Below are 187,234 nucleotides of genomic sequence, written 5' to 3'. Positions count from 1 at the left end.
AGACGGGTGCTACGAGGTATGGTGGTACAGCACAAAAGTGGGGGTGATCGACCTGAAGAAAAAGTCGATCACCATGGGTAAAGGATGTTAAAAAGTGTTCACCATGTCCCCGAACACCTGTTTACCATGTCCCCGGACTGTACAGTGGGAGAGGGTTAGGGTGAGGGACAACCCGCACCACCCAATGCGCCTTTATCGCTCACCCGATAAAGGCGCATTTTTTTTACTGTTAATTTCTTTAGTTATAAAACACTGCAATCATGCGTAAACGCAGAGTTTTAATTCGTAAAGTAGCTCAAGCACCCTGAAAAATTCAGATTGCCGGTCGATAACTGGGGGAGCCGAAACGCATCCCTGGAGATCCCATGTTAAAACGAATCAATGTAGTGACCAGTTTAATCGCCGTATTGCTGGTGTTTGGCGCTTTACAATTACTGTCGGGTGGCCTGTTCTGGTCCGCCTTACAAAAAGATAAAGAGGCGTTTGCGGTAGCGCAGATCTCCTCCAACAACGTTGGCGCGATGTCAGACGCCTGGATTGAACTGAACCAAACCCGCACCGTACTCAACCGCGCCATGTTGCGTATGCAGGGCACCATGGCCGCGCAGTCGAATGGCGGTCAGCTGAGTGCCTTAATCGCCCAGACGGAAAAACAACTCAATGTGGCTGCCGGCCACTATCAACGCTACTACGACTTGCCAGCCACGCCGGGCTTGCCAGACGCGTTGCGCGATAAGCTGGAAGCGAACTACGCCGCTTTCAACGACGGGTTGAAAGCGATGCTGGATCGCCTGAAAGCCAACGATCTGCAAGGCATGTTTGCGCAGAACATCGAAGCTAAACAGGTCGCGATGAAAGCCACTTACGAAGAGTGGCGGACGGAGCAAAGCATATTGGCGACAGAAGGCGTGGCGCAGAATCAGCGCGCCTTCCACACCATGATGTGGCTGCTGGCGTCGGTGGCGCTGGTGGTGATTGCGGTGATCATTGGCTGCTGGTTCGGCCTGCGTAGCGTGCTGATTCAGCCGCTGCATCAGCTGCTGGCGCATATTCGCCATATTGCTGCGGGCGATCTCACGCAAAATATCGTGGTGGAAGGGCGCAACGAAATGAGCCAGCTGGCGGGAAGCCTGCATGAAATGCAGCAGTCGCTGGTCAGCACCGTGGGCAATGTACGTGACGGTTCCGATGCGATTTTCACCGGCGCCAGCGAAATCGCCGCCGGGAATAACGATCTGTCGGCGCGTACCGAAGAGCAGGCCGCCTCGCTGGAGCAGACGGCGGCCAGCATGGAGCAGCTCACCGCGACGGTGAAACAGAATGCCGAGAATGCGCGTCAGGCGTCGCAGCTGGCACTCAGCGCGTCCGATACCGCACGCAAAGGTGGCGAGGTGGTCGATGGCGTGGTGCGTACCATGCAGGATATCGCCGGCAGCTCGAAGAAGATCGCCGACATTATCAGCGTGATCGATGGCATCGCCTTCCAGACCAATATCCTGGCGCTGAACGCGGCGGTAGAAGCGGCGCGTGCCGGTGAACAGGGCCGTGGATTTGCTGTGGTGGCCGGTGAAGTGCGTAACCTGGCGCAGCGCAGTGCGCAGGCGGCGAAAGAGATTAAAGGCTTGATCGAAGACTCGGTGAACCGCGTCAACAACGGCTCGCAGCTGGTCGGCACCGCCGGAGAAACCATGAACGATATCGTCGGCGCCGTTACGCGCGTCACCGATATTATGGGCGAAATCGCCTCGGCATCGGATGAGCAGAGCCGTGGTATCGATCAGGTGGGACAAGCGGTGACCGAGATGGACCGCGTCACCCAGCAGAACGCCTCGCTGGTGGAAGAGTCCGCCGCCGCCGCCGCATCACTGGAAGAGCAGGCGAGCCGCCTGAGCCAGTCGGTATCGGTGTTCCGCATTCCGCGCGCCGCACAGGCGCAACCGAAGGCGAGCACGGTGCGCCAGATCGCCAGCGCACCGCGTAAAGCGGCTGCCGCGCCGGTGAGTGACGGTAACTGGGAGACGTTTTAAGTTCTGAGTTGCTTCCCCTCACCCCGGCCCTCTCCCGTAAACGGGAGAGGGAGACGCTGCCATATGTTAGCTCGATCAATTCCCTCTCCCGCCTGCGGGAGAGGGTTAGAATGAGGGACAGCGAGCACCCATCAACCCCCCGCTGGTCCAACCCCTGCGAACACACATAAAGATCCCCTCAGAAAAGCCGATAACAGAGGCGATCCGCCAACCAATGAGGTGTTTATGTTTAGTCGTATTCGTGTTGTATCCGGCCTGCTGTGCGTGCTGGCGCTGTTTGCCTTACTGCAGCTGTTCTCCGGTGGAGTGTTCTACTCCACGGTCAAAGCCGATAAAGAAAATTTTGCCTATAACCAGCGTCTTAGCACGCTGCAGCGGGCAATGGGCACCTCATGGGTATCGCTGGTTCAGGCGCGTAACACGCTGAACCGTGCGGGGATCCGTTACCTGCTGGACAGTCAGCAGGCTGGCTCAGGCGCAACCGTGAAAGATCTGGTGGCGCTGGCGAGTGAGGAGTTGAAGCACGCTGATGAGGGTTTTGCCGAATTTAACGCCAACCTGTCTGAAAAGGGCAAAAAGGCCGAGAACGTGCTGACGCTACAGGCCAACTACAACGCCTATCGCGGAGCATTGGGTGAGTTGATCGATTTCCTCAGTAGTGGAAATTTCAAAGGATTTGTCGATCAGCCGACGCAGGGATTCCAGGACAAGTTTGCTAAGGATTACAACGAATGGTTGAGCTACAACATTGTGCTCGCCAATCAGGGCATTGCAGCCAATGAGGCGGCGTATAACCAATCCATCATGCTGGTGGTCGGCACGCTGCTGGTGACCTTGCTGGTGATTGCGCTGGTGTGGAGCGGCATGCGTACGGTGCTGATCCGTCCGCTGAAGCAGAGCATCGAGCACATTCGTCACATCGCGCGTGGCGATTTGACGCAGCAGGTGGAGATCACGGTGCGCAACGAGATGGGCGAGCTGCTCACCTCGGTGCAAGAGATGCAGCAAGAGCTGGCGCGGACGGTGCGTACCGTGCGTGACGGTTCCGATGCGATCTACACCGGTGCGAGTGAAATCGCCATGGGCAACAACGATCTCTCCTCGCGTACCGAGCAGCAAGCGGCTTCGCTGGAAGAGACCGCTGCCAGCATGGAGCAGTTAACCGCCACGGTGAAGCAGAACGCCGAAAATGCCCGTCAGGCGTCACAGCTGGCGCTCACCGCCTCGGAGACCGCGCAGCAGGGCGGCAAAGTGGTGGATGGCGTGGTGACTACCATGAAAGAGATCACCGGCAGCTCGAAGAAAATCGCTGACATCATCAGCGTGATCGACGGCATTGCCTTCCAGACCAATATCCTCGCACTGAACGCTGCGGTAGAAGCGGCACGCGCCGGTGAGCAGGGACGTGGATTTGCCGTGGTAGCGGGCGAGGTGCGCAGTCTGGCACAGCGCAGCGCGCAGGCGGCGAAAGAGATTAAAGGATTGATCGAGGATTCGGTCAGCCGTGTCAACACCGGTTCCGTGCTGGTGGAGAGCGCCGGGGAAACCATGACCAACATCGTGAATGCGGTCACGCGCGTCACCGACATCATGGGCGAAATTGCCTCGGCGTCGGACGAGCAGAGCCGTGGTATCGATCAGGTCGGTCTGGCGGTGAACGAGATGGATCGCGTGACGCAGCAGAACGCCGCGCTGGTCGAAGAGTCGGCAACGGCGGCGGCCGCGCTGGAAGATCAGGCCAGCCGACTGAAACAGTCGGTTGCGGTGTTCAATATCGGTAAAGAATTTGTCGTTCAGGCCGTTAACGTATCTACAGCGGCAAAAAATTTGCGTTCCGGCACGCCAAAAGCACTGGCACCGGCAGGCGCACGTAGCACTGACGATAACTGGGAAACCTTTTAATCCTTGTGGCCGCCGCAAGGCGGCCCATGAGAATGGCGCGACTGGCAGCACAGTAGCAACCGCAGTATCACAATTTAAACAGTTTGTTGCCGGGTGACCTGAAATGAAGAAATCGACGTTATTGGATCAAAGTGAAGCGACCACGCTGCTCTCGCAAATGGTGCAGCGGTTACCGCTCTCAGATACGCATTTTCGTCGCATTAGCCAGCTGATCTATCAGCGCGCGGGCATTGTGCTGGCCGATCACAAACGCGAGATGGTTTACAACCGTTTAGTGCGTCGTCTGCGCATGCTGAATATTGATGACTTTGGCCGCTATCTGGCGCTGCTGGAGCAAGACCAAAACAGTGCGGAGTGGCAGGCGTTTATTAACGCGCTCACAACCAACCTGACCTCTTTCTTCCGCGAGGCGCATCACTTTCCGATCCTCGCGGATCATGCGCGTAAGCGCACGGGTAACTACAGCGTGTGGAGCACCGCCGCCTCAACCGGCGAAGAGCCGTACTCCATCGCCATGACGCTGGCGGAAACGCTGGGCACCGGTCCGGGTAAATTCCAGGTTCACGCCAGCGATATCGATACCCAGGTGCTCGAGAAAGCCGTGGCCGGCGTGTATCGCCAGGAAGAGCTACGTACGCTATCGCAGTCGCAGCTGCAGCGCTTTTTCCTGCGCGGCACCGGTCCGCATGAAGGTATGGTGCGCGTGCGTTCCGACCTCGCCAACATGGTGAACTATACGCAACTGAATTTACTGGCACACGACTGGGCGTTGCCGGGTCCGTTCGACGCAATTTTCTGTCGCAACGTGATGATTTATTTCGATAAAGAGACGCAGGAACAGATTCTGCGCCGTTTCGTGCCTCTGCTGAAACCCGGCGGTCTGCTGTTTGCCGGGCATTCAGAGAACTTTAGTCAGATCAGCAAAGAGTTCTGGCTGCGTGGACAGACAGTCTATGGACTGAGCAAGGAAAGACGATGAGCAAAATCACCGTGATGTGCGTGGATGACTCTGCGCTGATGCGACAGTTGATGACCGAAATCATCAACAGCCATCCCGATATGGAGATGGTCGCGAGTGCGCCCGATCCGCTGGTGGCGCGGGATTTAATCAAACAGTATAACCCGCAGGTATTGACGCTGGATGTGGAGATGCCGCGCATGGATGGCCTCGATTTCCTCGAGAAGCTGATGCGCCTGCGTCCGATGCCGGTGGTGATGGTCTCCTCGCTGACCGGTAAAGGTTCAGAAGTGACGCTGCGCGCGCTGGAGTTGGGTGCGGTGGATTTTGTCACCAAGCCACAGCTCGGCATCCGCGAAGGCATGCTGGCGTATAGCCAGATGATTGCTGACAAGATCCGCGCCGCCGCGCGCGCCAAGCTGCATGTGCGTGCCTCCACGCCGATGCCGGTCACGTTGAAAGCCGGCCCGTTGCTGAGCAGTGAAAAGCTGATCGCCATCGGCTCTTCCACCGGCGGCACCGAGGCGATTCGCCATGTGCTGCAGCCGCTGCCGGCGACCAGCCCGGCGCTGCTGATTACCCAGCATATGCCGCCAGGCTTTACGCGCTCGTTTGCCGAGCGTCTGAATAAATTGTGCCAAATCACCGTGAAAGAAGCGGAAGACGGCGAGCGTATTCTGCCCGGCCACGCCTATATCGCGCCGGGCGCCATGCACATGGAGCTGGGCCGAAGCGGGGCCAACTATGTGGTGAAACTGAATGACGGTCCGCCAGTGAACCGACACAAGCCATCGGTGGATGTGCTGTTCCGTTCGGTGGCGGTGCACGCAGGACGAAATGCGGTGGGTGTGATTCTGACCGGGATGGGTAACGACGGCGCGGCCGGGATGCTGGAAATGCATCGCGCGGGCGCCTGGACCATCGCGCAGGATGAAGCCAGCTGCGTGGTATTTGGTATGCCGCGCGAAGCGATTGCGATGGGCGGCACCAGTGAAGTGGTCGATTTAGGCCACATCAGTCAGCACATGCTGGCGAAAATTAGCGCCGGACAGGCATTGCGAATTTAACGAGCCCGTCCTGCTGGACGAGACAACACGGGAGTAGATATGGCTGATAAAAATATGCGCTTTTTGGTGGTGGATGACTTCAATACGATGCGTCGTATTGTCCGTAACCTGCTGAAAGAGCTTGGATTCAATAACGTTGAAGAAGCAGAAGATGGCGTCGATGCGCTGACCAAACTGCGTGCCGGTGGCTTTGATTTCGTGGTTTCCGACTGGAACATGCCGAACATGGACGGTCTGGAGCTGCTGCAAACCATCCGTGCTGACGCCACGCTGAACAAACTGCCGGTGCTGATGGTGACCGCGGAAGCGAAGAAAGAGAATATCATCGCGGCCGCGCAGGCGGGCGCCAGCGGCTACGTGGTGAAGCCGTTCACGGCGGCCACGCTGGAAGAGAAGTTAGGCAAAATATTCGAAAAACTGGGTATGTAAGGAGATGTGATGAGCGACCTTCCGAAATCAACCGAAGAAGCCTCGGCACACGACATTATTACCCGCATCGGCTCACTGACGCGCATGTTGCGTGACAGTTTGCGTGAGCTGGGGTTAGACCAGGCAATTGCTGAAGCGGCGGAAGCGATTCCTGATGCGCGCGATCGTCTGGATTATGTTGTGCAAATGACGGCGCAAGCGGCAGAACGTGCGTTGAACTGCGTTGAAGCAGCGCAGCCACACCAGGACCAAATGGAAGCCGGCGCCAACCAGCTGAAAGGCCGTTGGGATGCGTGGTTTGAAAATCCGATTGAACTGACAGATGCGCGCGAGTTGGTTTCGGATACGCGCCAGTTCCTGACTGACGTTCCGGGACACACGTCGTACACCAATAAGCAGTTGCTCGAAATCATGATGGCGCAGGATTTCCAGGACCTGACCGGTCAGGTGATCAAGCGCATGATGGATGTGATCCAGGAGATCGAGCGTCAGCTATTGATGGTGCTGCTGGAGAATATGCCAGAAGCCAACGCCGCGGCGCGTAAAGAGGGCAACAGCCTGCTGAACGGTCCGCAGATCCACGCCAATGCACCCGGCGTGGTGGCGAACCAGGATCAGGTTGATGACCTGCTGGATAGCTTAGGGTTTTAAACACGTTTGCCCTCACCCTAACCCTCTCCCACAGGTGGGAGAGGGACCGTTCGGGCCTGCATATGGCAGCGTCTCCCTCGCCCGCTTGCGGGAGAGGGCCGGGGTGAGGGACAGCGCGCACCGCTCCTTACACCGCGCGCTTCTGCGTCAACACCGACTGCGCCACCAACACCTGCACACCTAACGCCTCAAACGCCGCGACCTGCGCCGGCGAAATGCCGCTATCGGTAATCAGATAGTGAATATGGCTCCAGTCGCACGGCAGCGCGAACATCGACACCTTATCGATCTTGCTGGAATCCGCCACCACATACACGCTGTTAGCCGAATTGATCATCGCCATTTTCACCTTGATATCGGTCTCGCTGGGAAAGCTCAAACCGAGACGCGGCGAGATACAGGCCGTGGCAAGAAACAGCTTCTCCGCCAGCACGTTTTCGAAAAACGAGGCGGCTTTCTCACCCGAAGTCGAAAGCGTCGGAAACTTAAAAGTGCCGCCGGTCAGCAAAATATTGATGCCTGGCTCACCGCCCAGCTTCAGCGCGATATTCACCGCCGTGGTGATCACCGATAAACGACGAATATGGCTGATCGCCTCGGCAATCGCCGTGGTGGTGGTACCGGAATCGAAAATCACCGTGTCGCCATTTTCCACATGCTGCGCGGCAAGGCGACCAATCGCCTGTTTTTCTTCCAGATGTGTTTGACGCTCCAGCAACATCGCGCCGGTATTCTGCTTGCCGGTCATCAGCGTGGCGCCGCCGTGATAACGCTGTACGTGCCCCTCTTGCTGCAACATGCGCAAGTCGGTGCGAATGGTGGCTTCGGTCAGGCCGAAGGTATCGGTCAGCGCTTTAACCGTGACGGTGCCGTCTTCGCGGATCATCTCCAGAATCTTCTCACGGCGCTGCTGCATATCTGCCAGCTGCTCAGTTTTGCTTTTCAATCGAAATGCTCCCTCTTTCCAATCACGGTCGGGTTTCGCCAATAAGGAAACCCGAGCTGATTTTACTCTGCGATTTGGCCATTTGCGAGGTAGCTTCCAGAAACATTCATTTTCGAATGAAAATCATCATTTGCTATGCGATTGATTTCGCAGAAAGCCGTCAGCAGCTCGCTCCATGTCCTGAACGCGGCGAATTTTGCAAATTCAACAAAATCATGAAGATAATTTTTATTGCTGCGATTTGTATGAAATTTGATCTCCTCCACAAACCATTATTAATCGATAGCTTATATTTTTGTTCGAAAATGATATGTGTAAAAACGATAACCCGGCCAGCAATAACCAGCGCCGCCGTACACCATTATGGAGAGAGACGATGAGTGGGGAATATGATGTTAACCTGCGCTACGGCGTGAACATTGAGCAGGATTTAACCGGCAAAGTGGCGGTAGTCACCGGCGGGCTGGGCGGGATTGCGATGGCCAGTAATGCCATGCTGCTGGAGAAGGGCGCACGGCTGGCGCTGCTCTATCCGCCCTTCGAAAGTGACAAAGTGGCTGGCGTGCAGGATCAATTTGCTGCCGATCGCGTGCTGCTGGTGTGCTGCGACGTGACCGATCCGGCCTCGGTTGAAGCGGCATTTGATCGCGTCGAACAGCATTACGGTCAGATTGATATCCTGGTGAACTGCGCGGGCTACGTGATGTTGCAACCGGTGTTAGAAACCGATTTTGCCGAGTGGCAGAAGCAGATCGACGTCAATCTCACCGGTCCTTTCCTCTGCTCGCAGGCGGCCGGTAAACGCATGGTGCGCGCCGGTAACGGCGGCAAAATCATCAACATTGCGTCGCAGGCCGCCTCCATCGCTATCGATAACCACGTTGCTTACACCTCCGCCAAAGCCGGTCTGCTCGGCATGACCAAAGTGATGGCCAAAGAGTTCGCTCCCTATCGCATTAACGTCAATACCTTATCGCCCACCGTGGTACTGACGCCGATGGGTGAAAAAGCCTGGCGCGGTGAGAAGGGCGAGCAGATGAAAAAGCTGATCCCGCTGGGACGCTTTGCCTATACCGACGAAATCGCCGCCGCGGTGCTGTTCTTCGCCAGCAACGGCAGCGACATGATCACCGGCGCAGATTTGATGATCGACGGTGGCTTTACCATCTGGTAAGCCGCGCCAACACCAGAACGGCTGACCCTGCGTGACCCACTATAACAATGAGAGAACCTCACCATGAAAAAACGTACCCTGCTGTTAACTGCTATTGCCAGTTGCCTGATCTCCCAAGCCAGTTTCGCTGCCGATAAAGGCACCATCATGATTCTGGTGAACTCGCTGGATAACCCCTATTACGCCTCCGAAGCCAAAGGTGCCAACCTCAAAGCGCAGGAGCTGGGCTATAAAACCAGCGTGCTGTCGCATGGCGAAGATGTGAAAAAGCAAAGTGAACTGATTGATGCCGCCATCGGCAAAAAGGTGCAGGGCATCGTGCTGGATAACGCCGACTCCACCGCCAGCGTCGCCGCGATTAAAAAAGCCAAAGATGCCGGCATTCCGGTGGTGCTAATCAACCGCGAAATCCCGGTGGATGACGTGGCGCTGGCGCAGATCACCCACAACAACTTCCAGGCCGGCTCCGACGTGGCAAACGTGTTTGTGGAGAAGATGGGGGAAAAGGGCAGCTACGCGGAACTCACCTGTAACCTTGCTGACAACAACTGCGTCACACGCTCCAAATCCTTCCATCAGGTGCTCGACCAATATTCCGATATGAAAAGCGTGGCGCGTCAGGATGCCAAAGGCACGCTGATTGACGGCAAACGCATCATGGACAGCATTCTGCAGGCGCATCCGGATGTGAAAGGCGTGATCTGCGGTAACGGCCCCGTGGCGCTGGGCGCGATTGCGGCATTGAAAGCCGCAGGCCGTAACGATGTCATCGTGGTCGGCATTGACGGCAGCAATGATGAACGTGACGCGGTGGAAAAAGGGGATCTGAAAGCCACGGTGATGCTGCAGGCGCAAGCCATCGCCGCGCAGGGCGTGACCGACCTCGACAACTTTATTCAGAAAGGCACCAAGCCTGAGAAGCAGCGCGTGATGTTCCGCGGCATTCTCATTACGCCAGACAACGCCAAAGGCGTGCAGGACTTTAACTTCAAGTCGTAATCAATGCGGTGCGCCCGTAGATCGGGCGCCCAGGAGAATGTGATGCACAGACGACTCTGGTTACTGCTTCCTGTCGTGATCCTTAGCGGTTGCCGCATTGTGTCGCAGCAGGAGCTGGCCGACCTGAAAAATCCTCCCAATCCCAAAATGGGCAATATTGCCCAAACGTGGCAACAGAAACTGGTACCGCAAGTTCAACATGATGCGAAGCCGGTGGCTGAGTTGTTGAATGCGCTGAAATCCGCCAAAGATTTTGACAGCGCTTGTAAAACCTACGGCTATCGCAGTCAGGAAGAGAACCCGTGCGTGTTCAGTGTCAACGTGAGCGGTGAAATCACGGCGGTTAACACCACGTCGCGTAATGGTCGGATGACAGTGAAAGATGTGTCCGGTGACACCGTCACGGTGCAGGTTGGTCCGATTTTTCCCGGCACGGTGTTGCGCGATGCCTACAAAGGTGCCAGCTATCAGGACTTTAACGATCAGGTGCTGTTCGGCGATTACAGTCGCGCGATCAATCAGCAAGCGGCGAACATGATGAGTGCTTTCAAGCCCAAAGTGGGTGACAAAGTGCAGCTGGCTGGCGTGTTTAGCAGCTTTGATACGCCGGAGCAGGTGCCGAATGTGACACCAGCGGCGATTACACGTCAGTAAGGAGCGGATATGCAACAGCCTCAACATGACGTGATTATTGAAACCCGCAACGTGTCGCGCATCTATCCCGGCGTCACCGCGCTGGATCAGGTCAATTACCGCGTCTATCGCAATAAAGTTAACGTACTGATTGGCGAAAACGGTGCCGGCAAATCCACCATGATGAAAATGCTGGCGGGCGTGGAGATCCCGTCATCCGGCGAGATTCTGCTGGACGGCGCAGCGGTGTCGCTGAGCTCCACGCATCAGGCGGAAAAACAGGGCATCAGCATTATTTTTCAGGAGCTAAACCTGTTTCCCAATATGAACGTGATGGACAACATCTTCATGGCCAATGAGTTTTTCCAGCGCGGCGTGATCAACGAGAAGTATCAATATTCGCTCGCCAAAGCGCTGCTGGAACGGCTGGAGCTGGATGTCGATCCCTACGCGCCGCTGGCTGAACTCGGTATCGGCCATCAGCAGCTGGTGGAGATCGCCCGCGCGCTGTCCAAGGACACGCGTGTATTGATCATGGATGAACCGACCAGCGCACTTAGCCAGTCAGAAGTGAAAGTGCTGTTCAACGTCATCGACCAGCTTAAACGGCGCGGCGTCACCATTATCTATATCTCACATCGGCTGGAAGAGCTGATGGAGATTGGCGATCACATCACCATCTTCCGCGACGGACGCTTCATCAGCGAACGCGAAGTCCGCGACGCCTCGATTCCGTGGATCATCGAGCAGATGGTGGGCGACAAGAAGAAACACTTCGATTATCAACCGGCGACGCAGGGTGAAACGGTACTCAGCGTCAACGGGCTGACCGCGCTGCATCAAAACGGCGGTTACAAGCTCAATGATGTCTCTTTCTCGCTGCGAAAAGGCGAAGTGATTGGCATCTACGGTTTGCTGGGCGCCGGGCGCACCGAGTTGTTCAAAGGGTTGATTGGCATGATGCACTGTCAGTCGGGCAGCGTCAGTCTGAACGGCGAAGCGCTGGAGAAGCGCAGTTTCCAGCAGCGACTGAAAAAAGGCATCGCGCTGGTGCCGGAAGATCGTCAAACCGAAGGCGTGGTACAGCTGATGTCTATCACCGCCAACATGACGCTCAGCGATCTCAGCCTGCGGGGTTTCCGCCGTTGCTGGCGCAAGCTCAATCCGCACAACGAGCAGCGGCGCGTGGATGAAATGATTGGCCATCTCGCCATCAAGGTCAGCGATCCCGAGCTGCCGATCACCTCCTTAAGTGGCGGCAATCAGCAAAAAGTGGTGCTGGGCAAAGCCCTGATGACCGGGCCGCAGGTGGTGCTGCTGGATGAGCCCACGCGCGGCATTGATGTGGGGGCAAAAACCGATGTTTATCACCTGATTGGCAACCTGGCGCAGCAGGGATTGGCGGTGATGTTCTCCTCGTCCGAACTGGATGAAGTGATGGCGCTGGCTGACCGTATTCTGGTGATGGCGGATGGTCGCATCACCGCCGATTTACCGCGCGCGGCGGCCACGCGCGAAGCCCTGATTAGCGCCTCAACGCCACATGATTGAGCCCGCTGGAGAGTAAAACGATGAATCAAAAATACCTAATCTATATGTACCTGCTTAAGGCGCGTACCTTTATTGCCTTGCTGATCGTGGTGAGTTTCTTCAGCTTTATGGTGCCTAACTTTCTCACCACCTCCAACTTGCTGATCATGACGCAGCATGTGGCAATTACCGGCTTGCTGGCGATTGGCATGACGCTGGTGATCTTGACTGGCGGCATCGATCTTTCGGTCGGGGCGGTGGCAGGCATATGCGGCATGGTGGCGGGTGCGCTGCTCACCAACGGCGTACCGCTGTGGGGCGGCAACGTACTGTTTTTCAATGTGCCCGAAGTGATTCTGGTGGTGGCGCTATTTGGCGTGGCGCTGGGATTGATTAATGGCGCGGTGGTGACGCGACTCGGCGTAGCGCCGTTTATCTGTACGCTCGGCATGATGTACGTGGCACGCGGCGCCGCGCTGCTGTTCAACGATGGCAGCACCTACGCCAACCTTGTCGGCACGCCAGCACTGGGTAATACCGGCTTCGCCTTGCTCGGTTCGGGTTCGATATTGGGCGTGTATATCCCGATATGGATGATGCTCGGCTTCCTGCTGCTGGGGTTGTATCTGACGCGTAAAACACCGCTGGGTCGTTACATCTATGCCACCGGTGGCAACGAATCGGCGGCGCGCCTGGCGGGTGTGCCGATCATCAAGGTCAAAGTGTTTGTCTACGCCTTTTCCGGCTTGTGCGCCGCGCTGGTCGGTTTGATTGTGGCGTCGCAGCTGCAAACCGCGCACCCGATGACCGGCAACATGTTTGAGATGGACGCCATCGGTGCCACGGTGCTGGGCGGCACGGCGCTGGCGGGCGGACGCGGTCGCGTTTCAGGCTCGATTATCGGTGCTTTTGTCATCGTGTTTCTCGCCGATGGCATGGTGATGATGGGCGTCAGCGATTTCTGGCAAATGGTGATTAAAGGCTTAGTGATTGTCACTGCGGTGGTGATCGACCAGTTCCAGCAAAAATTACAAAGTAAGGTGGTGCTGCTGCGCAGACATGAAAAAAAGCAGCAATCGGCCGCCCTGCCTGAAGCGACACATGGATAACAGGAGGCAATATGACACGCGATTTTAGTGGAAAGACGGTGGTGATTACCGGCGCCTGCCGCGGCATTGGCGCGGGCATTGCAGCGCGCTTTGCCCGCGACGGGGCGCGTTTGGTGATGGTGTCGAATTCGGAACGCGTTTTCAGTACCGCGCAGGCCATCGAACAGCAGTTTGGCAGTGAGGTTCTGGCGCTGCAGGTCGATGTTACCGATGAAACGGAGGTGCAGCAGCTTTATCAGCAGGCGGCTGAGCGCTTTGGCAGCATTGATGTGTCGATTCAGAATGCGGGGGTGATCACCATTGATCGTTTCGATGCGATGCCCAAAAGCGACTTCGAGAAGATCCTCGCGGTGAACACCACGGGCGTGTGGCTGTGCTGCCGGGAAGCGGCGAAATATATGGTGAAGCAGGGCAGCGGCAGCCTGATCAACACCTCGTCCGGTCAGGGACGGCAGGGTTTCATTTATACGCCGCACTATGCCGCCAGCAAGATGGGCGTGATCGGTATTACTCAAAGCCTGGCGCTGGAGCTGGCGCCGTGGCATATCACGGTGAATGCCTTCTGTCCGGGCATCATCGAGAGTGAAATGTGGGACTACAACGATCGCGTGTGGGGCGAGATCCTCAGCAGCGATAAAAAGCAGTATGGCAAAGGCGAACTGATGGCCGAATGGGTGGAAAACATCCCGCTTAAACGCGCAGGGCAGCCGGAAGATGTCGCTGGCTTGGTGGCTTTCCTCGCCTCTGACGATGCGCGCTATATCACCGGGCAGACCATCAATGTGGATGGCGGTTTGATTTTCTCCTGATAGTTCGCTTTTGGGTCGCCATTGATGGCGTCATGCTAAACACTAAGCCTCATGGTCGCACCTTCCGTAGCGGCGTGATTCATCGCGCAGTGAATTGCGTAATGCCGATCAGTTAAGCGCTGTATCAAATCTCCGTACCTTCCGTAGCGGCGCGATTTATCGCGCAATGCATTGCGCCGCTACAATGTGCGCGCTCAATGATTTGAGATGTCATCTCTTGATGGGCAAGCAGGGCACAACATATTGCGTCACCTGCTTACCTACATTCTGATTTTTTCGTTTTCTGCCTTAATCGAAACCAGACATGTCCGGCACTTGCATCAGAATATGCTAGGGTAGACTTATGCAGTTTTGTGAGCCACCTCTAATTCTGAACCGGGTCGAACCCTATTTTTAGCTATGTTATTTACTTTGTTATCACCTAAAAGCGTGCGTCATCTCTCTGGTTTTTCACTACTTGCCGCATCCGCGCCTGCGCTGGCGTTGATCTCTGACACTAAACTCGCCGATGCGCCGTTTAGCGATCCCACACGTTTCCAGAAAATGGCCGATCAGTTGCCTGCATTGGGTTACCAGGATGAAACGGAAGCGTTCAACAAAAAACTGGCGACCATTGCCAAAAGCATTGGTGAAGCCAGCCAGAACAGTACGGACGACAATGCCCTTGGCCAGCAGGCGGGGCTGTGGGCCTTTAACCATTTCCGCGATGAAGTGGGCAATCGACTGGTTGATGAAGGCCAGTCGCTGTTGTCACCGTATGGCAATGCTCAAATCGATTTCAATGTGGATATGGAGGGCAATTTTGCCGGCAGCGGTGCTTCGCTGCTGACACCCTGGGCGGATAACTATCGCTACCTGACCTTCAGTCAGGTCGGCTTTCATCAAACTGATGATGGGCTGGTCGGCAATGCTGGCCTCGGGCAACGTTGGGTGGCAGGAAAATGGCTGCTGGGCTATAACGGTTTCGTCGATCGCATGTTCAGCAGTGGCCTACAGCGCGCTTCGCTGGGTACCGAAGCGTGGGGCGATTATCTGCGCTTCTCCGCCAACTACTATACGCCGCTCTCAGGCTGGCAGGATCGCAATCCCTTCCAGCAGCAGCGCATGGCGCGCGGCTATGATTTCACCACCCAAGGCTATTTGCCGCACTATCGTCAACTCGGTGCGTCGGTGAGCTGGCAGCAATATCTGGGTGATAACGTCGATCTGTTTAGCTCCGGCAATCGCTACCACAACCCATCGGCGTTGACCTTTGGCGTCACCTACACGCCGGTGCCGCTGGTGACCTTATCCGCCAGCCACAAAACCAGCGACAGCGGTGAGAGCCAGGATCAGCTCGGCTTGCGTCTCAACTATCGCTTTGGCGTGGCGCTCAGCCAGCAGCTGAGTCCGGATAACGTAGCGGCTGCGCACTCACTGCGCGGCAGTCGCTACGATAACGTGACGCGCAGCTATACGCCGGTGCTGGAATATCGCCAGCGTAAAACGCTGTCGGTGTTTCTCGCTACGCCGCCGTGGCAGCTGAATGGCGGAGAAAGTTTGCCGCTGAAATTGCAAATCCGCAGCACCAATCCGATCGCTAAAGTGATGTGGCAGGGCGATACCCAGGCGCTGAGCCTGACGCCGGGTGCCAATCCCAACGATCCACAGGGCTGGAGCGTGATCCTGCCCGCGTGGGATAGCTCGCCGGGTGCGCGTAACAGCTATCGACTGTCGGTGGTGTTAGAAGACAGCAAACAGAACCGGGTCACCTCGAACGAAATCGTCCTGCAATTGCAACCGCCGTTCTCACTGGAACAGGGCGATGATGAGCGCTTTGATTTGATGGCGCCGTAATCGCCTCGCACCAATAAAAAAGGGCAGCTTTCGCTGCCCTTTGCGCATATTCAGCCGACACTAGCCGAACAGCCATGAGGGTATTGCCACTTAGAACTGGTAAATCAGACCCACAGCGGTGACATCATCAGAAGCGATGCCCAACGCATTATCATCTTTCAACAGGTTGATCTTGTATTCAGCATACACTGACATGTTTTTGTTGAAGTAGTAGGTTCCACCTACAGCGACGTATTTGGTGAGATCGACATCACCAATATTTTCAATCTCTTTGCCTTTCGATGAAACATAGCCGATTGAAGGACGCAGTCCGTTAATGAACTGATACTGCGCAACGGCTTCAAAGTTAACGGCTTTGTTAGCGAAGCCACCAGTGATTGGGGTTGCGTTGAGCGTTTCGCCGTACATGGTTGCCAGGTAAATCTGGTTCGCATCGTATTTCAGGCCCGCAGTCCAGTGCTGTGCTTTCTCGCCTTCGCCACGTAAGGCCTGGTTCTGCGTATTGGTACGATCCAGGCTCGCGTAAGCGCCAACCAGGCTCAGACCGAAATCGAAATCATAAGAAGTGGAGAGGGCGAAGCCATCACCATTCGAACGGCGTACGGCAATGTTTGCATCGTTACGATCGTTTTTCCCTTCATACTGAGCAGCAACGTTCCAGCCTTTCACCAGACCGAAGAAATCTTTGTTGCGCCAGGTCAACACGCCACCTGAGCGGCTGGACAGGAACCCATCAGAGTAACCTTGATCGCCACCAAAGAAGGGCAGCATATCGGTGTAGCCCAGCACGTCATAAATTAAACCGTAGTTACGACCGTAATCGATCGAGCCGAACTGACCAAACTTCAGGCCAGCAAAGCCCAGGCGGGTTCTGTTACCGCTGTTGGCATCGCTGCCTTCAGAGTTGCTCAGGCTGTACTGGTACTGCCATTGACCGTAGCCGGTTAGTTGATCGTTGATCTTGGTTTCGCCTTTAAAACCAATACGGGTATAAGACGAGGTATCACCATTTGACCCTTCGTTATCGGAGAACAGATGCGAGACGTTAATTTTGCCAGTCAGGTCCAGCTTGTTGCCATCTTTGTTATAGATTTCGGCGGCCTGAGCCGAAGAAAGTCCCAGCAGTAAAGGCATCACTGCTGCCAGTAAGGAGCGCTTCATCATTTAATTTTTACCCTGTGATATTTTTTAATTTTGTCCCCATCTGCGGGGTGAAAAGAAAATGACACAAAAGGTTCAAGATCGACAGTGCAATATATGTAACTAAATATTTCTAGTTAACTTTTTGTGTGATTTTTAATCTTAAATTCCATTATGTGGAATTTTGTATTGGTTAAACTTATCCATAAGACAACATGTGTAATGATGATTTTAATATTTATCTGTATGATTTTATTGAATAACTTTAAATTTAAAGATGCGTAAATAAAATCAGTAGCTTGTTCGTGAAATAGCACAAGCCTATGCATTATTGTTCAATAGCAAATATCTGAATCCAGCTAATCATTAGCAGAGTAATTATCGCCTTCATGGCTTTGTGTCCTTTTATTTCTGTTCTGATAATAACCTTGGTCACAAAATGTTATTTAGCTTTTCGCTTAACAATGAACTGGCGAAATAATATTCAATTCAGTGAGGGAAATGTTAAAACCCGATTAATTCGCGCCATGCTAAATTTGCACCGCGCTATCACTTTCCTGCACCAATCAGGCACATTGCGCCCCAAAAAAGTGCGTTTATCGCATTAATTTGGCGAAATATTTCCTGCCCGATCACAAAAGCAATATTTCATTTTGCCGATGCATAAATCCGCTAAATAAATTACTGCTATTCAGCCTGCATCAGACTGATATTCACTTTTTATGCAATTAAAGTGAATATCAGTACCTGTTAAGTTATTGATATTCCGTAGTGGTAAGACGGTTATGCAATTTTGCGGCTGGCTGGCACGCTATCTGCAATATACAGTAGAGCTGCCACTTAACATTTTTAACAATTTCAAAACAAAAGGCTTCACCGGGTGTGGAGCAGGAGAAAGGGCTATGTCACTGCAGGTTTCACGTCAGAATTTCGATCAATGGATGATGCCAGTTTATGCACCCGCGGCTTTTGTTCCGGTCCGCGCGGAAGGTTCAACGCTGTGGGATCAGCAAGGCAAAGAGTATATCGATTTTGCCGGTGGCATTGCGGTTAACGCATTGGGACATGCGCATCCGGCGTTGCAGCAGGCGCTGATCGAACAGGCCGGCAAACTGTGGCATACCGGAAATGGCTATACCAATGAACCTATCCTGCGTCTCGCCAAACAGTTGATTGATGCCACTTTTGCCGATCGCGTGTTCTTCTGTAACTCCGGCGCTGAAGCGAATGAAGCGGCGCTGAAACTGGCACGTAAAACCGCACACGACCGTTTCGGTGCTGAGAAAAATGGCATCGTTGCTTTTAATAATGCTTTTCACGGTCGCACGCTGTTTACCGTGACAGCAGGCGGACAACCGGCCTATTCCCGTGATTTTGCGCCGCTGCCACCGGCGGTCGAACACGCTAATTTCAACGATCTGGCCTCGGCGGCCGCGCTGATCAATGACCAAACCTGCGCGGTGATCGTCGAGCCGATTCAGGGTGAAGGCGGCGTCCTGCCAGCCGATCCCGCTTTCCTGCGCGGACTGCGTGAACTCTGCGATAAACATCATGCGCTGCTGATTTTTGATGAAGTGCAGAGCGGCGTGGGTCGCACCGGTTCGCTGTATGCCTATATGCATTACGGCGTGACGCCGGATGTATTGACCACCGCCAAAGCGCTGGGTGGCGGCTTCCCGATTGGCGCAATGCTGACGCGTGAAGATCTGGCGCAGGTGATGGGCGTGGGCACGCACGGCACCACCTACGGCGGCAACCCGCTGGCGGGCGCAGTAGCGGGCAAAGTGATGGAGCTAATTAATCAGCCGGAATTTATGGCCGGCGTGGCCGAGCGTCATCAATGGTTTGTTACGGCGTTGCAGGAACTGAACAGGCGTCTGCCGGTATTTAAAGAAGTGCGTGGATTGGGGCTGCTGATTGGCGCCGTGCTAAACGACGATTTCGCCGGTAAAGCCAAACAGTTCAACCTCACCGCGGCCGAAGAGGGCGTGATGGTGTTGATTGCGGGCGCCAACGTGGTACGTTTCGCGCCAGCGTTGAACATCAGCGAGCGCGAAGTAAAAGAAGGTTTGGCGCGCTTCGAACGTGCCTGTGAACGCGTGCTCAAAGGAGCCACATCATGATGGTGATTCGCCCCGTCGAACGTGACGATCTCTCGCAGTTGTTGTCGCTGGCGGGCAAAACCGGGGGCGGCTTAACTTCGCTGCCCGCGGATAGCGAAACGCTCAAAGCCCGTATTGAGCGTTCGCTGCTCACCTGGCAAGGTGCCTTGCCGCCTGCTGAGCAAGGCTATGTGTTTGTGCTGGCCGACAGCGAGGATAATCGTGCCGTTGGCATTTGTGCCATCGAAGCGGCGGTGGGTTTGCAGGATCCCTGGTACAACTTCCGCGTTGGCACACAGGTGCACGCTTCGAAAGAGCTGAACGTGTATGCCAGCCTGCCGACGCTGTCGCTGAGCAACGATCACACCGGCAGCAGCGAACTCTGCACATTGTTCCTCGATCCCGATTACCGCGATGGCAAAAACGGCCATCTGCTTTCGAAGTCGCGCTTTCTGTTTATGGCCAACTTCCGCGACCGCTTTATGAAACACGTGGTGGCGGAGATGCGTGGCGTCAGCGATGACAGCGGCCACTCGCCTTTCTGGGACAGCGTCGGCAGCCGCTTCTTCTCGATGGAGTTCAGCAAAGCCGATTTCCTCAGCGGCACCGGCCAGAAAGCCTTTATCGCCGAGCTGATGCCCAAACATCCGCTCTACATTCATTACCTGTCTGAAGCGGCACAAAAAGTGATTGGCGAAGTCCATCCGAAAACCGCGCCCGCGCGTGCGGTGCTGGAGGCGGAAGGTTTCCGCTATCTCAACTATGTCGACATCTTCGACGGCGGCCCGACGCTGGAGTGCGAAATCGATCGCATTCGTGCCATTCGCAAGAGTCGCCAGTTAACCGCTGAGAGCGGTGCAGCCGATGAAAGCTGGCCGCTGTGTCTGGTAGCCAACGCGGATTACCAGCATTTCCGCGTGGCGCTGCTGCCGGTGGATATGGCATCCGGCACGGTAAAACTGACTGAAAGCCAGCGCGCGGCGCTGCATTGCAACATTGGCGATCAACTGCGTGTGGTCACGCTGTGTCGCGAGGAGAAAAAAGCATGACGCATTTTATTCAAGGTCAATGGGTGACCGGCGGCGTTGACGCCCTGAGCAAACAAAATCCGGTAACCGGCGAAACGCTGTGGCAGGGCAAAGCGGCATCGGCAGCGCAAGTGGCTGCGGCCTGCGAAGCGGCGCGCGCGGCGTTCCCGCAGTGGGCGAGAAAACCGTTTGCGGAGCGTCAGGCGCTGGTGGAAGGGTTTGCCCGTCTGCTTGAAAGCCATAAAACCGCGCTGGCGGAAACCATCGCCCAGGAAACCGGCAAGCCGCGCTGGGAAACGCTGACCGAAGTGCAGGCGATGATCAACAAAATCGCCATTTCGATTAAGGCCTATCACAGCCGCACCGGCGAACAGGCCGATGGAGAGAGCTCGCTGCGCCATCGTCCGCACGGCGTGTTGGCGGTGTTTGGTCCGTATAATTTTCCTGGCCATCTGCCGAACGGCCATATTGTGCCAGCTTTGCTGGCGGGTAACTGCGTAGTGTTTAAGCCGAGCGAGCTGACGCCGCTGACGGCGGAGAAAACCGTGCAGCTGTGGCAGCAAGCGGGTTTACCGGCGGGCGTAATGGCGCTGCTGCAGGGCGGTCGTGAAACCGGCCAGGCGCTGGCCAATGCGGCACAAATTGATGGCCTGCTGTTTACCGGCAGCGCCGCCACCGGCTATCACCTGCATCGTCAGTTCGCCGGACAGCCAGAAAAAATGCTGGCGCTGGAAATGGGCGGCAACAATGCGTTGATTGTTGAAGATCCTGCGGATCTTGATGGTGCGGTACATATCGCTATTCAGTCGGCCTTTATTACCGCCGGACAGCGCTGCACCTGTGCGCGTCGTCTGCTGGTGAAGCGCGGTGCGGCGGGCGATGCCTTCCTGCAGCGTTTGGTTGAGGTTAGCGCGCGCTTGCAGCCTGGCGCGTGGAATGCCGAGCCGCAGCCGTTTATGGGCAGCGTGATTTCACCCACCGCCGCCGGACATATTTTTGCCGCCTGGCAGCAGCAGGTGGAAAAGGGCGGGAAAGTGTTGCTCGGCATGCACTGGCCGGATCGCGACAGCGCCATCATCACGCCGGGCATCATTGATGTGACCGAAGTGAAAGATTTAGCGGATGAAGAAGTCTTTGGTCCGTTGCTGCAGGTGATTCGTTACGACAGTTTCGAGCAGGCGATTGCTATCGCCAATAATACCCGCTATGGCTTGTCGTGCGGTCTGATTTCGCCGCAGCGCGCGCAGTTTGATCAGCTATTGCTGGAGGCGCGCGCCGGTATCGTTAACTGGAACAAACCGCTGACCGGCGCGGCCAGCACCGCCCCCTTTGGTGGCATTGGCGCATCCGGGAATCATCGTGCCAGCGCGTGGTACGCCGCCGATTACTGTGCATGGCCAATGGCGTCGCTGGAGAGCCCAAGCCTGGCGCTGCCGGGCAGCTTAGCGCCGGGCCTCGATTTCTCCGCGCAGGGAGCGAAATAATGCAAGCATTTGAAGCGAACTTTGATGGGCTGGTCGGCCTGACACATCATTACGCGGGATTGTCGTTTGGTAACGAAGCCTCGACGCGCAATCAGCTGCAGCCCTCGAATCCGCGTCTGGCGGCGAAGCAGGGTTTGCTGAAGATGAAAGCGCTGGCGGATATGGGCTACGTGCAGGGTGTAATCCCGCCGCACGAACGTCCTAATCTGCCGCTGCTGCGCCAGCTCGGCTTTGGCGGCAGCGATGAGCAGGTGCTGGCGCAGGCGGCTAAGCACGCGCCGCAGCTGCTGTCGGCGGCCAGCTCAGCCTCAGCGATGTGGGTGGCGAATGCCGCCACGGTGTCGCCGTCGGCGGATAGCGCCGATGGTCGCGTGCATTTCACCGTCGCCAATCTGAATAACAAATTCCATCGCGCCATTGAGGCACCGGAAACTGCCGATCTGCTGCGCGCGATTTTCCGTCATCCGCAGCACTTCTGCGTGCACGATGCGCTGCCGCAGGTGGCGCAGTTCGGTGATGAGGGCGCGGCCAATCACAATCGTTTCGGCAGTGATTACGGTGATGCGGGCGTGCAGCTGTTTATTTATGGCCGTGATGGTCAGCAGCAGGGCGCAACGCCAGCACGTTATCCGGCGCGTCAAACGCGGGAAGCCAGCGAAGCGGTGGCACGTTTGCATCAGCTTGATGCGCAACGCACGCTGTTTGCCCAGCAAAATCCAGCGGTGATTGATCAGGGCGTGTTTCATAACGATGTGATTGCGGTGAGCAATCAGCAGGTGCTGTTCTGCCATCAGGATGCCTTTGTGAACCAGCCGCAGTTGCTGAGTGACATCGCCGCCCGCGTTAGCAGTTTCCAGCCGATTGAAGTGCCGCGCGATAAAGTATCGGTAACCGATGCGGTCAACACCTATCTGTTTAATAGCCAGCTGTTGCAGCGCGCCGACGGCGGTATGCTGCTGGTGCTGCCAGAAGAGTCACGCCAGCATACAGGCGTGTGGCGTTATCTTACCGAGCTGGTGGAGAGCGGCGGGCCGATCCGTGAACTGAAAGTTTTCGATCTGCGTGAAAGCATGTTTAACGGTGGCGGTCCGGCCTGTTTGCGTCTGCGCGTGGTGTTAACCGAAACCGAGCGTCAGGCGCTGAATCCGGCGGTACTGATGAACAATCGCCTGTTTGCCACGCTCAACGATTGGGTGGATCGCCACTACCGTGATCGCTTAACTCAGGCCGATTTAGCCGACCCGCAACTGCTGCGTGAAGGGCGCACCGCGCTGGATGAGCTGACGAAGCTGCTAGACTTAGGCAGTGTCTACGCGTTTCAGCGTTAACGCCGGGGTGAGAGGTTCGCCCCACGTCGTTAAAAAGGAGTGAACATGCAGGATTTTTTACAGCAGACCTTGTCTGGTGAGCCGCCACAGCAAAGAGAGGGCAGCAACGATCATCTCAGTTGGCAATGGCATAACGAGGGACTGATGTCCCTCACGCCGCATACGCCCACACAGCAGGCGCTGGTGCTCTCTGCGGGCATTCACGGCAATGAAACCGCGCCGGTTGAGATTCTCAATTTGTTGCTGACGCCACTCTTAAAAGGCGAGAAGCCGCTGGCAGTGCGCTTGCTGGTGATTTTGGGTAATCCCGCCGCGTTGCGCAGCGGCAAGCGCTATCAGCAACATGATATCAATCGCCTGTTTGGTGGACGCTGGCAGCAGGTGGCCGATGTACCCGAAGCGCAGCGCGTGCTGCAGCTGGAGCAGGAGCTGGAGAGTTTCTGGCGCGCCTGTCTCGATCATGAAGTGCGCTGGCACCTCGATCTGCATACCGCGATTCGCGGCTCGTATCATGCGCGTTTTGGCGTGATGCCGCTGAATCCCAATCCGTGGCCCGAGGCGTTTATGCACTGGCTGGCGGCGGCAGAAATGGAGGCGCTGGTGTTCCATCGTTCACCGGGCGGCACCTTCACCCATTACAGCTGCGAGCACCATAATGCGGCGAGCTGCACGCTGGAGTTGGGCAAGGCTTTGCCGTTTGGTGAGAACGATTTAAGCCAGTTTGCTGGCGTACAGCGGGCGCTGGCGGCGTTGCTGTATGGCGATGCCTTGCCGGAGGTGCGTGAGCAGCCGCGACATTATCGCGTGGCGCAGCAACTGACCCGGCACGGCGATAAGTTTGTGTTGCACATGGGGCCGGAGACGCTGAACTTTACCGCTTTCCCGCAGGGCACGCTGCTGGCGGAGGAGGGTGACCGGCGTTACTACGTGCAGCAGGCGCGCGAGTATGTGCTGTTTCCCAATCCGAATGTCGCGCCAGGATTGCGCGCGGGGCTGATGCTGGTGGAGGAGAATGAACAGACGCAGGCGCTGGCGTTGTGATTTTCCCTCACCCTAACCCTCTCCCGCAGGCGGGAGAGGGAACCGAACGAGCGAATATTTGTATTGAGTTACATGTGGCAGCGTTTCCCTCTTCCGGTGGGAGAGGGCCAGGGTGAGGGCATCAACGCGCCGACATTTCCCTTCCTGAAAACCGACAATACCGTTACACTCCTCCTTAATTCCTGCGTTTTTCCCTTGATTGTCATAAACTTTTTCAATTCCTCACGCATTTCTTCTCTTTCTCTCCATGATTGCCTGATCTCTGTCTTTTATGCTTTCAGGGTTTTACTCAGCCTCTGAGTAGTTGACGTTCAGCGTCGTATGCTTGTTTCCGAAGACGCGACACAAGCTGTCGTCATTAAACTGATAAGTAAGGACAATATTATGCGTAAATTAACTTCTGTGTTCCTGGCTACCGCAATGGCTTTTGGTGCTGCAAATATCGTCCATGCAGCGGCAGACAACCTGACTCAGCCGCCAGCAGGCAGCGAAAAACCGATGCATAAGCCGCCGATGCGCCACCACGGTATGGAGATGATGTTTAAAGGTCTGAACCTGACCGATGCGCAGAAAGCGCAGATCAAAACGATTCTGCGTGATGGACATAAAGAGATGAAACGCCCGTCGCTGGAAGAGCGTCGTGCCGACCATGCCATCATCGCTTCCGATACCTTTGACCGTGCGAAAGCCGAAGCGCAGGCTGAGAAGATGACGGCGAATGCCAAAGATCGTGCGCTGCAGATGATGGAAACCCAGAACAAGATCTACAACGTGCTGACACCAGAGCAGAAGAAACAGTACAACGCGAACTTTGAGAAGCGCTTAACCGAGAAAGGCCCGCACGATGGCAAAACGCCACCACCGCCGGCTGATGCTGAATAAGTTCCTTCACTAACGGAATAGAGACCGCCGGGGTTGTCCATCGCATCTGATGCTTTGGGCAACCTCGGCGGTTTTGTTTTTACAGCTCGATCAGCGGGAACACGCCAGAAAGCAGCGGGCGGCAGAGAATTTTATAGCCGTCATGATCGAAGCCGTGCGAGGCGCGCTGCAGCTGGCGCGCTTCGGCCTCGCTGCTGACCGATCCCAGCCAGAACCAGTGATCGATCACATGGATTTGCGTAATGTTTGTCCCCGTTTCCACCATGCCAACCGGGCCTTGCCACGGCCAGCATTGAATGCGCATCTGCTCTAATGCCGCATGCAGGCGCTGCTGATGCTCAGCAACCGACTCGTTACCACAGCAGGCACCGGCGCAGCGTTTTAGTGCAGCGCGAAAACAGCCGCGTCCCGGACGCAACGACTCCAGCCCAAGCAAGCCGTGGCACAAGCGCTGCTCATCGGCGATGGCTTTTAGCTTCTCCAGCGCGGCAAAGCGACTGCGAAACAGGCCATAAAGATTGGGCGAGCGGGAGAAGTCGAGATCCTTTGCATACACCACCTGCGGCGCACCGTCGCCCAGCTGCAGCGAACAGAGCTGGCGGTTCTTACGCAGGCGCTTATTAAACAGCGGCTGTTGCGTTTTGATCATCTGCGCTTCCAGCAGCTGAGCGCCGACGTCGCCAGCGGTGGGGATCCAGGTGACGCGCCGCGCCTGACGCAGCATTTTGGCTTCATCCGGCGCCCGGAAATGCGCCATCACCCGACTGCGCAGGTTGACGCTTTTGCCGATATACAGCGGCAGATTTTCGCTTTCACCGTGAAAGGTATAGACGCCCGGCTGGTTAGGTAAACCTTCCAGCCACTGACGTAGATGTTCGGGATATTGATAGATGGCTGCCGCATCGAAATCGAGGCGGTGGCTGGCTGCACGTCTGACCAAAGCACACTCCAATTACTGGTTGTCCATCCAGTGTATCAAACTGTGCTTTTTCTCGCCAGTCAGCGGCGATGAGAAAGTTTCCCGCCCGGACGGCGGGAAACGCCATGCACTTACTTCTTCCAGAAGTCGTCGAACACGGTGATCGGCGGACGACGTTTGTGCTCGGTTTTCAGATACCAGCCTTCAATGGTTTTTGCCGCGGCGGCATCGATGGTTTTGCCTTCCAGGTAGGCATCGATTTGCTGATAAGTCACGCCGAGCGCCACTTCATCCTGCAAGCCGGGACGATCATCTTCCAAATCGGCGGTGGGATGCTTGAGATAGAGGTGTTCCGGGCAGCCCAGCGTTTTCAGCAGCTGTTTGCCCTGGCCTTTATGCAGGCGGAAGATCGGGTTGATGTCGCTGCCGCCGTCACCGTACTTGGTGAAGAAACCAGTGATTGCCTCTGCCGCATGGTCAGTACCGACCACCACGCCTTTGGTCATGCCGGCGATGCTGTACTGCGCTTTCATGCGCTCACGCGCTTTTTCATTGCCGCGCACGAAATCCGACACCGTAATACCCGCATCTTTCAAGGCACGTTCGCTGGCCAGGATCGCTTCTTTGATGTTTACCACCAGCGTGCGATCGGGTTGGATAAATGCCAGCGCATCCTGACAATCCTGCTCATCGGCCTGCACGCCATACGGCAAACGCACGGCAATAAAGGTGTAATCGTTATCGCCGCTCTCTTCACGCAGTTCGCGAATCGCGGTTTGCGACAAAATGCCGGTCAGTGTCGAATCCTGGCCGCCGCTGATGCCGAGTACCAGCGTTTTCAAAAAGGGATGGGCTTTCAGGTAAGACTTCAGAAAATCAACGCTGACGCGGATCTCCTGCTGCGGGTCGATAACCGGTTTTACACCAAGGGCTTCAATGATTTCCTGTTGCAGTGACATGAACCTCTCCTCAAGTCAGTAGCCTGACGGCACAATGCGAATCATCTGCTAAAGCTAACGCCTCTCCCCACAAACAACAAGCCGCACGGCTGGTTGTTCAGGTTATTTGCTGGCAAATCAGACGTTTTTTGCCTTCTGCACCAGCAGATTGAACGACACAATCGCCAGCATAAAGCAGCCAAAGATGGTGCCGGTCATGCTCGCGACCGAGGTGCCGCCCAGGCCGGTAATGGGTACGCTGATGGCACCAAAGGTGAACATGCCGACGCCAATCACCGCCGAGGCGCTGCCCGCGCGCTGGCCCTGGCTCTGCATCGCCAGCGAAGAAGCGGTGGTGGCGATCACGCCATTACTGGCGATGGTGAAGAACAGCGCGACCAGCAGAACTGGCAGCGCTGCGCCGGTAAGTCCCGCCAGCAGCAAGCCGCTCGACGCAACAAACGCCAGCGTCAGGCCACCTTTCAGTACGCGATATTCTCCCCACAGCGGACAGAGGCGCGCACTGGTTTGTGATGCAATAATCAGGCCGAAGCCGTTGGCAGCGAAGCAGAAGCTAAAGGCTTGCGGCGTCAGGCCATACAGCTGTTGCAGTACAAACGGCGAGGCGCCGATATAGGCAAACATGCCGGACATCATAAAACCTTGCGTCAGGCAGAAGCCCATAAACTGCCGATGCGTGACGACCTGGCCAAGCGCCGCCCAGGCGGAAAAGATCGAGCCCTGACTGCGGCGCGCTGGCGGTAAAGTTTCGTGCAATTTCCAGCGGGCAAGGAAGATCAGCACGACGGCAATGCAGCCGAGCACCACGAAAATGCCGCGCCAGTTAAGCACCGTCATCAACGCGCCGCCCAGCACCGGCGCACCAATCGGCGCTAAACCGTTGACCAGCATCAGCAGTGCAAAGAAACGCGTCAGCTCATGGCCGCTATACATATCTCGGGCAATGGCACGCGACAGCACCGCGCCGCCGGCGCCTGCCAAACCTTGAAACAGACGCGCTACCAGCAGCGAGTGGATGTCTTTTGCCAGCGCACAGCCAATCGAGGCAATAAACAGCAGCACCAGCGATAACAGTAGCGGACGGAGGCGACCAAACTTGTCGCTCATTGGCCCAAACAGCAATTGACCCGCACCTAAACCCAGCAAGCCAGCGGTGAGGCTCAGCTGCGCCGTGGCGGTTTCGGTGTGCAGATCGCGCGCCAGCTCCGGTAGCGCCGGCAGATATAGATCGATACAAAGTGGCCCGAGCGCAGCGAGCAGGCCCAGCGTGATGGCATAAACCAGCCGATGAGAAGGTGCAGGTGTCATTAATCCTCTGTCTTTATTCATTGCTATAGGTATTTTTTCGCGGGTGATTATACGAACCGTAGCGCATCAACACAGCATTTTTACCAAATCCTAACGCTTCGGAATTTAGCTAAATTTATCCCATAAAGTTGATAAATCTGGATTTATGTTCCAGGCTAATTTCACACGGACAAAAAAACGAGGAACAACAACATGAATAAAGTGATGGGATGTATCGCTGCCGCTATGACGCTGGCAGCCCTGTCTGGTTGTACGACTTATGACAAAGCCGAAAGCTACGTAACCAAGCCGGTAGTGAAGGATGTTAAGAAAGGCATGACGCGCGATCAGGTTCGCCAGATTGCCGGCCCAGCGTCTACTGAAATCACCATGGTTCACGCCCGCGGCACTTGCCAGACTTACGTGATTGGCGAGCGCGACGGCAAACCGCAGACCTACTTCGTGAGCTATAACGACACCGGTCGCGTCATGAACTACGGTTTCCAGAGCTGTAAAGACTACGATACCGATCCGCAAGCGGCTCAGTAATCGCAGCAGAATAAGAAACGGCCCGTCATTGACGGGCCGTTTTTCGTTGTGGCGCTTATAAACCGTAAGGACGCGGCACTTCGATATACTCGCCGCCGATCTCGCGCTGGTAGTAATGACCTTCCTGCACGTAATAACGCTTGCCGTTGAAATCCAGCACGCGCATACCGCCGCCCGGCGGGGCTTCAGGCGGCTGCACCACTACATAGGTGTCGCCCTGACGCTGATAGTAGTTACCGTTCAGCATGTAATAGGTCAGACCGCCCAGCAACACGGCGGTTGCTGCTTCGGGTAGGAAACGCAGCGGGCCGGGACCGCCCCAACGTGGACCTCCACCCCAATGCGGGCCTGGGCCGGGGCCCCAACCGCCGGGATGGGCAAAACTGATGGCTGGTGTTAATAAGGTTAACGCCAGCACCGAGGCGATAACTGTTTTCATCGGTGATTCTCCTGCTGTGATTAACAGCAGAATTGGCCTTCCTGAGCGAAAACTCAAGCGAAAAGCGGCTGATTTTTCCTCTGTTTACCATGCTTAACGCTTTCCTGACGCTAGCGCCATGATTGGGTTGAATTGGGGAGGAAAGCGGGTAAGGTCGTCATAAACGGCGACCTTATGGAGCATATCGCAGGCATAAAAAAACGGCAGACCTTGCGATCTGCCGTTGTTGCAACTCATCAATTTAGCGGTGTGCCAGTTCGGCGTGTTCGTCGCTCTCCAGCACTTTCTTGTCGGTCAATCCGAGCCAGCGGCTGGTGAGTGAACCGGCGGTCATTGAACCATTAACGTTGAGCGCGGTACGCCCCATATCGATCAGCGGTTCGATGGAGATCAGCAGCGCGACCAGCGTGACCGGCAGGCCCATCGCTGGCAGCACGATCAGCGCGGCGAAGGTGGCACCGCCGCCGACGCCAGCCACACCGGCAGAACTCAGCGTCACGATACCTACCAGCGTTGCAATCCACATTGGATCAAACGGGTTGATGCCCACGGTTGGCGCAACCATCACCGCCAGCATGGTGGGATAGAGACCGGCACAGCCGTTCTGGCCGATGGTGGCACCGAATGACGCCGAGAAGCTGGCGATCGATTCTGGCACGCCCAGGCGACGCGTTTGAGTCTCCACATTCAGTGGAATACTGGCGGCGCTGGAACGGCTGGTGAAGGCGAAGGTGATCACCGGCCATACTTTACGGAAGAAGCGCATTGGATTGATGCCGTTAACCGACAGCAGCAGCGCATGTACGGCAAACATGATCGCCAGACCGAGATAAGAGGCCACCACAAAGCCACCCAGCTTAATGATGTCCTGCAGGTTGGAACCGGCTACTACTTTGGTCATCAGCGCCAGCACACCGTACGGCGTCAGCTTCATGATCAAACGCACCAGCTTCATGACCCAGGATTGCAGGGTATCGATCGCTACCAGCACGCGCTCGCCTTTTACCTTGTCATCTTTCAGCAGTTGCAGGGCCGCCACACCGAGGAAGGCGGCGAAAATCACTACGCTGATGATCGAGGTGGGATTGGCGCCCGCCAGATCGGCAAACGGGTTTTTCGGAATGAAGGAGAGCAGCAGCTGTGGCGTGCTGAGATCAGCCACTTTGCCCACGTAGTTGCTCTGAATCGCGCTCAGACGCGCGGTTTCCTGCGCACCTTGCACCAGACCTTCAGCGCTAAGGCCAAACAGGCCGGTCACCAGCACGCCGACCAGCGCGGAAATCGCGGTGGTAAACAGCAGTACGCCAATGGTCAGCACGCTGATTTTACCCAGCGATGAGGCATTGTGCAGACGTGCGACCGCGCTCAGAATCGAGGCGAACACCAGCGGCATCACGATCATCTGCAACAATTGCACGTAGCCGTTACCGACGATATTGAACCAGCCAATCGACGCTTTCACGGTTGGGCTGTTTTCGCCATAGATGGTTTGCAGCGCCAGACCAAAGGCCACACCGAAAACCAAACCGGTCAGCACGCGTTTGGACAGGCTCCAGCTTTGGTTGCCAATCCGATTCAGCAGAATCAGGAGTGCGATAAACGCCACGATATTAATAATGAGGGGAAAATCCATGCTCAACTCCAGAGTGTGACGCGCCATCCTGGGATGGCACGAAAAACAGTAAGTTCCCGTTAGGGAATATTTGGAATGTTATCAGTTCAGCGTGGGGCGGGCTTATACCCAAAAAGAATGCTTTATAACTTTAACGCTTGATTCGACTGCTTATTAACCGTTTTGACCATTAACCAACCGACCGACGCCATTTTGTAGCGTATTGAACAGTTGCTCCGGCCAGCCGTTGGCACCAAAAGAGGGCATGCCGGGCGGGAACCATAACGCATAACCGACCAGCGCCAGACAAAGTGCGCGCTCCAGCTGGTTACCTTTTTGACTATTCAGGATGGGCAAACGGAAGCGCCAGCGGCAGGGCCACAGTAGCGGCACGCCGGCGGGCGTGAGCATATCGGCGACAATATGGCTGAGATAGCCGAGCGTCATGCCTTGCAGCACGTCGGCGGGAAGAAACCAGTCGGCGGGTACATTGATCTGGAATAGCCACAAACTCACCGCCACCGCCAGCAAACTGTGGGTAAAACCGCGATGACCAAAGATGCGGGCGATGGGATGCGATAGCCACCTTAAGCGCTGGCCTAACACGGATTTAGGGTGATCGATATCGGGCAGCAGGCAGGTTAACAGCGCAGCAGGCACTAAATGCCACCAGTCGGCGCTGGCCAATACTGGCGTCAGCTCCGCGCGCTTGGCAAAAATGGCGCTGGCAATGGCAAAAATGATATGGCCTTCGGCCGTCATGATGAAACCTGGCTGCATAAAACTGTCGATGCATCCAGTATAGGGATTTATCCAGTGAATGAGAATGGTGACGCTGTAACGAAGCGTTAATATTTTTCACTTTCCCGCGTCACAATGACGCGGGAAAAGAACGGGTTAGCCTAGCGCGCTAACCATCCGCCGTCGACGGCCAACGTATAACCTTGCACATAGTCGGAGGCGCTGGAGGCGAGGAACACAATCGGGCCCATCATGTCGTCCGGGATGCCCCAGCGACCTGATGGAATGCGGCCTAAAATCTCCTCGTTGCGTGACTCATCGCTGCGCAGCTGTTCCGTGTTATTGGTGGCCATGTAGCCCGGTGCAATGGCGTTAACATTGATGCCGTGCTTCGCCCATTCGTTGGCCATCAAACGAGTCAACCCCATCACTGCGCTTTTTGATGCGGTATAAGAAGGCACGCGAATGCCGCCCTGGAACGACAGCATCGAGGCGATATTGATGATCTTGCCGCCATTGCCTTGCGCGATAAACTGCCGGGCGACCTGCTGTGACAGGAAGAACAGGCTTTTGCTGTTGATGTTCATCACATCATCCCAATCCTGCTCGCTGAAGTTAAGCGCATCTTCGCGACGAATGATGCCGGCGTTATTCACCAGGATATCAATGCGACCGGCAAGCGCCACCGCCTGTTCAACAATTTGCGGCACGATGGACGGCTTGGTCAGATCGGCCTGAATTGACCAAAAACGGCGGCCTAACGCCTCAACTTTGGCCTGCGTATCATCCGGTCCGGCGCGGTTAACGCCAATAATGTCACATCCCGCCTGCGCCAGACCCAGCGCCATACCTTGTCCTAAACCGGTATTGCAGCCGGTGACCAGCGCGATTTTGCCTGCAAGATTAAATGCGTTGAGTATCATGATTCGCTCCTTGTTAGCGCAGTGCGCTGATATTGACGTGGTCCATGTCATCAAATACCTGGTTTTCACCCACCATGCCCCAGATAAAGGTATAGCGCTGCGTTCCCACGCCCGCATGAATCGACCAGCTCGGTGAAATCACCGCTTGCTCGTTATGGACCAATAGATGACGCGTCTCCTGCGGCTGGCCCATCATGTGGAACACGGCGCTGTCGTCGGCCATATCGAAATAGAAATAGACTTCCATGCGGCGTTCGTGGGTGTGACACGGCATGGTGTTCCACAAGTTGCCGTCATCAAGGCGGGTTAATCCCATGGTTAACTGGCAGGTTGGCAACACGTCGGGCACGATGAATTTGTTAATGGTGCGGCGGTTCGAGGTGGCCGCGTCGCCGAGCGTGGCTTTCACTGCCTCGTCGAGGGTGATTTTTTTGTCTGGATAATGGGTGTGTGCCGGCGCGCTATTGTAGTAAAACTTCGCCGGGCGGCTGGCATCGCTGCTGCGGAAAATCACGCTCTGCGTGCCTTGTCCGACATACAACGCTTCCTGCTGACCAATCTCCCAGGATTTACCATCCACTTCAATCACCCCGGGTCCACCGATGTTGATTACGCCGAGTTCTCGGCGTTCGAGGAAGTAACTTACGCCCAGCTGCTTACCCACTTCATGGCCGATAGTCACCGGTTTCTGCACCGGCATCACGCCGCCGATAATGATGCGATCGATTTGGCTGTAAGTGAGGGTGTAATTGTCGGCGTCGAAAATCTTGTCGATCAGAAACTCACGGCGTAAGCCGTCCGTGTCCAGGGTTTTGGCATGCTCGCTATGAATGCTTTGACGAATGTCCATCTCAGGCCTCTCAAGAGTCAAAGGAAGTGGTCCCGATGCGGGTCTTTGGGCATCTTAGGCAGGATGAGATGTGAATTCAATAAAAATGAAACGATGTTTTATTTATTTGCGTGCGCGATCAAGTTGCATAAAAAAGCCCGCGTTAAGCGGGCTGCGATTAACCGTGCAGATGTTCGGGTTTGAGCTGGGTTAAATCATCAAGAATCACATTGGCCAGCGCCCAACGCGCATCTTCACGATGCTCGGCCGCCGGCACCACAATTGAACGCATGCGTGCGGCTTTGGTAGCGATCATGCCGTTGAAAGAATCTTCCAGCGTGACGCAGTTAAGCGGATCGATACCCAGTTTGGCTGCGGCGTCGAGATAGACCTGCGGATGCGGCTTGCTGTACGGCAGCGCTTCCGCGGACGCCAGCACATCAAAGTATTTGCGCAGGTCAAACATCTCCAGCACGCGCTCCAGCATGTGCAGCGGCGAGGCGGAGGCGAGGCCGATTTTCAAACCTTGCTGCTGGCACAGTTGCAGCGCCTGCTCCACGCCAGGCAGCAGCGGACGCGTCTCTTCCACCAGCGCCAGCGCGCGGGCGATGATGCGTTGCGTCACTTCCTGTTGATCCGGGCCGCTCCACGGCAGCGCTTCAAACCACATGCGCACGGTTTGATCGATGCGCAGACCCAGCGTATCGGGCAACTCGTGGCGGCGGGTGATATCCACGCCAAGGCTGGCGAAAATATCCAGTTCCGCGCGATCCCACAGCGGTTCTGAGTCGATCAACAATCCATCCATATCAAAGATGGCGGCCAATACAGGACGACGATATGACATATAACTGCTCCCTTAGAAATTTGGCTTACCATAGCACGAGAGCCGGATAAAGCCGACTTGCGGCAGGCCACGCATTTTTCAGGAAAAATTGCAGTAGTGCAGGTAGACTTAGGCAAAACTATTTTTGGTTCAGGGAGACACCATGACTTACCAACAGGCTGGCCGCATCGCCATCCTCAAGCGAGTGGCTGGCTGGGTGATTTTTATACCCGCATTGTTATCCACGATGATTTCGCTGCTGGGCTTTATGTTTAAGCACAGTGAAAAGCAGCCGGGCATTGATGCCGTGATGCTCGATTTTGTGCATGTCATGGTCGACATGGTGAAGTTCAATACGCCGTTTCTTAATGTGTTTTGGCAGAACTCTCCGGTGCCGGAATTTAACGGTGGCGCGAATATTGGGTTTTGGCTGATCTACATCCTGATCTTTGTCGGCATAGCGCTGCAGGCTTCAGGTGCGCGCATGTGGCGTCAGTCGCGCCATATTAAAGAGGGAATTGAAGATCAGCTGATCATGGAACAGGCCAAAGGCAGTGAAGGGCGCACGCGAGCGCAACTGGAAGAGAAAATCCACATCCCGCGTCACACCATTTTCTTGCAGATTTTCCCGCTCTATATCCTGCCGATCATTATCGCTATCGCGGGCTACTTTGTGCTGAAACTGCTCGGCATGCTGTAACACGTTAGGCCGGTCTGGCCTGACGTCCGCCCAACACATCTTCATCTAACAACTGGCCGATGGCGAACTGCGCTTCGCCCGTCCAGTTGCCGCCGAAAACATTAGCGCGATTCAGCAGGTAATAGAGCTGATACACCGGCTGACGCTGCGAGAATCCGTCTTCCAGTGGCCAAACAGCCTGGTAGCCATCATAGATCTGGCGCGGCAAATCGGCGTAGTAACTCAGCATCGCTAAATCGCATTCGCGATCACCCCAATAGCAGGCGGGATCAAACAACCACGGACCCTCTGCGCTGCCGGCGCAGTTGGCGGGCCACAAATCGCCGTGTAATAAAGAAGGTTGCGGATGGTGGTTGGCTAACGTGCGCTGCACACAATCAACAATCAGTTCGGTATCGCCATAGTGCACGCCTTTTTCCGCGGCCAGTTGCAGCTGCCAGCCGATGCGCTGCTCAGCGAAGAACACTGACCAGCGGCGTAACCAGCTATTCGGCTGAGGTGAGGTGGTGATGTTGTTGTCGAAATCGAGACCAAATTGCGGTTGCTCGCTCCATTGGTGTAGATGCGCCAACTGCTGGCCGAGCTGGAAAGCGCTCTGTGCGGTAAAGGGATGAGGCGGAATATATTCCAGCAGCAGGAAGCTGGTATCACGATCATTGCCAACGCCATACACTTTCGGGACGCGAACGGTTTGCGTGCGCGCCAGCAGGTCGAGTTGATCGGCTTCCCAGCTGAACAAGGTGAGCATATCGCGGGTGTTACATTTGACGAACACATCCAACTCGCCATAGCGGATGCGCCAGGCGGGATGGACATCGCCACCGGGAAGTTCCTGACGGTCGGTGATTTCGGCATCACCGGCGTACTCGCTTAACAGACGACTAATGGCTGACCACATCGGGTAATCCTCTTTGTTCGCTGCGTGAGTTCGATTGTAACGCGCAAAACCTGAGCAAACCTGGCGTCGATGCCGTTTTTTGCACTGCGTCAGGATTGTTGTTTCAGAAACGCCTCTAACGTGATGACGGTGACCTCAGGTTTATGATCGAGCGCGATTTGGGCATATCCCGCGGCTTGCTCTGCTATTTCATGCTCCTCTAACGCGCTGACAATACCGAAGCTATTGGTGCCCAACTCATGTGGATGACCTTCATCATCGCTTAAGGTGGTGCTGTATCCGCCATTGATCATGGCGCTGTTCACTGACTGCACGTCGCCGAGTCCACTTTCCTGATATTTCAACGTGACAATGTAACGTTTGACATCATGGTCACTCATTATTCACCTCATTGTTATCGAACAGATTTCAGCGTAGACCAGCGCGCTGTATAGAGCGAATTTTAGCCAATTCATTAGTTAAAATAGCAGGTAAAGCTTTGTCAAAAGAGTTCAGAAAAATCTTGTAGCCTTCAGGCTGCTATTTGAGTAATTGCCCCCTATAATGCGCAGCGAAAATGGGAAAAGTCCCATTAAAAGAGCGGTCCAGCGGCTTTCCTGGTTTTTTATGCGGATACATACTTTTTTACAAAACTTACGGTAAATTGCATTGATTGGCCGGAGAAACGCTTCAGACTCTTCGTTTTTTAAACTGTCGTACGGATTACTTTTAATGAAAGCCTTTAACAAGCTGTCCGCTGTTTTATTGCTCTCTGCTGGAGCATTTTGTCACCAGGCCTTTGCAGATAACGCCGTTTTCACCTCCATGGATGACCCTGCAACGGCGAAAAAGCCGTTTGAAGGCAGCGCTTCAGCGGGTTACCTGGCTCAAACTGGAAACACCACCAGTTCTTCGCTGAGTGCGTCTACCAATATGACGTGGTATCAAACCAATACCGCATTGAGTCTGTGGGGCAACGCCGCAAACAACTCCTCAAATGATGAGCGTTCATCTGAGACTTACAATATCGGTGGCCGTAGCCGCTATAACCTCAATAGCGCTGATTACCTGTTTGGCCAGGCAAGCTGGCTAAGCGACCGTTTCAACGGTTATGACTCACGCGATGTGCTGACCGCCGGTTACGGTCGTCAGATCCTCAGCGGCCCGGTTCACTCACTGCGTGCTGAATTCGGTCCGGGTGTGCGTTACGACGATTTCCATGATGGCGGCCATGAAACCAAAGCATTGGGTTATGGTGCAGTGAGCTATCAATGGCAGCTGACAGATACCACCAAATTTATCCAGGGTGTTTCTGTGCTGAGCAGCTTCGGTGAAGACACCACGCTGAACTCAGAAACCGCGCTGCAGGTGGCCATCAATGCCCATTTCGCGCTGAAGCTGGGCTACAACGTGACCTGGAACAATAATCCGCCAGAATCTGCGCCGGATCGTACCGATACCAAAACCACGATCCAGCTCTCATACTCAATGTAAGCGAGACGGATGTGAATCACCGCTGCCAGGCCTGTGCCTCGCAGCGGTTTTTTTTATTTCTCTTTAGCTTAGCGAATCTCTGCACGGGTTTTGATCGGCGGCGAAAGCTGCTATTATCATCGCCGCTTTACATTCCTGGCGTCATTCCGACAACGTGGGTCTGACATCACGCCGGGTTACACACTATGAAACTCATTTTTGCATGTAGGCTTTCGTGTGGCTTACCACTGCAATTAAGGATATGAAATGCCAGTAATTACTCTTCCTGATGGCAGCCAGCGCAGCTTTGACCGTCCGGTCAGCGTGATGGATATTGCGTTGGATATTGGACCGGGTTTGGCGAAAGCCTGCATCGCGGGTCGCGTGAATGGCGAATTGGTTGATGCGGTTGATCCGATCACCGAGGACGCTCAGGTCGCGATTATTACCGCTAAAGACGACGCCGGTTTAGAAATCATTCGTCACTCTTGCGCGCACCTGTTAGGGCATGCGATTAAGCAGCTGTGGCCAAACACCAAAATGGCGATCGGCCCGGTGATTGATAACGGTTTCTATTATGACGTTGACCTGGAACATACCTTAACCCAGGAAGATCTTGAGCTGCTGGAAAAGCGTATGCACCAGCTGGCTGAAACCAACTACGATGTGGTGAAGAAAAAGGTGAGCTGGCAGGAAGCACGTGACGTGTTTGCTGAGCGTGGCGAAAGCTACAAAACCACCATTCTTGACGAGAACATCAGCCACGACGATCGTCCTGGCCTGTATCAACATGAAGAATACATCGACATGTGCCGCGGTCCGCACGTGCCGAATATGCGTTTCTGCCATCACTTCAAACTGCAGAAAATCTCCGGGGCTTACTGGCGCGGCAACAGCGACAACAAAATGCTGCAGCGTATTTACGGTACGGCCTGGGCGGATAAAAAGCAGTTGGCTGCCTATCTGCAGCGTCTGGAAGAAGCGGCGAAGCGCGATCACCGTAAAATCGGTAAGCAGCTCGATCTCTACCACATGCAGGAAGAAGCACCGGGCATGGTGTTCTGGCACAATGACGGCTGGACCATCTTCCGCGAGCTGGAAGTGTTTGTGCGTACCAAGCTGAAAGAGTACGACTATCAGGAAGTGAAAGGTCCGTTCATGATGGACCGCGTGCTGTGGGAGAAAACCGGGCACTGGGAGAACTATAAAGAAGCCATGTTCACCACCTCTTCAGAGAACCGTGAATATTGCATCAAGCCGATGAACTGCCCAGGCCACGTTCAGATCTTTAATCAGGGTCTGAAATCCTACCGCGACCTGCCGCTGCGTATGGCGGAGTTTGGTAGCTGCCATCGTAACGAGCCATCAGGTGCCTTGCATGGTCTGATGCGCGTGCGCGGCTTTACCCAGGATGATGCTCACGTCTTCTGTACCGAAGATCAGGTACGTGATGAGGTGAACAGCTGTATCCGCATGGTATACGACATGTACAGCACCTTCGGTTTTGAAAAAATCGTGGTGAAGCTGTCGACCCGTCCGGAAAAACGTATCGGTACCGACGAAATGTGGGATCGTGCGGAAGTGGATTTGGCAGAAGCGCTGAAAGAGAATGATATTCCATTCGAATATCAGCCGGGAGAAGGTGCCTTCTACGGCCCTAAAATTGAGTTTACCCTGTACGATTGTCTCGACCGCGCCTGGCAGTGTGGTACCGTTCAGCTAGACTTCTCCCTGCCGAAGCGTCTGGACGCGACTTTTGTCGGCGAAAACAACGACCGCCAGACACCGGTAATGATCCATCGCGCAATTCTCGGTTCAATGGAACGCTTTATCGGCATCCTGACCGAAGAATTCGCTGGATTCTTCCCGAGTTGGCTGGCGCCGGTGCAGGCTGTGGTGATGAATATCACCGACAGTCAGTCAGAATACGTCAGTGAATTGACGAAGAAATTGCAGAATGCTGGCATTCGTGTCAAAGCAGACTTGAGAAACGAGAAGATAGGCTTTAAAATCCGCGAGCACACATTACGTCGCGTCCCTTATATGCTGGTTTGCGGTGACAAAGAGGTGGAAGCAGGCAAAGTTGCCGTGCGCACCCGCCGTGGTAAAGACCTTGGGAGCATGGACGTAGATGTGTTTGTTGAGAAGCTGCAACAAGAGATTCGCAGCCGACATCTTCACCAATTAGAGGAAACAGGTTATTAAAGGCGGAAAACGAGTACAACCAACACGTCCGAACCGTATCAACGGCGAAATCCGTGCCACCGAAGTGCGCTTAACTGGCGTAGACGGCGAGCAACTTGGCATTGTCACCCTGCGTGAAGCCATTGAGAAAGCTGAAGAAGCCGGCGTAGATTTAGTTGAAATCAGCCCGAACGCCGAACCGCCGGTTTGCCGTATCATGGATTACGGCAAGTTCCTTTATGAAAAAAGCAAGTCTTCTAAGGAACAGAAGAAGAAGCAGAAAGTTATCCAGGTTAAGGAAATCAAATTCCGTCCTGGTACCGATGATGGCGACTATCAGGTCAAACTACGCAACCTGATTCGCTTTCTGGAAGAGGGTGATAAAGCCAAAATCACGCTGCGTTTCCGCGGTCGTGAGATGGCGCACCAGCAGATCGGTATGGAAGTGCTTAACCGCGTCCGTAAAGATCTGTGTGAAGACATGGATCTGGCGATTGTCGAATCCTTCCCTTCGAAGATCGAAGGTCGTCAGATGATCATGGTGCTCGCTCCTAAGAAGAAACAGTAGGCCTTCAAGTAATAATGCCGCGCAGCGCTTGCGTTGTGCGGATTTTTATTCGCCTGTCTGATTCATTTTATTAACAATGCGAAGTGGATATTTGTAAAAATGCCAAAGATTAAAACTGTACGTGGCGCCGCTAAGCGCTTCAAGAAGACCGCTTCTGGCGGCTTCAAGCGTAAGCACGCGAACCTGCGTCATATTCTGACTAAAAAGTCTACTAAGCGTAAACGTCACCTGCGTCCGAAAGGCATGGTGTCTAAAGGCGATCTGGGTCTGGTTATTGCCTGCCTGCCGTACGCATAAGTAAATTTTTTTTAGTTTAATTCCCCGAAAGATTTCGGGTTGCAGCAAGGCGGCAACTGAATGAATCCCTTAACTTACATCAGTAAGTGACTGGGATGAATGAAGACAGCCAACGCCGCTGCGGCACGAAAGATGAAGGGAAATCACAGAATATGATATAGGAGAGCTCACATGGCTCGCGTTAAACGTGGTGTAATTGCTCGCGCACGTCACAAGAAAATCTTAAAACAAGCTAAAGGCTACTATGGTGCACGTTCACGTGTATACCGCGTTGCCTTCCAGGCTGTTATCAAAGCTGGTCAGTATGCTTACCGTGACCGTCGTCAACGTAAGCGTCAGTTCCGTCAACTGTGGATCGCGCGTATCAACGCTGCGGCTCGTCAGAACGGTATCTCTTACAGCCGTTTCATCAATGGCCTGAAAAAAGCCTCTATTGAAATCGACCGTAAGATTCTGGCTGACATCGCTGTATTCGACAAAGTGACATTTACTGCACTTGTTGAAAAAGCAAAATCAGCTCTGGCGTAAGTCAGTTGAAAAAGGGAGCTTGCTCCCTTTTTTATTACCCGCAACTCACGCAAAAGATTGACATTTTGGCCGCTGCGCATTTCAATAGTGCGGTTTCTAAATATGACAAGGTAACGCAAGCATGAATGCTGCTATTTTCCGTTTCTTTTTTTACTTTAGCGCCTGAACATCAGGGGCTTTTGCGCATAAGAAAAGAAACGAAAAATCGCGCTGAAAGCCTCCCTCGTGGAGGCTTTTTTGTTTCTGGCGACACTTAATCGGATCATCTGATCCCAACGAGAACTGACCAGCCCGGCTGGAAGAAGAGGAAATCATGTCCCAACTCGCAGACCTGGTGGCTCGTGCCACGGCCGCCATCGACGAGGCGGCGGATATCGCTGCTCTGGACGCCGTGCGCGTCGAATTTCTGGGTAAGAAAGGGCATCTGACGCTGCAAATGACCACCCTGCGTGAACTGCCGGCAGAAGAGCGCCCGGCTGCGGGTGCGGTCATCAACGAGGCCAAACAGCAAGTGCAGGACCGCCTTACCGCGCGCAAAGAGACGCTGGAAAGTGCGGAGCTGAATGCGCGTCTGGCTGCGGAAACCATCGACGTGTCGCTGCCTGGCCGCCGCGTTGAGAATGGCGGCTTGCATCCGGTGACCCGCACTATTGATCGTATCGAAACCTTCTTCGGCGAACTGGGTTTCGCGGTGGTAACAGGTCCGGAAATCGAAGACGACTACCACAATTTTGATGCGCTGAACATTCCCGGCCATCACCCGGCGCGTGCCGATCACGACACGTTCTGGTTTGATGCCACGCGTCTGCTGCGCACCCAAACTTCAGGCGTGCAGATCCGTACCATGAAAAACCAGCAGCCGCCAATCCGCATCATCGCGCCAGGCCGTGTTTATCGTAACGATTACGATCAGACGCACACGCCAATGTTCCACCAGATGGAAGGTTTGATTGTCGATAAAGACATCAGCTTTACCAACCTGAAAGGCACACTGCACGATTTCCTCAACAACTTCTTCGAAGAGAATCTGCAAATTCGCTTCCGTCCTTCTTACTTCCCGTTCACCGAACCGTCCGCAGAAGTGGACGTGATGGGTAAAAACGGCAAGTGGTTGGAAGTGCTGGGTTGCGGCATGGTGCACCCGAACGTATTGCGCAATGTTGGCATCGATCCGGAAATTTATTCGGGCTTTGCGTTTGGCATGGGCATGGAGCGTCTCACCATGCTGCGCTACGGTGTGACCGATCTGCGCGCCTTCTTCGAAAATGATTTACGTTTCCTCAAACAATTTAAATAAGGGCAGGTTATCCAATGAAATTCAGTGAACTCTGGTTACGCGAATGGGTAAATCCAGCCCTGGACAGCGCTGCGCTGTCTGAGCAAATCACCATGGCCGGCCTTGAAGTGGACGGCGTGGATCCGGTTGCCGGTGCGTTCCACGGTGTCGTGGTGGGTGAAGTGGTTGAGTGCGGCCAGCATCCGAACGCCGACAAACTGCGCGTCACCAAAATCAACGTCGGTGGCGATCGCCTGTTGGATATCGTCTGCGGCGCGCCAAACTGCCGTCAGGGCCTGAAAGTGGCGGTGGCGACCGTTGGCGCTGTGCTGCCGGGCGATTTCAAAATCAAAGCAGCAAAACTGCGTGGCGAGCCGTCTGAAGGCATGCTGTGCTCCTTCTCTGAGCTGGGTATTTCCGACGATCACAATGGCATCATTGAGCTGCCAGCCGATGCGCCAATTGGCACCGACATCCGCAGCTATCTGCAGCTGGATGACAACACCATTGAAATCAGCGTCACGCCAAACCGCGCCGATTGCCTGGGCATCATCGGGATTGCGCGTGATGTAGCAGTTTTGAACGGTTTGCCGCTGACGGCACCCGCAATTGAGCCGGTAAAAGCCACCATCAACGATACCTTCCCGATTCGTGTTGATGCCACCGCCGCGTGCCCGCGCTACCTTGGCCGCGTGGTGAAAGGTGTCAACGTTAAAGCCGCTACGCCATTGTGGATGCGTGAGAAGCTACGTCGTTGCGGTATTCGCTCAATCGATCCGGTGGTCGATATCACCAACTTTGTACTGCTGGAGCTTGGCCAGCCGATGCATGCCTTCGATCTCGACCGCATCGACGGCGGCATCGTGGTGCGTATGGCAGAAGAGGGCGAAGTGCTGACGCTGCTGGATGGTACCGAAGCTAAACTCAGCAGCGACACGCTGGTGATTGCCGATCACCACAAAGCGCTGGCGATGGGCGGCATTTTTGGTGGCGAGCATTCCGGTGTCAATGAAGAGACGCAAAATGTGCTGTTCGAATGCGCCTACTTTGATCCGCTGGCGATCACCGGCCGCGCTCGCCGTCAGGGCCTGCATACCGACGCGTCACATCGTTACGAGCGTGGCGTCGATCCAGCGTTGCAGCACAAAGCGATTGAACGCGCGACGCAACTGTTGCTCGACATCTGTGGCGGCGAAGCGGGCCCGGTCATCGACCAAACTGACGCGAGCGCGCTGCCGCCACGCGCCACCATCACGCTGCGCCGTGAAAAGCTCGATCGTCTGATTGGCCATGTGATTGCTGACGAACAGGTTACTGACATCCTGACGCGTTTGGGTTGCGAAGTGAAAGTGAGTGCAGGTGAGTGGCAAGCCGTTGTGCCAAGCTGGCGTTTCGATATGGCTATCGAAGAAGATCTGGTCGAAGAAGTGGCGCGCGTTTACGGCTACAACAACATCCCTGATGTGCCGGTGAAAGCCAGCCTGATCATGACGCAGCATCGTGAAGCCGACCTGTCGCTGAAGCGTGCGAAAAATCTGTTGGTAGATAAAGGTTATCAGGAAGCGATTACCTACAGCTTCGTTGATCCCAAACTGCAGCAGTTGCTGCATCCGGGCGAAGAGGCGCTGATCCTGCCCAGCCCAATCTCCAGCGATATGTCGGCAATGCGCCTGTCGCTGTGGACCGGTTTGCTGGGCGCGGTGGTGTATAACCAAAACCGTCAGCAGGGCCGCGTACGCCTGTTTGAAAGCGGTTTACGCTTTGTTCCTGATACACAGGCCGATCTGGGTATCCGCCAGGATCTTATGCTGGCCGGCGTTTTAAGCGGCAATCGCTATGAAGAGCATTGGGATCTGGCGCGTCAGACGGTTGACTTCTATGATTTGAAAGGCGATTTAGAATCGCTGCTGGATTTGACCGGTAAACTTGATGAGATTTCCTTCCGTGCGGAAGCCAATCCGGCGCTGCATCCAGGACAAAGCGCCGCAATTTATTTACGCGGCGAACGAATCGGATTTATCGGGGTGGTTCATCCAGAGCTGGAACGTAAGCTGGATCTGAATGGTCGCACCTTAGTGTTTGAACTGCTTTGGAATAAGGTCGCAGACCGCGTCCTGCCTGATGCGCGCGAGATTTCTCGCTTCCCGGCAAACCGTCGTGATATCGCCGTTGTGGTGGCTGAAAATGTGCCTGCAGCAGATATCATTGCGGAGTGTAAGAAAGTTGGCGTAAATCAGGTAGTTGGCGTAAACTTGTTTGACGTGTACCGTGGTAAGGGCGTAAACGAAGGTGAAAAGAGCCTAGCGATTAGCCTGATTTTGCAGGATACCAGCCGGACACTCGAAGAAGAGGAGATTGCCGCGACCGTTGCCAAATGCGTTGCGGCATTAAAAGAGCGATTCCAGGCAACCTTGAGGGATTGAACCTATGGCGCTTACAAAAGCTGAAATGTCAGAGTACCTGTTTGAAAAACTCGGGTTGAGCAAACGCGATGCCAAAGAGTTGGTAGAACTTTTTTTTGAAGAGGTTCGCCGCGCGTTGGAAAACGGAGAACAGGTAAAACTGTCCGGATTTGGTAATTTTGATCTGCGTGACAAAAACCAGCGTCCGGGCCGTAACCCGAAGACGGGGGAAGATATTCCTATCACCGCGCGCCGAGTGGTGACATTCCGTCCGGGGCAGAAGTTGAAAAGTCGCGTCGAGAACGCGACACCCAAGGATGCTGACTAATTTCAGTACGACAAAAAGGCCGCTTAGCGGCCTTTTTTTTGCCTTAAATTTGGCCGCTCCACACGATTTATTCATGATGTAAGGATTTAGTAAGTATCCGGAAAATAGGGCGAAAATCGGTCCTCACCGATAGTGACGGCATCAACACTTTTGTTATAACAGCGCCATCACAGAGCAAAAGGTTCGAATAATGAAAAAGACAGCAATATTATTAAGTGTCTTGTTAGGCATGCCGCTGCTGGCTATCGCCAATGTTTCCTTCAACATCAACACGCCGGGCGTTTCAGTGCATATCGGCGATCAGGATAAGCGCGGCTACTATTGGGATGGTTACGACTGGCGTGCGCCAACGTGGTGGAAACAGCACCATAACCAGCGCATCGGCACCAAAGGTCCGCACGGTTACTGGAACGGTAACGGCTGGCAGGCGCAGCATCCGGGCAATGGACCGCACCGCGACGACAAACGTCAGCCGCAACCGCAGCATCACGACCAGCGTGACAATCAGCAGAAGCGTGATAATCATGGTCAGCCGCTTCCTCCGCATCAGTAAGGCTTCTCCAGCGGCGCCTCCACAGCGCCGCTTTCTTTTTGCTGTAATCCCACTACAATCAAATCTCTGTTTTCTCAGCCAATCTTATCTATGACTCTGCTGGATCAGCTTGCTTCCCAGGCAAATCGCCGCAGCCAGCGCTGGCTCATCGCACTCATTGCGCTGCTATTGCTGCTCATCGGGCTTAGCCTGTGTGCCGGCGACAGCTGGATCTCCCCCACACAATGGTTTTCGGCGGAAGGCGATCTGTTCGTCTGGCAACTGCGCATGCCGCGCACGCTGGCGGTGCTGCTGGTGGGTGCAGCGCTGGCGGTGTGCGGCGTAGTGATGCAGGCGCTGTTTAACAATCCGCTGGCGGAGCCCGGCTTACTTGGCGTGTCTAACGGGGCGGGGATTGGTCTGGTATTAGGCGTGATGCTCGGTAACGGTTCGCTATGGAGCTTAGCGTTGGCGGCCATGGCCGGTGCGCTGCTGATCACGCTGATGCTGCTGCACTTCGCTCACAAACAACTCTCAGTGAGCCGCTTACTGCTGACCGGCGTGGCGCTTGGCATTATCTGTAGCGCCATCATGACGTGGGCAGTGTACTTTAGCACCAGCCTCGATCTGCGTCAGCTGATGTACTGGATGATGGGCGGCTTTAGCGGCATCGACTGGCGCTATGGCTGGATGATGTTGGCGCTGCTGCCGGTAACGCTGCTGCTGATCGCCACCGCACGCACGTTGAATTTGCTGGCGCTGGGCGAAACCTCGGCACGTCAGCTCGGATTACCGCTGCTGCTGTGGCGCAACCTGCTGGTGCTGGCGATGGGCTGGCTGGTGGGCGTGAGCGTAGCGATGGCGGGTGCGATCGGTTTTATTGGTCTGGTTATCCCGCATCTATTGCGTCTCAGCGGTTTTAGCGATCATCGTTATTTGTTGCCTGCGGCGGCGTTAGCCGGTGCCGCAGTGCTGCTTGGCGCGGATATTATTGCGCGGCTGGTGTTAACCTCTGCCGAACTGCCGATTGGCGTGGTAACGGCCACGCTCGGCGCGCCGCTGTTTATCATGTTATTAGTAAAGTCTTCGCGCTAGCTTTGGCTGGCAACGTGTTATCAACAACAGGAATCGACGATGAGCATTTATCAGACAGAACTGGTTACGCTGGACGGTGAAAAAACCACGCTGGCGGCCTATGAGGGCAAGGTGCTACTGGTAGTCAATGTGGCATCCAAATGTGGCCTGACGGCGCAGTATGAGCAGTTAGAATCGCTGCAGAAAGCCTGGCAGGATAGGCCGTTCAGCGTGCTTGGCTTCCCATGCAATCAGTTCCTCGAGCAAGAGCCGGGCAGTAACGAAGAGATCAAAACCTTTTGCAGCACCACTTACGGCGTCACTTTCCCGATGTTCGATAAAACCGATGTCAACGGCGAGCATCGTCACCCTCTCTATGCGCAGCTGACGGCGGCGCAGCCGGTGGCGCAACGCCCGGAAGGCAGCGGTTTCCTCGAGCGCATGGAGAGCAAAGGGCGCGCGCCGAAAGCGCCAGGCGATATCCTGTGGAACTTCGAAAAATTCCTTATTAATAAGCAGGGCAAAGTCATTGCGCGCTTCTCACCGGATATGACGCCAGACGATCCCATCATCCTGAAAAGTGTAGAGCAGGCGCTGGCCGAATAAATGCTATTGCAGTGTCAGGGAGTCAGCGTCACAGGGCGGCTGGCTCCCGTTGAATTGAGCGTTAACACCGGTGAGTTAGTGCATCTGGTAGGACCGAACGGCGCCGGCAAAAGTACCTTGCTCAACGCGCTGTCCGGTTTGTTGCCGAGTCAGGGCAGCATTCTGCTGGATGGCGCGCCGCTGGCTACGTTGAGTGGAGCGGCATTGGCCCCGCTGCGCGGCTGGCTGCCGCAACAGCAGATGGCACCGGGACAAATGCCGGTGTGGCATTACTTACGCATGCATATCACCGCACAAGCGGCGGAAACAGACTGCGTGTTACAAGAGGTGCTCGCGCAGTTAGCGCTGCAGGACAAACTGACGCGCAGTCTTACGCAGCTTTCTGGTGGCGAATGGCAACGCGTGCGGTTGGCTGCCGTGGTGTTGCAGGTTCATCCGGCGATCAATCCACGCGGAAAACTGCTGCTACTGGATGAGCCGATGAGTGCACTCGACGTGGCGCAGCAACGCGCGGTCGATAAGCTGCTGGCTGAACTGTGTTGCAGCGGTCTGGCGATTGTTGCCAGCGGGCACGACCTCAACCACAGCCTGCGCCATGCCGATCGCGTGTGGTTAATGCATCAAGGCGCGGTTGTCCGTCAGGGCAGGGCCAGCGAGGTGCTGACCGCTGCGCATTTAGCGCCGCTTTACCAAACCCCGTTTGAACAAATTGATACCGCACAAGGCCCGCTGCTGTTTATTCCCTGACAGAGGATTGCGTGCCGTGGCGCTTTGCCGCTACAGTGTCTGCCGGACAAGGGAGAGAGGGAAAGGCGGATGCGGCTGACAATTTTGATTTTGGCACTGTTGCTGGCGGGCTGTAGCCATCATGCACCGCCGCCGAATGGCCGTTTGTCTGACTCTATCACCGTGATTGCCCAACTCAACGATCAGCTGAGCCGCTGGCGGGGAACGCCGTATCGCTATGGCGGATTAAGCCGCGGTGGCGTGGATTGTTCCGGCTTCGTCTATCTCACCTTCCGCGATAAATTCGATATGCAGCTGCCACGCTCGACCATTGATCAAACCGACATTGGTACGCGCATCGACAAAGGCGATCTACTGCCTGGCGATCTGGTGTTCTTCAAAACCGGCAGTGGAGAAAACGGTTTGCACGTCGGTATTTACGATACCGACAACACCTTTATTCACGCCTCGACCAGCCAGGGTGTGATCCGCTCGTCGCTGGATAATGTTTACTGGCGTAAAGTATTTTGGCAGGCGCGTCGCATCTAAATAGCGTTGTTATCGCTTAATAAAGACGCGAAAAAAGAAAGGGTATTTCACCCTGAATTAAATCTGAATTCTGCCGATATTTAACTATCATTTAAAATGGCACTTTACCCGCCATCGATTTAATACTAATAATAAAGCTAAATTTATTTAATTGGTATGGACATTAACCCCGGCTTATTTGGCTTAAGTATTATTTGCGGTTTAAATCAGCGTAATAAGACCTAAAACGGCACCTCTTCAAACGTTTGGTCCTATTGCCTGGTGGTATTCGTTGATATACGATGCGCCAATTGCCATTGCTTCTGGCTTGAAAAATGAAAGTCCATTTGTCTGCCGACTATCAGTCGGAAACCTGGTTTTATCCAGTTTACTCTCTGGCGGGCCAGCTGACTGCGGTCGAGCTGGTGACGCAATTTGTCCACGACAGCGCACCTATTACGCTGCCGCAGGATTTGCTGTTGCCGCAATTGGACGATGCGCAGCAATTACGTTTGCTGCAGAGCCAGCTTTCATTGCTGGAAAAGTACCGCGACTTTTTTGAGATTAATCAAATTACCGCGTTGGTACGTATTGATGATTCTATGGCCAATACACTTTTAGCCAGCGAATTTCTGTTAAGGAAATTCCGACAAATCCCTTTTATTGTTTTAGATATCAGCGAAACGTTTCCGCAATTATCTTTGGGTAAATCCCATCCATTGCTCGCAGCATTACAAAGTGAATTTCGTTTATCGCTTTCACAATTTGGCGCAGGAAAAGCACCAGCAACCGCGGTGTACGATAATCTGTTTAGCGTGTTAAAACTGGATAAAGCCTTTATTCACAACCTGGCCAAGCGCGCCTCGTTTACGCCTTTTATTCAGACAGTTATCAATAATTTTTCCGATTTTGCGGACCAGATCATTATTTGTGGTATTGACGATAACCACATGATGGAAAAGATGACCACGTTGAGTGGTGCGCAGCTACAGGGCAGCCTGTTCCCGGTGGTGAAAGCTGAACGTCTTGACGATCTCATCTATTCCGACCTGAATTTACACACGCCTTCGCAGCAGTAACCCTTTCGCCTGTCTTCCGCGCCGCGTCGGCGTTACACTCTCTGTTATCTTATAACTTATTGCGGGTGCCTGATTTAAGCGCACCTTCCGGAGTGTCGATGCAATTTACCAATAGCTGGCAGCAAGAATTACCCGGATTCTACACCGCGCTGGACCCAACGCCATTAGCGGGTGGACGGCTGTTTTATCACAATGCCCCGCTGGCACAAGAGATGGGTTTAGACGATGCGCTGTTCGCCGGCAGCGGGCATGGCGTGTGGTCAGGACGCGAAATGCTGCCCGGCATGTCGCCGCTGGCGCAGGTTTATAGTGGCCATCAGTTTGGCGTCTGGGCCGGACAGCTGGGCGATGGGCGCGGCATTCTGTTGGGTGAACAGCAGCTGGCCAACGGTCGTAAGCTCGACTGGCACTTAAAAGGGGCCGGATTAACGCCCTATTCGCGCATGGGTGACGGTCGCGCGGTGATCCGCTCCAGCGTACGCGAATTCCTCGCGTCTGAAGCGCTGCACCATCTTGGCATTCCCACCACGCGCGCGCTGGCGTTAGCCATTGGCGATGAGCCGGTGCTACGCGAAACCCAGGAACGCGGTGCGATGCTGATGCGCATTGCCGACAGCCATCTGCGTTTCGGTCATTTTGAGCATTTCTATTACGGCGGTAAACAAGACAAAGTGCGCCAGCTGGCGGATTACGCCATTCGCCATCACTGGCCGCAACTCAAGGATGAAGCGGATCGTTACCTGCTGTGGTTCACCGATATCGTTAAACGTACGGCGAGCCTGATCGCCCATTGGCAGAGCGTTGGCTTTGCGCACGGCGTGATGAACACCGATAACATGTCGATTCTGGGCTTAACGCTGGATTACGGTCCTTACGGTTTCCTCGACGACTATCAGCCGGATTACATTTGCAATCACAGTGACTATCAGGGCCGCTACGCTTTCGAAAATCAGCCGATGATTGGCTTGTGGAACCTTAATCGCCTGGCGCATGCCTTGTCGGGCTTGATGACCACCGAGCAGCTTAAGCAGGCGCTGGGTCATTATGAAGGTGAGCTGATGCGCGTTTGGGGGGAGAAAATGCGTGCCAAACTCGGCTTGCTGACGGCGGATGCCAATGACAACACGCTTCTGACCGGCTTGCTGTCGATGATGACGGCGGAACACAGTGATTACACTCTGACCTTCCGCATGCTGAGCGACACGCAGCAAGATGAAAGCCGTTCGCCGTTGCGTGATGAGTTTATTGATCGTGAGGCCTTTGATCGCTGGTACAGCGATTATCGCCAGCGTTTGTTGCAAGACCACGCCAGCGATGCGCAGCGTCAGGCGGTGATGAAAGCGGCGAATCCGGCGCTGGTGTTACGCAACTATCTGGCACAGCAGGTGATTGAAGAGGTCGAGAACGGCGAGACCACGGCGTTAGCGAAGCTACATGGCGCGTTACAGCAACCGTTTAGCGATGCGGCCGTCAGCGCAGAGTTGCGCCAACGGCCACCAGAGTGGGGCAAAACGCTGGAAGTGAGTTGTTCCAGCTAGATCAGCATTAAAAACGGCTGTCGACCGCGGCAGCCAGTTTTGCCAGCACCTCGGCGCTGTCTTCCCAGCCGAGGCACGGATCGGTGATTGACTGACCATAGGTCAGCGCCGCACCGCTCACCACTTTCTGATTCCCTTCCTGCAGGAAACTCTCGATCATCACGCCCGCAACCGCGCGCGATCCGGCACGGATTTGCGCCGCCACATCATCGGCAACGTCACGCTGACGACCGTGCTGCTTCAGGCAGTTGCCGTGGCTGAAGTCGATCACCAATTGCTCCGGCAGATTGAAGTCGCGCAGATTGGCCGCTGCCGCCGCCACATCTTCGGCGTGATAGTTCGGCTGTCGACCGCCGCGCAGGATCACGTGACCATGCGGATTACCGCTGGTTTGATAGATGGTCATCTGACCGTTTTTATCCGGTGACAGGAACATGTGGCTGGCACGCGCGGCGCGAATCGCATCGACCGCAATTTGCACGTTGCCGTCGGTGCCGTTTTTGAAACCGACCGGACAGGAGAGCGCTGACGCCATTTCACGATGAATCTGGCTTTCGGTGGTACGCGCGCCAATCGCGCCCCAGCTGATCAGGTCGGCAATAAACTGGCCGATCACCATATCGAGGAATTCAGTGGCGGTTGGCATGCCCAGCGCGTTGATATCCAGCAGCAGTTTGCGCGCAATGGCGATGCCGCGGTTTACATCGTAGCTGCCATCCAGATCGGGATCTGAGATCAGACCTTTCCAGCCAATCACGGTGCGCGGTTTTTCGAAATAGGCACGCATCACGATTTCCAGACGATCTTTATGGCGCTCACGCAGCACGTTCAGACGTTCAGCATACTCAATTGCCGCTTTAGGATCGTGCAGCGAGCAAGGGCCAATAATCACCAGCAGACGCGGATCTTCACCGGTCAGAATGCGCGCGATGCGCTGGCGGGAAGCGGTGACGTTGGCGGCAATCTCTGCCGAAATAGGGTGTTCATGCGCGAGCGCAGCCGGAGTCAGTAGGCTACCGATGCGCGCGGTACGCAGTTCATCAGTCTTGTTCATTGAGATTCTCAAAAATTTGTTCTTCGCAGCGGTGAAATACCGGGAAGTGATGGTGATCACAATAAACTAATAGCCTGCGAATTCAACCTGCTAAAAACAAAGGTCTTAAAACAGACGGAAGCCAGACTTTACGATTGCAATACAGGCCCGGTATGTGGCGGGAGGTCGCCACTTATGGCGACCGGCAGAGAAACCTAATACATGCTGCGGCTCAGACCCATGATATCGAGGATTTTGGTGGCGATCTCTTCCACCGAATAGTTGGTGCTGTTGAGATAACGAATCTGGTTGGTGCGGAACAGCGCTTCCACTTCGCCTACTTCGAGACGGCACTGGCGCAACGAAGCGTAGCGGGTATTTTCCGCGCGCTCCTGGCGAATCGCCGCCAGGCGTTCCGGGTCGATAGTTAAACCAAACAACTTATGCTGATGTGCACGCAGCGCCGGCGGCAGTTTCAGGTTATCCATATCATCGGCGATAAACGGATAGTTAGCGGCACGTACGCCAAACTGCATTGCCAGATACAAGCTGGTGGGCGTCTTCCCGCAGCGAGATACGCCGAGCAGAATCACCTGCGCATCTTCGAGGCCGCGCAGGGAAATGCCATCATCATGCGCAAGGGTGTAATCGATGGCGGCGATGCGCGCGTCATATTTACCGAGGTTGCTGGCGGTCAAACCGTGCGTGCGGTGCGCCACCGGCATTGACGCCACGCCGAGTTCGCTCTGCAACGGTGCTACCAGCGCCTGCACGATGTCCTGACAAAAGCCTTCGCTTTCGAGAATAATTTCACGGACGTCGGGTGTGACGATGGAGAAGAACACCAGCGGGCGCACGCCGCTCTGCTGGTAGAGCGCGTTGATCTGCGCTTTAACCGCCTGAGCGCGTTGCACATTCTCGACAAATGGCAGCGTCACGCTGTGGGTCATCACCGGGAACTGGGACAACACCGCATGGCCCAGCACTTCGGCGGTAATGGCGGTGCCATCAGAGATGTAGAATACGCTGCGTTCAGTGTTCATAGTGCAAATATCCTCTTGCCTGGCAATGCCCAAGTTGTCGATGACAATATTTCATTTTAAATAATATTAAAATGAAATATCCATATTGTCCGCTATTGCGCTCACAAAGATGAATCAGCGAATAATCAATATTAGATGAAATGCTGTTTTGAAAAGCATTATTTTCGCGCATTTTCCTTTTCGCGCATGAAATAAAGTGTGAAGGCGTTGCGCAACAAAAATCAATCGCTAACCCTCTGAAAAGGGGAAAAATATCGCTTCAGCAATCTATTAGCGTGAAATAGGGCGGTTGCGCAACACAATTAATTCTAAGTACTAATCCGATTTTGTCTTTCTTTTCCTGCTTTAACGATTCAACACTTAGTCTTTATTAATCGGTTGTGCCAGGCTGGTTTGGCGAATAGCAAAATGTTCCATGTGTATTCACATCATTTAAAAGGATAATCTCAATGTCCAATCAAGACCAACAGTCGCTAGTGCTCTGGTACAACCAGCTTGGCATGCATGATGTTGATCGGGTGGGAGGCAAGAATGCTTCCCTTGGAGAAATGATTACGAATTTGTCGTCGCTGGGTGTTTCCGTACCAAACGGTTATGCGACCACATCTTACGCGTTTAATCTGTTCCTCGATCAAAGCGGACTGAACCAGCGGATCTATGATTTGCTGGATAAAACGGATGTTGATGATGTTGCTGAGCTCGCGCAAGCGGGTAAACAGATTCGTCAATGGGTGATCGACACGCCATTCCAGCCTGAACTGGAAGCGGCAATTCGTAGCGCCTACGAACAACTCTCTGCTGATGATGCCGACGCCTCCTTTGCGGTGCGCTCGTCAGCCACCGCCGAGGATATGCCCGACGCCTCGTTTGCCGGCCAGCAGGAGACTTTCCTTAACGTGCAGGGTTATGACGCGGTCATCATCGCAGTGAAGCACGTTTATGCCTCCTTATTTAACGATCGTGCCATCTCCTACCGTGTGCATCAGGGCTACGACCATCGCGGCGTGGCGCTCTCGGCCGGTATTCAGCGCATGGTGCGATCGGACCTCGCCTCGTCGGGCGTAATGTTCACCATTGATACCGAATCGGGCTTTGATCAAGTGGTGTTTATCACCTCCGCCTTTGGTTTGGGCGAAATGGTGGTGCAGGGCGCGGTGAACCCCGACGAGTTCTACGTGCACAAACCAACGCTGGCCGCCAATCGTCCGGCGATTGTGCGCCGCACAATGGGCTCAAAAAAGCTGCGCATGGTGTATGCGGATTCGCAGGAGCATGGCGAGCAGGTGCGGATTGAAGATGTCGAGCAGGAACAGCGCGATCGCTTCAGCTTAACCGATGATGAAGTGCAGGCGCTGGCGCGTCAGGCGGTGCTGATTGAGCAGCACTACAAACGCCCAATGGACATTGAATGGGCGAAAGATGGCCACACCGGCAAACTGTTCATCGTGCAGGCGCGTCCGGAAACGGTGCGCTCCAACGGTCAGGTGATGGAACGTTATACGCTGCAGGGCAAAGGCAACGTGGTGGTCGAAGGCCGCGCCATTGGTCATCGCATCGGTGCTGGTGAAGTCAAAGTCATCCACGACATCAGCGAGATGCATCGCATTGAAAAAGGCGACGTGCTGGTAACCGACATGACCGATCCCGATTGGGAACCGATCATGAAGAAAGCCTCAGCCATCGTCACCAATCGCGGCGGTCGTACTTGCCATGCAGCGATCATCGCGCGTGAGCTGGGCATTCCGGCGGTGGTGGGCTGTGGCGATGCCACCGATCACCTGAAAGATGGCCACAAAGTCACGGTTTCCTGCGCCGAAGGTGATACCGGTTATGTCTATGACCAACTGCTGGACTTCGAAGTGACCAGCTCGCAGGTCGATACCATGCAGGAACTGCCGCTGAAGATCATGATGAACATCGGTAATCCGGATCGTGCGTTCGATTTCGCCTGCTTGCCGAACGAAGGTGTTGGCCTGGCGCGTCTGGAGTTCATTATCAACCGTATGATTGGCGTGCATCCCAAAGCGTTGCTGGAGTTTGATCAGCAAACGCCGGAATTGCAGCAGCAGATTCGTCAGATGATGAAAGGCTTTGATGACCCGATTGAGTTCTACATCGGCCGTCTAACCGAAGGGATTGCGACGCTGGGTGCCGCATTTGCGCCGAAGCGCGTGATTGTTCGTCTTTCCGATTTCAAAACCAACGAATACGCCAACCTGGTGGGTGGCGAGCGTTATGAGCCGGAAGAAGAGAACCCGATGCTCGGTTTCCGTGGCGCCGGTCGCTACGTTGCTGACAACTTCCGCGACTGCTTCAAGCTGGAGTGCGAAGCGGTGAAGCGCGTGCGTAACGAAATGGGGCTGACCAACGTTGAAATCATGATTCCGTTCGTGCGTACCGTCGATCAAGCCGAAGCGGTGGTCGCCGAGCTGGCGAAAAACGGTCTGAAGCGCGGCGAGAATGGCCTGAAAGTGATCATGATGTGTGAGATCCCGTCCAACGCCTTGCTGGCTGAGCAGTTCCTCGAGCACTTCGATGGCTTCTCCATCGGCTCTAACGACATGACACAGCTGGCTCTGGGCCTCGATCGTGACTCTGGCGTGGTGTCCGCGCTGTTTGATGAACGTAATGATGCCGTGAAAGCGCTGTTATCGATGTCGATCAAAGCGGCAAAAAAACAGGGCAAATACGTCGGTATTTGTGGTCAGGGACCGTCGGATCATCAGGACTTTGCGGCATGGTTAATGGAGCAGGGCATTGATAGCCTGTCGCTTAATCCGGATACCGTGGTTGAAACCTGGTTGAGTTTGGCAGAGCTGAACGCATCCAAACATTAACCAGGCGGTAATTTGATGCATCAGATGAGAATCTGATGTGTCATTAGTGTAATTATCAAGGTCAGCGCCGCTGGCCTTATTTTTTTGTCTAAAAAAAAGCCAAAAAAAAGCCCATCACAGGGGATGGGCAAAGACTACACACAGCAATTCTTCACTTTACTCAGGGGAATAAGGTTGTTTAGAAATCAGTAGCTTGATTCAAAACATAGGAAACATGTTATTGATCAGGCTCGCTGGCGTCTTTAAGAATCCTCTTATTAGTTTAAAGCTGATAACCTTTCGTGGCCTTTTTCTTCCCTGCTAAGCGGCAATTCAGCTGTAAAAATAATCATTCCGTAAGAGAATTCCGCCTAAAGCGCCTAAAACTGCGTTTTTTCTTAAAAATCGCTTAAGGAAAAAAATTATTATCAGTAAGAAATGCGCGGGGGCGAAGTTGGGGCATTAGGCGGGTTAAAGTAAGGCCAGTGTAAAACTGAGAGATCGTGTATCTTCGCTGAGTGGGAGTTAATGTGAATGAGGTCGCCATAAACGGCGACCCGGCGGGGATCGCTTAATGTAGTTCTTCTTCGTGATCGGCCAACGCTTCGATGGCGGTCTGCACATCGTCATCCGGTTCGGGCGCTTCATGCATCCACACTGAAACCAGACGATAAGAAACCGCCAGCACCACCGGACCGATAAACAGCCCAATCATACCGAAAGCAATCAATCCGCCAATAACGCCGGAAAGAATCAGGATCATCGGTAGATCGGCACCCATGCGAATCAACACCGGACGCAACACGCTGTCCAGCGTACCGACCACGCAACTCCACACCAGCAGCACCGTGCCCCACGTGGTATCGCCGCTCCAGTACAGCCAGATGATCGCTGGCACTAACACTACCAGCGGCCCGAGCTGCACCAGGCAGGTCAGAATCATCAACACGGTTAACAGCGTGGCGTAAGGAATGCCGGAAATGGCTAAACCAATACCGCCGAGCACGCCCTGAACCAGCGCGGTGACCACCACGCCTAGCGCCACAGCACGAATCGCCTGACCGGCCAGCAGCACTGCGGCATCGCCACGTCGTCCACTCATGCGATAGGCAAAATGACGAATGCCGTGGCCCACCTGCTCGCCGCGCCAGTAAAGCAGCACGCTGAACAACAGCATCACGATGAGGTGCATCATAAAGCGGCCGAAGTGGCCGGCCTGCGCCACAAAGAAGCCGGTGGTGCGACCAATATAAGGCTGCACCTGATTCAGCATCGCCGCGCCGCCGCCATCCACTAATTTGTGGTAGCTCGAGTAGAGTTTCCTGCCGACGTAGGGAATCTGTCGCAACCAATCGAAGTCAGGCATTACCAGATGGCGCTGCGTTGCCCAGGCGATCACCGGCGCACTGTTATCAATCAGGCTGCTGACCAGCAGGGCGATAGGAATAATAAACAACAGTAATAGCAAAATGGTCATGGCGATCACCGCCAGCGAGCGGCGTCCCCACAACATGTGCTGTAGACGAATCATCAACGGCCAGGTGGCGATCACCACCATGCTGGCCCAGGCGAAGCCAAGAATAAAGGGCTGCACCACCCACAGACTGGCGATGATCATGATTAGAATGAACATCAGTGAAAACAGCATTTGCGGTAAATCCATACCGCGTTGCAGGTCTTTCATCACAACGGTTAACCTCGATTGAATCCTTCAGAGTGGGGCTGAACAGCCCTGATTAATGATGATCTATTTCCTGAAAATTAAACAGGAAAAGCAGCGACGGCGGCGCGCTTTCCTGAAAAAACAGCAGCCAGCAGAAAAGTATGATAAAACCAAGGGCTGAAAAAAATCACGACGCAAACGTTTACAACATCTCGGTCACTCAATAATGATCCCACAGATTTCTCAGGCACCGGGCCTCGTTCAACTGGTGCTGACATTCCTGCAGTCCTTGAAAGAGCAAGGCTTTACCGGCGATACCGCCACCAGCTATGCCGATCGCCTCTCGCTTGCCACCGACAACAGTATTTATCAGCTGCTGCCTGATGCGGCGTTGTTTCCGCGCTCGACGGCGGATGTGGCGTTGATTGCGCGCCTTGCCGGTGAAACCCGTTTTACCAGCCTGGTGTTTACGCCACGCGGTGGCGGCACCGGCACCAACGGACAGTCGCTGAATCAGGGCATCGTGGTGGATATGTCGCGCTACATGAACCGCATCCTGGAAATCAACACCGAGCAAGGTTGGGTGCGGGTTGAAGCGGGCGTGGTGAAAGATCAGCTCAATGCGTGGCTCAAGCCGTATGGCTTCTTCTTCTCGCCGGAGCTCTCCACCAGCAACCGCGCCACGCTCGGCGGCATGATCAACACCGATGCTTCAGGCCAGGGTTCACTGGTGTATGGCAAAACCTCCGATCACGTTGAAGGCCTGCGCGCGGTGCTACTGGGTGGCGACATCCTTGATACGCGCGCCATGCCGACTGAACTGGCGGAACAGCTGGCCAGCACGCCGACCGCAGAAGGGCGCATTTACCAGCAGGTGTTGAGTCGCTGCCGCGAACAGCGCGATCTGATTCTGGAGAAATTCCCCAAGCTCAATCGCTTCCTGACCGGCTACGATTTGCGTCATGTGTTCAGCGACGATTTGCAGACGTTTGATTTGACGCGTTTGCTGTGCGGCGCGGAAGGCACATTGGCCTTTATTACCGAAGCACGCCTCGACATCACGCCCATCCCAAAAGTGCGCCGTCTGGTCAACATCAAATACGATTCGTTCGACTCGGCCCTGCGTAACGCCCCTTTAATGGTGGAAGCCAAAGCGCTGTCGGTGGAAACCGTGGACTCAAAAGTCCTGAATCTGGCGCGAGAAGATATCGTCTGGCATTCGGTAAATGAATTAATTACCGATGTGCCAGATAAACAGTTGCTGGGGCTCAACATCGTGGAGTTTGCCGGTGATGATGGCGAACTGATTGAGCAGCAGATCAGCACGCTATGTCAGCGCTTAGATGAGCTGATGCAGCAGCAGTTGGGCGGCGTGATTGGCTATCAACTGTGTGACGATTTAGGCGGCATTGAGCGCATCTATAATATGCGCAAAAAAGCGGTTGGCCTGCTGGGGAATGCCAAAGGGCGCGCCAAGCCGATTCCGTTTGTGGAAGATACCGCGGTGCCGCCAGAACAGCTGGCGGATTATATCGTCGATTTTCGCGCGCTGCTCGACAGCCACGGCCTGAGCTACGGCATGTTTGGGCACGTGGATGCTGGCGTGCTGCATGTGCGTCCGGCGCTGGATATGTGCGATCCGCAGCAGGAGCTGCTGATGAAGCAGATCTCTGATGAAGTGGTGGCGCTGACCGCGCGCTACGGCGGTTTATTGTGGGGCGAGCACGGCAAAGGTTTCCGCGCGCAGTACAGCCCGGAGTTCTTTGGCGAAACGTTATTCAATGAGCTGCGCCGCATCAAAGCCGCGTTCGATCCTGACAACCGCATGAATCCCGGCAAAATCTGTACGCCGCTCGGCAGTGATGAACCGATGATGCAGGTTGATGCGGTGAAACGCGGCACCTACGATCGGCAGATTCCGGTTACGGTGCGCAACGAGTGGCGCGGTGCGATGGAGTGTAATGGCAACGGTTTGTGCTTCAACTTCGATGCACGTAGCCCAATGTGCCCGTCGATGAAAATTACCCGCAACCGCATTCACTCGCCGAAAGGGCGCGCCACACTCACGCGTGAATGGCTGCGTTTGCTCTCCGAGCAGGGCGTGGATCCTACCCAACTTGAGCAGGCGCTGCCGAAACAGGGCGCCAGCTTGCGTACGCTGATTCAGCGCACGCGTAATACCTGGCACGCAAATCAGGGCGAATATGACTTCTCGCACGAAGTGAAAGAGGCGATGTCGGGCTGCTTGGCGTGTAAAGCCTGCTCGACGCAGTGCCCAATCAAGATCGATGTGCCGAACTTCCGTTCACGCTTCCTGCAGCTGTATCACACCCGCTATCTGCGCCCGATGAGCGATCATCTGGTAGCCACCGTGGAGAGTTACGCGCCGCTGATGGCCAAAGCGCCTAAGGTGTTCAACTTTTTCCTCAAGCAGCCGTGGATGCGCGAGCTGAGCAAAAAGCATATCGGCATGGTGGATTTGCCGCTGCTGTCATCGCCGAGCCTCAAGCAGCAGTTAGGCGGCCATCCGGCGATGAACCTGACGCTGGAGCAGTTAGAAGCGCTGGATGCGGCGCAACGCGAAAACTGCGTGCTGGTGGTACAAGATCCCTTTACCAGCTATTACGAGGCACAGCTGGTCACCGATTTCGTCAAGCTGATTGAGAAACTCGGTTATCGTCCGGTGCTGCTGCCGTTCTCACCGAATGGCAAGGCGCAGCATGTGAAAGGCTTCCTGCAGCGCTTTGCGCGCACCGCCAGCAAAACCGCTGATTTTCTCAATCGCGTGGCAAAACTGGGCATGCCGATGGTCGGTGTCGATCCGGCGACCGTGCTCTGTTACCGCGATGAGTACCATCAGGTGCTGGGCGAGCAGCGCGGCGAGTTTAACGTGCAGCTGGTGCATGAGTGGCTGCAAACCGCCTTGTCGGCACGTGCGGAGCAAACCGCCAGCGGCGAAGCCTGGTATCTGTTTGCGCACTGCACCGAAGTGACCGCGCTACCGTCCACGCCGAATCAGTGGCAGAGCATTTTTGCGCGCTTTGGTGCGAAGCTGGAAAACGTCAATGTGGGCTGCTGCGGAATGGCGGGAACCTATGGCCATGAAAGCGTAAACCTGGAGAATTCGCTGGGGATTTATGAGCTGTCCTGGCATCCGCAATTGCAAAAGCTGCCGCGTCAGCGCTGTCTGGCAACCGGTTTTTCGTGTCGTAGCCAGGTAAAACGCGCAGAAGGCAATGGCATGCGTCATCCACTGCAAGCATTACTGGAAATGATGTAAACAAATTGTAGGAGACGTCACAAAGCTGGATTAGAATATCCAGCCTGCGTGGCGAACAAAATCACTCTGCAGGCGGGTGGCTTGATCCCACTCGCCGCTGAGCGCCAGTTGATGACACAAGCGTGTTAATGACAGGCGCGCCAGTTGATAGGCCTGAATCCGGAACAAACGGTCACGATCGGCATTGCCCATCTCCTGCACTAAGCGGTGATGGAGCTTGCCCATGGCATGCAGAAAGCTGTGATCGTCGCCGTTGATTTCGCAGATTTCTGCCATATCAAGACAGGTGTCGTTAAAGCGACGCAGTTGGTCGAGTGTGCAATCAGTGCGGTTGAGCTTTGCCTGAGCCATGTAGAAGTCAACGGTGATATCACGCACCGAAAACTTATATTCGTCGATTTTATGTTGTAACCAGGCTGAGACGGTAAGCGTCATATCGCCACCTTTTTAGGTTAATGATAATCATTATCATATTAAACCGCGTCAGGAATGCAATTCCCGCTGTGAAATTTTATTGATTTCCTCTGCCTGTTACTAAAATCGGTAATAACAATTTCTTTACATAGTGGAAAGGCGTAACCTATCAATCAGGATGGAAACGTAAAATTGATTTTGGAAATTTTACGACAATTTAACGGGTTACGTTGGTCAGGCGCGCACGGGAATGCTGCCGTCAATCTGCTTTGAAGCGACTATGCTTAATAAAGCAGCAGTAAAAAACAGCACGAGATGATTATCCCTGCAAAACAAGAGGTTGAAGTGATATCTGATATCACTACCATAGGGGGATAGCCTGAAAAGGCCCAGACATACGAGGTAGCACAATGTCATCAGTAAATGCCGACTCTTTTTCACCCGAAGATTTCGTCTGGAAAGGGCTCACGCTGACCGAATCGGCAGCGAAACAGATTCTTAACCTGGTAGAACAAGACCCTGAAGTCAAGGGCTTGAAACTGGGTGTGAAAACGTCCGGCTGTGCCGGTTTTGGGTACGTTATGGACTTGGTGAAAGATCCTGCCGATGACGACCTGCAGTTTGAGCAATTCGGCGCAAAACTGTTTGTGCCACTTCAGGCGATGCCGTTTGTTGACGGTACCGAGCTGGATTATGTCCGCGAAGGTCTTAACCAGATTTTTAAATTCAACAACCCTAAAGCTCAACACGCCTGCGGGTGCGGTGAAAGCTTTGGCGTCGAGTAAGTGAAATATGTCACGACACAGCGAAGCATCTGACGATGTACAAATGTGGGAAGGTAAGCTCAACTATAAAGAGGGCTTCTTTACCCAGTTACAAACTGAAGAATTTGCCCACGGCATCAATGAAGATGTGGTGCGCGCCATTTCGGCTAAACGTAACGAACCTGAATGGATGCTTGAATTCCGTCTCAAGGCGTTCCGCGCCTGGGAGCAAATGGAAGAGCCGCACTGGCTGAAAGCGCACTACGAGAAACTGGATTATCAGGATTACAGCTATTATTCCGCGCCGTCCTGCGGCAACTGCGATGACAGCTGTGCTTCTGAACCCGGTGCCACGCAAACCTCCGGCAGCGTCGCGTCCAGCGACTACCTGACGAAGGAAGTGGAAGACGCGTTCAACCAGTTAGGCGTTCCGGTGCGTGAAGGTCGTGAAGTGGCGGTGGATGCGATTTTCGACTCCGTCTCCGTTTCAACCACCTATCGCGGCAAGCTGGCGGAGCAGGGCATCATCTTCTGCTCGTTCGGCGAAGCGATTCACGATCACCCTGAGCTGGTGCAGAAGTATCTCGGCACCGTCGTGCCGCCAAACGATAACTTCTTCGCTGCGCTGAACTCCGCTGTGGCCTCTGACGGTACCTTCGTTTATATCCCGAAAGGCGTACGTTGCCCGATGGAGCTGTCGACCTATTTCCGTATCAACGCGGCAAAAACCGGTCAGTTCGAGCGCACCATTTTGATCGCCGATGAAGACAGCTACGTCAGCTACATCGAAGGTTGCTCTGCGCCTGTGCGTGACACCTATCAGCTGCACGCCGCAGTGGTAGAAGTGATCATCCATAAAAACGCTGAAGTGAAATATTCCACTGTACAGAACTGGTTCCCAGGCGGCGAAGGCGAGGGCGGTATCCTCAACTTCGTGACCAAACGTGCCCTGTGCGAAGGCGATCACAGCAAGATGTCCTGGACGCAGTCTGAGACCGGTTCGGCGATCACCTGGAAATATCCAAGCTGCATTCTGCGCGGTGATTACTCGATCGGTGAGTTCTACTCGGTCGCACTGACCGCAGGCCGCCAGCAGGCGGATACCGGTACCAAGATGATTCACATTGGTAAAAACACCAAGTCGACCATCATCTCCAAAGGTATCTCTGCCGGTAAGAGTCAGAACACCTATCGTGGCCTGGTGAAAATTATGCCAACCGCGACCAACGCGCGTAACTTCACCCAGTGTGACTCGATGCTGATTGGTGCCGAGTGCGGTGCGCACACCTTCCCGTATGTGGAAACGCGCAACAACACCGCCCATCTGGAGCACGAAGCCACCACCTCGCGCATCGGTGAAGATCAGATGTTCTACTGCCTGCAGCGTGGCATCAGCGAAGAAGATGCGATCTCAATGATCGTCAACGGCTTCTGCAAAGACGTTTTCTCCGAGCTGCCACTGGAATTCGCCGTGGAAGCGCAAAAATTGTTAGCTATCAGCCTTGAGCACAGTGTGGGCTGATGCCCGTTGCCGGAAGCAATGTGAAGGAAAGAGTATGTTAAGCATTAAAGATTTGCAGGTTAGCGTTGAAGACAAAGAGATTTTGCGCGGTCTAAACCTCGAAGTGAAACCGGGCGAAGTCCACGCCATCATGGGACCGAACGGTTCAGGTAAAAGTACCCTGTCTGCAACGCTGGCTGGCCGTGAAGATTACGAAGTCACTGGCGGTTCTGTCACCTTCAAGGGCAAAGATCTGCTGGAGCTTGAGCCAGAAGAGCGTGCCGGTGAAGGCATCTTCATGGCGTTCCAGTATCCGGTGGAAATTCCGGGCGTCAGCAACCAGTTTTTCCTGCAGACCTCGGTCAACGCGGTACGTAAATACCGTGAGCAGGAGCCGCTGGACCGTTTCGACTTCCAGGATTTCATCGAAGATAAAATCCAGCTGCTGAAGATGCCAGAAGATTTGCTGACCCGTTCAGTGAACGTGGGCTTCTCTGGTGGTGAGAAGAAGCGCAACGACATCCTGCAGATGGCGGCACTGGAACCTGAGCTGTGCATCCTGGATGAAACCGACTCCGGTCTGGATATCGATGCGCTGAAAATCGTGGCAGAAGGCGTAAACAGCCTGCGCGACGGTAAGCGTTCATTCATCATCGTGACGCACTACCAGCGTATTCTTGATTACATCAAGCCGGACCACGTACATGTGCTGTATCAGGGCAAGATCGTTAAATCTGGCGACTTCTCGCTGGTGAAACAGTTGGAGGAGCAAGGCTATGGCTGGCTTACCGACCAAGAGTGATAACGCCCTGCAGCAGTGGCATCATCTGTTTGAATCGCGCGGTGACGTACGTTCTTTGCAGGCGCAGCAGCACTGGCAGCAACTGATGCGTGTCGGCCTGCCGACGCGTAAGCATGAAAACTGGAAATACACGCCGCTTGATGGCCTGTTGGCGCAGCAGTTTGTGCTGCCGCAGCCGCAGGAAGTGAGCCCGGAACAAGTTGAAGCGCTGGCGCTGCCGGTTGATGCGGTGCGTCTGGTGTTTGTTGACGGCAGTTTTCAGGCTGAATTGAGCAGCCGTGATACCGGCCTGTTTGAAATTCAGCATGCGCAGGCTTCTGAGCGTCGTCCGCTGCCGGCACCGATTCAGCCAGAAGTGTTTCTGCATCTTACTGAAAGTCTGGCAGAAGAAGCCACGACAATTCGTCTGGCGCGTGGCAAATCAGCGGCTAAACCGCTTTATCTGTTGCACATCACCAGCGGTCAGGACGCGGGCACCAACACCGTGCACCATCGCCACCATCTACAGCTGGAAGCCAGTGCAGAAGCGGAAGTGATTGAGCACTATGTCACGCTGAATGACGTGGCGCACTTTACCGGCGCGCGTTTCACTTTCGACGTGGCCGACAATGCCAAACTGCAGCACATCAAACTGTCATTTGAGAGCGAGAAGGCTTACCACTTCGCGCACAATGATGTGGTGATGGGCCGTGATGCGAATGTGGCCACCACTAGCTTCCTGCTGGGTGCGGGCCTATCGCGTCACAACACCAGCGCGCAGCTGAATGGCGAAAATACCAATCTGGCGATCAACAGCTTGTCGTTGCCGGTGAATCAGGAAGTGTGCGATACCCGCAGCTATCTGGAACACAACAAAGGCTACTGCACCAGCCGTCAGATGCATAAAGTCATCGCGCGCGATAAAGGTCGTGCGGTGTTCAACGGCATGATCAAAGTGGCGCAGCACGCGCTGAAAACCGATGGACAGATGACTAACAACAACCTGTTGCTGGGCCGTCTGGCTGAAGTGGACACCAAGCCGCAGCTGGAAATCTATGCGGATGACGTGAAGTGCAGCCACGGTGCGACCATTGGTCGTATTGATGAAGAGCAGATGTTCTACCTGCGCTCGCGCGGCATCGATGAGAGTGCCGCACAGCGTATGATCATCCATGCCTTTGCCGCTGAACTCACCGAAACGCTGGAGAATCCGGTATTGCGTCAGGTGGTGCTGCAGCGCATTGCCGCGCGTATCCCGGGAGTTGAGTCATGAGTTTCGATCTCGAACGCATCAGAGCGGAATTTCCGATTCTGAAACGTGAGGTCAACGGACATCCGCTGGCCTACCTTGATAGCGCGGCCAGCGCACAGCGCCCGCTCGCGGTCATCAATGCGGAAAGTTATTTCTACCAGCACGGCTATGCGGCCGTGCACCGTGGTATCCATTCGTTGAGCGCGCAGGCGACCACCGACATGGAGAACGTACGTCATCAGGCCGCGCGTTTTCTTAACGCCGCTTCGCCAGAAGAGATTATTTTCGTCAAAGGCACCACGGAAGCCATCAATCTGGTGGCGAACAGTTGGGGCGGCAGTCAGTTGCAGCCGGGCGACAACATCATCGTCACCGAGATGGAGCATCACGCTAACATCGTGCCGTGGCAGATGGTGGCGCAGCGCACTGGCGCAGAAATTCGCGTTTTGCCGCTGAATGCGCAGGGCGAGCTGGCGCTGGAACAGCTGAGTGGTTTGATCGATAGCCGCACCCGTTTGCTGGCAGTCACCCACGTTTCTAACGTGCTCGGCACCGTCAATCCCGTAAAAGCTATCGTGGCACAAGCGAAAGCCGTTGGTGTGATTACGTTGGTGGATGGCGCGCAGGCGGTGATGCATCACAAGGTGGATGTGCAGGATATTGACTGCGACTTCTACGCTTTCTCCGGCCATAAGATTTATGGTCCGACCGGCATTGGTGTGTTGTATGCGCGTAAAGCGTTGCAGGAGATCATGCCACCCTGGGAAGGCGGCGGTTCGATGATTTCGGAGGTTGTGCTGCCAACCGGCACCACCTTTAATACTACGCCATGGCGTTTCGAAGCCGGCACGCCGAATACCGGCGGCATCATTGGTTTGGGTGCGGCGTTAACGTGGATCAGCGAACTGGGCCTGGACGTGATTCATCAGCGCGAATCGATGCTGATGCGTTATGCGCTGGACAAACTGGCTTCGGTGCCGGATCTGGTGATTTACGGTCCGGAAAGTCGCAGCGGCGTGGTGGCCTTCAACCTCGGCAAACATCACGCCTTTGATGTCGGCAGTTTCCTTGATCAATACGGTATTGCGATCCGCACCGGCCATCACTGTGCGATGCCGCTGATGCGTCATTATGCGGTGCCGGCAATGTGTCGTGCCTCCTTCGCGCTGTACAACACCGAAGAAGAAGCCGATCGTCTGGCCGCAGGTTTGACCCGTATTCATCGTCTGCTGGGCGGTTGAGCAGACTTCAGGAGTGATTCATGGCGAATTTGCCAGATAAAGAGAGATTAGTGCGTAACTTCAATCGTTGCGCAAACTGGGAAGAGAAGTACCTCTACATCATTGAACTCGGTGGGAAATTACCAGAATCCTCCGAAAGCTTACAGCAGCCGGAACACGTGATTTCAGGTTGTCAGAGCCAAGTGTGGATACGCATGACCCCGCAGGCCGATGGCACCATCGCCCTCGAAGGCGACAGCGATGCCGCCATCGTTAAAGGGTTGATTGCAGTGGTATTTAGCCTGTATCAAGGGCTTAAGGCGTCAGAGATTCTCGATCTCGATGTGCGCCACTGGTTCGGCGAATTGGCGCTGACCTCACATCTCACTCCCTCGCGTTCGCAGGGGCTGGAAGCGATGATCCGCGCGATCCGGCATAACGCTCAGACCCTCAGCTAAGTTACACTCTCCAGACCCCGGCTTGACCGGGGTCTGTTCTATCCGACAAAGAGAAAATTGCATGAAACCAGCCTTACGTTTAGCCGGTGCATTGCTGTTGTCCTGTTGCGGACTCTCTGCACCTGCATTTGCTACGGAATATCCCCTACCAGCCGATAACAGCCGTTTGATTGGCGAAAACACCCTGACCACCGTGCCGGATGACAAGCGGCCGCTGGAGAGCATTGCCGCACGTTATAAGATAGGCATGCTCGGCATGCTTGAAGCTAATCCAGGCGTTGATCCCTGGCTACCCAAGGCTGGCACACAATTAACCGTGCCACTGCAGATGCTGCTACCCGATGCACCACGGGAAGGTATCGTGATTAACCTCGCGGAACTGCGACTTTACTATTATCCGAAAGGTGAAGATCGTGTGGTCGTCTATCCGATCGGGATCGGTCAGTTAGGCGCTATGACGCCAACCATGGTCACCAGCATCAGCCAGAAAATCCCGAATCCTACCTGGACGCCAACCACCAATATCCGCAAGCGCTACGCCAAAGAGGGTATTACCTTGCCGGGCGTGGTGCCAGCCGGGCCAGATAACCCGATGGGGCTGTTTGCGATGCGTCTGGCGCGTGGGACCGGTCAGTATCTGATTCACGGCACCAATGCTGACTTTGGTATTGGCATGCGCGTAAGTTCTGGCTGCATTCGCTTGCGCCCGGATGATATTGAAGCGCTGTTCAACAGCGTGCCGAAAGGGACGCGGGTGCAGGTGATCAATCAGCCCATCAAATATGCGATTGAACCCGACGGTAAGCGCTACGTTGAAGTGCATCAGCCGTTATCACGTAATGATAAGGACGATCCGCAAACCATGCCGATTGCGCAGTCAGCGCAGCTTAAAGCCTTCTCGAAGAGCGAGAAGAGTGATACGGCGTTGATCAAGGAAGCGATAGCCCGACGTTCAGGGATGCCGGTATTAGTGAGCAGCGGTGAGCCGGTGACAGATGAAAGCGCAGTACCAATGGAGCAGCGTGGTGAGGCCGTGGCGCAGCCCTGAATTCGGACCAGAGAATCGCAGAATCAGGACAAAAAAAATGGTGCCACATGGGCACCATTTTTCAAACCAGAACTCTTACTTACGGTAAGAGTGAGCCTGGTTGTCCAGACGCTGGTTAGCACGAGCTGCGTCATCTTTAGCAGCCTGAACGTCAGAACGGATTGCGTTCACGTCGTTGCTCAGCTGATCAACTTTAGCGTTCAGAGTCTGAACGTCTGAAGACAGTTGGTCGATTTTAGCGTTGCTTGAGCAACCAGCCAGCATAGTTGAAGCCAGGATTACAGCGCCCAGTACCAGTTTAGTGCGATTCATTCTTTATACCCTCTAGATTGAGTTAATCTCCATGTAGCGTTACAAGTATTACACAAAGCTTTTTGAGTTGAGAATAAATTTTTGATGAGAACATGCTTAAATTTGATCGTTCGCTCAAAGAAACAGCATTTAACAGAACATGATGAAAATAATTAGCTAAAACAGAGAGATTTAATCGGACTAACCTTAATCATACGAGATTTTGAATAGTTAATTTCGATTGGAAATTTCTGGCTTTTGTATTACCTCGGCAATAAAAAAAGCGCCTTTAAAAGGCGCTTTTAAATAAAAATTCAGTTGCTAATCAGATTACATGTACAGACGCGGTGTTTGTCGTTCCGCTTGGTACTAATGCACCTGAAACCATTACCACCACATCGCCTTTCTGCGCATATTCGCTTTCCAGCGCCATTTCTTTACCAATGCGGTAGAAATCATCAGTTGAGGCAATTTCTCTCACCAGATGAGTTTCGATACCTTTGCTCAGAATCAGCTGACGAGCGGTGGTTTCGTTGGTGGTGAGCGCCAGAATGGTGGCATCCGGGAAATACTTACGGATAGCTTTAGCAGATTTACCACCTTCGGTGGCTACAACAATCAGTGGTGCTTCCAGCTTCTCTGCAGTCTCAACGGCACCGCGGCATACCGCTTCGGTGATGCGCAGCTTGCGTGAGTCCTGCAGCGAGTCAATGCGCGATTTCATCACGCGGTCGGTACGCTCACAGATGGTCGCCATGATGGTGACCGACTCCAGTGGATAACGACCTTTAGCACTCTCACCAGACAGCATGACCGCATCGGTACCATCGAGGATGGCGTTCGCCACGTCGCCGGCTTCCGCGCGGGTAGGGCGTGGGTTCTTGATCATGGAATCCAGCATCTGCGTCGCGGTGATGACCACTTTGCGTGCTTTATTACATTTCTTAATCATCATCTTCTGCGCGAAGATCACTTCCTCAACCGGGATCTCAACGCCGAGGTCGCCACGAGCAACCATGATGCCGTCTGAGGCTTCGAGGATCTCGTCGAAGTTGTTCAGGCCTTCCTGGTTCTCGATTTTCGAGATGATCTGGATATGCTCGCCGCCATGCGCTTTCAGGTGCTCACGGATTTCCAGCACGTCAGAACGCTTACGGATAAACGAAGCGGCGACGAAATCAACGTTCTGCTCGCAACCAAAGATCAGGTCGCGCTTATCTTTTTCCGCCAATGCAGGCAGCTGAATGGAGACACCTGGCAGGTTAACGCCCTTGTTCTCACCCAGATCGCCATTGTTTAGGACATTACAGATTACTGAATTCTCAGTCACTTCTGTGACCTGCATACCGATCAAGCCATCGTCGACCAGAACGGTGTTACCAATTTTCAGATCTTCAGTGAAGCCGGCGTAGGTCACGGCAACACGTTCGCTGTTACCAATGACTGACTGATCGGTGGTGAAGGTGAAGGTCTGGCCGGCTTTCAACGACACATCGTTGCCGCCTTCCAATTTCATGGTACGAATTTCCGGACCTTTGGTGTCCAGCAGAATAGCGGCCTGACGACCGGTTTTTTCCATAACGGCACGCATGTTGGTAATGCGTTGGCCATGTTCAGCGTAATCCCCGTGCGAGAAGTTAAGGCGCATCACGTTCATGCCCGCTTCCAGCAGTTGGGTCAGCATCTCTTCAGATTCGGTTTTTGGACCGATAGTACAAACGATTTTGGTCTTTTTCATGTCAGGTTTTCTATAAGTTGTGATGGATGATAAAGGTCGGGATTCGATGCGCACGGCACCGAAGTGAGAATATTTATGGTGTTGGATCGGATTTCACAGAAATAAGAATAGGAGACGAAAGCAAAGCGTGCAGAGAAGTTATGCAGTACGCGAGGGAACTGAGTGATCAGTGTTGCGCAAATCATTGGAGTTGTTTGCATAGGCACGTTAGCGCTGAAACCTTTCAGGTGGAACAACGCGGCATAGTATAGTCGCTAAGTATGCGAAAACCAATATAAAAGCGGTGCGATATAGACGATGCAGATCAAGAAAAAGGTGTTGCGCAAGGAGATAAAACCAGAGTGGTGCGCTCTAATGGACTCGAACCATCGACCCCCACCATGTCAAGGTGGTGCTCTAACCAACTGAGCTAAGAGCGCATTGAGGAAATTCACAAAATTGGTGCGTCCGAGTGGACTCGAACCACCGACCCCCACCATGTCAAGGTGGTGCTCTAACCAACTGAGCTACGGACGCACTTGGTGCGCTCTAATGGACTCGAACCATCGACCCCCACCATGTCAAGGTGGTGCTCTAACCAACTGAGCTAAGAGCGCAACACGCTGTCAGGGCGACAGCGGGGACGAATATTAACGGCAGGCCGTGATGCTGGCAAGGGGAAAAAGTGTTTTTCCCCTACGACTGACCAGCAACTGTGCTATGCGTCGTTTTTTTCGCCGTTACCAGCCACTTAGCGCGCAGCGCGCGCCAGGATGACCTGCGCAGGCAGGCGCTGCAAACGACGGATGCGCCAAATCATCATCACCGCTGCGGAGGTCAGGCCGATAATAAAGCCACACCAGAAACCGGCGGGACCCAACTTCGGCAAGACCCAATCCGTCATCGCCAGTACATAACCCACCGGCAAACCCAGCACCCAATAGGCGATAAAAGTAATGAAGAAGATCGAGCGCGTGTCTTTATAACCGCGCAAGATACCGCTGCCAATCACCTGAATTGAATCTGAGAACTGATAAATCGCCGCCAGCAACATCAGCTGTGCCGCAAGGGTAATGACTTCTGGATTTGCCGTGTACAGGCCGGCGATATCGTGACGGAAAATCACGGTAAACAGTGCGGTGATGGCCGCCATGCTGATGCCGACGCCTTGCCCGGTCCACGCAGCAACGCGCGCTTGTTCGGCCGAACCTTGTCCCAGCCGATAGCCAACGCGAATGGTAGTGGCGACGCCGAGCGACAGCGGCAACACGAACATCAGCGAACTGAAGTTGAGTGCAATCTGGTGTCCGGCCACTTTCACGATACCGAGCGGTGACACCAACAGCGCCACCACGGCAAACAGCGTCACCTCAAAGAACAGCGCCAATGCCACCGGCAAACCCAGCGTGAACAGGCGTGACAAAATCGCACGTGACGGTGCAGACCAGCGCATTTTCATACGGATGTCGCGCATGCTTGCCATGCGTTTCACCCAGAAGCGCATCACCAGGAACATCACCCAATAGACCGATGCCGTCGCCACGCCGCAGCCGACGCCGCCTAAGGCCGGCATACCAAAATGGCCGTAAATGAACACATAGTTGAGCGGAATATTCACCATCAGGCCGAGGAAGCCGAGCAGCATCGCCGGTTTGGTTTTCGACAAACCTTCGCATTGGTTGCGCATCACCTGGAACAGCAGGTAACCCGGTGCGCCCCACAGCAACGCATGCAGGTATCCTTCGGCTTTGGCGGCCAATTCAGGATCGATATCATGCATGGTGTTAATCAGATAACCGGCGTTCCACAGCACCACCATAATCAGGATTGCAACACCGATTGCCATCCAGTATCCCTGGCGTACTTGTTCCGCGATACGTTCGCGTCGTCCTGAACCGTTGAGTTGCGCAACGGTAGGCGTCAAAGCCAGTAGAAGACCATGACCAAACAGAATGGCGGGAAGCCAGATAGAGGTGCCGACAGCGACGGCGGCCATATCCGTGGCGCTTACCGCACCGGCCATAACAGTATCTACAAATCCCATCGCAGTCTGGGCCACCTGAGCAAGGATGACCGGGATCGCGAGGGCCAGCAATTGACGCGCTTCGGTAAAATACTTCTGCACGTTACACCTGCTTAATTAATGAAGAGAGCGGGGCGAAATCCCCAAAGAATGCGCGCACAGTGTAGCGGCAGCGCTGGCTTCCGCCAAACGTTGATCGCATTTTGTTTAGCAATTTGTGTAAAGTTTGAACTCCGCCAAATTAAGCTGCCGCCGACAAGCTGTGATAAACTGACGCAAACTTTGCAGAGGCTAAGATTATGTTTACTGGAATTGTGCAAGGCACGGCAGAAATTGTCGGCATTGAAGAGAAAGATCTGTTTCGTACCCATATTGTGCGCTTACCGGATGACCTGTTACCGGGACTGGCGCTGGGCGCATCGGTAGCCCACAACGGCTGCTGCCTGACTGTGACTGAGATTAATGGCGATCGGGTTAGCTTCGATCTGATTAAAGAAACATTGCGCATTACCAACCTGGGTGAATTACAGGTCGGGGATGTGGTGAATATTGAGCGTGCAGCGAAGTTCAGTGATGAAATTGGCGGCCATTTGATGTCTGGCCATATTATGACCACGGCGGAAATTTGCAAAATCATCCAGTCAGAAAACAACCGCGAAATCTGGTTTAAATTACAGGATGCCACGCAGATCAAATATATTCTGCATAAAGGTTTTGTGGGTATCGACGGAATTAGTTTGACCGTTGGCGACGTTACCAAAAGCAAGTTCTGTGTGCATCTGATTCCGGAAACCCTCGAGCGCACCACGTTAGGCGCGAAGAAGTTTGGTCAGAAGGTCAATATTGAGATTGATCCTCATACGCAGGCCATTGTGGAAACCGTTGAACGCGTATTAGCGCAGCGTGAAGCCGCTGCACTGGCGCAGATTGCCAGCGCAGAATAATGGCGCTAAAAAAGGCGCCCTGCGGCGCCTTGATTTATTTCTGCAAGCTCATTAACGCGCTACGCGTAATCCGCCATCCTTGCCACGACTGAATACCACCTGCCACAGCTGAATATCACGGGCACGAAACGCACCGGCGCAGGCGTTGAGATAATAGTCGAACATTCGTTTAAAACGTTCGCCATATTTCTCAGCCAGCTGCGGCCACGCCGCCTGAAAACGTTCATACCATGCCATTAACGTCGTATCGTAATCTGCGCCAAAGTTATGCCAATCTTCCATGACGAAATGTGGCTCACTGGCATCAGCGATTTGACGGACCGACGGCAGACAACCGTTCGGGAAGATATATTTATCAATCCACGGATCGACATTCATATCCGTTGTGAGGGCACCAATGGTGTGCAGTAAAAATATGCCGTCTGGTTTGAGATTGCGGTCAGCAACATCAAAATAAGTGGCATAGTTTTTCGGCCCGACATGTTCAAACATTCCGACAGAAACAATGCGATCATATTGATTATTCAGGTCGCGATAGTCCTGCAGTAAAATAGTGACATCCAGTCCTTCACAGCGTTGTTGTGCCAGTTTTTGTTGCTCTGCAGAAATAGTGACGCCATGCACCGTGACGCCATAATGGCGTGCGGCATATTCCGCCAGTCCGCCCCAGCCACAACCGATATCCAACAGCGTCAAGCCCGGTTCAAGTTGTAACTTGCGGCAAATCATATCCAGTTTGGCCTGCTGCGCGTTTTCCAACGTATCAGCATCTTTCCAGTAGCCGCAGGAATATTGCATATAGGGGTCAAGCATCAGTGAGAATAGATCATTACCCAGATCGTAATGCTCTTTACCCACAATCCAGGCGCGTTTTTTCGATTGCAAATTAGTAAGACGCGCGGCGGCGATGCGCAACGTATCTTTAAAATGCCGCGGTAATTGTTTATCCAGATGGTGTTTTAAAACGCGATGGAAGAACATATCAAGCTGTTCGCACTCCCACCAACCATCCATGTAACTTTCACCTAATCCGAGCGATCCTTCCTCGAGCACGCGTTTAAAAAAATCTGGATGCTTTACCTGAATATCCCAGGGACGAGTGCCATTAACTGCAATATCAGCACGCTCTAGCAGTTCATTGACGATCCGAAACCAGTGGTTTTCTTCAAGGCTCACTTCTTCTATAACAGATGAACTCATAGCTTCTCCATCACCTTCCGATCTGAACCTGAGAAAAAGAATAGCCAATTTCCCAAGACCTGTGAGAGAACTCACGGAAAATCCGTGCGCCAGAAATCCGACGTTTTACAGAGGCATGAATTTGAATAGAAAAGTTGGACGCCGCACTGGAGTATCGTGCAGACGCCATCCCGCGACAGTGTCGCTAAAGGTATTACATTTATATTATTGATTTAATACAGAATTACTGACCCACTGAGTATATGCTCACGTGGGTCAATATTCAACGGGTTATCGTTAGTTTGCTAACGAAAAGCGTTGGCTTAGAGATTATCTTCGCAGGGACGGGAAGTGTGGGCAATATCACTTTGTGCGTTTGCCGATCGCTGGCAGACAAAGCCCACCCACGCCAGTACCACGGTGGCCACCATCACTAATGTGGTGTTGAACAGCGCCTGCTCAAGGCCGGCGGAGACCAGCAGGCTGGCGACAAAGCACAATCCTAACTGGAATAAATTCTGTAATCCTGCCGCTTTACCGGTGGCGTGCGGGAAGGGCGCTAATGCGCTGGCCACCACTATCGGATAGATCGCGCCATTGGCCAGCGCCATGCCGCAGAAGGGCATCAGCAGCACAAACAGCGGCGCTGAAGGCATCAGGGCGATGACAAACAGACTTAGGATGCTCAGACTGTACAGCACCAGCAACCACGGCAGCAGTTGCGCGCCCTGATAACGATTTAACAGCGTGCGGCAGCCAAAGCCGCCAATCAGAAACGCAATGGTCTGCGGAATATAGCTCAGGCCAATATCACCCGGCGTCAGGCCAGCTGCGGCGAGAATGAAAGGTGAGCCCGTCAGCCACGCGAAAAAGCTCGCCGAACATGCCGAATAGATTAAGACGTTACCGCTGTATACGCGGGTACCCAGCAAAGTCAACCAGCCGGGTTGTTTGCCTGAGGCAACTTTCTCGCGCTTAGGCGAGGTTAATTGCAGCGTACCGATCAGCAACACTACGGCAACCAGCGTCAGCGTGATAAAGATGCTGCGCCAGTGGAAGTGGCCGATCAGCCAGGCGCCGAGCAGCGGTGCCAGCGCCGGCGACAGCGCAACCAGCGGCATAATCGTTGCAAACACTTTATTGGCTTTCGCTTTTGGATAGTGATCCACCACCAGCGCCTGCCAGCTTACGGCAGCCGCACACACGCCAATCGCCTGCATAAAACGCAGCGCCAGCATCAGGCGGACATCGGTCACCCACAGCATTCCCAGACAACCGAGGGCGAAGATGGCAAGGCCCGCCAGCAAAATCGGCTTACGTCCATAACGATCTGATAGCGGTCCCCAAAATACCTGGGCACAGGCAAAACCGCCGAGAAACAGACTCAGGCTGGCGCTGATGGTGCCGGGTGCGCTAGCAAAATCACGCTGCATATCGCCAAAGGCGGGCAAATACATATCCGTGGCAAGAAAGCCGAGCATGCTGAGCACGGCGAGATAAGGCATAAATGCTTTAGACGACAACATGTTGATTCTCTTTTGGGCAGGGTGAACGCCGGGGAGTGTAAAAGGATGCGGCGCGCTTTGTGAAACGCTAATATTTGCATGGTGCTGTTAAAATTTTTGAAGGCAAATTTATGTGGTCAGAATATGCGCTTGAAGTGGTGGATGCAGTAGCGCGCACCGGCAGTTTTAGCGCGGCAGCGCAGGAACTGCATCGCGTGCCCTCTGCCGTCAGTTATACTGTGCGCCAGCTGGAAACCTGGCTGGCGGTGCCGCTGTTTGAGCGCCAGCATCGGGAAGTGGTGATGACAGCGGCGGGCGAGCATTTTGTGCGGGAAGGCCGATCTGTTATCAAAAAAATGCTGGCCACTCGCCGACAGTGTCAGCAACTGGCAAATGGCTGGCGCGGCGAGTTGAGCATCGCGGTTGACTGCATTGTAAAACCGCAGCGCACGCGACAGTTAGTGAAGGACTTCTATCGCCATTTTCCCGATATGGAGCTGATTATCAGCTACGAAGTGTTCAACGGCGTGTGGGATGCGTTGGCTGATGGTCGGGTGGATGTGGCGATTGGCGCAACCCAGGCCATTCCGGTGGGCGGACGTTTTGCCTTTCAGGATATGGGCGCGCTGAACTGGCGTTGTGTGGTGAGCCCTGATCATCCGCTGGTTAACAGCAAGGAGCTGGATGATGAAACCTTGCGGGCGTGGCCATCGCTGGTGCTGGAGGATACCTCGCGTGCGTTACCGCGCCGTATGACATGGACGCTGGATAATCAGCGGCGGTTGGTGGTGCCAGAGTGGGAAACCGGGATGGATTGTTTGCTGGCAGGATTGTGCGTCGGCATGGTGCCTGGCCATTTGGCGCGTCCACTGCTGGACAGCCAAAAACTGGTCGAGCTGGCGCTACCGCAGGCGTTTCCGGACAGTCCGTGCTGCGTTAGCTGGTCAGAACAGCGCGCGTCACCGGCGCTGGCGTGGTTACTGGCTTATCTCGGGGATGCGGAAACGCTGAACCACGAATGGCTCAGCGAAGTGTCGGCTTAGCGGCGGTAGTCGCGGAACGGACCGTACGCCACCGAACGGCGTTCAATCAGCGTTGGCTGGACTTCGATAGTTTGCGGATCTTCGCGCTTGCTGGTGATGCGATCCAGCAGCATTTCCAGCGCTTTTTCGCCCAGTTCAGCTTTCGGCTGGTGCACGGTGGTGAGCGCTGGTGTGAAATAGCGCGCGTTGCGCACGTTATCGTAGCCAATCACCGAGATATCCTGCGGTACGCGCAAACCCATCTCATCAGCAGCGCAAATCGCGCCCATCGCCATGATATCGCCACCGCAGAACACCGCGGTTGGACGCTGTTTCTGATTTAAGATCTGTTGCATCGCCAGATAGCCCGATTCAGGCTCAAAGTCGCCCTGAACCACCCACTCCGGACGCACTGTAATGCCCGCTTCGTTCATTGCCTGCAGGAAGCCAGCATGACGTCCACCGCCGGTGTTGCGCTCCATTTGGCCAGGAATGGCACCGATATCGCGATGGCCACGTTCAATCAGATAACGCCCGGCGAGATAGCCGCCCTGAAATGCATTGTCCTGCACAGTATCGGTGAAATCACCGCGTGACGCGCCCCAGTCCATTACCACCATGGGGATATTGCGGTTCTCTTCCAGCATCTGCAGCAAATCGTCTGGATATTCCGAACACATCACCAGCAAGCCATCGACGCGCTTTTGCGCCATCATTGACAGGTAAGCGCGCTGCTTTTGCAGATCGTTGTGCGCATTGCCGAGAATCAGCGTATAGCCGCGTTCGAAGCAGCGGTTCTCCACCGCTTCGATAATTTCAGCGAAGTAGGGCGCTTCGCTGGAGGTCGCCAGCAGACCCAAGGTTTTGGTGTGATTGACTTTAAGACTACGCGCCACGGCACTTGGCGAGTAATGTAATTCTTTGATCGCTTCCCATACGGCGTTACGCGTCTCTTCCGCAACGAAACGCGTTTTGTTGATGACATGCGAAACCGTGGTGGTTGAGACACCCGCGCGTTTTGCGACATCTTTAATTGTTGCCATGAAAATGGTGCTCCTGGGCTTATCGCAACTTACTGATAAGTATATTGTTAAACGTTTGCGTCTGCTAATGCTTTTACAGCCCAAAAAAGCGGGCAAAACGGTATGTTCTAGCAGGTAAAATCACTTCATCACGCTGTAAATACAGCCTGCGCAAAATCTGTTGCGCAACGAAAGGCGGCGATTCTAGCAAGCTGGCGCGGATAACACGAGATTTTTGCCTATTGCTGTGCGAAAATCGTCTTAACCCTAATAATTGTGTGACTAAGGAGTTGTGATGAATACCGACCTGAAGCTGGCGCTAATGACCACTGTTGGCGCACTGTTGATGATTATCGCCTTCAGCTTTACCGCGATCATGCACTAACAAAAAAGCCGGAGCTGAGAACAGCATCCGGCTTTTTATGTCTGTTGCGCAACAACTAGCGAATGGTTTTTGGCGTCATCATACGACGCGCGCCCACATAGTGCTTCTGCCAGTAATCCTCACCCAATGCGCTAATCTGAATATCTTTGCCGGTACGCGGCGACTGAATGAATTTGCCATTGCCAAGATAAACGCCCACATGGTCGGCGGTACCGCGATTGTTGATGCGGAAGAACACCAGATCGCCTTTCTCCAGCATTTCACGCTTAATCGGTGCCGCATCACGCAGGTGATACATCTCATTGGCGGTGCGTGGCAGTTTGAATTTCACCAGATCTTTATAGGCGTACCATACCAGGCCGCTGCAATCGAAACCGGTATGTGGCGAAGCGCCGCCCCACTGATAAGGTTTGCCGAGTTGACCCATTAATTTGGTCATCGCCGTTTCACGCGCTTTTTGATAACGCTGACGGTGCGCTTTACTCATTTTGATGCCGGTCAGCGCTAACGCTTCATCATCGACGGCGATCTCGGGCGTTTTCTTCGCTAAACGTTGATGACCGTATTTCTTAGCAGAGAGTTTCAGCGGGGATTTTTTGCTGGTGGTTTTGTGCAGCGCGATGTCTGTTTTGGTCTGTTTTTTGAGTTTGAATTTTTGAACAGCGGTCAGACGCGATTTTTTGGTGGTGGTTTTTACCGGACGTCGTTTGCGGCGCTCGTCTTCACGTGCGCTCTTTTTCTCTGCTTTAAGCGAACTGGCGTTAACGGGCGCATGCGGAGATGCAGCGGCCACATTAAAGAACAGTTGGGCGAAAGCCAGTATGAAAAGCGTAATTAGTAGACGCATAATCCGGTTACAGGTTAAGCAGGCTGAATCATAGCAGACTGCGTAAAAGTGAGAGAAATCTGATCAAGTGACCAGCGCCGAGGCAATTCTAATCCACTTTTTTTACAAAAGGTAAGGCCTTTTTCTATTAATCTGTTACCAGATTGATTCTGTAGCAAAAATGAGCGATTTCAGCTGGTTAACACAACGAAATTATTGCTAATTATTAATTTATTAATGCCAATTAATGATATGAAAATGTTATTTGTCATGCGTTAACTTAACAAACATGGCGATTAACCCGTGCAAAGGCAAAATCCCGTTTTCAGTCCGGGAGCGAAATCGCTACAATAAACAAACACGAAGTAGAAGATTAAGGAAGGCAATAATGAGTACTGTTGAAAAAATTCAGCGTCAGATCGCAGAAAACCCGATTCTGCTGTACATGAAAGGTTCGCCAAAGCTGCCAAGCTGTGGTTTTTCGGCGCAAGCCGTGCAGGCGCTTTCTGCGTGTGGCGAGCGTTTCGCTTACGTGGACATTCTGCAGAACCCGGATATTCGCGCTGAAATGCCAAAATACGCTAACTGGCCAACCTTCCCGCAGCTGTGGGTCGATGGTGAACTGGTCGGCGGCTGCGACATCATCGTTGAGATGTTCCAGCGCGGTGAACTTCAGCCACTGCTGAAAGAGACCGCTGAGAAGTATAAAGAAGCGGAATAATGCAGAAGGCCGACACATGTCGGCCTTTTCTTTAGTTACTCGGCAGACGCCTCGTCTGCGGATTCTTCACTAAAAGCCAGCGGCCAGCCGCCCAGGCGTTTCCAGCGGTTTACCAACTCACAGAACAGCGTCGCGGTTTGCTCGGTGTCATACAGCGCCGAATGCGCCTGCGTGCTATCAAACTCCATTCCCGCCGCTTTACAGGCTTTTGCCAACACGGTTTGCCCCAGCACTAAACCGCTCAGTGCCGCGGTATCAAAAGTGGCAAACGGGTGGAACGGATTGCGCTTCAGGCTGGCGCGCTCGGCGGCCGCCATCACGAAGTTGAGATCGAAAGTGGCATTGTGCGCCACGATAATGGCGCGATTGCAGCCGCTATCTTTGGTGCCTTTGCGCACCATTTTAAAAATCGCGTGCAGGGCTTCATATTCACTTACCGCACCGCGCAGCGGATTGGTGGGATCGATGCCGGTAAACGCCAGCGCCGCAGGATTCAGAATGGCGCCTTCAAACGGTTCCACATGGAAGTGCAGCGTTTCATCGCGGTGCAACCAGCCGTCTTCATCCATTTTCAGCGTGGTGGCTGCAATTTCCAGCAGTGCATCGGTTTGTGCATTGAAACCCGCGGTTTCAACGTCGATCACAACAGGATAAAAACCGCGAAAGCGTTGGTGGAGAGCGTTTAAAGCGTTCGATTCAGACATCAGGATCTCATGGCAATAAATAGGGCAGCGCGCATTATGGCAAAAATCGCAGGAGGGTGCAGCAGGAGAGGGAAGTCAGCCTGCAAATAGCAGGCTGACGGGCAACCTTAGTTGCCTAAGCCGTGACCGGCATGTTTGTTTTCAATCAGCTCGATTTTATAACCGTCTGGATCTTCAACAAACGCAATAATAGTCGAACCGCCTTTTACCGGGCCCGCTTCACGCGTTACGTTGCCGCCTGCGCTGCGAATGCGTTCGCAGGTGTCAGCGACATTGTCCACGCCCAGCGCGATATGGCCATAAGCGTTGCCGAGATCGTATTTATCCACGCCCCAGTTGTAAGTCAGCTCAATCACCGCGCCTTCGCTCTCTTCGGTGTAGCCAACGAATGCCAGGGTGTATTTATACTCGGTATTCTCGCTTTGACGCAGCACGCGCATGCCGAGCACGCGGGTGTAGAAATCGATAGAACGTTGCAAATCGCCAACGCGTAACATGGTGTGAAGTAAACGCATAACATCCTCTTTTTTAAAACGTCATCAGTGCATGACAAGCAACTTAGTATAGACACTGATGAAACAACGCTGCCGCCTATCCGCCGCGGCAGCCATTTTCTTACAGGGTTGGATAATCGGTATAACCTTCCGCGCCGCCACCGTAAAAACTCTCAGGACGCTGCGGATTAAGTGGCGCATCCTGCTGCAGACGGGCAACCAGATCCGGGTTGGCGATAAAGTCGCGACCAAAGGCCACGGCGTCAATCAGGCCACGCGCAATCAGATCGTCGGCTTTCTCAACGGTGTAAGCACCGGCACCGATGATTACGCCAGGGAACAGGGCGCGCACTTTTTCACGGAATGCATCGCTGTAAGGCTGTCCGCCCGCCCAGTCTGGCTCAGAAAGGTGCAGATAGGCGATGCTGCGTTTGCCCAGCTCGGCGATATACCACAGCGCCGCTTTTTCTTCTTCCGGGCCATTGTCCAGATTCTGGAAAGCACCGATTGGCGAAACGCGGATACCAATACGATCGGCAGACCAGTTGGCAATCGCCGCATCCACCACTTCCAGCGCGAAACGGCCACGCTTTTCAATCGAACCGCCGTACTCATCGGTACGCTGGTTTGAACCTGGTGCGAGGAACTGGTGCATCAGATAGCCGTGCGCGGAGTGCAGCTCCAGCAGGTCGAAATCGGCTTCGCGCGCATTGGCGGCGGCCTGACCAAAATCTTTTACGATTTGCTGAATTTCAGCCACTGACAACTCGCGTGGCACTGAGGTGTCTTCACGATAAACAGAACCATCCGCGGCGCGCAGGGACGTGCGCGTACCTGCCGCTAGTGGGGATGGGGCGACCGGCGCTTTGCCTTCGGGCTGCACGCTGTTATGAGATATGCGGCCGGTGTGCCACAGTTGTACAGCGCTGTGACCGTTGGCGGCATGAATGCCTTCGTTAATCACTTTCCACGCGGCAATTTGCTGCTGTGTGTGCAGACCCGGCGCACCGGCATAGCCTTTCGCCTGGAAAGAGACCTGGGTGGCTTCGGTGATGATCAAACCGGCACTGGCGCGCTGTTGATAATATTCTGCCATCAGCGGCGTAGGGATATCGCCCGGCTCAATGCTGCGCAGACGCGTCAACGGGGCCATGAAAATGCGGTTCGGTACGGTAATCGCGCCCACTTTAAGTGGGGAGAACAGCTGCTTACTCGCCATATTGATTGCTCCAGGAAGACCGGTCGTCTAGTAAATGGGGTTTTAAAAATCAGTGACTTATCAGCCACTGTTCGATGGTGTCGAGTGCCAGGCTAATCGGGCCCGGCTCTCGGGAAATCTTGCTCTGCAAACTTGCTCCGAGCCACAGCAAGTAGCAGCGCTGCGCCAGCTGCTGCGGCGTTTGCCCAAACGGCAGCGGCTGCTCAGCCGCCACCTCAGTCAAACAGCGCGTGTAGGCAGCGATAATGGCGTTGGCACCCTGTTGCAGTGCATCGCGCATCGGCTCAGAGAGATCGCACACTTCGGCTGACAACTTTACGCCAAGACAGCCAACAATATGACCTTGCTCGATAAACAGCCGTTCGCCATAGCGGAAATGCGCTAACAGGCGCTCGGTCGGCGTTAAATCGGGCAGACTCAACTGCTGATCAATCTGCTGCTGGAAATGGCTGAAGTAGCGCTCAATCAGCGCCACACCAAAGGCCTCTTTTGAACCAAAATAGTGGTAGAACGAGCCTTTCGTGACTTCCGCCAGCGCCAGCATCTCGATCAAACCCATGCCGGTAAAGCCGCGCTGTAAACAAACCTGCTCGCCAATAGCGAGCAGGTGTTCACGGGTATCGTTGCGTTGCAGAGTCTTATTCATGGGGGGCAGGTTATTAGACCAGTCAGTCTAACGCAACCCTCAGGCGGCAGTTTGGCACGATCTGATCATGTCTAGCTGCGGCTGATACTGCTGCGTCTGGATATTGAACATGCCTAAAACCGTATGGAAAAGATTATCTTGCGAAACCTTGGCGTCAGCCGCTTGCTGGCGTAAACAGGTATCATTGATGTGGTACGCCGCCGCGTATCCCGGTGACATCCACATCAGCAGAGGAATGTGTGTTTGCTGCGCAGGCGCAAACAGGTAAGGCGCGCCGTGCAGATACATCCCGCTCTCGCCAAGCGATTCGCCATGATCGGAGAGATAAACCAGCGCCACATTGAAGCGATCGCTTAGGCCTTTAAGCTTATCGATGGTGCGGCTCAGCATGTCGTCGCTATACAGCAGCGAATTATCGTAGGTGTTCACCAGCGCCTGATGATCGCAATCCTGAATCTGCTTGCTGTCGCAGGTGGGCGTGAAACGGCGGAACTCAGCCGGATAACGCTGATAATAGGCTGGGCCGTGGCTGCCCATCTGATGCAGCACGATAATGCCGTCGTTGTGCAGGCTGGCAACATAGTTATCAAGACGATGCAGCAACACCTCATCCTGGCAAAAACCATCGTGACAATATTGCGGCAGTTTCCACTGCGTCATATCGGTGTGCGGCACGCGGTCACAGGCGCCTTTGCAGCCACCATCATTTTCGCGCCACAGTACGCTTACGCCCGCATGGGCGAGGATGTCGAGTACGCCTTCCTGGTGGTGCGCCAGATTGGCGTCGTAATGCATGCGAGGCATATTCGAGAACATACAGGGCACCGAGATGGCGGTTTCTGTGCCACAGGAACTGGCGTTGGGATAGTAAATCACCTGCTGTTTTTTTAGTTCTGGATTGGTCTCTCGCGCGTAACCACCCAACGAGAAGTTCTCGGCGCGCGCCGTTTCACCTACCACTAACACCACCAGCGTTTTACGGGTTGCGGCGGAGATTAACGCACCTTTATGAGCATCTTCACCGATTTTCACCAGCGCCTGGCTACCTTGCAGATAGCGTTGATCGACATAGTGGCCGGTGCCGCTGACGATATTGGCCGGAGTAATCATCTTGATCAGGTTTTTATTATTGCGAATCAGCGAGGCGTAATCTTTGTAAAACAGCGCCGCCATCAGCAGTATCACCAATATTGCGCCCAGTGCGCCCGTCAGGCGTTGCAGCAGATTCCACCACCAGCGCGGTCCACGACGAATACGCACGCCGCAAATCAACGCCACCGGCACCATTCCCATCAATAGCATCCAGAGTAGATAGCGGCTGCTAAACAACGCTGAGGCTTCCTGCGGGTCGGATTCAAAGACGTTTTGCATCATATTGGTGTCGATCACCGTGCCAAAACTGTGCATGAAGTAATTGGCGGCGGCGCTGACGAACACCAGCACAATCAGCAACGGCTTGCGCAGATAAGGCCAGGCAGCAAGTGAGAAAATAAAATAGAAAGCCGAGGCCAGCACCAGCGGAATACTGGCGGCGAACAGATAATCGTGGGGATGATCGTAAGGAATCATTTCCCAGGCACGCAGCAAGAACAGGGCATTTAAAACTAGTGCGAAGAACAGCGCAGCAATAAGGTTAAATCCGCTGGTGCCGCACTGCAGGGTGGTCGGGAATCTCATGAAAACTCAACGGTAAGAAGTCGTGTGACAATCGTATGAAGACAAGCTGAGGAAAACCTTAACCAAGAGTAAACATAAACCATCCAAAACCGATAAATGCTGGCTATTTGGTAAACAGGCGTAACCAGACAGCGTAATGGCTTGATTATGCGCAATGGGCGTCTACGCTTTGCACAATGTCATTAAGCTGTTATCAATGTGATATGAGATGTTAATTGCGGAGTGGATGTGGCCGAGCAACTCGAGTTCTTCCCTGTTCCCAGCCCGTGTCGTGGTATTTGCCAGAGTGACGCGCGTGGCTATTGTCGTGGCTGTTTACGCAGCCGGGAAGAGCGCTTTAACTGGATGAAATTCAGCGATGCGCAAAAGCGCGATGTGCTGCGCTTGTGCCGGCAACGCTTTTTGCGCCTGCAGCGGCAGCAAAAAGTGGATGAAGATCATGATCCACAACAACCGGAACTGTTTTAAGAAAACGATGATTTGCCTTTCCGTTATACTCCCGCTTTCGTCATCTGGAACCGTGTTTTGGGAGTTTAACCATGTTACAAGCGCAGGCTATTGCACCGCAGGGACCCTCATTTTCACCGCTGATCGCCGGTTACTGGCGTTTAATGGAGTGGGGCATGACGCCGCAGCATGTGGTGCAATTTATTGAGCACCATTTAGCGCTGGGCATCACCACCGTCGATCACGCCGACATCTACGGCGATTACCAATGTGAAGCCGCCTTTGGTGCCGCGCTGCGCCTCGCGCCGGGTTTGCGTGAGAAGCTGCAAATCGTCACCAAATGCGGCATTGCGACGCGCGCGAAGCCTGAACACCGTATTGGTCACTACATCACCGAAGCCAGCCACATTCTGCACAGCGCCGAAAACTCGCTGCGCCATTTCCATACCGATTACCTCGATTTGCTGTTGATTCATCGCCCGGATCCGTTGATGGACGCTGATGAGATTGCCGAAGCCTTTACGGCGCTGCATCAGAGCGGCAAAGTACGCCATTTTGGCGTCTCCAACTTCACCGCCTCGCAGTTCACGCTGCTGCAATCGCGTTTGCCGTTCAGTCTGGTCACCAATCAACTGGAGATCTCTCCGCTGGAGCAAACGTCGCTGCTGGATGGCTCACTCGATCAGTGCCAGCAAAATCGCATTCGCCCAATGGCGTGGTCATGCCTCGGCGGCGGTCGCCTGTTTAACGATCCGCATTATCAGCCGCTGCGCGATGAGCTGGAGCAGGTTAAGCAGGAGATCGGCGCCAGCAATATCGAGCAGGTGGTGTATGCATGGGTGATGAAGCTGCCAAGTCGTCCGCTGCCGATTATTGGATCAGGTAAAATCGAACGTGTAAAAGAGGCGGTTGGCGCGTGCCAATTGACGCTGGATCGCCAGCAATGGTTCCGCATCCGTAAAGCCGCCATCGGCTACGATGTGCACTAAAGCGTAAAGCTGCGTCAAATTACGGCAGCCTGGATGAAAGCAGTCCAGGCTTAGAGGGAATCTAACCGTAAGGAGACGTTATGAAGAAAACCCTCATTGTTATGCTGGCTCTGGCCTGCGCCGCGGGTGCGCAGGCGGCGTCAGAAGAAGTCACGCTGCATGAAACCACGGCGCAAGGCATCGGGGCAGCGATTGGCACCGTCACGCTTAGCGAAACGCCATACGGTGTGCAATTTACCCCAGCGTTAAGCGGCCTGAAACCCGGCATTCATGGTTTCCACGTCCATGCTAAAGGCAGCTGTGAACCGGGCGAGTCGGACGGTAAAACGGTGGCGGCCGGTGCGGCGGGCGGACATCTCGATCCGCAAAAAACCGGCAAGCATCTTGGCCCGTATGCCGATGGTCACCTTGGCGACTTACCCGCGCTGTTTGTCACAGAAGATGGCAAGGCGACGTATCCGGTCGTTGCGCCACGCATCAAATCCCTGAGTGAAATCAAAGGTAAAGCCTTGATGGTGCATGTGGGCGGCGATAATCATGCCGACCATCCGCAACCGCTTGGCGGCGGCGGGGCGCGTTTTGCCTGCGGCGTAATTTAATGCTTTGGGCGGCAGCAGCTTGTCGCCCCCTTTCCTCACGCTGAAAAAAGTTGACCCATTTTCTTGCTACTCTCCGCGGTTTTTCCATCCTATGATATTGATTCAGGAATAAAACCTTCAGGGGCAGGAATGAAAGCGCGTGGGATGATGTTGTTATGTTTATTGCTGGTGGGATGCGATCAACCCAACGACACACAGCTGCGTTTAGATGCCAGTCGACAACTGCAACGCACCATTGATACCAATCCGCTGCGCGTCGGCTGTGAGAAGATTGCGCGTGGTCGTGAATGGCTGACTCAGCACACCCTTCATCGGCTCGAAGCCAATGGCTGCGAAAATGTCTTGCGCAGCGCCACCGAAACCAACTTCACCCACAGCGAAACTTATCGTCATGCGATGACAGTGGTGTGCGGCGGTATTCAGGGCAAAAGTTTCACCGGCACCACTTTGTATCGCCGCTTTATCTACTCTTCAGAAGAGAAGGCGCTGGTGATTGAACCGATGTCCGATCAGGATAAAACCCGCTTTGAAGGACAGAAATCGCTGCAGCAGTTGCAGGATGATTTTAATCGTCAGACCACGCAATATTGCCAGTAATCAATCCGGTACCGCCTGCGCTAACTGGGCCAGTGAGCAGCGCAGTCGCCACAAAATGCCCGCCAGCGTATTGGCTTCGCTCTCCTGTTGCTGCTGCAGTTGCTCAATCAGGGTTTCCAGCTCATCCAGCGTGGCCTGCAGCGCGGTGTGATGCACCCCGCGCAGACTTATAATTCGTTGCAGATCCTGCAGGCTGCTATCACGCATTTGCCTAAGCGTAGCCGACGTCGGCTGCCATTGGCGCAGCTGCCAGACAATGTGGGAACAGTTCAGTAACACCACGCCCCAGCGCAGCAGCCAGACGCGCGCCTGCTCGTCACGACTGTTACTGAGCTGACTAATATGATGATAAATCTGTGATTCGAAGTGGCTTTCGCTCAGGCGCGGATGGCGGCGAAGCTGGTCGAGAAACGCATGGCGCAGGGCACGAATATGCCGACGACTGCGACGCGCATCGGAACTGGGACGCAGCACCTGAAACGCCAGCCACGCCAGCATTACGCCGCACACCTTGGCGATATTGTCATTGAGGAAGCTTTGATAATCCCAGTCCGGCGGATTGGTGACGGCGATAAAGGATCCCATAAAAACAATGAATTGCCCCCACATCCCGGCGCGTTTCTTCTGCTGCAGTTTGAACAACTGCAAGGTGAGCAGCAGCGGGAACAGCACCAGTAAAAACTGCCACAGCGCGCTGATTTGCACCATCAAACCAAACTGCAGCACAAAGCTAAACAGCGACAGCCACAGCAAGGTTTTCAGCAACAGCGAGACGCTGCCACTGGGCGAGGGCGCGGAGGAGTAAAGCACGCAGGCGATGGCGGTAAGCGTCAGGGCGGCGGCACCGGAATCCCATTGCGTGGTGATCCAAAAGGCGCAGCCCAGCATGATGACGCTGAAGGTGCGCAGCGCGCTCCAGCCGGCTTCAGCACTGTCGCTTTCGCGCGCCAGCGAGGGCGTATACGGCGGCTGAAAACGGGTATCGGCATCGGCGCGTTCAATCAGGCGAATCCAGCGATTCACATTGAGATACACCCAGCAGAAATAACGCAGTCGCTGGACGAAGGCGCGTTGACGGTAATCACCGGTTGCTGATGGCGTGATGCCACGCAGAATCAGCGCCAAACGGTATTTGTCGCACTGCGGCTGCGCCAGTTCCTGCAACAGTTTGGCCATGGCGTCGTAAAGTTCGGGTGGCGCATCGGGCCAATTCAGCAACATGCGGCGCAGGCTGGAGAGTACACTGGTGAGACGCAGCTGCTGGTGCAGTACATAGTTCAGCACGTTGTTCTGGCGGCGGAAGCGATAGTGGCTCCAGAACGCCTGAATGCGCAGCAGGTTCATGGTGAGAATCTGGCTAATGACATTCTCATGGGCGGTGCGCACGTTATCAGTGCTGCTTTGCTGCAGTAATAACACCGCATGATCCAGCAAACGCGCGTGCATCTGACGCAGTGAACTCATCAGCGCGTTGCCATCTGAGGTGCTGGGCAGAATCATCATCATCAATCCGGCACACAGGATGCCGGAGATCACTTCGCACACGCGCGCCTGGGCGATATCCCACAGCTGAGTGACATCGGTGATGTTGACGCTGCTAAAGGCGATGATGGCGGCGGTATAACCCGCCAGCGAAAACGCGTAGGCCACGTTATTTTGGTAGTGATTGGCGATCCAGGTACAGAACGCCAGCCACCCGGCCATGAAAAAGGCAAACAGCCAGGGTTCGTTCAGCGTGTGTCCGGCGATCAGCAGCGCGGCGCTGGCACCGAGCAAACTGCCAACGATGCGCCCCAGACTTTTACTGATGGCGCCGCCGACGGTGGGAAAACTCACCACCGCCGCCGAGGTCATGGCCCAGTAAGGTTGATCGAGTTGCAGCGCATAGGCGATGGTCAAGGCGAGACACATCGCGATGCCATTACGCAGCGCGTAGCGCCACTCGCCCCCACTTGCTTTTATCCACGGCAGATTTTGCCACGCCAGCCACTGAAAATTCATCACAACCTCAGTGGGCGATGGAGATGGTGCAGGTGGTGCCCGCCACCAGCGGCACACCTTCCGGCAACGCGTCTAAGCGAATACGCACCGGCACGCGCTGCGCCAGGCGCACCCAAGGCACGTTAGGCTTGATATCGGGCACCAGCCCGCCATCGCTGGCGACGCTTTGGTCATAAATGGCGCGTCCGATACTTTCCACTGAACCCTGCAAGTGCGCGCCGTTGCTGTACAACACAATTTGCGCGGCTGCGCCGGGCTGAATATGGCGCAGCTTAGTCTCTTCGAAATAGCCCATCACGTAGTAAGAGTGGCTGTCGACCAGCGCAAACAGTGGCGTACCGGCGCTGGCATAGTTGCCGGTGCGCAGCGTCAGGTTGCTGATCCAGCCATCGGTGGGCGCGGTAATGGTGGTTTGCTCAAGATTCCAGCGTGCCTGATCGAGGCTAGCCTGCGCCGCTTTTGCCGTCGCTGCGGCAGCATTGGCGGTTAAGCGGGCGGCATCCATATCTTCCGCTGAAATGACGTTGCGCGGCAGGCTGGCGCGGCGATTGGCTTCATGCTGCGCTTTGGCCAGATCGGCCTGCGCTTTAGCCAGTTGGGCTTCGGCATTGGCCTGCGCAATTTGCCACGGCACCGGATCGAGCTTCAGCAGCACGTCGCCTTTATGCACAAACTGATTGTCGCGCACTTCCAGAGCGATGATGCGACCGGACACTTCCGGCGTGATATCCACCAGCTCGGCGCGCACTTTGCCGTCACGCGTCCATGGCGATTGCATGTAGTAATTCCACATCCACCATCCGGCAAGCAGGGCCAGCGCAAAAATCACCAGGGTTGAAAAATACTTAAAAGGGTTGAATTTCATAGTGATTTATCCGAGGCTCAGTAACCACAATGCGCCAGCGACGCACAGTACAAACAGGGAAAGGTCCATCAAGGTGGGATGCCAGACATCGCCAGAGTAGATCCAGCCGCGTATCAGCGGGTGAATCAACAACCAGAAAAAGAAACCGAGTAACACCGCTTTAAACAGCGGCGGAAAAAACAGCGACGCACCGAACACCAGGTCGGTAAGCGGGGCGCTGGGGGAAAAGGCGGTTAGGGACACGTGTCATCATCCTTTTTGACCGGGAATCATCTAAATAGCGCGTAGACGGCAAGCGTATATGCAGGCCTGGTATTTGTAATTTGCCAGGTAAACTCGCAGAATAGTGTAAAATCTGGCTTAATAGCTAGCAAGCTAATTATAAGGAGATGCAATGGATACGCCCTTGGGAACCGATCTGTCTCGTCTGGTGCGCATTTGGCGCGCGTTAATCGATCAGCGTTTAAAACCGCTTGAGTTGACACAAACACACTGGGTGACGCTACACAATATTCATCAACTCCCGCCAGAGCAGTCTCAAATTCAGCTGGCCAAAGCGATCGGCATTGAGCAGCCTTCACTGGTGCGCACGCTGGATCAGCTGGAAGAGAAAGGATTGATCACCCGCGCGACCTGCGCCAACGATCGTCGCGCCAAGCGCATCAAGTTGACCAAGCAGGCTGAGCCGATTATCGAGCAGGTTGAGAATGTAATTGATGCCACGCGCGATGACATTCTTTCCGGCATCAGCCTGGAGGAGATCAATCAGATGGTGACGCTGATTGCGCGGCTGGAAAAAAACATTCTTGAGTTTCATAACCGCGAGAAATAAAAAAACCGACGCCAGGCGTCGGTTTTTTTTATCTGTTCGCTTAACGTGGCGAAACGGTAACCTGGCTGCCGTTTGACGCCATCACGACGCGCTGGCCAACCGAGTAACGGGTGGCAGCTTGCTTCTGCACCACCATGATGGTGTTGCCATCATCCTTGCGGATCTCCAGCTCGACACCGTCAGATTTGTTGACCGCACCCTGAACGCCCTGACCGGCTACGCCACCGAGTACCGCACCGCCAGCGGTTGCCAGACTGCGACCGCTGCCGCCGCCAATGGTGTTACCGAGGAAACCGCCCAGTACTGCACCACCAATTGCGCCAATCACGTTGTTTTCATCGCCGCCCTGGATTTTCACCGGACGAACAGAAACCAGCGTGCCATAGGAAACACTTTGTACTTGTTTAGCTTCGCTGGCGCTGTAAACGTCACCGGAAAGGGTGCTGTCGTTGGCACAACCTGCCAGAGTTAAGCCGGTCAACGCCACGGCTACAAAACGCTTAATCATCAGAACGCTCCTTAATGCAAAAAAACGCCATATTTCTCATCCTGTACTGCACAGAGTATAAGACAGAAAACTGGCAAATGACGCTAAGTCCGTATAAAACGCGGCTGGGGCGAAGCATAGACCATCGTCCCTCAACAAAAATTCAATTACCCAACGAAAATATTTTTGAGCTGGAATGCACTGTGCAGTGACGCTGAAAAGCGGAATTTTATCATAGAATTAGACCCGGTAATTTGCCAGGCTTAAGCCAGACGATGTTAAGGGAGTGAACCGCTATGAAATCAGGACGCTATATTGGCGTGATGTCCGGCACCAGCCTTGATGGCGTGGACGTGGTACTGGCGGCCATTGATGGTCAAATGGTGGCGCAGCAGGCCAGCTATTGTCATCCCATCCCGCAGGAATTGCGCCAGCAGGTGCTGGCCATTTGTCAGGGGCAAACCTTGACGCTGTCGCAGCTCGGGCAGCTGGATACGCGGCTGGGCAAGCTGTTCGCCGAGGCGGTTTTAACCTTGATGCACCAGCAGTCGCTGGAGGCCAGCGACATTATGGCGATTGGCTGCCACGGACAAACGGTGTGGCATGAGCCGCAAAGTGATGCGCCGAATACACTGCAAATTGGCGATAACAACCAGATCGCGGCGGCAACCGGCGTCACGGTGATTGGGGATTTTCGTCGCCGCGATATGGCGCTCGGCGGGCAGGGCGCGCCGCTGGTGCCGGCTTTCCATCAGGCGCTGTTGATGGACAGCGTTGAGCGCCGCATGGTGCTGAACATCGGCGGCATCGCTAATCTGTCACTGCTGCTCCCCGGCCAGCCGGTACGCGGTTTTGATACCGGGCCGGGCAATATGCTGATCGATGCGTGGATTTGGCGCAACAAAGGTTTGCCGTACGACAAAGATGCCGCCTGGGCGCGCAGCGGACAGGTGGTTCCAGCGCTGCTGGAGTTGATGCTCAGCGATCCGTGGTTTGCACTGCCGCCGCCAAAAAGCACCGGGCGCGAATATTTCAATCTCAGCTGGATCGAGCAGCAGCTGCAGCGTTTCCCGGCGCTGGCACCACAGGATGTACAGGCCACGCTGACCGAGCTGACGGCGTTAACCATTGCGCAGCAGGTGCAGCTCAACGACGGTTGCGATCGTCTGTTGGTCTGCGGTGGTGGCAGCCGAAATCCACTGCTGATGGCGCGGCTAGCCACGCATCTGTCGGGAACGGAAGTCGGTACCACCGACGAAGCGGGCATCAGCGGTGATGATATGGAAGCGCTGGCCTTTGCGTGGCTGGCGTTTCGCACATTAAATGGGTTACCGGGCAACCTGCCAGCGGTAACGGGTGCGCGGGACATGAGCGTATTGGGCGCAATTTACCCCGCCAATCCCCGACTTGGTCGTTAAGAGGTAAAAATGAAAAACATAATGATGATACTGAGCAGCGTGGCGCTATTAAGTGGCTGCGGCATGATGCATAAGCAGGAAGAGACACCGCAACAGCTGCGCTATCAGTGCGGGACTTTGCCGCTGACGGTCACTCAGGATAACGCGAAGCAGCAGGTGAGCTTTATTCTGGATGGTAAGCCCCTGACGCTGGCACAAACGGTGTCGGCCTCTGGCGCGCGCTACAGCGACGGCACTTACGTCTTCTGGTCAAAAGGCAATGGCGCTTTTGTTGAACGTAATAACAAAATCGTGATTAATGATTGTGAACTGCAGAACGCGGATACCTCCGTTCAGTAAACGTGAGAAAGAGAAACAGCATGAGCGACAGTGACAGCTTGCAACATATTGCCCATCTGCGTCGTGAATACACCCGCGGCGGGCTGCGACGTAAAGATCTGCCCGATAACCCTTTGGCGCTGTTTGAGCAGTGGCTGCAGCAGGCCTGCACCGCGCAGTTGCCGGATCCGACGGCAATGACGGTCGCCACCGTTGACAGCAGCGGCCAACCTTATCAGCGCATCGTGCTGCTGAAGCATTACGACGAGCAAGGCATGGTGTTCTATACCAATCTCGGCAGCCGCAAGGCGCTGCAGCTGGCAGAGAATCCGCGTATTTCGCTGCACTTTCCATGGCACTTCCTTGAGCGTCAGGTGATGGTGCTGGGCGAAGTGGAAAAACTGTCGCCGCTGGAGGTACTGAAGTACTTCAGCAGCCGCCCGCGTGATAGCCAGATTGGCGCATGGGTGTCGAAGCAATCAAGCCGCATCTCGGCGCGCGGCGTGCTGGAAGGCAAGTTCCTCGAACTCAAACAGAAATTCCAGCAGGGCGACGTGCCGCTGCCGAGTTTCTGGGGCGGCTACCGTGTCAGATTCCACACCGTGGAGTTCTGGCAGGGCGGCGAACATCGTCTGCACGATCGCTTCCTCTACCAGCGTAATGACAATGGCTGGTCGATTGACCGTTTAGCCCCGTAAAACTGCGTTTTATCCCCTTTCAACGCTGGCGCAGTTGGCGTCAGCGCTTTATGCTATAGCCCTCTTTTTTTCGTCTCCGCACGTCAGCGGAAAGCTGTGTACCAGCCTAGGTGCAGTCTGATCAATTTGGAGTCAGTGATGACCAGCAGTAACCTGATACAACAATTGCAAGAAAGGGGCTTAGTCGCCCAGGTAACGGATGAAGAAGCGTTAGCAGAGCGACTGGCGCAAGGGCCAATTGCACTCTATTGCGGCTTCGATCCTACCGCTGATAGCTTGCATTTGGGCCATCTGGTGCCGCTGCTCTGCCTGAAACGTTTTCAGGATGCCGGACACAAGCCGGTCGCGCTGGTGGGTGGTGCCACCGGTCTGATTGGCGATCCCAGCTTTAAAGCAGCAGAACGTAAACTTAACACCGCTGAAACCGTTGGCGAGTGGGTGGATAAGATCCGCAACCAGGTCGCGCCTTTCCTCAGCTTCGATTGCGGCGACAACAGCGCGATTGCCGCGAACAACTACGACTGGTTTGGCGGCATGAACGTGCTGACCTTCCTGCGCGACATCGGTAAGCACTTCTCAGTGAATCAGATGATCAACCGCGAAGCGGTGAAACAGCGTCTGAACCGCGAAGATCAGGGCATCTCTTACACCGAGTTCTCCTACAACCTGCTGCAGGGTTATGACTTTGCGGAGCTGAACAAGCGTCACAATGTGGTGCTACAGATTGGCGGTTCCGATCAGTGGGGCAACATCACCTCCGGTATCGATCTGACGCGTCGTCTGCATCAGCAGCAGGCGTGGGGCTTGACCGTACCGCTGATCACCAAGTCTGACGGTACCAAGTTCGGTAAAACCGAAGGTGGCGCAGTGTGGCTGGATGCGAAGAAAACCAGTCCATACAAGTTCTACCAGTTCTGGATCAACACTGCGGATGCCGACGTATATCGCTTCCTGAAGTTCTTCACCTTCATGAGCATTGAAGAGATCAATGCGCTGGAAGAAGAAGACAAAAACAGCGGCACAGCGCCACGCGCGCAATACGTGCTGGCTGAGCAGGTGACGCGTCTGGTGCACGGCGAAAGCGGCTTGACTGCGGCAAAACGCATCACCGAGAGCCTGTTCTCCGGCAGCCTGAGCGCGATGACCGAAGCGGACTTCGAGCAACTAGCGCAGGACGGCATGCCAACCATCACGCTGACGGCAGAAGACGATTTGCAGCAGGCGCTGGTGGCGGCTGAGCTGGTGCCATCACGCGGCCAGGCGCGCACCATGATCGGTTCTAACGCGGTATCGCTGAATGGCGAAAAACAGTCAGATGCGGAGTACCGTTTCAGCGACAGCGATAAACTGTTTGGACGTTTCACGTTGTTGCGTCGCGGTAAAAAACATTACTGCCTGATTAACTGGCAGTAAGCGTTCAGGGCCGGCTTCCGGCCCTTTTTTATGGCAAGACAGCAGTACAGGGCAAAATGAAAAATATTCTCGCAATTCAATCTCACGTTGTTTACGGACACGCCGGTAACAGCGCTGCCGAATTCCCGATGCGCCGCATGGGCGCAAACGTTTGGCCGCTGAATACCGTGCAATTTTCTAATCACACCCAATATGGACACTGGACCGGCACCGTAATGCCCGCCACGCATTTGACCGACATCGTTAAAGGCATTGCGGCAGTTGACCGCCTGAAAACCTGTGATGCGGTGCTGAGCGGCTATTTGGGATCGGCGGAGCAGGGCGAACAGATTCTGGAAATCGTGCGTCTGGTGAAAGAAGCCAATCCGCATGCGTGGTTCTTCTGCGATCCGGTGATGGGCCATCCGGAGAAAGGCTGCATCGTGGCGCCGGGCGTGGCGGAGTTTCACTGTAAAATGGCGTTGCCCGCCAGTGACATCATCGCCCCGAACCTGCTGGAGCTGGAGATGCTCAGCGGCCATGAAGTGGCCAACGTCGAGCAAGCGGTGGTTGCGGCACGAGAACTGATTAGCAAAGGCCCGAAAGTGGTGCTGGTGAAACATCTGGCGCGTGCCGGACGTCGTAGCGATCGTTTTGAGATGCTGCTGGTGACCGCCGATGAGTGCTGGCACATCAGCCGTCCGCTGGTGGACTTTGGCGTGCGTCAGCCGGTTGGCGTGGGCGATCTCACCAGCGGTCTGCTGCTGGTCGATCTGCTGCACGGCAAGTCGCTGCAGGATGCGCTCGAGCACATCACCGCGGCGGTTTATGAAGTGATGCTGAAAACCCACGAAATGGGCGAGTACGAATTGCAGTTGGTGGCCGCGCAGGATGCGATTGCCAAGCCGACACAGCATTTCGCCGCTGAAAAGCTGTAAATTCCCCGTGAGGTGCGCAGTCCTGCGCACCTGCCATTCAGCTCACCATGAATGACGATCCAACGATCTGGGGCGTACGCACTGATAGCGACCCGACGAAGAATAGCGCCGGATTAAACCAAACCTTCCGCCTTCAATGCCGCCTGCACCACTGGGCGCTCTGCAACCCGATTAAACCAGGCTTCCAGCGCATCCAGCCCCGCTAAATCCAGCTTGATGGCTTTAGCCCAGCGCGTCACCACGAACAGATACACATCGGCAACGGTAAAGCGTAATCCCAGCAGCCACTGTTTATCCTGCAACGCCTCATTCACCTGCTGATACTTTTTCTCCAGCTGCGCACGGGCAATGGTTTTGTACTCTTCCGGCGTATCCGGACGGAACAGCGGGCTAAAACTTTTGTGCAGTTCGCTGCTGACAAAACTCAACCACTCCAGCGTGTGATAGCGCGTCAGGCTGCCGGTCGGTGCCAGCAGGTGGCGATCCGGCTTAAGATCCGCCAGATATTGTACAATCGCCACGCCTTCGGTCAGGATGCTGCCATCGTCAAACTGCAGCGCCGGCACTTGTCCTTTCGGGTTAATCTGCCAATAATCTTCTCCCTGCTCGGTCACTTTCTTCTGCAGGTCCACGTTCACCTGGGTGAAGTCGAGCCCGCATTCCAGCGCGACAATATGCGGTGATAGCGAACAGGCACCGGGCTTACAATAGAGTTTCATCATGGCTTCTCCTTGAATGTTGTGGTGATCAAAGCAGCATAAGTCTGCCAGGGATATTTACCCGTGACTGCGATCAGGAATTGCGGTCACCGTTCAGGTTTATTCAGCAAAGCATGGCAGTAACGGCAGCTTTTCGAGCGCAAAATCCCAAAATTGCCGCACTTTAGGCGTCATATTCTTCACACGCTGGGTCACTAACTGCACCGGAAGCGGCGCGGGTTCCCATTCTGGCAGCAAGCGCAGCAGTTTCCCGCTGTGGATATCGTCAAGAACCTGATACGACAGCAGCCGTCCGATGCCGTGTGCGCTGCGCAGCGCTTCCAGCTGGCTCTCCACGTCATTAACCCGCAGACGCGGCGTGATGCGCACGCGCAGGTCGTGAGCGAAGCGCCACTCGCGCGTATGGCGCAAGCTCGTCACTAACGCATGTTGAGTCAGTTCAGTGGGATGAATAGGCGTGCCAGCCTGTTGCAGATAGTCGGGGCTGGCAACCAGCGTTGAACGCACAGTGCCAACCTGACGCGCCACCATCGAAGAGTCCTGCAGTGCACCAATGCGCAGCGCGATATCGAGGCCGTTCTCGATCAGGTCCTGATAGCTGTCGCTGAGCACCAATTCAATCTGCATCTCCGCATGCTGTTGCAGGAAGGCATTCACCAGGGGCATGACGTGGCGACGACCAAACTGCACCGGCGCGGTTAAACGCAGCAAGCCATGCAGGCCGCTGTGGTGAGCGCTGTCGATGGCGCGCTGATAATCGCTCAGCACGCGCTGTGCCTGCTCAAACAGCTGCCAGCCAGCTTCGGTGGGTGCCAGCTGGCGTGTGGTGCGTTCAATCAAAGTGGTGGCGAGGCGGGCTTCAAGGGTGTTGAGGGTGCGCGTGATGACCGGTGGCGATCGCTGTAACAAACGTGCGGCGCCAGCCAAACTGCCTTGCTGGATAACCGCGACAAATACCTCAAGCTCATCAAACCTGTCCATGCTTATTCCACTCAGATTAACAGTGAGCCGACATCATGAAGTTAAGCGAGCAAAAAGCGAAGTGTGGGTAGCAGAAATCGTTAAAGGAAATGTGAATGGCGGCGAAATAGTCGGTAGAAAAAAGCCGGGACATGCCCGGCTTTCTGCTTACTGATTGGCGCTGGCGCGTTTCAGTTCAGTTTGACTATCATCCTGCGTCATGCGGTTCAGCAGTGGCGCGGTGATTAACATCAGCAGGGCGATTACGCCGGTGGCGATACCAATCTGCTGGAACACATGGCTGTAGACCGCCAGTGACGTGTGTGGATCGGTCACATCATTCGGCACCGCCATCAGGTTCGCGACTTTACCGGCAATCATTGCCGCACCCGCGGTGGTCAGGAACCACGAACCCATGATGAAGCCCATTAAACGTTGTGGTACCAGCTGTGCCACCATTGCCAGGCCCAGACCGGAAATCATCAGCTCGCCAATGCTCTGCAGCGCATAGCTAAGGATCAGCCAGTTCACTGAGACGATACCGGCTTCGTTGGCAAATTTGGCACCAAACGGCAGCACCAGGAAGGCCGCTGAACACAGCACCATACCGAAGGCGAATTTGTGTGGCATCGGCATTTTATCGCCAAGCTTGTTGTACACCGCGGCCAGAATCGGGCTTGCCAGCATAATCCAGAACGGGTTCAGCGCCTGGAACTGCTCCGGCTCAAAGGTGATGCCGAGAATCGCGTGCTCAACGTTGCGAATAGCGAAGAAGTTAAGTGAGGTCGGCATCTGCATGTAGAGCACGAAGAACACAATCGCTTCAACCATCAGCAGGAAGGCCACGATCATCTTACGACGTGCTGCCCCCTTCAGCGCGAAGGCTTCTTTAGCGAAGATCACCACGATACCTGCGGCGATGACGCCCAGCGTCATACGTGCGATGCTCTGGTGATGCAGCAGCCAGGCCGCCAGCGCAATCAGTGCTACCACGCCAATCAGCGTCATCAGCAGTTTACCCATCTGCAGCGGGGCAAAATCCGGCTTGGATCCGTAGTTTTTCACTACACGCTGGAAGAACAGGAAGTTCAGCAGCGTGATCACCAGACCGACAACCGACAGCGAGAACGCGGCGCCCCAGCCATATTTCGCGGCCAGCCACGGCGTCAGCATCATCGAGAACAGCGAACCGATGTTGATCGACATGTAGAACATAGTGAAGGCACCGTCGAGGCGCGCGTCATCTTTCTCGTAGCAGGTCGACAGCAGGGAAGACGGGTTAGCTTTAAACAAACCGCTACCTACCGCGATAGTCGCCATGCCGATATACACCATTGAGGTGTCATGGCCGGAGAAGGCAATCAGCGCATAACCCAGCGCCAGCACCATTACGCCAAGCACGATGACGCGTTTGGTACCCAGCACTTTATCGCCGAGCCAGCCGCCGATAGCGACTAAACCATACACCAGCGCGCTAAACGAGGTGAACAGCGTAATGGAGTCCGCTTCGGACATGCCCAGCTGTTTAACCAGGTAAACCGCCATGATGGCTTGCAGGCCGTAGTAACCAAAACGTTCCCACAGTTCGATGGAGAAGATCAGATAAAACGCTTTCGGTTGCTTAAAAGCGTTGAGGCTTGGCGCCCCGTCAGTGTGTTTGTTTGCAGTTGACACGTATACCTCAGTTTTAACATAGCCTGTTTTGCGACAGGAATTAAGTCTGCGTCGGGCTGGGTAATCCCGCGCAACATTGTTATTAGAAAGGAAAAACGGCGACTAATTTGGCTGAATCAGTCCAACAGGGCAAGCATTTTTTGCACGCTGAAATACTTGCAATAGGTAGGGTTAATGCCGTTATACAAAGTTGTAAATTAGTGTTAAATCTCGCTTGAGGGCATTATATCAGGATAAACAGGTGAAATGCAGATCGGGAAGATCATTTTCCTGATATAAACTGCTCAGAGCGGATTTATCAGAACATAACGCTAAAGACCATAATTTATACAGAGATTATTATTGCCGTTGCGCACAATATAAGCACAACAGCTTGATTGGTGAGCGTAATAAGCAGTCAAAAGATTCCAGAACGCTAATTAGTTGATCCTGCGCACAAAACCACGAATTAATTATCAGGGTAAAAGAAGAAAACGTTTGCGTAGCTGACATCTGGCGAAGATTAGCGCGGTCCGACACCTTATTTGGCAGATAAACAGGCGTCCATAAGCGCAATGCGTGGAAACGAAAGCCGCATAAATCGACGTTTAAAGGCGTTTAGACAGCGGGTTAACTTTGCTGTAACCTCCTTTTTTCCCTGAAAGGACGTAGTCATGATGAAGTCGATTCGTGTCGCCCTGATTGGCGATTACCGTGCTAATGCCGTTGCGCATCAGGCCATTCCTCCCACTGTACAACTCGCTGCAAAAACCCTTTCACTCAACGTCAGCGCCGACTGGATCGCCACGCCGGAACTCAATCAGCACAACCTCAATGATTACCAGGCGATTTGGCTGGTTCCGGGCAGTCCTTATCTCAATGATGCGGGCGTGTTTGCCACCCTTCGCTGGGCGCGGGAAAGCGGTAAGCCATTTTTGGGCTCGTGCGGCGGATTTCAGTACGCCATCGTTGAGTACGCGCGCAATGTGCTGGGCTGGGAAGATGCGGCGCATGCGGAAACCGATCCTAGCGGTCGCTGGGTGATTGCGCCACTGGCGTGTTCGCTGGTGGAACAGCGTGGCAGCGTGACCTTCCAGCCGGGTTCACGTATTGCTCGGGCTTACGGTGCGTTACAGAGCGATGAGGGTTATCACTGCAACTTTGGCGTCAACGCCGAGTTCAGCGCAGCGCTGGCGACGCAGAATCTGCAGATCACGTCGTGGGATATGGAAGGCGACGTGCGCGGCATTGAATTGACCGATCACCCGTTCTTTGTCGCCACCTTGTTCCAGTCCGAGCGGGCAGCGTTACAAAACCGGCTGTCGCCGCTGGTGGTCGCCTGGTTGCAGGCCGCCGCAGGTTAAATACGCAGCTTGTCTATGGCGTAATGCGTGTCAGTTAAGCCAGCAGCGAGTGCGCTGGCCGGGGCCCGCTATGAAGCTTTAGTGCGCGCAGTTGAAAAGGGCACATTTGCCGTGACGCAGCAAATGTGTCAGAGCCCGCGATTCAGAGTTCGGTTTTGGCGTCGAATTCACACAGATCTTCGATCAGACAGGATCCGCAACGCGGTTTGCGCGCCACGCAGGTATAGCGACCGTGCAGAATCAGCCAGTGATGGCAATCGACTTTAAACGCCGCCGGCACCACTTTCAGCAGCTTATCTTCCACTTCTTCCACATTCTTGCCCGGCGCAAAGCGGGTGCGATTGCTGACGCGGAAAATATGGGTATCAACGGCGATGGTCGGCCAGCCGAAAGCGGTATTCAGTACCACGTTGGCGGTTTTACGCCCGACGCCCGGCAGCGCTTCCAGCGCCGCACGATCTTCCGGCACTTCGCCACCGTGCTGTTCCAGCAGAATGCGGCAGGTCTTGATGACGTTCTCCGCCTTGCTGTTAAACAGGCCGATGGTTTTGATGTACTCCTTCACGCCATCCACGCCCAGCGCCAGCATCGTTGCCGGGGTATTCGCCACCGGATAGAGCTTCGCGGTAGCTTTGTTGACGCTGACGTCGGTGGCTTGCGCGGAGAGTAATACCGCAATCAACAACTCAAACGGCGTGCTGAAGTTCAGTTCTGTGGTCGGATGCGGATTCTCATCACGCAGGCGCGTCAGGATCTGCGCGCGTTTCTCTTTATTCACACCGCTTTCCCGGTTGCGCCTTGCGGCTCCGCTTCAGGCGCTGCTGCACGGGTGGCCGCACGCTGTTTCATCTTCTGATCGATCAGGTATTTTGCTGCCAGCAGCATGCCAAGGCCGATAAAGGCGCCCGGTGGCAGCATCGCCAGCAGCATCGGGGAATCAAAGTGCACCACTTCAATACGCAGCGCTTTGGCCCACGGCCCCAGCAGCTGATCCGCCCCGTTGAACAGTGTGCCGCTGCCAATCAGTTCACGAATCGATCCCAGCGTCACCATCGCGCAGGTTGCGCCCATGCCGATGGCAAAACCGTCCAGCGCCGAAAGCGGAATGCTGCTCTTTGAGGCGACCGCTTCGGCGCGACCCACCACAATGCAGTTGGTGACGATCAGCGGGATAAAGATGCCGAGCGACTGATACAAACCGTACGCATAGGCGTTGATCAGCATCTGCACGCAGCTCACCACTGAAGCGATGATCATCACGTAAATCGGAATACGGATTTCGGCCGGCACCCAACGACGCGAGGCGGAAATTGCGCTGTTGGTGATGGTCAGCACCAGCGTGGTCGCCAGGCCTAAACCGAGAGCGTTGGTCGCGGTTGAGGTCACCGCCAGCAGCGGACAGAGACCGAGCAGCTGCACCAGCGCGGAGTTATTTTTCCACAGGCCGCCGACCAGTAAATTTTTGGCTTCACTCATTTGCATCTCCACATTCAGGCAGCGAAGCAAGCTTCGCTGGCAGTGTTTCAATCAGCAGCGCGGTGCGCTTGGTGGCGTTGACCACCGCGCGTGGCGTAATGGTTGCGCCGGTAAATTGGTCGAATTCACCGCCGTCTTTTTTCACCGCAAAATTTTTGTCATCCGCGCCGTGGATCACTTTGCCATTGAAGCTGTTAATCCAGTCTGAAATACGCAGTTCGATTTTATCGCCGAGGCCCGGCGTTTCATGGTGCTCAACCACGCGCACGCCCAGCACTTTGCCGTGGAAATCGGCGCCGACCAACATCTGAATCGCCCCAGAATAGCCGTCTGGCGCGGTGGTCTCAAGCGCGGCGGCCACCGGCTGATCGCCTTTGCGCGCTAAATAGAGATGGTGCGGGCGATCATTGCCCAGCGCCAGCGCATCGGTCACCAGATAACACTCTTGCTGGATGTGATTGTCGTACAGATCGGTCGGCACCACCTGATCTAACAAATTTTTCTGTTGCAGCGCGGTCTGATGCTCCACCGTCGGCTTGGTGACATAGTTAACCACCGCCGTCACGCCAGTGGTGATCACCGCAAAGGCCGCCAGCGTCACCGCATTTTTACGAATAGCTTCGATCATCTTCAATCCTTGCGATGGCCGTAAACGCGCGGCTGAGTGTAGTAATCAATCAGCGGCACACAAATATTGGCCAGCAATACCGCGAAGGCGACGCCGTCCGGATAGCCGCCAAAGCTGCGAATCAGCCACACCAGCAAACCAATCAGCGCGCCGTAAACCAGGCGGCCGCGATTGGTGGTGGAGGCGGTCACCGGATCGGTAGCAATAAAGAACGCGCCGAGCATGGTGGCACCGGAGAACAGGTGAATCAGCGGTGAGTTAAGCGACTCCGGCGAGAACACCCAGCCCAGCGTGGCGCAGAACGCCAGCGAGACGAGGAAACTGACCGGAATGTGCCAGCGGATAGCATTCTTTGCCAGCAGCAGCGCACCGCCCAGCAGATAACCGAGGTTAACCCACTGCCAGCCAACACCGGCTAACACGCCACTATAAATCGGCTCCGCAAGCAGCTGTTCGGCGCTGTGCCCAGCACGCAGGCCGGTTTTAAAGGTATCGAGCGGTGTCGCCTGGCTGACGCCATCAACGCCGAGCTGCAGCTGCTGCATGGTTTCACCGGCCAGCGTGTGGTGGGTGAAGATCATACTGAGCGAATCCAGCAGGCCGGGTTTGATCGCCTGCAGGCTATCGGGCGGCAGCCAGCTGGTCATCTGCACCGGGAAGGAGATCAGCAGCACCACGTAACCGACCATTGCCGGGTTAAACGGGTTTTGCCCCAAACCGCCGTACAGCTGTTTGGCGATGACGATGGCGAAAATGGTACCTAACACCACCAACCACCACGGCGCGAGCGGCGGCAGGCTGATGCCCAGCAGCAACGCGGTGAGCAGGGCAGAGTTATCGGATAAGGTCGGCACCACCGGCGTTTTACGCAGGCGCAGAATCGCCCCTTCGGTGGCCCACGCGGTGGCGGTGGCCAGCAAAACCTGAATTAAGAAACCGACGCCAAAGAAATACCATTGTGCGGCCATGCCCGGCAGCGCGGCAAACACCACCAGCAGCATGATATTGCCGGTGCTGCGGCGGTTGTGGGTATAGGGAGAACTTGCAATACGAAAAGCCATTTAATCCTCAGTCGTCGAAGGCTGCTGCTGCGCTTTACGCGCTTTGGCACGGGCGACCGCAGCGGCAATCGCCGCTTTGCGTGGGTCGGCGGAGTCAGGAGAGGCAGCAGCCTCCACTTCAGGAGATGTGGCTTCAGCCTGCTGCGCGGCAGCCGCGGCTTTCTTCGCTTTGGCGCGCGCAATCGCCGCTTCAACGGCGGCTTTGCGCGGGTCAACTTCAGCAGCAGGTGCATCAGCTGACGGCTCGGCGGGTGCCGGTGCAGCGGGTTGTGCGGAAGCGGCGGCTTTTTTGGCTTTGGCGCGCGCAATCGCCGCTTCAACGGCGGCCTTGCGCGGATCGACTTCAGCAGCAGGCGCGACGGCTGGCGGCTCAGCGGGTGCGGGTTCTGCCGCAGCGGCAGCTTTTTTCGCCTTCGCACGCGCAATCGCGGCTTCCACCGCCGCTTTACGCGGATCGACTTCTGCCGCAGGCGCATCAGCTGGCGGCTCGGCAAGCGCGACGTCAGCCGCCGGTGCGCCCGCTTTCTTCGCTTTCGCACGGGCAATTGCCGCTTCCACCGCCGCTTTACGCGGATCGCCGGACTGACGACTCAGCGCCTGCGTTTCAGCTTGCTTCTCGGCCTGCTGCGCTAAGGCTTGTGCATGACGCGCTTCGCGTTCCGCAGCATCCTGCTCCGGCGTTTTTTCCTGACGCGCTTTCACGCGTGCCACGGCGGCGTCGAGTTCACCCTGATCGCTACGCGCCACGCGCTGTTTAGCCTGTTCATGACGCGCTTCACGCGCCAGTTTTTCGCGTTCCAGGCGTGCCAGACGCGCTTCGAAACGCGCTTTCGCTTCGGCGGTACGTTTCGCTTCAAGATCGATGGCGCGCAGTTCGGCTTTTTCCTGGCGGTAATATTGCACCAGCGGAATGTTACTCGGGCAGACGTAAGCGCAGGCGCCGCACTCAATGCAGTCATCAATATTGTGCGCGCGTGCTTTTTCGTGATCGCCGCCCTGGCTGTACCAGAACAGCTGCTGCGGCAGCAGTTTCGCTGGGCAGGCATCCGCGCAGGCGCTGCAGCGGATACAGGATTGCTCTTGCTGATCGTTGCCCATTTCGCTGGCCGACGGCGCCAGAATACAGTTGGAGATTTTCACCAGCGGCACGTTCAGCGACGGCAGGGTAAAGCCCATTAGCGGACCGCCCATGATCACCATCTGGCGCGATCCCGGCGTAAAACCGGCATGCTGCAGCAGGTGGCTGATCGGCGTACCGAGCCGTCCCCAGACGTTGCGCGGGCGCGCCAGCGCTGCGCCGGTCAGCGTCACCACGCGTTCGGTGATCGGTTCGCCGTCTACGATGGCGCGTTTTACCGCCCACGCGGTGCCGACGTTTTGCATCAGCACACCGATATCGGTGGAACGTCCGCCGTGTGGCACTTCGAGGCCGGTGAGAATCTGCGTCAGCTGTTTCGCGCCACCAGACGGATACTTGGTAGGAATCACGCGAATCTGCAATTCACGATCGCCGCCCAATGCCTGTTTCAGCGCGGCAATGGCTTCCGGTTTGTTATCTTCTATGCCGATCAGCACGCGTTCCGCCTGCAACACCCACGCCAGAATGCGGCAGCCTTCCAGCACTTCGGCAGCACAATCCTGCATTAAACGGTCATCGGCAGTGATGTACGGCTCGCACTCGGCGGCGTTGATGATCAGGGTTTTTACGCCGCGCAGGCCGCCGCGCAGTTTGGTGGCGGTCGGGAAGCCCGCGCCGCCTAATCCGGCGATGCCCGCATTGTGAATGCGTTTTACCGCTTCTTCACGCGACAGGGCGCGAAAATCGGGCTGCGGATCGAGCGTGGTCCAGCGATCTTCGCCGTCGGCACGCAGGAAAATGCACAGCTCGGAGAGGCCAGAAGGATGCGCCGTCATGTGTGGCGCAATCTCTTCGATGGTGCCGGACGTTGGCGCGTGCACCGGCAGCATGCGTCCGCCGCCAAAGGTCAGCGGCTGGCCGCGCAGCACTTTGTCGCCGGGCGCCACGCAAATCTCGCCTTCATGTCCGATATGCTGTTTTAACGGAATGATAAAGCGCTCAGGCAGGGGTAACTGGCTCAGCGGCGTACCGTTGGACTGTGTTTTCATCTCAGGCGGATGGATGCCGCCCTGAAAATCCCACAACTTCTCTTTGCGGAACAGGTTTAACAAATTAAGCATGGGTTTCTACCGGGATCACCCGTACAGGAATGGTGTCGAGATTCCACTTCCAGTTGGCCGTGGTGGTGGCAACCGGGCGCATCTCAATGCAGTCGGTCGGGCAAGGCGCAACGCAGAGATCGCAGCCGGTGCAGACATCGCTCAGCACGGTGTGCATGGCGCGCGTGGCACCCACGATGGCGTCCACCGGGCAAGCCTGAATACATTTGGTGCAGCCGATGCAGTTCTCTTCATCGATCCATGCCACGGTACGTATCGGCTCCAGCATGTCTGCGCCGCCGTCGAGCGGTTGCGGTTCAACGTTGAGCAGCGCGGCCAGCTTGAGCATGGTCTGCTCGCCGCCGGGCGCGCACTTATTGATCGCTTCACCGTTGTTACCCACCGCATCGGCATACGGGCGGCAGCCGGGATAGCCGCACTGACCACACTGGCTCTGCGGCAAAATCTCATCGATCTGCTCAACAATCGGATCTTCTTCCACCTCGAAGCGACGTGAGGCGTAACCCAGCAGGGCACCAAACACCAGGCCCAATGCAGCCAGCGCGATAATCGCAATCCAAATCGCGGTCATTAGAATTTCACCAGCCCGGTAAAGCCCATAAAGGCCAGCGCCATCAGACCTGCGGTGATCAGCGCAATCGAGTTACCTTTAAACGGCGCGGGAACATTCGCCAGCACCAGACGCTCGCGCATGCCAGCGAACAGCACCATCACCAGCGAGAAGCCGAGTGACGCACTGAAGCCATACAGCGCCGCCTGCAGGAAGGTGTGATTGAGGTTAACGCTCAATAATGGCACGCCCAGCACCGCACAGTTGGTGGTGATCAGCGGCAGGAAGATACCCAGCAGGCGATAGAGCGACGGACTGGTTTTACGCACCACCATTTCGGTGAACTGCACCACAACAGCAATCACCAGGATATAGGCGAGGGTGCGCAGATAGACCAGATCAAGCGGCACCAGAATCAGGTGATTCACCAGCCAGGCGCAGATCGCCGCCAGCGTGATCACGAAAGTGGTGGCAAGTCCCATGCCAATGGCCGTTTCCAGTTTTTTTGACACGCCCATAAATGGGCAAAGGCCGAGGAATTTGACCAACACAAAGTTGTTCACCAGCACTGTGCCAACAAAGAGAAGTAAGTAATCGGTCATTTTTTAACCTGGGAAGCCGAAAGGCGTCTATTATCCGGAATTGAGAGGTGCATCTCAACCTTCAACGGGTTTGTGTGAGCATTGAGAGCACTCAGAATTAAATTGCTGACGAAACTCACGTCATTATGGCTGGATAAACGTCTGTTTTACGCGCTGAGAACGTTTGAAATAGGGCACAAACACCGCAGCCGCCAGCAGCGACAGCAGCAAAGTCTGAATCGCTTTGCCATCGGCCACCGGTGTGAAGGCAAAGGTTTTTAACGCCAGCAAGATGGTCATCAGCAGCCACAGGATGTAATGGCGCGGTAAGCGACGCGAACGTTTACAGAAAATCCAGCACACCCAAATGCTATACGCCCATACCACCGCAGCAGTCAGCAGCGAGATCGACCATTGCGTCAGCAAAGTGCCGCCGTGTGAGAACAGCGTCGTGCGTAATTCGGGTTTAAACAGCGGGCTCAGATACATTGCCACCACCAGCGCACTGGTCAGCATGGTCATGATCAGCCACGCCAGCGGCAGCAGTAGCCAGCCAGCAATACGTGGCGGGTTCACCAGTTGGGTCATCGACAAGATCCTGTTTGCAGAGAAGAGGGCGATGCAGAGCGTATCATGTCCAAACGGGGCACGCCCGACCTGGACAACGCAAGAGCGCAGATAGAGAGGGGATAAATCAATTAGATCACGTAACGCCAGACGGTTTTCGGCACGCGGCCCATATCGAACAGACGTCCGCCAGAGACCAGTTCAGCACGTCGATGGTCGGCGGCGCGATACATATTGATGATCTCTTTATCATCAGTCAGCGAATAATTCAGATGGTCGTAGAGTTTTTCCAGACTATCGAGATTATTCACTTTGCGGAATTTCAGCAGGTAATCTAATGCAGTCATGATTGCCATTTAAATATAAAGTACTTGGAAGTGCCCAAGTATAGGGAGCACGCGGCGAGAGTCCATACGCGACTCATAAAAAAATACAAAATTCAGACAACATGCGCTAATTCGCTCATGAAACGACACTTTTTTGCCTTTTACGCGTTTTAAACGCGCATATAAAGTACGATTTAAGGCAAATTCAGGCCGGTATTTAGCGGGCTTGTGAGAAAATCTCACGCTATTAACGCATGATTGGAAAGCCGTTATTTCTCCGTCTCTATAATAGGTATTTGCGATCGTGCTGCGAATGAATCCGCTGTTTATTCCGCTCTGGTCAGCAAATTAATGCACACGCCGTGAAACCGGCACTCACATTCTGTGCGAGCAGTCACAAAACCAATAATTGATTGTCGCTGCAGACAATAACCATTCTTTACGCGCCCGCTGTAATCGTTTCCAGAAGTGAGAAGCATAACCGATTCTGTTTATTACATTTATTTAACGCCCTCCGCAATAATTAGCAGGCATTTTGTCCATAATGCCACGATCTATAAAGCATTGCCTGTTCACGTAACTCCTTTAATTCACTCTGATTTGTGAAGTATGTCGCGCTTGTTTACGCGCTTTTCAGCCAGGCTTAATTCGCGTTTTGTACCCCTACAACACACTCCCTTCAGAGGAATGAAATTATGTGGAAACGTTTACTCTTGACCGCCATGATGAGCTCGGCACTGAGTACGTCGGTGTTGGCTGCTGATATGACGGTGGGCTTCTCACAGGTTGGGTCGGAATCTGGCTGGCGTTCAGCAGAAACCAATGTGGCAAAAAGTGAAGCGCAAAAGCGCGGTATCACGCTGAAAATCGCCGATGGCCAGCAGAAACAAGAGAACCAAATCAAAGCGGTGCGCTCGTTCATCGCGCAGGGCGTTGATGCCATTTTCATTGCGCCGGTGGTGCAAACGGGATGGGAACCGGTGCTGGAAGAAGCCAAAGACGCCAAAATCCCGGTGTTCTTACTCGATCGCGCCATCGTGGTGAAAGACAAATCGCTGTACATGGCGGTGGTCACTGCGGACAACGTGCTGGAAGGCAAGTTGATTGGCGACTGGCTGGTGAAAACGGTCGCGGACAAAAAATGTAACGTCGTCGAGCTGCAAGGCACCGTCGGCGCCAGCGTGGCGATTGACCGTAAGAAAGGCTTCGCCGAAGCCATCGCCGGCCACGACAATATCAAAGTGATTCGCTCGCAGTCCGGTGACTTTACCCGCAGTAAAGGTAAAGAGGTGATGGAGAGCTTTATCAAGGCGGAAAACAACGGCAAGAACATCTGCATGGTTTACGCGCATAACGATGATATGGCGATCGGTGCGATTCAGGCGATTAAAGAAGCTGGCCTCAAGCCAGGCAAAGATATCCTGACCGGTTCGATTGATGGCGTGCCCGATATCTATAAAGCGATGCTGGCCGGTGAAGCCAATGCCAACGTGGAGCTGACCCCTAATATGGCCGGTCCGGCATTCGACGCGCTGGAGAAATTCAAGAAAGACGGCACGATGCCGCCGAAAATCATCAAAACAGAATCGAAACTGTATCTGCCGGACTCCGCACAGGCGCAGCTCGATACCAAAAAAGGCATGGGTTACTGATCCCCGCAACCGCCCTTCGGGGCGGTTTTTGATGACGTAAGGCGAGGTAGAACCTGATGAGCACCTCCGATGAAACCGCACTGCTGACCATTAGCGGCGTCAGCAAAGGCTTTCCCGGCGTGAAGGCGCTGGATAATGTCTCGTTCAGCATCCGTAAGGGCGAGATCATGGCGTTGCTGGGCGAAAACGGCGCGGGCAAATCCACGCTGATTAAAGTTCTGACCGGCGTGTATACCCGTGATGCCGGCACGGTAACCCTGAACGGCAAGGCGATTACGCCGCATAACACCGCTGATGCACAGGAGATGGGCATTGGCACGGTTTATCAGGAAGTGAATCTGCTGCCGAATATGTCGGTGGCGGATAATTTGTACATTGGCCGCGAGCCGCGTCGCTTCGGCATGATTGATCGCAAGCGCATGGTGCGCGACGCCGATGCGCTGATGCGCAACTACGGCTTTGTACTCGACGTAACGCGTCCGCTGGGGCATTACTCGGTGGCGATGCAGCAGATCATTGCGATTTGCCGCGCGGTCGATCTCTCCGCGCAGGTGCTGATCCTTGATGAACCGACCGCCAGCCTCGATGCCAATGAAGTCGAAATGCTGTTTACCCTGATGGCGCAGCTAAAAGCCAAAGGGATGAGCCTGATTTTTGTTACCCATTTTCTCGACCAGGTTTACCGCATTACCGATCGCATCACCGTGCTGCGTAACGGCCAGTTTATTGCCATGCGCGATACCGCCACGCTGCCGCAGATTGAACTGATCAAGTTGATGCTGGGACGCGAGCTGCTGGAAACCGCTTTGCAGCGTCAGGGCAGCACACTGCGCAGCAATCAGCCGGTGGTGTCATTTGAAGATTATGGCAAGAAGGGCACCATTGAACCCTTCAACCTGCAGGTGCGCCCGGGTGAAGTGGTGGGACTGGCCGGACTGCTCGGTTCAGGCCGTACCGAAACCGCCGAAGTGCTGTTTGGCATTCGCCGGGCCGATCGCGGCACCGCGACCATCAAGGGCAAAGTGCAGAACATCCGCACGCCCGCCAAGGCTTCGCGCCTCGGTATGGGTTTCTGTCCGGAAGATCGTAAAACCGACGGCATCATTGGTGGCGCGTCGGTGCGCGAAAATATCATTCTGGCGCTGCAGGCGCAGCGCGGCTGGCTGCGACCGATCAAGCGTCGTGAGCAGCAGGAGATCGCTGAGCGCTTTATCAAGAGCCTCGGCATTCGCACGCCGCATGCCGATCAGCCGGTTGAGCTGTTGTCCGGCGGCAATCAGCAGAAGGTGCTGCTGTCGCGCTGGCTGGTGACCAAACCGCAATTTCTGATCCTCGACGAGCCAACGCGCGGCATCGATGTCGGCGCGCATGCCGAAATCATTCGCTTAATTGAAACCCTGTGCGCCGACGGATTGGCGCTACTGGTTATCTCCTCTGAACTCGAAGAACTGGTGGGCTATGCCGATCGCGTGTTGATCATGCGCGATTTGAAGCAGGTGGCCGAAATCCCGCTGGAGCAGCTGTCGGTGGCCGCGATCGTCAACGCCATCGCCGATGGAGGAGCACAACATGCTTGAATCCCCTATGACACATGACAAACCCGAACGGCGTAAGCCGAAGCTGCCGCCTGGCATGCCGCAGATAGTGGCGCTGATTCTGGTGCTGCTGGTGGATAGCCTGGTGGCGAATAACTTTTTTGCCATTCACATTCAGGATGGCCGTTTGTTCGGCAGCCCGATTGATATCCTCAATCGCGCCGCGCCGGTGGCGCTGCTGGCGATTGGCATGACGCTGGTGATTGCCACCGGCGGCATCGATCTGTCGGTGGGCGCGGTGATGGCGATTGCCGGCGCAACGGCGGCGACCTTGACGGTGGCGGGGCATAGTTTGCCGTTCATCATTCTGGCGACGCTCGGTACCGGCCTGGCCTGCGGTTTATGGAATGGCATTTTGGTGGCGCTACTAAAAATTCAGCCGTTTGTCGCCACTTTGATTTTGATGGTGGCGGGACGCGGCGTGGCGCAGCTGATTACACAGGGCCAAATCGTTACCTTCAACAGCGATAGCCTGGCGTGGTTTGGTAGCGGTTCGCTGTGGCTGCTGCCGGTGCCGGTATGGATTACGCTGCTGGTGGCGCTCGTGGTGTGGCTGCTGACGCGCAAAACCGCGCTCGGACTGTTTATCGAAGCGGTCGGTATCAACCTGCGCGCGGCGCGCAATGCCGGTGTGAATGGCTGGCTGGTGGTGATGTCGACCTATGTGATTAGCGGCATGTGCGCGGCGGTGGCGGGCATGATCGTCGCTGCGGATATTCGCGGTGCCGATGCTAATAATGCCGGTTTGTGGCTGGAGCTGGATGCCATTCTGGCGGTGGTGATTGGCGGTGCTTCGCTGATGGGCGGGCGCTTCAATCTGGTGCTGTCACTGATTGGCGCGTTGATCATTCAATCGATGAATACCGGTATTTTGCTGTCCGGCTTCCAGCCTGAACTCAATCAGGTGGTGAAAGCGGTGGTGGTGATGTGCGTATTGCTGCTGCAGTCGCCACGCTTTATTGCCATGTTGAAACGGAGACGCCCGAAATGATGAAACGTCATCTGCCATTGATGATCACGCTGCTGGTGTTTGTGGCGGGTTATCTGTTTTGCCTGAGTCAATTTCCCGGCTTCGCTTCAACGCGCGTGATCTGCAATATCCTCACCGATAACGCTTTCCTCGGCATTATCGCCGTGGGGATGACGTTCGTGATTTTGTCCGGCGGGATTGATCTGTCGGTGGGCGCGGTGATTGCCTTTAGCGGCGTGTTCCTGGCACGGGTGATTGGTGATTATCATCTCGATCCGCTTCTGGCGTTTGCGCTGGTGCTGGCGATGGGCGCGCTGTTTGGCGCGATGATGGGCTGGCTGATCGATGCGCTGAAAATCCCGGCGTTTATCATTACGCTGGCGGGGATGTTTTTCCTGCGCGGCTGCAGCTATCTGGTGTCGGAGAATTCGATTCCTATCGATCATCCGCTCTATACCACGCTGTCGAGTCTGGCGTGGAAGATCCCTGGCGGCGGACGCCTGAGTTTGCTGGCGCTGATTATGCTGGTGGTGGTACTCGGCGGGATTATTCTGGCGCACCGTACGCGCTTTGGTAATCAGGTGTATGCGATTGGCGGCAGCCTGACTTCGGCGCAGTTGATGGGCGTGTCAACGCGCGCGACCACCATCAGGATTTATATGTTGTCGACCACGCTGGCGACATTAGCGGGCATTGTGTTCTCCATTTATACCTCGGCAGGCTATGCGCTAGCGGGATTGGGTGTGGAACTGGACGCGATTGCCTCGGTGGTGATTGGCGGCACCTTGTTGTCTGGCGGCGTGGGCACGGTGTTGGGCACGCTGTTCGGCGTGTTGATTCAGGGATTGATTCAGACCTGGATTAACTTCGACGGCACCTTGAGTTCATGGTGGACCAAGATCGCCATCGGCATTCTGCTGTTTGCGTTTATCGCGCTGCAACGCCTGCTCACCGTGATGTGGGATCGCCAGCAGAACGCACCTGTTAAGCGTTTGACCTCTTAACTTCTTCACCCGCCTTTCCCTCACCCCAACCCTCTCCCGCGCGCGGGAGAGGGAGCCGCCGGTGCAGCGATAAGCAGCACTCTTACCTGAAAGCAAAAGCAGACGTTGAGTTCGGAGTGACAGCGTTTATAAAACGGTTCCTTCTCCCGCTTGCGGGAGAGGGAGCCGCCGGTGCAGCGATAAGCAGCACTCTTCCCTGAAGCAAAAGCAGACGTTGAGTTCGGAGTGACAGCGTTTATAAAACGGTTCCTTCTCCCGCTTGCGGGAGAAGGTTAGGATGAGGGGAATATCGCAGAGGACGAAATCAACGTGCCAGGCGGTAATACGCCTCATTCCAGCGCAGCGCATCTTTAAATGCCGGTAAGCGCGTCTCCTCATCAATCACCAGCACTTCAATGCCATTCAGCTCGCCGTACAGATACATATCATCCAGATCCAGCGCCTGGCTGAACACCGTGTGGTGCGCGCCGCCGGCCAGAATCCAGGCTTCTGATGCGGTGGCCAGCGACGGCTGGGCACGCCACAGCGCACGGGCCACCGGCAATTTTGGCAGCGGTTTGGGCTGTTCGATCGCATCCACCACATTCACCAGCAAACGGAAACGATCGCCCAGATCGATGACGCTGGCATTCACCGCGCGTCCGGCCGGCGTGGAGAAGATCATGCGCGCCGGATCGGCTTTGTCGCCAATGCCGAGGAACTGCACATCAATCAGCGGCTTCTCCTCTTTGGCGATGGACGGGCACACTTCCAGCATGTGCGAGCCCAGCACCAAATCATTGCCCGGTGAGAAGTGATAGGTGTAATCCTCCATAAAGGAAGTACCGCCCGCGCGTGTGCCGGCCTGGATCTTGAGAATGTGCAGCAGCGCGGCGGTTTTCCAGTCGCCTTCACCGGCAAATCCATAGCCCTGGCCCATCAAGCGCTGCACCGCCAAACCGGGCAGTTGCGTCATGCCGTGCAAAGTCTGGAAGTTGGTGGTAAAGGCTTTGCAGCCCTCGGCTTCGAGGAAACGTTTCAGACCCAGCTCAATGCGTGCCGCATCCAGTACGTTTTGACGTTTATCGCCGTTGACGGCGGCGGCATCGGTGAAGCGATATTGGCTTTCGTATTCATCGATCAGCGCGTTGACGTCGCCATCGCTGACGCTATTCACCACCTCGACCAAATCGCCCACGCCCCAGCCATTCACGGAGTAACCAAACTGAATCTGCGCCGCGACTTTATCGCCTTCGGTCACCGCCACTTCGCGCATGTTGTCGCCGAAGCGCGCCACTTTCAGCTGCTGGCTGGCCTGTTTTGCCAGCGCGGCATTGATCCAGCGTCCGATGCGCTGCTGGCTGGCTTTATCCTGCCAGTGACCGGTAACCACGCTGTGCTGCAAACCCATGCGCGCGCCGATAAAGCCGAACTCGCGACCGCCGTGCGCGGTTTGGTTAAGGTTCATAAAGTCCATATCCATGCTGTCCCACGGAATCTCCGCGTTGAACTGAGTATGGAATTGCAGCAGCGGCTTATTCAGGATGCTCAGGCCGCCAATCCACATCTTGGCCGGCGAGAAGGTGTGCAGCCAGGTAATGATGCCGACACACTGATTATCGTGGTTAGCGTCGCGGCACAATGCCAGCGCTTCGTCTGGTGATTTCACCAGCGGCTTCAGCACCAGCGACACCGGCAAGGTGCCGGCCTGATTCAATCCGTCCATCACCTGGCGAGCGTGCTGTTCCACCTGACGCAAGGTTTCCGCGCCGTAAAGGTGCTGCGTACCAATAACAAACCACACCTGTCGTGCGTTGTGCTGTTCCATTAAATCTCTCCTTTACTGAGCGGATGCGGTGCGCGCGGCGTACTGCGGTTCAGCAGCCTGGCACCAGTTTTGATAACGTTGATAAAGTTGCTGATAAACCACCACGCGCGCGGCGTTGGGTTGCAGCGTCACATCAATCGGACTGGCCATTACCTGCTGGGCGGCAGGCACATTGGCATACACGCCCGCGGCCACGGCGGCAAAAATGGCCGCACCGAGCGCACAGCATTCGTCAGAGGCGACGATATCCAGCGGACGGTTCATGACGTCGCAGCACGCCTGCATGATGGCGGGGGATTTACGGGCGATGCCGCCGAGCGTCAGGATGCTCTGCACCGGAATCTGCTGCTGTTCGAAACACTCCATAATGGCGCGTGCGCCAAACGCGGTGGCGGCGATCAGGCCACCAAACAGCGCGGGCGCATCGGTGCCGAGATTGAGATCGGTGATCACACCTTTTAAGCGCTGATTGGCGTCTGGCGTGCGGCGGCCGTTGAACCAGTCAAGCACCACCGGCAGATGATCGAGTTGCGGATTGGCCGCCCAGGCTTCGGTGAGGTTGCGGATCAGATCTTTTTGCAGCGCGGCTAACTGTGGTTGCAGCTCCGGATGGTGCTGCGCCGCCTGCTGCAGTGGCCAGCCGAGCAGGCGGCTGAACCAGGCATAAATATCGCCAAACGCCGACTGACCGGCTTCGCAGCCAATCGCGCCCGGCACCACGCTGCCATCTACCTGGCCGCAGATGCCTTTGATAGCGCGGTCGCCAACGGTGTCGCTGTCGGCAATCAGAATGTCGCAGGTTGAGGTGCCAATCACTTTCACCAGCGTATAAGGCTGCGCACCGGCACCAACCGCGCCCATGTGGCAGTCAAACGCGCCGCCCGAAAGAATCACCTGTTGCGATAAGCCGAGGCGCTGCGCCCATTCGCTGCTGAGCGTGCCCACCGGCACATCGGCGGTCCAGGTGTCTGCGAATAAGGGGGAATCGAGCTGCTCGACCAGCAGAGGATCGAGCGCGCGGAAGAAGTCAGCCGGCGGCAAACCTTGCCACTCCGGATGCCACAGTGATTTGTGCCCGGCGGCACAGCGTCCACGACGCAGCTGCGCGGGTGCGGTAGTGCCGCTGAGGAGCGCGGGCACCCAATCGCACAGTTCCACCCAAGACACTGCCGCTTCACGTACCGCAGCATCGGCGCGTGACACGTGCAGTATCTTGGCCCAGAACCACTCCGACGAATAGACGCCGCCAATATAGCGGGTGTAATCGTTGAAACGACCGCTACGACACAGCTGATTGATCTCTTCGGCTTCTTCAATCGCGGTGTGATCTTTCCACAGCACGAACATCGCGTTGGGGTTGGTGGCGAATTCCGGGCGCAGCGCCAGCACGTTGCCATCACGATCGATGGGCGCAGGCGTCGAGCCGGTGGAATCCACGCCAATCCCCACTACGGCGGCGCGCTGTTCAGGCGTTAAGGCGTTAACCACGGTGACAATCGCCTGCTCTAACGCATCGATATAGTCCTGCGGATGGTGACGAAAGCGGTTGGCGTGCGCATCGCAAAATTCGCCGTTGGCCCAGCGTGCATAGTTGACCACCGCTTTTTCCAGCTCTTTACCACTGTGACAGTCCACGGCCAGCGCACGCACCGAGTCACTGCCAAAATCCAGCCCAATTGTTATGGCGCCAGCACCCATTGGGATTCTCCTGTGTGAGTTATCTGGCTCTATCCTGGAATGGGGCGGCAGAAGCGGTTAGTCATCAGTCGCTGAGAATATGCACTTTTCTGCCATCGGCGGGGATGTGTGATCCACTGCAAAAGTTAACGACCGGTTAAATTTGCTGAATATATGGAGGATTTTGTCATCGTTTTGGGATGTGATACCGCTCTACATTTTTCCCGTCCATTCCCGCTACAACTAGCCCAGCGTTTGCGCAGCCTTTGTACAACCTTTGCGCTAACGCGCTGATTTTTAGCTGTACCCCACAGAATGATTTGATTGGTAGCGTTTACACCGATTGGTTAATAACAGCCTAAAACAACATTATGCCGGAGAGCATCATGCATAAATTCACTAAAACGCTGGCGGCGCTAGGTCTCGCTGCGGTTATGTCACAATCCGCTATCGCCGAGACCATGAAACTCGGTTTCCTCGTTAAACAACCGGAGGAACCCTGGTTCCAGACTGAATGGAAATTCGCGGATAAAGCCGGCAAGGATCTCGGCTTTGAAGTGATCAAAATTGCCGTGCCCGACGGTGAGAAAACCCTTAACGCCATCGACAGCCTGGCCGCCAGCGGCGCGAAAGGCTTCGTCATCTGTACGCCGGACCCTAAGCTCGGCTCCGCGATTGTCGCCAAAGCGCGCGGTTACGGTCTGAAAGTGATTGCCGTCGATGATCAGTTCGTGACCGCCAAAGGCAAGCCGATGGATACCGTGCCATTGGTGATGATGGCGGCAACCAAGATCGGCGAGCGTCAGGGGCAGGAACTGTATAAAGAGATGCAGAAACGCGGCTGGGATGTGAAAGAGACCGGCGTGATGGCCATCACCGCGAACGAACTCGACACCGCACGCCGTCGCACCAGCGGTTCAATGGACGCGCTGAAAGCCGCCGGTTTCCCGGAGAAGCAGATCTATCAGGTGCCAACCAAATCCAATGATATCCCAGGCGCCTTTGACGCCGGTAACTCGCTGCTGGTGCAGCATCCGGAAGTGAAACACTGGCTGATTCTCGGCATGAACGATAACACCGTGCTGGGCGGCGTTCGCGCCACCGAAGGCCAGGGCTTTAAAGCGCCCGATGTGATCGGTATCGGCATTAACGGTGTTGATGCGGTGAGTGAGCTGTCGAAAGGATCCGCCACCGGTTTCTACGGTTCGCTGCTGCCAAGCCCGGACGTGCACGGTTATAAGAGCAGCGAGATGCTCTACAACTGGGTGACCAAAGATCAGGAGCCGCCGAAGTTCACCGAGGTCACCGATGTGGTGCTGATTACCCGCGATAACTTCAAAGCCGAGCTGGATAAGAAAGGGCTGAAGTAATCACGTTGTTCGTTGTTTGAGCAGCACCATCTAAATGTTTAGCCAAAATGATTCGTGCTGTAACAAGGCGGCAAGTGCACTTATCCCCGGGAGCTTACTTTTATAAGTGACCGGGGTAAGTTCACGCAGCCAACGCAGTTACAGTGCGAAGCATGAAGGCTTAGAGGAGTCACCATGAACACTGATCAAGCCTTTCTGTCGTTTCATGGCATCAGCAAAACCTTTCCCGGCGTGAAAGCGCTGCAGGACATCTCATTCAGCTGCCGTTCCGGCGAAGTGCACGCGCTGATGGGGGAGAACGGTGCCGGTAAATCAACGCTGTTGAAGATCCTCAGCGGTAGCTACCAGCCCAGCGGCGGCGAGATCCGCATTAAAGGCCAGCCGAAGAGTTTCAACACCACCGTGGATGCGCTGGATGCCGGCGTGGCGATCATTTACCAGGAACTGCATCTGGTGCCGGAAATGAGCGTGGCGGAAAATATCTATCTCGGCCAGCTGCCGCACAAGCGCGGTCTGGTGAATCGCAAACTGCTGCGCTATGAAGCCGGTTTGCAGCTGCAAAATCTTGGCATGGATATCGATCCGGACATGCCGCTGAAATATCTGTCGCTCGGACAATGGCAGATGGTGGAGATCGCCAAAGCGCTGGCGCGTAACGCGCGCATCATCGCTTTTGACGAACCGACCAGCTCGCTGTCGGCGCGCGAAATTGATCACTTGTTCCGCGTCATCCGTCAGCTACGCGAGCAGGGCCGCACCGTGTTGTACGTGTCGCATCGCATGGAGGAGATTTTTGCCCTGAGCGATGCCATCACCGTGTTTAAAGATGGCCGCTACGTGCGCACCTTCACCGACATGAAAAACACCCATCACGATGATTTGGTACAGGCGATGGTGGGGCGCAATCTGGGGGATATTTATGGTTACGCGCCGCGTGAACTGGGCCCGGTGCGTCTGCAGCTGGACGCGGTGGAGGCGAAGGGCGTGCGCACGCCGATTTCGTTGACGGTGCGTGCCGGTGAAATCGTTGGCCTGTTTGGTTTAGTGGGCGCGGGACGCAGTGAACTGATGAAAGGGCTGTTCGGTGCCACTAAATTGCGCGGCGGCAGCGTGACGCTGGATGGCAAAAAGCTCAACATTCGCCAGCCGATCGACGCCATCCGCGCCGGCATCATGCTGTGCCCGGAAGATCGCAAATCTGAAGGCATCATTCCGGTGCATTCGGTGCGCGATAACATCAACATCAGCGCGCGTCGCCACAATCTCACCGCTGGTTGCCTGATCAAACCGAGCTGGGAAGCGAAAAACGCCGATATCCACATTCGTTCACTCAACATCAAAACGCCAGGCCCGCAGCAGCTGATCATGAATCTTTCCGGAGGCAACCAGCAGAAGGCGATTCTGGGCCGCTGGCTGTCGGAAGAGATGAACGTGATCCTGCTCGATGAGCCGACGCGCGGCATTGACGTCGGTGCCAAACACGAAATCTACAACCTAATTTATCAACTGGCGAAAAAGGGGATTGCGGTGCTGTTTGCCTCCAGCGATCTGCCGGAAGTGATGGGATTAGCCGACCGCATTCTGGTGATGCGTGAAGGTTCCATTGCCGGTGAACTGTCCCATGACACGGCCACAGAGCAGCTGACGCTGAGCCTGGCGATGCCGAAAACCACTCAAGCGGCCGCCGTGGCCTGATGTAAAGGAGAGTAATAATGGCTTCATCTACCACTTCCAACACGCCACCGGTGCAGCGCAACGGGCTGCAACTGGGGCGGATTTGGGACAACTTCGGCATGCTGGTGGTGTTCGCACTGCTGTTTATCGTGTGTGCCATTTTCGTGCCGAACTTTGGTTCTATCATCAACATGAAAGGGCTCGGGCTGGCGATGTCGATGTCCGGCATGGTGGCGTGCGGCATGCTGTTCTGCCTGGCTTCCGGCGACTTTGACCTGTCCGTGGCGTCGGTGATTGCCTGCGCCGGTGTGGTCACCGCGGTGGTGATCAACATGACCGAAAGCCTGTGGATTGGCGTGGCAGCGGGTTTGCTGCTCGGCATGGCCACCGGTTTTATCAACGGCTTCGTCATTGCGCGGCTGAAAATCAACGCCCTGATCACTACGCTGGCCACCATGCAGATTGTGCGCGGCCTGGCTTACATCTTCTCCGACGGCAAAGCGGTGGGGATTGAAGACGAGCGCTTCTTTACCCTCGGATACGCCAACTGGCTCGGCGTGCCGGCACCGATTTGGCTCACCATCGCTACCATGGTGCTGTTCGGTTTCCTGCTGAACAAAACCACCTTTGGTCGCAACACGCTGGCGATTGGCGGCAATGAAGAAGCAGCGCGTCTGGCCGGCGTGCCGGTGGTACGCACGCGCATCATTATCTTCATTCTGTCCGGTTTAGTGTCGGCGGCGGCGGGCATCATTCTGGCGTCGCGCATGACCAGCGGCCAGCCCATGACCTCGCTCGGATACGAGCTGATTGTGATTTCAGCTTGCGTGCTGGGCGGCGTCTCGCTGAAAGGCGGCATTGGCAAAATTTCCTATGTGGTGGCGGGCGTGCTGATTCTGGGCACGGTTGAGAATGCGATGAATTTATTGAATATCTCGCCATTCTCACAGTATGTAGTGCGCGGTTTGATACTGTTAGCGGCGGTGATTTTTGACCGCTACAAACAGAAAAGTAAAGCCGCCTGATAACCCAGGCTGAGCGTGCCGGAAAGTGGGCACGCTCAGCGCCGCGAAACGGAAAAGTGAGGGCATTATGTACCATCGCGAACCCCCAAGTGAGCAGCAGAATCCCTTATTGCCGGGCTATGCGTTCAATGCCTGGCTGGTGGCAGGCTTAACGCCGATTAATGCCAATGACGCACTCGATTTCTTTATCGATCGTCCGCACGGCATGAAAGGCTACATCCTTAATCTGACCATTAAAGGTCAGGGGCGCGTGTTTGATGGCGAATCTGCCTTCGACTGCGAGCCGGGCGATCTGCTGCTGTTTCAACCGAAAACCCCGCACTATTACGGCCGCGCGCCAGACAGCCCGTGCTGGTTCCATCGCTGGGTCTATTTCCGCCCGCGCGCTTACTGGACCGATTGGTTGCAGTGGCAGGATGAGAGCCAGGGCGTGGGGCGCTTGCATTTGTCAGAAGCGCAGCGTGCCGAGTTTGATCGCCTGTTCGCCAGCATCGAGCAAACCCACAACTCCGGACGTCGCTTCGCCGAAGAGCTGGCGATGAATCTGCTGGAGCGCTTGCTGCTGCGCGCGGTGGAAGAGGATCCGCGTAGCCATCAACAGATCCGCGATCCGCGCGTGATTGAAGCTTGCCAGTACGTCACCAATCATCTGGCGGGTGAAGTGAAGATTGAAGAAGTGGCGCGCCATGTTTGCCTGTCGCCGTCACGGCTGGCGCATCTGTTCCGCGAGCAAATGGGCATTAATCTGCTGCGCTGGCGCGAAGATCAGCGGGTGATCCGCGCCAAACTGCTGCTGCAAACCACTCAGGAACCGATCGCTTCCGTCGGGCGTGAAGTGGGCTACGATGACCAACTTTACTTCTCGCGCGTATTCCGCAAACGCGTTGGCGTCAGCCCCAGCGACTTCCGCCGCCGCAGCCAGGATGCGCAGGATGCTTTGGTAGCGCACGAGAGCTGGCAATCCGCACGGAGTGCTATTTCCTGAGTTTTCAGGTGATTCCGCCTTGTTCTTATAGATCGATTCGTCTTAAATCAGTCTGGTAACGAACAAGAGGAATGAGAATGAGCGATAAATTACGTGTCGGCCTAATCGGCTACGGTTTTGCCAGCAAAACCTTTCATGCACCCTTGATCGCCGGTACGCCGGAGGTTGAGCTGGCGGCGATCTCAAGCAGCGATGCCAGCAAAGTGCATGCTGACTGGCCGTCAGTGCAGGTGGTTTCCGATCCACAAGCGCTGCTGGACGACCCGACACTGCAACTGATTGTTATTCCGACCCCGAATGACACCCACTTCCCATTAGCCAAAGCGGCACTCAACGCCGGCAAACACGTGGTGGTCGATAAGCCGTTTACCGTGACGTTGTCACAAGCACGTGAGCTGGATGCGCTGGCCAAAGCCAAAGGTCTGCTGCTGTCAGTGTTCCATAACCGCCGTTGGGACAGCGATTTCCTGACGCTGAAATCCCTGCTGAACGACGGTACGCTGGGCGAAGTGCGTTACTTCGAATCCCACTTTGACCGTTTCCGTCCGGAAGTGCGTCAGCGCTGGCGTGAAATGAAAGGCGCGGGCAGCGGCATTTGGTTCGATCTCGGACCGCACGTGCTGGATCAAGCTTTGCAGCTGTTTGGCACGCCGGTTGCGATCAATGTCGATATGGCGGAACTGCGTCCGGGCGCGCAAACCACCGATTACTTCCATGCGGTGTTGACCTATCCTACGCGTCGCGTGGTGCTGCATGCCAGCATGCTGGTGGCGGCGGAATCCGCGCGCTTTGTGGTGCACGGTACGCGCGGCAGCTACGTGAAATACGGGCTGGATCCGCAGGAAGATCGTCTGAAAGCGGGTGAACGTCCGCCGCAGGAAGATTGGGGCTACGACATGCGCAACGGCACGCTGACGCTGGCGGAAGGCGATGTGATGGTGGAGAAAGAGCTGCTGACCTTGCCAGGTAACTATCCGGCGTACTACGCAGGTATCCGTGATGCGATTGCGGGCACAGGTGCGAATCCGGTGCAGGCAGAAGAGGCGATTCAGGTGATGGAGTTGATCGAGCTGGGCTTGCAGTCCGCCGAGAAGCGTCAGACCCTGTCGTTGCGTTAATTCTGTTAAAAGATCGCCAGGAATGGCGACCCTACGATCTAAGGTGCGCGTTATGCGCACCTTTTTTTATCCCGCTACGCGCGCGCGCAGCGCGGCTTTCTCTGCATCACTCAGGAACGCGATGGTTACACCATTATCCTGTGCCTGACGCATCTCTTCTGCCGTCAATCCCGCTTGCGGTGCCGCCACTTCATACTCATGGGCCAGCTCAACGCCCTGAACCGCCGGGTCGTCGGTGTTAATGGTGGCGAGAATGCCGTGCTGCAGGAAGGTTTTCAGCGGATGGCTGCTCAGCGACGAAACGGTGCTGGTCTGAATATTCGAAGTGAGGCATGACTCAATCCCAATGCGCTGCTCAGCAAGGAAATCCATCAATGCACGGTCTTCAATCGCCTTCACGCCGTGACCAATACGCTCCGCGCCCAGCTCGCGAATCGCTTGCCAGATGCTTTCCGGGCCTGCGGCTTCACCGGCGTGAACGGTAATGCGGAAACCGGCGTCACGCGCACGATTAAAGTGGCTGAGGAATTCACTGCCTGGGAAGCCGAGTTCGTCACCGGCCAAATCGACGGCGGTGATGCCCTCGCGATGTGCCAGCAAAGCTTCCAGCTCACGCAGGCAAGCTTCTTCACCAAAGGTGCGGCTCATAATGCCGGTCAGGCGTACATCAACACCGTATTGCTGAATGCCGGCGCGCACACCATCAATCACCGCCTCAACCACGCCGGCAATCGGCAGTTGATGCGTCATCGCCATGTAGCCCGGTGAGAAGCGCAGTTCCGCATAGTGAATGCCAGCGCGCGCCGCATCTTCGACGTTTTCCAGCGCGATACGACGACAGGCATCAAGATCGCCCAGCACTTTCACGCCCCAGTCGAGTTTCTGCAGGAAACTCACCAGATCCGGTTCATTAGCCGTGACCTGCACATGCGGACGCAATGCATCAAGCGTTTCAGCGGGCAGCGCAAGATTATGCTGACGACCTAAGTCGAGAATGGTTTGTGCGCGGATATTGCCATCAAGGTGGCGGTGAATGTCGGTAAGGGGGAGTTTTGGATCAATCATGGCGCACTCGCTTAAGTTTCATAAAGTGCAGAGGATTATAAAAACATCTTGCGCAACAGCGCCAGCGATTTGCGCAAACAGCAAAACGGATGCTGAATTAATCAGCATCCGTGGCATTTTAGAACGATTTTAGCCCGGCAATCAGGCGATCCAGCCCATCATCCAGTTTGCTGCGCGGGCAACCGGCGTTGAGACGCAGATAGCCGCGACTCGCCGCGCCGTAGGTCGAACCCGGCATGATCGCCACTTTGTGTTGATGAATCAGACGCTGTTGCAGCGCCTGTTCATCAATGCCAAGCGGATTGAGATCGATCCACGCCAGGTAAGTCGCGGCGGGCGGTTGCCAGTTAAGCTGCGGAAACGCCGTGTTCAGGCGCTGCGCGATATGCTGCATGTTGCCACGTAGATGGTCGCGCAGCGCATCCAGCCACGGCGCGCCCGCGCGATAAGCGGCGATGGTAGCGGCAAGCGCCATTACCGCTGGCGAGGATAAGCCATCCTCATGCTTCAGCGCATGGAACCACGCCTGACGATCGCGCTTATCAGGAATGATGCCCCACGCGCCGGTCAGCGCCGGAATGTTGAAGCTCTTGGAGGCCGAGGTGAACAGCGCCCAGGCGGACTGCGCGACCTGGCTCCAGGGCGTATGCTGCGCATCACTCAGCACCATGTCCATATGAATTTCATCGCTAATCACCTTAACGCCATGCTTTTCGCACAGCGCCGCCATCTGGCGCAGCTCATCTTCGCGCCACACTTTGCCGCTAGGATTGTGCGGACTGCACAGCAGCATCACTTTACAGCGCGGACGCGCCAGCAAACTTTCCAGCTGCGTCATGTCACACAGCCATTCGTTAGCGTGGCGCTGCAGCGGCAGCTCCAGCACGCGACGCTGATTGCCATTGATGGTGTTATAAAACGCATCGTAAGCGGGGGTGTGAATCAGCACTTCATCATCCGGCTGCGTCCAGTGGCGCAACAGCTGCGCCACCATATAAATCACCGACGGGCCATAAACCAGCGATTCTGCCGCCACTTCGGTAGCGAAACGGCTGCGCATCCAATGTTGAATGGCAGAAAGAAAATCATCATGCTGCCAGCGGCTGTAGCCAAACACACCGTGTGCGAGGCGCTGTTGCAGCGCCTCGAGGATGCATGGCGCGGTAGCGAAATCCATATCGGAGATAGTGAAGGGCAGCAAGTCCGCCACGCCGAAACGATCGGCCACGAAATCCCACTGCGTACACCAGCTACCGTGGCGATCCACCACCTGATTGAAAGCGAAATCCTGCATCATTACACCGTCGCGCTCATCAAGTGTGCCATCTCATCTTTGACCGATTGCACCTGCGGGCCCATCACCACTTGCAGATTGGTCGCATTAACATGCACCACGCCAATCGCACCGTTGGCTTTCAGTGTTGCATCATCCACCTTGCTCATGTCGACCACGGTAATGCGCAGACGCGTCAGGCAGTTATCCAGTGAGGCGATGTTTTCCACGCCGCCCAGCGCCGACAGAATCGCTGGCGTATTAAAGCCGGATTTACCCACAGCCGCGCGATTAACCTGCTGCGCTACGCTGTTGGTTTCCACTTCGCGGCCTGGCGTTTTGATGTTGAAGTGACTGATAGCAAAGCGGAAGATAGCGTAATAACCCACGAACCACACCGCAGCAATCACCGGCACCCAATACCATTTGGTGGAGAGGCCGTGCAGCACGCCGAAGACGAAGAAGTCGATCACGTTGCCGTCGGTATTACCGATAGTCACGCCCAGCATCGCCATTACGGTGAAGCCCAAGCCGGTCAACAGCGCGTGGATCAAATACAGCACCGGCGCGACGAACAGGAACAGGAACTCCAGCGGTTCAGTGGTACCGCCCACCACGCAAGCCACCACGCCGGAAATCAGCAGGCCTTTAATTTTATGACGGTTTTCCGGACGGGCGCAGTGATACATCGCCAAGGCCGCACCCGGCAAACCCCCGAGGAAGGCCGGCATTTTACCCTGCGACAGGAAGCGCGTGGCGCTCTCGGCGAAGCCGTGGGTATCCGCACAGGCCAATTGCGCCTGGAAGATAGTTAACGCACCGCTAACACTTTTACCGCACACATCCATGGTGCCGCCCGCATCGGTAAAGCGGATGATTGCCACCAGAATGTGTTGCAAGCCAAAAGGTAAAAGCAGACGTTCGCCAGTACCGAAGATCATCGGACCAAATTCACCGGCGCTGTTAATCACCCAGCCGAGGCCGGTAATCGCGCGTGCAAAGAATGGCCAAATCAGCGGAACCACCAGGCCCAGCACGCCCATCGCCATCGCCGTAACGATCGGCACAAAGCGCGTCCCACCGAAAAACGCCAGCGCATCTGGCAGGCGAATGTTGTGGAAGCGCTCATGTAACCAGAACACCACGATACCGACGATCACCGCGCCGAGAATACCGGTGTCGATGGACTGAATGCCGAGGATGTTTTGTACGTTATTGGCTTTCAGCACCGCCGCATCAGTGGTTGGCAGAATGCCGTTGATGTTGAGCCAGAAGTTGATACTCAGGTTCAGTACCGCGTAGCCAACAAAACCGGCAAAGGCGGCGACGCCTTTATTCTCGCGCGCCATACCGAGCGGAATGGCAATGGCAAACATCACCGGCAGATAGCTAAAGGCAAAAGAGCCGATCTTCGCCAGCCAGATAAACAGGTATTGCAGGAAAGGCTGATCGAGAAGAGGAATTAGCGTCAGGACGTCATGACTGCTGAGAGAACTGCCAATTCCTAACAGAATGCCGCAGAACGAGAGCAGGGCGACGGGCAACATAAAGGTTTTACCCAGACTTTGGAAAAACTCCCAAAGTGACATTTTGGGGCGGCTGGCGGGCATAGATTCTCCTGGCAATAAAAAGTGAAAGGCTTCAATGTGGTCAAGGATGATAAAACGTTTTACCACTTATTTTTGTGGCTATAATCACAAAGAGTGACTAATTGCAGGCTTTATTTTTGGTGCAATCAGTGTAACGTTTTATCTCTTTGATTTGGACGTCGGTAACGGAACACTATGTCCCAGCAGAAAACCACTATTCATGATGTGGCGTTGGTCGCCGGGGTGTCGGTCTCTACCGTGTCGTTGGTGCTCTCCGGCAAAGGGCGCATCTCGCCCGCTACGGCCACACGCGTTAATCAGGCGATTGAGCAGCTTGGCTACGTGCGTAATCGCTCAGCCTCGATTTTGCGCGGCGGCGAAAGCGGCGTGATCGGCCTGATCGTGCGCGATCTCAGCCAGCCCTTTTATGCCGCGATGACGGCCGGACTCAGTGAAGTGCTGGAGCAGCAGGGCAAAGTGCTGGTGCTGACACAAAGCGGTCAGCACGGACAACACCTTAAACGCTGTTTTGACACGCTGGTGGCGCAGGGCGCGGAAGGCATTGTGCTCGGCGGCGCGGCGGCGCAAGCAGAAACGCTGGTGCCGCAGGCGCAGGAGCAAAACATCGCGTTGGTTTGCGCTTCGCGCGCCAGCAGCCTCGACAATGTCGACTCACTGCGGCCCGATAACAGCCAGGCGGCGCGCATGGCGACGGAGTATCTGATTCGGCAGGGACATCAGCGCATCGCCTGGATGGGCGGTTTGGGATCGTCACTGACGCGCGCCGAGCGGATTGGCGGCTATTGCGCCACTTTGCTGCAATATGGCCTATCGTTCCGGTCCGACTGGATTATCGAGTGCGACGATCGCCAGCAAAGCGTGTCCGCGTTAACGCTGCAGTTGTTGCGTCAACATCCCGGCATCACCGCGATTCTGGCGCATAACGGCAGCACCGCGCTCGGCTGCTATTTTGGCGCGTTACGCTGTGGGCGAACCTTTGGTGAAGGCGCGGTGGATAGCTACTACACGCAGCAGCTGGCGCTGGTGGGCTTTAATGACGATCCGCAGCGGGAGTTGCACGATCCCACCATGACCTTTGTCAGTAGTGAAGCGCGTGATGTGGGGAGAAGAGCGGCGGAGCGGATGTTGCAGCGGCTGGCGCAGCCGGAAGCGGAGATTCAGAGTTTGATTGTGCCGCCGCAGCTAATGCGCGGCGAAGTGTAAGGGCGGCCAATTGGCCGCCCCATGAATTACTCTGGCATACCTTCGCTGGTTGGTGCGCCCAGCATATAGCGTGACAGAAACTGCTCCAGCGTCATCTTGTCGCCATTCATGGTGACCTGGCCGTTACCGTATTGCAGGCTGGTGACGATGTTGTCATCCTGCTGCTGGGTCAGGCGGAACATCTGGCCCATTGCCGCTAAACCTTTCACCTGCTGATCCGCCAGTTTCTGCGCATCGTCGCCCTGATAACCTTCCGCTAAACCGACATGACGCATGGTCTCGGTCGCCATTGGCATATTGATCGCCAGCTTGCCGTCGAGGGTTTTCAGCACGCGATCCACTGCGGCACCCAAACTCTGCGCCTCGCCGCTCACGGTGGCCGGATCGTTAAAGCCCACGTTCAGGTTAAAGGTGCTTTCACCTTTATCATTTTTCCAGCTCAGCGGCGCGATGCTCAGCGTTGGCGAGCCTTTCAACAGCGTTGGCAGGTTATTACGCAGAATGGTTTGCACGCTGGCCTGATAGCGAATCGGATCTTCCGCCACGCCCGGCTGGTTAAGCAGATCCTGCATCTGCGCGTTGTAAGTATCGGAGAAGGCTTTCACCGCCTGCGCATCAAACTGCGCAAACTTCATCGCCAGCTTAGCTTCACCAAACGGCTGCTTCTGCAGGGTAATTTTGTCAACATCGACATCTAACTGCCCACCAATCTTGCCTTCTTTATTGTCGAAGGATGAGGTGGTTTTCAGCTTCTCCAGCGACAAACCTTCCTGGCCGTTAATGCTGGCATCCAGTTTATCCAGAGAGATCGACTGATCGCCGACGCGCACGCCTTCCGGGCTGAGGTGAGTATCGCCGCTCAGCTTCAGGCCATTCAGCGTAAACAGCACCGGCAGTTCAACCTGATTTTTGCTGGTGACCGCGATGCTGGAGAAGTCGCCGTCGAGGCTGACTTTGTCACCTTTGCTGTCGGCGCTGATGTTGAGCGTGCCGCCATTGGTGGCCAGACGATCGCCGGTCTGCGGATTGTTGTAATCCACCGCCAGCAGGTTGAGATCGGTATTGGTCGCACCGCTGTAGCCGACGCGGGTATCAGCGTTGACCAGCGATTTGCCATTGGTCAGTTCAAACAGTTTCTTCACCGCATCGGTGTTTTCCAGTTCGGTATGCACAGACGCCATACTTGGGATCAGGCTGCCGCTCTTCAACTGGGCGAACGGGAACGGACCGTGATCGATCGTCTCGTTCAGCACGATGCTTTGACCAGGCTTCAACAGCGGATTGTCATTGGTTTGCGAGCTGGCCTGTACCACCAATTTGGTTTTGCTGCTGAACACGCCGCGCTGATAATCCTGATAGCTCAGCGTCAAACGGCTGTTCGGCGCGTAAGCATTCAGCTGCGCGTTGGCGTTCTGCAACATCTCATCCATATGGCTTTCCAGTTGTTTACCGGTAAACCATGCAGCACCAGTCCAAATCACGCCGAGCGCCACAATCACACCTACGGCAACCTGGGTCTTTTTCATCGCTGTGTCGTCCTTATCCTTGCGTCCGCACGCCTCTGATCGGTGCGCGACGGGTGAAGAAAAACGCCCGCAGGCGTTTTAAATTAATAGTTTAAAAGAATAGCAGTTAATGCTGACAGCGTCAGCCGGATCTCAGTTGAGCGTATTAAACACGCGCGCCAGACGTCCGGTGCCTGCCGCGTTGACCGGCGACTCATTGGCGGCCACAAAGCAGGATTCACCCGGCTTCAGCACCAGCTGTTGCCCGGACTTCTCAATTATCGCCTGACCTTCAATGCAGAACAGCAGAGCCGCGCTGTTTTGTGCCAGCGTTTGCGGCGCAGCGGAAAGCCCATGAATGGCAAAGGCAAAGTCCTCTACCGGAATCGGGAAGTTCAGGGTTTCGCCGTCGCGCTGCGGCTGCGTTAGCAGCGTCGCGGCCGGTTTTGCCTGAAACTTCAGGTTAGCCAGCAGTTCCGGGATATCGATGAACTTCGGCGTCAGACCGGCGCGCAACACGTTATCGGAGTTCGCCATCACTTCCAGCGCCACGCCTTTCAGATAGGCGTGCGGCGTTTCGGCAAACAGGAACATCGCTTCGCCTGGCTGCAGGGTAATGACATTGAGCAGCAGCGGCGAAAACAGACCGCTGTCATCCGGATAATCGATGGCGATAGATTTGATGGTCTGCCACGGCTCGCCTTCACGCGCGTTAATCGCCGATTTCAGTACGCCGATGGCGCGCGATTTGGCCTCGTCTTGCAGCGACAGCAGCGTGGCGAACAGTTTGGCCAGATTGGCTTCGTTAGCGTTTTCGAGGAAATGGGCGATTTGCGGATGGGCACCGGCCACCGGTTCGAGCAGCGAGACAATCTCATGCAGCTCACGAAAACCGTTCATCGCCTGGAAGGGTGTCAGCGCATACACCAGCTCGGGCTTGTGATTAGCATCTTTATAGTTACGTTCGGCAGCGCTCAGCGGAATGCCCGCGGCATTTTCACGCGCAAAACCCTGTTCGGCAGCGGCTTTGCTGGGATGTACCTGAATCGACAGCGGCTGATCGGCGCACAGCACTTTAAACAGGAACGGCAGCTCGCCGAAACGTTCAGCCACCGCTTTGCCGAGCATGGCGACTTTGTCGGCATCAATTATCTCACGCAGCGAACGCACTTCGCCGTTGACCTCAACGGTAGACGGGCTTTTCGGGTGCGCGCCCATCCACAGTTCTGCCATCGGCAAACCTTGTGGATTTTCGATGCCATAGAGTTCGGTCAGCGCAGTTTTGCTGCCCCAGGCGTAATTTTGCAGCGAATTGTTCAATTTTTGCATCGTTTACCCTTAATAACCGTAAGTAAATAGGCTTATTAAAGCAGAAAGTGCCATAGAAAATACACGAACAAGTGCAATAAAGGCGATAGGCTCGCATAATGTTAAATTCTTGTATGTGACAATCTTGCTCGCTCAACGGCGTCGCGGGAAGGCGTTTAGAGCGGAAACCTCAAAATCTGAGCTAAGGAGACGTAGTCATGGCAGCCAATCGCATTGAAAAAGACTCAATGGGACCGATCGAAGTACCGGCAGATAAGTTGTGGGGCGCACAAACCCAGCGTTCGCTGGAACATTTCAAAATCTCAACCGAGAAAATGCCCGTGGCATTGGTGCATGCGCTGGCGCTGACCAAGCGCGCGGCGGCGCAGGTGAACCAGGATCTCGGCTTGCTTCCGGCCGACCGCGCTCAGGCGATTCTTAAGGCCGCCGACGAGGTGCTGGCCGATAAGCACAGCGAGGAGTTTCCGCTGGCAATTTGGCAGACCGGCTCCGGCACCCAGACCAACATGAACATGAATGAAGTGCTGGCCAACCGCGCCAGTGAAATTCTTGGCGGCGAGCGTGGCATGTCGCGTCTGGTGCACCCAAATGACGACGTGAATAAAAGCCAAAGCTCCAACGATGTGTTCCCCACCGCCATGCACGTGGCCGCGGTCATCGCCGTGCGGGAGCAGCTGATTCCGCAGATTCACGTGTTGAAAAAGACGCTGAGTGAAAAATCCGACGCCTTCAAAGATATCGTCAAGATTGGTCGTACCCACTTGCAGGATGCGACACCGCTGACGCTCGGTCAGGAGATCTCCGGCTGGGTAGCGATGCTTGAGCACAATCTCAAACACATTGAGAACAGTATTCCGCACGTAGCGGAGCTGGCGCTGGGCGGCACCGCGGTCGGGACCGGCCTGAATACCCATCCGGAATACGCGGTTCGCGTCGCTAAAGCGCTGGCCGATTTGACCAAACAGCCGTTTGTCACCGCGCCGAACAAGTTCGAGGCGCTGGCGACCTGCGATGCGCTGGTGCACGCGCACGGTGCGCTGAAAGGCCTGGCGGCTTCGCTGATGAAAATTGCCAACGACGTGCGCTGGCTGGCCTCTGGCCCGCGTTGCGGCATTGGCGAACTGGCCATCCCGGAAAATGAGCCAGGCAGCTCGATCATGCCAGGCAAAGTGAACCCCACGCAGTGCGAAGCGCTAACCATGCTGTGTTGTCAGGTGATGGGCAACGACGTGGCGGTGAACATTGGCGGCGCGTCCGGCAACTTTGAGCTCAACGTATTCCGTCCGATGGTGATCCACAACTTCCTGCAATCGGTGCGTCTGCTGGCCGACGGCATGGACAGCTTCAATCACCACTGCGCGATCGGCATTGAACCGGTACGCGAGCGCATCGATCAGCTGCTGAACGAATCGCTGATGCTGGTGACCGCACTGAATACCCATATCGGCTACGACAAAGCGGCGGAAATTGCCAAGAAAGCCCATAAAGAAGGCCTGACGCTGAAAGGCTCAGCGCTGAAGCTGGGCTATCTGACCGAAGAGCAGTTCGATGAGTGGGTGCGTCCGGAAGAAATGGTTGGCAGCATGAAGCAGTAAACCGCTGTTAAAAACTGGCAGACGTAGCACCCTCGTAGCGGCGCAATTGATTGCGCGATAAATCGCGCCGCTACGCAATGCGCGGTGATTTACAGCTGCCCGCTATACAACACCGGACCGGTTGGTTGCCCGGTTGGCGAGCCGCCGCGCGGTTCAAGGCTGATGGCAATGATGCCTGAGCGGGAAATCGTGCTATTTAACGCAACATCCGTTGCCTTCTGATTATCCAACAAACCCAATGAAATCGGCGCTTTGCCTGGCGGAATCAGCCACAGCTGCAAACTGTTGTTATCGGCGATGGTCACAGGATGTAACGGCGTCAGGCTCAGCTGCGCCAGTTTGCTGTCCGCGCTGACCACCCATTGCTGTTGATGCTGGGCGTCGTTCAGTACCGTCAACGGCGTTAACGTCGGCTGCTGCAGGAACAGTGAGGCGAGCAGGGCGAACGCCGCGACACTGGCAGCCGCCAGCCAGCCCGCATAATGGCGTTTGGGTTGAATGACGCGTTGCTCGGGCAAACTCAATGTAATCTTTTTCCACACCTTTTCCGGTGGCGTGACGGGCGCAAGCTGATTATCCAGGCCCGCCAGCAGGGCTTGCCAGCGCGCAACATTAGCCGCGAGCGCGGGCTCGTTTCGCAACCTGCGTGCAAAGCGCAAACGCGCCAGCCCACTCAAGGTGCCCAGCGCATACTCGGCTGATAAGGCCTCATCGCGTTGTAATTTATCGTTCATAGGCCCACACACTCCCGCAGATGCTCCAGCGCGCGGCGAATCCAGCTTTTTACCGAGCCAACCGGCTGTTGCAGCCAGGCGGCAATATCACTGTGGGACATCCCCTGATAATAGGCGAGCGTGATGCTTTGCTGCTGTTCGCTGCTCAGATGGCCAATGCAGTGTCGCAGGCGATCGGCTTGTGCCGGATCGTGCCAGTTATTCTGTTCGTCTTCGCTGGTGATTGGTAGCAGGTCGCTAAACTCTTCTGCCTCCAGCATCAGGCGCGCCTGTCCGCTGCGTAACCCGTCAATGCAGCGATTGCGCACAATGTGCGTCATCCACGTCATCGGCGCGCTCAGGGCAGCATCGTAAGAGGCGGCGCGGTTCCAGATGGTGAGGTAGCAATCGTGCAGCACCTCTTCCGCCCAACCTTGCTGACGCAGCATGCGCAGGGCGAGGGCGAACAGGTGCGGCGACGTAAGTCGATACAGTTGCTCAAACGCGCGGCGATCGCCTTTTGCGATCGCCGGCAATAAGTTGTCTAACCGTTCTGCAAGCCTGTTATCCATCATCTTCCCGGTTGGCTAAAATGCCCAATCCGAGTATAGGCAATTACTTAGGCATCAAGACGGTATCAATCACATCAATCACACCATTTTTCTGATTGACGTCATAAGTGCTGATATTCGCCACATTGCCTTGACCATCTTTCAGCTGAATATTGTGCGGGCCATTATTCATAATCCACAACGGTTGGCCGTTGACGGTTTTCAGCTCGGCATGTCCGCCACCTTGCTTAATTTTTTTCTCCAGCGCTTTCATGTCGTATTTACCGGCCACCACATGATAAGTCAGGATGCTGGTCAACTTCGCTTTGTTCTCCGGTTTGACCAGGCTATCAACGGTGCCCGCAGGCAACTTGGCGAAGGCCGCATTGGTTGGCGCGAAGACAGTAAACGGACCTTTACCTTCGAGGGTTTCCACCAAACCCGCCGCTTTAACAGCAGCAACCAGCGTGGTGTGATCTTTGGAGTTCAGCGCGTTTTCAACGATGTTCTTTTGCGGATACATCGCTGCGCCGCCGACCATCACGGAGTCATCATTCATGGCGGCAAATGCACCTGCGGTGAACAGTAAAGTGCTGGATACGACTGCAATGCTCATTAGCTTTTTCATCATAAATCCTCGTAGTAGGGAGCGAAGAAGTTGCTCACACTCTGATATACGAGGGCAGCCTGCGAATTGGATGCAGCGATTTAAAAATAAATTTTACGCCAGCCGATCGCTCCACAAATGCAGGCGCGGAATGATCAGATGCAGCGGCTCGGCCAGCGGTTTATGACGCCAGGCAACGTTATCGGCATCGTAGTTCAGCAGTTCTCCCAGAATCGGCACCTGCGTGCGATCGCGGCACAGCACCAGCAGCGGAGAAGGGCAGGCAAGCTGCACCTGTTTCTTCTCGCTGGCGCGCCATACGCGGGCAATCGGCTGCACCTTCACCGGACGCTTGATTTTCAGCTTCGCACCGGCTGGCAACGCGAGGATTGCTTCCAGCTCTTGCTGCACTTTCTCCGCCCACTGTTCCCGCGTCCACGGTGCCTGCGCACGATTGGCCTTCAGGCTGCGCTCCAGCTGTTCTACCACCGCATCACGCGTGACGTTTTTGATGATGTTTTTATTCGCCCAGCCAAAGCGCAAACTGTCCGGCGCGTTGAGCAGCGTGACGCTGCGGTAGGCGTTAAGCGTAATTAACCCGCGCAGATGCTGGTGGACGAACTCAAAGCGCGCCTCGCTCGGCAAGCCCGACTCCACGGTGATCAGCTGTTCCAGCCGCTGCTTCAAAGTATTAATCTCGGCAACCTGCTGCGTAATCTGCGCATGCACATCGCCGTCGGCTTCAATGCAAATCGCGCCCGGCAAGCGCACGGCGGCTTTGGTGCTGAGCTTTTCCGATTGATGCTGCATAAACAGGCGGCAGTAATGCATTAGCGCCATGTCGCGTGCCGTTTTACCAAGATGCTGCGTCACCGCGATGCGTTCAATTTCATCATGTTCGCGGCCTTTCTCGATTTCCGGCAGACTAAACACGCGCGCAATCAACAGCGGTTGCTGCTCAATGTGTTGACGTAACGCGCCCAATCCCGCCTCCAGCGCATTAACGCATTCGTGCAGATCGGCAACCAAATCATAACGAGCCATAAAACGCCTCCATAGTTACAACATGCTTTCAGTGTACTGGCTTGGGTGCCGGTCTGCCAGCATTGCGCAGGGATTTTGTTAAGCAGGGAAACGTGGGATTTTTCAAGCTGGATGAACGTGTTATAACAATGCTTTGCCTGCTAACGGAATAATGTTGTGAAGCCTCAGCCAAAGCCACCTGCCGCCGCCATAGTTACGCTTGGCGTAGTACAAATCCTGTCGTGGGGCGGATCCTTCTATTTGATGGCGGTGATGGCCAATCCGATCGTGGCGGAAACCGGCTGGTCGCAGCAATGGGTGTATGGCGCGCTATCGCTCGGCATGCTGATTTCCGGTTTGCTGGCGCCGCTGAGTGGGCGACTGATTTCCCGCTCCTATGGCCGCGCATTGCTGGCGGCGAGCGGGGCGGTGATGGCGATCGGTCTGGTGATCATGGGATTGAGCCACAATCTGCCGCTGTTTCTGTTTGCCTGGCTGATTATCGGCGTAGGTATGGCGATGGGCCTGTACGATGCGCTGTTTGCCACGCTCGGCACGCTCTATGGCGGCCAGGCACGCGGCGCGATAACCGGCATTACGCTGATTTCTGGCTTCTGTACCACTATCGTGTGGCCGGGCACCGCGCTGCTGATTCACTGGCTGGATTGGCGTAACGCCTGTTTTGCCATCGCCGGATTGTTATGTGTTTCAGTGTTGCCCGCCTATCTCTACGCGCTACCCGCGCCAGAAGCGAAAATCGCCGCCGCCAAAGCAAAACCGACCGCGCAGGGCAACGAACTGGCACCGACACTGTTTTGGCTGCTGTGCAGCATTTTCACGCTCGCATCGGTGATCATGACGGCGATTTCGGTGCAGCTGATCACCTTGCTGCAGGCCAGCGGTCACACGCTGGCGTCGGCGCTGGCCATCAGTGCGATTCTCGGTCCGTGTCAGGTGGCATCGCGCATCGTAGACATCGCCTTTAAGCGCGGTCACCCGATCTGGACCACCTTTTTCTCGGTGGGATTGGTGGCGCTCGGCTTGTTGCTGCTGGCGTGTTATCCGCAGTTTGCGGTGCTCAGCATGGTGCTGTACGGTGCCGGAAATGGTTTGCGTGCCATTGTGCGGGGAACTTTACCGCTGGTGATGGTCAAACCAGAGGCCTACGCGATTGTGGTGGGGCGCATGGCGCGTCCCGCCTTAATTGGCCAGGCCTTGACGCCGCTGGTTGGTGGCTATGTGTTCCAGCACCTCGGTGCCAGCGCCACGCTGTGGTTGTTATGCGTTCTGGCGTTGATTAACGTGCTGTTGGTCGCGCTTTTGCAGCAAAAATTGCCGCAGGCCAGCCCACAGTCGGAAAGGGGAGTGATAAACTAAGCAGCCTGTGCGCTTCTGCCCGATTAAATGGGGAATACGTGCCTGGATCACGGGCGTTGACTTCTAAAAAGCAACAGTGTTTGTTATATTTATTGCTCATTGATTACTCACTGTCGCGGCATAAAAACAACAAGATAACCGCAACTCAGGATATTGAAATGCTTGATTACCGCTTCCCGACAGCTTTGCAGATGGTTTTGAGCGTAGCGATGGCGGAGCAACTGGGCAAACGCTCGACCAGTGCCATATTGGCGTATGGTCTTGAAGCGAACCCCAGTTTCATTCGGAAACTTATGGTTCCGCTCACGCGTGACGGCATCATCGTCTCAACGCTTGGCCGCACCGGTTCCATTCATCTGGGGCGCCCGGCCGCCGAAATCACACTGCGCGACATTTATACTTCTGTGATTGAAGATAAAAAACTCTGGGCGTCACGTCCCGACGTGGCACCGCGTTGTCTGGTCAGTGCCAACCTGTGTTGGTATTTCAAATCGATTGCTGAAGAGGCTGAAGAAGCGTCGCTTAAAGTGCTGGAAACCCGCACCGTAGCGGACGCGCTGGCCGAACTGAAGCATAACGACACCAGCAACTGCGAAGAGTTGCCCGATCTCGAACTCGCCGACCTGTGTAAAAAAGGCCGCTAAAACCACTCTCATCCGTAAGGGCGTCATTCATGACGCCCTTTTTTATTGCCTCAATCTGCACGCAAAAAAAATCCGGGCACATCGGCCCGGATTGTTCATTTCACCTAAAACCCTTACATAGTTTGCACTTCCGCCTGTGGTTGCTTGCGCGTCACCAGCTTACGCAGCGTCACATAGAACACCGGCGTCAGCAACAGGCCAAACAGCGTCACGCCCAACATGCCGGAGAACACGGTAATCCCGGTTACGCCGCGCACTTCTGCGCCTGCACCTTCACCAAGAATCAGCGGAATAGTACCGGCGATAAAGGCAATCGAGGTCATAACGATCGGACGCAGACGCAGACGACAGGCTTCCAGCGCTGCATCGACAATGCTCTTGCCTTGCATCTCCAGCTCGCGCGCAAACTCGACGATAAGAATCGCGTTCTTACACGCCAGTCCCATCAGCACTACCAGCCCAACCTGCACAAACACGTTGTTATCGCCACCGGTCAGCCACACGCCGACCAGCGCCGAGAGCATGGTTACCGGCACAATCAGGATCACCGCTAGCGGTAGCGTCCAGCTTTCATACAGCGCCGCCAGCACCAGGAATGCGAGTAAAACCGCGACCGGGAAGACGATCAGCGCGGTATTGCCCTGCGTTGATTGCTGATAGCTCAGGTCGGTCCATTCAATGTTCATGCCGTTAGGCAGCACCTGCGTCGACATCTCCTCCAGCTTCTGCATCGCCTGCGCCGAAGAGAGCACGCGCGGATCGGCATCACCAATCAGGTCAGCCGCCGGATAGCCGTTATAGCGAATCACCGGATCCGGGCCGTATGTAGTGGTGATATTCACCATGCTGCCAATCGGCACCATTTCGCCGCGATCGTTGCGGGTACGCAGGTTACCGATATCCTGCACGCTATCGCGGAAATCGCCGTCCGCCTGCGCCATCACGCGCCAGGTGCGACCAAACTTATTGAAATCGTTGACATACGACGATCCGAGATAGGTTTGCAGCGTGCTGAACAGTTCGGTCAGCGACACGCCTTGCGCTTTGGCTTTATCCCGATCCACCTGCACATCCAGCTGCGGCACGTTGGCCTGGTAGGATGAAATCGGGAACATCATGCCCGGCGTCTGCAACACCGCACCGGTCATGGTGTTGATGGCGGTTTGCAGCGCACCGTAACCGAGCCCCGCGCGATCCTGCACATACAGCGAATAACCCGAACCTTGTCCCAGACCTAAAATCGGCGGTGGCATAATCGAGAAGCCAAAACCTTGCTGGATTTTCGAGATCTTAGCGTTGATCTCAGCATTAATTTCCGCGGCGGTGCGCGTACGTTCACTGAACGGCTTCAAACCGAAGAACACCGTGCCGGTATTCGGCGTGTTGGTGAACTGCAACGCGTTCAAACCGGGGAAGGCGACCGAATAAGCCACGCCTTCAGTGTTCATGCCGATCTCGCTCATCTTGCGAATCACTTCATCGGTACGCGCCAGCGACGAACCTTCCGGCATCTTCACGCCGCCAATCAGGTAGAGCTTGTCCTGCGTCGGAATAAAGCCGCCCGGCACGGTATGGAACATAAAGCCCGCACCGGCCAGCAGCAGCACGTAGACGCCGAACACCGCGCCACGACGACGCAAGGTTTTACCCACCAGCGATTCATAGCCATCCGAACTGCGCTGGAAGAAGCGGTTGAACGGACGGAACAGCCAGCCGAGCAGGCGATCGATAATGCGCGTCGGCATATCCTTTGCGGCATCATGTGGCTTCAGCAGCAGCGCCGCCAGCGCCGGTGACAGTGTCAGCGAGTTGATGGCGGAGATCACCGTTGAAATGGCAATCGTCACCGCAAACTGCTTATAGAATTGACCGGTCACGCCGGACAGGAACGCCATCGGCACGAACACCGCACACAGCACCAGCGCGATGGCGATAATCGGCCCGGATACTTCCCGCATCGCCTGATGCGCAGCCGCCGTCGGCGACAAGCCTTGCTCGATATTACGTTCGACGTTTTCCACCACGACAATGGCGTCATCCACCACGATACCGATTGCCAACACCAGCCCAAACAAACTTAAGGTATTGAGCGAGAAGCCGAGCAGATAAAGGATGCTGAAGGTACCGACCACCGAAACCGGCACCGCCAGCAGCGGGATAATCGAGGCGCGCCAGGTTTGCAGGAACAGAATCACCACCAGCACCACCAGCACAATCGCTTCGAACAGCGTTTGCACCACGGCACGGATCGAGTCACGCACGAACACCGTTGGGTCGTACGGCGCGGCCCACTGCACATCGTCCGGGAAACGGGTGGCCAGTTCGGCCATTTTGTCGCGCACCGCATTTGACAGATCGATGGCGTTGGCGCCCGGCGCCTGGAAGATACCGATGCCGACCGCATCTTTGTTGTTGAGCTGCGAACGCAGCGCGTAGCTGCCAGAACCCATCTCGATGCGCGCCACGTCACGCAGTCGCACCAGCGTGCCGTCGTCGGCGGTTTTCAGGATGATATTGCCGAACTGCTCTTCGCTCTCAAGACGACCTTGGGTGTTGATCGACAGCAGAAAATCGCTCTGTTTCTTCAGCGGCTCCGCGCCAAGCTGGCCGGCAGAAACCTGCACGTTCTGCTCCTGCATCGCGCTGACCACATCGGAGGCGGTCAAGCCACGTGCCGCCACCTTATTGGGATCGAGCCAGACGCGCATCGCGTATTCACCGGCACCGAAGATCTGAATCTGACCGACGCCTGGCAGGCGCGCCAGTTCATCCTTCACCTTCAGGGTGGCGTAGTTACGCAGATAGAGGGAATCGTACTTGCCGTGCGGCGAGAACATGTGCACCACCAGCGTCAGCGTCGGCGACATCTTCTGCGTGGTGAGGCCGAGTTGGCGCACCTCTTCCGGCAGACGCGCTTCAGCCTGCGCCACGCGGTTCTGCACCTGAACCTGCGCCTGATCCGGATCGGTGCCCGGACGGAAGGTCACGGTGGTGACCAGCACGCCATCGGAACCCGCCACGGATTTCATGTACATCATGTTTTCTACCCCGTTGATGGCTTCTTCCAGTGGCGTCGCCACAGAATCTGCAATCACTTTGGGGTTGGCACCGGGATATTCCGCGCGCACCTGCACGCTCGGTGGCACCACGTTGGGATATTCACTGATCGGCAGCAGCGGAATGGCGATCAGTCCGGTGGTAAAGATCAAAATCGACAGCACCGCGGCGAAAATCGGTCGGTCGATAAAAAAGCGGGAGAAATCCATAAAAGGCAGTCTCGAAGGTTATTGAGCGGAGCGCATCGCCACCGGTTGGGCGTTCACCGGCATGCCAGGCATAAAGACTTTCTGCAAGCCGTTAACGATCACCTTGTCGCCGGGCTTCAGGCCTTGCTGCACAATACGCAGACCATCGGCTAACTCGCCGGCCTGAATATCGCGGCGCTGGGCTTTACCTTGCGCATCGACCACGTAAACGTACTTACGATCCTGATCGGTAAGCACGGCTTTATCATCAATCAACAGGGCGGTGAAGTCGGCGCGGCCCGGCAAGCGCACGCGCGCAAACAGGCCCGGCGTGAACTGACGCTGCTGATTATCCAGCGAGGCGCGCATGCGGATGGTGCCGGTGCTGGCGGTCAGCTGGTTATCGAGGAAATCCACGGTGCCGCGATGCGGAAAACCCTCTTCGCCGGTCAGCGCTACTTCTACCGGCAGCGACCCGCGATTTTCGCCTTTACGCGCCATCGCCTGATAATGCAGATAGGTGGCTTCATCGACGTCGAAGTAGACGTACATACGATCCTGCGATACCAACGTGGTCAGCACGCTGGCGCTGTCACCGGCGGTCACTAAGTTGCCGGTGGTGATCATCGCGCGGCTGGCGCGACCTTCAATCGGCGCGGTAACGCGGGTGAAATCAAGATTCAGCTGCGCCATATCCACCGCCGCCTGTGCTGACAGCACGCTGGCCTGCGCCTGATTAGCCGCCGAGCGACGCTGTTCCCACTCTTCCCGTGACACGACATTGGTGCCGATCAGTTTATCGGTACGCGCCGATTCACTGCGGGCCAGCGTAGCCTGGCTGCGCGCGTTGGCGAGTTCGGCCTGCGCCTGCTCGAGCGTGGCGCGGTAGGTGCGATCGTCAATGGTGAACAGCACCTGACCTTTTTTCACCTCATCGCCTTCGCGATAATTAACCTGATCGATATAGCCCGAAACGCGCGGCCGCAGCTGCACGCTCTGCACCGCTTCGAAACGGCCATTGAAGCTATCCCATTGGCTGACTTTCTGCTCTACCACCTGCGCGACACTTACTTCGGGCGGCGGCGGCGGGGCGTTTTGCGCCACACCGCGATCGCAACCGGCCAGCAGGCTTCCCAGCAACATCACTCCTGACAGGCTTACCGCCCATTGAACCCTGTACGTTTGCAGATGCATTGTTGTTATTCCGCTTTGGTGAAAATGAAAGGAGACGTACGAAAAATCTGCAACTTTTATGATTGCATTAAAACGCCACGAGTGTAGGCTTGCTCAAACTGCATCTGCAAGAATATCTGATACACTTTATGTGCGGTTTTGATCATTACGTTGCAGAAGGATCAAAGCCCCTACGCGCAGTGCGGCATTTAATGCAATAATAAAACTTGCATTAACTGGCATAGTCGTTCAACCTTAAAGTGTAATTGCAACTGATACTGATACTGTTCGCAACGGCGACCGGAGAAAACGAGATGATGACCACCGCATTTATTCACGATTTGATTGACTGGATTGACAACAATATTGAAACGCGTCTGGATCTGGATACCGTAGCGGGGCGCGCCGGTTATTCGAAATGGCACCTGCAGCGTATGTTCAAAGAGCACACGGGTTTGCCTCTGGGCGAATACATTCGTGAGAAGAAGCTGAAGAAGTCAGCGGATCGCTTGACCACCAGCAATGAACCTATTCTTAACGTGGCGATTTCACTCGGTTTCGACTCGCAGCAGTCGTTTAACCGCAGCTTTAAACGCCAGTATGGCGTAGCGCCGGGAGCATGGCGTCGTCACGCCGCGCCATCCGCCAGCGCGATGCAGTAAACCCCGCCAGGGCCAGCTCTGCTGGCCCGCGTTTTTCCCTGCCCTAAATCTGTTATTATCGTCGTCCTGTTTTTCAGGATGCCACCATGTCAAAAAAACTCTGGATTGCCTTAATTCTGCTCCTGGCCGCGTTGTGGCTCGGGCTAAAACCGCGTTTGTCCGATAAATGGTCAGCTAGCCACCCCGATATTTCGCAGCTCACCGATGCTAACACCGTGGCGCGTTGGCTGCAGCAGCATCACACATTACCCGATCTCTATCTCACCAAAAATGAAGCGCGTCGTCAGGGCTGGAATCCCAGCAAGGGCAACTTGTGTGAAGTGTTGCCGGGCCGCGCGATTGGTGGCGATCGCTTTAGCAACCGCGAAAGAAGGCTGCCGATGCAGGCGGGCAGGCAATGGTATGAAGCTGACGTGAATTACGATTGCGGCCACCGCGATGCCGATCGTCTGCTTTACTCAAATGATGGATTGATTTTCCTCACCACCGATCACTATCGCAGCTTCAAACAGGTGCCTTAACCATGTTGACGCTCCATTTTGACTTTGCAAGCTTGTCAGATCGCCAGGCGTTTTACCGCGCGCTGGTGCAGCAGAGTGCCTGCCCAGTGGATTTCGGTAACAATCTTGATGCGCTATGGGATTGGCTGACCGGCGGCATGGCGCTGCCGGCCACCTTCTATTTAGCGCATGCCGATGACGCCAGCGAGAGTGCCGAATTCGCGCCAGTGCTGGCGTTACTGGAAGAGGCGCAGCAGCAGTTAGAAGGCGAGCTGCGCCTGGTGCGTGGAGAATAAATTACGCGTGCAGCGGTAACAGCAAAATTGCCAGCATCTGGCGGGCATTCGCGGGCAAATCGCCGCCGCCGGTGTAGCCATTGTTCTCAACGATCACCGAATTCAACCCCACCAGCCAGTCATAAATGTAGTAAGCGGTATGATTGGCGGGCGCGGCAGACAAGCGCGTCAAACGTTGTCCCGGCGAGAAGCTGACGCTCGGCGCAGGCGGACGGGCAAAAATGGTCTGACCGCGATTGACGCGGCTTTCAGGACGTTCGCTCTCCGGGCGCTGTAAAAAGCCCAGCCACGCCACAAAATCCCCCAGCACCGTCATGGCGCGTGAAACCTGACGATCGGTACGCGCTTCATGGGCGCTGGCCTGCGCATCCGGCTCGTTAAGCGCGCTTTGCAGTTTGCTCAGCACCTTGAGACGGAAACTGGCGGTTATTAACTCTTCCACCAGCATCTCCAGCGTCGGCTTATCAACGTTGAGCAGCGCCAGCAGGCTGCGGCTCTCCGGCAACTGACGCAAATGCTCCAGCCACAGCGCAAACACCTGCTGCGGGAACTGCTGATCGCGCTGACCGCCCGAACTACGCGGCTCAGCGGCAGCTACCGGCTCATCTTTAAACAGATCAAACTCGAAGCCGATGCCGAAATAGCTCTGCTCAGCAGCCGCCGTTTTGGCGCTGTGTTGAATGTGATGGCTGCTGCTCTGGCTCAGCCACAGCTGACGCACCGCTTCACGCGACGGCTGCAAACGCTCCAATAGTTCGCCGTGCAAACCGGTGCGATGTTGCAAGCATTTCAGCAGCGTATCGGAAATCGCCTGCTTGCGAGCTGCCTGTTCTGGCGTGGCGCTGGATTCGGTCCACGGCTGCAAACGTTCCACCAGCTTGTGCTGTAGCGCGCTGAGCTGCAACGCTAAACGCTCACGGCGCGCTTCCGGCTGCATCTCATCCTGCAACCAACTGCCCATGCGATCGACGCCCGCGCGATCCAGCGCCAGCATCGAACCCCAACTCTGTCCCGGCTGACCAATCTGGCGTTGTACCGCTTCGTCAACATTAATCTGCTGCTGCTGATAGCGCGCGTCATGCGGCGTGATCGCCCAAATCAGACGCGGCTTCTCACCGCTGGCAGCGATGGTTTGGTGTATGTGCCACTCGCGCAGCGCGCTGGCGGCGACATCGGTGTCGTGACGCTGGCTGGCAGCGGTACAGATCAGCATGAGATCAATGCCCTGACGCGCGGCGTACAGGCCCGGCAGCAGTGCGCGTTTCTGTTCCAGCAGTGTGGCGCGCAGCGGATCGCGTTTGCGCAGCTGGGCCAGTTCATCCTGTTGCGCGCGATCGGCTGGCGTGCCCGGTGCAGGTAGCTCCAGCATATCTGCATCATCGTACAGCGCCTGACGCGGCGTGGAGCTGAGCGGCAAGGTGATCTCCATCGTCAGCAGCGACAGCAATCCCAGCGGTACATGCTGCGCTTTCCCCACGCGATTGGCGACGATCGGACACACTTCGATCATCTCCTGCCAGTCGGCATCATTGCCAATCAGTTTTTCTGCTGGCAGCGCGGCATCGTCCACCAGCACGCTGAGCGGCGCTAACACGCGCGGTGCATGGCGCAGCTGGTGGCGCAAATGCATCAGGCTGCGCAGGCTTTCGTTCAGCGCGTTTTGTCCCGGCCACAGCAGGGCAAACAGCTGCACGCGGTCGTCCACGTTGAGCCACGGCGCCAGCGCTACCGCCTGCGGCCAGAAGTGACGATCGAGAATCTCGGCATGACGATGGTGACGACGGCTCCACGCCCACAGCGTGATCAGCGCATCACTGTCGAGGCCAGGCTGCGCTTCATCCTGACGATGGCGCTGCAAACGCTGCAACGCGGCATCGATCTGCGCCGTGTCCGGCTGCAGCTCGGTGTTGGCACAGGCCAGCATCAAACGAATCAGTTCCACTTCGCTTAGCAGCGTCATCTCCAGCGGCCAGGCGTTGGATTGCGTTTCACGCTGGTGGCTGAAGCGGGTGGCGATGGCGAAATCGAGATTGCCGGGATTGATGTTCTGGAAATAATTCAGGGTTTTATCGCCAAGGCGCGCGATTAACTGGCCCTGGGCATCACCGACCATCTCACTCAGCAGCCAGGCTTTGCCCGCCTGCGACTGGCCAAACAGCGCCAGCGTCACCGGACGCGCCAGCTGGCGCGCCAATGCATGGCTCTCCACGCGCGCGCGGCGCAGCTGCAGCGTCAGAGTTTCAGCTTCCATTGCCAGACGCGGTGCGTGCGCCTGATGGGTTTCCACCCAGTTCAGCGCGCCATCCAGCGTTTCCTGCATCAGGCTAAGACGTTTCGCGGGCGTAACCGGCGAGGCTTTTTTGGCAGTTCTCATCGTTTGCAGACGCTCCCGCTGTCGATCCAATATTGCGCATTCGCGTTGCCGGTGGCGGAGAGAGTATTCAGTTTCAGACTCAGCTGCTCCAGCGGCACGCGCGTGCCGTCATCCATGCGTGCATCGCTTAACACTAAGCGTTCAGGGCCGAGATTATCCGGCCCGGGCTGCACCGCCAGCTTAATGCGCAGTACGCTTTCGCCAGCAACCTGACGCGCCAGCGCCGGGTCAACAATGCTCAGGCTATACAGCGGCGAGGCCGGCCAGCGATCGTTCTCCAGCTGGCGGAAGCCGAGGCAGACGTTGCCGCGAATGCGGAAGCTGCTTTTGCGATCCAGCGCGAAACTGTTGCTGTCGAGATCGATCTCGCTGTAACACAGATTATCGTCGCTGAGCGCCGAGGTCTCATCCAGCACGCCAAGATAGCGAATGGTGGAGTAAGGTTCGAAATCACCGGCGCGGAACCAGAAGCTGCTGAGGCGCAGATCGAGCGCCAGCAGGCACAGCATCGCGCCGACTGCGGCGGTGGATTTCGGGTTATCAATGCGGCCTTGCTTGTTGAACGGATACCAGTCGCTGGTGTGATAGCCTTCCAGCGACAAAATACGGCTGCCCGGCAGCGGTTGCAGATGGCGCACCAGCGCCTGAATGCCAGGAAAGCGTGACGGACGACCGGTGAGCAGCAGCACATCGCACTGATACAGCGACACCACTTCACACATCGCGCGCAGCGCCGGAATGATCGCCATACGGTGTTGCAGGAACTCGCCGTGCAACTGCGCCATGCTGACCACCAGCGGCACTTCGAGCAGATCGAATCGGCTGTCGCCGCCGAGCGTGCGCTGAATTTCGCCATTCACAAACGCCAGCACGCTGCTGGCCGGTTTTTGCGGCACCAGCTCGCCGAACAGCGCGTTGATCTCGCTATGGCTGTCGAGCGGATCCCAATTTTCATACTGCTCCAGCACCGCCTGCGCCAGCGGAATAAACAGCTGTAGCGTCACTTGCTGACGCAGCGTGGCTTGTCCGTCCATACGGCTGTCGTGACCAAACAGCTTGTTCATCAACGGTTCGGCCAGCTGCAAACCAGCTTTCTGCAAGCTCTGCTGCAACGCTGGCAGAATCCACAGCTGAATCACGTCCAGCAGAATATCGTCACCGGCGACTTTGAAGCCTTCGCGGAACAGCAAGCGCGGGGTGATTTTGACATTGTTGCCCTGGCCGTCATCGAGGCGATATTGGGTAATGGCTAAATCGGTGGTGCCGCCGCCGATATCAATCGAAGCGATGCGTAGGCTTTTACCCGGCAGCTCGTCAACTTCACGCGGACGATCCGGGCGCGCCATGCTGCTGAAGAAATCTTCTGCGCGGCCGGCAAAGTTGACCTGGGTTTCGTTGAATAGCCACACCATTTGACCACAGGTGGCTTCGTCCCACTCCATCTGCACATCCGGTACCGGACGCAGGCTGTTTGCCTGGCTGGCGGCGTTAAATTCCTCTTCGGCCGGATGCCAGCCCTCGGCTTTCCATACCAGCGCGATGGCTTCCTGCATGCGGCGACGGAAAATCTCACGCTCCGGCTTCGGCATCGCTGACGGTAGCGTCAGGATCACATGACGCAGCTGGCGCGGCGCCTGGCTTTGCGGCATGCGCTGGCGCTGCGCCACGCTGTTCATCTGCATCATCGCCTGCGCCAGCAGTTCGCACAGCATAAAGGTCATCAGCGAACTGCGGCTGTAGCTGGCGGAGAACACCGGCAGACGATCGTCTTCCGCCAGCGCGTGCAGCGGCTGGCCTTCGTCATTGATCAGTAAAGTGAACGGCAGCGCAGTCGCCTGTGGCTCATCGCTGCTGCCGTTGGCGTTGAAGCGCCAGCCTGGCTGATAGCGCGCTTCATCCCACAAGTAGCGGCGCGGGCTGGATAACCCGGTGCTGCCTTCGGTGCCGGCACGCAGCAACGCCAGACGGCTGGCTTCCCGGCCTACGCGCGTCAGCGACGGCCACATAAAAGCGTTTTCCCGGCCGCTCTCCAGCGAGAAGTTGGCCTTGCCGAAACGGGTTTCAGCAAACTCCAGACGGCTGTCGAACAGCTCGTTGTAAACCTGATGCGGCTCGGAGAGATCGCGCAGCTGCAGCTCGTAGGTTTGACGCAGGCCGCTGCTCTCTTCGGCGTGATCTTCCACCAGAATGCCGCAGGTATGCGAGTTGCCGACGTCGAGAATGATATCGACGTTGACCGCCGGGGTTTGCAGCGAAGTTGCCTGAATATAGATTTCCGCCAGATCGAGCTGCTCGCCCAGCAGTTCCAGCAGGTTGAGATAGTGCGCCTGATATTCGAATTCACGCAGCGCCTGGTTCAGCTCCTGCTCACGGCGTGATTCCAGCGCATGCACCTGCTGACTAAAGGTTTCACGCAGCCAGCCATCAACCCATGTATGGTCGAGGAATTCACCCAGCTCGTAGTTGTGCCAGGCGAGGGCGAAACTGACGCCGTTCTGCGCATCGGCTTTGCTTAAACCGTGCTGCTCGCCGCCATCCTGCTCAGACACAATGCGCGTATCAAAGGCGAGGGTGATGCGATGGGTGTTGCCTGCCGCGTCGGGTTGCGCCAGCGGCGCCAGATGCAGACGTGCCCAGTTGTCCGGGCCGCCGATAAAACGACGTCCGCTGGTGCAGCGCAGCACCGGCAGCGGCAGCCATTGATGAGCCAGCAGCTTCAGGGAATCGGCTAGCGCGATATCCGTTTCCGGACGCACCACTTCCGCCGCGCCGCCATCTTCCGGATAGAGCAGGAACTTGCCGCTGTTGCCGTCGACGTTGAGACGCAGCAGCGGGCCGTTGGCGGTTTGCCGCACGAACTGACGACGTGCCTGCAACGCAGGTAAACGCAAACCAAAATCAAGAAACTGCACACCGCTATCTTCAATCAGCGTGATTTTCTGTTTGTCATCGATGAGGGGAGCCAACATGTTTACTTACTCTCACGCTTAATCGTCAACGGGAAGACCTGATCTGCGCCGTATTGCGCAGTACAGCTGGCGATGCCATCACCGGCTTTACACACCAGTTCCGGCATGCGGTAACGCGATTTATCGCTGCAGGTCGCAGTATAGCGGCTGCGCACTTCCATGCTGCCGGCGCTGGTCATCGCGGCGGTGACATCGGCTTTACAGCGGATGTTGTCGCCCTGGGTAATGGTGGCGGTGCCTTTGCCGTTGCGGATTTGATAGCGCAGGCTTGGCGGTTTGCCGGTCGGCAGATTGGTTTGACGCAACGTGACGCGCCAGGTGCCGTTAATAAATTTCACCGATCCAACGCGCGCATCTTCGGTGGTCATCACCAAATCATCGGCTTTGGCCGGTTCGGTGTGTTCAGCCACCACCTCAGGCGGCGCGACAGGTGTGGCAACCGGCGCGGCGGCAACGACGGTGGCGGCGGTTTGTGGCAGTGTGGCGGCGAGTTTTTCCGCTTTAACCATCACGGCAGGCGGCTTACTCACCGGCACCGGCACATCCGCAACGCTAATCGCAGCAGATTGCGGCGCGCTGTGCAGCCAGTAGGCGACGCCTGCAGCCACCAGCGCCGCAACCGGCAACAGCAGCATCAGCGGACGCACGGCAAAGGCGCGACGTGGCGGCGCGACAGGTTCGGGTAGCGGTTCAGGCGCGGCCTCAGCAATGACTTCAACCGCCGGTTCTTCGGCTTCAGGTTCCGGCTCAATCATCGGTTGAGCAGCAGCAGGCGGCACCTCGATCAGCGGCGCAATTACCGGCGCAACCACCAGCGGAGCAGGTGCTGGCGGTTCTGGCAGCAGCGGCGGCAGCGCATCTTCCAGCGAATCGCGCAGGCAGGCCAGCGCGTCATCACGCGAACGCGCCTGCGGATCAACAAAGCCCCAGAAGGTGATCACCGGTTTGCCATCCACCAGATAAACGTACTGCTGATCCGGGAACTGCAACGTTTTACTGAGCAACGCACCAAACAAGCGCATCGCCGGATTCTCCGCATCGCGTGCACGCAGGCTCAGCGCCTGCAGATCCTGCTGGTTTAGCGTCAGCAGTTCCAGCGCCTGACGGCGCTCGTGATCGCTGGCACCCAGCCAGGATTTTACTTTGCCAGTAAACGGGGCGTACCAATCGAGGCGGTCACCGCGCTCGTTGACCTGCGGGATCGCGAGGCAATTGGCCAGCGTGGTTTGGCGGCGCAGGCGCAGGGTTTCACGGATTTGCAGCGCGGACGTCCAGACCGGCTGGCCGTTTTCACCCAGTGCCAGTACCGTGTCCAGATTGCCGCTGCGCAGAAAAGTTTTTGCCACTCGTTGGGCCCTTATCGGTGGTTGTCTGAGGCAGAACAGTGTGTGTTTTGGCGATGATAGTGATCTTAAGCCAAATGCAGCGAAATCAAACGGCTGATAAAGGGGGAAAAACAGGGCGTTTTTCCCCCGTGTGGAGAAGATTGCTGAAATTTTAAGCGCGGCTGCGCGGGGAAAGGATCACATAGGTCAGCATGCCGCCGAGCAAACCCCAAAAGGCGGAGCCGATGCCGAGCAGCGAAATACCGCTGGCGGTGATCAGAAACGCCACGATGGCGCTGTCGCGCTGATCCGGTTCGGCTAAGGCGCGCTGCAAACTGCCGGACAGCGTAGCCAGCAGCGCGAGACCCGCCAGCGTGGCAATTAACACCGGCGGCAAGGCGCTCAGCATGATGGCGATCAATCCGCCGGTAAATCCGGTCAGCAGATAGAACACGCCCGCCAATGCCGATGCCATCCAGCGGCGCGCCGGATTCGGATCGACATCGTCGCCCATACAGATAGCAGCGGTAATCGCAGCGATACACACCGAAAACCCGCCAAACGGCGACAGCACTAAAGCGATAAAGCCGGTCCAGCCGGTGAGCGCAGATACCGGCGGCTGATAGCCGTGCGCCTGCAAGGTGGCGATGCCGGGCGCATTTTGCGACGCCATGGTGACGAGAAAATAGGGCAAACCCACGCCAATCAGCGCCGCCAGATTAAACTGCGGCATGATGAATTCCGGCCGACTGATCGCCAGCGCATGCGGCGGAAAGTGGATCGATTGCTGGCCGAGCGCCACCAGCACGCCCGCGATCAACGCCAGAATGATGGCGTAGCGCGGCAGCCAGCGGCGGCTCAACAACCACACCAGACACATGCTGCCACACAGCGCGAAATTGCTCTGCAAACCGCTAAAGGTGCCGATGCCAAATTTCAGCAGAATCCCGGCCAACATCGCGGCCGCCAGCGATTGCGGAATGTGATTCATCAGGCGGGCGAACAGACCGGTGACGCCGCACAACACAATTAACAGGTTGGTGGCGACAAACACGCCCACCACTTCATTCAGCGTCAAACCCTGCACGCTGGTGGCGAGCAGCGCCGCGCCAGGCGTCGACCAGGCTGCGAGGATCGGCATGCGTGTCCATAGCGATAAGCCGAGCGAGGCCAACCCCATACCTACGCCGAGCATCGACAGCCAGCCGCCAATCTGCGCCGGCGAAGCGCCCGCCGCCTGCGCCGCCTGGAAGATCAGCGCTGCCGTGCTGCTGTAGCCCACCAGCACGGCGATAAAACCCGAAATCAGCATCGGAAAAGAGAAGGCACTGCGTGTGGTGGCGGTGGTCATCAGGTCACATCCGATTGTGCGTTATAACGCACATTGTGGCATGGAGCGTTATAGCGCACAAGTGCTACACTGCGCGCGAGCTTTTCGGGAGAACACATGGAAAATTTGCATCAACATTTGAGTCTGGCGCTGAAACAGCTGCGTCAGGCCAACGGCTGGAGCCTGACGCTGGCAGCGGATCGCACCGGCGTGAGCAAAGCGATGCTCGGCCAAATCGAGCGCGGCGAATCGAGCCCCACGGTGGCGACGCTGTGGAAAATCGCCACCGGCTTTAACGTGCCGTTTTCCTTCTTTGTGCAGGGCAGCGATCAACCGCCGGGCAGCGTGGCGACCTTCAGCCAGCCCAACGCGCAGATGCAGGTCAAGCCGCTGCTGCCGTACGATGCCAGACTGCGTTTTGATTTGCTGGAAGTGACACTGGCGGGTGGCGCGCAGAGCGATTCCTCGGCGCATGAAAGCGGGGTGATTGAGCAGGTTGTGGTGCTGGAAGGCGAATTGTTGCTGGGCGTGGAAGGCACATGGCGCCGCTTGCTTTCGGGCGAAGCCAGCCAGTTCGCCGCCGATACGCCGCACAGCTACCGCAATCCCCTCAGCACGCCGCTGCGTTTCCACAGTTTGATTCATTATCTGCAGCGCGCCTAGGATCGCCATGCATGGCGACCACCTAACAATCTGGCACAATTACAAATTGATACGAAGGTAAACTACACAGTTTGCCTTCGTATTTATATACTCGCGGCTCATCAGTAAGGAGAAGGTGCCATGAGCGACCTCAACAGCGCGGCGGCGTTACTGCGCAGCATCAATGGCAAACTGGCGCGTCGCCTGCGTGAATCGGCGCCGCCGGGCGATCTTACCTGGCCGCAGGTGTCGGTACTTGGCTATCTGGTGCGCGATGGCGCGATGACGGTAACAGAATTGGCTACGCTGGAAGGGGTGCGCACGCAGTCGATGGGTGCCACCGTGGCGAGCCTGCAGAGGCTGGGTATGGTGCAGGGCGCAGCCGATCCGCTGGATGGCCGCAAAACCCGCTATCAACCCACCGATGCCTGTCTGAAACTGATTGCTGCCAACCGCGCACAGCGTGATGACTGGCTGCTCAACAGCATCGCAACGCAACTGAACCCGCAGGAACAGCACACGCTGCTGGCCGCGCTTCCCTTACTGCAACGACTTGCCGACCAATAATCCTGAGAGGACTCAACATGGCTTTAACTACCCTTGACGACAACACCGCGCTGATTGTGATTGACCTGCAAAACGGCATTGTTGCGCTGCCGGTCGCACCGTTAGAGGCGCATGACGTGATTGAGCGCTCAGCGCGTCTGGCCGATGCATTCCGCGGGCAAAAGCGCCCGGTGGTGCTGGTCAACGTTGCGGGCGGCGCGCCTGGCCGTAACGAACAGCCGAAACACGCTGGCGATCTGCCCGCCGATTGGGCGACGTTGGTGCCGGACCTGGCGCAGCAGCGCGGTGACATCATCATTACCAAAAAAACCTGGGGCGCTTTCCATAACACGGATCTGCACGAGCAGCTGCAGCAGCGCGGCATCACACAAGTGGTGATTTGCGGCATCGCCACCAGCATCGGCGTGGAATCCACGGCGCGTCAGGCGTATGAGCTGGGTTACAACGTCACGTTGGCAACCGACGCCATGACCTGCCTGAATGCCGAAACGCATAAAAACAGCGTCGAGCGTATCTTCCCGCGCCTGGGCGAAACCGGCACCACCGATGATGTGCTGGCGTTGTTGAAGTAAGGTTCATCGTAAGGTGCGCATTCATGCGCACCTGCTTGCAGGACGCCATGAATGGCGAGCCTACCGTTCCTGCCATGGATTCAGCAACATCACGCCAGTGGTATCAAAATCCCGTACGTTACGCGTGACCAGAATCAGCTCGTGATGAATCGCTGTCGCCGCGATCAGCGCATCGGTATGTGGGCGTTCATCAGGAATATGCAGCTGAGCGCAAAGGCGGGCCACGCTGCTATCAATAGAGAGTGTACGCCAGGCAAATTCTGTCAGAACCTGCTCTTGATACCAGCGCTGTAAATGATGGGCTTGCTGAGGGTCTTTACGGGCGAACTTAAGGATACCTTTTTCAATTTCCATCAGCGTCAATGCTGAAATAAACATCTCTTCAGCATCAATGCTTTTAGCCCAGGCAATCACCTGAGGATTGGCTTTAGGCGTCCCTGCCTTACGTAATTCTGAAATAACATTGGTATCCAGCAAATAGCGCATTAGAACTCCACATCCCTGTTGATTATGGTCGCACGTTCTGGCTCAAAATCGATATCTACGCCGTCCGGCATGGCGAGTGAATCTACGATGCTTCGGTTTGAACCCGTGAGTTTTTTATACGCTTCAAATGTCAGTAAAACATGTGCAGGATTGCCACGGTCAGTAATATAAACCGGGCCTTCCTCGGCGGCTTTCTTGGCCCGGGATACCTCCTGATTAAAAGCTCGACTGCTGATTCTCGTCACTGTCATCACGACCTCCATGATATGTAGAGATGTTGCTACATAACTATAAAGCAATATGCCGTGCTGGACAATATTCAACCAATAAAAAGCCCCGCAAGCGGCTTGCAGGGCTTTAATATCATCTATCCAACGCGTTTATTTACTGAAACGCATATCTCACCGTCAGGCCCACGCTGTAATTGCGACCCGGCGCCGGTTCGTAATAGCGACCGTTGCTTTCATTCACGATCACCGAACCGATGTAGTTGCGGTCAAACAGGTTATCGACGCGGCCAAATAGATCCAACGTCCAGTTCTGCACCAGCCACTTATAACCGCTGTTCACGCCGACCACGGTATAAGACGGCGCTTTCACGTCATTCTCATCATCCGCCGCGATATCGCTCAGGTAGCGCACATCGGTTCCGGCATACCAGCCTTGATCGGGCGCGTAAGCCAGTCCGGCGTAAGCCATGTTACGGGCAATGCCGGGAATGCGGTTGCCGTCGCAGCTTTCGGTGCCGCAGGCGTTAGAGCGGTAGCGGGCATCCAGCAAGGTCCATGCGGCTTTGAAGCGCCAGCTCTCGCCGAATTGCTGGTCGAGGCCCAGCTCCAATCCACGACGGCGGGTTTCACCGGCGTTTTTGTAGCTGGTGCGGCCTTCAAAGCTGCTGTCAGAAACGATCTCGTTTTTGGTGTCAGTCTGGAAAATCGCCGCCGTTAACAGTCCGTTGCCGATGCGTTTTTTACTGCCCAGTTCGACCGTTTCGCTGGTGGCAGGTTGCAGGTTGAGATTCAGCCCGGCCTGATCGGCGGCGCGATAGGACAACTCATTCAGCGTCGGCGTTTCGAAGCCGCGACCAGCAGAAACGTAGGCGTTCCAGCTGTTATCAATGGCGTAATTCAGCGCAGCGGCAGGCAACCAGCGGTGATAGCGACGATTGCCGCTGTCATCGGGATCGCTGTCGGTGACGTAATAGTCATTGGAGTCGAAATTCACCGTGCTGAAACGCACGCCAGCATCCAGTGACAGTTTATCGGTTAGCTGCCACGCGGTTTGCAGATAGGGATCGAGGTTCCACATCAGATTGCGTTCATTACGACGCATCTCGCCCTGTACGCCCAACTCGTCGCCGCTAAAGTTTTGATAACCTTTACGCTTCTCAGTCATGGTTTCATAGTCGAGCCCGGCAGTGAAGGTTACCGGAATGGTGAACAGCGCGTCGCGGTGCGTCCAGCGGGTATCAATGCCCTGATAATGACGCGACAAAGCAATCACGCCGCCGGGATAACCTGCGCGCAGCTGAGTGGCTTTAGGAATGGATTGATACTGCGTGGTTTCACGTTCACCCGCGTACATCATCACGCTCAGGTCGTCGTTTTCACTCATCTGGCGCTGATAGTGCAGGCCTGCTTGCGTCTGATCGACGGTTTTACGCGCGTCGTACAAGCTCACGTTGCTGGCGACCTGGCGTGGATTATTTTTCCATTGTTCGGCGGTCAAACCGCCCGGGTCCTGCGCTTCAACGTGCACGCTGTTGAACAGCAGCGTCAGGGTGCTGACATCGTCGATGCGCACGCCGAGTTTGGCGTTGCCGAGGTTTTTCTGCGCCGAGCTGTGATCGCGGAAGCCGTGCGTGGTAAAACGCGAGGCGGAAACCGTGTAGTTGACGTCGCCGGCTTGCGTACCGTCGCCGGTTGCACCGCTGGCTTTAACGCTGTTGCGCCAGCTGCCGTAACTGCCGTACCAGCTGCTGGCTTCCAGCGTGGTGGGTTGCTGTCCGGTTTCGGTTTCAACGTTAATCACGCCGCCCGACGAGTTGCCGTACAGCGCCGAGAAGGGGCCGCGCAGCACGTCGATGTGATCGATGGAGCCGATATCGATGTTGGAAGTTTGTCCCTGGCCATCGGGCATGGTGGCGGGGATCCCGTCGACGTACATACGAATGCCGCGCAGGCCAAAGGTGGAACGCGAACCAAAACCGCGCACCGAAATCTGCAGGTCCTGCGCATAGTTCTGGCGGTTTTGAATTTGCAAACCGGGCACGCTGCTGAGGTTTTCTGACAAATTGACGCGCGGTGCCGCGTGGCGCATATCGTCGCCGGACACCACACTAACTGCCGCTGGCGTATCCAGTTCAGACAGTCCGGATGCGGACGGCGCCGCGCTCACCACCATGGTGTTGCTGGCCGCGTTTGCCGCCAGCGCCGAGACCGGTAACATCGCAGGCAGCATCAGCAGCGAAGCCTGTCGCAGTAAAGCTATTTTCATTATGAAAGACCGTAAAAAGGGCGTGGAATGTACCGAATGGAACATTAATGGCGCGTATGTTAATCGTTTTATCATTTGTTTGAAAAGCGTAAATAGTATGACGGATTATTCATCATTGCGGCGTTGAAAATGTTTTTTCATCGCATCTCTGGCCTGGCTGCGTCAGGGAAATTCTGTCAGTCTGGCGGTTTTGTCTTAAGGCACAAAAGAGAGGGAATGATGAGCCAACAACCTGTGGTCGCGGTACTGGGATTGGGCGCGATGGGGCATGCGTTTGCCGCTAACCTGTTGAAAAAAGGCTTCACGGTGCGCGGCTGGAACCGCACGCGTGCCAAAGGCGAAGATCTGCTGGATGCAGGTATCACGCTGGCCGACAGCGCTGCGCAAGCGGTGAGTGGCGCGGATGTGGTGATCGCCATGCTGGCCGACGGCGATACCACGCGTCAGGCGCTGAACGACGCCAGCTCCGCGCTCAAGCAGGGTGCGACAATTTGCCAGATGGGCACCATCGGCGTGGCCGCCACCGATCAACTGATCGCGCAATTCAAAAGCACGCGTCCGGACGTGGTGTTTATCGATGCACCGGTTTCCGGCACCAAAGCGCCAGCAGAGAATGCGCAAATCCTGGTGATGGCCAGCGGCGATCAGAGCAACGCGCAGGCCGCCGAGCAGGTGTTCGCCGCGATCGGTAAAGGCACGCAATGGCTGGGCGAGGCGGGCGCCAGTTCGCGCATGAAGCTGGTGGTGAATAGCTGGCTGATTGGTCTGATGCAGAGTCTGGCGGAAAGTACGCGTCTGGCGGAAGAGTTTGGTTTCAGCACCGACGATCTGTGGAAAGTGCTGGATGGCGGTCCGCTGGCGGCACCGTACGCCAAAATGAAACTTGGCATGATTGCCAGCGGCGATTTCACGCCGCAGATGCATCTGGTGTGGGCGCTGAAAGACGCCAAACTGGCGCTGGATGCGGCGGGCGATAGCAAACTGCCGGCGCTGGAAAACATTGTGGATGTCTGGCAGCAAGCGGTAGATGCCGGTTACGGCGAGCAGGATCTGGCGGCGGTTTATCAATATCTGAAACGCTAACATGAGTGCGCGGCTCAACTTCGACTTCGCCTATCGTCCGCTGGTGCCCTATGCGCACGATTATGCGCATGGCGACGCGGAGCCGTGGCATCACCACGCTTGCGCCCAGCTGATCCACACGCTGAGCGGCGTGGTGAAAGTGGAAACGCAGCACGGCAGCTGGATTGTGCCGCCGAGTCGCGGCGTCTGGCTGCCGGCGGGGACGCGTCACGCGCTGCACATTGTTGGCGCGGTGGCCGCACGCACGCTGTTTGTGGATCCGCTGGCGCGCGCCGATCTGCCCGCCAGTTGTCAGGTGGTGCAGATTTCGCCGCTGCTGCGTGAGTTGATTGTCAGCGCGCTGGCGCTGCCGGAGCAGTACGTTCCCGGTAGCCGCGCCGAGCGGATTTACGAGCTGATCCTCGATGAGATCCGCGTGATGGATGTGCTGCCGTTTGGTCTGCCGCTGCCGGAGAGCGAGCGGCTGCTGAGTTTGTGCCAGCAGATCCAGCAAGCGCCCGGGGAAAACTGGACGCTGGCCCGCGCGGCTACGCAACTCTGCGTGGCCGAACGCACGCTGGCGCGCCATTTCAGTCGCGAAACCGGGTTACAATTCAGCGACTGGGTGCGCCGCGCGCGACTGAGCGTGGCGTTAACCCGCTTAGCGCAGGGCGATAGCGTGCTGACGGTGGCGCTCGATCTCGGTTATGACAGCCCGAGCGCCTTCAGCGCGATGTTTCGCCGCGTGCTCGGCGTCACGCCAGCGAACTACTTTCCTGCGGCAGAAAAGCGTGCGCTGCGTTGAGCAGCGCCTGCAGTGAAGCGCGCGCCACATCATTATCAATGCCTACGCCCCATGCGCGTTCCCCGCGTGCATTAATGCAACTGATGTAGGTCACCGAACGACTGTCGCTGCGTTTGCCCAGCGTGTGTTCGTGATAATCCTCAATGGTGATGATTACGTCATAGCGCTGACGCAGCGCGGCAACGGCGGCTGAGAGCAAGCCGTTGCCTTTACCTTCCAGCATCAACTGCTGCGCGCCCTGTTGCAGCCGCGCCCTAAGGCGCGTTTCGCCTTTATCGTCGCTGTGACTTTCCGCTTCCAGCAAACAACGCACGGGCTGCGTTAAGCCGTAATGCTGACAAAACAACTGCCACAGCGCGTGATGGGTCATCTCCTGACCGTGCTGGTCAGTTTGCTGTTGCACCAGACGGCTGAAATCCTGCTGCAAGCCGCGCGGCAGCTGCAGACCGTGATTCTGCTCCAGTAGCCAGGCGGCGCCGCCTTTACCCGATTGACTGTTAACGCGGATCACCGCTTCGTAGCTGCAGCCGATATCCAGCGGATCGAGCGGCAGATACGGCATCTGCCAGATTGCTTCTTCACGCTCAGCACGGGCGGCAAAGCCTTTGCGTATCGCATCCTGATGCGAACCGGAGAAGGCGGTAAACACCAGTTCACCGGCATACGGATGACGCGGATGCACTGGCAGCTGGTTGCAGCGCGTCACCACTTCCAGCACCTGCTGGATATCGCTGAAATCGAGCTGCGGCGCGATGCCCTGAGTGTAGAGATTGAGCGCCAGCGTAACGATATCGACGTTGCCGGTGCGCTCGCCGTTGCCAAACAAACAGCCTTCCACGCGATCGGCACCCGCCAGCAGCGCCAGCTCGGCGCAGGCGATGCCGGTACCGCGATCGTTATGCGGATGCACGCTGATCGACAGCTGCGATCGCTGGCTGAAGTGGCGACAGAAAACCTCAATCTGATCGGCATAGACGTTCGGCGTGTTCACTTCGACGGTCGCGGGCAGGTTGATGATCATTGGACGCGCCGGGCCCGGTTGCCAAATCGCCGCCACCGCTTCGCAAATCTCCAGCGCAAACTCCGGTTCGGTAAAGCAGAAGGTTTCTGGCGAATACTCGAAGGTCCACGCGGTATCCTTTTGCGCTTCGCAACGGGCGCGAATTTGACGCGCACCGGCGCAGGCCAGTTCGATAATCTCGGCTTTGCTCTGGCGGAACACGCGCTCGCGGAACAGCGGCGCGGTGGCGTTGTAGAGATGAATAATGGCGTTCGGCGCGCCACGCAGCGCGTCGAAGGTGCGATCAATCAGATCGCTGCGCGCCTGGGTCAACACCTGAATCGCCACATCGTCTGGAATGTGCTTCTGCTCAATCAGCAAACGGACAAAATCAAAATCGGTCTGCGATGCCGCCGGAAAGGCCACCTCAATCTCCTTAAAGCCACAGCGCAGCAGCAGTTGCCAGAACTCCAGCTTGCGCGTGCTGTCCATTGGTGTCGCCAGCGCCTGATTGCCGTCGCGTAAGTCGGTAGAGAGCCAGCGCGGTGCCTGCGTCAGTTGGCGCGAGGGCCACTGACGATCGGGTAAGTCGATAACCGGAAACGGGCGGTATTTTGTAGCGGGTTGCGTGAGCATAACGATCTCCTTGTAATGTGGCGTTCAGTCTCGCCCAGCATCGCGTGGCGCGGCTCGCGCATTGCTGACAATCATTCGCGCAAAAGTGACAACCGGGTTCAGACACTTGCGCGCACACTCTGTAGCGGCGCGATTGATCGCGCATTTTTCAGGCGACACCGCGCTCCTCCCGACATTGCGCAATAAATTGCGCGGCTACGATAATTGCGGTGATTGCATGCACAGTCTTTATGCGCCACGCGGCATATCTCATGCGAAATCGGCATCGGTCATTTGGCGCGCCCGGGTTAGGCTGGGGTTTTGCGCGATGAGATAAAACACAATGAAAAGAGCAGCTTTGGCACTATTAATCGTGGCAGCCAGCGGCGCGGCGGCGGCAGAAACCGTGACGCTGCGCATTGCCGATCAAAAGGGAAATATGCACGCCGAAATGGAAGCGGCGCAGCAGTTGAACAACCTCAATTATAAAATCGAATGGGCCGAGTTCCCGGCGGCGGCACCGCTGGCGGAAGCGCTAAATGCCGGTGCGGTGGATGCCGGTATTATTGGCGATGCGCCGCTGCTGTTCTCGCTGGCGGCCGGTTCGCAGGTGAAAGCGGTGGCGGTGAGCAAATCGGTGCCCGAAGGATTGGCGGTGCTGGTCAGCCCGGATTCACCCATCAAAACCGTTGCTGAGCTAAAGGGCAAAAACATCGCTACCGGACGCGGATCGATTGGTCACTTTGAGGCGCTCAAAGCGCTGGAGCAGGCGGGCGTCAGTGATAAAGAGGTTAACTGGCGCTTCTTAACGCCGGCGGATGCGCGCATCGCGCTGGCAAATGGCTCGGTGGATGCCTGGTCAACGTGGGATCCTTATACCGCGCTGGCGGAAGTGACCCACACCGGACGCGTGCTGGTGAACGGCGTTGGCCTGTCCAGCGGCAACAGCTTCCTCGCCGCCACCGACGCCGCGCTAAACGATGAAGCCAAACGCGCGGCGCTGCAGGATTACGTCAATCGCTTAGCCGCCGCCGATCGCTGGGCCAACAGTCATGTCGATGAGTACTCCACCACGCTGGCAAAAATCATCGGCTTCCCGAAAGAGGCGGCGGCGAAATCCTTCTCACGCCGCAAATCGCACTGGCAGAGCATTGATGATGCCACCATCGCCCAGCAGCAGGAGACCGCCGATTTCTACCAGAAATACGGGTTGATCCAGCAGCATCTTGATGTGAAACCGACTTTTTATCACGGCTTAAAGGTTGCGCAGAACTAACCCTTTGTGCGCCCGCATTTGGCGAAACAGCAGCGCGCGCGTAGCATGGCGCCATGTTGTTTCGTCAAAGATCCCCTCATGTTGCTAAAAACCTTCGACGGTCATAACGACCTGCTTCTCAATCTGTGGCTGCATCATCGCGAGGATCCGGCGCAGGCCTTTTTTCACGGCATCGAAAAGGGCCATCTGGATTTTCCGCGCATGCAGCAGGGCGGTTTTGCCGGTGGGCTGTTCGCGATGTTTGTGCCGCCAGCGCGCTATGTCAAAGAGGTCGCGCCGCAGCGAGCGGAGGAAAATCTCGAACCGCTGGCGATTCTCTGGCAGCAACTCGACATCCTGAAAACGCTGGCGGCGCAATCTGATGGGCGGGCGCGGTTATGCCTTAACACCGCTGATATTGCCGCCTGTCGCGCTGATGGCGTGCTGGCGCTGGTGGCGCATATTGAGGGCGCAGACGGGTTTGATGGCGAGGGTGAAGCGCTTGATGCGTTTTACCAGGCGGGCGTGCGCAGCATCGGGCCGTTCTGGAATCTGCCCAATCGCTTTGGCGAAGGCGTCAGCGGATCATTCCCCAACTCACCGGACAGCGGGCCAGGCTTGACCGAACAAGGTGAGCAGCTGATCGCCGCTGCCAATCGCCATCGCATGCTGATCGATATGTCGCACATGAACGAGAAAGCCTTCTGGGACACCGCGCGCCTGTCAACCGCGCCGCTGGTGGCGACGCACTCCAATGCGCACGCGCTTTGCGCGCAACCGCGCAACCTGACCGACGATCAGCTGCGCGCCATTCGCGACAGCGGCGGCGTGGTGGGCGTGAATTTTGGCAACGCTTTTCTGCGCAGCGACGGAAAACGCGACAGCGACACCGCATTGATCGAAATTGTTAAACATGTTGAGCACCTGATCGCGATAATGGGCCGCGATCATGTGGCGCTGGGCTCCGATTTTGATGGCATCAGCGTGCCTGAGGCGCTGAAAGATGTGAGCGGATTACCGCATCTTTATGCGTTGTTGCGTTCGTTCGACTACGATCAAACAGCACTTGAGCAGCTTGCATGGGGCAACTGGCAGCGCGTGTTGCAACAAATTTGGCAGGATTAGCACCATTCCCTTACCGAATCAGGGTTGATCTGCTCGCTACATTGGCGCAACATCTGCGCGCGTACGGATTGCGATGTGATCTAAGTCACAGCCGCAATCCTCTTCAGCAGAGATTTCTCTGCGTTTTTGTTTTATGAGGAAGACCATTATGTGGAAAAAACCTGCGTTTATTGACCTGCGTCTGGGCCTGGAAGTGACTCTGTACATCTCCAACCGCTAAGACTTCTGCCCGCCGTTCGTGCGGGCATTTTGTTTTCTCTCTTTGGTCAACGTTCATGTTTATTAAAGTCCTCGGTTCAGCGGCGGGCGGCGGCTTCCCGCAGTGGAACTGTAACTGCGCCAATTGCAGCGGCCTGCGTAACGGCAGCATTCAGGCGCAGGCGCGCACCCAATCTTCGATCATTGTCAGCGACAACGGTGAAGATTGGGTGCTGTGCAACGCCTCGCCGGACATCAGCCAGCAAATTGCCCACACGCCAGAACTGATCAAAAAGGGTGTGCTGCGCGGCACGGCGATTGGCAGCATCATTCTCACCGACAGCCAAATCGATCACACCACTGGCTTGTTGAGCCTGCGCGAAGGCTGTCCGCATCAGGTGTGGTGCACGCCGGAAGTGCATGGCGATCTCACCAGCGGTTTCCCGATTTTCACCATGTTGCAGCACTGGAATGGCGGCTTGCAGCATCATGCATTAACGCCGCTGGAGCCGTTCCGCGTCGATGTCTGCCACAGTTTGCAGTTCACCGCGATTCCGATTCTCAGCAACGCGCCGCCGTATTCGCCGTATCGCGATCGCCCGCTGCCGGGCCACAACGTGGCGCTGTTCATTGAAAACACCGCCAACGGCCAAACGCTGCTCTACGCGCCGGGACTCGGCGAGCCGGATGCGGTGATCATGCCGTGGCTGCAAAAAGCCGATTGCCTGTTGATTGATGGCACGGTGTGGCAGGACGACGAGCTGCTCGCCACCGGCGTTGGCAAAAATACCGGCAAAGCGATGGGCCACTTAGCGCTGGCCGAAGAACAAGGTTTAATGGCGTTGCTGGCTGCGCTGCCGGCCAAACGCAAGATTTTGATTCACATTAACAACACCAATCCGATCCTTAATGAGCAATCGCCGCAGCGCGCCTATTTGACGCAGCAGGGCATTGAAGTGAGTTGGGATGGCATGGCGATTCATCTGCAGGAGTTTGCATCGTGATCATCACCGAAGCATTATCGCCCGCCGCGTTTGAGCAGGCGCTGCGCGACAAAGGCGCGTTCTACCACATTCATCACCCTTATCACATTGCCATGCACAATGGCGAGGCGACGCGCGAGCAGATTCAGGGCTGGGTGGCGAACCGCTTCTATTATCAGACCAACATTCCGCTGAAAGATGCGGCGATCATGGCGAATTGCCCGGATGCGGCGACGCGGCGTAAATGGGTACAGCGCATCCTCGATCACGACGGCAGCAACGGTCACGAAGGCGGGATTGAAGCCTGGCTGCAGTTGGGTGAGGCGGTGGGGCTGGAACGTGACGTGTTGCTGTCAGAGAAGCTGGTGCTGCCGGGCGTGCGTTTTGCGGTGGACGCCTACGTGAACTTCGCGCGCCGTGCTAACTGGCAGGAAGCGGCCTGTAGCTCGCTCACCGAGCTGTTTGCGCCGCAGATTCATCAGTCGCGTCTCGACAGCTGGCCGCAGCACTATCCGTGGATCAAAGAGGAAGGCTATTTCTACTTCCGCAGCCGTTTGAGCCAGGCGAACCGCGATGTGGAGCATGGGCTGGCGCTGGCGCTTGAGGTGTTTACCCGCGCCGAACAGCAGAACCGCATGCTGGAGATCCTGCAGTTTAAACTCGATATTCTCTGGACCATGCTCGATGCCATGACCATGGCGTATGCGCTGCAACGTCCGCCTTATCATACGGTCACCGATCAGGTGTCCTGGCACAGCACAAGACTGGTATAACAACATGAAAGATAATGTGATTCCGGCTTTCCGTCGCGGCTACCGCATGCAGTGGGAAGCGGCGCAGGATAGCCATGTGGTGCTCTATCCGGAAGGCATGGCCAAATTGAACGAGACCGCCGTGGCGATCCTCGAACTGGTGGATGGCAAACAGGATGTGGCGGCGATCGTTGCCACGCTGGATGCGCGTTTTCCGGACGCGGGCGGTGTCGGCGACGACGTCAAAGAGTTCCTGCAATCCGCCATCGAACAAAAATGGATACAGTGTCGTGAACCCGAGTAAAAGCGTGACGCCACCGCTGTGGCTGCTGGCAGAACTGACCTATCGCTGCCCGCTGCAGTGTCCGTATTGCTCCAATCCGCTGGATTTTTCCCAGCAGGAGAAAGAGCTGACCACCGAACAGTGGATTGAGGTGTTTCGTCAGGCGCGCGCCATGGGCAGCGTGCAGCTCGGTTTTTCCGGCGGCGAACCGCTAACCCGTAAAGACCTGCCGGAGCTGATTCGCGCCGCGCGCGATCTCGGTTTCTACACCAACCTGATCACCTCCGGCATCGGCCTGACGGCGAAAAAACTCGACGCTTTTGCTGACGCCGGACTCGATCATATCCAGATCAGCTTCCAGGCCAGCGATGAAACGCTGAACGCGGCGCTGGCCGGGTCAAAAAAGGCCTTCCAGCAGAAGCTGGAGATGGCGAAAGCGGTGAAAGCGCACGGCTATCCGATGGTGCTGAATTTCGTGCTGCATCGCCATAACATCGACCAGATCGACAAAATCATCGATCTCTGTATCGAACTGGAAGCCGACGATGTCGAGCTGGCGACTTGCCAATTCTATGGCTGGGCGCAGCTCAATCGTGAAGGATTGCTGCCGACGCGCGAGCAAATCGCCAACGCCGAAGCGGTGGTGGCCGATTATCGTCAGCGCATGGGCGCCAGCGGCAATCTCACCAATCTGCTGTTCGTGACGCCGGATTACTACGAAGAGCGGCCAAAACCCTGCATGGGCGGATGGGGATCGATCTTCCTCAGCGTCACGCCTGACGGCACCGCGTTGCCGTGCCACAGCGCGCGTCAGCTGCCGGTTGCGTTCCCGTCGGTGCTGGAGCGCACGCTGGACGACATCTGGTACAACTCGTTTGGTTTTAACCGCTATCGCGGCTTTGACTGGATGCCGGAACCCTGTCGCTCCTGCGATGAGAAAGAGAAAGACTTTGGCGGCTGTCGCTGTCAGGCCTTTATGCTGACCGGCGATGCCGATAACACCGATCCGGTGTGCAGCAAATCGCCGCATCACGGCAAGATCCTCGAAGCACGACGTGAAGCCAACTGCAGCGACATCAAAATCCAGCAGCTGCAGTTCCGCAATCGCAGCAACTCCGAACTAATCTTTAAGCAGCGCGTCACCTGATGCACGCGCGCCAGCTCACGCTCGCCAACGGCCTGCGCTGCCATCTTTATCATCAGCCCGACGCGCATGAGGCGGCGGCGCTGATGCGCGTGCAGGCCGGCAGTCTGGATGAAGCGGATCGCTGGCCGGGTTTGGCACATCTGCTGGAACATCTGCTGTTTTGCGGCAGCGAAGCTTTTCACGGCGACGATCGCCTGATGCCTTGGCTGCAGCAGCAGGGCGGCCAGGTGAACGCCACCACGCAGTTGAGCCGCAGCGCCTATTTCTTTCAGCTCCCAGCCGCAGCGTTGTCAGCGGGCGTGCAGCGGCTGTGTGACATGTTAGCGGCACCGTTGCTGACGGCGCAGGCCATTCAGCAGGAAGCGGCGGTAATTGAGGCTGAGTATCAACTGCTGCAAAACCATGCCGACACGCTGAGTGAAGCTGCCATGCTGGAAAAGTTGCCGGGACGTTTCCAGCGTTTCCGCGTCGGCAGTCGGCAGGCTTTTGGTGACAATGTCACGGCGTTGCAGTTCACACTACGCGATTTTCATCGCCGTTTCTATCGTGCTGAAAACATGGAACTTTGGCTGCAAGGCCCGCAATCACTGGATGAGCTCGAACAGCTGGCGGCACGCTTCGGCGGCAGTTTGCTGGCGGGTGGAGAACGCGCTGCGCCTGTTGAAGCGACGCTGTTGCAAGGCGATCGTTTATTGCAATTAGCCGGTGAAGAAAATTTCTGGCTGACGATGTTGGTGGCGGGCGATGAGCAGACTGTGCGTGACAATGTCACCTTATTAACAGCTTTCTGGCAGGACGAAGCGCCCGGCAGCTTGCTGGCGCAGTTGCGCGCTGAGGCGTTATGCGAAACCTTTGATGCGCATTGGTTATGGCAAGATGAGCAACAAGCGTTACTGGCGCTGCGCTTTAGCGCCAGGCGCATTTCCCCGGCGCAGGCACAACAGATTGAGCAACGCGTTTGGCAGCATCTGGCTGCGTTAGCTGAAAGTACGGCGCTTCAGCTGCAGCACTACGCACAGCTCGCGCAGCAGGATTTCGCGACCTTGTCGCCGCTGGAACAGTTGCGCGGCCGGGCGTTGGGCTTCGCGCCGGGTTGCGCGCTGCCAGACAACTTCACGGATTTTGCCGCAGCGTTGCCAAATTGTCCGCGCACGCGTCTGCTCACGCAGCAACAGATTGACGGCGCACCGCATCACACGCAGGGCTTTACCTTGCAACTGGCCGAGTGGCTGCCGCCGTCGTTGGCTGCGACCAAACCCGCAGCGTTTCACTTCTATCCTGCTTCAGCCGCTGTTCCGCTCCCTCGTCTCTCGCCCGTGGCGCAGCCGTTGCCGCTGATTGCACCGGTAAAACAGGTTGAAACGCTGCTGCTGCGTCCGGCGTTTTATCAGACCTTGAGTGAGGAAGACGCGCAGTCGCGGCAGCGCCAGTTACGCCCGTTGCTGGCGGAATTGCGCCACGCGGGTGGCAACGGCAGCTGGCAACAGACGCATGCCAGCTGGCAGCTGCTGCTCAATTTGCCTGCATCCGCCGATCGCGCGTTGTTTAGCGTGCATCAGGCATTACTGGCGCTGAACACGCCGATGCTGGCGCAACCCGCAGCGAATACCCCTTCGATTGTGATTCGTCAATCGCTCGCCGCGTTGCCCACTCGCTTGATCAAGCCATTACCCGCGCCACAATGGCTGGCGGCATGGTGCGGCACCAATACCGCATTAAGCCAGCGCGTGGCGCATCTGCTCAGCGATTTTACGCCGGATCTGGCGCGCGACACGCCGCCGGCACGACTGCAACACGGCATCGTGCCCATCGCCTGCGACGGGCGCGATCAGGCGCTGCTGCTGTTTATGCCGTTACCGCAGGCCGATGATGCCAGCCTGGCCGCTTTACGCGTGCTGGCGCTAATGCTGGAAACGCGCTTCTTCCAGCGGTTGCGCGTGGATCATCAAATTGGCTATGTGGTGTCGGCGCGCTATCAGCGGGTGGCGGATGTGGATGGCTTGATGCTGGCGCTGCAATCACCGGATATCTCCTGGCGCGCGCTGCTGGGTCATTGCAAACGCTTTATGCGTGAGATGGTCGCCGAGATCGCGGCAATCTCGCCGCAAAAGCTGGCGGCATGGCAGGCGAGCTTAATGACGCAGTGCGTAAGCAAAGATAATGGCGAGGCCGCACTCGAAACTCTGCGCCAGCAGCACGGCCTGGCCACTCTCAAGCGCGCGGCTATTCAGGCACTAACGCTGCAGCAACTCGAGCAACTGCATCAGCGTCTGCTGCGCGAACGGCATCGCTGGTTGATTTTGGTTAATCAAAGCTGAAAGATTCAACCGAAACGTACGTGAAATCATTCGTCATTACGTAGGGTCGCTATTTATGGTGACCGAGTGCGCATGAATGCGCACTCTACGTGCGATGCTACATCTCCCGCCAAAACTTCTTCTTACTTGTTTTACCAATCCCTGGATTACAGCTGTTGGTGGGATCATGCTGTTTCCAGTGCGCGACATGCTCACACGACGCCTGATAAAGGTGCCCAACATTGTGCTCGGCGGGATATTTCGCGCCGCGCTGTTCCAGATACCGTTTCACCTCTTCCTTAAACACTTTTGCGTCGTAGCCGGGTTTCAGCACGTAATCCTGATGATTGACGAAGCAGAAGAAGTGCCCGCAGCACGAATCAACCTGTACCTGCGCCGCCAGATGATCGGGCAGCGTCAAACGCCATGCATCGTCATTACGGCGCAGCGCCACATCGAAGGCTACCAGCCGCTCGTTGGGGTTGTAACCCAGCGCGTCGCAGTAGGAAATGGTGCAGCCGCCCACGCCGAAACGCACCAAAAACGCATCTGCCGCTTCACGCGCATTGCAGCGGAAAAAGCCGCCTTGCTGCTCAGCAAAGAATTGCTGCAGTAAACTCTGCAACTCGGCGGTTTGCGGCGACTCCACTTTGATCATCAGATGATGTTGATACTCGCTGCGGTAATCCATGATGCGCGGCGCGATAAAGCTCGGCGTCAGCTGGTTGAAGAATTGCAGCACCCGATCAACAAAATTGCGCGGCAGGAATTTCAGGTGGCTGACGCGCACATCCCATTTGGCTTTATTGGCCATCATCTGCGGAATGGCCTGCGGGCCCAGTTTGCGAATCGCCAGATACATATGCTTGGCGTAGCGCACGGTTAAATCGAAGGCATTGCGATGGATATATTCCGCCTGCAGCGGCAGTTCGCTCATTTCGGTTAGCAGGAAACGGCGCAGCGCCACCAGCACGTTCTCATTGTTAGTGCCGATGTAGAAGGTGTCGCTGCCGGCGCTGGCTTCGAAGGTGGGCAAGCGTACAGCGAAAACCACCACTTTACCGGCGCTGCCCGAGCTGTCGTGCAGGTAGCGCAGATCGCCATTGAAGCGTGCTGGGGAATCCGCGGTCACATCTCGTAAGCGGTCGGCGTAGTCATCGGCCCAGATTTTACCCTGCCAGTCGGCTTGCTCGCCGGTTTGATACTGCTGCTGCGTGAGATTTGCCAGCATCACTTCTGGCGTGTCGCCCAACTCGATGCCGAGGTGATTAACCATCTCTAAGCGACCATCCTCATGAATACGGGCGAACAAGGATTTTTCGGTAAACGCGGGGCCGCGCCGAATCAGCGAGCCACCGGAATTATTACAGATCCCGCCGACCACCGACGCGCCGATGCAGGATGATCCAATCACCGAGTGCGGCTCTCGACCGAGCGGCTGTAAGGTGTGCTCCAGTTCGGTCAAGGTGGTGCCGGGGAAGGCGATCACCTGGCGCGCCTGATCGATCACCTGCACGCCTTTGAGCTGGCGGGTGCTGATGATCACGATATCGCGGTCGTAATCATTGCCGTCGGGCGTTGAGCCGCCGGTGACGCCGGTATTTGACGCCTGCATCAACACAATCACATCGTGCGCCACGCACACCTGCAGCGTTTGCCACAGCTGCAACAAGGTTTGCGGTAACGCCACCGCCAGCGCGTCACCGCGCCCGACGCGGAACCCCTTTATGTACCAGGCTTTATCATCCGCATGGGTTAATAACTGTTTGTCACCCACCACCGCGGCCAACTTCCGCAACATATCCTTCTGCATGCTCATTTTTCTCTTCTTTATTCTTTATCTGCCACGGTATTGGACAAGCGCAGCTGCACTGAGTCAATCATTCACTGGCCCTGACGCGTAAATAACGCACGGAATCATTATCCCTTTTTACTTTACGGAATAACCGGCAGGAACCGATAAAAATGCGCGGAAAATCACAAAATAGATCGAAATAAAAATCGCCAAGGGCGCGTTTATTTGGCTTGCTGATTTTACTGCGCAAAATAAATATAAACCTATGATTTTATTTGTTATTAAGGTTTTAAGGTGAAAAATGCCATGTGATTTATATCACAAAAATAAGCCTTTGTTGGATGCTGTCAATTATCTCACTCGGGAAATTCATCGCAAAAGTGTGACATTCGTTGCAAATAACAATGCGGTTAATCGGAAGAATGAATTCCAGACGCACAGCATAAAGGATGATGACAATGAGAATTGGCATGGTGATCAGCGGTGGCGATGTCACCGGGATTAATAACTTTGTGTATCAAATATCGCGCTTAACTCAAGCGGAAATGGTGTTATTTAATGGTGGTATTCCAGGCTTGCTGGAAAACAATCATCAGGAAATATCCCAACGTGATTTAGTGGATTACGCCATCGCCGCTATTCCGGTGATGCAATCGGGACGAACCAGCAGGAAATTAATTCGCCCGGAATATGAGATGATCGCCAAACACCTTAAATCGCTGCGCATCGATGTATTAATTATGGCGGGCGGAGATGGTTCATTACAATTCCTGCATACGCTGAGCGAATTTGGTGTCAACTGTTTTGGCGTCGGCATGACCATCGATAACGATGTCTTTGGCAGTGATTACAGCATCGGTTTCTCCACCGCCTGTGAGCAGGTGTTAAAAGAGGTGGCGAAGTTACGTAATACCGGCCGCGCCTTAACCGGTCGTGTATTTATGGTGGAGCTGCTGGGCGGTTATTGCGGTGAATTAACCTTGCAGTCAGCGATCAAATCCAATGCCGATTTCGCGCTGATACCGGAATGCCAGATTGCACCGCAGGAGCTGGCGGAACGCATCACGCAGCGGCTGGCGGCCCAGAACAGCGTGATAATTTTGTGCTCGGAAGGCTATACCCGTGAATATTCGCCGGGCTTTCAGGGCGCTATCGATACCTTAATTAAACAAATTGAACCGTTAATTGGTGTGCGTATTCGTAAAACGATTATCGGTTATGGCCTGCGTAATGGCGATCCTACCTGTGAAGAGATTTATCAGGGCACCATTATGGCCAGTGAAGTCGCGCGTTGTATTCAGTCGGGAATGCGCAATAAAGCGGTGATTATTAATGGCAGTAATCGACCGATTCCGATTGATTTAATAAGCATGAAAAAACGCCTGGTCGATACGGAAGGGCATCATTATAAACTCGCTAAACAACTGCAAATTCTGTGAGGAAATAGCCATGCTGAAAATATTATGTGTCTGTGGATGTGGTTTGGGTTCAAGCTTTGCGATTGAAATGAGCGCCAAGTCAGTATTAAAGAAACTCGAAATTGATGCTGATATTGATCACACCACCATTTCTGAAGCCAACGCCTTTAAATCCGACATGATTTTAACTCAGAAAGCCTTTGCTGATGTGTTAAATGCCGATGCCAGCCCGGAACAGATCAAACGGGTGATTATTCTCAATAAGCTGACCGACAAAGCAGAAATTGAAGAGAAAATCGTGGCGTTTATGAAAGAACGTAACTTAAAGGTTGCTAATCATGAATAGTGTCATCGACTTCCTGGTAAAAGACTTATTGGGGCAGGCATCGATACTGATCGCCTTTATTGCCCTGATTGGTCTGCTACTGCAAAAAAAATCGGCGGGCAAGGTGGTGGAAGGCACCTTTAAAACCCTGCTCGGTTTCTTAATTATGATGGCCGGTATCAACATTATTGTCGGTACGCTGACCTTCCTGAACACCATTTTCACCCACGGCTTTGGCATGCAGGGTTATATCACCGACGTTGCCGCCATTGCCGGGTTAGCAAACCGCGAGCTGGGTTCAGAAGTGGCGCTGACGCTGTTGGTGATCTTTATCGTCAACATCATCATTGCGCGTCTGACACCGTTCAAATACATCTTCCTTACCGGACAGGCGCTGCTGTGGATGGCGACCATCGGTGCGGTGATTGGCTATAAAGCGGGGCTGACAGGTTTACCTCTGATCCTTACCGGCGGCATTTTTGGCGGCATTATGGCGGTGGTGATGCCTGCACTGGCCCAACCGGTGGTGCGCCGCATCACCGATTCTGACGACGTGGCGCTCGGGCACTTCTGCACTATTGGCTATCTGCTGACGGCGGCGGTGGCAAAGGTGGTGGGCAAAGGGTCGCGCTCCACCGAAGATCTCAAACTGCCCGACAACTTTAAATTCCTGCAGGACACCTATCTGTCGATGGCGGTGGTGATGGTGCCGATGTACCTGATCCCTGCGGTCGCCGCCGGTCCGGAATTTATCGGCCAGTACAGCAACGGCATGAACTACCTGATGTACGCCTTTATGCAGTCGATTCAGTTCGTGTGCGGTGTGTTCGTGCTGTATAGCGGCGTGCGTCTGTTGCTGAATGAACTGGTGCCGGCTTTCCGTGGTATCGCCATGCGTCTGGTGCCGGATGCAAAACCGGCGCTCGACTGCCCGGTGATGTTCCCGTACGCCCCGAACGCGGTGATCGTCGGCTTCCTCGCCACCACGCTGGGTTCGGTGGTTGGCATGCTGGTGTTCCCGATGTTCGGTCTGGCGATGATTCTGCCAGGATTGCTGACTAACTTCTTTGCCGGTGGCACCGCAGGCGTGTTCGGTAATGCGCTCGGTGGGCGTCGCGGCGCAATGATTGGCGGTTTCGTGCACGGTCTGTTCATTACCTTCCTGCCGGCGATTCTGGTGCCGATGCTGGAAAGCTACGGTTTTACCGGCGTCACCTTCAGTGATTCGGATGTCATCAGTACCGGCCTGGTGCTCGGCCATGCATTCCAGAATAACTGGCTGTTCGTCGCGCTGTTTATCGCCTTTATTACTCTCATCGCCTGGTTTGTTAACGGAAAATCCACCAAGTCTAAATCCCATGAGGAAAAGCTCCATGAAACTTTATAACTTTACCGATCTGTTACAGGTGGCTAAAGAACGTGAATTTAAAGCGCTCGGTTCCTTTAATTTGCACTGCCTGGAAATGTTGCCCGCCTTTTTTAAAGCAGCGGAGAAAACGAATAGCCCATTAATGATTCAGATCTCAACCGGAACCGCCAAATATCTCGGACATAAATTATTGGTAGATGCGATTCGCTCATTGTCGGAAAGCCGTAACGTGCCGACCTGTTTGCACCTCGATCACTGTTCGGATTTAGACGCTATCCAAACCGCGCTGGATGCGGGCTTCAGTTCAATTATGTATGACGGTTCACATTTGCCGATTGAAGAGAACATCGCCAATACGCGCCGTGTTATTGATATGGCGCGCCCGCTGGCGGTTTCGGTTGAGGCGGAACTGGGCGCGATTGGCGGTTCGGAAGATGGTAAAGAGGTGGAAATGAACGATGCGGCTTTTACCACCGTCGATGAAGCCAAACGCTTTGTCGATGAAACCGGCGTCGATATGCTGGCGATCTCCATCGGCACGGTGCACGGCTTGTACACCGGTAAAGCCCATATTCAACATCAGCGCCTCGCGGAAATTACCGATGCTACGAAAACGCCGCTGGTGCTGCACGGTGGTACCGGCGTCAGCGATGAGGATATGCGTCTTGCGGTGCGCAGCGGGATTGAGAAAGTCAACGTTGGCACCGAGATGAATGTGCAGTGGGTTGCAAACTGCAAGCAGACGTTTGAAAAGGGCAAGGTCAACGACAGCGTGCGTAATTTCCTTGTGCCGGCCAACGATGCCGTGACCAATGTGCTGGTAGAAAAGATTCAACTGTTCCGCTAATTCCGACTTACTCATGACGTAATAACCTGAGGTGCCCGGCGCCATTCGGGGCAGGAGATGCTATGTTTGGATTCTTGAAAAAGGGCTCTGATAATAAGAGCCAGGATTCACAGGAAATAGATCTTCAGGCTGAAACCATCAGCCGGAAAATAAGCGAACTGGAACAACAGTTGGCTAGTAATCCGCAGGCGGCAGACACGCAAAAACAATTAATGCTGGAATATAATCGTGCATTAAATATCTTTGCCAAAAGTCGACACTATCGTCAGGAAATTGATCCGTTGTTTGTCAAAATTGATGAACTGCGTAACACCATTCGCAAATCGTTTTAAGGAGGCAGTATGAGTATTAAACAGCTGCTGCAGGAGGCAAGTGCGATTCAGGTGGGGATCAGCGCCAGGGATTGGCGCGAAGTGATCGCGCTGGCGGCGCTGCCGCTGGTGAACGGCGGTTACATCAAAGCCAGTTACCCGGAAGCGGTGATCGCTAACACGCTGGAGCATGGCGCCTATTACGTGTTTGAGGAGGGCATCGCCATTCCCCATGCGCGGCCGGAGGCCGGCGTGCTGAAAGATTGTTTCAGCATGATTGTGCTGGATGAGCCGATCTCATTCGACGGCAGTGACAAAGCCGACATCGTGATTATGTTCGGTGCGCGTGACAGTAACGCCCACATTGAAGAGGGCATCCGCGCGATTGTTACGCTGCTGGAGGATGAGGAGACGCTGGTGCGACTGCGAAAGGCCAGCAGTGCCGCGGAGGTGATAGAAATCCTATGACAACCGACACTGAAGAGAAAATTGTCGTGCTGGTGAACGGCATTCCGGCTTCCGGCAAAAGCACGCTAACGCGCGCGCTGGCCGAGCATTTCGGCTTTCCGGTGCTGACGCTGGATAGCCTGAAAGAGCCGTTTATGGCCAGCTTTGCGCCGGTGGATCGCCTGCGCAATCGCCAGTTAGGTTGTGCGGCGTATCAGGCGATCTGGCAAGTGGTGGCGCAAGCGCCGACGCGTTGTATCTATGTCATCGATGCCTGGTTTGGCTTCCAGCCGAAAGAGGTGCTGCAGCAGGGATTGCAGCAGGCGGGCGTGACGCGGGTGCTGGAGCTGTGGCTGGCGATCACGCCGGATGAGGCGGTAGCGCGTTATCAGGCTCGTTTAACCGATCGCATGCCGGGACATCCGGGCGCGGAGTATCTGCCAGAACTGCGCAAGTTAGCAGAAACCGCCCAACCGATGGCGCTGGGTCCGGTGTTGCAGCTTAACGCACGCAATCCGGATCAGGCGGCAGCCTGCGCCTGGTTGCAGCGTCAACTGCGGCTGCCGATCAGCGCTCAACCGGCTTTATCGGCCTCGGGCTAAATAATGTCGGCAGCAGGCTGAACGTACATTAGCCCTGCAGCCGACAGCGCCATCGCATGATTCGTCAATGCATCTTCTCCTGCCTGAACCAGGCTTTGTGATTACGCTCACAGAGGAAAGCATGATGAATATCGATTTACACGGAAAAACAGCCTTAGTTACCGCATCAACTGGCGGTATCGGTTTTGCCATTGCACAAGGTCTGGCAGCCAGCGGGGCGGAAGTGGTGCTGAACGGGCGCAGTGAAGCCTCGGTGAGTCGTGCGCGCGAGAAGCTCAACGGATTAGTGGCGGGCGCCAAAATTCACACCTTTATCGCCGATCTCGGCAGTGCCCAGGGCGTTAAGCAACTGCTTAACGGCTTGCCGCCAATCGATATTCTGGTGAATAACGCCGGGATTTACGGTCCGCAGGATTTTTATGAAGTGGATGACGACACCTGGGACGCCTATTGGCAAACCAACGTGATGTCCGGCGTGCGCCTGTCGCGGGCTTTATTGCCGGAGATGGTGAAGCGTGGTTGGGGCCGCGTGGTGTTTATCTCCTCTGAATCAGCCTTGAACATTCCCGCCGATATGCTGCATTACGGCGTGAGCAAAACGGCGCAGCTGTCGCTGGCGCGCGGTCTGGCGAAAGTGGTGGCGGGCAGCGGCGTGACGGTAAACAGCGTGTTGCCCGGCCCAACGCTCTCTAATGGCTTTGCCGCGATGATGGAAGATGAGGTGAAGCGCACCGGTAAGCCGCTGGAAGAGCTGGCGAAAGAGTTTGTGATGGTGCAGCGGCCAAGTTCGGTGATCCAGCGCGCCGCCACGGTGGAAGAGGTGGCGAATATGGTGGTGTATGTTTGCTCGAAACAGGCGTCGGCGACGTCCGGTGCCGCGCTGCGCGTCGATGGTGGCGTGGTGGATGATATTGTTTAACGCCGTGTAACGATAAAATATTGATGGCCGCAATCATCGTAGCGGCGCCATTTATTGCGTCGTGTTTAGGTGGGTAATATGCCTTCGTTGAGATGCGCGATAAATCGCGCCGCTACGATGCTGGATCTGGGTTGAGCACCACAAAGACAAAAGTTTACACAGCAAAGCTTGGTGTTTCTGCTGCAGATGCTTAAAATGTCCGCACTTTTCTCTGAGGCTGCGGCATGACGATATCGCTATCACGCGCAAAATGGATTCTGGCACTGGTTTGTCTGGTGCTGGCGTTTTGTCTCGTCCAGCGCAGCTTCAATTTGCCTTCCGCACCTTTAGCGCAGGTCAGCGCGTCCGCGCACACCAACAGCAGTGATGATGCCAGCGGCAGCGAAAAACCCTGTGCGCTAAGCGCCAAATCGCTGAGTGCCGCCGCGCCAATCCTTGATACCGCATTGCCTTTCCTGCTGTTGCTGCTGGCACTGATCGCCACTTTCACACAAACTACCACTTGCGTCGGCTATCGCCGCGCACCGCTGTTTCCGCCTCTGCGACGGCGGCATCTGACCTTTTGCGTCTTCCGGGAATAACACCTGCGCGTTACATCGCGTAAACCCTGTTATTCACTGGAGAATTCACATGACTGTATTGATCAGGAGCCTGCTGCTCCTGCTGGCGAGCTGCGCAATCACTGCGCAGGCGGCAGACACCGGCTGGCTGCGCAATGCGCAAAACAGCCACGCCGAAGTGCGCTTGCGCAGCGCCAGCCACAACGATAATCAGCAACTGCTGCTGGATATTCGCCTGCAATCCGGCTGGAAAACCTACTGGCGCACGCCTGGCGAAGGCGGCGTTGCGCCGGAAATCCGCTGGCAAACCCCGGCGGTCAAGGCGCAATGGTTCTGGCCCGCGCCCGAGCGTTTTGACGTCAGCGGCTTGACCACGCAAGGCTATAAAGGCGATATCACGCTGCCGATCGAGCTCGCGAAACTGTCGAGCCAGCAACTTGCGGGAACGCTGACGCTCTCAACCTGTAGCGACGTTTGCATCCTCACCGACTTCCCGTTCAGCCTCGATCTGACCCAGCCCGCAGACGCCGATTTTGCCCGCGATTTCGCCGAGGCGATGGGGCGCATCCCGGCGGCTAGCGGCTTAACCGATCAACTCCACGCCAGCTTTGTAAATGGCGAATTGCAGATCCGCGCACAGCGTCAGGGCGGCTGGCAACAACCTGAACTGTTCTTCGATTATCCGCCGGGCAGCATGCTGGCGGCACCGACGATTCGTGTGAATGGCGACACGCTCAGCGCGCGCGTAGCGGTCACCGATGAATGGGGCGAAGCGGCACCGGATCTGCGCGGCAAAACGCTGTCGCTGGTAGTTGCGGATGCTGGCATTGCGCAGCAAAGCGCGATAAATATCGGCGCGGAAACGCTGGTGTCCGGCGATGCGGCGCAAACCTTATGGTCGGTGTTGCTGCTGGCGCTGCTCGGCGGCTTGATCCTCAACCTGATGCCGTGTGTGTTGCCGGTGCTGGCGATCAAGCTCAGCAGCCTGGTGCAGCAGCAAGGACAAACGCAGCGTCAGACGCGCCAGCAGTTTCTCGCCTCCAGCGCCGGGATCATTTTCTCCTTCCTGCTATTGGCGCTGCTGATGACGGGACTGCGACTCAGCGGTCAGGCGCTGGGCTGGGGCATTCAGTTCCAGAGCAGCGGCTTCCTGCTGGTGATGGTGCTGGTGATGTTCCTGTTTAGCGCCAGCCTGTTTGATCTGCTGCATTTCCGCTTGCCGTCGGGTTTGAATACCAAACTGGCGACGCAGGGCGGTGATGGCTTGCTCGGTCACTTCGGCCAGGGCGCGTTTGCCACCTTGCTGGCCACGCCATGCAGCGCGCCGTTTCTCGGTACGGCGGTGGCTTACGCGCTGACGGCACCGCTGCCGCAGCTGTGGCTGCTGTTTGTCGCGCTCGGCGTCGGCATGAGTTTGCCATGGTTGCTGGTGGCGGCGTTACCGGGCATGGCGCGCTGCCTGCCGCGTCCGGGGCGCTGGATGCTGCATCTGCGCAGCGTGCTCGGCCTGTTGATGCTGCTCGCCACCTTCTGGCTGGTGACGTTGCTGGTGCCGCATTGGGGCTGCACCTTCGCGCTGGTGCTGGCGGGCGTGTTACTCGTGGTGTTGTGTGGCTGGCTGGTGAAACGTCGCGCGCTGCAGCAGGCGGGCGTGGTGTTTATCACCCTGACGCTGGCCGGAGCGCTGTTCCTAATGACGCGTATCTCGCCGGAAGAGGAGACGCTGCACTGGCAGCCATTGACCGAAGCGGCGATCCATCAGGCACTTGAGCAGGATAAACGGGTGTTTGTCGATGTCACCGCCGACTGGTGCATCACCTGTAAAGTGAATAAATCTCGCGTCCTGAATCAGCCCGATGTGCGTGCTGCGCTCAAAGCCGATGATGTGGTACTGCTGCGCGGCGACTGGACGCAGCCCGATCCCGCCATTGGTGAATTCCTGCGCCGCCGCGACCGCGTGGCGATCCCTTTTAACCAAATTTATGGCCCGGCACTGCCGCAAGGCCAGATTTTGTCACCGCTGCTGAGTCGTGAAGCGGTGATCTCCACTCTCTCTGAGGCGAAAAAATAATGAAGAAATCCCTGTTACTGCCACTGATGTTCCTTGCCATGCCTGCACTGGCGGCCGCGCCTTTTACGCCTGAGCAGGAGGCGCGCATCAAAGAATTGATCCGTGAAACCCTGGTGCAGAATCCGTCGATTCTGGCGGAAGCCGCTGATGCCTTTGATAAAGAAGCAGCGCAACAGCAGCAAAACGTAGTGGCGCAGATGGTGAAGAAAAACCACGATGCGCTGTTTAACGACGCCGGTTCACCGCGTATTGGCGCTGAAAAACCGGCGCTGACGCTGGTCTATTTCACCGATTACAACTGCGTGTTCTGCAAGAAGTTTGAAGCCGATATCGAAAAACTGATTAAGGCTTATCCGCAGGTAGCGGTGGTGATTAAACCGCTGCCGTACCGTGCTGAAACCTCTCTCACCTCGGCGCGTCTGGCGCTCACCGTGTGGGAGCAACAGCCGAAAAACTTCCTAAAGCTGCATGAGCGTTTGATGGCGAAAAAGGGCAATCACGATAACGCCAGCATCGACGCGGCGCTGGAGAAAACCGGCATCAAGCTGAAAGAGCCAAGCAAACTGAGCCTCGATACCATCAACAGCAACCTGACGCTGGCGCAGCAGCTCGGCGTTCAGGGCACGCCAGCCACGCTGGTGGGCGACCAGATGATCAGCGGCGCGGTGCCGTATGAGCAGCTGGAAGCGGCAGTGAAAGGCGCGCTGCAGGCGAAGCAATGAGTCGATTAAAGCGTTGGCTGCGTGAGGCGCTGCTGCTGGTGCTGATTGTCGCGGCTGCGCTGTGGGGCATGGATTGGCTGCGGGCACCGCAGCTGCCTGCCGACCTGGCGCAACAACCGCTGACCTCGCTGCAAGGCGAGGTGAATCTGGCGGAACTCAGTCAGCATCGGCCACTGCTGGTGTACGTCTGGGCAACCTGGTGCGGCGTGTGCAAACTCACCACGCCAACCGTAGCGGCGATGAGTCAGGAAGGTGACAAGGTGGTGAGCGTGGCGCTGCGTTCCGGCAGTGACGCGCGCGTGGCAACCTTGTTGGAGAAGAAAGGGCTGCAAGGCGTGGCGATCAATGATGAGAGCGGGGCGATCGGCCAGCGCTGGGATATCAACGCCACGCCGACCTTTATCGTGCTGCATCAGGGCAAAGTCATCAGCACCAGCAGCGGCTGGACCAGCGGTTGGGGGCTGAAACTGCGACTTTGGTGGGCTTCCCGCTAATCGTTCTGGCGGCACGTTACGGTGCCGCCAGAAAATCCTCGCGTTGCGGCGTAAAGGTATCCAGCAGTACGCCCGCTTCCAGACACACGCAGCCGTGCACAATATTCGGCGCTTTATACAGGGTATCGCCGGCGCTGACTTCTTTCGTCACGCCATCAATGGTGAAGGCAAAACGTCCGGATAGCACATAGGTGAGCTGCTCATGCGGATGGTGATGCAGCGGACCGACAGCACCCTGCTTAAAGGTGACTTCCACCGCCATCAGGGTGCCGCCGTGCGCCAGTATTCGGCGCGTTACGCCGTTACCTAAATCGTCCAGTCGGGTTGCGCTTTTAAAGATAAACATGATTTCTCCTTGCAGGTTGCATCGTCAATATGTGACTTAACTCACAGTCAAAAAGGCATTTAAAGGCTGCATTTTAACGTTCTTTGATTAAAATGAAACGGTGTTTCAATTTAATCTGAGGATGGATCATGAAAATCGCTTTGATGATGGAAAACAGCCAGGCTGCGAAGAACGCAACGGTGTTGAAAGAGCTTCAGTCTGTGGCGCAACCGCTCGGGCATCAGGTGTTTAACGTCGGTATGAGCGACGAACAGGATCACCATCTTACCTATATTCACCTCGGCATCATGGCCAACGTACTGCTTAACAGCAAAGCGGTGGACTTCGTGGTGGCCGGTTGCGGTACCGGCCAGGGCGCGTTGATGTCGCTGAACCTGCATCCCGGCGTGGTGTGCGGCTACTGCATCGATCCGGCGGATGCTTACCTGTTTGCGCAAATCAACAACGGCAATGCGCTGTCGCTGCCGTTCGCCAAAGGTTTCGGCTGGGGCGCGGAACTAAACCTGCGCTTTATCTTCGAAAAAGCCTTTACCGGTGAAAAAGGGCACGGCTATCCACCAGAGCGCAAAGAGCCGCAGGTGCGCAATGCCGGCATTCTGAACGAAGTGAAAGCGGCGCTGCTGAAAGAGAATTACCTTGATTCACTGCGCGCCATCGATCCCGAGCTGGTGAAAACCGCCGTGAGCGGCCCGCGCCTGCAGCATTGCCTGTTTGAACATGGGCAGAATCAGGAGATCGTGAGTTTTGTGCGTGAACTGACGCAGTAATCAAAACGGTTTGAGCGAAGCCAGGGAAACCTGGCTTTGTTGTTTATGTCCTTCTTCATTTGCACTCCGGCATCAAAATGTCGGAGGAAATGTCGGAAAAAATATCGGAGAAAACGCTAAGAGTTAGGCAGCTTCAGAGTCAGTGAAGCACTCGACTTTGTTATCCCTTCGATTCAACAGTCACGCGTATTTATCCTACCGACCAACCGTTGCAGACGTCTCGATTGTTCATTTAAGTCACCACAGACGACGTAATGCATGTCAGTTAAGCCAGTGACGAGTACGCAGGCCGGTGCCACTTTTGGTCCTGCGGTCCTCGCGCCGCTATCGCGGTACCTTCACTTCGCTCGTCTGCCTGACGGACCGGCGTAGACGGGACATCCTTGTCCCGACTCCGCCTTTCGCCCGCGTCCTGCGGGCTCTCCTGGCTTCCTCGCTTCGTTCAGCGCTGCGGATTGCCGGCCCAAAAGCGGCCCCGGCCTGCTTAAACTTCAGTGCGTGTTATTGAAAAGGGCTCATAGGTTAGAGGCGCTGGCGCGTCTGCTGCGGCAAAAGGGCTATTCGCAGCGCTGAGGCTTTTACGTTGGGCCAGGAGCCTCGCGCATGGATGCGCGAGGCAGTTCGGGGTCGGCCAGGGAAGGCCGATCCGCGAACGGTCCGTTGGCACAACGTGGAAGCCGAAGGCACCGCGCTAGCGGCGCGAGGACGGCCCGTGACGCAGCAGATGTGTTAGAGCCCGCTACCTATTCAAAGCAAAATGTCCTTATCAGTAAGGATTACGCCATAAATGGCGATCCTACGCTAAAACCCCGTTATCCTGCCGGCTCGCATCCACCAGCATCTGCGTATACGCCACCTGCGCGCGATTGTGCACCAGCGCATCGACATCCAGCGTCTCCAGCACTTTGCCATGTTGCATCACCGCCACGCGATGGCACAGATGCGCCACCACGCCGAGATCGTGCGTCACTATCAAGTAGGTCAGCTTCTCCTGCTGCTGCAGATCACTAAGCAGATTGAGGATCTCCGCTTGCACCGAGACATCCAGTGCCGAGGTCGGTTCATCCAGTAGCAATACGCGCGGTTCGAGAATCAGCGCCCGGGCGATGGCAACGCGCTGGCGCTGACCGCCAGAAAGTTGGTGCGGATAGCGGGTTTGCCACGCGCGATTGAGGCCAACTTTCTCCAGCATGGCGATAACGCGCTGCTGACGCTGGCCGATGCCGTGAATCTGCAGTGGCTCCTCGAGAATATCGCCGATGGTGTGGCGTGGATGCAGCGATCCGTACGGATCCTGAAACACCATCTGCACGCTGCGGCAGCGCTCGCGCGCGATGCGATGCGCCAGCGGCACGCCATCAATCGCCAGCTCGCCGTGCCAGTGGGTGAACAGCCCGGCGAGGCACTTCAGCACCGTGGTTTTGCCCGATCCGGATTCGCCAACCAGGCCAAAGATTTCACCCTGATGAATCGACAAATTGACGTCGAACAGCACCTGATTACGTCGCTCCTCCTCACCAAAACTGAGGTTGAGATTACTTACGCGGATCATCTCGTTCATCATTGCTCCTTAGGGTTGCAGCCAGCTGGCCTGACGTTGCAGCACCGGCAGACGGGCGCGACGCTGGTCCATATCGGGCAGCGCGGCGAGTAGGCCCTGCGTATAGGGATGCTGCGCCTGAGCGAGTTCGCTGGCCGCCAGCGACTCCACCACGCGCCCGGCATACATCACCAGCACGCGGTCACAGAAACGCCGCACCAGATTGATGTCGTGACTGATAAAAATCAGCCCCAGACCGCGCTGTTTCACTAAATCATCCAGCAGCGCCAGCACCTGCAAACGCACCGAAACATCCAGCGCCGAAGTGGGTTCATCGGCAATCAGCAGCTCAGGCTCGGTAATCAGCATCATGGCGATCATCACGCGCTGGCCCTGACCACCGGAAATTTCGTGCGGATAACATTGATAGATGCGGCCCGGATCGCGCACCTGCACCACGTCGAGCATCTCCATCGCCCGCTGCCGCGCAACCTCGCGCTGGCCGGGATGATGACTGCGCCAGGCTTCAGCAATCTGCTCACCCACGCGTACCACCGGATTCAGTGAATATTTCGGATCCTGCATAATCATGGAGATGCGCTTGCCGCGAATGGCGCGCATCTGCGCCGGCGTGGCACACAGCAGGTCCACGTCACCAAACTGCATGCGCTGCGCCGTGACCTGCGCGCTGCGCGGATGCAGCTGTAACAGCGCGCGGCCAACGGTGGATTTGCCGGAACCGGATTCACCCACAATCGCCAGTTTCTCCTTGCCCAACTGGAAGGAGATGCCGCGCACGGCGGGCGTCACCAGCCGGCCATTGACGAAATTGACCTGTAAATCCTGCACGTCGAGCAACGGTGCAGCGCTATTCGCTGCGGGGATCGAGGATGTCACGTAAGCCATCTCCTAAGAAGTTGAACGCTAAGCTGTTGATCAGAATCGCCAGACCTGGCACCGTCACCACCCACCAACACTCCAGCATGTATGTGCGGCCGCTGGCGATCATCGCGCCCCATTCCGGATCCGGCGGCTGCGCGCCCAAACCGAGAAAACCGAGTCCGGCAGCGGTGAGAATGATGCCCGCCATATTCATGGTGATGCGGATAATCACCGAAGGCAGGCACAGCGGCACAATGTGTTTCCACAAAATGCGCAGTGACGAGGCGCCCTGTAAGCGCACCGCGGAGACAAAGTCGGCCTGACGCAGCGACAGTGCTTCAGCGCGCGCCAGGCGGGCAATCGGCGGCCAGGCGGTGAGAGTAATGGCGATCACCACATGCTCCAGCCCCGGACCGAGTGCGGCGACAAACGCCAGCGCCAGCACCAGGCTAGGAAAGGAGATGAAGATGTCGGTGACGCGCATCAACACGCTATCCACTTTGCCGCCGAAGTAACCGGCGGTGACGCCGAGCAGCAAGCCCAGCGGACCCACGGTGATCGACACCAGCAGCACGATATACAGCGTGATGCGCGCGCCCCACACCAGACGGCTGAAAATGTCGCGGCCAAATTCATCGGTGCCAAACCAGTGCTGCGCGTTGGGCGGCGTCAGCGCGTTGTTGAGATCCTGAATCAGCGGATGGTAGGGCGCGATCCAGGGTGCGAACAGCGCCACCACCAGCAGCAGCAAAATGATGCCGCCGCCAATCGCGGTTAGCGGGTTGCGCGCCATTTGCCCGAGAAAATGGCCGATGCGCGCGCCGGTGCGGCGACAGCGCGCCAGCCGTTCGCGCGTCTGGCTGGCTAATGGCGTATCGAGAGAAATCGTCATACTTTGGTCCTCGGATCGAACACCTGATAGAGCAGGTCAGAGAGAAGATTGAGCAGCACGAAAATCAGGCCAACCACCAGCACGCAGCCCATCACCGCATTCATATCGCCGAGCATCAAACTGCCGGTGAGATAGGACCCAAAACCGGGCCATGAGAACACGGTTTCAATCAGCACCGCGCCTTCCAGCAGCGAGCCGTACGCCAGCGCCACCACCGTGAGCAGCTGCACCAGAATATTGCGGAACGCGTGCTGCCAAATCACCTGCCATTCGCTGAGTCCTTTCACCCGCGCCGTCAAAATGAATTCCTGCGACAGTTGCGCCAGCATAAAGCTGCGCGTCATGCGGCTGATGTAAGCCAGCGAGTGAAAGCCGAGCAGGGACGCAGGCAGAATCAGGTGATTGAGCGCATTGCTGAACACCGTGAAGTCGCCCACCAGCAAAGCATCGATCAGCAGAAAACCGGTGCGACGCGGCACAATGCCATCGAGACTGAAATCAACACGGCCCGCGCCGCCGACCCAGCCGAGATGGGCATAAAACAGCAGCAGACCCACCATGCCCACCCAGAAGATCGGCGTGGAGTAACCCGCCAGGCTGATGATGCGCACCAGATAGTCAATCACGCTGTTGCGGCGTGCGGCGGCCCACACGCCCAGCGGGACGCCGAGGCCGGTACCAATCACAATCGCCAGCGTCGCCAGTTCTACCGTGGCCGGGAAGACGCGCAGGATATCGTTGATCACCGGCTGCCCGGTCAGTAGCGCCAGCCCAAGGTTGCCGTGCAGCAGGCCTTGCAGATAGATACCAAACTGCACCCACAGCGGTTTATCGAAGCCGAGTTGGTGATAAACCTGCTGATAGGTGTTGTGATCGGCATCCGGCCCGACAATCGCCAGCACCGGATCGAGCGGCATCACGCGACCAATAAAGAAGGTCAGCAACAGCAGGCCAAACAGCGTGATCGCCACCTGAACGGTGCGGCTACGCAGGCGCCGCCAGTGGCTTTTTGTCAGCTTCATTGCGCACCTCCCGCCAGGCTGTCTGGCGTTTTCCATACGTCACGCAGGAAAGTGGTGGCCGACGGATGCGGCACGTAATCCCGCACCCGATTGTTCACCACCACCGAATCGGTCATTTGCGAGATTGGCATCAGCGCCGGAATCAGCTGGTCGTAGCGCTGCTGGATAGCGAAGTAATCCTGCTGCTGCTGTTTTACATCGCGCTCCAGCAGCGCTTTATCGATCATGCTGTTCAGCTGCGCGTCATAAAAACCGGTGCGCCAGCCCTGAAAATTGGTGAGGCGCGCGCTGTCGGCGTTGTTGGGGTTGTACACCAGCGCGCGCAGGCTGGAGTGCGGATGCGGCTCCACGCCGCTGCCGCCGCGCCCGACCAGCAGATTGAACTGACGATCGCGCATCGCACCGTAAATCTGGTTACCGGTGCCGGTAATGATTTTGGCGCGAATGCCGCCCTGCATCAGCGTGGACTGAATCGCGATGGCGACATTGAGGAACGGCTGATCGGCCAGCACGCGCAGCGTGGTATCAAACCCGTTGGGATAACCGGCGGCGGCCAGCAAGGCTTTGGCGCGCGGCACATCCAGCTTGTAGCCAGGATCGGGCAGCGTTGCCGGCATGCCGGCTTGAATTGGCCGCTGATGCAGCGTGCCGTAACCGGCCATCAGCGTTTTGTTAATCCCCTGATAATCCACCAGATAACGCAGCGCTTCGCGTACCTGCGGATGGGCGAAGTGATCGTCCTTCATGCTCATCGCCAGGTAATAAATCGTGCCTTTTTGTACCGCGTCGATGGTGAGATCGGGATCGTGGCGCAGCGCTTTTACATCGGGGATCGCCATGTTGCTGGCAACATCGAGATCGCCTTTCTCCATCATCAGACGCAAGGTTTGCGACTCCTGCAGATGACGGAACACCACACGCGTCAGCTTCGGCGCACCGCGCCAGTAGTGGGCATCGCGGCTGATGCGCAGCACATCTTTGGCCTGCCACACATCCAGGCGGAACGGTCCGGAACCCGCTTCGTGGGTGGTGAGCCAGCGATTGCCCCAGTCGTTATTCACCGCCTGCGCCTGCACGGTTTTGCTGTCGAGTACCACCATGCTGCCGAGCGCCGCCAGCGAATAGAGCACCAGCTTGGGATCGTTAGGCTTGGGCAGGCGAATCACTACCGTGTGCGCATCCGGCGCGCTGATCATCTGATCCACGTTCTCTTTGCTGAAGCCGTAAGATTTCCATACCGAGGCCTGTGCCAGATTCAGGTGCAGCACGCGGCGCATCGACCAGATCACATCGGCGCTGCTCAGCGGATTGCCGGAGTGGAAGGTGACATTGTCACGCAGATGAAAGGTGAGTTGACGATTGTCGGGGCTGATCTCCCAGCGCTCCGCCAGCGCCGGGCGCACGTTGGTGAGCTGTTGCGGATCTAACTCGACTAAACCGTCATAGAGATTGACGACAATGCCGACCACTTCGTTGCCGGTCATGGTGGCGGGATCGAGCGTGAGCAGGTTATTCATGTTCATGCCCACAATCAGCTGGTCGTCTGGCGTGGCCGCCAGCAACGATGGGCTACAGGTGAGCAGCAACAGCGCGGCGCACCACGCTCTGCAGGGGTTCATCAGGTTCATAAGCAAAGTCCAGCAGGTCAGAGGTTTATCGTTTTTATGCCGTACTGCTTGTGTTGGGCGCTTACCAGCGATTTAGCGTGTGTGTCTCAATCCACGCGAAATTGATGTCCTCCCCAAGTCCGGGACGCGTTGGCAGATGGACAAAACCCTCTGCGTCCATGGGATCGACCAGCGCGTTGAGATAGGCCGGCGGCTGTTCGTAATCAAGGAACGGATGCAGCAGACCGCGTTCGTACCAGCGGCAGTTGCGGATAGCGCCGACCACCGCGATGCTGGCGGCACCGTTGCCGTGTACTTCGCAATCCATACCAAAGGCTTCGGCCAGGCTGGCGACCTTCATGGTGGCGGAGATGCCGCCGACGCCGTTAGCGCCAGCGCGTAGAATGTCGCAGGCACCGGCGCGCACCCAATCGGCGCGGCTGTGGTGTTTGCCGCCGAGACTTTCCGGGCCGAGCACGTCAATGCTGAGGTTTTCCGCCAGCCACGCGTACGACGCCATGCTTTCCTCTTCCATCGGCTCTTCGAACCAGGCGAAATCGAGTTTTTCCAGCGCTTTGC

177 protein-coding genes, 3 tRNA genes, 1 other RNA gene and 1 other annotated feature (1 of these 182 only partly in view) are annotated in these 187,234 nt (G+C 56.0%); of the genes, 103 read left to right on the top strand and 78 right to left on the bottom strand.

Annotation, left to right across the window (positions count from 1 at the left end; translation table 11 throughout):
- Positions 1–365 precede the first annotated feature (365 nt).
- The 6 genes from PZBJ_RS23965 (at position 366) to cheZ (ending at position 7,034) form a co-directional block, all read left to right on the top strand.
- On the top strand, positions 366–2,027 hold the full coding sequence (locus PZBJ_RS23965; RefSeq protein ID WP_101764606.1) for a methyl-accepting chemotaxis protein: 1,662 nt from the start codon (positions 366–368) through the stop codon (positions 2,025–2,027).
- A gap of 225 nt (positions 2,028–2,252) precedes the next feature.
- Positions 2,253–3,929, top strand: a complete 1,677-nt coding sequence (locus PZBJ_RS23960) for a methyl-accepting chemotaxis protein (RefSeq protein ID WP_101764605.1) — start codon at positions 2,253–2,255, stop codon at positions 3,927–3,929.
- A 103-nt stretch (positions 3,930–4,032) separates the two neighbouring features.
- Complete coding sequence (gene cheR, locus PZBJ_RS23955; protein WP_101764604.1) at positions 4,033–4,908, top strand: protein-glutamate O-methyltransferase CheR; 876 nt, start codon at positions 4,033–4,035, stop codon at positions 4,906–4,908.
- Positions 4,905–5,954, top strand: a complete 1,050-nt coding sequence (locus PZBJ_RS23950) for a protein-glutamate methylesterase/protein-glutamine glutaminase (protein ID WP_008102868.1) — start codon at positions 4,905–4,907, stop codon at positions 5,952–5,954. Before cheR ends, PZBJ_RS23950 begins: the two co-directional genes overlap by 4 nt.
- Before the next feature lie 39 nt (positions 5,955–5,993).
- Positions 5,994–6,383 (top strand): chemotaxis response regulator CheY, encoded by a 390-nt coding sequence (gene cheY / locus PZBJ_RS23945; RefSeq protein ID WP_008102871.1) that lies wholly within the window; start codon positions 5,994–5,996, stop codon positions 6,381–6,383.
- Between the two features lie 9 nt (positions 6,384–6,392).
- Positions 6,393–7,034: a protein phosphatase CheZ gene (gene cheZ, locus PZBJ_RS23940; RefSeq protein ID WP_101764603.1), complete on the top strand. Its 642-nt coding sequence runs from the start codon at positions 6,393–6,395 to the stop codon at positions 7,032–7,034.
- Positions 7,035–7,161: 127 nt separating this feature from the next.
- On the opposite strand, the gene PZBJ_RS23935 is transcribed toward cheZ, so the two are convergent.
- Positions 7,162–7,980: a DeoR/GlpR family DNA-binding transcription regulator gene (locus PZBJ_RS23935; protein WP_101764602.1), complete on the bottom strand. Its 819-nt coding sequence runs from the start codon at positions 7,978–7,980 to the stop codon at positions 7,162–7,164.
- A 376-nt stretch (positions 7,981–8,356) separates the two neighbouring features.
- Here PZBJ_RS23935 and PZBJ_RS23930 point away from each other — a divergent pair, with 376 nt between their 5' ends.
- The 7 genes from PZBJ_RS23930 to PZBJ_RS23900 all read left to right on the top strand — a co-directional run bounded on the left by PZBJ_RS23930 (position 8,357) and on the right by PZBJ_RS23900 (position 16,070).
- Positions 8,357–9,154 (top strand): GolD/DthD family dehydrogenase, encoded by a 798-nt coding sequence (locus tag PZBJ_RS23930; RefSeq protein ID WP_101764601.1) that lies wholly within the window; start codon positions 8,357–8,359, stop codon positions 9,152–9,154.
- A gap of 63 nt (positions 9,155–9,217) precedes the next feature.
- A complete protein-coding gene (locus tag PZBJ_RS23925) occupies positions 9,218–10,153 on the top strand; it encodes a D-ribose ABC transporter substrate-binding protein (protein ID WP_101764600.1) in 936 nt (311 codons plus the stop codon).
- Positions 10,154–10,195: 42 nt separating this feature from the next.
- Positions 10,196–10,807 (top strand): DUF2291 family protein, encoded by a 612-nt coding sequence (locus PZBJ_RS23920; protein WP_101764599.1) that lies wholly within the window; start codon positions 10,196–10,198, stop codon positions 10,805–10,807.
- A 9-nt stretch (positions 10,808–10,816) separates the two neighbouring features.
- Positions 10,817–12,337: a sugar ABC transporter ATP-binding protein gene (locus PZBJ_RS23915; protein WP_101764598.1), complete on the top strand. Its 1,521-nt coding sequence runs from the start codon at positions 10,817–10,819 to the stop codon at positions 12,335–12,337.
- Between the two features lie 20 nt (positions 12,338–12,357).
- On the top strand, positions 12,358–13,425 hold the full coding sequence (locus tag PZBJ_RS23910) for an ABC transporter permease (protein WP_101764597.1): 1,068 nt from the start codon (positions 12,358–12,360) through the stop codon (positions 13,423–13,425).
- Between the two features lie 11 nt (positions 13,426–13,436).
- On the top strand, positions 13,437–14,234 hold the full coding sequence (locus PZBJ_RS23905) for a glucose 1-dehydrogenase (protein WP_101764596.1): 798 nt from the start codon (positions 13,437–13,439) through the stop codon (positions 14,232–14,234).
- A gap of 399 nt (positions 14,235–14,633) precedes the next feature.
- Entirely contained in the window at positions 14,634–16,070 is a 1,437-nt protein-coding gene (locus tag PZBJ_RS23900; protein ID WP_101764595.1) for a YchO/YchP family invasin, read from the top strand.
- Between the two features lie 90 nt (positions 16,071–16,160).
- Here PZBJ_RS23900 and PZBJ_RS23895 read toward each other — a convergent pair whose 3' ends face one another.
- On the bottom strand, positions 16,161–17,234 hold the full coding sequence (locus PZBJ_RS23895; RefSeq protein WP_101764594.1) for a porin: 1,074 nt from the start codon (positions 17,232–17,234) through the stop codon (positions 16,161–16,163).
- Between the two features lie 878 nt (positions 17,235–18,112).
- Between PZBJ_RS23895 and PZBJ_RS23885 the strand changes: the two genes are divergently transcribed.
- From PZBJ_RS23885 to spy, 6 genes are all read left to right on the top strand, one after another.
- Positions 18,113–19,333 (top strand): aspartate aminotransferase family protein, encoded by a 1,221-nt coding sequence (locus PZBJ_RS23885; protein WP_101764592.1) that lies wholly within the window; start codon positions 18,113–18,115, stop codon positions 19,331–19,333.
- A complete protein-coding gene (astA, locus tag PZBJ_RS23880; protein ID WP_101764591.1) occupies positions 19,330–20,361 on the top strand; it encodes an arginine N-succinyltransferase in 1,032 nt (343 codons plus the stop codon). The genes PZBJ_RS23885 and astA overlap by 4 nt, the downstream gene beginning before the upstream one ends.
- Positions 20,358–21,824, top strand: coding sequence for a succinylglutamate-semialdehyde dehydrogenase (gene astD, locus PZBJ_RS23875; protein ID WP_101764590.1), 1,467 nt, complete (start codon positions 20,358–20,360; stop codon positions 21,822–21,824). The genes astA and astD overlap by 4 nt, the downstream gene beginning before the upstream one ends.
- Entirely contained in the window at positions 21,824–23,152 is a 1,329-nt protein-coding gene (gene astB, locus PZBJ_RS23870) for an N-succinylarginine dihydrolase (protein WP_101764589.1), read from the top strand. The genes astD and astB overlap by 1 nt, the downstream gene beginning before the upstream one ends.
- A gap of 45 nt (positions 23,153–23,197) precedes the next feature.
- Positions 23,198–24,193, top strand: coding sequence for a succinylglutamate desuccinylase (gene astE / locus PZBJ_RS23865; protein ID WP_101764588.1), 996 nt, complete (start codon positions 23,198–23,200; stop codon positions 24,191–24,193).
- A gap of 384 nt (positions 24,194–24,577) precedes the next feature.
- The gene (gene spy / locus PZBJ_RS23860; protein ID WP_101764587.1) at positions 24,578–25,075 is read left to right on the top strand and encodes an ATP-independent periplasmic protein-refolding chaperone Spy; all 498 of its coding nucleotides are present in this window, start codon (positions 24,578–24,580) and stop codon (positions 25,073–25,075) included.
- Between the two features lie 79 nt (positions 25,076–25,154).
- On the opposite strand, the gene cho is transcribed toward spy, so the two are convergent.
- The 3 genes from cho to PZBJ_RS23845 form a co-directional block, all read right to left on the bottom strand.
- Positions 25,155–26,015 carry an excinuclease Cho gene (cho, locus tag PZBJ_RS23855; RefSeq protein WP_101764586.1) on the bottom strand — a complete coding sequence of 287 codons (861 nt, stop codon included), beginning with the start codon at positions 26,013–26,015 and terminating at the stop codon, positions 25,155–25,157.
- Positions 26,016–26,125: 110 nt separating this feature from the next.
- The gene (gene nadE, locus PZBJ_RS23850; protein WP_101764585.1) at positions 26,126–26,953 is read right to left on the bottom strand and encodes an NAD(+) synthase; all 828 of its coding nucleotides are present in this window, start codon (positions 26,951–26,953) and stop codon (positions 26,126–26,128) included.
- A 117-nt stretch (positions 26,954–27,070) separates the two neighbouring features.
- On the bottom strand, positions 27,071–28,261 hold the full coding sequence (locus PZBJ_RS23845) for a multidrug effflux MFS transporter (RefSeq protein WP_101764584.1): 1,191 nt from the start codon (positions 28,259–28,261) through the stop codon (positions 27,071–27,073).
- Positions 28,262–28,453: 192 nt separating this feature from the next.
- On the opposite strand from PZBJ_RS23845, the gene osmE reads away from it, so the two are divergent.
- Complete coding sequence (osmE, locus tag PZBJ_RS23840) at positions 28,454–28,789, top strand: osmotically-inducible lipoprotein OsmE (RefSeq protein ID WP_007892614.1); 336 nt, start codon at positions 28,454–28,456, stop codon at positions 28,787–28,789.
- Positions 28,790–28,844: 55 nt separating this feature from the next.
- Here osmE and PZBJ_RS23835 read toward each other — a convergent pair whose 3' ends face one another.
- From PZBJ_RS23835 to hxpB, 6 genes are all read right to left on the bottom strand, one after another.
- Positions 28,845–29,228 (bottom strand): DUF6515 family protein, encoded by a 384-nt coding sequence (locus PZBJ_RS23835; protein WP_101764583.1) that lies wholly within the window; start codon positions 29,226–29,228, stop codon positions 28,845–28,847.
- Positions 29,229–29,469: 241 nt separating this feature from the next.
- Positions 29,470–30,861: an L-cystine transporter gene (locus PZBJ_RS23830; protein WP_008102914.1), complete on the bottom strand. Its 1,392-nt coding sequence runs from the start codon at positions 30,859–30,861 to the stop codon at positions 29,470–29,472.
- Positions 30,862–31,014: 153 nt separating this feature from the next.
- Positions 31,015–31,602, bottom strand: a complete 588-nt coding sequence (locus tag PZBJ_RS23825) for a metal-dependent hydrolase (RefSeq protein WP_101764626.1) — start codon at positions 31,600–31,602, stop codon at positions 31,015–31,017.
- Between the two features lie 140 nt (positions 31,603–31,742).
- Entirely contained in the window at positions 31,743–32,504 is a 762-nt protein-coding gene (gene kduD, locus PZBJ_RS23820; RefSeq protein ID WP_101764582.1) for a 2-dehydro-3-deoxy-D-gluconate 5-dehydrogenase KduD, read from the bottom strand.
- A gap of 13 nt (positions 32,505–32,517) precedes the next feature.
- Positions 32,518–33,354: a 5-dehydro-4-deoxy-D-glucuronate isomerase gene (gene kduI / locus PZBJ_RS23815; protein ID WP_101764581.1), complete on the bottom strand. Its 837-nt coding sequence runs from the start codon at positions 33,352–33,354 to the stop codon at positions 32,518–32,520.
- 157 nt (positions 33,355–33,511) lie between these two features.
- Entirely contained in the window at positions 33,512–34,180 is a 669-nt protein-coding gene (gene hxpB, locus PZBJ_RS23810) for a hexitol phosphatase HxpB (protein WP_101764580.1), read from the bottom strand.
- A 142-nt stretch (positions 34,181–34,322) separates the two neighbouring features.
- On the opposite strand from hxpB, the gene PZBJ_RS23805 reads away from it, so the two are divergent.
- Complete coding sequence (locus PZBJ_RS23805) at positions 34,323–34,859, top strand: YniB family protein (RefSeq protein WP_101764579.1); 537 nt, start codon at positions 34,323–34,325, stop codon at positions 34,857–34,859.
- Positions 34,860–34,863: 4 nt separating this feature from the next.
- On the opposite strand, the gene PZBJ_RS23800 is transcribed toward PZBJ_RS23805, so the two are convergent.
- Positions 34,864–35,757, bottom strand: a complete 894-nt coding sequence (locus PZBJ_RS23800; protein WP_101764578.1) for a fructosamine kinase family protein — start codon at positions 35,755–35,757, stop codon at positions 34,864–34,866.
- A gap of 89 nt (positions 35,758–35,846) precedes the next feature.
- Entirely contained in the window at positions 35,847–36,137 is a 291-nt protein-coding gene (gene ghoS / locus PZBJ_RS23795) for a type V toxin-antitoxin system endoribonuclease antitoxin GhoS (protein WP_101764577.1), read from the bottom strand.
- A 331-nt stretch (positions 36,138–36,468) separates the two neighbouring features.
- Here ghoS and PZBJ_RS23790 point away from each other — a divergent pair, with 331 nt between their 5' ends.
- From PZBJ_RS23790 to PZBJ_RS23720, 16 genes are all read left to right on the top strand, one after another.
- Complete coding sequence (locus PZBJ_RS23790; protein ID WP_101764576.1) at positions 36,469–37,230, top strand: DUF481 domain-containing protein; 762 nt, start codon at positions 36,469–36,471, stop codon at positions 37,228–37,230.
- Between the two features lie 246 nt (positions 37,231–37,476).
- Positions 37,477–39,414: a threonine--tRNA ligase gene (thrS, locus tag PZBJ_RS23785; RefSeq protein ID WP_101764575.1), complete on the top strand. Its 1,938-nt coding sequence runs from the start codon at positions 37,477–37,479 to the stop codon at positions 39,412–39,414.
- The gene (infC, locus tag PZBJ_RS23780; RefSeq protein WP_036621995.1) at positions 39,410–39,961 is read left to right on the top strand and encodes a translation initiation factor IF-3; all 552 of its coding nucleotides are present in this window, start codon (positions 39,410–39,412) and stop codon (positions 39,959–39,961) included. Before thrS ends, infC begins: the two co-directional genes overlap by 5 nt.
- 99 nt (positions 39,962–40,060) lie before the next feature.
- Entirely contained in the window at positions 40,061–40,258 is a 198-nt protein-coding gene (gene rpmI, locus PZBJ_RS23775; protein WP_004157374.1) for a 50S ribosomal protein L35, read from the top strand.
- A 171-nt stretch (positions 40,259–40,429) separates the two neighbouring features.
- Positions 40,430–40,786 (top strand): 50S ribosomal protein L20, encoded by a 357-nt coding sequence (gene rplT / locus PZBJ_RS23770; RefSeq protein WP_007892678.1) that lies wholly within the window; start codon positions 40,430–40,432, stop codon positions 40,784–40,786.
- A gap of 116 nt (positions 40,787–40,902) precedes the next feature.
- Positions 40,903–41,028, top strand: a sequence feature (Phe leader region).
- Positions 40,908–40,952 (top strand): pheST operon leader peptide PheM, encoded by a 45-nt coding sequence (pheM, locus tag PZBJ_RS24095; protein ID WP_106120997.1) that lies wholly within the window; start codon positions 40,908–40,910, stop codon positions 40,950–40,952. It overlaps the preceding feature by 45 nt.
- Positions 41,029–41,099: 71 nt before the next feature.
- Positions 41,100–42,083: a phenylalanine--tRNA ligase subunit alpha gene (pheS, locus tag PZBJ_RS23765; RefSeq protein WP_101764574.1), complete on the top strand. Its 984-nt coding sequence runs from the start codon at positions 41,100–41,102 to the stop codon at positions 42,081–42,083.
- 14 nt (positions 42,084–42,097) lie between these two features.
- Positions 42,098–44,485, top strand: coding sequence for a phenylalanine--tRNA ligase subunit beta (gene pheT, locus PZBJ_RS23760; protein ID WP_101764573.1), 2,388 nt, complete (start codon positions 42,098–42,100; stop codon positions 44,483–44,485).
- A 4-nt stretch (positions 44,486–44,489) separates the two neighbouring features.
- Complete coding sequence (gene ihfA / locus PZBJ_RS23755; protein WP_007892687.1) at positions 44,490–44,792, top strand: integration host factor subunit alpha; 303 nt, start codon at positions 44,490–44,492, stop codon at positions 44,790–44,792.
- 190 nt (positions 44,793–44,982) lie between these two features.
- Entirely contained in the window at positions 44,983–45,345 is a 363-nt protein-coding gene (locus tag PZBJ_RS23750) for a DUF2502 domain-containing protein (protein ID WP_101764572.1), read from the top strand.
- A gap of 90 nt (positions 45,346–45,435) precedes the next feature.
- Positions 45,436–46,419 (top strand): vitamin B12 ABC transporter permease BtuC, encoded by a 984-nt coding sequence (btuC, locus tag PZBJ_RS23745; RefSeq protein ID WP_101764571.1) that lies wholly within the window; start codon positions 45,436–45,438, stop codon positions 46,417–46,419.
- A gap of 39 nt (positions 46,420–46,458) precedes the next feature.
- Positions 46,459–47,004 carry a glutathione peroxidase gene (locus tag PZBJ_RS23740; RefSeq protein ID WP_101764570.1) on the top strand — a complete coding sequence of 182 codons (546 nt, stop codon included), beginning with the start codon at positions 46,459–46,461 and terminating at the stop codon, positions 47,002–47,004.
- Positions 47,005–47,751 (top strand): vitamin B12 ABC transporter ATP-binding protein BtuD, encoded by a 747-nt coding sequence (gene btuD, locus PZBJ_RS23735; protein ID WP_101764569.1) that lies wholly within the window; start codon positions 47,005–47,007, stop codon positions 47,749–47,751.
- A gap of 69 nt (positions 47,752–47,820) precedes the next feature.
- Complete coding sequence (locus tag PZBJ_RS23730) at positions 47,821–48,279, top strand: NlpC/P60 family protein (RefSeq protein ID WP_101764568.1); 459 nt, start codon at positions 47,821–47,823, stop codon at positions 48,277–48,279.
- A gap of 314 nt (positions 48,280–48,593) precedes the next feature.
- Complete coding sequence (locus tag PZBJ_RS23725) at positions 48,594–49,337, top strand: EAL domain-containing protein (RefSeq protein WP_101764567.1); 744 nt, start codon at positions 48,594–48,596, stop codon at positions 49,335–49,337.
- 98 nt (positions 49,338–49,435) lie between these two features.
- On the top strand, positions 49,436–50,875 hold the full coding sequence (locus PZBJ_RS23720; protein ID WP_101764566.1) for a protein adenylyltransferase SelO: 1,440 nt from the start codon (positions 49,436–49,438) through the stop codon (positions 50,873–50,875).
- Between the two features lie 7 nt (positions 50,876–50,882).
- Here the strand turns inward: PZBJ_RS23720 and PZBJ_RS23715 are convergent, their stop codons facing one another.
- Both PZBJ_RS23715 and ppsR read right to left on the bottom strand, forming a co-directional pair.
- A complete protein-coding gene (locus PZBJ_RS23715) occupies positions 50,883–51,929 on the bottom strand; it encodes a 3-deoxy-7-phosphoheptulonate synthase (RefSeq protein WP_101764565.1) in 1,047 nt (348 codons plus the stop codon).
- Between the two features lie 194 nt (positions 51,930–52,123).
- Positions 52,124–52,951, bottom strand: a complete 828-nt coding sequence (gene ppsR / locus PZBJ_RS23710) for a posphoenolpyruvate synthetase regulatory kinase/phosphorylase PpsR (RefSeq protein ID WP_101764564.1) — start codon at positions 52,949–52,951, stop codon at positions 52,124–52,126.
- A gap of 449 nt (positions 52,952–53,400) precedes the next feature.
- On the opposite strand from ppsR, the gene ppsA reads away from it, so the two are divergent.
- Complete coding sequence (gene ppsA / locus PZBJ_RS23705) at positions 53,401–55,788, top strand: phosphoenolpyruvate synthase (RefSeq protein ID WP_101764563.1); 2,388 nt, start codon at positions 53,401–53,403, stop codon at positions 55,786–55,788.
- Positions 55,789–55,887: 99 nt separating this feature from the next.
- On the opposite strand, the gene rprA is transcribed toward ppsA, so the two are convergent.
- Together rprA and ydiK are read right to left on the bottom strand one after the other, a co-directional pair.
- Positions 55,888–55,995: antisense sRNA RprA (gene rprA, locus PZBJ_RS23700), an RNA gene on the bottom strand.
- 343 nt (positions 55,996–56,338) lie between these two features.
- Positions 56,339–57,451, bottom strand: a complete 1,113-nt coding sequence (gene ydiK, locus PZBJ_RS23695) for an AI-2E family transporter YdiK (RefSeq protein WP_101764562.1) — start codon at positions 57,449–57,451, stop codon at positions 56,339–56,341.
- Between the two features lie 205 nt (positions 57,452–57,656).
- On the opposite strand from ydiK, the gene ydiJ reads away from it, so the two are divergent.
- Entirely contained in the window at positions 57,657–60,710 is a 3,054-nt protein-coding gene (gene ydiJ, locus PZBJ_RS23690; RefSeq protein WP_101764561.1) for a D-2-hydroxyglutarate dehydrogenase YdiJ, read from the top strand.
- Positions 60,711–60,740: 30 nt separating this feature from the next.
- Here the strand turns inward: ydiJ and PZBJ_RS23685 are convergent, their stop codons facing one another.
- The gene (locus PZBJ_RS23685) at positions 60,741–61,145 is read right to left on the bottom strand and encodes a hypothetical protein (RefSeq protein ID WP_101764560.1); all 405 of its coding nucleotides are present in this window, start codon (positions 61,143–61,145) and stop codon (positions 60,741–60,743) included.
- A gap of 389 nt (positions 61,146–61,534) precedes the next feature.
- Between PZBJ_RS23685 and sufA the strand changes: the two genes are divergently transcribed.
- From sufA to PZBJ_RS23650, 7 genes are all read left to right on the top strand, one after another.
- Positions 61,535–61,909 (top strand): Fe-S cluster assembly scaffold SufA, encoded by a 375-nt coding sequence (gene sufA / locus PZBJ_RS23680; protein WP_007892717.1) that lies wholly within the window; start codon positions 61,535–61,537, stop codon positions 61,907–61,909.
- Positions 61,910–61,916: 7 nt separating this feature from the next.
- A complete protein-coding gene (sufB, locus tag PZBJ_RS23675; protein ID WP_101764559.1) occupies positions 61,917–63,410 on the top strand; it encodes a Fe-S cluster assembly protein SufB in 1,494 nt (497 codons plus the stop codon).
- 34 nt (positions 63,411–63,444) lie between these two features.
- Complete coding sequence (gene sufC / locus PZBJ_RS23670; protein ID WP_008102973.1) at positions 63,445–64,191, top strand: Fe-S cluster assembly ATPase SufC; 747 nt, start codon at positions 63,445–63,447, stop codon at positions 64,189–64,191.
- On the top strand, positions 64,166–65,443 hold the full coding sequence (gene sufD / locus PZBJ_RS23665; protein ID WP_101764558.1) for a Fe-S cluster assembly protein SufD: 1,278 nt from the start codon (positions 64,166–64,168) through the stop codon (positions 65,441–65,443). Before sufC ends, sufD begins: the two co-directional genes overlap by 26 nt.
- Positions 65,440–66,663: a cysteine desulfurase SufS gene (sufS, locus tag PZBJ_RS23660; protein WP_101764557.1), complete on the top strand. Its 1,224-nt coding sequence runs from the start codon at positions 65,440–65,442 to the stop codon at positions 66,661–66,663. The genes sufD and sufS overlap by 4 nt, the downstream gene beginning before the upstream one ends.
- 20 nt (positions 66,664–66,683) lie before the next feature.
- Positions 66,684–67,100: a cysteine desulfuration protein SufE gene (sufE, locus tag PZBJ_RS23655; protein WP_101764556.1), complete on the top strand. Its 417-nt coding sequence runs from the start codon at positions 66,684–66,686 to the stop codon at positions 67,098–67,100.
- A gap of 61 nt (positions 67,101–67,161) precedes the next feature.
- Complete coding sequence (locus PZBJ_RS23650) at positions 67,162–68,148, top strand: L,D-transpeptidase family protein (RefSeq protein ID WP_101764555.1); 987 nt, start codon at positions 67,162–67,164, stop codon at positions 68,146–68,148.
- Positions 68,149–68,223: 75 nt separating this feature from the next.
- Here PZBJ_RS23650 and PZBJ_RS23645 read toward each other — a convergent pair whose 3' ends face one another.
- The 6 genes from PZBJ_RS23645 to PZBJ_RS23620 all read right to left on the bottom strand — a co-directional run bounded on the left by PZBJ_RS23645 (position 68,224) and on the right by PZBJ_RS23620 (position 72,281).
- The gene (locus PZBJ_RS23645; protein WP_007892735.1) at positions 68,224–68,460 is read right to left on the bottom strand and encodes a major outer membrane lipoprotein; all 237 of its coding nucleotides are present in this window, start codon (positions 68,458–68,460) and stop codon (positions 68,224–68,226) included.
- Between the two features lie 304 nt (positions 68,461–68,764).
- Complete coding sequence (pykF, locus tag PZBJ_RS23640) at positions 68,765–70,177, bottom strand: pyruvate kinase PykF (protein WP_101764554.1); 1,413 nt, start codon at positions 70,175–70,177, stop codon at positions 68,765–68,767.
- A 342-nt stretch (positions 70,178–70,519) separates the two neighbouring features.
- Positions 70,520–70,596 (bottom strand) — tRNA-Val (locus tag PZBJ_RS23635).
- A 20-nt stretch (positions 70,597–70,616) separates the two neighbouring features.
- Positions 70,617–70,693 (bottom strand) — tRNA-Val (locus PZBJ_RS23630).
- 3 nt (positions 70,694–70,696) lie between these two features.
- Positions 70,697–70,773: transfer RNA gene (locus PZBJ_RS23625), tRNA-Val, on the bottom strand.
- Positions 70,774–70,907: 134 nt separating this feature from the next.
- A complete protein-coding gene (locus PZBJ_RS23620) occupies positions 70,908–72,281 on the bottom strand; it encodes an MATE family efflux transporter (protein ID WP_101764553.1) in 1,374 nt (457 codons plus the stop codon).
- Between the two features lie 197 nt (positions 72,282–72,478).
- On the opposite strand from PZBJ_RS23620, the gene PZBJ_RS23615 reads away from it, so the two are divergent.
- Entirely contained in the window at positions 72,479–73,123 is a 645-nt protein-coding gene (locus PZBJ_RS23615) for a riboflavin synthase subunit alpha (RefSeq protein WP_101764552.1), read from the top strand.
- Positions 73,124–73,174: 51 nt separating this feature from the next.
- Here the strand turns inward: PZBJ_RS23615 and cfa are convergent, their stop codons facing one another.
- Entirely contained in the window at positions 73,175–74,323 is a 1,149-nt protein-coding gene (gene cfa / locus PZBJ_RS23610) for a cyclopropane fatty acyl phospholipid synthase (RefSeq protein WP_101764551.1), read from the bottom strand.
- Between the two features lie 302 nt (positions 74,324–74,625).
- A complete protein-coding gene (gene punC, locus PZBJ_RS23605; RefSeq protein ID WP_101764550.1) occupies positions 74,626–75,828 on the bottom strand; it encodes a purine nucleoside transporter PunC in 1,203 nt (400 codons plus the stop codon).
- A gap of 110 nt (positions 75,829–75,938) precedes the next feature.
- Here punC and punR point away from each other — a divergent pair, with 110 nt between their 5' ends.
- Complete coding sequence (punR, locus tag PZBJ_RS23600) at positions 75,939–76,850, top strand: DNA-binding transcriptional activator PunR (protein ID WP_101764625.1); 912 nt, start codon at positions 75,939–75,941, stop codon at positions 76,848–76,850.
- On the opposite strand, the gene purR is transcribed toward punR, so the two are convergent.
- The gene (gene purR, locus PZBJ_RS23595) at positions 76,847–77,872 is read right to left on the bottom strand and encodes an HTH-type transcriptional repressor PurR (protein ID WP_101764549.1); all 1,026 of its coding nucleotides are present in this window, start codon (positions 77,870–77,872) and stop codon (positions 76,847–76,849) included. The two genes, punR and purR, sit on opposite strands and share 4 nt — an antisense overlap.
- 274 nt (positions 77,873–78,146) lie before the next feature.
- Here purR and cydH point away from each other — a divergent pair, with 274 nt between their 5' ends.
- Complete coding sequence (gene cydH / locus PZBJ_RS23590) at positions 78,147–78,236, top strand: cytochrome bd-I oxidase subunit CydH (RefSeq protein ID WP_007892756.1); 90 nt, start codon at positions 78,147–78,149, stop codon at positions 78,234–78,236.
- Between the two features lie 55 nt (positions 78,237–78,291).
- Here cydH and PZBJ_RS23585 read toward each other — a convergent pair whose 3' ends face one another.
- Positions 78,292–79,083 carry a C40 family peptidase gene (locus PZBJ_RS23585; RefSeq protein WP_101764548.1) on the bottom strand — a complete coding sequence of 264 codons (792 nt, stop codon included), beginning with the start codon at positions 79,081–79,083 and terminating at the stop codon, positions 78,292–78,294.
- Positions 79,084–79,447: 364 nt separating this feature from the next.
- On the opposite strand from PZBJ_RS23585, the gene PZBJ_RS23580 reads away from it, so the two are divergent.
- The gene (locus PZBJ_RS23580; protein WP_175501675.1) at positions 79,448–79,783 is read left to right on the top strand and encodes a Grx4 family monothiol glutaredoxin; all 336 of its coding nucleotides are present in this window, start codon (positions 79,448–79,450) and stop codon (positions 79,781–79,783) included.
- A gap of 35 nt (positions 79,784–79,818) precedes the next feature.
- Here PZBJ_RS23580 and rnt read toward each other — a convergent pair whose 3' ends face one another.
- The 5 genes from rnt to eptA all read right to left on the bottom strand — a co-directional run bounded on the left by rnt (position 79,819) and on the right by eptA (position 84,523).
- Positions 79,819–80,487, bottom strand: a complete 669-nt coding sequence (gene rnt / locus PZBJ_RS23575) for a ribonuclease T (protein WP_101764547.1) — start codon at positions 80,485–80,487, stop codon at positions 79,819–79,821.
- A 107-nt stretch (positions 80,488–80,594) separates the two neighbouring features.
- Positions 80,595–81,002 carry a lactoylglutathione lyase gene (gene gloA, locus PZBJ_RS23570; protein ID WP_007892766.1) on the bottom strand — a complete coding sequence of 136 codons (408 nt, stop codon included), beginning with the start codon at positions 81,000–81,002 and terminating at the stop codon, positions 80,595–80,597.
- 100 nt (positions 81,003–81,102) lie between these two features.
- On the bottom strand, positions 81,103–82,200 hold the full coding sequence (gene nemA / locus PZBJ_RS23565; RefSeq protein WP_101764546.1) for an alkene reductase: 1,098 nt from the start codon (positions 82,198–82,200) through the stop codon (positions 81,103–81,105).
- Between the two features lie 49 nt (positions 82,201–82,249).
- The gene (locus PZBJ_RS23560; RefSeq protein ID WP_101764545.1) at positions 82,250–82,846 is read right to left on the bottom strand and encodes a TetR/AcrR family transcriptional regulator; all 597 of its coding nucleotides are present in this window, start codon (positions 82,844–82,846) and stop codon (positions 82,250–82,252) included.
- 39 nt (positions 82,847–82,885) lie between these two features.
- On the bottom strand, positions 82,886–84,523 hold the full coding sequence (gene eptA / locus PZBJ_RS23555) for a phosphoethanolamine transferase EptA (RefSeq protein WP_101764544.1): 1,638 nt from the start codon (positions 84,521–84,523) through the stop codon (positions 82,886–82,888).
- 228 nt (positions 84,524–84,751) lie between these two features.
- On the opposite strand from eptA, the gene PZBJ_RS23550 reads away from it, so the two are divergent.
- The 4 genes from PZBJ_RS23550 (at position 84,752) to PZBJ_RS23535 (ending at position 87,155) form a co-directional block, all read left to right on the top strand.
- Positions 84,752–84,991, top strand: a complete 240-nt coding sequence (locus PZBJ_RS23550) for a DUF1289 domain-containing protein (RefSeq protein WP_008110296.1) — start codon at positions 84,752–84,754, stop codon at positions 84,989–84,991.
- 71 nt (positions 84,992–85,062) lie between these two features.
- On the top strand, positions 85,063–85,959 hold the full coding sequence (locus PZBJ_RS23545) for an aldo/keto reductase (RefSeq protein WP_101764543.1): 897 nt from the start codon (positions 85,063–85,065) through the stop codon (positions 85,957–85,959).
- Positions 85,960–86,039: 80 nt separating this feature from the next.
- On the top strand, positions 86,040–86,558 hold the full coding sequence (gene sodC, locus PZBJ_RS23540; RefSeq protein WP_101764542.1) for a superoxide dismutase family protein: 519 nt from the start codon (positions 86,040–86,042) through the stop codon (positions 86,556–86,558).
- A 129-nt stretch (positions 86,559–86,687) separates the two neighbouring features.
- Positions 86,688–87,155 carry a hypothetical protein gene (locus PZBJ_RS23535; RefSeq protein ID WP_101764541.1) on the top strand — a complete coding sequence of 156 codons (468 nt, stop codon included), beginning with the start codon at positions 86,688–86,690 and terminating at the stop codon, positions 87,153–87,155.
- Here the strand turns inward: PZBJ_RS23535 and PZBJ_RS23530 are convergent, their stop codons facing one another.
- Genes PZBJ_RS23530 through PZBJ_RS23520 form a run of 3 tightly spaced genes read right to left on the bottom strand, consistent with a single transcriptional unit; the run spans position 87,156 to position 90,264 of the window.
- Positions 87,156–89,156, bottom strand: a complete 2,001-nt coding sequence (locus tag PZBJ_RS23530; protein ID WP_101764540.1) for an FUSC family protein — start codon at positions 89,154–89,156, stop codon at positions 87,156–87,158.
- A gap of 7 nt (positions 89,157–89,163) precedes the next feature.
- Positions 89,164–90,021 carry an efflux RND transporter periplasmic adaptor subunit gene (locus PZBJ_RS23525; RefSeq protein WP_101764539.1) on the bottom strand — a complete coding sequence of 286 codons (858 nt, stop codon included), beginning with the start codon at positions 90,019–90,021 and terminating at the stop codon, positions 89,164–89,166.
- A 6-nt stretch (positions 90,022–90,027) separates the two neighbouring features.
- Positions 90,028–90,264, bottom strand: coding sequence for a DUF1656 domain-containing protein (locus tag PZBJ_RS23520; protein WP_008110284.1), 237 nt, complete (start codon positions 90,262–90,264; stop codon positions 90,028–90,030).
- Positions 90,265–90,415: 151 nt separating this feature from the next.
- On the opposite strand from PZBJ_RS23520, the gene slyA reads away from it, so the two are divergent.
- The gene (slyA, locus tag PZBJ_RS23515) at positions 90,416–90,853 is read left to right on the top strand and encodes a transcriptional regulator SlyA (protein ID WP_007892783.1); all 438 of its coding nucleotides are present in this window, start codon (positions 90,416–90,418) and stop codon (positions 90,851–90,853) included.
- A gap of 40 nt (positions 90,854–90,893) precedes the next feature.
- Here slyA and slyB read toward each other — a convergent pair whose 3' ends face one another.
- A complete protein-coding gene (slyB, locus tag PZBJ_RS23510; protein ID WP_008110282.1) occupies positions 90,894–91,361 on the bottom strand; it encodes an outer membrane lipoprotein SlyB in 468 nt (155 codons plus the stop codon).
- 275 nt (positions 91,362–91,636) lie between these two features.
- Between slyB and anmK the strand changes: the two genes are divergently transcribed.
- The 5 genes from anmK (at position 91,637) to pdxY (ending at position 96,104) form a co-directional block, all read left to right on the top strand.
- Entirely contained in the window at positions 91,637–92,758 is a 1,122-nt protein-coding gene (gene anmK, locus PZBJ_RS23505; RefSeq protein WP_101764538.1) for an anhydro-N-acetylmuramic acid kinase, read from the top strand.
- 9 nt (positions 92,759–92,767) lie between these two features.
- The gene (locus PZBJ_RS23500; RefSeq protein ID WP_101764537.1) at positions 92,768–93,097 is read left to right on the top strand and encodes an MliC family protein; all 330 of its coding nucleotides are present in this window, start codon (positions 92,768–92,770) and stop codon (positions 93,095–93,097) included.
- 20 nt (positions 93,098–93,117) lie between these two features.
- Positions 93,118–93,774 (top strand): pyridoxamine 5'-phosphate oxidase, encoded by a 657-nt coding sequence (pdxH, locus tag PZBJ_RS23495; RefSeq protein ID WP_101764536.1) that lies wholly within the window; start codon positions 93,118–93,120, stop codon positions 93,772–93,774.
- Between the two features lie 138 nt (positions 93,775–93,912).
- Positions 93,913–95,187: a tyrosine--tRNA ligase gene (tyrS, locus tag PZBJ_RS23490; protein WP_101764535.1), complete on the top strand. Its 1,275-nt coding sequence runs from the start codon at positions 93,913–93,915 to the stop codon at positions 95,185–95,187.
- 56 nt (positions 95,188–95,243) lie between these two features.
- Positions 95,244–96,104, top strand: a complete 861-nt coding sequence (pdxY, locus tag PZBJ_RS23485) for a pyridoxal kinase PdxY (protein ID WP_101764534.1) — start codon at positions 95,244–95,246, stop codon at positions 96,102–96,104.
- Between the two features lie 113 nt (positions 96,105–96,217).
- On the opposite strand, the gene gstA is transcribed toward pdxY, so the two are convergent.
- The 3 genes from gstA to dtpA form a co-directional block, all read right to left on the bottom strand.
- Entirely contained in the window at positions 96,218–96,823 is a 606-nt protein-coding gene (gene gstA, locus PZBJ_RS23480; RefSeq protein WP_206098236.1) for a glutathione transferase GstA, read from the bottom strand.
- 99 nt (positions 96,824–96,922) lie between these two features.
- Positions 96,923–97,804 carry a LysR family transcriptional regulator gene (locus PZBJ_RS23475; protein WP_101764532.1) on the bottom strand — a complete coding sequence of 294 codons (882 nt, stop codon included), beginning with the start codon at positions 97,802–97,804 and terminating at the stop codon, positions 96,923–96,925.
- A 147-nt stretch (positions 97,805–97,951) separates the two neighbouring features.
- Entirely contained in the window at positions 97,952–99,457 is a 1,506-nt protein-coding gene (gene dtpA, locus PZBJ_RS23470) for a dipeptide/tripeptide permease DtpA (protein WP_101764531.1), read from the bottom strand.
- Between the two features lie 653 nt (positions 99,458–100,110).
- Between dtpA and PZBJ_RS23465 the strand changes: the two genes are divergently transcribed.
- A complete protein-coding gene (locus PZBJ_RS23465) occupies positions 100,111–100,800 on the top strand; it encodes a CTP synthase C-terminal region-related (seleno)protein (RefSeq protein ID WP_101764530.1) in 690 nt (229 codons plus the stop codon).
- A 142-nt stretch (positions 100,801–100,942) separates the two neighbouring features.
- On the opposite strand, the gene nth is transcribed toward PZBJ_RS23465, so the two are convergent.
- The 9 genes from nth to ydgT all read right to left on the bottom strand — a co-directional run bounded on the left by nth (position 100,943) and on the right by ydgT (position 108,209).
- Entirely contained in the window at positions 100,943–101,578 is a 636-nt protein-coding gene (nth, locus tag PZBJ_RS23460) for an endonuclease III (protein WP_101764529.1), read from the bottom strand.
- Positions 101,575–102,276: an electron transport complex subunit E gene (locus PZBJ_RS23455; RefSeq protein WP_008110261.1), complete on the bottom strand. Its 702-nt coding sequence runs from the start codon at positions 102,274–102,276 to the stop codon at positions 101,575–101,577. The genes nth and PZBJ_RS23455 overlap by 4 nt, the downstream gene beginning before the upstream one ends.
- The gene (rsxG, locus tag PZBJ_RS23450; protein ID WP_101764528.1) at positions 102,269–102,904 is read right to left on the bottom strand and encodes an electron transport complex subunit RsxG; all 636 of its coding nucleotides are present in this window, start codon (positions 102,902–102,904) and stop codon (positions 102,269–102,271) included. Before rsxG ends, PZBJ_RS23455 begins: the two co-directional genes overlap by 8 nt.
- A 2-nt stretch (positions 102,905–102,906) precedes the next feature.
- Positions 102,907–103,965 carry an electron transport complex subunit RsxD gene (rsxD, locus tag PZBJ_RS23445; RefSeq protein ID WP_101764527.1) on the bottom strand — a complete coding sequence of 353 codons (1,059 nt, stop codon included), beginning with the start codon at positions 103,963–103,965 and terminating at the stop codon, positions 102,907–102,909.
- The gene (gene rsxC / locus PZBJ_RS23440; protein WP_101764526.1) at positions 103,966–106,164 is read right to left on the bottom strand and encodes an electron transport complex subunit RsxC; all 2,199 of its coding nucleotides are present in this window, start codon (positions 106,162–106,164) and stop codon (positions 103,966–103,968) included.
- Positions 106,157–106,735: an electron transport complex subunit RsxB gene (gene rsxB / locus PZBJ_RS23435; protein WP_101764525.1), complete on the bottom strand. Its 579-nt coding sequence runs from the start codon at positions 106,733–106,735 to the stop codon at positions 106,157–106,159. The genes rsxC and rsxB overlap by 8 nt, the downstream gene beginning before the upstream one ends.
- A complete protein-coding gene (gene rsxA / locus PZBJ_RS23430; RefSeq protein WP_101764524.1) occupies positions 106,735–107,316 on the bottom strand; it encodes an electron transport complex subunit RsxA in 582 nt (193 codons plus the stop codon). Before rsxA ends, rsxB begins: the two co-directional genes overlap by 1 nt.
- 123 nt (positions 107,317–107,439) lie before the next feature.
- Entirely contained in the window at positions 107,440–107,883 is a 444-nt protein-coding gene (locus PZBJ_RS23425; RefSeq protein WP_101764523.1) for a DUF2569 domain-containing protein, read from the bottom strand.
- A 110-nt stretch (positions 107,884–107,993) separates the two neighbouring features.
- Positions 107,994–108,209: a transcription modulator YdgT gene (gene ydgT / locus PZBJ_RS23420; RefSeq protein ID WP_167391211.1), complete on the bottom strand. Its 216-nt coding sequence runs from the start codon at positions 108,207–108,209 to the stop codon at positions 107,994–107,996.
- Positions 108,210–108,883: 674 nt separating this feature from the next.
- Between ydgT and ytfQ the strand changes: the two genes are divergently transcribed.
- From ytfQ to yjfF, 4 genes are read left to right on the top strand one after another with little or no spacing between them, the layout of a single operon-like run.
- Positions 108,884–109,840 (top strand): galactofuranose ABC transporter, galactofuranose-binding protein YtfQ, encoded by a 957-nt coding sequence (ytfQ, locus tag PZBJ_RS23415; protein WP_101764521.1) that lies wholly within the window; start codon positions 108,884–108,886, stop codon positions 109,838–109,840.
- Positions 109,841–109,896: 56 nt separating this feature from the next.
- Positions 109,897–111,417, top strand: coding sequence for a sugar ABC transporter ATP-binding protein (locus PZBJ_RS23410; protein WP_101764520.1), 1,521 nt, complete (start codon positions 109,897–109,899; stop codon positions 111,415–111,417).
- Positions 111,410–112,426, top strand: coding sequence for a galactofuranose ABC transporter, ATP-binding protein YtfT (gene ytfT / locus PZBJ_RS23405; RefSeq protein ID WP_101764519.1), 1,017 nt, complete (start codon positions 111,410–111,412; stop codon positions 112,424–112,426). Before PZBJ_RS23410 ends, ytfT begins: the two co-directional genes overlap by 8 nt.
- The gene (gene yjfF, locus PZBJ_RS23400) at positions 112,423–113,409 is read left to right on the top strand and encodes a galactofuranose ABC transporter, permease protein YjfF (protein ID WP_101764518.1); all 987 of its coding nucleotides are present in this window, start codon (positions 112,423–112,425) and stop codon (positions 113,407–113,409) included. The genes ytfT and yjfF overlap by 4 nt, the downstream gene beginning before the upstream one ends.
- 304 nt (positions 113,410–113,713) lie before the next feature.
- On the opposite strand, the gene araA is transcribed toward yjfF, so the two are convergent.
- Positions 113,714–115,216 (bottom strand): L-arabinose isomerase, encoded by a 1,503-nt coding sequence (araA, locus tag PZBJ_RS23395; protein ID WP_101764517.1) that lies wholly within the window; start codon positions 115,214–115,216, stop codon positions 113,714–113,716.
- 12 nt (positions 115,217–115,228) lie between these two features.
- Positions 115,229–116,914, bottom strand: a complete 1,686-nt coding sequence (locus PZBJ_RS23390) for a ribulokinase (RefSeq protein ID WP_101764516.1) — start codon at positions 116,912–116,914, stop codon at positions 115,229–115,231.
- Positions 116,915–117,279: 365 nt separating this feature from the next.
- Between PZBJ_RS23390 and PZBJ_RS23385 the strand changes: the two genes are divergently transcribed.
- From PZBJ_RS23385 to PZBJ_RS23365, 5 genes are all read left to right on the top strand, one after another.
- Positions 117,280–118,263 (top strand): arabinose ABC transporter substrate-binding protein, encoded by a 984-nt coding sequence (locus tag PZBJ_RS23385; RefSeq protein WP_101764515.1) that lies wholly within the window; start codon positions 117,280–117,282, stop codon positions 118,261–118,263.
- Positions 118,264–118,437: 174 nt separating this feature from the next.
- Positions 118,438–119,958, top strand: a complete 1,521-nt coding sequence (araG, locus tag PZBJ_RS23380; protein WP_101764514.1) for an L-arabinose ABC transporter ATP-binding protein AraG — start codon at positions 118,438–118,440, stop codon at positions 119,956–119,958.
- Between the two features lie 17 nt (positions 119,959–119,975).
- Positions 119,976–120,962 (top strand): L-arabinose ABC transporter permease AraH, encoded by a 987-nt coding sequence (araH, locus tag PZBJ_RS23375; RefSeq protein WP_008110235.1) that lies wholly within the window; start codon positions 119,976–119,978, stop codon positions 120,960–120,962.
- 67 nt (positions 120,963–121,029) lie between these two features.
- Positions 121,030–121,947 (top strand): arabinose operon transcriptional regulator AraC, encoded by a 918-nt coding sequence (gene araC, locus PZBJ_RS23370; protein WP_101764513.1) that lies wholly within the window; start codon positions 121,030–121,032, stop codon positions 121,945–121,947.
- A gap of 77 nt (positions 121,948–122,024) precedes the next feature.
- Positions 122,025–123,065, top strand: coding sequence for an oxidoreductase (locus PZBJ_RS23365; RefSeq protein WP_101764512.1), 1,041 nt, complete (start codon positions 122,025–122,027; stop codon positions 123,063–123,065).
- Positions 123,066–123,131: 66 nt separating this feature from the next.
- Here PZBJ_RS23365 and add read toward each other — a convergent pair whose 3' ends face one another.
- From add to malX, 3 genes are all read right to left on the bottom strand, one after another.
- Positions 123,132–124,130 (bottom strand): adenosine deaminase, encoded by a 999-nt coding sequence (gene add, locus PZBJ_RS23360; RefSeq protein ID WP_101764511.1) that lies wholly within the window; start codon positions 124,128–124,130, stop codon positions 123,132–123,134.
- A 118-nt stretch (positions 124,131–124,248) separates the two neighbouring features.
- On the bottom strand, positions 124,249–125,427 hold the full coding sequence (locus PZBJ_RS23355; RefSeq protein WP_101764510.1) for a MalY/PatB family protein: 1,179 nt from the start codon (positions 125,425–125,427) through the stop codon (positions 124,249–124,251).
- Positions 125,427–127,013, bottom strand: coding sequence for a maltose/glucose-specific PTS transporter subunit IIBC (malX, locus tag PZBJ_RS23350; RefSeq protein ID WP_101764509.1), 1,587 nt, complete (start codon positions 127,011–127,013; stop codon positions 125,427–125,429). Before malX ends, PZBJ_RS23355 begins: the two co-directional genes overlap by 1 nt.
- A 174-nt stretch (positions 127,014–127,187) precedes the next feature.
- On the opposite strand from malX, the gene malI reads away from it, so the two are divergent.
- Entirely contained in the window at positions 127,188–128,216 is a 1,029-nt protein-coding gene (gene malI, locus PZBJ_RS23345) for a Mal regulon transcriptional regulator MalI (protein ID WP_101764508.1), read from the top strand.
- A 26-nt stretch (positions 128,217–128,242) separates the two neighbouring features.
- Here malI and PZBJ_RS23340 read toward each other — a convergent pair whose 3' ends face one another.
- Together PZBJ_RS23340 and manA are read right to left on the bottom strand one after the other, a co-directional pair.
- Positions 128,243–129,742 carry a YdgA family protein gene (locus PZBJ_RS23340; RefSeq protein WP_101764507.1) on the bottom strand — a complete coding sequence of 500 codons (1,500 nt, stop codon included), beginning with the start codon at positions 129,740–129,742 and terminating at the stop codon, positions 128,243–128,245.
- Between the two features lie 132 nt (positions 129,743–129,874).
- On the bottom strand, positions 129,875–131,050 hold the full coding sequence (gene manA / locus PZBJ_RS23335; RefSeq protein ID WP_101764506.1) for a mannose-6-phosphate isomerase: 1,176 nt from the start codon (positions 131,048–131,050) through the stop codon (positions 129,875–129,877).
- Between the two features lie 197 nt (positions 131,051–131,247).
- Here manA and fumC point away from each other — a divergent pair, with 197 nt between their 5' ends.
- Complete coding sequence (fumC, locus tag PZBJ_RS23330; protein WP_101764505.1) at positions 131,248–132,645, top strand: class II fumarate hydratase; 1,398 nt, start codon at positions 131,248–131,250, stop codon at positions 132,643–132,645.
- Between the two features lie 89 nt (positions 132,646–132,734).
- On the opposite strand, the gene PZBJ_RS23325 is transcribed toward fumC, so the two are convergent.
- The 4 genes from PZBJ_RS23325 to tus all read right to left on the bottom strand — a co-directional run bounded on the left by PZBJ_RS23325 (position 132,735) and on the right by tus (position 135,560).
- Positions 132,735–133,379, bottom strand: coding sequence for an anti-sigma factor (locus PZBJ_RS23325; protein WP_101764504.1), 645 nt, complete (start codon positions 133,377–133,379; stop codon positions 132,735–132,737).
- Positions 133,376–133,930 (bottom strand): sigma-70 family RNA polymerase sigma factor, encoded by a 555-nt coding sequence (locus PZBJ_RS23320; RefSeq protein WP_101764503.1) that lies wholly within the window; start codon positions 133,928–133,930, stop codon positions 133,376–133,378. Before PZBJ_RS23320 ends, PZBJ_RS23325 begins: the two co-directional genes overlap by 4 nt.
- 43 nt (positions 133,931–133,973) lie before the next feature.
- Entirely contained in the window at positions 133,974–134,537 is a 564-nt protein-coding gene (locus PZBJ_RS23315) for a fasciclin domain-containing protein (protein ID WP_101764502.1), read from the bottom strand.
- Between the two features lie 93 nt (positions 134,538–134,630).
- Positions 134,631–135,560, bottom strand: a complete 930-nt coding sequence (gene tus, locus PZBJ_RS23310) for a DNA replication terminus site-binding protein (RefSeq protein ID WP_101764501.1) — start codon at positions 135,558–135,560, stop codon at positions 134,631–134,633.
- Positions 135,561–135,716: 156 nt separating this feature from the next.
- Between tus and PZBJ_RS23305 the strand changes: the two genes are divergently transcribed.
- Together PZBJ_RS23305 and PZBJ_RS23300 are read left to right on the top strand one after the other, a co-directional pair.
- Positions 135,717–136,916 carry an MFS transporter gene (locus PZBJ_RS23305; protein ID WP_101764500.1) on the top strand — a complete coding sequence of 400 codons (1,200 nt, stop codon included), beginning with the start codon at positions 135,717–135,719 and terminating at the stop codon, positions 136,914–136,916.
- A gap of 158 nt (positions 136,917–137,074) precedes the next feature.
- Entirely contained in the window at positions 137,075–137,560 is a 486-nt protein-coding gene (locus PZBJ_RS23300; RefSeq protein ID WP_008110154.1) for an RrF2 family transcriptional regulator, read from the top strand.
- Between the two features lie 113 nt (positions 137,561–137,673).
- Here the strand turns inward: PZBJ_RS23300 and oqxB are convergent, their stop codons facing one another.
- The gene (gene oqxB, locus PZBJ_RS23295) at positions 137,674–140,826 is read right to left on the bottom strand and encodes a multidrug efflux RND transporter permease subunit OqxB (protein ID WP_101764499.1); all 3,153 of its coding nucleotides are present in this window, start codon (positions 140,824–140,826) and stop codon (positions 137,674–137,676) included.
- Positions 140,827–140,844: 18 nt separating this feature from the next.
- Positions 140,845–141,999: an efflux RND transporter periplasmic adaptor subunit gene (locus tag PZBJ_RS23290; RefSeq protein WP_101764498.1), complete on the bottom strand. Its 1,155-nt coding sequence runs from the start codon at positions 141,997–141,999 to the stop codon at positions 140,845–140,847.
- Between the two features lie 293 nt (positions 142,000–142,292).
- On the opposite strand from PZBJ_RS23290, the gene PZBJ_RS23285 reads away from it, so the two are divergent.
- From PZBJ_RS23285 to PZBJ_RS23275, 3 genes are all read left to right on the top strand, one after another.
- Entirely contained in the window at positions 142,293–142,640 is a 348-nt protein-coding gene (locus PZBJ_RS23285; RefSeq protein WP_008110158.1) for a helix-turn-helix domain-containing protein, read from the top strand.
- Positions 142,641–142,726: 86 nt separating this feature from the next.
- Positions 142,727–143,161: a ribonuclease domain-containing protein gene (locus tag PZBJ_RS23280; protein ID WP_101764497.1), complete on the top strand. Its 435-nt coding sequence runs from the start codon at positions 142,727–142,729 to the stop codon at positions 143,159–143,161.
- A gap of 2 nt (positions 143,162–143,163) precedes the next feature.
- Positions 143,164–143,436, top strand: a complete 273-nt coding sequence (locus PZBJ_RS23275) for a barstar family protein (RefSeq protein WP_101764496.1) — start codon at positions 143,164–143,166, stop codon at positions 143,434–143,436.
- A gap of 1 nt (position 143,437) precedes the next feature.
- Here PZBJ_RS23275 and PZBJ_RS23270 read toward each other — a convergent pair whose 3' ends face one another.
- The 4 genes from PZBJ_RS23270 to PZBJ_RS23255 form a co-directional block, all read right to left on the bottom strand.
- On the bottom strand, positions 143,438–145,810 hold the full coding sequence (locus tag PZBJ_RS23270) for a virulence factor SrfC family protein (RefSeq protein ID WP_101764495.1): 2,373 nt from the start codon (positions 145,808–145,810) through the stop codon (positions 143,438–143,440).
- Positions 145,807–148,779, bottom strand: a complete 2,973-nt coding sequence (locus PZBJ_RS23265) for a virulence factor SrfB (RefSeq protein WP_101764494.1) — start codon at positions 148,777–148,779, stop codon at positions 145,807–145,809. The genes PZBJ_RS23270 and PZBJ_RS23265 overlap by 4 nt, the downstream gene beginning before the upstream one ends.
- 2 nt (positions 148,780–148,781) lie before the next feature.
- A complete protein-coding gene (locus tag PZBJ_RS23260; protein WP_101764493.1) occupies positions 148,782–150,125 on the bottom strand; it encodes an SrfA family protein in 1,344 nt (447 codons plus the stop codon).
- A gap of 151 nt (positions 150,126–150,276) precedes the next feature.
- Positions 150,277–151,455, bottom strand: a complete 1,179-nt coding sequence (locus PZBJ_RS23255) for a benzoate/H(+) symporter BenE family transporter (RefSeq protein ID WP_101764492.1) — start codon at positions 151,453–151,455, stop codon at positions 150,277–150,279.
- Positions 151,456–151,551: 96 nt separating this feature from the next.
- On the opposite strand from PZBJ_RS23255, the gene PZBJ_RS23250 reads away from it, so the two are divergent.
- The 3 genes from PZBJ_RS23250 (at position 151,552) to PZBJ_RS23240 (ending at position 153,215) form a co-directional block, all read left to right on the top strand.
- Complete coding sequence (locus PZBJ_RS23250) at positions 151,552–152,097, top strand: helix-turn-helix domain-containing protein (RefSeq protein ID WP_101764491.1); 546 nt, start codon at positions 151,552–151,554, stop codon at positions 152,095–152,097.
- A 120-nt stretch (positions 152,098–152,217) separates the two neighbouring features.
- Entirely contained in the window at positions 152,218–152,643 is a 426-nt protein-coding gene (locus PZBJ_RS23245) for a MarR family winged helix-turn-helix transcriptional regulator (protein WP_101764490.1), read from the top strand.
- Between the two features lie 17 nt (positions 152,644–152,660).
- On the top strand, positions 152,661–153,215 hold the full coding sequence (locus PZBJ_RS23240) for an isochorismatase family protein (RefSeq protein ID WP_101764489.1): 555 nt from the start codon (positions 152,661–152,663) through the stop codon (positions 153,213–153,215).
- A gap of 60 nt (positions 153,216–153,275) precedes the next feature.
- Here the strand turns inward: PZBJ_RS23240 and PZBJ_RS23235 are convergent, their stop codons facing one another.
- The 3 genes from PZBJ_RS23235 to pqqU all read right to left on the bottom strand — a co-directional run bounded on the left by PZBJ_RS23235 (position 153,276) and on the right by pqqU (position 156,197).
- A complete protein-coding gene (locus PZBJ_RS23235; RefSeq protein WP_101764488.1) occupies positions 153,276–153,701 on the bottom strand; it encodes a type II toxin-antitoxin system VapC family toxin in 426 nt (141 codons plus the stop codon).
- Positions 153,701–153,952 (bottom strand): type II toxin-antitoxin system prevent-host-death family antitoxin, encoded by a 252-nt coding sequence (locus tag PZBJ_RS23230; RefSeq protein ID WP_101764487.1) that lies wholly within the window; start codon positions 153,950–153,952, stop codon positions 153,701–153,703. The genes PZBJ_RS23235 and PZBJ_RS23230 overlap by 1 nt, the downstream gene beginning before the upstream one ends.
- A 133-nt stretch (positions 153,953–154,085) precedes the next feature.
- Positions 154,086–156,197, bottom strand: a complete 2,112-nt coding sequence (gene pqqU, locus PZBJ_RS23225) for a TonB-dependent receptor PqqU (RefSeq protein ID WP_206098234.1) — start codon at positions 156,195–156,197, stop codon at positions 154,086–154,088.
- A gap of 129 nt (positions 156,198–156,326) precedes the next feature.
- Between pqqU and PZBJ_RS23220 the strand changes: the two genes are divergently transcribed.
- Entirely contained in the window at positions 156,327–157,280 is a 954-nt protein-coding gene (locus PZBJ_RS23220; RefSeq protein WP_206098233.1) for an NAD(P)-dependent oxidoreductase, read from the top strand.
- A 1-nt stretch (position 157,281) separates the two neighbouring features.
- On the top strand, positions 157,282–158,064 hold the full coding sequence (locus tag PZBJ_RS23215; protein ID WP_101764486.1) for an AraC family transcriptional regulator: 783 nt from the start codon (positions 157,282–157,284) through the stop codon (positions 158,062–158,064).
- On the opposite strand, the gene leuA is transcribed toward PZBJ_RS23215, so the two are convergent.
- A complete protein-coding gene (leuA, locus tag PZBJ_RS23210) occupies positions 158,015–159,700 on the bottom strand; it encodes a 2-isopropylmalate synthase (protein WP_101764485.1) in 1,686 nt (561 codons plus the stop codon). The two genes, PZBJ_RS23215 and leuA, sit on opposite strands and share 50 nt — an antisense overlap.
- 322 nt (positions 159,701–160,022) lie before the next feature.
- Here leuA and PZBJ_RS23205 point away from each other — a divergent pair, with 322 nt between their 5' ends.
- The 8 genes from PZBJ_RS23205 to pqqF all read left to right on the top strand — a co-directional run bounded on the left by PZBJ_RS23205 (position 160,023) and on the right by pqqF (position 167,740).
- Positions 160,023–160,955, top strand: a complete 933-nt coding sequence (locus PZBJ_RS23205; protein WP_101764484.1) for an ABC transporter substrate-binding protein — start codon at positions 160,023–160,025, stop codon at positions 160,953–160,955.
- Between the two features lie 78 nt (positions 160,956–161,033).
- Positions 161,034–162,059 carry a dipeptidase gene (locus PZBJ_RS23200; protein WP_137385723.1) on the top strand — a complete coding sequence of 342 codons (1,026 nt, stop codon included), beginning with the start codon at positions 161,034–161,036 and terminating at the stop codon, positions 162,057–162,059.
- 148 nt (positions 162,060–162,207) lie between these two features.
- On the top strand, positions 162,208–162,279 hold the full coding sequence (gene pqqA / locus PZBJ_RS23195; protein ID WP_002905689.1) for a pyrroloquinoline quinone precursor peptide PqqA: 72 nt from the start codon (positions 162,208–162,210) through the stop codon (positions 162,277–162,279).
- A 55-nt stretch (positions 162,280–162,334) separates the two neighbouring features.
- Positions 162,335–163,261, top strand: coding sequence for a pyrroloquinoline quinone biosynthesis protein PqqB (gene pqqB / locus PZBJ_RS23190; RefSeq protein WP_061720123.1), 927 nt, complete (start codon positions 162,335–162,337; stop codon positions 163,259–163,261).
- Complete coding sequence (gene pqqC / locus PZBJ_RS23185) at positions 163,258–164,013, top strand: pyrroloquinoline-quinone synthase PqqC (RefSeq protein ID WP_101764483.1); 756 nt, start codon at positions 163,258–163,260, stop codon at positions 164,011–164,013. Before pqqB ends, pqqC begins: the two co-directional genes overlap by 4 nt.
- Positions 164,014–164,017: 4 nt before the next feature.
- A complete protein-coding gene (gene pqqD, locus PZBJ_RS23180) occupies positions 164,018–164,296 on the top strand; it encodes a pyrroloquinoline quinone biosynthesis peptide chaperone PqqD (RefSeq protein ID WP_061720121.1) in 279 nt (92 codons plus the stop codon).
- The gene (pqqE, locus tag PZBJ_RS23175; RefSeq protein ID WP_101764482.1) at positions 164,283–165,422 is read left to right on the top strand and encodes a pyrroloquinoline quinone biosynthesis protein PqqE; all 1,140 of its coding nucleotides are present in this window, start codon (positions 164,283–164,285) and stop codon (positions 165,420–165,422) included. Before pqqD ends, pqqE begins: the two co-directional genes overlap by 14 nt.
- The gene (pqqF, locus tag PZBJ_RS23170) at positions 165,422–167,740 is read left to right on the top strand and encodes a pyrroloquinoline quinone biosynthesis protein PqqF (protein ID WP_101764481.1); all 2,319 of its coding nucleotides are present in this window, start codon (positions 165,422–165,424) and stop codon (positions 167,738–167,740) included. The genes pqqE and pqqF overlap by 1 nt, the downstream gene beginning before the upstream one ends.
- A gap of 97 nt (positions 167,741–167,837) precedes the next feature.
- Here the strand turns inward: pqqF and dld are convergent, their stop codons facing one another.
- On the bottom strand, positions 167,838–169,538 hold the full coding sequence (gene dld, locus PZBJ_RS23165) for a D-lactate dehydrogenase (protein WP_101764480.1): 1,701 nt from the start codon (positions 169,536–169,538) through the stop codon (positions 167,838–167,840).
- Between the two features lie 434 nt (positions 169,539–169,972).
- Here dld and PZBJ_RS23160 point away from each other — a divergent pair, with 434 nt between their 5' ends.
- The 12 genes from PZBJ_RS23160 to PZBJ_RS23105 all read left to right on the top strand — a co-directional run bounded on the left by PZBJ_RS23160 (position 169,973) and on the right by PZBJ_RS23105 (position 179,599).
- Positions 169,973–170,953, top strand: a complete 981-nt coding sequence (locus PZBJ_RS23160) for a 6-phosphofructokinase (RefSeq protein WP_101764479.1) — start codon at positions 169,973–169,975, stop codon at positions 170,951–170,953.
- A gap of 10 nt (positions 170,954–170,963) precedes the next feature.
- Positions 170,964–171,278 carry a PTS sugar transporter subunit IIB gene (locus tag PZBJ_RS23155; protein WP_008110086.1) on the top strand — a complete coding sequence of 105 codons (315 nt, stop codon included), beginning with the start codon at positions 170,964–170,966 and terminating at the stop codon, positions 171,276–171,278.
- On the top strand, positions 171,271–172,644 hold the full coding sequence (locus PZBJ_RS23150; protein WP_008110085.1) for a PTS sugar transporter subunit IIC: 1,374 nt from the start codon (positions 171,271–171,273) through the stop codon (positions 172,642–172,644). The genes PZBJ_RS23155 and PZBJ_RS23150 overlap by 8 nt, the downstream gene beginning before the upstream one ends.
- On the top strand, positions 172,631–173,473 hold the full coding sequence (locus tag PZBJ_RS23145) for a class II fructose-bisphosphate aldolase (protein WP_101764478.1): 843 nt from the start codon (positions 172,631–172,633) through the stop codon (positions 173,471–173,473). The genes PZBJ_RS23150 and PZBJ_RS23145 overlap by 14 nt, the downstream gene beginning before the upstream one ends.
- Before the next feature lie 62 nt (positions 173,474–173,535).
- Positions 173,536–173,805, top strand: coding sequence for a hypothetical protein (locus PZBJ_RS23140; protein ID WP_101764477.1), 270 nt, complete (start codon positions 173,536–173,538; stop codon positions 173,803–173,805).
- 9 nt (positions 173,806–173,814) lie between these two features.
- A complete protein-coding gene (locus PZBJ_RS23135) occupies positions 173,815–174,252 on the top strand; it encodes a PTS sugar transporter subunit IIA (RefSeq protein ID WP_101764476.1) in 438 nt (145 codons plus the stop codon).
- On the top strand, positions 174,249–174,833 hold the full coding sequence (locus tag PZBJ_RS23130; RefSeq protein WP_101764475.1) for a P-loop nucleotide/nucleoside kinase family protein: 585 nt from the start codon (positions 174,249–174,251) through the stop codon (positions 174,831–174,833). The genes PZBJ_RS23135 and PZBJ_RS23130 overlap by 4 nt, the downstream gene beginning before the upstream one ends.
- Before the next feature lie 124 nt (positions 174,834–174,957).
- On the top strand, positions 174,958–175,752 hold the full coding sequence (locus PZBJ_RS23125) for an SDR family NAD(P)-dependent oxidoreductase (RefSeq protein WP_101764621.1): 795 nt from the start codon (positions 174,958–174,960) through the stop codon (positions 175,750–175,752).
- A 224-nt stretch (positions 175,753–175,976) separates the two neighbouring features.
- Positions 175,977–176,333, top strand: a complete 357-nt coding sequence (locus tag PZBJ_RS23120) for a hypothetical protein (protein ID WP_101764474.1) — start codon at positions 175,977–175,979, stop codon at positions 176,331–176,333.
- A gap of 49 nt (positions 176,334–176,382) precedes the next feature.
- Positions 176,383–178,383, top strand: a complete 2,001-nt coding sequence (locus tag PZBJ_RS23115) for a protein-disulfide reductase DsbD family protein (RefSeq protein ID WP_101764473.1) — start codon at positions 176,383–176,385, stop codon at positions 178,381–178,383.
- Positions 178,383–179,105, top strand: a complete 723-nt coding sequence (locus tag PZBJ_RS23110; RefSeq protein ID WP_101764472.1) for a DsbA family protein — start codon at positions 178,383–178,385, stop codon at positions 179,103–179,105. Before PZBJ_RS23115 ends, PZBJ_RS23110 begins: the two co-directional genes overlap by 1 nt.
- A complete protein-coding gene (locus PZBJ_RS23105; protein ID WP_101764471.1) occupies positions 179,102–179,599 on the top strand; it encodes a protein disulfide oxidoreductase in 498 nt (165 codons plus the stop codon). Before PZBJ_RS23110 ends, PZBJ_RS23105 begins: the two co-directional genes overlap by 4 nt.
- A 16-nt stretch (positions 179,600–179,615) precedes the next feature.
- On the opposite strand, the gene PZBJ_RS23100 is transcribed toward PZBJ_RS23105, so the two are convergent.
- Positions 179,616–179,945: a cupin domain-containing protein gene (locus tag PZBJ_RS23100; protein ID WP_101764470.1), complete on the bottom strand. Its 330-nt coding sequence runs from the start codon at positions 179,943–179,945 to the stop codon at positions 179,616–179,618.
- A 128-nt stretch (positions 179,946–180,073) separates the two neighbouring features.
- Here PZBJ_RS23100 and PZBJ_RS23095 point away from each other — a divergent pair, with 128 nt between their 5' ends.
- Positions 180,074–180,712 (top strand): RpiB/LacA/LacB family sugar-phosphate isomerase, encoded by a 639-nt coding sequence (locus PZBJ_RS23095; protein WP_101764469.1) that lies wholly within the window; start codon positions 180,074–180,076, stop codon positions 180,710–180,712.
- A 796-nt stretch (positions 180,713–181,508) separates the two neighbouring features.
- Here PZBJ_RS23095 and PZBJ_RS23090 read toward each other — a convergent pair.
- The 6 genes from PZBJ_RS23090 to PZBJ_RS23065 form a co-directional block, all read right to left on the bottom strand.
- Complete coding sequence (locus PZBJ_RS23090; RefSeq protein WP_101764620.1) at positions 181,509–182,264, bottom strand: ABC transporter ATP-binding protein; 756 nt, start codon at positions 182,262–182,264, stop codon at positions 181,509–181,511.
- An 18-nt stretch (positions 182,265–182,282) separates the two neighbouring features.
- Positions 182,283–183,149: an ABC transporter ATP-binding protein gene (locus PZBJ_RS23085; protein ID WP_101764468.1), complete on the bottom strand. Its 867-nt coding sequence runs from the start codon at positions 183,147–183,149 to the stop codon at positions 182,283–182,285.
- The gene (locus PZBJ_RS23080) at positions 183,121–184,026 is read right to left on the bottom strand and encodes an ABC transporter permease (RefSeq protein WP_101764467.1); all 906 of its coding nucleotides are present in this window, start codon (positions 184,024–184,026) and stop codon (positions 183,121–183,123) included. Before PZBJ_RS23080 ends, PZBJ_RS23085 begins: the two co-directional genes overlap by 29 nt.
- On the bottom strand, positions 184,023–185,048 hold the full coding sequence (locus PZBJ_RS23075) for an ABC transporter permease (RefSeq protein ID WP_101764466.1): 1,026 nt from the start codon (positions 185,046–185,048) through the stop codon (positions 184,023–184,025). Before PZBJ_RS23075 ends, PZBJ_RS23080 begins: the two co-directional genes overlap by 4 nt.
- A complete protein-coding gene (locus tag PZBJ_RS23070; RefSeq protein ID WP_101764465.1) occupies positions 185,045–186,676 on the bottom strand; it encodes an ABC transporter substrate-binding protein in 1,632 nt (543 codons plus the stop codon). Before PZBJ_RS23070 ends, PZBJ_RS23075 begins: the two co-directional genes overlap by 4 nt.
- Before the next feature lie 61 nt (positions 186,677–186,737).
- Positions 186,738–187,234: the final stretch of a mandelate racemase family protein gene (locus tag PZBJ_RS23065; RefSeq protein ID WP_101764464.1), read on the bottom strand. 658 nt of this gene lie beyond the right edge of the window; only the last 497 of its 1,155 coding nucleotides appear in the window; its start codon lies beyond the right edge, outside the window; the stop codon is at positions 186,738–186,740.

The organism is Pantoea endophytica (genome assembly GCF_002858935.1).
Lineage (GTDB): Bacteria > Pseudomonadota > Gammaproteobacteria > Enterobacterales > Enterobacteriaceae > Pantoea > Pantoea leporis.
This window is presented reverse-complemented; position numbering and strand designations above follow the sequence as displayed.

What these genes read in the sequence shown, in the direction of transcription:
- PZBJ_RS23965 (WP_101764606.1), top strand. Translation starts at nt 366, where the DNA reads ATGTTAAAACGAATCAATGTAGTGACCAGTTTAATCGCCGTATTGCTG.
- PZBJ_RS23960 (WP_101764605.1), top strand. Translation starts at nt 2,253, where the DNA reads ATGTTTAGTCGTATTCGTGTTGTATCCGGCCTGCTGTGCGTGCTGGCG.
- cheR (WP_101764604.1), top strand. Translation starts at nt 4,033, where the DNA reads ATGAAGAAATCGACGTTATTGGATCAAAGTGAAGCGACCACGCTGCTC.
- PZBJ_RS23950 (WP_008102868.1), top strand. Translation starts at nt 4,905, where the DNA reads ATGAGCAAAATCACCGTGATGTGCGTGGATGACTCTGCGCTGATGCGA.
- cheY (WP_008102871.1), top strand. Translation starts at nt 5,994, where the DNA reads ATGGCTGATAAAAATATGCGCTTTTTGGTGGTGGATGACTTCAATACG.
- cheZ (WP_101764603.1), top strand. Translation starts at nt 6,393, where the DNA reads ATGAGCGACCTTCCGAAATCAACCGAAGAAGCCTCGGCACACGACATT.
- PZBJ_RS23930 (WP_101764601.1), top strand. Translation starts at nt 8,357, where the DNA reads ATGAGTGGGGAATATGATGTTAACCTGCGCTACGGCGTGAACATTGAG.
- PZBJ_RS23925 (WP_101764600.1), top strand. Translation starts at nt 9,218, where the DNA reads ATGAAAAAACGTACCCTGCTGTTAACTGCTATTGCCAGTTGCCTGATC.
- PZBJ_RS23920 (WP_101764599.1), top strand. Translation starts at nt 10,196, where the DNA reads ATGCACAGACGACTCTGGTTACTGCTTCCTGTCGTGATCCTTAGCGGT.
- PZBJ_RS23915 (WP_101764598.1), top strand. Translation starts at nt 10,817, where the DNA reads ATGCAACAGCCTCAACATGACGTGATTATTGAAACCCGCAACGTGTCG.
- PZBJ_RS23910 (WP_101764597.1), top strand. Translation starts at nt 12,358, where the DNA reads ATGAATCAAAAATACCTAATCTATATGTACCTGCTTAAGGCGCGTACC.
- PZBJ_RS23905 (WP_101764596.1), top strand. Translation starts at nt 13,437, where the DNA reads ATGACACGCGATTTTAGTGGAAAGACGGTGGTGATTACCGGCGCCTGC.
- PZBJ_RS23900 (WP_101764595.1), top strand. Translation starts at nt 14,634, where the DNA reads ATGTTATTTACTTTGTTATCACCTAAAAGCGTGCGTCATCTCTCTGGT.
- PZBJ_RS23895 (WP_101764594.1), bottom strand. Translation starts at nt 17,234, where the DNA reads ATGATGAAGCGCTCCTTACTGGCAGCAGTGATGCCTTTACTGCTGGGA.
- PZBJ_RS23885 (WP_101764592.1), top strand. Translation starts at nt 18,113, where the DNA reads ATGTCACTGCAGGTTTCACGTCAGAATTTCGATCAATGGATGATGCCA.
- astA (WP_101764591.1), top strand. Translation starts at nt 19,330, where the DNA reads ATGATGGTGATTCGCCCCGTCGAACGTGACGATCTCTCGCAGTTGTTG.
- astD (WP_101764590.1), top strand. Translation starts at nt 20,358, where the DNA reads ATGACGCATTTTATTCAAGGTCAATGGGTGACCGGCGGCGTTGACGCC.
- astB (WP_101764589.1), top strand. Translation starts at nt 21,824, where the DNA reads ATGCAAGCATTTGAAGCGAACTTTGATGGGCTGGTCGGCCTGACACAT.
- astE (WP_101764588.1), top strand. Translation starts at nt 23,198, where the DNA reads ATGCAGGATTTTTTACAGCAGACCTTGTCTGGTGAGCCGCCACAGCAA.
- spy (WP_101764587.1), top strand. Translation starts at nt 24,578, where the DNA reads ATGCGTAAATTAACTTCTGTGTTCCTGGCTACCGCAATGGCTTTTGGT.
- nadE (WP_101764585.1), bottom strand. Translation starts at nt 26,953, where the DNA reads ATGTCACTGCAACAGGAAATCATTGAAGCCCTTGGTGTAAAACCGGTT.
- PZBJ_RS23845 (WP_101764584.1), bottom strand. Translation starts at nt 28,261, where the DNA reads ATGACACCTGCACCTTCTCATCGGCTGGTTTATGCCATCACGCTGGGC.
- osmE (WP_007892614.1), top strand. Translation starts at nt 28,454, where the DNA reads ATGAATAAAGTGATGGGATGTATCGCTGCCGCTATGACGCTGGCAGCC.
- PZBJ_RS23835 (WP_101764583.1), bottom strand. Translation starts at nt 29,228, where the DNA reads ATGAAAACAGTTATCGCCTCGGTGCTGGCGTTAACCTTATTAACACCA.
- PZBJ_RS23830 (WP_008102914.1), bottom strand. Translation starts at nt 30,861, where the DNA reads ATGGATTTTCCCCTCATTATTAATATCGTGGCGTTTATCGCACTCCTG.
- PZBJ_RS23825 (WP_101764626.1), bottom strand. Translation starts at nt 31,602, where the DNA reads ATGACGGCCGAAGGCCATATCATTTTTGCCATTGCCAGCGCCATTTTT.
- kduD (WP_101764582.1), bottom strand. Translation starts at nt 32,504, where the DNA reads ATGATACTCAACGCATTTAATCTTGCAGGCAAAATCGCGCTGGTCACC.
- kduI (WP_101764581.1), bottom strand. Translation starts at nt 33,354, where the DNA reads ATGGACATTCGTCAAAGCATTCATAGCGAGCATGCCAAAACCCTGGAC.
- hxpB (WP_101764580.1), bottom strand. Translation starts at nt 34,180, where the DNA reads ATGTCATATCGTCGTCCTGTATTGGCCGCCATCTTTGATATGGATGGA.
- PZBJ_RS23805 (WP_101764579.1), top strand. Translation starts at nt 34,323, where the DNA reads ATGACTTACCAACAGGCTGGCCGCATCGCCATCCTCAAGCGAGTGGCT.
- PZBJ_RS23800 (WP_101764578.1), bottom strand. Translation starts at nt 35,757, where the DNA reads ATGTGGTCAGCCATTAGTCGTCTGTTAAGCGAGTACGCCGGTGATGCC.
- ghoS (WP_101764577.1), bottom strand. Translation starts at nt 36,137, where the DNA reads ATGAGTGACCATGATGTCAAACGTTACATTGTCACGTTGAAATATCAG.
- PZBJ_RS23790 (WP_101764576.1), top strand. Translation starts at nt 36,469, where the DNA reads ATGAAAGCCTTTAACAAGCTGTCCGCTGTTTTATTGCTCTCTGCTGGA.
- thrS (WP_101764575.1), top strand. Translation starts at nt 37,477, where the DNA reads ATGCCAGTAATTACTCTTCCTGATGGCAGCCAGCGCAGCTTTGACCGT.
- rpmI (WP_004157374.1), top strand. Translation starts at nt 40,061, where the DNA reads ATGCCAAAGATTAAAACTGTACGTGGCGCCGCTAAGCGCTTCAAGAAG.
- rplT (WP_007892678.1), top strand. Translation starts at nt 40,430, where the DNA reads ATGGCTCGCGTTAAACGTGGTGTAATTGCTCGCGCACGTCACAAGAAA.
- pheS (WP_101764574.1), top strand. Translation starts at nt 41,100, where the DNA reads ATGTCCCAACTCGCAGACCTGGTGGCTCGTGCCACGGCCGCCATCGAC.
- pheT (WP_101764573.1), top strand. Translation starts at nt 42,098, where the DNA reads ATGAAATTCAGTGAACTCTGGTTACGCGAATGGGTAAATCCAGCCCTG.
- ihfA (WP_007892687.1), top strand. Translation starts at nt 44,490, where the DNA reads ATGGCGCTTACAAAAGCTGAAATGTCAGAGTACCTGTTTGAAAAACTC.
- PZBJ_RS23750 (WP_101764572.1), top strand. Translation starts at nt 44,983, where the DNA reads ATGAAAAAGACAGCAATATTATTAAGTGTCTTGTTAGGCATGCCGCTG.
- btuC (WP_101764571.1), top strand. Translation starts at nt 45,436, where the DNA reads ATGACTCTGCTGGATCAGCTTGCTTCCCAGGCAAATCGCCGCAGCCAG.
- PZBJ_RS23740 (WP_101764570.1), top strand. Translation starts at nt 46,459, where the DNA reads ATGAGCATTTATCAGACAGAACTGGTTACGCTGGACGGTGAAAAAACC.
- btuD (WP_101764569.1), top strand. Translation starts at nt 47,005, where the DNA reads ATGCTATTGCAGTGTCAGGGAGTCAGCGTCACAGGGCGGCTGGCTCCC.
- PZBJ_RS23730 (WP_101764568.1), top strand. Translation starts at nt 47,821, where the DNA reads ATGCGGCTGACAATTTTGATTTTGGCACTGTTGCTGGCGGGCTGTAGC.
- PZBJ_RS23725 (WP_101764567.1), top strand. Translation starts at nt 48,594, where the DNA reads ATGAAAGTCCATTTGTCTGCCGACTATCAGTCGGAAACCTGGTTTTAT.
- PZBJ_RS23720 (WP_101764566.1), top strand. Translation starts at nt 49,436, where the DNA reads ATGCAATTTACCAATAGCTGGCAGCAAGAATTACCCGGATTCTACACC.
- PZBJ_RS23715 (WP_101764565.1), bottom strand. Translation starts at nt 51,929, where the DNA reads ATGAACAAGACTGATGAACTGCGTACCGCGCGCATCGGTAGCCTACTG.
- ppsR (WP_101764564.1), bottom strand. Translation starts at nt 52,951, where the DNA reads ATGAACACTGAACGCAGCGTATTCTACATCTCTGATGGCACCGCCATT.
- ppsA (WP_101764563.1), top strand. Translation starts at nt 53,401, where the DNA reads ATGTCCAATCAAGACCAACAGTCGCTAGTGCTCTGGTACAACCAGCTT.
- ydiK (WP_101764562.1), bottom strand. Translation starts at nt 57,451, where the DNA reads ATGAAAGACCTGCAACGCGGTATGGATTTACCGCAAATGCTGTTTTCA.
- ydiJ (WP_101764561.1), top strand. Translation starts at nt 57,657, where the DNA reads ATGATCCCACAGATTTCTCAGGCACCGGGCCTCGTTCAACTGGTGCTG.
- PZBJ_RS23685 (WP_101764560.1), bottom strand. Translation starts at nt 61,145, where the DNA reads ATGACGCTTACCGTCTCAGCCTGGTTACAACATAAAATCGACGAATAT.
- sufA (WP_007892717.1), top strand. Translation starts at nt 61,535, where the DNA reads ATGTCATCAGTAAATGCCGACTCTTTTTCACCCGAAGATTTCGTCTGG.
- sufB (WP_101764559.1), top strand. Translation starts at nt 61,917, where the DNA reads ATGTCACGACACAGCGAAGCATCTGACGATGTACAAATGTGGGAAGGT.
- sufC (WP_008102973.1), top strand. Translation starts at nt 63,445, where the DNA reads ATGTTAAGCATTAAAGATTTGCAGGTTAGCGTTGAAGACAAAGAGATT.
- sufD (WP_101764558.1), top strand. Translation starts at nt 64,166, where the DNA reads ATGGCTGGCTTACCGACCAAGAGTGATAACGCCCTGCAGCAGTGGCAT.
- sufS (WP_101764557.1), top strand. Translation starts at nt 65,440, where the DNA reads ATGAGTTTCGATCTCGAACGCATCAGAGCGGAATTTCCGATTCTGAAA.
- sufE (WP_101764556.1), top strand. Translation starts at nt 66,684, where the DNA reads ATGGCGAATTTGCCAGATAAAGAGAGATTAGTGCGTAACTTCAATCGT.
- PZBJ_RS23650 (WP_101764555.1), top strand. Translation starts at nt 67,162, where the DNA reads ATGAAACCAGCCTTACGTTTAGCCGGTGCATTGCTGTTGTCCTGTTGC.
- PZBJ_RS23645 (WP_007892735.1), bottom strand. Translation starts at nt 68,460, where the DNA reads ATGAATCGCACTAAACTGGTACTGGGCGCTGTAATCCTGGCTTCAACT.
- pykF (WP_101764554.1), bottom strand. Translation starts at nt 70,177, where the DNA reads ATGAAAAAGACCAAAATCGTTTGTACTATCGGTCCAAAAACCGAATCT.
- PZBJ_RS23615 (WP_101764552.1), top strand. Translation starts at nt 72,479, where the DNA reads ATGTTTACTGGAATTGTGCAAGGCACGGCAGAAATTGTCGGCATTGAA.
- cfa (WP_101764551.1), bottom strand. Translation starts at nt 74,323, where the DNA reads ATGAGTTCATCTGTTATAGAAGAAGTGAGCCTTGAAGAAAACCACTGG.
- punC (WP_101764550.1), bottom strand. Translation starts at nt 75,828, where the DNA reads ATGTTGTCGTCTAAAGCATTTATGCCTTATCTCGCCGTGCTCAGCATG.
- punR (WP_101764625.1), top strand. Translation starts at nt 75,939, where the DNA reads ATGTGGTCAGAATATGCGCTTGAAGTGGTGGATGCAGTAGCGCGCACC.
- purR (WP_101764549.1), bottom strand. Translation starts at nt 77,872, where the DNA reads ATGGCAACAATTAAAGATGTCGCAAAACGCGCGGGTGTCTCAACCACC.
- cydH (WP_007892756.1), top strand. Translation starts at nt 78,147, where the DNA reads ATGAATACCGACCTGAAGCTGGCGCTAATGACCACTGTTGGCGCACTG.
- PZBJ_RS23585 (WP_101764548.1), bottom strand. Translation starts at nt 79,083, where the DNA reads ATGCGTCTACTAATTACGCTTTTCATACTGGCTTTCGCCCAACTGTTC.
- rnt (WP_101764547.1), bottom strand. Translation starts at nt 80,487, where the DNA reads ATGTCTGAATCGAACGCTTTAAACGCTCTCCACCAACGCTTTCGCGGT.
- gloA (WP_007892766.1), bottom strand. Translation starts at nt 81,002, where the DNA reads ATGCGTTTACTTCACACCATGTTACGCGTTGGCGATTTGCAACGTTCT.
- nemA (WP_101764546.1), bottom strand. Translation starts at nt 82,200, where the DNA reads ATGGCGAGTAAGCAGCTGTTCTCCCCACTTAAAGTGGGCGCGATTACC.
- PZBJ_RS23560 (WP_101764545.1), bottom strand. Translation starts at nt 82,846, where the DNA reads ATGAATAAGACTCTGCAACGCAACGATACCCGTGAACACCTGCTCGCT.
- eptA (WP_101764544.1), bottom strand. Translation starts at nt 84,523, where the DNA reads ATGAGATTCCCGACCACCCTGCAGTGCGGCACCAGCGGATTTAACCTT.
- PZBJ_RS23545 (WP_101764543.1), top strand. Translation starts at nt 85,063, where the DNA reads ATGTTACAAGCGCAGGCTATTGCACCGCAGGGACCCTCATTTTCACCG.
- sodC (WP_101764542.1), top strand. Translation starts at nt 86,040, where the DNA reads ATGAAGAAAACCCTCATTGTTATGCTGGCTCTGGCCTGCGCCGCGGGT.
- PZBJ_RS23535 (WP_101764541.1), top strand. Translation starts at nt 86,688, where the DNA reads ATGAAAGCGCGTGGGATGATGTTGTTATGTTTATTGCTGGTGGGATGC.
- PZBJ_RS23530 (WP_101764540.1), bottom strand. Translation starts at nt 89,156, where the DNA reads ATGAATTTTCAGTGGCTGGCGTGGCAAAATCTGCCGTGGATAAAAGCA.
- PZBJ_RS23525 (WP_101764539.1), bottom strand. Translation starts at nt 90,021, where the DNA reads ATGAAATTCAACCCTTTTAAGTATTTTTCAACCCTGGTGATTTTTGCG.
- slyA (WP_007892783.1), top strand. Translation starts at nt 90,416, where the DNA reads ATGGATACGCCCTTGGGAACCGATCTGTCTCGTCTGGTGCGCATTTGG.
- slyB (WP_008110282.1), bottom strand. Translation starts at nt 91,361, where the DNA reads ATGATTAAGCGTTTTGTAGCCGTGGCGTTGACCGGCTTAACTCTGGCA.
- anmK (WP_101764538.1), top strand. Translation starts at nt 91,637, where the DNA reads ATGAAATCAGGACGCTATATTGGCGTGATGTCCGGCACCAGCCTTGAT.
- PZBJ_RS23500 (WP_101764537.1), top strand. Translation starts at nt 92,768, where the DNA reads ATGAAAAACATAATGATGATACTGAGCAGCGTGGCGCTATTAAGTGGC.
- pdxH (WP_101764536.1), top strand. Translation starts at nt 93,118, where the DNA reads ATGAGCGACAGTGACAGCTTGCAACATATTGCCCATCTGCGTCGTGAA.
- tyrS (WP_101764535.1), top strand. Translation starts at nt 93,913, where the DNA reads ATGACCAGCAGTAACCTGATACAACAATTGCAAGAAAGGGGCTTAGTC.
- pdxY (WP_101764534.1), top strand. Translation starts at nt 95,244, where the DNA reads ATGAAAAATATTCTCGCAATTCAATCTCACGTTGTTTACGGACACGCC.
- gstA (WP_206098236.1), bottom strand. Translation starts at nt 96,823, where the DNA reads ATGAAACTCTATTGTAAGCCCGGTGCCTGTTCGCTATCACCGCATATT.
- PZBJ_RS23475 (WP_101764532.1), bottom strand. Translation starts at nt 97,804, where the DNA reads ATGGACAGGTTTGATGAGCTTGAGGTATTTGTCGCGGTTATCCAGCAA.
- PZBJ_RS23465 (WP_101764530.1), top strand. Translation starts at nt 100,111, where the DNA reads ATGATGAAGTCGATTCGTGTCGCCCTGATTGGCGATTACCGTGCTAAT.
- PZBJ_RS23455 (WP_008110261.1), bottom strand. Translation starts at nt 102,276, where the DNA reads ATGAGTGAAGCCAAAAATTTACTGGTCGGCGGCCTGTGGAAAAATAAC.
- rsxG (WP_101764528.1), bottom strand. Translation starts at nt 102,904, where the DNA reads ATGATCGAAGCTATTCGTAAAAATGCGGTGACGCTGGCGGCCTTTGCG.
- rsxD (WP_101764527.1), bottom strand. Translation starts at nt 103,965, where the DNA reads ATGGCTTTTCGTATTGCAAGTTCTCCCTATACCCACAACCGCCGCAGC.
- rsxC (WP_101764526.1), bottom strand. Translation starts at nt 106,164, where the DNA reads ATGCTTAATTTGTTAAACCTGTTCCGCAAAGAGAAGTTGTGGGATTTT.
- rsxB (WP_101764525.1), bottom strand. Translation starts at nt 106,735, where the DNA reads ATGACCGCGATTTGGATTGCGATTATCGCGCTGGCTGCATTGGGCCTG.
- rsxA (WP_101764524.1), bottom strand. Translation starts at nt 107,316, where the DNA reads ATGACCGATTACTTACTTCTCTTTGTTGGCACAGTGCTGGTGAACAAC.
- PZBJ_RS23425 (WP_101764523.1), bottom strand. Translation starts at nt 107,883, where the DNA reads ATGACCCAACTGGTGAACCCGCCACGTATTGCTGGCTGGCTACTGCTG.
- ydgT (WP_167391211.1), bottom strand. Translation starts at nt 108,209, where the DNA reads ATGACTGCATTAGATTACCTGCTGAAATTCCGCAAAGTGAATAATCTC.
- ytfQ (WP_101764521.1), top strand. Translation starts at nt 108,884, where the DNA reads ATGTGGAAACGTTTACTCTTGACCGCCATGATGAGCTCGGCACTGAGT.
- PZBJ_RS23410 (WP_101764520.1), top strand. Translation starts at nt 109,897, where the DNA reads ATGAGCACCTCCGATGAAACCGCACTGCTGACCATTAGCGGCGTCAGC.
- ytfT (WP_101764519.1), top strand. Translation starts at nt 111,410, where the DNA reads ATGCTTGAATCCCCTATGACACATGACAAACCCGAACGGCGTAAGCCG.
- yjfF (WP_101764518.1), top strand. Translation starts at nt 112,423, where the DNA reads ATGATGAAACGTCATCTGCCATTGATGATCACGCTGCTGGTGTTTGTG.
- araA (WP_101764517.1), bottom strand. Translation starts at nt 115,216, where the DNA reads ATGGAACAGCACAACGCACGACAGGTGTGGTTTGTTATTGGTACGCAG.
- PZBJ_RS23390 (WP_101764516.1), bottom strand. Translation starts at nt 116,914, where the DNA reads ATGGGTGCTGGCGCCATAACAATTGGGCTGGATTTTGGCAGTGACTCG.
- PZBJ_RS23385 (WP_101764515.1), top strand. Translation starts at nt 117,280, where the DNA reads ATGCATAAATTCACTAAAACGCTGGCGGCGCTAGGTCTCGCTGCGGTT.
- araG (WP_101764514.1), top strand. Translation starts at nt 118,438, where the DNA reads ATGAACACTGATCAAGCCTTTCTGTCGTTTCATGGCATCAGCAAAACC.
- araH (WP_008110235.1), top strand. Translation starts at nt 119,976, where the DNA reads ATGGCTTCATCTACCACTTCCAACACGCCACCGGTGCAGCGCAACGGG.
- araC (WP_101764513.1), top strand. Translation starts at nt 121,030, where the DNA reads ATGTACCATCGCGAACCCCCAAGTGAGCAGCAGAATCCCTTATTGCCG.
- PZBJ_RS23365 (WP_101764512.1), top strand. Translation starts at nt 122,025, where the DNA reads ATGAGCGATAAATTACGTGTCGGCCTAATCGGCTACGGTTTTGCCAGC.
- add (WP_101764511.1), bottom strand. Translation starts at nt 124,130, where the DNA reads ATGATTGATCCAAAACTCCCCCTTACCGACATTCACCGCCACCTTGAT.
- PZBJ_RS23355 (WP_101764510.1), bottom strand. Translation starts at nt 125,427, where the DNA reads ATGATGCAGGATTTCGCTTTCAATCAGGTGGTGGATCGCCACGGTAGC.
- malX (WP_101764509.1), bottom strand. Translation starts at nt 127,013, where the DNA reads ATGCCCGCCAGCCGCCCCAAAATGTCACTTTGGGAGTTTTTCCAAAGT.
- malI (WP_101764508.1), top strand. Translation starts at nt 127,188, where the DNA reads ATGTCCCAGCAGAAAACCACTATTCATGATGTGGCGTTGGTCGCCGGG.
- PZBJ_RS23340 (WP_101764507.1), bottom strand. Translation starts at nt 129,742, where the DNA reads ATGAAAAAGACCCAGGTTGCCGTAGGTGTGATTGTGGCGCTCGGCGTG.
- manA (WP_101764506.1), bottom strand. Translation starts at nt 131,050, where the DNA reads ATGCAAAAATTGAACAATTCGCTGCAAAATTACGCCTGGGGCAGCAAA.
- fumC (WP_101764505.1), top strand. Translation starts at nt 131,248, where the DNA reads ATGGCAGCCAATCGCATTGAAAAAGACTCAATGGGACCGATCGAAGTA.
- PZBJ_RS23325 (WP_101764504.1), bottom strand. Translation starts at nt 133,379, where the DNA reads ATGAACGATAAATTACAACGCGATGAGGCCTTATCAGCCGAGTATGCG.
- PZBJ_RS23320 (WP_101764503.1), bottom strand. Translation starts at nt 133,930, where the DNA reads ATGGATAACAGGCTTGCAGAACGGTTAGACAACTTATTGCCGGCGATC.
- PZBJ_RS23315 (WP_101764502.1), bottom strand. Translation starts at nt 134,537, where the DNA reads ATGAAAAAGCTAATGAGCATTGCAGTCGTATCCAGCACTTTACTGTTC.
- tus (WP_101764501.1), bottom strand. Translation starts at nt 135,560, where the DNA reads ATGGCTCGTTATGATTTGGTTGCCGATCTGCACGAATGCGTTAATGCG.
- PZBJ_RS23300 (WP_008110154.1), top strand. Translation starts at nt 137,075, where the DNA reads ATGCTTGATTACCGCTTCCCGACAGCTTTGCAGATGGTTTTGAGCGTA.
- oqxB (WP_101764499.1), bottom strand. Translation starts at nt 140,826, where the DNA reads ATGGATTTCTCCCGCTTTTTTATCGACCGACCGATTTTCGCCGCGGTG.
- PZBJ_RS23290 (WP_101764498.1), bottom strand. Translation starts at nt 141,999, where the DNA reads ATGCATCTGCAAACGTACAGGGTTCAATGGGCGGTAAGCCTGTCAGGA.
- PZBJ_RS23285 (WP_008110158.1), top strand. Translation starts at nt 142,293, where the DNA reads ATGATGACCACCGCATTTATTCACGATTTGATTGACTGGATTGACAAC.
- PZBJ_RS23280 (WP_101764497.1), top strand. Translation starts at nt 142,727, where the DNA reads ATGTCAAAAAAACTCTGGATTGCCTTAATTCTGCTCCTGGCCGCGTTG.
- PZBJ_RS23275 (WP_101764496.1), top strand. Translation starts at nt 143,164, where the DNA reads ATGTTGACGCTCCATTTTGACTTTGCAAGCTTGTCAGATCGCCAGGCG.
- PZBJ_RS23270 (WP_101764495.1), bottom strand. Translation starts at nt 145,810, where the DNA reads ATGAGAACTGCCAAAAAAGCCTCGCCGGTTACGCCCGCGAAACGTCTT.
- PZBJ_RS23265 (WP_101764494.1), bottom strand. Translation starts at nt 148,779, where the DNA reads ATGTTGGCTCCCCTCATCGATGACAAACAGAAAATCACGCTGATTGAA.
- PZBJ_RS23255 (WP_101764492.1), bottom strand. Translation starts at nt 151,455, where the DNA reads ATGACCACCGCCACCACACGCAGTGCCTTCTCTTTTCCGATGCTGATT.
- PZBJ_RS23250 (WP_101764491.1), top strand. Translation starts at nt 151,552, where the DNA reads ATGGAAAATTTGCATCAACATTTGAGTCTGGCGCTGAAACAGCTGCGT.
- PZBJ_RS23245 (WP_101764490.1), top strand. Translation starts at nt 152,218, where the DNA reads ATGAGCGACCTCAACAGCGCGGCGGCGTTACTGCGCAGCATCAATGGC.
- PZBJ_RS23240 (WP_101764489.1), top strand. Translation starts at nt 152,661, where the DNA reads ATGGCTTTAACTACCCTTGACGACAACACCGCGCTGATTGTGATTGAC.
- PZBJ_RS23235 (WP_101764488.1), bottom strand. Translation starts at nt 153,701, where the DNA reads ATGCGCTATTTGCTGGATACCAATGTTATTTCAGAATTACGTAAGGCA.
- PZBJ_RS23230 (WP_101764487.1), bottom strand. Translation starts at nt 153,952, where the DNA reads ATGACAGTGACGAGAATCAGCAGTCGAGCTTTTAATCAGGAGGTATCC.
- pqqU (WP_206098234.1), bottom strand. Translation starts at nt 156,197, where the DNA reads ATGAAAATAGCTTTACTGCGACAGGCTTCGCTGCTGATGCTGCCTGCG.
- PZBJ_RS23220 (WP_206098233.1), top strand. Translation starts at nt 156,327, where the DNA reads ATGTTTTTTCATCGCATCTCTGGCCTGGCTGCGTCAGGGAAATTCTGT.
- PZBJ_RS23215 (WP_101764486.1), top strand. Translation starts at nt 157,282, where the DNA reads ATGAGTGCGCGGCTCAACTTCGACTTCGCCTATCGTCCGCTGGTGCCC.
- leuA (WP_101764485.1), bottom strand. Translation starts at nt 159,700, where the DNA reads ATGCTCACGCAACCCGCTACAAAATACCGCCCGTTTCCGGTTATCGAC.
- PZBJ_RS23205 (WP_101764484.1), top strand. Translation starts at nt 160,023, where the DNA reads ATGAAAAGAGCAGCTTTGGCACTATTAATCGTGGCAGCCAGCGGCGCG.
- PZBJ_RS23200 (WP_137385723.1), top strand. Translation starts at nt 161,034, where the DNA reads ATGTTGCTAAAAACCTTCGACGGTCATAACGACCTGCTTCTCAATCTG.
- pqqB (WP_061720123.1), top strand. Translation starts at nt 162,335, where the DNA reads ATGTTTATTAAAGTCCTCGGTTCAGCGGCGGGCGGCGGCTTCCCGCAG.
- pqqD (WP_061720121.1), top strand. Translation starts at nt 164,018, where the DNA reads ATGAAAGATAATGTGATTCCGGCTTTCCGTCGCGGCTACCGCATGCAG.
- pqqF (WP_101764481.1), top strand. Translation starts at nt 165,422, where the DNA reads ATGCACGCGCGCCAGCTCACGCTCGCCAACGGCCTGCGCTGCCATCTT.
- dld (WP_101764480.1), bottom strand. Translation starts at nt 169,538, where the DNA reads ATGAGCATGCAGAAGGATATGTTGCGGAAGTTGGCCGCGGTGGTGGGT.
- PZBJ_RS23160 (WP_101764479.1), top strand. Translation starts at nt 169,973, where the DNA reads ATGAGAATTGGCATGGTGATCAGCGGTGGCGATGTCACCGGGATTAAT.
- PZBJ_RS23155 (WP_008110086.1), top strand. Translation starts at nt 170,964, where the DNA reads ATGCTGAAAATATTATGTGTCTGTGGATGTGGTTTGGGTTCAAGCTTT.
- PZBJ_RS23150 (WP_008110085.1), top strand. Translation starts at nt 171,271, where the DNA reads ATGAATAGTGTCATCGACTTCCTGGTAAAAGACTTATTGGGGCAGGCA.
- PZBJ_RS23145 (WP_101764478.1), top strand. Translation starts at nt 172,631, where the DNA reads ATGAAACTTTATAACTTTACCGATCTGTTACAGGTGGCTAAAGAACGT.
- PZBJ_RS23140 (WP_101764477.1), top strand. Translation starts at nt 173,536, where the DNA reads ATGTTTGGATTCTTGAAAAAGGGCTCTGATAATAAGAGCCAGGATTCA.
- PZBJ_RS23135 (WP_101764476.1), top strand. Translation starts at nt 173,815, where the DNA reads ATGAGTATTAAACAGCTGCTGCAGGAGGCAAGTGCGATTCAGGTGGGG.
- PZBJ_RS23130 (WP_101764475.1), top strand. Translation starts at nt 174,249, where the DNA reads ATGACAACCGACACTGAAGAGAAAATTGTCGTGCTGGTGAACGGCATT.
- PZBJ_RS23125 (WP_101764621.1), top strand. Translation starts at nt 174,958, where the DNA reads ATGAATATCGATTTACACGGAAAAACAGCCTTAGTTACCGCATCAACT.
- PZBJ_RS23120 (WP_101764474.1), top strand. Translation starts at nt 175,977, where the DNA reads ATGACGATATCGCTATCACGCGCAAAATGGATTCTGGCACTGGTTTGT.
- PZBJ_RS23115 (WP_101764473.1), top strand. Translation starts at nt 176,383, where the DNA reads ATGACTGTATTGATCAGGAGCCTGCTGCTCCTGCTGGCGAGCTGCGCA.
- PZBJ_RS23110 (WP_101764472.1), top strand. Translation starts at nt 178,383, where the DNA reads ATGAAGAAATCCCTGTTACTGCCACTGATGTTCCTTGCCATGCCTGCA.
- PZBJ_RS23105 (WP_101764471.1), top strand. Translation starts at nt 179,102, where the DNA reads ATGAGTCGATTAAAGCGTTGGCTGCGTGAGGCGCTGCTGCTGGTGCTG.
- PZBJ_RS23100 (WP_101764470.1), bottom strand. Translation starts at nt 179,945, where the DNA reads ATGTTTATCTTTAAAAGCGCAACCCGACTGGACGATTTAGGTAACGGC.
- PZBJ_RS23095 (WP_101764469.1), top strand. Translation starts at nt 180,074, where the DNA reads ATGAAAATCGCTTTGATGATGGAAAACAGCCAGGCTGCGAAGAACGCA.
- PZBJ_RS23090 (WP_101764620.1), bottom strand. Translation starts at nt 182,264, where the DNA reads ATGATCCGCGTAAGTAATCTCAACCTCAGTTTTGGTGAGGAGGAGCGA.
- PZBJ_RS23080 (WP_101764467.1), bottom strand. Translation starts at nt 184,026, where the DNA reads ATGACGATTTCTCTCGATACGCCATTAGCCAGCCAGACGCGCGAACGG.
- PZBJ_RS23075 (WP_101764466.1), bottom strand. Translation starts at nt 185,048, where the DNA reads ATGAAGCTGACAAAAAGCCACTGGCGGCGCCTGCGTAGCCGCACCGTT.
- PZBJ_RS23070 (WP_101764465.1), bottom strand. Translation starts at nt 186,676, where the DNA reads ATGAACCTGATGAACCCCTGCAGAGCGTGGTGCGCCGCGCTGTTGCTG.